Genomic DNA, 230686 nt, shown 5'->3' with positions numbered 1-230686 from the left:
GCTGATCACGCGCCGCCCTGCGGGGATATGCGCCGGATCGATCTTGAGCAGCGTCGTCGGCCGCCAGATCCCGCCATTGACGAGCGTCGCATAGGCATTGGCGAGGTGCAGCGGCGTCACCGCGATCCCGTGGCCATATGCAGACGTCATGACCGTGGTCCGCGCCCAGAAGGTCGGCCAGATCGGACGCCCCTTCTCGCGCAGCTCGATATCGGGCTTGGTGTCGAACCCGAGCTTGCGGAACATCGTCTGCATGCCCGTCGCGCCGATCTGGTCGGCGATCCGCGCCGTCGCGATATTCGACGAATAGATCAGCGTTTCCGGGATGTTGAGCCAGCGCTTTTCCTCGTCGCCCGGATCGTCGTGGATCGTGTAGCCGCCGACGCGCATCGGCGCCGTCGCGTCGAACCGGCGCGACATCGACGTGACGACGCCCGTGTCGATCGCCGCCGCCATCGCGATCGGCTTGAACACCGAACCGAGCTCGTACACGCTCTGCGTTCCCATGTTGCGCAGCTGTTCGGTGCCCGCCATGCCGACGCGGTTGGGATTGAAAACGGGCATCGAGGTCATCGCGATGACTTCGCCCGTATCGACGTCGAGGACGATGCCCGACGCCGCCTTGGCCTGGAACGACGCCACCGCGCGCGCGAGTTCGCTTTCCATCGCGGCCTGGACGCGCGTGTCGATCGACAGCGCGACGGGGGTGCCGTTGAGCGCCGGGTTGGTCAGCCGCTCGTCGAGCACGCGTTCCATGCCCGACATGCCGTGCCCGTCGGTCGACAGGAAGCCCAGCGCGTGTGCCGCCATCGTCGACTGCGGGTACAGCCGCTGCGTCTCGCGCGCGAACACGATTGCGGGTTCGCCGATCGCATTGACCTGCTCGACCAGCGCGGGCGACGCGCGCCGTTGGAGATAGCTGAAGCTGACATTCTTGGTCAGCAGCGCATAGAAGAACGCCTGGTCGCCACGGTCGGGCATCAGCGCCGCGAGCCGCGCCGCGATCTCGGTCGGGTCGCCGATCAGTTTCTTGGGATGGACCGCGATCGTCCAGGCATCGATCGTCCTCGCCAGCGGTGCGCCGTTGCGATCGACGATGTCGCCGCGGGCGGCGATCGCGGCAGCGCGTGCCGCCGGATCGCTCAGCGACCCCTGGATCGCCAGCATCCCCAGCCGACCGATGACCAGCAGCACGGCCGCGCCGAACAGGAACATCAGCATCATCAGGCGCATGTGCGCCGTCGCGACCAGCGCATGGCGCTGCGTCGCGGTACGCCGCTCGGAGACTGGCCGGGCGACGAGCGTGGTCAACGCAGGCGCCCGGCCTCGGCGCGGGCGCCGTTCAGGATCGAGCCGAGCGTGGTATCGGACAGCAGCTTGCGATCGAGCATCGCGACCGCCTGCGGACGAACCTTGGCCACCGCGGCGAGGCGCTCGGTCGAGGCGGCGCGGACGATCGCGGCCTCGGCGGACTTGGGCATCTGGAGCGACGCACGGATCACGACGGGTTTCAGCGCCGCTGCGACCGCGGCGGTCTGCACGCCGACGTTGGTCACGGCTGCGGGCACCGCTGCGGGCGCTGCAACGGGCGCGATCACGGGCATCGACGGCACCAGCAGCTGCGCAGTCTGGATCGTCCCGCGGTTGCCGATCTGGTTCACGTCGAGCGCGGCCAGCGCCGATTCGCTTGCGACGAACTGGCCGGCGGTCGGCGCGGACAACGCCAGCGTGTCGCCATTCCAGCGTTCGAGCTGCACCAGGTTGGCGCGCGTGTCGAACTCGGTCTCGAGCGCCCGGATGTCGCGCTCGGCGAACCGGATCTGACCATTGACGGCCTCCAGCTTCTTGCGCTCGGCGGCGACCTGCAGCGAAACGAGGTAGAAACCGAGCACGACGGCCACGCAGCCCCCGAACCAGCCCACACCCTTCAACCGATACGCCGCCGTCATGTCGTCACCTCTTCCGTCCAAGGTTGCGCGGAGGTCCGCCGCGCCGTTCGTAAAGTCGCAGAGCGTGCACGCGGGTTGCGTGCCAGCTCGTCCTCGCCGGCGCGCACGGGGCGTCCGACATCGGTAAAACTCGGTTCCGACACGCTTTTCGCCTGCGGAAGATGACGCGAACCTGAAGGCGCAGCACCGGACCGCGCGCGCAGGAACCGCTTCACCATCCGGTCCTCGAGGCTGTGAAACGTCACGATCGCGAGCCGCCCGCCGGGCTTGAGCGCGCGCTCCGCGGCAAGCAGGCCATCCGCCAGTTCGCCAAGCTCGCGATTGACGTGGATGCGGATCGCCTGGAACGCGCGCGTCGCCGGATCCTTCTTGTCGTGCGCCTTGTAGCCGAGCGCGCGACGGATGACGTGCGCCAGCTCGCCGGTACGCGTCAGCGGCCGCGCCGCGACGATCGCACGCGCAACCCGCCGCGACTTGGGCTCGTCGCCATATTGATACAGTACGTCGGCGATCTCGGCCTCGTCCGCCTCGTTGACGAAGTCCGCGGCCGACATCCCCGCCTGCGCCATCCGCATATCGAGCGGACCGTCCGACTGGAACGAAAAGCCGCGCTCGGCCTGATCGAGCTGCATCGACGACACGCCGATATCGAGCGTGATCCCGTCGACGGGCAACGCATCGCGTGCCTCGAGCTCGGCGACCATCGCGGAGAAGTCGGCGGCGACCAGCGTCAGGCCGTCATGCGCATCGGCAAGCGCGCGACCCGCCTCGATCGCATCGGGATCGCGATCGAACGCGATCACGCGCGCGCCGCGCGACAGCAGCGCCCGCGTATAGCCGCCGGCGCCGAACGTCCCGTCGACCATCGTCTCGCCGGGCGCGGGGGCCAGCGCGGCAAGCACCTCGTCCATCAGCACGGGAACGTGCGGCGCATCGTCCTGGGGCAGCAGATCGCTCACAGCGCGACCCCCTTCTCGGCCATGTAGAAGCGCGCCATCTCCTTGACGACGTCGGGCATGTCCGGCGTGGCGACGAGCGCCGCGGGGTCCCAGATCTCGATATAGTCGAGCACGCCGTAGAAGAACGCGTGCGTCTTGATCCCGGCATAGAAGCGCGGAAAGGCGGGCATGATGAAGCGGCCCGAGCCATCGAACGGCACCGCCTCGCCGGACGCCGCGCGACGCTTGATGTTGTAGTCGTATTCGCCGTCCTCGCGCGTGTTCTCGGCCTCGCGCCGGTCGAGCTTTTCAGCGAGCAGCGCGACATAGCCCGGGTCATACGCGACCAGGCACCGGTTCCTCTGATGCGCGCCGATGATGATGGTTCCGCCGTCCTTGCCGTTTGCCTTGGGGGCGTTTGCCGACAGGATCGTCCGAAGTGCGGAAGGGATGGCTACCCGGCCCTTGTCGTCGACAAGGCCGATGCCGTCTCCCTGATACCGCCCTCTGTCCGACACGCCAATATCCCGCGAATGGCGTGCACGACTTCCCGCTTCGAATCGCAGCTCGCGCTGCAATCCGACCGCGCAATCGCGCTCGGTGACCGTGCCCCTGTGTTAACCTCGGTCTATCACAGCGAAACGGGGACGCAACGGGATTTTTGGGGATTTCACGGAATCAGAAGGTTAATTCGTCCAATCGAGCACGCACGCGCGACCAACGGCGGGCCAAGCCACACGCCATGATATTGAGACTCAAGGGAAAGCCGGGCGCGGGACCAATCACGCGCAAACCACCAAAGGACGACGTGATCCGGCGGCATCCGGTGATTAAGGCTTGGCGGCAGGCGCCTGCGCGTTGACGCTCGGCGCGAGCCCCATTTCGGCGAGTGGCTCGTCGGTGCCGTCGGAGGCTGTGGTGTTCGAGACCGCCATGTTCGCGACGACGTCCGCCTGCGCCGAGCCCGCGGCAACGACGGGCCGTTCCCGCGTCGCCGATCCGATGATCGCGCTGGCGAGGCCGATGAACAGAACCACCGCGGCAAGGCCGATCATACCGACCTTGATCCGCTGCATGGTCTGCGAAGGTACGTGTCCGTTCTGCATCTTGGCGTGTTTAGCTACCCGATCACCGCGCATTTGTCGAACGGCCGCGTCCGGGGTGGCTTGCATGCTTCTCAAGCAAGCCCCTTCGACGCGCGCCATTCGGCATTATAGAGCGTCGACAGGTAGCGAAATCCGGTATCGCACAATATCGTCGCGATCCGCTTTCCCGGCCCCAGCTGCCGCGCGAGCGCAATCGCGCCGGCGACGTTGATCCCCGACGACAGGCCGAGGCACAGCCCCTCTTCGTCGAGCAGCCGCCGCGTCCATTCATAGCCTTCGGCATCCGAGATTCGGAACTGCGTGTCGATCGGTGCGCCTTCGAGATTGGCAGTGATCCGCCCCTGCCCGATCCCCTCGGCCACCGACGATCCCTCCGACTTCAGTTCGCCATGCGCATAATAATTATACAGCGCAGCGCCGTGCGGGTCGGTAAGCGCGATGCAGACCCCCTCGTCCTTGGCCTTGAGACCGAGACCGACACCCGCGATCGTGCCCCCAGTGCCCGCCGCACAGGTGAAGCCGTCGATCCGGCCGTCCATCTGCGCCCAGATCTCCTCTGCGGTGCCGACGATATGCGCGCGGCGGTTCGCGGTATTGTCGAACTGGTTCGCCCAGATCGCGCCCGGCGTCTCCTCCGCGATCCGCCGCGACGTGTGGACGAAGTGGCAGGGGCTCGAAAACGCCGCCGCGGGAACGAGGACGAGCTCCGCGCCAAGCGCGCGCAGCGTGTCCATCTTCTCCCGGCTCTGCGTCTCGGGCATGACGATGATCGTCTTATACCCCTTGGCATTGGCGACCAGCGCAAGACCGATCCCGGTATTGCCCGCCGTCCCCTCGACGATCGTTCCGCCGGGCGCCAGCATCCCGCGCGCCTCGGCGTCCTCGACGATCGACAGCGCCGCGCGATCCTTGATCGACGCGCCCGGGTTCACGAACTCGCATTTGCCGAAAATGTCACAGCCCGTCGCGTCGCTGGGCCCCTTGAGGCGTACCAGCGGCGTGTTGCCGATCAGGGCGAGCGTGTCGGGTAGCGTCTGCGTATCGGTTGTCATCTGCATCCGGGCTAGATGGCGCCGACCCCAGCCAAGGGCAAGCACGCGAATCTATACGCCACAGAAGCGATCTCCGCACGGCCGGGATAACGCGGATCGCACAGGCCAGCCCCGCGTGGAGCCGGGAGCATGAGGGCCGGCGGTCAGGAGGCCGGCAGGCTCAGGACCGCCCGCAGCCCAGCCGCCGGCCACCGGCCAGCATCTCGAGGCGTGAGTCCACGCAGGCCTGCGCATCGGACAGCTTGGCGCCGAGCAGCGATTCACTGCCTTCGTCCGCGAGCGCGAGTGCGTCCGCAATCAACTGTGCGATCGCGGTCAGGCGATCGAACGGGTCGTCATTTCGCGTCATGCGTCGTCCTTTCGACGGTGTTTCATACTATAGCGCAGCCGGTGATCGCACCGTTGCCGCCGCCATGTTTTTCGCCGGCGCCACCATCCCCGCGCCGTCGTCCCCGATTCGCCGGGGCGCTCTTTCGATCGTGCCCATGGGCCCGCCATGCCCTCGAGCGAAAGAGCAGAATCATGCGTCCCGGACGGCAGTGCACCAAAACGATCCAGCTCCGCCTCGCCAACGCCGTGCCCGGCACGCCTGTCCCGGCCGACGACAGCCTGCCCGATCGACCGTTCGCTGCCCGACCGCAATGCCCGACATATCCCCGCCAAAACAACGTTTCGCGCGTCGGCGTTGCATGGTCCAACATGCGGATTGCGGCGAGCCGACCTGCCGCAGGGATGGTCCGAACACGCGCGCCGGTAACGGTACCGCTACGGCTTGACGGCATTTGCTGCATGCGCGAAGTCGCTTCGCACCATGAAGACCCCCCTCCCCATCACCGCCGTCGCCGCGCTGCTCGCGCTGGCCGCCTGCAACTCCAAGCCCGCCGCGCCCGAGGTTGTCGACAGCAACCCGGATCCGATGGCCAACCAGCTCGCCAATGCCGGCCCGGTCGAACTGCCGCCATCGATCAAGTCCGAGCAGACGATGCGCTGCAAGGACAACAGCCTGGTCTATGTGACGTTCTTCCAGGGCGACAAGCAGGCCAATATCCGCCTCAAGGAAGGCGACACCGCCACCACGCTCAAGGCCCCCGCTGCCGGCGAGCCGCTGGTTGCAGAGGGTGGCTGGTCGATGACCGGCAACGAGAAGGCGATCGACCTGACGCGGCCCGGCAAGGGCAGCCAGACCTGCCACATCTGATCGCTGTTCGATCCTGATCGATGCCGTCGGGGAATGGTCGTGGTCTGTCCGCGACCGTTCCCCGCTTTCGGTTGGACGGACTGCCCGGCGCCACGCCCGGTCCCGTGGCCAAGCCCTGTGCTTGCCGCTCAGGGGGGCGTGCCTTGCCATTCGCTGCTCGCCGCGCCACGCTGACCGCCATGGCAACCATTGCGATCTACAGCCTGAAGGGCGGCGTCGGAAAGACGACGCTGGCGGTCAATCTGGCATGGTGCTCGGCGGCGCGGTCCGCGCGGCGCACGCTGCTCTGGGATCTCGATCCGCAGGCGGCCAGCACCTTCCTGATGCATGGCGGTGCCGGGCGCGATCAGGCGCAGGCGATGTTCTCGAAGGACATCGCGGTTCGCAAGCGCGCGCAGTCGACCGCGATCCCCCATCTCGACCTGATCGGCGCCGACGCATCGCTGCGCGGACTGGATCACCTCTTCCATGCGATCGACAAGAAGAAGCGGCTGGAAAAGCTGATTGCCGAACTGACGGATTACGACCGTGTCGTTCTCGACTGCCCGCCGGGACTGACCGAGACCGCGGATCAGGTCATGCGCGCCGCCGACCTGATCGTCGTGCCCGTCATCCCCTCGCCGCTGTCGCAGCGCGCCTATGAGGATGTCGTGCGGCATCTGGGCGGCCGGACCCCGATCCTTCCCGTGCATGTGATGGTCGATCGCCGCCGACGCCTGCATGCCGACGCGGTCGCCGCGCGACCCGAATGGCCGGTAATCCCGATGAGCAGCGTGATCGAATCGATGACCGCGCGGCGTGCCCCCGTCGGCGTCTTCGCGCCGCGATCGAGCGCCGCCGCTGCGTTCGACACGCTGTGGCGCACGATCGAACGGCGCCTGGCAGGCTGATCGTCCATAACCATGGAGCAACTCGATCCCAAAATCGTGCTCGGTGGCTATGCCGTCGGCGTCTTTCCCATGGCCGACAGCCGCGACGCGGACAGCGTCTACTGGGTCGAACCCCGGCGCCGTGCGATCCTGCCGCTCGACGGCTTTCACCTGGCGCGCTCGCTGCGCAAGACGATTGTAAGGGATCGCTTTCGCGTCACGGTCGACACTGCGTTCCCGGACATCCTCGCGTTGTGCGCCGAAAGCGTCGACAACCGACCCGAGACCTGGATCAACACCGGGATCGAGCGCGTCTTTCTCCAGCTCCACACGATGGGGTTCGCGCACTCGATCGAATGCTGGGACGGCGAAGCGCTGGTCGGCGGGTTATACGGGCTCGCGCTGGGCCGGGCATTCTTCGGGGAAAGCATGGTCAGCCGCGCGACCGACGCGTCGAAGGTCGCGCTCGCGCATCTCGTCGCACGCATGAAGGCGGGCGGGTTCGACCTGCTCGATTGTCAGTTCCAGACGGCACACCTCGCCTCGCTGGGCGCCGTCGAGATCGACCGCAACGCCTATGTCGCGTTGCTCAGGGGCGCGATCGAGGGCGTGGCTGGCGAGGATTCGGCCGGGACTGGCTCGGCGGCGGGCGATTTCTTCGCGCTGGACCGCTTCGCCGCGGCCTCCGCGACGGGTGCGGTATCAGGGCCGGTCGCCGGGAACGTCATCGCACAGCTCTTGGCCCAGACGTCGTAGATCGGGTGCTGGACCGCGTTCAGCGCGGGACGCTCCTTGTAGAGCCATCCCGAGAATGTCTGTCGCCAGCGCCTGTCGGTGCCACGCACCACGACCTGGACGAACGCACCGGTCAGCTGCTCCGGCTCCCACGGCGCGGTCTGTTCGCAGGCGCGCAGGCGCAACACGACATCGCCCATGCGCGTCGCCTGCCCCGGCTTGAGCGTGACCTCCCGGGTATCGCCGTTACGCTTGTTGAGCAGCCCGATCACCGCGACGCGCTGCGCCATCGGCGTGCCGCCATTGGCCAGCGATGCCGCGCCCGTGTCGATTGTCTCGATCGAATCGTCGCCGGGCTGGTCCGCGCCTGGCAGATCCTGCTGGACCGCAGCGACCGGCGCGGCGCCACGGTCGGACATGGCGCGGTATCCCAGCCAGCCCCCGATCACCACGACGACAATCAGGATCGCCGCAGCGATCCGCCGGGTCATCCTTCGGGCGTCCAGGCTTCATAATCGCCCGTCGCCGCCGCTCGGCGTCCACCCTTTTCGAGTGCCCCCGCGGGACGATAGGCCAGGGCGGTGCCCGTCAGATTCGCGACCGCCGGCTTCTGCCAGGCACGGACCGGCGGCAGCGCGCGGTCGGGGACATCGGCGACCTGGTGATGCAGCCAGCTGAACCACGCCGGGGGAACGCGGCTTGCGTCCGTCGCGCCCTGGTAGATCACCCAGCGGCGGGGGTTGCCAGCGGTGTCCTTGCCGCCCTCGTAATAAACGTTCCCGAGCGCGTCCTCGCCCATCCGCGTCTTGCCGCGAAGGCCGAATTTGGTGCCGAGGGTGGCGCCGTTCCACCACGTGAAGGTCGATGCGAGAAATCCCATAGCCGCCGCTTAGCGAGTGCGCGCGGCGCCAGCAACCTCGAACGCGATCACGCCGTCGAACCGCACCGCGCTCAGCCGGCCTTGTCCGTCCATTCGACGCGGTCGCCTTCCGCGATCCCGAGCTCGCCGGCGCGCCCGCCCATGATCTCGAGCACGGCGGCGACCGGCTCGCCGGACGGGATCGGCGCTTCGGAAAACGGCACGGTATTCTCCGCGATCCGCGCAATCGTCTTGTCCGCGCGGATATAGACGATGTCGAGCGGGCTCGGCGTGTTCTTCATCCAGAAGTTCGCCTCGCGCGGCCCGCCGCCACCGGCGGGATAGGGCGCGAACAGCATGCCGCGGTCGGGCTTGAGGTCGGTGCGGTACATCAGTCCCTGCGTCTGCTCGGCTTCGGTCCGCGCCGGCTCGACCGTGAAGACATGCGCACCGTTTGCACTGCGGATCGTCACCGTCAGCGTCTTTGCGGCGTCCGCGACTCCCCCGTTCGCCGCACCCCGATCCCCCCGCACATCCCCACCATTGGCATCCCCGCTCGAGCAGGCGCAAAGCCCCAGAGCGAGAACGGACGCGAGCAAGATCTTACGCATGACATTATCCCAAATTAGACCGGACGCGGCGGCGATCGGGCCGACCGGCACGCGCTGTATCAGGCCCCGGGCCCTTGCTCCACGGCAACCGCAAGCGGCCCCTTGCGACCCGTGACAATCCGCGCCTGCAGCGGCTGGTCGGGTTCGACCGCGTCGATCCCTGCGCGCCGCAGCGTCTCCATATGAACGAAGACGTCACGCCCATCGCTGTCGCGGACGAGAAAGCCATAGCCTTTCAGCCGATTGAACCACTTGACCAGCACGGGTTCGAAAGGCCCGGCCGCATCGATCAGCGTGACGGGATCGATCCGGTCGGGTGCCCCGGCAGCGCTCGCCGCGGCACGGATCGCGGTTTCATCGACCGCGTTGCTCAGATCGATCGAGAGGATCTCGCGCGCCTGAAAGCCACGCCCGCGTTGCACCGCCACCGCCTCGATCCGCGCACCTTCGGGCAGGCTGCGGCGGCCATGCGGCTGCAGGACGGAGAAATGGATGAGGATATCGCCGATCGCGGCATCGTCGGCGACCGCGAAGCCGAACCCGCGCGTGACGTCGAACCATTTGACGACGCCGCCATAGACCGCCGGCTCGGCCACGGGCGCCTGCTCTCCGGCTATCCCGATGTTCGGGACCGCGTTGATCGCCATCGCGACGGGCATGCCGATCACGGCGTCAGCAACCTGCTGCGCCGCCCTGTCCACGCCACCACCAACTTGCGTCTCACCACGCATCGTTACGCACCCCCACCCCTTGCTAGCACGCTTCCTCGCTGCCGCAACAACATGCGATATACTGTCACGCGAAATCCGCTGGATCGAAATCGTCCGCGGCCGGAGCCGCCAGGATTTTGCGCGCCAACTCAAAGCTATGACCCGCACGGATCATCGCCGCGAGTTGTTTCTGCCGAACCGCGCGATCGTCGCCCTGAACGCGACCGGGATCGCCGTACGGGCCAAGCCGCTTGCGACGGGCATAGGCCAGCGCGGCATCGACGCCGCGATCGGCAATCGCGGGCGCCACCGCATCCGCGTCGCTGTCCTCGATGCCGTCCGCGCGAAATGCGCCCGCCACCCGCCGGGCACCCAGCCCTCGGCGCTGCATCGACGCGGCTCGCGCCTCGGCAAAACCCCGATCGTCGATATAGCCAAGATCGGCGAGCCGCTGCGCCAGGGCGTCTGGATCCGGCGGCACACCCGCGCCGTCGGCCCAGCCGCGCTCGCGCAGCTTGCGACGGAGATACTCGCTCAGCCGTCCGCGGGTCGTCGCGAATCGCTCGACATAATGCAGCGCAAGACGCTCGAGCGACGCAGCATCGAGCGGCTTCGGCACGCGTTTTTCAGGCTTTTCTCGACGACGGTCTTTGGTCACGCCATCATTGTGCCACACTGGGATAGGATTTTGAATGCCACGGCCTGCGTGCGTGCTCCAAAACGGGGCGTGGCATGCGAGGTCACAGGAGTGGAATGTCCGAAGACAGGCCGCGACGGGACAGACAGGACGCAGATGACGATCGACACTTCTCGGGCGATGACGACCGACCCGCTGGCGAAGCCGGCGATCGACCGGGCTGCCCCGAACGTGACGGCGACCCCGACCGAGGATGCGCTGCCGCGTCGCTTCGCCGACTTCGCGACGCTCGGCGATGCGCTGGACTATGCCGCGAGCGGGACACGCGGGCTCAATTTCCACGACGCGCGCGGTACGCTGACGCAGCCCTATCCCTATGCGCAGCTTCAGCGCGATGCGCGCAAGATGGCGGATCGCCTGATCGCCGCGGGGGTTGCACCGAAGGACCGCATCGCGCTGGTCGCCGAAACCGGCGCCGAGTTCGCCGCGCTGTTCTTTGGCGTCGTCTATGCCGGCGCCTGGCCGGTGCCGCTGCCGCTGCCGACGTCGTTCGGGGGCCGCGTCTCCTATATCGAGCAACTCCGGGTCCAGCTGTCGAGCTGCGATCCCAAGATGCTGATCTATCCGCCCGAACTCGCGCAGATGGCAAGCGAGGCGGCCCGTCTGGCCGACACGATCGGCGTCGACTGGTCCGAATTCGCGACGCGCGATGCCCCCGAAGCGGCACTGCCCGAAGCCCGCTCCGACGATATCGCCTATCTGCAATATTCGAGCGGTTCGACCCGGTTCCCGCACGGCGTGGTCATCACGCACGAAGCGCTGTTGAACAACCTCGCCGCGCACAGCCACGGCATGGAGATCTGCGCGACCGATCGCTGCGTGTCGTGGCTGCCCTGGTATCACGACATGGGCCTGGTCGGCTGCTTCCTCTCGCCGATCGCCAACCAGGTTTCGACCGACTATCTGAAGACCGAGGATTTCGCGCGTCGTCCGCTCGCCTGGCTCGACCTCGTCAGCCGCAATACGGGGACCACGCTCAGCTATTCGCCGACGTTCGGCTACGATATCTGCGCACGCCGCATGTCGTCGCAGACCAAGGCGAGCGAGCGGTTTGACCTGTCGCGCTGGCGCGTCGCGGGTAACGGTGCCGACATGATCCGCCCCGACGTGATGCAGTCGTTCGTCGATGCCTTCGCCGATGCCGGTTTCAAGGCGTCGGCGTTCCTCCCGAGCTATGGCCTCGCCGAGGCGACGTTGGCCGTATCGCTGATGCCGCCAGGCGAAGGCATCCGCGTCGAACTGGTCGAGGAAACGCAGCTTTCGGGCGGCTCGCGCGGGGAAGACCGCCCGCAGCGGTACCGCGCGATCGTCAATTGCGGCAAACCCGTCCGCGACATGCGGATCGAGATCCGCGAAGAGGACGGCACGCCGCTGCCCGAGCGTGCGATCGGCAAGGTCTGGTGCAAGGGCAAGTCGGTCATGGTCGGCTATTTCCGCGACGACGCGGCGACCGACGCGTGCATGGCCGATGGCTGGCTCGACACCGGCGACATGGGCTACATGTCCGACGGCTATATCTACATCGTCGGCCGCGCCAAGGACATGATCATCGTCAACGGCAAGAACCACTGGCCGCAGGACATCGAATGGGCGGTGGAACAGCTGCCGGGCTTCAAGGCCGGCGACATCGCCGCGTTCGCGATCACCACGCCCGGCGGTGAGGAAACGCCCGCGGTCCTCGTGCAGTGCCGCAGCTCGGACGAGGGCGAGCGGCTGCGTCTTCGCGACGAGATCCGCGAGCGCGTCCGCTCGGTGACCGGGATGAACTGCGTGATCGAGCTGATACCGCCGCGCACGTTGCCGCGCACGTCGTCGGGCAAGCTGAGCCGCGCGAAGGCGCGCAACCTGTATCTGAGCGGTGACATCAAGCCTTACGATATCGCCGCTTGAGGGGCCGCTGACCGATAGCCCCAAAATGGACCAGTTATTTCTTACAAAATTGGCGTTCCTAGGGATGTGATAACTAACATTCGTTAAGTGCAGGGGGGTGAACAGATTGTCGCTTCTCCCCAACGAAACGTTAGCTTGCGTCCCGCAGGAGGCGGAACGCGTCACTTTGAAGGCGTTGCTGACGTTTTCGGCGACCGATTCTCACGAATGGGGCCTGATCCGTGCGCGCCAGTTGCTGGCGGGGCGACACCGTATCTGGTTGATGCTCGGCGCGGCGGTGCTCACCGTAACGCTCTGCGGCGCGCTGCTGTATCACAGCATGCCGTTGTGGGAGATCCTCCTCTGGATGGTCATGACCGTTGCGACCGCGGCAGCGGGCGCGGTCCGGATGGCATTGACCCCGCCCCGTGCGTTCAGTCACGCGAGCCGAACCGACATCCGTCAGACCGCGTGGAACGGACTTGCGCTTGGGCTGGTCCTGTCGGTTCTGCCGATACTCCTGTGTATGCAGGGAAAGCCGATCCGCGCCCTCGGGCCGGGCATCGCGCTCATGCTGTTCTCGACCGCCACCGCCTTCTTCATGGCACCGCTGGCGCTGGCGACCACTGCCTTCCTGCTTGCGTTCGGCCTGGTCACGGCTTCGTGCCTCGTGCTCACCGGAGCGCCCGTGGCGGGTGTTGCCACGCTGATCTTCACGATCCTGCTGCTGACGATCTGCATGAGCCGCGCCAAGGCGCTCGCCATCATCGAGACCGCCGGACTGGCGCTTGACGAGCGCGACGAGACCGTGAGCCTCCTGCTGCGCGAGTTCGAGGCGACGGGCGCGCACTGGCTGTGGGAGATCGACGGCGGACGTCGTATCGTACGTGCCAACAGGCAACTCGCGGTCGCATGCGAGCAGGACGCCGCGCTTCTCGAGGGCATGCCGTTTCTGCAGGTCCTTGCCGGCCCGACATGGGATACCGGTCACTTTGCCCCCGGACTGCGCACCCTCGCCAAGAAGTTGAAGGCGCGGGAAAGCTTCAGTGCCGTGCGCCTGCCCGTGTGGATCGCGGGGGAAGAGCGCTGGTGGGAGGTCTCGGCATCGCCGCGCTTCGACAATCGGGGGACGTTTTGCGGTTTCCGGGGGGTCGGGTCGGACGTCACCGACCAGCGCGCATCGGCCGACAAGATCAATCGCATGGCCCGGTACGATGCGCTGACGGGCCTGCCCAACCGGCTGATGATCAACGAAACGTTGTCGCTGGCGATCAGCGAAACCGATCCGGCAATCGGCCGGTACGCGTTCATGATGCTCGATCTCGACCGCTTCAAGGCGGTCAACGACACGCTCGGCCACCCGATCGGCGACCGGCTGCTGTGCGGCGTTGCCGCGCGCCTCGACGCGCTGATGGGGGCAAGCGGGACCTGTGGCCGGCTGGGCGGCGATGAATTCGCGGTGATCATTCCGGATGCGACCGATGTCGCCGGCGTCGAGACGCTCGCGCAACGGATCATCGACGCGCTGTCACGCCCTTACGAGATCGATCACCACACCTTGTACATCGGCGCGAGCGTCGGAATCGCCGTCGGCCCGCGCGACGGCCGTACTTCCGAGATGCTGGTCCGCTCCGCGGATCTGGCGCTCTACCGCGCCAAGGATGCCGGCCGCGGAGTCTACCGCACCTACGAACCCGAATTGCACGCACAGGCAGAAGAGCGTCGGATCCTCGAGATCGCGCTTCGCAGCGCGATCGAACGGGACGAGATGCATCTCGAATATCAGCCCATTGTCGATACCGACACGACGATGCTTCAGGGCTTCGAGGCGCTGCTGCGATGGCGGAGCGCCGATCTGGGCGACGTCTCCCCGGCCAAGTTCATTCCGATTGCGCAGGAAACGCGGCTGATCGCCCCGATCGGGGACTGGGTGCTGCGAACCGCGTGCCGCGAGGCGGCGCGCTGGCCGGCGAACGTGCGCGTTGCCGTCAACGTTTCGCCCGAGCAGCTCTACAACCCAGGGTTCGTATCGATGGTCACCGCTGCGCTCGCAAATGCGGACCTCGCGCCCGAGAGGCTCGAGTTGGAAGTGACCGAGGGCCTGTTCCTGCACAAGGGACACGGCGTCGGCATCGTTCTCGATCGGATCCTCAAGCTCGGCGTACGGCTCAGTCTCGACGATTTCGGAACCGGACAGTCATCGCTCGGCTATCTCAGCCGCACGCGCTTCTCGTCGATCAAGATCGACCGCAGCTTCGTCGAGGCGGCATCGCATGGCGGCCGCGAGGCGCTTGCGATCATCCGCGCGGTGGTCGCGCTCGCGCATAGCCTTGGCATCGCCACCACGGCCGAAGGCGTCGAGACCGAGGCCGAGCGCCGGATCGTCGAGGCACTCGGCTGCACGCGGGCGCAGGGCTATCTGTTTGGTCGCCCCCTGCCCGTCGAGGAAGCGCGAGCGCTCGCCAACGAACTGGTTACCACCATCATCGCGGCCTGAGCTCATCGCCCTCACAGAGCAGATCGGCGACATTCGTGCCGGTCGCTCCCGATCAATCCCAGAATCGCTTGCGATCGAGCAGCCTGCGGTGCGCTTTCCCCGCCCGGTGAACCAACGTGTCCACCCCGTGCCGATCGATCAGCGCCGCCGCGCCGTCCAGCTCGAGCAGGCCGTGGTCCCGCAGCAGCAACGGTGCTGTCGAACGATCGTTGAGTATTCCGAGCTGATCCTGGAGTTTTTCCAGTGTGCGGACGAACCCCGCGCGCCGCCGCTTCTGCCCCTCCTTCTCGAAGAGCCCGACAAAGAATTCGGCAGCGTAGCGCAAGGTCTTGGCCGATTTGCGAAGGCGATGCCGCGCGTTCGTGTCGAGCTCCTCGAGCGACGCGTGATTGATCTTCAATTGCTTGCGTCGTTTGCGTAGGCTCATCGCGGCAAATTCCGATACCGGCATCGCCCTAGCCGTCGCCGTCGCTGTCGCATTGAGCCAAGGACCGGTTGCCGACCAAGCGACGAGATCAAGCATCAGCTGCATCGTCCGTGGCGACCCAAGCGCGGCGTCGACCGCCTCATACGCCGTATCGCGGAGATGCTCGACCTGCGTATGGACCGGCCCCCGACCGATTTTGCTCGTCACCGCGTCGGACAGCACGTCGAGATCGCGTGCCGTACCGAGGATGCGCGCCAGTGGCCGCACCTCCGCCTGTAAGCGTGCCGCGTCTTCCTTTCCCACCACGGATTTGAAGATCTTGAGCGCGGAGCGGAGCCGTCTCAGTGCGACGCGTGCCTGATGCAGCGCCTCGGGCGCGCGCGTTTCGAGCAGGATCGTCTCGTTCAACCGATAGTGGCGCAGGCACCCGCCGATGATCGCCTGCAGCGCCGCCGCAGGCGTCATGGCCGCGTCGAGGTGCACCGGCTCTGCCTTGAACGCGCGCGCGCTGGCGTCGGAGAGCGCGTATCCCCGCTCGGACTTCGTCAGGACGCCGAGCCGGACCGGGATCAGCCCGCCGATCCGCCGCGCCAGCGCGAACAAGGCGGCGGGATCGCCCTGCTTGAGCTCGAGTTCGATCTCGCAGACGGGAGAGCTTCGATCCAGGGCGGTCACGCTACCCCGGTCGAGTACGATCTCGATATCCGCGACGTCATCCCGCACCCGCCAAGTCGTCCGCTCGACGGCGACGGTGAACACGGCGCCGACGCCCTCCAGTGGCGGACCCGGCAAAAGCGCCAGCGGCGTCGTATCGTCAAGGATCGGAGTATCGTCGTCGACCGCGCGCTCCCATTCGGGACGACTGAACAGCCCCGCCCCCTTGCCCGGATCGATCTTGATCGTCTGGATCCGCTCGTCCGCCTTGCGTCGAATGCGGAGCGAGGCGCCGTGTTTGCGCAACCGCTGATCGGGCGTATCGAAATAAGTCGCATGCAACGTCGCGGTACTGCCGGTCACATCGGGGAACAGCGTGCCCGCAACGAGGTCGGCGACCTTGTCGGCGGCGGCGTCCGTCACCACCAGCTTCAGCTCGATTTCCTGCGCCATGACGTTTCCCGATCGCGATTGTCTCACGGGACAACGTACGAGCGCGGCTGACAGCCTCAAGTCATGACGGGCATCAACCGACCAGTTCGCGCGCGGCTTTGGTCATGCGTGCTCAGGCATAGCAAAGAGCGGGGGCCACGGCCCCGCGCTTGTTCAACGTGGCGTGGTAGGACAGCAAGTCGTTGCCGTATGTCTTGTTCGGACCGAACGAGATTTCGATCCTGTCACCGGCCGCGACATTGACGGGAAGCGCCGTGATCATGATCTTGTCGATCAGCACGCCGGTGGCCAGTGCAACGCCATTGCGTTCGATGCGGTAGTCGACGCCATCGCCCGCGACCGCCTTCATGAAGCAGGCATTGAGATCGACCTGCATGGCCTTGGGCGCGGTATAGCGGATGACCGCGCGCATGGGCGCGGCACCATCGCCCGACGGCGCTGCCGACGTGGTGTTGATGCGAAGAGGCTGAGACCAGATGTCGCCGAAATAGCTCGTGAACTTGTTATCGAACAGGTCGAGCACGGTGTTCTTTCCCGCCCCATTGCGCCGCAGATACGTCCAGGGCGCGACGCCATATTGCAGCAGCGTGTCCGCGATCACGCTGTCCTCGCCGAGCGTATACCCCGTCGCACCACTGACGATGACCGGCTCGGGCCGGATCGTGATCGCCCCGCCGGCACCACCGGGGATGACCGCGCCGTACATGTCGCGGAGCGTCGTGGTCCCCGTGAAGGCAATCGTGCCGCCGCCGCCCCAGACGACGTAGCGATCGGCTCCGATCTTGTAGAGATAGATCGGGCGCGTGCCGAGATTGACACGTACCGGCGCACCGAATGGCAGGATATGATCGACCACGGCCCGATAGGCCACGCCGACCGGCTTGATCGTGTTCGAGGCGAACAGCCCCATGTACGGAAAGCCGCTCTGCTCGACCAGCGCGTACCAGTTCGCATGCGTCACGCCCGAAGCGTAGAGGAGCAGCACCGATTTGACGAGCGATGCAGACGCCAGCCGCGGATCGGGAACGCCGTAGCTATATTCCGTCGCCCAGACCGGCTTCGGCGTTCCGTACCGCCGCATCACGTCGTTCAGATGCGTTATCTCAAGGTCGATCCCCTCCGCCTCGGGACGATAGGGATGCACCGCGACGCCGTCGACGACGTCGAGCATTCCGGCAGCGAACATCTTGTCGAGGAACCCGGTGCCGATCGTATTGGTCGATCCGCCGAGGATCGAGACTTCGGGGTGCGCCGTCTTGAGCGGCTGATACATGGCGCGGAGCGTGGCGACATAGGTCTGCGACTGGTCATAGCCGGCCGGATAGTCGAGCGCGTTGGTGCCGTTGATCTCGTTGCCGATTTCGAGCGCGGTGACGCATCCGCCGAACCGGTCGAGCAACTTGCGAAGATAGGTCGCGAATGCCGCCTGTCCGGCAGTCGAATAGACCATCTTGCCATCGTCATACAGCGCGTTGCGCGGCACGATCGTCAGACTGAGCTTCCCGCCGGTCGCGCAGAAACCGGCAAGCGTGTCGATCGCGGTGCCCGTGAAGACATAGGTCCCGGGTGTCTTCTCGACGCTTGCCCAGTTCACCGTGTCGCGGATGACGCGCGTACCGATCTGCGACGTCAACGCCAGCCATGAAGGCTGCCAGCCTTGGCTGAAATGCGTCTGGACGCCGAATTGAAAGCCCGTCGCCGGGGCAGGAATGGTCGCCGCCTCTGCGGTCCGGCCGACCGATGTCGCTGGTGCGCCGTTGATAGCACCTGCGCCATTTGACGGCGCACCGGCTGCGACGACCGTCACCGCCGCTGCGGATGCCCCGCTCCCATTGGTCGTCTCGGCTGCCAATGCGGCCGCGACGATGATGGTCGCGACGCCGGCCAGTCTTATCGAGCGTTTTGCGGTCATAATCCACCCCCTCCGAGACCCAGCCCAATTCCTGCGAAGGCTTTCTCTTGATGCGTATATTATAGGGAATGGGGGAATCGTTAGTTACGATTTGTGCTTATATCGACCAAAATCAGAACGGGTCCAATATGCGATCATTTAAAGCGGATTCATAGCATGACTATATTATAACCCTTAATCAAAGACTTATTTTGATAGCAGGGACTAAAGCGGCTACCCGTCTGATATAGCCTCGATACCCGGAGCGTAACTTGTTTTACAGCAGTCGGTACAGCGTCAAGGCGACACCCCAAGCCGCGACGGCCGAGCCAATCAGCGTCACGAGACGCACCGGCGCTGGCCAGCGCTCCGGTGCCGGCTCCGCCAAGGCATCGCGACCAGCCGGAGGTGTCTGCAACGCGGTGACCGCTGGACGGGGATCGAACGATCTGGCGAAGTCTGCCTCGGACAGTTCGGGCGAGAAGGCACATCCATATCCCTCCTCCGCGGCGTGGACGACATGCCCTTGCGCGACGCCTCCCCCCGTCAGGCCAAGCCTGAAACTGGTGCCGACATCCATCGTGAGCCCCGTCAAACGGCATCCGGTCGTCGAGACGTCATGAACCATGACGTCTCGCACCAAGCCGTTCCCGCCCCCGGCCGAGCCGATCGCACGCGCGTCGTGTCGATTGCCATGCGCGACCCGCACGGCCGCGGGCTGGCCGATGAGTTCGATGGTAGCCAATATCGACATCAATCCTCCTGCCAGGACACGGCTAATGATCGCCCGTTAACAAGTCCTGTCGATTGACGAGTTCTTTACATTTTCCTCCGAATATTGGCAAGCATTGTAAGTATTGAATAGATCGGGCGGTTCGAGCCACGATGTATTGCCGACCGCCTATACCGGGACCAGCGGTCCGCTCGAGGGGCGGCACTTATCCCGACCACGGTCACGCACGCAGCGGCAGAGTGTGGCAGAATGAGCCATATCGCGCACCTCGCGTCCGGATCGCAGCCTTTGCGAGACCACGACGGGAAAGACCGCGACGCCGCGCGCTCTGGTCGACGCGCCGCGCCTGCGGGGCTCAGGCGACCGAGATTTCGGTGATCAATATGAGCCGCGTGCAAGCAGGACGCTGGGCACCGTCATCGCAATGATCCTGATGTCCAATATCATCGATCGCCGGCGCGAATACATGACATCGAACGCGACTCTCCGCCGATAGGACACGTCGTTGCGCCCACTGACCTGCCACAGACCCGTGATGCCAGGCCTGACGTGGCAATAATGGGCGAAGTATCGTCCGTACCGCGTAACTTCGGCATCGACGATCGGCCGCGGCCCGACGATGCTCATGTCGCCGCGCAGGACATTCAAAAGCTGGGGCAGCTCGTCGAGGCTGCTCTTGCGCAGCACGCTGCCAATCAACGTGATGCGCGGATCGTCGCGCAGCTTATGGTCGCGATTCCACTCCGCTTGCGCGGCCGGATCGGACGCCAGCAGCTCGGCAAGCCGCGCCTCTGCATCGACGACCATCGATCTGAATTTGAAGCATCCGAATTTGCGGCCACGATGGCCGATCCGGCGCTGCGCGAAGAGGATCGGGCCCGGATCGCGCACGTAGATCGTAATCGCGATCAATATCATCAATGGACTGAAGAATAGCAACGCCGTCAGCGCGACGGATATGTCAAACAGGCGAGCGACGCCATATCGCGATGTCATACCGAATATTTTCACCGGCGGCATCGCACTTGATGGCTTCAACGCTGCCGGATGATACATCGCGCTCTTCCCCCGACGACAATGCTTGTGCATCGCACAATAGTTCCATCGGTATTTTATTACTACGTCATTTTACTATATCGAGTCTAAATCTGCACCATGAATGATGTATTTTCCGGTTCTTTTAATACAAATATTATCGATGTATTTGAATTACCAAGACATCATTCAATGATGGCATCGACCAGTTTTTGCACTTGAGTCCGCCATGAATAGAGCCGGCAGCGTTCGTATCCGGCCTCGACCAGTTGTCTCGAATAGGCAGGATTATTCATCACCCGTCGGACGGAAGCGACGATGTCGTTGATATCAAAGGGATCGCAATAATCGGCCGCATCCGCACAGCGCTCCCGAATCGCGGGGATGCTGGACCCGATCACGGGGCAGCCAAAATGCATGGCTTCGAGTGGCGGCAGCGGCGACGCTTCGTAAAAGGACGGAAAGAGCAGGCAGGCTGCATTCGCGTAGAGACGGCCAAGCTCGGCAAGATCCTCGACCTGCCCCCTGAGATGGACGAGCCCGGATACGTCGCAGGGAATCTCGACGCCCCCCGGCGCAAGATACCCTCCGCGCGACCCAACCAGGATTGTCGCGACATTGTCTTCGCGCGCCAAACGGATCGCGGCCCGCAACACGCCATCCCAATTCTTGCGCTGCGAAAACGAGCCCACATAGAGGACATAGCCCGCCTGATCGCGCGAAACCTCGAAGCTGCCGATGGCGGGTGTAGCGACACCAGGCGCCCCATCCGGGGGCCGCGCGCCGGCCACGACGAGGTCGTCATCGTCGCGCCAGCCGCCATTCTGGGCAACCTTGATATTCTTTGCCGAGCTCGGCGCGATCGTCGCGAGCATAGCCTTTTCGGTTTCCGAAACGGTCATGATCGGCGCCGCCCGACGAAGCAGTATTGGCAGCATCAGGCCATGAACCAGCCGGTACCGCCACGTATAAGCCTCCGGGTACAGGCGATACGACAGGTCGTGCAGCATCAACACGACGCGCCGCCGGGTAAACAGCGTTACGACCGGGGCCGTGTTGCCGAGGCACAGCAGCCGCGCACCGCGCAGGCTCAACGGCAACAGCACCTGCTCCCAGACATGGCCCGTCGCACCACCGACACGCTCCACCTGCGTCACACGCAAGTCGAGATCCGACACATCGGCGCGCGGCTCGCACACCAGCCGCAGCCTCAGTGCAACTTTACCTTCCGAAACAAGATGATCGAGCTCCCGCGTCACTTCGCGGGCAACGCGCTGTACTCCGGTTGTCGGCTGGGTCAAAAACCTGCCATTAATTACAATTTGCGCGACTGAATTGTCCATGGGATTCAGCTATATTTCGGGATAGAACATAGTTTATACGTCATATTGTTCCAATATTTCTGCACTGCTCTGCAGCATAGCATTGCCATCTCTTGCATAGATACTCTAGATGATGATTGCCGATCTCGGGAGGTTTCAACGAATGCTCGCGATACATGTAGCGATCGCGACAGTCGGGCGACCGGCGCTCGTCGCATCGACGGTCGCGCGTCTCGCGCGTCAGACACGGCAGGCCGACGGCGTGCTCGTTGTTTCGGTGTCTCCGGCCGACGTCGACGGGGTCGATGCGATCCCCACCCCCCCGCGGATCGCATTTGCCGAACGCGGGCTATGTCGACAACGCAACCGCGCGCTCGACCTGCTCCGGCACGATGCCGATATCATCGTCTTCTTCGACGACGACTTCATCCCCGCGAATGATTATCTCGAATCCGTCGAACGGCTGTTCGTGGCGCATCCCGATGTCGTCGGCATCACGGGCGACCTCGTTGCGGACGGGATCGGCGGTTTAGGCTTCACCGTCGACGAGGCCGAGATGCTGATCGCGCGTGACGCCGCGTCGCTGCCCGCGCGGATCAAGACGCGGGAGGCGTTATACGGATGCAATATGGCGATCCGGATGAGCGCCGCGGTGGATCTGCGGTTCGACGAGGCGCTCCCGCTTTATGGGTGGCAGGAGGATATCGACTATACCTATCAACTCGGCCGCCGCGGTCGCCTGATCTCGACAGGGCAAGTCACGGGCGTACACATGGGGGCAAAGGGCGGGCGCACATCGGGGCGCAAGCTCGGCTACTCGCAGGTCGCGAATATCGTCTATCTTAGGCGAAAGGGCACGATGCAGCCGGGCCTGGGCGGCCTTTTGTTACGCAAGAACATCGCCGCCAACCTGATCCGCAGCTTTCGTCCGGAACCGCTGATCGATCGGCGCGGGCGGCTGATCGGCAATGCGCTGGCGTTGATCGACGTCATCCGTGGCCGCGTCGATCCACGCCGCATCGAGCAGATGTGACCGACTTGCGCGCAGTCTATTTCAACGGCAAGTTCTACGCCGGCGCTCTGAACGGCGTTCACCGCGTTGCCGACCGGCTGATCCGCGAAGTCGATACGCTGCTGTGGGAAATGCCGATCGAGTCGCGGCCTGAGGCGGTCCTGTTCATACCCGAGAAGCGGCGATGGCAGCCCACGCTCCGCGCGATCACGGTGGCGGAACAGCCAGGTGCGCTCGGCCAGCGCTGGGAGCAGCGCGGCCTGCCGCGTCTGGCCCGGGGCGGCGTGCTCGTGAACCTCGCCAATCTCGCCCCCCTGTCGCATCCCGACAAGATCCTGCTGCTGCACGATGCCCAATTCCTGTTTCCCGACAGCTCCTATCCATGGCGTCAGCGGATCGGCTATCGTCTTCTCGTGCCGCGGATGGCGCGGTCGAGTGCGATCGTCCTGACGGTGTCCGACTATTCGCGTCAGATGCTCGACCTGCTCGGCGTGTCGGCCCGGGCCCGCACGCGACGGATGCACAATGGCGGCGACCATATCCACGACGTCGCCGCATCGAGCGATGCGCTGTCGAAGCTCGGCGTCCAGCCCCTGCGCTACGTCCTGCTGTTCGGCAGCGTAAAGGCCTACAAGAACAACCGTGTCGTGTTCGACGCGCTGGCGACCGACTTCCGCGGCCTGCGCCTCGTAGTCATAGGCCCGGATCGGCAGGCGCTGCATGCCGCAGGCCTCACCCCGCCCCCCGGCACGGTGTTTGCCGGCGCGTGCGACGATGCGGCGCTGCGTGCACTGTATGAAGGGGCGTATGCGCTGCTGTTCCCGTCGCGGACCGAGGGGTTCGGCCTGCCCCCGGTCGAGGCGATGCTGTGCGGCTGTCCCGCGATCGTGACGCCCGCGGGCGCGCTTCCGGAGGTCTGTCGCGATGCGGTCCTCTATGCCGATGTCGACGATCCCGCGAGCTGGCGAGAGGCGCTCTCCCGTCTCGCCGATCCCGCGCTGCGCGCGGAAAAGATCGCTGCCGGCCGCGCGCTCGCGGCACGGTATCGTTGGCGGGCGGCGGGTGAGCAGTTGCTTGCAGCCATTTTCGAGCGGGCATCCGTGCACGCCGACGGAGCCGCCAACCCCGCCCCCGTGGAGGTCGAGACAATCGCATGAGCAAGGGCCGTCAAGGTGCCATCGCGACGCTGATCGCGATGACGTCGCGTGCCAGCAGCCAGGTCGTCCTGATCGGGGTGACGCTGGTCGCGACCCGCTACTTGAACCCCGCCGATTTCGGGGTCTTCGCGCTGGCCACCGCGTTCGTGACGCTGGCGCGAACGCTGCTGTATGCCGGGCCGTTCGAATACCTCATGAAGGCGCCCGATCTCGAAAAGTCTGCGCTCGAATGTCTCGTCGCCAATGCGCTACTCGCCGCCGTGTCGACGATCGTGCTGGCGTGCATCGCATTTCTGTCGCCGCTGATCTTCCGATCGCCCGCGGTGGAACCCGTGCTGCTGATGCTCGCGCCGTCCATCCTCATTGCAGCCGTCGCAAGCTGGGAAGAGTCACAGCTCCTGCGACAGGGGAACATCCGCACATATTATGCCATCACGACCGGCGTCGAACTGGTCAGTTCCGGGCTGGCGGTCGTCATGCTCGTCAGGGGATATGGCCTGATCGCGCTGATCGTGCAGAACTACGTCCGCGCCGTGCTGCTGACGATCGGTTACTGGCGCATGCTGACCCTACCAAGGCTCCGGCGTGTCGACCCGCATCATCTGGCGACGGTCGTACGGTGGTCGATCAGCCGCTATGGCTCGGTCATCCTGTCCTTCACCAACAACTACAGCGGCGACCTGATCCTCGGCGCCATTCTTTCGCCGGCCTCGACGGGCGTGTACCGGGCGGGCAGCCGGATCGTCGGGGCAGCGTCGGACATATTCGCGCAGCCGGCAGCGATCATGTCGATGGCCGGCCTCTCGCGCCGATATGCCGCGGGCAACCCCGCCGATGGCCAGTGGCTGACTATGCTGTCGGGCATCGCGCTGTTCGGTTGGCCCGCACTCGCCGGCATGGCGATCGTCGCGAACCGGCTCGCTCCCATCGCGCTTGGCGAACAATGGACCGCTGCGGGCCCGGTGATCTCGATCCTGTGCATGGCGCGAATGGGGGGATTCTTCACGATCTTCGCCGGCACCTCGCTGTTCGTCTATGATCGCCAACGTCTTGTGCTGATCATCCAGATCGTGACCGCGATCGCCAGTGCGGGCCTGACATTGCTGTTCGCTCCCCTCATGGGCGTTATCGGCGCCGCCACCGCCGCCGCCTGCTCGTCCGTCGTGTCGGGAGGGGGGCTGGTGTATTTCGCAGCGCGGCAGGGTGGTTTTGGATCGCGCCAGCTGCGGACCGCTGCGGCGGTCATGGTGATACCGCTGTGCGCGACGGTCGTCGCTGCGGTCACGGGTGACATGATCGCCGCACATGTCGCCAGCGACGCGATCGCGCAGCTCGTCATCGTCATCATCCTCGGCGCCGGAGGCTGGGCGATGAGCATCGCCCTGTTGCGCCGCCACGTCCTGAATGCGCTGCATTCGCTCAGCCATGCCCCGGCTGAAACCAATACCGCGACCAACACCGGATCCGGCGTCACGACCGGTGCACCCGCCATGATAGGCGAGCCCGCCATACGGTCGTCACCCGCGTAAGATGTCCGGCGTCACCGCCAGACGATCCGGATCCGCTGCCGCCCCCGCGGAATCTGGACGATATTGTAGAGCTGGTTTGCCAAGGCCTTGGCCCAGAGCAGTCGATGCTTCCGGCGGCGATGCGACGGCCGTTCACCGATCGAACTCCGCAGCGTCGTCACTCCATGCTTGAAATTGTCCTGGATAAATGGCGCGGGTTGCAGTTGCCCGATCTTCAGGCCGTTCGTCTCCGGCGAACATAGCGCATAGTCGCAGGGCATCATCGAGCTTTCGAGGCGCTCGATCAACTCGATCGCGGTCGATCGCTTCACCAGATACGCCGCCGTTCCGAGATTGAACGACAAGAGATCGTGTAACCGCCGCTCACCGGGAAGCCGACGATAGGCCCGCGAGACGAACGTCCGCATCGGCGTCGCCTCGAGCTTGATAAGATCGAACGCCGGCAAATGTTCTGCGGCAAGGTCGGCAAGCAGTTTACGGGCATCCAGCGCGATATGGACGTCGTCCTCGATGATGAGCGCATGTGGCTCATCACTCTCGACGAACAGCCGAAGCGCACGGACATGGCTGAGCAAGCAGCCGACTTCACCCGGGGACAGGTCATGCGGCGCGAGGTCGTTGGGCGACAAGTCCTTCAGCGCGACGGCCCCCGCGTGATCCGCCGCTGCGCGGTGGCGCGCGAGCTCTTCGGCGCCAAGCGCGCTGCCCAGTACCGCGGGCACGCGCGTCAGGACGAGCCCCGCCGCGCTCGCCTGCGCCTCGACCCAAGCACGCCGATCCACGTCACGGTCGAGGTTGATGCAATAGCATTTCATGACGACCTCATTCCAATCCGCAACCCGAATGGTCCGGGGCACCGCGGTTCCGCACGCGCACCGCTCTTGAGGATCCGCATGCGAAGCCTGGACGCGTGACACAATGCGACCATGGCGCGGCGCCGTGCGCGATCGTGTCGCCGCTTGCCCCTTCCATCGGACTGGGGTCCGCACCGATCTCGGACGGGCCATCGCCAGCCATGACGCCACCGCAGAAATCACGGATCGCCGCCCGGCCGCCAAACCGACTTTGGTCCGAGGCGTCCCAGACACCATAGCGGACCAGAGAAAACCGGAGGACGCGAGTGGCGGCATGCCTACCGAGACGAAGCGGACCAGCGCCCGCGGCAGCGGCTGGCGCGCTCGGATCCGTCGAAAGAGTGCCGGCACAGACCACGGGCGGCGATGACGGCGACGCCCCCGACGGCGGCGCGTGTAGCAGCCGCGACGACGACGGCCCGGCTGCACGCGCCCGCGCGAACGACGCGACGGTGTTCCGATGCTTGCTCAGCATGCGTGCGCTACCCGACGGACGGGCCGCATCACCAGCATGCCGCGATCGCATCGCGGATTCCGCGATCGAACCGCTCGGGCGCGAAACGCTCGGCATGCGCCATCGCCGCGTCGGGATCGAATTCGGGCAGAAACCGCTCCATCGCCTCGACCCCTTCGATCAGCGACTCGACGGTCTGCTCGGCGAAGAACAGCCCCGACACGCCAGTCCGCACCGTCGACAACGCGCCACCCCGCGCATAGGCGAGCACCGGCCGTCCCGACGCCATCACCTCGACGGGCACGATCCCGAAATCCTCCTCCGGCGTGAAAATCAACGCGCGCGACGTCGCATAGGCCTGTTTGAGGTCCGCAAAGCTCATCCGCGCCACGATCCGGATCGTCGGCCCTGCCCGCCTGCGCAGCGCGTCCGCCATTTCGCCCGTGCCCACCATCAGCAGCGGCAGGCCAAGCGCGTTGAACGCATCGACCGCGAGATCTGCCCGCTTGTACGGCGTCATCTGACCGACCCACAGATAATGCGGCTCGATCACGTCCGCCTTGCGGAACAGGCTGGTCGCGACGGGGGGATAGACGATGGTCGATGGCCGCCGCCACGCGCGCTCGATCCGCTTTGCAATGAATTCCGAATTCGCGACGAACGTGTCGACGCGCGCCGCCGATGCCGTGTCCCATGTCCGCAACCGGTGGAACACCCACGGCATCGCCAGCCGATTGACCAGTCCGGCGGCATCGCGATAGTCGTGATAATGGTCCCACAGGTACCGCATCGGCGAATGGACGTAGCAAAGGTGCAGCGCATCCGGCGCGGCGATCACGCCCTTTGCCGGCCCGGATTCGCTGCTGATGACAAGGTCGTACCCGCGCAGATCGAACTCCTCGAGCGCCATCGGCATCAACGGCAGATATTTCTGATAATGCCGCCGCGCGCCCGGCAGCTTCTGGATGAAGCTGGTCTTTACCGGACGGGCCCGGATGATGTCGGATACCGCCGAGGGATCGTAGACGTGCGTGAAGATATCCGCGTCGGGAAACAGATGCAGCAGGCGCTCGACCACCCGCTCGCCACCCCGCATCGTCACCAGCCAGTAATGGATGATCGCAACGCGTAGCGGACCGGCGCCGCGGCGCGCCGACGCGATCAGTGGCGGGATCATCGCATGTTCGATAACCCCGCCCCCCGTCCCGCCCCCCGTCCCGGGCACGCGCCACGCGTCATGCATAATAATTCTTGTACGCCGGGTAATAGAAGGTCTCGTCGCCATAGCCGAAGCGCGCCTGCTTGCGCATGTCGACACGCGTCAGCACGACGCCGGCAAGCGCGACGTGGCTGGCGGGCAGCATGCGGAATGCGGCACGGATCGCGTGATCCGGGGTCTTGCGCCAGCGGACCACGAACACCGTCGTGTCCGCCTTGCCGAGCACCAGACGCGCGTCGGCAATCGGCAACACCGGCGCGGTATCGATCACGATCACGTCGTACAGCGAACGCAGATCGTCGAGCAGCCGGTCCATCTGCTCGCCCGTCACCAGTTCAGCATCGAGATCGCCCCGCGTCGAGACCGGCAGGACGGCCATCGACGTCGATTCGTCGACGATGATCGCCTGTTCGAGCGTCGCCTCGCCGCGCAGCACCTCCGTCAGCCCGGGCGCATCGTGCTCCCGGCGCAGGAAACGGCTGACCCCGTGCTGCCGCAGATCGCAATCGACGAGCACGACGCGTTCCCCCGCCATCGCCATCGAACGGCCAAGGCAGATCGCCGTGGTCGTCTTGCCTTCCTGGGGCAGCGCAGAGGCGACCGCGATGACCCGCGCCGGCCCCGCCTGCGCGAACTGCAGCGACGCACGCAGCGACCGGAACGATTCGGCGAACGCGGACCGCGGGTCGTTCAGGATCGCCATCACCGGCGGCTGCTTGCCGCGGCGCATGACCGATCCGAGCAACGGGATCGAGCCGAGATAGCGGACGCCGAGACGCTGCTCGATGTCGTCACCCGTGGTGATCCCGGCGAACCCCATCTCGGTGACAAACGCGACCGCGATCCCGAGGCCGATCCCAAGCACAGTCCCGAGGATCAGGTTGAGAAGCACGTTCGGGCTGCTCGCCCGCGTCGGGGTAAGCGCCGGGGTAAGCACGCTCGCATCGGCTTGCTCGGTCCCCTCGCGTGCACTCAGCTCCTTGTACCGGTTGAGATAACTCTCGTAGAGCGCCTCCGATGTCGCCGCACGCTTCTCGAGGTCGTTCAGACCCGGAAGCGCCTCGTTGCGGACCGCAAGCCCGCCCTGCGCCGATCCGAGCGACGACCGAAGCGAGGACAGGCGCTGCGCGGATACCCGGCGCTTTGCATCGAGGTTTGAGATGATCCGCCCGATCTCGGCCTGGATCTGCCCGTTGACCTCGGCAAGCTGGCTGCGTGCCTGCCGGACCTCGGGGTGCGCCGATCCATATCGCGTCGTCAGTTCGGCGAGACGCGTCGCGGTGGCGCTCTGCGTGCCGCGCATGTTGCTGATGACGGGGGACCCCAAGGCTTCGCCGATATCCCCACCCGTCGAGCCGCCGCGAAGCTGCGTGCGTGCCGTCGCCAGCCGCGCCTCGTCCTCCGCGGACTGAGCCTGCGCCGACGCCACCGCCTGGTTGTAGCTCGAAATCTCCTGCTCGTTGAGCGACGCGGTGGTCGATGTCAGCAGGCCATTGCTATTGCGATAGCGCTGGACCGCATTCGTCGCGGCCTGCGCATCGGCCTGAACCTCGCGCAGGCGCCCCGAGAGGAACCTCAGATTGCGCTCGTTGGCGGCGCGGTGTTCGCGCAGCGCCCCCTGCGTATACTCGATCGCATAGGCGTTCGCGATGTCAGCGGCTTCGCGTGGATCCTCACTTTCGGCCACGATATCGAGCGCATAGGTCTCGCCGACGCGTCGGCCCGTCACGTTGCCGAGCAGGTACCGAAGCGCGGCTGCTCGCGCCACCGCCGGCTCGATCGGCCCGCCCGCATCGGGGCTCAACCAGCCGCGGAGGCCGGTGGCCAGTTCGCGGCGCGTGAACTGCCGCCGATGATCCAGGCCGAGGCGATCGACGACCTTCATCGCCATCGTCTGCGATCCGATCACCGAGATCTGCGTATCGACATACGCGTCGCTCGGCACGGTCGAGGGAAGCGATCGATCGGTCTGCCCCACCGGGGTGATCTGGTCCTGCTTGACGTCGAGCGCGATCGAGGCGGTCGCGGTATAGCGCGGCACCTGCAAGGTCGTCAGCACCAGCGCGGTGACGATCGCCGCGACCAGCACGGTCAGGAAGATCCCGACCCGACGACGAAAGATCGCCGCGAGCGCACGCAGATCGATCCGATCCGTCTGCGACCGCGGTGGGGTCGGTGCGACATAAGGCATGATCGCGCCTCCATTGTCGTCCCCCTGAAAGCTTTTGATCAGCGCAACCACGTGTCACCCCCTTCTTGATGTTCGGCATGCCTGCAGCCATCGCGGCGTTCGTCGTGCGTGCCGGGCGTCACAATTGGATCGCCACGCCGGCATTGAGCTGATGTCGATCATAGGATCGGCCCGTGATCGAAGCCCCTCCGGGACGTTGACGCGAATATGCCTCGGACAGCGTGATCGACAGATTGCGGTTCAGCGCGTAGCGGGCCGAGATCCCGCCATTGAGGCGGTTGTCGCTACGATCGATGCCGCGATAGTCGACGTCGAAATATCCGACATCGGCGTGCAGGATCAGATTGCGCAGCAGTTCATGATCGACGCCGACGCGCACCTCGCTCTGAATGACGCCGGCCACGCCGATCGTCGGCCCGCGTTGCAGCGAACGATTGGCCTGCAGCGTCACCGTCGAGAGCGTTGTCGGGGTCCAGACGAGCGAACCGCGATAATTGAACCCGCCGACATCGCTGAACACCGCGTTGCCGAACTTCTGCGAGATATACCCGATGCCGACCTGCCCGACGAGCAGCGAGGTCAGCTCGACCGCCACGCCGCCGAGAAGCTGGTAGCCGTGCGAGTCGCGATCGATCGTTCGCGACGATTCGGGGTAGCTGGCCTTGTTGTACGATATGCTCACATAGGGCGCGACGCTCGCCGAGACGTGGTAGCCGATCCGGCCGTCCAGACCGACGGACCGGAAGTCGCGAAACGACAGGTCTGCGACCTGGTTGGCCACGCGGGTCCTGCCGTACCGGAAGACGCTGTAATTGCCGCCGACCTGAAGTCCGACCGCGCCGAGCTGCTGCTGCACGCTCGCATACGACGTGATCACCCGATAGCCGATCGGCGCGCCACCGATAAAGGTGTCGCCCTCCGTCCCGCGCGGCTCGATCCGCTGCGCTATCGTCCCACGGAGCGTAACCTGCGTCTGGCTGCCGATGTCGAGCACTCCGTCGGCCTGTGCGCCATATTGCGTGCTGTTTGCGATCGTCCGCTCGGCATAACGCTGGATGTTGGCGTCGGCGACGATCGACAGGCGATGTCGTCCCCATTGCGATCGCGCGGTCATCCGCGGCGCCAGCGTTACGAACGCATCCGCCACCTCAATGCGCGAACTTGCATAGATATTGGTGTCATACCCCGTGTTGATCGTCGTCGTCGGGAATAGCGTGAAGCCGCCGACATCGATGCCGATCGCCTCGTATCCGGACGCGACGCGCGCGGTGACTGACGCCTGTCGCGATCCAAGCCCCGTCTGCGACGGCACAGCCTGCGCGAACGCGAGTGCTGGCAACCCTGCAAAGGCAACCGCACATGCCTTCAATATGACAGGGACAGTGATCGACCCGCCCCGTTGCGATACCAGCATCACATTCAAAGTCTAACCCCCGCACCCCTGCCTTTCGTGGCCTTAACCATCGGTCCGTGCAAGCAGTCATTTGCACCGGACCAAGACGACATGAGCGAAGCGACGCTATTGATTGGCATATTGTACGAAATATTAAATGCTATTCAAATCGGACACAACACTGTTATCTTGATTGCGAGGTTGTATCGTGGGGGCATTCGGCGATGGATAAATGGTCGGTTGATTTTTCATCCGCACTGTACAACCGAACGGGTAAGTTTTTCATCGGACGTGATATTATTTGCGATCAGGCACTCGCCATCGAGAAGGTATATTATTGGCGCCTGCCCCGGAGCCGCCATCCGACCGGCGTGATGGCCAGATGCCTTGGCCGCGCGATCACCGTCGACCAGGCCTTGCAGGCGTCGCCGCTATCCACACTCATCCCGGCGTTTCGCCCCAGCGAACGCATGCTGCACCTCGACCCGTTCACGGTCCTTCATGCCAGGCTGGAACGCCGCGACGCCGTGCTGTGTCATGATCTCGGCCCGATCACGCATCCCGACCTGTTCGGGGGCGAGGTCGCCGCGCTCTACGCGCACGCTTATGCCCGAATCGCCGCGCGGGGCTGCCGGATGGTGTTCGTCAGCAACGCATCCGCCGATGCGTTCGCGCGCCATTATGACGCGCCGGCCGATGGACGCGTCATCTACCCGCCGCTGCGGCGCGATCTCGATACGGTGCAGGGTTCGCCCGTCCGCGGGATCGATACGCCCTTCCTGCTCACCGTCGGCAGCATCGGGCGACGCAAGAATCAGGCATCGTCGATCGCCGCCTATGCGAAGTCCGGGCTCTGGGCGCAGGGCATGGGCTATGTCCTCTGCGGCGCCCGCGAACCCGGTAGCGACGCGGTCGACGACGCCGCCCGGGCGACACCGGGAGTCACGCTGCTGCCCTACGTGACCGATGCGCAGCTCGCCTGGCTGTACGATACCGCGTCGGGGTTCGTGCTTATGAGCCTGCTCGAAGGTTTTGGCGTTCCGGTCGCCGAGGCGATCGCACGGGGGCTCGTGCCACTCGTCACGGCTGGCGGTGTCCTGTGCGAAGTCGCCGGCGACGGCGCGCTCGTCGCGGACCCGCACGATATCGAACAGATCTCAGCCCAGATGATCGCGCTGGCATCGCTGACGCCCCCCGAACGCGAGGCCCGGCAAAACCGGCTGCGCGCCTCGCTGGACCGGTTCACCCCGGCAAGATTTCGCAACGACTGGCAAACCATGATGAGTGAAACCGCATGATCGATCGACAGAGATGGGTGGGCGATGGCTTCGCCGAGCTCGATGACCGCATCGACTATTTCATCAAGTTCGCGCCGACGCAGAATTTCGGCGACTATCTTCCCGAGTTGTTCTGCAAGGAATTGCTCGCCTACCCGCGGATCGACGCGGACATGTTCCGCCTCGTCGGCAGCGTCATCGACGAACGCTGGGTGCGGCGCGACCTGTCGCGCACCAACGGCCATGTCGCGGGGCTGATTGCCTATTGGTGCTGCGGCGCACGCAGTGCTGCCGGCCTGACGCAGCAGACACGCGCGCATTGTCGGTTCTTTGGCATTCGCGGCCCGCTGTCGCGCGATGCGCTCGACCTGCCCGCGGATACAGTCATGGGCGATCCGGGGCTGCTCGCGCCGCTCCTCCACCGCCCGACGCCGCATCCTCGGACATCGGGCAAGGGGATCTGCATTCCGCATATCCAGGACGGCCGGTCGCGCGACGCGTTGCTCGCTTTGTCAGGGGCAGATTGCCTCGTGCATCCGGAAATCGCGGCCTCGGAGGATGCGCTGCGCGATCTGCTCGATCAGATCGCCTCCGCCGATTTCGTCCTTAGCGCCTCGCTGCACGGCGCGATCGTGGCCGCCGCCTATGGCCGCCCCTTCTGCTTCTGGGACAATGGCCATCTCGATGTCCCGTTCAAATGGTCCGACTTCGCGCGCTCGATCGGCATCGATGCGGTCTTCGCCGCGAACATGACGGACGCACGATCGATCTGGGCGGCATTCGCGCCGCATATCGTGATTCCGCCACTCGCCCCCATCCTCGAGGTCGCACCCTTCACGCCGCAGCCGCACGCCCTGCTACGCGCGCTGGCGCATGACAGCCACGACGCCACGCTTGCCGCGGCCGCAGACACGGTTGCGATCGCCGCCGCCCGGCGCAGGTCCGAAACCTGCGCCGATCAACACGGATCGTCGGACCTGCGCCGTGCACGCAAGACATTGTCCTACGATCTGCAAAGACGCGTCGGTGTCGGACTGCGATCAGCCAAAAGACGAATCTTTCGATAATAACGAGTTAGCGATGCTACAGTATATATATCTCTTAGATCCGTACAAATGTTTGTCATATTGATCATCGTCGTCGATAGATACTGGAACGCCGCCAGCATCTTCAATAGATATCGCCATCAAGGGGATTTCATATGCGCACTACGATATCGGTTATGATGACGATTGCGATGGCGACAACAGCGATGACGGGATGCACAGTCAACCCGCCGCCGTTATCGCAGGCGCAGCTCGGGACGATCGACCAACCCTATGTGCTCGATGCAAACGACAAGCTCAGGATCACGGTCTACAACGAACCGAACCTCACGGGCGAATATACCGTGACCGGGTCCGGTGCGATCGCCTTCCCGCTCGTCGGGCTCGTTCCCGTCAGAAACCTGACGCTGGAAGCGGCGTCAGCGGCGCTTCAGGCACGACTCGGGCGGGATCTCGTCAATGATCCCAAGGTCAGTATCGAGGTCCTGAACTACCGGCCCTATTATATCCTCGGTGAGGTGGTACGACCCGGACAATATCCCTTCATGAACGGCATGACCGTACAACAGGCGGTCGCCACGGCCGGCGGTTTTACTACCCGCGCCAACACGACGACACTATTCATACGACGGTCCCGCGCTGCCGAGGAAGGTTCGGTCAATGGCCGTGGCAGCGCCGTCCCGGTTTTACCCGGCGATACGATTCGCGTTGGCGAGCGATATTTCTGATCCGGAAGTACGCGATGACCCATATGGTAGGGTTAATCGTTTTTTAGGGCGCGATGTCTATGCACTGCGCATATGTCTCGTCTCCACCCGCTGCGTTTCATTACGCCACGCCATGTCCAGCGTGCCGCCCAGCTCCTGATCGCGCCGATCATGATTGGGATCGCGCTGGTCTATGCGCAGGGTTTGGCCGACATGATCCGTGCGGCCGCGGGCAGTTACCTGTTGGCGATCACGCTGCTTCTGGCGTTTCCCAATATCCGAAGTGGCGATCTTGCGATGACCGCGGTGCTGTTGCTGACCGGCACGGAATTCGGGTCCGCACTCCAGGGAACGCCGGTCGACTTCGCACGGTGGCTGGTCACGATGGGTACGCTCGGGACGGTGGTCGTGCCGCTCAAGGCGCAGCGGTTCCGCGCTCTCGCGCTGCATGATGGCTGGAGCCCGATTGCAGGCGCGGGGCGCCGGCGTCCGCGCGCAACCGGCCCGATCATGACCGACCCTCGACCGTCACCGATGAGGGGCGAGAGGCTGTTGCTGCCGCATCGGACGGATGTTCCGCTGGGCGCCGCACTGCAGCCAATCGGTGGCCATAGATAAGCAGCAGGCGATCGATCCACGCATCGGTCGACAACGCAATCCGTCCGGCTAGTCCGACCGCCGCCTCGCTCATCCGCCGCGCGCGTCGATCATCCTCGGCGATCAGCCGGATCGCAGAGGCAAATGCGCAAGTGTCGCGCGGCTCCATCCCCAGCCCCGCTCCCGCCGCCTCGATATCGGCGGTCAGGAACGCCGTGTCCGCTGCGATCACGGGCAGTCCACTTCCGAGCGCTTCGGCCGCGACCAGGCCGTAGGGCTCCGGATAGCGGCTCGGCATGACCAGCAGGCGCGCCTGCCGCGCATGCTGCGCGATCGCGTCGGGCGGCTGGTGGCCCATGATCATGACCTCGGGATAGTCACGTTCGAGAGCGGCGCGAAGGACACCGTCGCCGATCAGCCGAAGCGGGACGCCCGCCGCCCTGCAGGCCGCCGCCGCGAGGTCCGGCCCCTTGGTTTCCTCGAGCCTCCCGACGAACAGCACTTCGCGGTTCCGCTCCACGGGACTACGCTCGCGCGTCCATGGCGCGGCCGGGTTGGGCAATGTCTCGATCGCGCTCCCGGGAATGCCGGCGCGCATCAGGAATGGCCGCATCGTCTCGTGGATCGCCAGGATCGGGGGCGAATGGTGCCGGTCATAGACCTGGTTGAGAATCGCCTGGCGACCGACGCGCCACAATTTCTGCGCATAGCTGCGCCGGTCGCATCGTGCGGTGATGCAACCGACCGACATCGGCACGTGCGGACAGACGCGCCCGGACCGCAGGAATGCAAAGCTCCCATTCGGGCAGGCGAGAAAGAAGTCGTGCGCCGACAGGACCACGCGGTCGATTACCGGGCGGAGCGCGGCGAAGAGCGCGGGCGACAGGATCTGCGACCAGCCATGAACATGATAGATCGTTCCGGGCGTGTCGTTCGCGGCGATCCACGCCGCGACATGATCGCTGGCGGCACGGTTATACAGCCCCGTCGACAGCGCGCCGAGCGTCGATCGGGAGAGCAGTCGTCCGTGCCCGAGCGCCGCGATCTCCACCCCTAGCGCGCGGAGCCCGGCATTGTCGCCCGCATCACCCGTCAGGTACGTGACCACATGCCCCCGTGCGCGAAACTGCCGCGCGGACAGCAGCGCGAGCGCAGTCGCACCGCCCTTCGGCGCGGAAATGTCGTTGATGACGACGATCCGGTCGATCGTCATCGTGCAGCATCGACGAGCAGCGCGGCCAGACGCTCGACGTCCGCGCGCCCCCGTGAGATGAGCGTGACCCGCATCACCGGATCGAGCGGTTCGTCTCTCGCATGATCCGCCAACGCGACGATGCGCGCCGCAGGGACGATCGCGGGGGTCACGATATAGTCGCCCCGCTCGGTGAGCGCGAAGAAGCTGTCGAGCTTGACGTCCCATGCCAGTCCGACCGGCGGGATGCCGAGCGCATAGGCGGCGATGCACGCGTGCATGCGGTGTGCGACGACCAGCGAGCACCCCCCGATGAAGCGCACCAGATCTCCCGGGGTGGTGAAATCCTCGGCCCGGCGCACGCGACCTTTGCCGCGATCGACGAGCGCGGGCGCGATCGTGTCGAGAAACGCACGATCCTCGGGGCTGCCGTTGGTGAACAGCACCACGTCGCGTCCGCTGTTCGCGAGCGCCGATATGGCGTCGGCGTACCAGCCGGCCAGATCGCTGCCGATCACCGAGGCTTCGCCGTGATAGCGCAGCAACAGCGGATCGGTGATGCAGAACCCGACGGGCTTCGTCCGATCGCTCGCCGCGCAGTCGCCATAGCGCGACGCTGCGAGCAGACCCGGATCGCAGGCCAGTCCCGCCGGCTGGATCGACCGGCCTGCGAGCAGGTCGTTCCACACGGCCTGCGACCGCGTATCGCGCACGGTCACGTCGATCAGTCTCGCCCGCGAGAACGCGCGCGCGAACAACCGCGTGCCGGTACGCGTCCAGTTTCGCGTGACGCCGACACCGAATACCGCCACCGGCAGCCCGCGCCGCGTCGCTTCGGCGAGCGCCGCCTCGATCTTGATCGGGAAATTGAGGTCCGAATCGGCGAGGAGATTGCCGCCGCCAAGCACGACCGCATCGACGCCCGCCAGGCTGTCCGCATAGAATTTGCGAAGCCGTGTCCGCACGAGCGTCTTCAGCACGACGTACATCATCGGCTGACGCACCCAGTCGGGCATCCCCTCGAGCGTCTTGAGCACCGTGCCGCGAAGCCCGCTTCCGCTGCTGAAGCCGGTTCGCCCGGCGAGATCGATCGACTCGACGACGATCGGCCCGCCCGCGCCGGCAACCCGGCCCAATGCCGACGCAAGCGCGCCTTCGAGGCATTCGGACAACAGGCCATCGCCCAGATTCGCGCTGTATTTCACGTTGAGCAACGCGACCTTCATCGCGCGGCTCCGACATATCGGCCCGAACCCATCCGCTGCATCCTCGATGGCGCGGACGATCCGCGATCGCTTGGGGCTGTCATGATCAGGGCTCCTTGCGCGCCAGACGGGCCAGGCGTCCGATGACGCGCGCCATGCGCGACGGTCCCGCGGTCTCATTGTCGCCGCGCCCCCGATCATGCAGATCGAAGACGAATTCGCGCCACCAGTGGCGGGGATCGTTCGAGATCAGATAATGCCCCAGATTCTTGCGCGTCGCGCCCAGCTTGGTCGCCTCGAGCTCGGTACCGCTTTCATCGCCGACAAGGCTTTGCCACGCGATGCTCGTGATCCAGCGCATCCTTCGATCGTGCGCGAAATCGCGTTCGAGCCGCTCGGGTACCGCTGTTCCGTAAAGCTTCGCGCACAGTATGATGCCCGGACCGACCAGACGTTTCAGGCGCGCGGCATGGGCATGTGCATACAGCCGGTGCGCCTCTCCACTCGACCGCGCCAGCAATGCCCCGAGATCGGCGAGCCACTTCATCCGCGCCCAGCCATGCTCGCCACCATGCGCACAGATATAGAGCCACGCCGTTTCCTCGGGGAGCGTCGGCACGTCCGCCCCGGGAAACAGGGCCAGCCTCGTCAGCGGCCCCTCCACCGTGTTTGGCATCAGATAGGAATTCTGGAAGAGCCGCCAGTGAAGTTCGACGACCGTCGCATCATCGGGGTGGACGAATACGACGTCCTTGTGATGCGCCATCCACGCCCGAACGTCTGCTGCGGTCGCCAGCTCGGGCGGATCGACCCGGACATAGCCCAGCGCGCGCATCGTTTCCGCGGCGGTGTCGATCGTGGTCCGATCGACGAGCAGATCGATATCCACGCTGTAGCGAACGCCGTAGCGGCCGAACGCCATCATCGCGCTCGTCACGCCCTTCAGCACGAAATGGCGAATTCCGGCGGCGTCGAGGGCGCGCGACAGGGCCAGCGTGCGATGAACCTGCTTTAGCTCATGAACGCCGTCTGCGGTCGCGCGCGCCTGCAGGATCGCACCAAACGGCGCCGGGATCGCGATATCGGCAACCGTCAGCGCATGATGGACCAGCCCTGCGATCCGGTGCCGCTCGATCAGCGCCAGCACCTGCTCCCAGTCGAGTGGTGAACCATCCGACTCGGCCGCCCGTATCGCCGCGAGTTGGGGCCCGTGCAGCGGCCAGGCACTGCAGGCGGCGACCAAGGCAAACGGCACGGTCGCGACGTCGGGCAGACTGGCGGCTGCGAGCGACTGCGATATACCGAGCGTCACGCGTCCCGCTCATGAATGGCCGGTAACGGCGGGCGGGGACGCAGCGGCCCGGTGTGCGTACGCCCCGAGGGAAAGCTCGCCAGCGGTGCATAACCCGTCAGGTCGTCGCCGCCCGTCAGGTCACCGCCGCCCGTCACCTCGACGGAGTCAACATGGACCCAGACGTGCGCGCGCAGGACACTGCCGTCGCTGGCCCCCGGCGCCACGCCGTAAACCAGCGTCGAATCGATCCCGCGACGGCGGAGCATCAGATGCGCCGCGAGCCCGCGTTCGAAGCACAGCGCGCGCGTCGGCACACGCTTGGCCGATCGGTCGACCGCCCATGCGACGCGTTCGACGGTCGCCGCGATCATGGCCGCGTCATGTCGCGCCGACCCTATCGGCGTGGACATAGCCGCGGCGATCGTCCGAAAAGGGACGAGGCGGATCAGCGGCGCGGCAAGACCGAGGAGCACGATCGCCTCTGCCAGCGCGACCGCGTCGGCCCCGGACAGCGCGTGAAGCTTCTCCGCCAGCGCGCGACCATGCCGGAGCTGGTTCGCCAGATACCGATCGTGTAGCGGCGACGCCGATGCGGCGGGGGGACCAGGGTCAGACATTGCTTCGCGACACGCGACGCATGTGGCTCGCGATCGACACCGTCCGCAGCAGCGTCAGGCGATAATCGACCTCGGTATCGCCCTCCTGCCAGCGCGGCGAATCGAGATCGGGCATATCCGCGACGAGCGCCTTCAGCCGGTCGATATCGATCAGCGAGGCAACCGGATCATACATCTCGATCCGTTCGATCTCGTCGATCAGCGCGCTGCGCGACTGGATCAGGCCTTCGTGCCAGTCGGCGCTTTGCAACCCGCGGCGACGGTTGTCGACGATCGACGCCGGCAACCGCCCCGCCATCGCCCGGCGCAGGATCGCGCGCGGCTCGCCGTCCCAGATGAGGCGTTCGACGGGCACGCGCAGCGCAAACTCCATCAGCCGCCGATCGCCGGTGGGGTCGCGCGTATCGATCCCCCACTCGCCGAGCTGCGCCTTGTGCAGACTGCCGATATCCGCCGAGGCGATCGCAAGCCGGTTCTGGACGCTCGTGGCGACCGGCTGCGCCGATTCGGCGACGTCGATGACGGTGTAGGGATCCGCGGTCGCGGTCTCGCGCGCGGTGCTCCCGGCATGGTCGTAGACGGCATCACGCAGCAGCGTGAAGCGGCGCGTGGCGATCGGCGCGCGGCCCGAGCGTGTCTCCATGAACCGCCAGACGCGTTCCGGAAGCTTGCCGGCAACGCTGTTCCACAAAACGCCGCGCCACTGCATCCACCCGTTGCGCACCAGCCCGCGCGCGATCCTAAACCAGGTCGGAAACCGTCCGGCGGCGATCAGCTCCTGCAGCGCGAGAACGCCCGGTTCGCTCAACGTCATGTTGCCCATCCCGCCCTGCAGCATGATGGTCAGTCCGCGCGCGCGTGCCGCGTCCGCAATCGCATCGACCCAGGTCAGGTTGCACAGGTTGCGGATCGGCAATGGATAGAGGCCGCTGGTCCGGCCAAGCGTATCGAGCGTACCGTGTTCGACGCTGACACGCACATGATCGACATTGGGCAGGCTTGCCGCGACCTCCGCTGCGAGATCGCCCTCGTCGGCGATGTGATGGGCCAGTACCTGCGTATGCCGGTCCGATCGCGGCACCGCAGTGAAGGCGGTTATCCGCACGGGGCCGGCCTCGCTTGTACGCCGCGCGAGCTGCGACGCCGCAACCGCGAGCACCGCGCTGCTGTCGAACCCCGAACTCAGCTGCGCGCCGACGCGGCCGGAAACGCCGCGCAGACAGGCCCTCACCGCCTCTTCGAGATGCCGGGTCAATGCAGCTGCATAATCGTCCTGATCGGCGAGGATCAGCGGCGTCAGGTCCGGTTTCCACCACCGGACGCGGTCGATCCCGTCCTTCCGCACGATCACATGATGTCCGGGCATGACCCGCGATATGCCGCGCAACGGCGTCCGATCCCGTTCGGGCGCCAGATCGCGCAGCAGCCGGACATATTGGTCCGTATCCATGCCCGCGTCGACCGCCGGCAGGACCGTCAGCCCTTCAGGCATCGACGCGAAGGCGAGCAGGTCGTCGGTCGCGTGATAGAATAAGGGACGCGCGCCGAGTGGATCCCGCGCGAGTATCAGCCGGCGCTCATGCGTGTCCCAGGCAGCTACGGCAAACGCCCCGTAGATCCGGTCGAACGCAGCCTCGTCCCAACGCTCGACCGCCGCCGCGACCAGCGCCGCATCGGACATGAGTGCGGCCGCCTCCGCGTCGAGATCGAGTTGTGCGACCAGCGACTCCCGCTCGCTCAGATGCACGTCGGCAACGACCGCATAGCGCCGTCCGCGCTGGTGGATTTCGGGCACATGCTCGTCTTCGGGAAGCAGCGCGTGACGCGCGATGCCGAGTGCGATCGAACCCGCCGTCCAGTGATCCGACCCGGATCGACCGAAGCGCCGCAGTGCGGCCGCCATTCGGGGCAGGTCCCGATCCGCAATCCCGCCGTCCCACCGACAAAGCCCGTACAGCGCGGTCACGGGCATCCTGCAACCGCGTGAGGGGTCGGCACGCCCGCCCCCTTCGACCACCTCCTTGGGATCGAAGACGCGCGGTGCGGGCCGGCGGAGTCGCATCGTCGGCGATCGGCCGGGCCCGTCGTACGTACGCGCCGCAATCCTGTCAGGCGCTCGCGGCGGCGCTGCCGATCACGTCCGGGAAGCGGGATGAGCCAAGCCCGCAGCCTGCAATTCCGCAAGAAGACCGGTCGTCTGCGCAAGGCACTCATCCCGATCAACGTCGTATACCTCGCAAAGTCTATCGCAAATATCCGCAGCTCGCATCGGCGCCTCGATCATGTTCCAGATTCGAGTAGCAACGCCGTTTAATCCGTAACACGTCCCCTTTTGAACATCCAGCGCCACTAGTTGTCCACCGATTTCCGCGGTAACTGCCGCTGCATTACGAATCACTGAAATATCTTCTTGATTCACCACGACATAACCCCATTATTACGAAGTGGAACCAGGCGCATATCCCCCGTGATGGCTCGAAGGCGCACAGGCCGGACGATAGCTCAAATCTCCGAAGGATCAGTTTTCGACGCACTTCGCGCCGGCGCTACTGCGGTGCGACCCGACGCGGGCGAGGTCGGGCCTTGCTCGTGATTGCGGAATAACGGGTACCACGTTGGAGCCAGCACGCCCCCGCTAGCACTACCCAGCGTACATTGCCGGCAGCCGAGATCTGTTGTCAGCAGCTATCCCGCACGCTGGGATGAAACGCGCCGATTGGACGCAGACAGGCGGGCCTTCACTCAGCGGCCGGTGCCCCACACGAATGCTGTTCGGACGGACTCGTTCATGCCGTCCACACGCCCCTGTCACCACGCCACTGTCACCACGCCACCGTCATCACGCCACCGTCACCGTCACCGTCACCGTCGCCGTCACCGTCGCCGTCACCGTCGCCGTCACCACGTCGAAAAAAGCGCGACCCGCAAGCCGCGCTTTTCGCCGTCAGTTCTGTCGGGCCGGCTTGTATCGACCCGACAATGATCAGGAACCAGTGTTGCGTCTGAAGTTGAACTGATCGGTGTGGTGCAAATTGCCGCTCTTCGCATCGGCCGCGTCCATGCGCGACAGCATCGGACGTTCCCAGACCAGGCGCTCGCTATTGGTGTTCATGACTGTCTCCCTGCCCCCGACCATCGGGTCGCTCACAAGGCAATGGCTAAGACAACGAAGTTATAAAGTCCACCAATGGTTAATATCTTGTAAACAAGTCTTGAGGACTGTGTTGCATCCTTACAGTCCATTGCGACGCGGCATTATTTGCTTGAGAACTTTTCTTCTATCATCCGTTAGTTATCCGGAAATCGCTTGAACGCGTGGATGAGGCTTGTCTCTAGCAACGCCGCCCCCCCCTCCCCTTACAGGAAGCTCGAAGACCCCATGTGCCGCTCCGCAGCGAGTGCTTCCGCCTCGAAGTGCGACAGCCCCCATTTGCGGTTCACCGAATAGATCGGGATGTCGCGGGCGATCCGGACAGCACCCGATAGATAGATCGCGCCCAGCCCCATCAGATCGCCGATACGCCGCCGGTAGATGTTCGCGGTGACGGCGTTGACCGCGTCGAGACCGGCGAGCCGGTGGATGCCGTGAACCCGCCCGTCGCTGTCGTCACGCAGGTGATACACCGCCCCGACCGGGAGATCGCCGGTCACGCGGTCGTCGGCCAGCGGCATTTCATATTTGTCGACCTGCCAGGGGAGTTGCCGCAGCCCCGCGCGCTCGCGCCCCAGCAGCTCGAGCGATTCGCCCCACAGTTTCAGCCGCGCCAGCCCCGGCGACGCGGTGATCGCCCCCGTCGGCCCCCGCAGCATCACCGGACACACGTCATCGGTCAGCAGCCGGTGGCCGCGCATTTCGAGAAACGCGGCGAGCGTCGATTTCCCCGCCCCCGAGTCGCCGCAGAACAGGATGGCGCGGCCGTTCATCTCGACGGCATTGCAATGAAACGGGATATAGCCACGCTGATACAGGATGATCCCGAAGACGCTGCCGAGCAGGAACAGCAGCAATTCGTCGTCGGCCACGCCGTGATCGCGGTCGACGACGATGCGTCGGCCGCCCACGACCGAAAACCGCCCGACCTCCTCGATCGCGACCAGCACCGCATCACCCGATACCGCGATCGTCAGATCGCCCATCGTCACGGCGCCATCGGGCAAGTGCACGCGCCCCAGATCCACCGTGACGTCGATGTGCTGGCCCGATACGCGCTGCGTCGGACCGATCGACGGCATCGGGATCGCGCTGGCGAACGACAGGCCGAAGCCGCGGTAGAAATAATGCTCGGTCATGCCGTGTCTGCACCGGCACGCAGGCGGGACGCTCGATCCGGCGTGAAGCCGTCGTCCCCGAGATACGGCGCGACGATCGCGTAACTCCCGCTTGCGATCACGCGCCCGTGCGACAGCACGTGGACATGGTCGCAGTGCGCGAGTGTCTCGGATCGATGCGCGATCGAGACGATCGTGAGGGCGGGACGTGCGCTGCGCAGCCTGGCGAGCAGCGCCGTCTCGGCTGCGACATCGATCGCGTTGGTCGCCTCGTCGAGGATCAGCAGCGCCGGATCCCGCAACACGGCACGCGCGATCGCCAGCCGCTGCCGCTCGCCGCCGGACAGCAATGCCCCGCGCTCTCCGACCAGCGTATCCAGCCCCTGCGCGAGCCGTGCGACGAGAGCGTCGGCGCCTGCGATAGCGAGCGCGGCGTGCATCGCCGCCGCATCCGCCCCCGTCCCCCAGGCGAGGTTCGCCCGGACGCTGTCGTGGAGCAGGAACGGATCCTGCGAGACATAGGCGAGCCGGTCGCGCCAGGCGGTCATCGCAACGAGATCGACGATCGTTCCGCCGACGGAGATGACGCCGCGCTCGGGCCGGTACAGACCGACCAGCAGATCGGCGAATGTCGTCTTGCCCGCGCCCGATGCACCCGCCACGCCCGTCATCGCGCCGCGTTTCAGCGTCAGCGAAAGCCCGTCGACGCCGCCAGACCAGCCCTGCGCCGATGCGCTGCCATGCCGATAGACCACGTCGTCGAACAGGATATCGCCATCGGGCACGTCGCCCCGCGCGACCACCGCCCGCGGCCTGCCGCCTTCCGGACGCATGCGACCACCCAGATCCTTTTCCAGCGCGCGAAGGTTGCGATACGCGGGCAGCGCGCGGACGAAGCTCACCGACTGCGATTGCAGCAGACCCAGCGGACCGCCCATCCTCGACAGGATCAGGAGCAGCACGACAACGCTCGTCGGCGCGACCGCGAGCCAGGCGAACCCGACATACGCCGTCACGCCGCCGACCAATGCCGCCAACACCGTCAGCCGCATGCGCATCGCGTTCTGGTCGTCGACGAATGCCAGCTCGCGCGCGTTCGACTGATCGAGCGCCCTGGTGAAGTCGGCGACGAACGCGTGCTGGAGATTCTGGCTGGCGGACAGCTTGAGCGATCCGAGGAACTGCCCGGTGTTGTCGAGCAGGCGAAGGTGCAGACCCGTCACCGCATCCCCCATCGCGCGTGCGGCATGAAGCAACTTGCGAGTCATCGCCCCCGCCAGCGTGAACAGCAGCAGCGCGACGATCGTCAATCCCGGGCTGAGCCACATCGCGAGCGCGACCTGCACGACGAGCATCGCGCATGCGACGAGCGACTGCAGCAATCCCAACGCGGCCTCCCCGACGCGCGCGACGTCGCTGCCAAGCGCCTGCACGACGCGCGCATGACGCAGCCGCGCGACGCGCTCCCACCGCGCCCCCGCCAGCCGCGTCACGAGCCGCTGCTGTATCCGGGCGAGGTAATCGAGCTCGAGCTGAGCAAGCAGGACCTGCCGCCGGGCGAGCAGTGCGGTCCGGATGATCATCAGCACGCCGAACAGCATCATGATGACGGCGAGCCGGTCGCTGCGCCCGGACAGTCCGACGCGGTCGAAAAGCCAGGTGGCAAGCTGCGCGATCCGGTCGCCATCGGGGCCGGTGACCGCCGCGAACAGCGGTACGAGCAGCATGATCCCCAGCCCTTCGACCAGCGCCCCCATGCCCACGATGATCGTGGCAAGCATCACGCGGCGAGGCGCGAACCCGAAAAAGTCCGCAGCAAAGGATCGCGCATCGCCCGCTCTCATCCGACGACGGGATCGTCAGGACGGGATGCGATGTCGGGATCGTACCGTCTTCGGAAAAGACACGGCTCGGTCGCCACGTGCCGGAGTCTGAGGCCCGAGCGATCGTAATGCGGGGTGATCGACTCGTCCCACATGATCGCGTCGAAGCCATCCGCGATCGCGGTGTCGGCGAAGCGGAAATTGGCGTGTCGGATCGCGAAATATCCCCCCGGCCTTACCCGCACGGCAAGCTGCGAGACGGCGGCTTCGAACCGATCGAACGACAGGCCGGCGCCTATTCGCGCGGGTCCATCGGCGAGGTCGCCGTGACGGAAAACCGCCATCGCGAGAACGGCATCATAGCTGTCCGGCAATTCGCCCGCGGCCGATGCTGCCACGACGAAGCGCGTCGTCTTTTGCTGGCGGGCCGGCACCTCGCGCCGCGCCACCGCGATACGCGGCGCGCTGATGTCGATTCCCGTGATCGTGGCGGTCGGAAAATACGTGCGCAGCGTGAACACCTCCTCGCCCGTCGAGCATCCGAACGACAACAGACGGAGCGGGACGTCGCCGTGGATGGCGGGGTGCGGCTGCAACGCCTCGCGCAGCCGGCCGAAGATCGCCGGATAGCGATCGACCCCGGTCGTGCCGAACGGCTGGAAGAGCCCGGCGGGTCGTCGCAGGCGCAACAGCGCAGCCGCGCGCCGGTCGCCCGGCCGCGTCAGATCACGCAGCGCGAGCGCCATCCGGTATCCTGGAACGCGTTCAGCGACGTTGCGCCATTGCCCCATGTTTTGCCTTCCCCTTCGCAGACCGTGCGCCGCCCCCGCCAGGGCTGCATCGATCGTTCCTGACGACGACGCGCGTTTCGCCCACCGCCTGTGCAAACGTCCGGCGGTCAGCCCGGCAATTCGTCCTGGAACCCCGGACTGCCGCGACCCGGCCGGATCACCATTGGCGACGGCGCCGTCGGCGCGACGTGCAGCGCCTGCGTCGGCGTCCCGATGACCGCGGCGCGCGCCCGCAGGCTCGCCTTGAGAAACACCGTTTCCGACGCGAGGAACCGCCGCGGCGTCGTTCCAAGGAAGGTCGAGGCGTCGCGAAGGAAATGCGAGGCGTCGAAGTAACTGCTGTCGATCGCCGAATAGTCGATCCGGCCATCGGGCTGGATCAGCTTGATGAACGATCGAAGAAACCGCGCCCGGCGGAGCAACATCTTTGGCAACATACCGAAATGCCGCGTCGCAAGCCGCCGCAACGCGTGCGTCTCGATCCCGAGCCGTTCGGCGACGTCGTGCATTTCGATGACGCCGTCGGTGACCGCCAATGTCGTGAACGCACGGATCAGGTCCTCGTGCGGATGGCGGCGCAGGAACAGCGGTTCGAAGATCGAATCGAGCAACGGCTTGATCATCGCGTCGTCGGACAAGGCGTCCAGCCCCTCGGTCAGCCGACGCGCGACGACGCCGCCGACCACGGTGTCTAGCGGCACGATCTTGTTGCGGAAATCCCCCGCGAGCCGCGACGTGAGCCGCGACCAGCCCAGCGCGCTGACGCCAATGCCGACCGCGATGCCGCCATGCGTCACCGTCTGGAACGCACGGCTCGTCGGGCCGTAGAGGCTGACGCGGTCCAGCGGGCCGAACCGGTGGTTGCCGATCGCGACCGAGACCGGCCCGGCATCCACAAGCACCGAAATCATCGCCGGCGCCGGCAGGTACCAGTTGACCATCGGCGCCCGGCTTTCGGCCGCGTAGATCGCATAGCCCGTCAGATAGTCGGACAGCGAGGCGTGCGGCGGATCGTACCGCATCCGCATGCCGGGCGGCATGGCGAAGGCGCTTGCCGGCACCCCAGCGACACATGTTCCGCCTACGACTTGATCAATGTTCATTTGCCACCCCTGCCCCGACGACCCCCGACGCTCGCATTTGCCCGAAACCCCCTCGGCAACGCGAACCACCACCCCGGACTTAGCGCCACCATGGTTTACACCAAATTATTTAACAAATACCTTGCGAATATTACAACATGAACAGACTATTCACTAAGATATTCTTACCAATACCAAGAATAGAGTTAATGTTAAAGATCATCCGTGAAATTCTTCAGCTATAGTGCCGCGTCGTGCTTCGTCCCTCGTAAACCTTGTATTATAAAGAGCTTGCCCCGAACAGCCGTCATCATCGGACGCCGGACACGAGGTGCGGGGCCGCCTTTCAAGCCGACCGGAACGCACTCATGGTGAACGCGGCGCTGGCGAGACGTAACGGGATATGCCGCGTCATCGGTACGCAGGCTGCCCGGAGGATTCCCACGCACGACGGACGCATCACGACAGCGCATGATGGTGAGCGGCCGCTGCGTCGCCTATTCCTGCCCCCCTGCCGCGGCCGTCCGCCACGCAACGCGGCGATCTTGGAGCTGGGGCGTTCAGCACCGACACGGACCTCTGCCGTTCCCTTTTCTTATTCAGCAACGGAGCATCGTCATGACCGACGCCTCATCCTACACCCCCCCGGCGATCTGGACGTGGAACCGCGAAAATGGCGGTCGGTTCGCCGCAATCAACCGTCCCATTGCGGGCGCGACGCATGACAGGGCGCTTCCCGTCGGACGCCACCCGCTCCAGCTCTATTCGCTCGGCACACCCAATGGCGTGAAGGTGACGATCATGCTCGAGGAGCTGCTCGCGCTCGGCCATGCCGGGGCAGAATATGATGCCTGGCTGATCCGGATCAACGAGGGCGACCAGTTCGGCAGCGACTTCGTCGACATCAATCCCAACTCGAAGATCCCTGCGCTGATGGATCGCAGCCATGCGACGCCGATCCCGATCTTCGAGTCCGGCGCGATCCTGATGCATCTTGCTGAAAAGTTCGGCGCGTTCCTGCCGACCGAGCCCGCAGCGCGCGCGACCTGTCTTTCGTGGCTGTTCTGGCAAGTGGGCAGCGGGCCGTTCATCGGCGGCGGCTTCGGGCATTTCTACGCCTATGCACCCGTCAAGATCGAATATGCGATCGACCGGTTCGCGATGGAGGCCAAGCGCCAGCTCGACGTCCTGAACCGCCGCCTCGCCGACAACGACTATCTCGCCGGCGATGCGTACACGATCGCCGACATGGCGGCCTGGCCGTGGTACGGTGTCCTCGCGCAGGGCGAACTCTACGACGCCGGCGAGTTCCTTCAGGTCCAGGACTATCCCAACGTTCAGCGCTGGGCGGCAGCGATCGCTGCACGACCGGCGGTACGCCGCGGGCGGATGGTCAACCGCGTCATGGGTGATCCAGCCAGCCAGTTGCATGAACGTCACGATGCCGCCGACTTCGACACCCGCACGATGGACAAGTCGTCCGACGCGTAAAACTAAGCGCACCGAAATACTGCTGGGGATTAGTATAATTCGATAATTTGCCCTGTCTTATCATTTAGTTGCAACTTTATCTCCCTGATCCCGTTTCTGGGTCGTCGAGCACGTGAGAGCGCCCAGCGAAGGCGACCCACGCGCTGGCCATGTGCCGACGTGCCTGGTTCAGGGAGATGAAGCCAATGACCGAATCAAACCATCTGATCGATGCCCTCGATGCCCGTGTCGAACGGCGCAACGATCGGCGGGAGTTCTTCAAGAGCGTCGTCGGTGCTGCTGCGATGACCGCCGCCGGTGCGACCGCGATGACGCTGTCGACCGCCGCCGCCGCCCAGTCGGTCACCGACGCCGATGTCCTGAACTTCGCGCTCAACCTCGAATATCTCGAGGCGCAGTTCTACTCCTACGCAGCCTATGGCACGGGACTCGACAATTCGCTGCTGACCGGCACCGGCACGCAGGGTGCGGTTCGCGGCGGCACGCAAGTCAATTTCAACTTCGATCCGCGCGTCGCTGAATATGCGCGCGAGATCGCGCAGGATGAGATCGCGCATGTCCGCTTCCTGCGCACTGCGCTCGGCAGCGCGGCCGTCGCCCAGCCGGCGATCGACGTCAGCGTTTCGCCGACCAGTGCCTTCTCGGTCGCCGCCCAGGCAGCCGGTCTCGTCCCTGCCGGTACGGCGTTTAACCCCTATTCTTCGCCTGAGAACTTCCTGCTCGGCGCCTTCATCTTCGAGGATGTCGGCGTTTCCGCGTACAAGGGCGCTGCACCGCTGCTGACCAGCAAGACCTATCTCGAGGCCGCAGCCGGTATCCTCGCGGTCGAGGCCTATCATTCGGCGATCGTCCGCACGACGCTGTACGCGAAGGGCATTGCTGTTCCCGCGTTGCGCACCTCGGCGGATGCCATTTCCAATGCCCGTGACCGGCTCGACGGCGCGACGCTCGATCTCGATCAGGGCATCTCGCCGCTGAGCCAGACGCCCACCAACCTGTCCACGACACAGGCTGCGGTGCAGGCGTCGAACATCGTGCCGCTCGACGCGAATGGCGTCGCCTATAGCCGGTCGACGAGCCAGGTGCTCAACATCGTCTATCTCAACGGCAGCGCGGCATCGGCCGGCGGCTTCTTCCCCGCGGGCCTTAACGGAACGATCCGGACCAGCACCACGTCGTCCTGATCCGACACGCATCCGCCAAAAGCCACGCTTACGACTTTCAAGGGGATAGACCCATGACCGACATCCAGACAAAGCTCGAAATCTTCGACAGGATCGCCACCCGCCGCAACGAACGCCGCGGCTTCCTGCGCTTCGCCGGCGGTGGCGCGCTTGCCGTTGGCGGCGCATCGCTGCTCGCCGCATGCGGCAATGACGACAGCGACCTCGCACCCGGACCCACGCCGACCCCGACTCCCGCGCCGGCCCTCAACGACGCCGACGTCCTCAACTTCGCACTCCAGCTCGAATATCTCGAAGCGCAATTCTATGCCTTTGCCGTGTTCGGTGTTGGTCTCAATGCAAGTTTGCTGACCGGTACCGGGACGCAGGGTGCAGTGACCGGTGGCCGCCAGGTTCCGGAGTTCGCCAACGGGACCGGGGATGCGGTCATTCGCGAATATGCGCGCGAGATCGCCCTCGACGAGATAGCGCATGTCGCCTTCCTCCGCAGCGCGCTGGGCACTGCAGCGGTCGCGCAGCCTGCGATCAACATTTCGGCCGGCACCGTCGCATCGCCGGGGTCGTTCACGGCAGCAGCGCGTGCGGCCGGTCTGGTGACCGCAAACCAGGTCTTCGATCCCTACGAAAACGAGAACAACTTCCTGTTGGGCGCTTTCATCTTCGAAGACGTCGGCGTTTCGGCATACAAGGGCGCATCGGTCCTGATCGCCAACAAGACCTATCTCGAGGCTGCTGCCGGCATCCTTGCCGCCGAGGCCTATCATGCCGGCCTGGTCCGGACAGTGCTCTATCGTCGCGGCCTGGGTACGCCGGCAACACCAACCACCGCCGCCGTTGCCGCGGTCCCTGCGCTCATCACTGGCGCGAATGCGATCAGCAACGCGCGCGACAGCCTCGACGGCACCGTCAACAACACGTCGACCGGCGTGATCGGGGACGACGATCAGGGTATCACCGGCATCGATGCCAACGTCTCGAACATCGTGCCGACCGACGCCAACGGGATCGTCTACAGCCGTTCCGCCGGGCAGGTCCTCAATATCGTGTACCTCAACAGCGCATCCGTCTCGTCCGGCGGGTTCTTCCCCGCAGGCCTCAACGGCAACATCAAGACGAGCGCGGCCAACGCGTAACCCCGTCCCGCGTCCCGTCGGGGCGCGGTCCACTCCTCGAGCCGCGCATGCCTGGTCGGCCTGTGCGGCTCCCGAATTCGGGATGATCACACCATGAAGACTTCGCACCTTCTTTCCTGCGCAGGCCTCGCTCTGTCCTGCGCCTTCGCCATGCCTGCCGCCGCGCAGGAAACGACCGAGGAGCGTCCGTTCTCGGGCATCTACATCGGCGCTGCGGGCGGGTATGACGTGCAGGGCAACGATGTCGGCTCGTCGATCCAGTTCGACCGCAATCTCGACGGGACGTTCGGCGACCAGGTCAGCACGATCGGCGGCGCCAACGCGTTCTCGCCGGGCTTCTGCAATGGCTCCGCACGTACGGCAGTGCCGACCTTTGGCTGCCGCAACGACGATGACGGCTGGGCCTATTATGGCCGGGTCGGCATGGATGCGCAGCGCGGCAACATCGTCGTCGGCGTCGTCGGCGAATTCGGCAAGTCCGAGATCACCGACAGCGTGGCTGCCTTCTCGAGCACGCCCGCCAGCTATACGATGGCGCGCAAGATCGATTGGGAAGCCTCGGTGCGCGGCCGCGCCGGCTACGCGGTCAACACCACGCTGTTCTACGGCACGTTCGGTGCGGGCTATGCCAAGATCGACCGCCTGTTCTTCACCACCAACACCGCCAATGCCTTTGCGGCGTCGGGCAAGCGCCAGCAATGGGGTTTCCTCGGCGGCGGCGGCATCGAGCAGAAGCTGACGAAGAACATCTCGATCGGGATGGAATATATGTTCCATCAGTACAAGGACGACGACTTCCGCGTCCGTACGACCGCAGGTCCCGCCATCTCGGGCAGCCCGATCCTGGTCGCGAACAACCCGTTCGTGCTGGCCCCCAACACCACCGGCACCGACTTCAAGCGCAGCGACGAGAAGTTCCGCTGGCACAGCCTGCGCGCGACGGCCGCGTTCAGGTTCTGATGCAAGACGGGCCTGCGTCACGTGCGCAGGCCCGGATGCGACCGGCTGGCGGCGGGCCCTGCTGGAGCCCCCGTTCCTACAGTCCCTCGCCGCCGACCCACTGCGCGTTCGACAACCGCCGCGCCAGGTCCCAGCTCTGCTGACGGATATCGGGCACCGCGACGACCTCCCACAGCCCTCCCCGCGTCATCGGGCCGATGCAGTGCAACCGCTGCTCGACGACCCCGTTGCGACCGATCGCCCGCGATTGTGCATCCACATCGACACCGAGCCGCAGCGGATCGGGACGGATCACGCCATCCGCGATCAGATGCCGGATCAACGGCTCGTCGGAGCGCAGCAGATCGCCCTGCGGCCCGGTACAATTGACGATCCGCGCCGCACGCGTGACGATGGGCGTATCCTCGCCGCGCGGCCGCCACGTCAGGTCGACGGCCTCCCCTGCCGTCGTCGCCGACACGATCTTGCCCGCGGCAAAGCGCAGCGTGCCGCTCGCGACCAGCGCGTCGACCCGGTCGGCGACGGTGGGAGCGAGACGGTGGCGGTGGACGTCCCAATAGGGCCGCGCATGCCGGAGGAACCGCGCGCGCTGCGGCGTCGGCGCAGCGGCCCACAGCATCTGCGTCACCGGTCGAAGCTCGTCGACCGCCGCGCGCCAGCCGTCCGCCCCTGCCCGCTCGCGGATATGGCGGACGATCGCCGACAGATCCCCCTGCGGTTTGTCAAGCACGCGTGCGGGTGGCGCGCCGTCGACATGCCGACGCGGCGACAGCCCCCGCCGCGACACGGCCAGAATCTGACCCGCAAAGCCCCGCGCATCGAGCAGCAACGCGGCATCGATCGCGGTCAGCCCGGTCCCGACCAGCACCACCGTGTCGTCAGGCCCGAGCCCCTCGCCGATATCGGAGGCCCAGGGATCCGCGCTGTAGCGGCCGGGCGTCAGGTCCTCGGGTATCAGTCCCGGCGGCGTATGCGGCGGCAGGTTACCCAGCGCGAGCACCGCGCTGTCGGCGGCGATCCGGCTTCCGTCCGCCATTCCGACCGAGACGCCGCCGCGCGCGACCAGATCGATCGAACAGACTTCGCCTTGGGCAAGCGACAACCGTCCCTCCGAGCGCGTGACCGCCGCGTCGAGCATCTCGCGGAGATACGCCCCGTAGGTGGTCCGCGGCACGAACGTCTTGCGGTCGCCCTCGCCGCGCGTCTCGAGCCAGCGCACGAAATGGTCGGGATCGTCGGGCAGCGCGCTCATGTTCCCCGCGCGCACGTTGAGCAGGTGGCTGGGATGCGCCGCACTATAGGCGACGCCGCGCGCGAGCTGGCGCGAGCGACGCTCGATCAGGGTTGCTCGCGGACCGCCATGGCGCATCAGGTTGATCGCCAGCAATGTCCCCGAAAACCCTCCGCCGACGATGACCACGTGATCCTCGGGCCCTGCGATAAATGTCATCTCGTCCCCATCTGCTTTCGATCGTCTCGCCGCGCTCGATAGGACAATCGGCCGCCGCGGGACACCCGATGCCGGCAAGTCCCTGTCAGGACTGACGTATTGCACAAACGACAGCGCTGTTGCACTTTCCCGTCAACGGCTCGCCCCGTCCGGTGCGCGCTGATCCATTGCGGAGACCATCCTTTGAAGACCAGGTTCGTCATATTTGCCTCTGTCGTCGCGATTGCCGCGTCGTCCGCCACCGCACAGGATCTGCACGCCTGCATCGACGATGCCTGCACGATTGAATCGATCATGCCGCAGGACGCCGCCTCTGCCCCCGCCGCCGCCGATTCCGCCGCCACCCGCTATGGCAGCTGGGGCTTCGACCTTGCCGGCATGGACAAGAGCGTGAAGCCCGGCAACGACTGGTTCGACTATGTGAACGGCAGCTGGGTCAAGAAGACGCAGATCCCGGCGGATCGCTCGTCCTATGGCGCCTTCGCGGTGCTGCGCGACCTGTCCGAGGCGCGGATGCGCACGCTGGTCGAGGGCTATCGTCCCGCCGATGCCGCGAACCCCGACCGCGCCAAGGTGGCGACGCTGTATCAGGGCTTCATGGACGAGGCGGCGATCGAGCGTGCCGATGCCGCGCCGCTCATCCAGCGGCTGGCGCCCGTGAAGGCGGCCGCGTCCAAGGATGACGTCGCCGTGCTGATGGGCCAGTCGATGGGCGGGTTCGGTGCGAGCTTCTTCGGTCCTGGCGTCAACGATGATGCGAAGCGCCCCGATGTCTACGCGCTCTACCTACGCCAGTCGGGGCTGGGTCTGGGCGACCGCGATCTGTATCTCGATGCGAAGTTCGCGTCCCAGGTCGCGCGCTACCGCCAGTATGTCGCACAGATGCTGACGATGGCCGGCTGGGCCAATCCCGACGACGCCGCCACCAAGATCGTCGCGATGGAAACGCGCATCGCGCAGGCGCACTGGACCCGCGCGGAAAGCCGCGACCGCGACAAGACCTATAATCCGATGACGCTGGCGCAGTTGCAGGCGCAGGCCCCCGGCTTCCCCTGGGCGAAGTTCTGGACGGCGGCGGGCGTCGCCAAGGCGGACCGCGCGATCGTCGCGCAGAACACCGCCTTCCCGAAGATCGCCGAGGTGTTTGCGAGCACCGACCTCGACACGCTCAAGGCCTGGCAGGCGTTCCGCATCACCGACGACATCGCGCCGATGCTGTCGAAGCGGTTCGTCGACGCCAATTTCGATTTCCGATCGAAATTCCTCAACGGCCAGCCGCAGCAGCGCGATCGCTGGAAGCGCGGGATCGGCGTCACCGAGCGCGCGCTGGGCGAGGCGATCGGCCGCGATTACGTGGCGCTCTATTTCCCGCCCTCGTCCAAGACGAAGATGGACGCCCTCGTCGCCAACCTGCGGATCGCGCTGCGCGGCCGGATCGACGGACTTCCCTGGATGGGCGCCGCGACCAAGCAGGAGGCGCAGGCCAAGCTCGCCAATTTCAGCGTCAAGGTCGGCTATCCCGACAAATGGCGCGACTATACCGCGCTGCGCATCGTCCCCGGCGACCTGATCGGCAATGTCGAACGCGCGAGCCGGTTCGAATGGGACTATCGCCGCAACCGCATGGGCGGTCCGGTCGACAAGGCCGAGTGGGGCATGACCCCGCAGACCGTGAACGCCTATTACAACTCGGTGAAGAACGAGATCGTCTTCCCCGCGGCGATCCTGCAGCCGCCCTTCTTCGATCCCGACGCCGATCCGGCGGTCAATTACGGCGGCATCGGCGGCGTGATCGGTCACGAGATCAGCCACGGCTTCGACGATCAGGGACGCAAGTCGGACGGCAAGGGCGTGCTGCGCGACTGGTGGACCGCACAGGATGCCGCCAAGTTCGAGGCACAGGCGGTCAAACTCGGCGCGCAGTATGAAGCCTATACGTTCGAGGGCTTGCCCGGCGTGAAGATCAACGGTCGCGCGTCGATGGGCGAGAATATCGGCGATCTGGGCGGCGTGCTGATCTCGCTCGACGCCTATCACACCTCGCTTGGTGGCAAGCCCGCGCCGGTGCTCGACGGCTATAGCGGCGACCAGCGCTTCTTCCTCGGCTGGGGTCAGGTCTGGCGCACGCTGTTCCGCACCGAGGCCTTGCGCCAGCAGCTCGTCAGCGACCCGCATTCGCCAGGGCAGATCCGCGCGATCAACCCGCTGCGCAACGTCGATGCCTGGTACAAGGCGTTCGACGTGAAGCCCGGCGATGCGCAGTATCTCGCGCCTGCGGACCGCGTCCGCATCTGGTAAGCCGCTAAGGCCGCCGCCGGACAAAAAAATCCGGCGGCGGGCCAAGGTCGGGGCGGCATGGCTCCGTCCTGTCAACGAGGGTGGCGGTGTTCCTGCTCGTCCGCCGTCATCCTCGCTGCTGCCGTCCCCGTCACGGCCGGCAGGGGCCCGTCTAGGGCATCGCCCGCTTCAGGAAGGCCACGCTGTCGGCCAGCACCGGCGCCTTGCCCCGGAACGGCTTCGAGAGTGCCATCGCGACGTTTTCATGGCTCAGGCCGGGATAATCGACATGCGTCACCGGTGCGCCGAGCGTCTTCAGCCGCGCGGCGAGGTTGATCGCGTTGTGCGGCTTCACCTGCGTGTCGTCGCCCGCGCTCACCAGCAGCATCGGCGGCGCATGCGCCCGCGCAAAGTGGATCGGCTGGGTCATCACCGGGTCCGCCGCGCCCTGCATCGCATCGATCGCGCGCTTGGCGGTGAAGGGGTAGAAATCATACGGCCCGCACAGCCCGACCGCGGCCTTGATGATGTGCGGGTCGACACCCTCCGCCCTCAGCCAGCGCTCGTCGAGCGTCAGCATCGCGACCGTGTACGCTCCCGCGGAATGGCCCGCGACCGCGATCCGGTTCGGGTCGCCGCCGGACTGCGCGATATGGTCGCGCGTCCACTTTATCGCCTCGGCACCGTCCTGGAGGAAGGCGGGGAAGCGCACGTCGGGGACCTTGCGGTAGTCGGGCATCACGACGACGTAGCCCGCCTTCGCATAGGCGCGCGCAGCAAAGGCATAGTCGCTGCGCGATCCGTGCACCCACCCGCCGCCATACCAGAAGACGAGCACCGGCAGCCCCGTCTTGACGCCCCCCGACGGCCGCCACACGTCGAGCTTCTGGCCGTGCGTGCCGAACGGCACCCCCTCGCGCACCCGCGCGGTCCCGCGCCCGCCGCCCATCACGCCGTCCAGCACGCTGAGCGTGCCGGGACCCGCGCTGAACGCCGCACCCGCGATCAGGATGACGATCAGCGCCAGGACGATGGCGGCGCGTTTCATCAGGCGGTGTAGCGCGCCGTCGTCTTCGCCGCGACCTCATCCGCAGTGACGCCCGGCGCGAGTTCCATCAGCTTGAACGGCGACCCATGGTCGGCGCGCTGGAACACCGCCAGATCGGTGACGATCATGTCGACGACGTTCTTGCCCGTCAGCGGCAGCGAACAGGTCGGGATGAACTTCGGCGTGCCATCCTTGGCGGTGTGATCCATCACGACGATGATCTGCTTGACGCCCGCGACGAGATCCATCGCGCCGCCCATGCCCTTGATCATCTTGCCCGGGATCATCCAGTTGGCGATGTCGCCGTCTTCGCTGACCTCCATCGCGCCGAGCACGGTCAGGTCGATATGCCCGCCGCGGATCATCGCGAAGCTGTCCGACGAGCTGAAATATACCGACGAGGGCAGTTCGCTGATCGTCTGCTTGCCCGCATTGATCAGGTCGGCATCCTCCTCACCCGCGAACGGGAACGGGCCGATCCCGAGCATCCCGTTTTCCGACTGGAGCGTGACGGTCATGCCGTCGGGGATGTTGTTCGCGACAAGCGTCGGGATGCCGATGCCGAGATTGACGTAATAGCCGTCCTTCAGTTCCTTGGCGGCACGCGCGGCCATCTGGTTGCGATCCCACGGCATCAGTTGAGCGTTCCTTCCTGGATGGTAGTAATGGTCGTGACCTGGTCGCGCAGCTCCGCGCTGACGCCGTCGACGATCGCCTGCAACGCGGCGTCCTCGGCGATGTCCCAGGTGGCCGCATAGGCGCGCGCGGCGTGGCGGATCGTGTCGGCGAGAAGATAGCCGAACACCGTCGGATTCTCGAGCACCCCCGCATCGATCAGCACGTTGCTGCCCGCATTGTTGGTGATCCAGATCCGCGCCACCTCGAGCGATTCGCCGGTCAGCGCGGCGCCTGCGTCGAGCTTGATCGCATTGGGATGGTCGGTCATCACTGGACTCCCTGTGTCGGCGCCCAGTGGATCGCGGGCGGAAAGACCTCGTCGCGCGTGCCTTTCAGCGCGGTGCCGTAGACGGGGTTGGGCAGCACGAACCACCCCGCCCCCCATTTCGCGGCGAGCGCGGGCGACTGGACGACGGCACGACGCGCCGCGGGAGTCTGCCCTACGTTGAACAGATCGCTGAAATCGCCGAGCTGATCGCCGCCCATCGCGACGACGCAGTATTTCGCGGCGATCGTCGCGCGGCGGCCATCCTTCTTCGACCCCATCGCGTCGTCGCCGGCGAGGAACAGCGTTTCGCCGTGGCGCGCGGGGCCAAGGCCGGCGGCGTCGATCGCCGCCTGCGTCTGCGCGGCGTTGGCGGCGGAACGGTTGGAGTTGAACACGACCGTGACGCCCATCGCGCGGAGCTGCGTCAGCGCCGCACGCGCGCCGGGGACGGGCGCGACCTGCTTGATACCGGTGCGCTCCCACGCCTGCCAGCGGCTATCGGACCAGGGCTGGCCGGATGCCGCGTCATATTCGAAGCCGAGGTTGAGCAGGACCGTTTCGTCGACGTCGAACACCGCGGCTTTCGGCTTGCCGCCGCACGCGGTCCAGCTCGGCGCGGCAAGCGTCGCGCTCGGCGCGAGCACGACCGACACCGGCGAGCGCTGCGCACGGACATAGCCGACGAGCGCGTTCCACGCCTGGATGCTGACCGCGGCAGCCTCGCCCGAGGCATAAAGATACTGCATCCCCGCGGGGACACCGTCGACGGTGACGGGCACGGCTGCGGTCGGTGCAGGCGCGATCGAGGTCGGCGCGGACACGCTGACGCACCCTTGCAGGGCGAGTGCCCCTGCGAACGCGGGGGCCCAAGCTATCCGCTGGAACGCCCGCGGCCCTGCGCTCCCGCGGGCGCGGGAGAACGGCGCCGATGTCACGCCGAGACCCGCTCGCGGACAGTGCGGAATTCGATCTTCTTGTCGTAGGGCGCACCGACGATCATCCGCTTCACGTAGATTCCCGGCAGATGGATCGTGTCGGGATCGAGGCTGCCGACAGGGACGATCTCTTCGACCTCGGCGACGCAGATCTTGCCCGCAGTCGCCATCGGCTGGTTGAAGTTGCGCGCAGTCTTGCGGAAGATCAGGTTACCGCTCTCGTCCGCCTTCCAGCCCTTGATGATGCTCAGGTCCGCGCGGATGCCGCGTTCGAGGATATAGTCCTGCCCGTCGAAATTCTTCACCTCCTTGCCCTCCGCCACCAACGTGCCGACGCCGGTCTTGGTATAAAAGCCGGGGATGCCCGCGCCGCCCGCGCGGCAGCGCTCGGCGAGCGTCCCCTGCGGACAGAACTCGACCTCGAGCTCGCCGCTCAGATATTGCCGCTCGAACTCCTTGTTCTCCCCGACATAGGACGAGATCATCTTCTTCACCTGGCGCGAGCGGAGCAGCTTGCCGAGCCCCTGCCCGTCGATCCCGGCATTGTTGCTGGCGATCGTCAGATCCTTGACCCCCGACGCCTCGATCGCGTCGATCAGCCGCTCGGGGATGCCGCACAACCCGAACCCGCCCGCACAGATCGTCATGCCGTCGAAGAGCACGCCTTCAAGTGCCGTTGCCGCATCGGTGTAGCGCTTGTTCGCCATGCATCCTCCTCTGGTCTTTGCCATCGCATAAAGCGCGAGGCGGGCGACGGCAACGCCTCGACTTCGCGCGGATCGCGCGGTTAGGGTGCGAGCAGGAGATTGTTATGACCAAGCGTACCGGCGGCCGCATCCTCGTTGATCAACTCGTCGCGCAAGGGTGCGACCGGATCTTCACCGTGCCGGGCGAGAGCTTTCTCGCGGTCCTCGATGCGCTCCACGATACGCCTGCGATCGAGACGGTGGTGTGCCGGCAGGAGGGCGGCGTCGCGTTCATGGCGTGCGCGGATGGCACGCTGACGCACCGGCCCGGCGTCGCGTTCGTGACGCGCGGGCCGGGTGCGACCAATGCGTCGATCGGCGTGCATGTCGCGATGCAGGATTCGCAGCCGATGATCCTGTTCGTCGGCGATATCGACCGCGGCACGCGCGACCGCGAGGCGTTCCAGGAGATCGATTTCCAGGCGATGTTCGGGGCCGTCGCGAAATGGTCAGCGCGGATCGACGATGCGCGCCGCATCCCCGAATATGTCGCGCGCGCCTATGCGACCGCGCTGTCGGGGCGGCCGGGGCCGGTGGTGCTCGCGCTCCCCGAGGACATGCTGCTCGACGTGGTGGACGCGGTGGATCGGCCGCGCGTCGAGCGCGTCGCGCAAGGCTGCGACACCGATACGATGGACCTGCTCGCCGACCTGATGACCACCGCCGAGCGGCCCGTCGCGATCGTCGGTGGTGCAGGCTGGGACGTCGCCGCGTCGGGCGCGTTTTCGACCTGGGCGGATCGCAACGGCATTCCGGTCGCCGCAGCGTTCCGGCGGCAGGATTCGATCCCGAACGATTGCCCCGTCTGGGCGGGCAATCTGGGCTATGGCCCCAATCCCAGGCTGGTCGATCGGGTGAAGGCGGCGGATCTGCTGCTCGTCGTCGGTCCGCGGCTGGGCGAGGCGACGACCGATGGCTATTCGCTGGTCACGCCCGATCACCCGGGGCAGCGGCTGATCCACGTCCATCCCGATCCGGACGAGCTGAACCGCGCCTACCGCGCAGACGTTGCCGTATGTGCAGGCATGGCGGAGTTCGCCGAGGCGTTGCTCGCGGTCGACCTGCCGCCGCGGACCGCCGGGCAGGAGGCGCATGCCGAGTGGCTCGACTGGTCGACGCCGCGCCCGCGCGATCTCGCGATGGACCTGGGGCCGTGCGTGACCGCGATGCGCGAGCGGCTGCCCGCCGATGCGATCATCTGCAACGGCGCGGGGAATTATTCGGGCTGGTGGCATCGCTACTGGGCCTATGCCGGACCGGGGACGCAGCTCGCGCCGACCGCCGGGGCGATGGGGTATGGCGTCCCGGCGGCGGTCGCCGCATCGCTGCGGCATCCCGAGCGGACGGTCGTCGCGCTGGCGGGTGATGGCTGTTTCCTAATGAACGGACAGGAGCTGGCGACCGCGGTTGCGCACGGCGCGGACATGCTGGTGCTGATCGTCGACAATGGTGGCTACGGCACGATCCGGATGCATCAGGAGCGGGAGTATCCGGGGCGGGTGTCAGGGACGGCGCTGCGCAATCCGGACTTCGCGGCGCTCGGGCGCGCTTATGGGTGCTGGGCGGAGACGGTGACGCAGACGGGCGATTTCGTCGCTGCGCTCGACCGCGCGATGGCGCGCGGCGGAGTGCGGTTGCTGCATCTGGTGACAGACATCGAAGCGATTACCGCGGGCACGACGCTGACGAAAGTGCGCGGGGCGGCGTGATGCTTGGTCGGTGATGACGCCACTACCGCACTGAAAGCCCCACCCCGGCGAAGGCCGGGGCCCAATTGGGGGACGGCAGTAACGACGCACGGCCCTCCGCTACGCTGGCCTTGCCAATTGGGCCCCGGCCTTCGCCGGGGTGGTGCTGATGATGGTGCCACCATTTACCCTCACCGTTCCCCCGCGAAGGCGGGGGCCCAGGGTACCGGGCGCTATCAGTACTTAGCTGGGCCCCCGCGTCCGCGGGGGAACAGCCAGTTGTTGCGAGCGATACTGGCGAAGGTGCGCGGGCAGCGTGAACCGCGTTCACTTACGACGCCTCCATCACCCAGGCCCCACCCCGGCGGAGGCCGGGGCCCAGTTGGGGGACAGCAGTAACGGCGGACGATCCTCCGTTACGTCGGCCTTCCCACCTGGGCCCCGGCCGTCGCCGGGGTGGTGGTGATGCTGGTGCCGGCATTCACCCTCACTGCTCCCCCGCGAAGGCGGGGGCCCAGGATAGCGGGGGCTATCGGTACTTAGCTGGGCCCCCGCGTCCGCGGGGGAACGGCACGGAGAAGGGAGCCGGTAAACCGGTAAGCCCCTCAGCCCCTCAGCCCCTCAGCCCGCCAGCGCGGCCCGCACCGCGGCCACCGCGTCCGCCGCCTTGGCGCCATCGGGACCGCCGCCCTGCGCCATGTCGGGACGGCCGCCACCGCCCTGCCCGCCGAGCGTCGCGACCGCGATCTTCAGCAGGTCGACCGCGTTGCGGGTGCCGACCAGATCCGCGGTCACGCCGACCGCGACCGAAGCGCGACCATCGTTGATGGCGACGAGCATCGCGATCCCCGACCCCAGCCGCTGCTTGGCCTCGTCGACCGCGCCGCGCAGGCCCTTCGGCTCGAAATCGTTCAGCACCTGGCCGATGAACGCCACGCCGCCGACCTCTTCGGGGCCCGCCGCCTCACCGCCGCCGCCGCCACCGAGCGCCAGTGCCTTCTTCGCATCGGCGAGCTCGCGCTCGAGACGCCGGCGATCCTCGATCAGCGCCGCGACGCGCGCGGGCACTTCGTCGGGGGTCGATTTCAACGCCGCCGCCGCCTCGCGCAGGCGATCGTCGCGCCCGGTCAGATAGGCGCGCGCAGCCTCGCCGGTCAGCGCCTCGACGCGACGCACGCCGCTAGACACCGCACCCTCGCCGACGACCTTGAACAGCCCGATATCGCCAAGCGCGGTGACGTGCGTGCCGCCGCACAGCTCGATCGAATAGGTGCCCTCGTCGGTCGATCCCATCGATACGACGCGGACCTCGTCACCATATTTCTCGCCGAACAGCGCCATCGCGCCCATCGCGATCGCGTCGTCGGGGGTCATCAGCAGCGTGGTGACCGCGCCGTTGCCGCGGACCTGCGCGTTCACGTCGGCCTCGACCTGCGCGATGTCGGCGGGCGTCATCGCGACCGGCTGCGAGAAGTCGAAGCGAAGGCGATCGGGCGCGACGAGGCTCCCCTTCTGCGCGACATGCTTGCCGAGGCGTTCACGCAAGGCCTCGTGCAGCAGATGCGTCGCGGAGTGGTTGGCGCGAATCTGCGCACGGCGCGCGACGTCGATCTGGAGCTTGACGGACTCGCCGACCTTGATGCCGCCCGCATCGACGATCGCGTGATGGACGAACACGCGGCCGAGCTGCTTCGACGTCTCGGTGACGGTCGCGCGCAGGCCGGTGTCGGTCGAGATGTGCCCGGCATCGCCGACCTGCCCGCCGCTCTCGCCGTAGAAGGGCGTCTGGTTGACGACGATCGACACCGTATCACCCGTCGTCGCATGGTCGACACGCGCGCCGTCCTTGACCAACGCGACCACCTCGCCCTCGCCGGTGTCCGAGGCATAGCCAAGGAATTCGGTGCCGCCGCTCTGCTCGACGATGTCGAACCAGATATCGTCCGAGGCCTTGGCGCCAGAACCCTTCCACGCGGCCCGCGCCGCGCGCTTCTGCTCGGCCATCGCGGTGTCGAAGCCCTCGCGGTCGACCGCCAGCCCGCGTTCGCGCAGCGCGTCCTCGGTCAGGTCGTAGGGGAAGCCATAGGTGTCGTAGAGCTTGAACGCGACGTCACCCGCCAGCGTCCCCTCGGTCATGTCCGCGGTCGCCTCGTCGAGCAGCTTCAGCCCCTTGTCGAGCGTCTGGCGGAACCGCGTCTCCTCCTGCTGCAGCGTCGCCTCGATCAGCGGCTGCGCCCGGAACAGCTCGGGATAGGCCGCGCCCATCTCGGTGACGAGCGACGGCACCAGCCGGTGCATCAGCGGCTCCTTCGCGCCGAGGATATGCGCGTGGCGCATCGCGCGACGCATGATCCGGCGCAGGACATAGCCGCGGCCTTCGTTCGCGGGCAGCACGCCGTCCGCCACCAGGAAGCCCGCGGTGCGCAGATGATCCGCGATCACGCGGTGGCTGGCGGTGTTCGCGCCGTCGGTCGCGGTATGCGTCAGCGCGCCGGAGGCTGCGATCAGCGCCTTGAACGTGTCGGTGTCGTAATTGTCGGTGACGCCCTGCATGACTGCGGCGATCCGCTCGAGCCCCATGCCGGTGTCGATCGAGGGCTTGGGCAAATTGCCGACGATCTCGGCGTTTTCCTGCTCATATTGCATGAACACGAGGTTCCATATCTCGACGAAGCGATCGCCGTCCTCGTCGGGGCTGCCGGGAGGGCCGCCGGGGATGTGATCGCCGTGGTCGTAGAAGATCTCCGAGCAAGGCCCGCACGGCCCGTTGTCGCCCATCGACCAGAAATTGTCCTTGGTCGGGATGCGGATGATGCGGTGCTCGGGGAGGCCCGCGATCTTCTTCCAGAGGTCGAACGCCTCGTCGTCGGTGTGATAGACGGTCGCGGTCAGTCTGTCCGGCGAGAGGCCCCATTCCTTGGTCAGCAGCGTCCAGGCGTGCGTGATCGCCTGTTCCTTGAAATACTGGCCGAACGAGAAATTGCCGAGCATTTCGAAGAAGGTGTGATGCCGCGCGGTATAGCCGACATTGTCGAGATCGTTATGCTTGCCGCCCGCGCGGACGCACTTCTGCGACGAGGTCGCGGTCGTGTAGGGGCGTGATTCGAGGCCCGTGAACACGTTTTTGAACGGCACCATCCCGGCATTGACGAACATCAGCGTCGGGTCGTTCTGCGGCACGAGCGGCGCAGAGGGCACGATCTGGTGCCCCTGCGAACCGAAATAGTCGAGGAAGCCGCGGCGGATGTCGTTCGTCGATGTCATGCCGCCGACTTAGGCGAGCAACGGGGTTCGCTCAAGTGACCGCGTTACGCGGATTGAGGCAGTGCCGCCGCGAGCCAGTCATCCGCGTGCAGCCCGTAGATCAGGCTGTCGCGCAGCCCCATATGCGTCTCCCATTCGCCGCGCAGCAGCCGTTCGCGCCGAAACCCCAGCCGTTCGAGCAGCAGGATCGACGCGCTGTTCTCGCTGTCGGCATCGGCGAACACGCGGTGCTGTCCCTCGGCGAACAGCTGGTCTAGCACCGAAGACACCGCTTCGCTGGCAAGGCCGCGACCCCAGTGCGCGCGCGCGAGGATGAAGCCGATCTCGGTCACCCCCTGCCCGCGCATCCGCCCGCCCGAGACCCAGCCGATCGCGCGGTCGTCGCCGTGCCGCGTGATCGCCCACGCGCGCCAGTTCACGTCGGCGGCATCCTCGAGCAGATAGGCGCGCGTCGCCTCGATCGACGTGAGCGGGCCATCCGCCGAATAGGTCATCAGCTCGGCATCGGCGAGCGTCGGATGCAGCGCGACCGCATCCGCCTGTACCAACGGCCGCAACCGCAGGCGCGGAGTCACCAGCACCGGATGGGGTAGTGCGCGACGCCTCAAGCGATCAGGGCGTCGACGAGCGCACGCACTTTCTTCTGACGCCACTGCGGCAGCGGCGCGACGAGCCAATAGCCCCCGCGCGACGGCTGCGCATCGCCGATCAACCGGACCGTGCCGGCGTCGAGCGCGCGGCGGGCGAGCAGTTCGGGCACGGTCGCTCGACCCAGTCCCGCCGCCGCCGCATCGATCGCGAGTCCCGCATCGCCGACGCGAACGAGCGCGGTGGCATCTCCCGCAGCTGGATCGATAACAGGCGCGCCGGGCCAGGCGATGATCGCCTCGGACACGCTGCCGGTCGCCGCAATCGTGACGAGCCCTTCCGATTCGAGCGCCTCGCCCTCATTCTCGCCCGGACCATCGCCCCAGCGGATCGCGAGGTCGAGATTGGCTTCGGTAAAATCGACCGTCTCGTCCGCGGTGATCAGCACGAAACGCAGGTCGGGGTCCCCGGCCGCGATCTCGGCGAGCCGCGGCATCAGCCATTTCTCGGTCAGGTCGCGCGGTGCGGCGATCGTCAGCGACTTGGACGTCTGCCCCGCCTGCATCGCGCGAACCGCCTCCTCGAACTGGAGAAAGCCGTTGCGCAACGGTCCGAGACCCGCCTCGGCCTCGGGGGTCAGTTCGAGCCCGCGCGTCGTCCGCCGGAACAGCACGACGCCGAGCGTATCCTCGAGCGCGCGGATCTGCTGCCCGACCGCGGCGGGGGTGACCGCCAGCTCGTCGGCGGCGCGCGTGAACGACAGATGTCGTGCCGCCGCATCGAGCACGCGCAGCCCGTTGAGCGGCAGATGCGTCCGCTTCACGACGTCACCGCAGGTGCGCTGAGCGAGAAGTTCGGGATCGCCACGTCGAATACCGCGCCCGTGTCGTCGACCATCCGGTACGAACCCTGCATCGCGCCGGTGGGCGTCGCGAGCGGGCAACCCGAGACATAATCGAAGCTCGCGCCCGGCTCGATCAGCGGCTGTTCGCCGACAACGCCCTCGCCCTCGACGCTGTGCCGCGCGCCACGTCCATCGGTGATGATCCAGTGCCGGGTGAGCAGCTGGACCGCCCCCGGGCCGTCATTCTCGAGCCGGATGTGATAGGCCCAGAACCAGCGGCCGCGCTGTGGCTCGGACTGTTCGGGCAGATAGCTGACCGAAACGCGCACCGTTACCCCGCGCGTGGTCGCCGCGTTGGGGAACAGCGCCTTCACAGTCCGACCCGGCCCAACGCGCGATCGAGGTCGTCGATCACGTCGCGGACGTCCTCGAGCCCGACGTTCAGCCTGAGCAGCCCCTCGGTCACGCCCATCTCGGCCTGCTTGTCGGGCGAGACGCTGGCATGCGTGGTCGAGGCGGGGTGAGTCATCAGCGACCGCGAATCACCGATATTGTTCGAGATATCGACCAGTTCCAGCGCATCGAGCAGCCCGTGCGCCTGTTCGCGTCCCTCGACCTCGAACGCGAAGATCGGGCCGCACGCGTCCATCTGGGTCATCGCGAGTTCGTGCTGCGGATGGCTGGCGAGGCCCGGGTGAAGGATACGCGGCACGCGCGCTTCGAGAAACGCCCCGACCTTTAGTGCATTCTCCGACTGGCGGCGGATACGCAGGTCGAGCGTCTCGAGCCCCTTGAGCACCACCCAGGCGTTGAACGGCGACAGCGTCGGCCCGGTGTTGCGCGTGAAGGGCAGCAAGGTGTTCGTGATAAAATCCTCGGTCCCGCACACCGCACCCGCAAGCACGCGCCCCTGCCCGTCCATCATCTTGGTCGCGCTATAGGCGATAACGTCCGCACCGAATTCCATCGGCCGCTGCAACGCCGGCGTCGCGAACGCATTGTCGACGACGGTCGTGATCCCGCGTTCGCGTGCGATCGCGCACACCGCCTTGAGGTCGACGATGTCCATCGTCGGGTTGGCGGGTGTCTCGAAGAAGAACACCTTGGTCTCGGGGCGCACCGCGTCGAGAAACGCCTGCGGATCGCGTGCGTCGACGATCGTCGTGGCGATCCCGAACTTGGGCAGCAGCGTGTCGGTCAGCCAGCGGCACGATCCGAACGCCGCGCGCCCACCGACGAGGTGATCGCCCGCCTGCAGCTGGCACAGCAACGCCGCGGTCATCGCCGCCATGCCCGTCGCCATCGACCGGCACGCCTCGGCCCCCTCGAGCAATGCGATCCGCTCCTCGAGCATCTGCACCGTCGGGTTCTGGAGCCGGGAATAGGTCATCCCGTCCTGCTCGCCGGCAAAACGCGCGGCGGCGTCGCCGGCCTTGTCGTAGCAATAGCCCGACGTCAGGAACAACGCCTCGGACGTTTCGCCATATTCGCTGCGGGCGGTGCCGCCGCGAATGGCCTGCGTCTGCGGACGCCAATTCTGGGTGATCGAACGATCCTGGCCGGTCTTGCGCTTCATGGCGACGCTTTGCCGGGGGCGGGCGGTGATGACAACCCCTGCGGAGGGTCGATCGCGCTAGTAACGCCCCCAGGTAAACTTGGATGACAAGGCGTAATTCCAGACGGCACCGACCAGCACGCCGACGAGCGCCGACGCGGCCCACGCATCGTTGCGCATGTCGTGCAGGAATGCCGCGATCCCGACATTGGCGACGGCGCCGACCGAACAGATCACCGCGAACGACACCCAGCCATCCGCGAGCTGCCGCCAGCCCTTCAGCCGCCGGTCGCGATAGGTCAGCGCGTTGTTGAGGAAGAAGTTCATCGTGAGCGCGGCGAGCGTCGCGATGATCTGCCCGACGAGAAACGACGTGCCGAGCCCGATGAACACCGCGGTCAGCACCGCCATGTGGATACCCACCCCGAACACCCCGATCGCGGAGAACATCGCGAACCGGACGGGGACGAACCGCCCGAACATCCGGTCGTAGAGCGCGATGAGATATTCCATCGCGACGACGTGATCGAGCTTGCTCTCGCCCTCTGTCCGGACACGGAACGTGTAGGGGAGCTCGGCGAAGCGCAGCGGGTGTGGGCTGGCGGTCAGCAGGTCGAGCAGGATCTTGAAGCCGATTGCCGACAGCGACGGCGCAAGCGAACGCACGACCTCGGTGCGGATCGCGAAGAAGCCGCTCATCGGATCGCTGAGATCGGCCTTCAGCACGCGGCGCGACAGGCGCGTCGCAAGCGCGGATTTCGCGACGCGGTCGCGGTCCCAGTCGCCCGTCCCGCCGCCACTGACAAAGCGCGAGCCGATCACGACGTCGTGCTCGCCCGCCTGCAGCAGGTCGAGCATCGCCGGCAGCAGCGTCTCGTCATGCTGGAGATCGCCGTCGATCACCGCGACGACCGGCGCCGCGGTCGCGCACATCCCCTCGATACATGCCGAGGACAGGCCGCGGCGACCGATCCGCTGGATCACGCGCACCCGCGTATCGATCCGCCCGAGCTCACGCGCGGCATCCGCGGTACCGTCGGGACTGTCGTCGTCGACGAAGATCGCCTCCCAGCGGCGCCCCGCCAGCGCCTGGTCGAGCTTGGCGATCAGCGTCGGGACGTTGGCCTTCTCGTTGAACGTGGGGATGACCACCGCCAGTTCGAGCAAGGCGGGGACGTCCGACACGTCGAGCAAAGCGGGAATCATCCGAGCGCTGCGATCACCGCATCGCCCATCGCGCGCGTCGTCATCGATCCGCCGAGATCGGGCGTCCGCGCGCCGCCGAGGATCGCCGCGGCGACCGCCGCCTCGATCCGGTCGGCAGGGTCTGGCAGATCGAGCGAATGGCGGAGCATCATTGCCGCGGAGAGGATCGCCGCACAGGGATTCGCCTTGCCCTGCCCCGCAATGTCCGGCGCGCTGCCGTGGATCGGCTCATAGAGCCCGCGGCCGGTACCATCGAGCGCGGCGGAGGGGAGCATGCCGATCGACCCCGCGCACATCGACGCCTGGTCGGACAGAATGTCGCCGAACAGATTGCCCGTGACGACGACGTCGAACTGGCCGGGATCGCGCACCAGCTGCATCGCCGCATTGTCGACATACATGTGGCTGAGCGCGACGTCGGGATAGTCCGCCGATACCTCGATCACGACGTCGCGCCACAGCTGCGAGGTTTCGAGGACGTTGGCCTTGTCGACCGACAGAAGCTTGCTCTTGCGGGTACGCGCAGTCTCGAACCCGACGCGCGCGATCCGGGCGATCTCCGCCTCGTCGTAACGCATCTCGTCATGGCCTTCACGCAGGCCCCCGTCGGTCGTCCGGATACCCTTGGCGCCGAAATACACGTCGCCGGTCAGCTCGCGGACGATCACCATGTCGATCGTGCGTGCGATCTCCGGGCGCAGCGACGACGCATCCTCGAGCCCCGCGAACAGCTTGGCCGGACGCAGGTTTGCGAACAGCCCCAGTTCCTTGCGCAACCCCAGGATCGCCTGTTCGGGGCGCAGGTGACGCTCGAGCCGATCGCAATCGGGGTCGCCGACCGCACCGAACAACACCGCATCCGCGCGGCGCGCGAGCGCCAGCGTCTCAGGGGGCAGCGGATGACCCGCGGCCTTGTACGCGGCACCCCCGACGAGCGCCTCTTCGAAGGTCAGATCGAGGCCGAGCCGGTCGAGCACGCGTCGCGCCTCCGCCGTCACTTCGGGTCCGATGCCGTCGCCGGCCAGTATCGCGATCAGGGGCATGTGCGTTCCTCCGCCGCCGCCCTTGCCGGGCAAGCCGCGCTCACGCAACCGCCCTTTTGAGCCGATCGACAAGGCGGCCGCGCGCCGCGAGCGGTTCGGCACGGCGCTCGACAAGGATATCGCGCGTCAGGAAATGCTCGGTCAGACGCAGCCCGTCGAAGATGTCGGGCCATCCCGCCTCGCCGCCGGTGACGAGAAACGCGGGCAGCGGGAGCAGCTTGGCCTCGTACCCGTGCGCCGCGCCGCGCGATACCGCCGCCCCGCTGCGGGGGCTGACGAACGCGAGATCCTCGACCGCGCCGCTCGCGACGCACCGGTCGAGATCGAGACCGAAGCCGAGCTCCGCCAGCACGAGCAATTCATACCGCACGAGCGCCGCTGCCCAGCCGCGCGCGGTCGGCGCCGCCTCGATGGCCCCGAGCACCCCGTCGAGCGCATCGTGGATATGCGGATAGGGCTGCGCCTCGGGGAGCGCGACCGCCGCGAGCGCCGTCGCCCATTCGAGCGCGCCCGCCGCGAGCGGTTCGCCGTGCAGCGTCGCGCGGCTGTGGATCAGTTCCGCGGTCAGCGCGGCAAGCTGCTCGCCGGTCCGCGCGCGCCATTCGCCCTGGATCACGTTGGCTGCCATGAACACCGGCCGCATCGCCCGCGACCGCCCGCCGCGGACATAGCCCGGCTGCACGCCGTCCTCGCGCGTCAACGCGCGCACGATCGCGCCATGCTCGCCGTGCTGGCGAACGGCGACGACGATGGCGGACGCACGAAGATGCATGCGCCATCCTTACGCGTCCCGCACAGCAAGGGGGAGTACGGAATAGGAGAACAGGCACAGCGGCCACATCTCCCGATCACGATCGGGAGGCACAGCCGATCATCACCGCCGTACCGCGCGCAGCGCCCGCGCCAGCCGCGGGTGGGATAACGTCCGCTTCGCCCAGCCGGCCGCCCCGTCGAACGCGCCCAGCGACGCGATGATCGTGCGGTTCGCCAGCGTCGGCCGCAACAACAACAGGTCGACGCACGCCGTTCCCCCGGTCGCGAACTGCCGTTTGTGCTGCCCTTCCCCCTCGGTGAAGTCGAACCGGGCGAAACGATCCGCAAACAGCGCGCGCATCGCCTCGACCTGCAGCACCGCACCCGGCGACAGCGCGTTACATGCCGGGTCGTGGCCGACATGATCGTAGCGCAGCGTGTCTCCATCCGCGCTGCAGCACAGATAGGCGACCGGCCTGTCCTCAACGAACAACAGCCAGGCGCGCAACCGGTCCTCCGCGGCGAGCGCCTGGAAACGGTCCATCGCCACGGTGCCGTCGGGCAGCCCCGACCCCAGCAGCGCCTCCTGATATGTCGTCGCCGACACGGCGCGTGCGAGCGGATGAAAAATCGCGAACTCGGCTGCGGTGCGATAGGCGCGAACGTCGAGCGTGCCGCCCGACAGCGCCGCCAGCTTCTTCGTCTTGCGCTTCAACCCCGACCGCGCACTGCCCGACAGCGTCGCGAGCCATGCCTCCGCGCCGATCGTCAGGTCGGTATGATAGCGCACATAACGCTGCCGCACGAAGGTGAGCAGCCCGCCCGCCCGGATCGCCCCGATCCGCGACACGGGCAGCGAGGTGATCGCATAGCCTTGCGCATCCGCGGGCAGCGGCGCGAGCGAGACCGGACAGTCCCTCAGGACGTCGTCGAGCGACAGCGCGACCCGGACGAGCCGCCTCGGGATCGCCGCCACCGTCCGCGCACCGATCTGGAATTTCAGCTGTATTGAAGCGGTCGAAGCCACCGCCGGGGCCGCAGCGGTCATCAGCCCGCGCGTTCTTCGACCCAGTTCGACCAGAGCTGCTCCGCCTGACGCAGCCCCCGGCGAATCGGATCGCGCGCGAGCGGCCGGTCGTCCTGTCCCAGCGCCAGCGGCGGTCGATCCCCGAAATGGCAGGTCGGCAGCGCGTCGCGCATCGCATCGAGCGTGGCGCAGAGCGCTTCGAACCGGCGGACATGCACGGCGTTCGCGCGGTTGCCCTGCCGATTCGCGAGCTCGAAACCATGGCTGACGATCGTCACCGCGACATGCCCCGCCGCGACCGCATGCTCGAGCGCGCGGCGACTTTCCCCCGACGACAGCGCGCAAAGCTGCAGCGTCCGCAACCGCCCCGGCGTATCCTCGACGACGGTCACGGGAATTTCCACCAGCCCCGTGCCCGCGAGGCGTAGCGGCACGATGGGGGCAATCTGGCGCTTGGGCAGCATGATGTGGCTCGATCCGAACACCGCGCCGTTATGGCTGCTGTCATAGGCGAAGCCGAGTTCGGCAAGCGCATCCAGCGTGAGATCATTCGCGGCATAGCTGCCCGCGCGAAACGCGATCGGGTGCGGTGCGCCGGCCGCGACCAGCAGCTCCGTGGCGCGGACGATCAGCGCGCGTTGCGTCGCGCGGTCATGGTCGGACAGATCGAAACGGCCATGCCCGCGACCGCCGTCGCCTGCGACCGCATCGGTCCATGCCGGATGGAGATGCAGCTGCACCTCCTGCCCCGCATCGCGGATCGTCGAGACCATCCGCCGGATCGGCTCGATCCCGTACAGGAGCGCAGGCATCGGATCGACGAAGAAGCACGCCTTCAGATCATGGCGCGCCAGCTCGGCCAGTTGATAGCCAAGCCCGACGCCGGCGGGTTCGAGCGACCGTGCATAAATCTCCTCGACGTCCAGCCCCGCGGCATGATGCCGCCAGGCGAACTCGGTATCGATCGTCAGGAACGCGGCCGTGGTCACTAATCACGTGTAGCAATATATGATGAAGATTAAGTTGCTAGTTTCGTCCAAACGCCGCGTTGCTGTCGCACTTGGGCGGATTGCCGTGGGGATGACAGCATCATTCACCGGGAATGATAGAAGTCGTACACCTGTTGCGCGACCCCCGCCGAGACGCCCGGCGCCTGTTGCAGATCCTGCAGGCTCGCATTGCGGACCGCGCGGCCGGTGCCGAAATGCATCAGCAGCGCCTTTTTCCGCGCGGGGCCGATGCCGGGGACCTCGTCGAGCGGGCTCGCGCCGATCGCCTTGCTGCGCTTGTCGCGGTGGACGCCGATCGCGAAGCGGTGGACCTCGTCGCGCAAGCGCTGGAGATAGAACAGCACCGGCGCGTTGACGGGGAGCTGGAACTCGCGGCCGTCGAGCATATGGAACACCTCGCGCCCGTCGCGGCCATGCTGCGGCCCCTTGGCGATCCCGACGAGGCATACGTCCTCGACGCCGATCTCCTCAAGCGCGGCCTTGACCGTGTTGAGCTGCCCCTTGCCGCCGTCGATCAGCACCAGGTCCGGCCATTCGCCCGAATCGCGATCGGGATCCTCGGCCTGCGCACGGGCGAAGCGCCGCGTGAAGACCTCGCGCATCATCCCGAAATCGTCGCCCGGGATGGTCTCCTTGTTCTTGATGTTGAACTTTCGATACTGGCCCTTGCGGAAGCCCTCGGGGCCAGCGACCACCATCGCGCCGGTCGCGGCGGTGCCCTGGATATGGCTGTTGTCGTAGATCTCGATCCGCTGCGGCGGCTCGGCGAGATCGAACAGGTCGGCGACCTCGCGCAGCAGCTTCGCCTGAGTCGTCGACTCCGCCTGGCGCCGCTCGATCGCCTCGATCGCGTTGCGCTTGGCCTGATCCATCAGCCGGCGGCGATCGCCGCGCTGCGGGACCTGAAGCGCGACCTTGTAGCCCGCGCGCTCGCCCAGCGCCTCGACTAGCAGCGCACCCTCGGGCAGCTCGCGGTCGAGCAGGATCTGGCGGGCGGGCGGCACGTCCTCGTAGAACTGGCCGAGAAAGCTGGTGAGCACCTCGTCCTCGGGCACGTCGTTGGTGTGCTGCGGGAAGAAGCTGCGATGCCCCCAATTCTGGCCGCCGCGGATGAAGAACGCCTGGATGCCGATCAGCCCGTCCTTGCACGCCATCGCGAAGATGTCCGCGTCGCCCACCCCTTCCGCGTTGATCGCCTGCGTACCCTGAATGAACGTCAGCGCCTTCAACCGGTCGCGCAGCAACGCGGCGAGTTCGAAGTCCATGTTTTCGGCCGCGGCCTGCATCTGCGCGCCGAGCTTGGCCTGCACGCCGGTCGACTTGCCCGCGAGGAAGCTCTTCGCGTCGTCGACCAGCTCCTTGTACGCGCCCTCGTCGATCCGGCCGACGCACGGCGCGGAGCAGCGCTTGATCTGGTAGAGCAGGCATGGCCGGTCGCGCGTCTTGAAGAAGCTGTCGGTGCACGATCGCAGCAGGAACAGCTTCTGGAGCGCGTTGAGCGTGTTGTTGACCGATCCTGCGCTGGCAAACGGGCCGTAGTAATTGCCCTTCGCGCGCCGGGCGCCGCGGTGCTTCTGGACGCGCGGAAAATCATGATCGTCGCGCAGCAGGATGAAGGGGAAGCTCTTATCGTCGCGCAGCAACACGTTGTACGCGGGGCGATAGCGCTTGATGAGCTGCGATTCGAGCAGCAGCGCCTCGGCCTCGTTGTTGGTCGTGACGATCGTCATCGACCGCGTCTGCGACACCATCCGCTGGAGGCGTTTGGTCAGCCGCTGGACCTGGACGTAGTTGGCGACGCGATTGCGAAGCGCGCGCGCCTTGCCGACATAGAGCACGTCGCCACGCGCATCCTGCATGCGGTAGACGCCGGGCCGGATCGGCAGCGTCTCGAGCACGTTGCGGATCGCCGCAACGCCTGCGGCAAGATCGGGCGCTTCACCGCCACCGCGCACGGCGAACGTGGATTTGTCTTCGTTGAACCGGTCGGGGGAATTGGGGGAGGACATCGCTGTGGAATCTAGGGAGTGCGAGGGGGTTATGCCAGCCGAAGCCAGTGATGGTCACGCGAAGGCGCGACGAGAAGGAGTTTGGTTCACGCGGAGACGCGGAGCCGCGGAGAGAAGATTAGGGTGGCGATGGTCGCCCAAAATCGCCGAAGGCTCGCATCAGCCCGCGACTGGGTGGTACGTCAGCCGAAAGCGCAACACCTCCGCGTCTCCGCGTCTCCGCGTGAACCATTCTTCTCTTCGCGCCTTCGCGCCTTCGCGTGAATCAGGCTTCTTCATGCCCTGCGGGCCGAGAGACCATCAGGCCTGCGCGAACACCTTGGTGCCGACGATGCCGACCACCGTCAGCGCCATGAAGCAGGCCTGGACGCCGCTGACCTTGTCGCCGAACAGGATGACGCCGCCGATGATCACGCCAATCGCGCCCGCGCCGGTCCAGATCGCGTACGCCGTGCCCGCGGGGAGACCGCGCATCGCGAGTGCGAGCAGACCCATGTTGACGAAGCTGAGGACGATCGGGACGCTCGACGCCTGCCACGTGGCGATCGTCGCCGCCCATTTCAGACTGAGCGCCCAGCAAATTTCGGTGATCACGGCGACGCCGAGGATAAGCCAGGACATGATTGTTCTCCAACGGGCTCAGATTGGAGACCCGGCCGCCGGAAACCCGGGAAGAGACGGCCGTCAAAAATGGTAGCGCGGGAGGGACGCGTGCCCTCACCCACTGCTTCGCAGCGGGCCCCTTCCTCTCCCCCGAGGGGAGAGGAGAAGCGTCAGTTCAGGCGGCTGAGTCCGGAGATCGAGCGATCGACCATCATGCGGTCGGCCGCGGCGTCGTGGTGCTCCGCGATCAGAATACCGGCAGCCTTCGCCGCAGCATCGGCGGCACGCGCGCGGACCTCGGCGACTGCTGCACGTTCGGCAGCGGCGATCTTGTCCTCGGCCATCTTAGCGCGACGGTTCATCAGGTCCTCGGCACCAGCCTTGGCCTTGGCGATGATCGCCGCAGCCTCGTGATGCGCGTGCGCCTTCATCGCCTCGGCCTCGACATGCGCCGTCTTTGCCTTGGCCTCATATTCGGCCCGGATCGCCTCGGCTTCGGCGCGCAACGCGGTCGCCTCGTCGAGCTGCGTGCGGATCCCGGCAATCCGGGCGTCGAGCATCCGCCCGATCATCCCCGGAACCTTCTTCCACACCATCAGCACGAGCACGACGATCATCGCGATCGCGACCCAGCCGGTCGAATTGATGCCGAGCGCGGTCGGGTCGACGACATGCTCGACACCGCCCGGGGCGGTCGTGTGACCCTGGATACCCTGCTGGTCGATCGCGCCTTCGGGCGCCATGCCCTCGGCGGATATCACTTCAGCCGGAGCGTCGGGATTCGCGGCCGAAGTGGCGGCGGGGGTATTAGCCATGAGCCATCGTCCTGCGTACCGCGTCGCTCGCCGAGTCCAGGCTTACCTGAAGTCCAGCGACCTTGGCGGCCAGTTGCTGTGCCGCTTCTGCCGCGACACCCTGAAGATTGGCGAGAGCCTCGGCCTTCGCGTTCGCCACGGCGAGATCGTGATGCCCGAGACGCTCGGCGATTTCGGCATCGGCCGCGTGGACCTGCTGCTCGAATGCGGTAGCCGCCCGTTTTGCAGCAGCCGCGGTTTCCGCCTGCGCCGCAACGCGGGCAGCGTCCATTTCAGCCTGCCAGTTCGCCTGGACCGTATCGGCCTGCGCACGGGCAGCGACCGCCGCCGCCAGATCGCCGGCGATCCGGCCTTCGCGCGCGTCCACGGTGGACACGATCTTAGGCACCATCCCCTTGCCGATCCCGAAATACAGGATTCCGAAGGTGAGGAGCAGCCAGAAGATCTGCGAGGCGTAGGTGGCGGCTATCTGGGCAATCTGGGGCATTGGTCTGTCCTTCGTGATACGGCCGGACGGGGTATCGCCCGGCCAGATCAGCGAGTGGTTAGGCGACGAACACCAGGATGATCATCGTCACGAACGCGAGCAGGCCGAGAAGCTCTGCTGCGGCGAAACCGATGAACAGACGGCCCTGCTGGCTGTCTGCAGCGCCCGGGTTGCGCAGCGCGCCGGCGAGGAACTGTGCGAAGACGTTACCCACGCCGAGTGCGGCGAGGCCCATGCCGATCGCTGCGAGGCCGGCACCGATCATCTTTGCTGCTTGTGCGTCCATGTCGAAAACTCCCTTGGAAAATCAGTAACGTTGAGAAGAAACTTAGTGAAGGTTCACGGCGTCGTTCAGATAGACCGACGTCAGCAGCGCGAACACATAGGCCTGGATCGCGGCGACCAGCAGCTCGAGCAGCGTGATGCCGATCATCAGCAGCATGCTCGGCGCGGTCACCAGACCGATATAGACGCCGCCCAGGTTGATGCCGTTGATCACGAACGCCGCGAGCACCTTGAGCAGAATATGCCCCGCGGTCATCGCCACGAACAGTCGCAGGCCGAGCGAGAACGGACGCACGAGGAACGACATCAGCTCGACCACGAAGATCAGCGGGATCATCAGCGCCGGCGTGCCGCTCGGCACGAACAGCGAGAAGAAGTGAAAGCCATGCTTGCCGAAGCCGACGAGCAGGACGATCCCGAAGCTGATCAGCGCCAGCACGCCGGTCACCGTCATGTGGCTCGTCACCGTGAACGGGTGGACGCCGGGGACGATACCGAACGGCAGCAGGCCGATGATGTTCGCGAACAGGATGAACATGAACAGCGAGAAGACATACGGCACGAAGCGCTTGCCGCCCGGGCCGACATTCTGCTCGAGCATGCCCGAGATGAAGCCCGTAAAGCCTTCGACCGCGGCCTGCCAGCGACCGGGGACGAGCTCGCGCTTCATCCCGCCGATCATGAAGGCCCAAAGTGCGACCAGCGTCACCACCATCCACATCGCGGAATTGGTGAAGGACAGGTCGTAACCACCTACGATCCAGTGCGAGCCGAACGCCGGCTCGATCAGGAACTGGTGCATCGGATCGATCTTGCCGCCCTGTTCTGCCGCCACGTGGAATCCCTGCCGTCTTGAAACGACAAACGCCCGGTTACTCCGGGCGTTCGCCTGAAATTCGAATGATCTGCCTGAACGCGACCGCTATCCCGAGGAACAGCAACACGATCAGCCCCCAGGGGTCAGTACCGAACCAGCGGTCAATCAACCAGCCGATCAGCGCACTGCCAACAAGACTCCCGATCAGCGCGGAGATGACGCGATTGCCCTGCGAGTAGCCCCGCTCGGCATCCGGTCCTCCCTGCCCCGTCTTAAGCGCCTCCCGAGCCTTGACCTCCCTCAATCGCTCATCGAGCGCGGAAAGTCGCGGATCTTCAACACCGTAGGGGTCCTGTCCGGGTTCGATCTCCGCCACGATATGCTCTCCACCTGATACGACACCGGGGAGATATACGCAGCGACGAGCGATCCCGCCAAGGCGCGGTCCGTTTAGAAAACAGGCTTGCTCAAGTCAACCGGTGTGACAGTATCGTCATCAATGTGGTCGCCGAGCGGCGCGTAACACCTTCTCGCATCCGTCATCCTGACGAAAGTCAGGATCCAGAGCCGCGGGCGGACCAGGCGTGGCTCTGGATCCTGGGTCGAGCCCAGGATGACCGATGGCCTCACGCCGGTGCCCTCAGACGCAGCGCGAATCACGCTCCGGCGCGGCGGCGGTGCGCGTCTTCCAGACACCACCCGGCGTCTTGTACTTCTCGCCCGGGTTGGTCCCCGCGATCAGGTTGCACCCGCTGGTGAACGCCAGCTGCTCGACCGTCGCGCCGCTCGCCTGCGCCTTGGCAGTATACGCCGACTTGCGCTGGATGTTGATGTTGTTGACCAGCGCGCGCAGATCGCCGCTCGCCGCGCCGACCAGCCCCAGATAGCCGTCGGGCTGCTCGCCGACCTCGCCGCCCGCGCGCGCCGCGGCATAGGCCGGATCGCGCTGCGCCGAGGCGGCCACCGAAAGGCCGCCGAGAGCCACCGCTGCGGCAACCATCATCATGACCTTGGTCTTCATCTTAGAATATCCCCGGGTTCTGCTGGATCAGCGACTTCGCCTCGCCATCGAGACGATAGACCACTTCCTGCGTCACGTTGATGTTGAGGTTGATCTCGATCGGCTTGTCGGGGGCCGACACGTTGATGCAGCCCGGCAGGGCGGCGGTCAGCCCGATAATCGCGATCGTCCTCGTCATCATCCGCAAGATCGGCCTTTGCATCCGCTTCTTCAATCCTGTTTCGGTCATGGCACGATCCTGCTTTCGGGCGGCTGAATGGTTGGCGGTATTGGAGCTTGGGTCGGGGGCGGCGGGGCGGCCTGCTGCTGCAACAATGCGGGCAGGTTGCGCTGGATCAGCCGTTTGGGATCATAGAAGCTCTGCGCCGAATCGAGCAGCCCGCGAAACGGCGCCTTGATCCGGATGTTGAAGACGAAGGGCAGCCGCTGCAGGCGGCGGACGATGAAGTTCGATTTCGCCCCCTCGCCCTGGCTGATCCCGGCAAAGCGCACGTCGGTGACCATCTCGCCCGCCAGCGGCCCGTTCATGCCGACCCGCAGCGACTGGTATCGCAGCGATTTCAGCGCCTGGAACGCGATGTTCGCCCAGATGCCGAGGTCCTTCTGGCTGAGATCGCCGACATAGGCGAGTGTCCCCCCGCCCGGCCGCACGCGCAGGTCACCACCCTCGATCCGCCCGCCGCTTTCGTCAAAGATCATCGGCAGCACACCGTCGAAGATCCCCGTCGCGTCAAGATTCTTGAAATCGAACTGCTGGAGGAACTGGTCCGCGGCCATGTTGGCGATATGGAACGTCATCCGTCGCTCGGATGCCGCGGAAAAATCGAGCAAGGTGGGATCGAGCGTCAGCGATCCGCCGGCGAACGGCCATGCCCCGCCTTCGACCCGTACGCGCGCACCGGGCAGCGTCTGGTAGCGGATCGTACCGTCGCTGACCGGGATGCCGGGGTTGAGCGTCGCGATCGTCGCCACCTGCCCCGGCGCGCTCTGGAGGTTGAGCAGGTCGGTGAAGCGGATCTCAGTCGCGATCCCGGTGACCGGACCGAACGCGGCGGCAAGGTCGGTGCCGGCGGTCCGGAAGATGCCCGTGCTGGTAACGCCGCCTGCATTCCACGCGATGTGCCCCTCGCCGCTGACCGATCCGTTGACGTCGGCAATCACGCCGAAGGTCAGCGGGGTGAGCGCGTCGGGTTGCAGCGTGTCCTTGGCGAAGGTGATGCCGGGCACCGACAGGTCGGCGCGCCCGGTGCCCGTGCCGAGCGCATGCACCAGCGTGACGTCGGCGACCTTGGTGCTGCTGACCGGTTCGAACAGCGTCCCCGCCGCGGTGATCGTCCCGCCGATCAGCGACAATGTCACGCCGCGCGCGGCGACCGGCTTGAACCGCGCGCTGCCTGCCGCATCGCTGACGCCCATCGTACCGTTCAGCCTCAACGCCCCGCCGACCAGCGTCCAGTCGCCCGCGGCTTCGCCGAGCAGCAACGGCACGTTCGCGATCTGCCCCGACCCGTCGGCGAACGCGCCTGCGATGCCCTGCGCCGTGGTCCGGCCCGTGACGGTCCCGAAGTCGAGCCGCGTGACACGCTCCGGCGTGCCGATGCGGGTCTGCACGCCGTCGATCGCAAAATCCCGATCCGCCAGCCTGATGGTCGCACCCGCCGCAGCCAGGGTCAGCGGCGTGCTGCCCAGCCGCCCCTTCAGCGACGCCGCCGCGATCCGCGCGCCACCGGACACGCGTCCGCCTTCGACGCGCAACAGCGCCGCATCGATCGGGCACAGCGACAATCGCGTGGGGTCGAGCACGAGCCCCGACACCGCGAGCCGCTGCACCGCGAGCGGCACGCAGCCGGTGTTGACGACGAGGCGCGCGCGACCGTCCCACCGCGCATCGATCGGTATCGACAGCCCCTCGACGCGGTCCCGCCCGGTGCCGATCGGCCCGTCGAGCGTCACCTGCGTCGTGATCGCGGTAGCCCCGCCGGGCGTGGCGCTGAACCGCACCGGCGTCAGCGCCAGCCGGGCGCCGTTCGCCGCATAGGGCGCCATCTGCGCGACCCCTCGGATCGGCGCGCCCGGCCGTGCCTGCGTGATCGACACGCGAGTCTCGGGCAGACCACCGCCCCGAGTCGTGAGCGTCGTGCCGAGCCGTACGCCTCCCGCGGGCACGCCAAGCGTGATCCCGTCTCCGCCACTAAGTGCGATCCGCGCGCCACTTGCCGACGCGAGCGCGAGTCGCGACAGCGTCGCTTCGCCGCGCCCACCGCGGATCTGCAGCGCGACCACCGCATCCGCGGCGAACCCCTTTGCGGCGCGGGTCACCGCGACAACCGCCGCATCGACGAGCGGAGCGACCGGCGTCCCCGCGGCCGACCCTGCCAGCGCGGCGATACCGGCCAGTCGACGATCGACGATCGCGGTGCCAGCCGAGCGGATGCGTCCGTCGAACGCGACAAGCTCGCCAATGCGGTAGGATCCCGCGGCTGAAACGCGTCGTGCACGGGCGTCACGCAGCCGTACCGTGTCGGCAGCAAGATCCACCTTGCCCGCCGTTGCCGCGGCATTCCCCGCGAACTCGACGACCCCGTGCGCTCCGCCGATCGTCGCGCCGGGCGTCTGTCCCGGCCCGGTCGCCAGCACGGCCCGCCCCTGCCACCGATCGAGCGCGGCACCGAGCGTCAGGTCGAGATTGGCGGCGACGGCCGCTGCCTGCGACGTGCCGCACGCCAGCCGCGCCAGCCGGACCGGCCCGCGCAGGATCGGCCTGGCCGCGTCGATCCGCACGCGCATCGTGGCGGCAAGCCGGTCGCCCGTACATCCCCTTACCGTCACACGCTCGCTCACCGCGGCGAGCGAGCCACGAAACCCGTCGTCCAGCCGCCCCGCGCCGGCAAGCTTCAGCCCAACCAGTCCGTACGGCGTCTCCAGCCGGATCCGCGCATCGTCGACGGTCGCGTCGAGCGCGGGCAAGGCAAACGGCTTGCCCGACGGCGCGGGCAGCAACCGGTCGATCGCGCCAAGCGACACCCGCCCGTCGACCAGCCGGCCGCGTAACCGCACATGCCCCGCGCGCACCGCATCGAGATACGGTCCCGACAATCCGATCCCCGTGCGCGTCTCGACCCAGTCCGCCACCAAGTCGGGGTTTGCCGGATCGCCGAGTACGACATTGGTCAGTCGCTGCCCGCCGAGCGCGAGATCGGCGATGTCGTATTGTGCTGGAACGCCCGCACGCGCGAGCTCGCGGTCGATGAACCCCTCGGCGATCGGCTTGCGCACCAGCCACAGCGCGACCAGGGCAAGAACTATCGCCAGCGCGATCAGCCGCGCGATCCGCCGACGGCGGCCATTGCGCCGGCCACCACGAGCGGACATCGACCGGGAAGGGTCGGCCCCTGTCTCGCTCGCTTCGCTCAACGCCTTACTCCGCAACGCTTCGTGGCGCATTGCATAGGCATGCCCGGCGACGTCATGCAATTGCGCACGATTGTGCTAGCATCGCGTCATGACCGATGCCGGTGATCCGATCGACGCGCGAAAGGGCCATCGCGCCCGGCTGCGCCAGCGCCTGTTCGACGGCGGCGGCGAAGCGCTGCTCGACCACGAACTCATCGAATATCTGCTGGCGGTCGCGATTCCGCGTGGCGATACGAAACTGCTCGCCAAGGCGCTGATGCGCGAGTTCGGCGGGATCGGCGGCGTGCTGACCGCCGATCCCGCGGCGCTCGCGCGCGTCGACGGGATGGGCGACATCGCGACCGCCGCGATCAAGATCGCGCACGCCGCCGCGATTCGCCTGCTCCAGTCGCACGTCGGCGATCGTCCCGTGCTCGCCAACTGGCAGGCATTGCTCGATTATCTGCGCGCGGACATGGCGCACCATACGATCGAACGGTTCCGCGTGCTCCACCTCAACACGCGCAACATGCTCATTCGCGACGAGGTGATGAGCAAGGGTTCGATCGACCAGGCGGCGGTCTATGTCCGCGAAGTGATTCGCCGCGCGATCGACTTCGGCTCGGCGTCGCTCATCCTCGTCCACAACCACCCGAGCGGCGATCCGACCCCCAGCCGCGCGGACATCGAGATCACCCGGACGATCGCCGAAGCGGGCAAGCGGCTCGGGATCACCGTCCATGATCATATCATCGTCGGCGCGACCGGGCATACCAGCCTGCGCGCGCAGGGCCTTGTCTGACGCGGCGTCCCCGTCCGCGACGAGATCCGGACGCGACCGCAGCGTGATTTGAACCCGGCGCCCCGGCCTGCTACCGGGCGCGCGATCGCTGGCGCTACTCCCGACCCGATGGGAGGCGCGTCGCCCATTGCCGAGCCCCCCCCCCGCAGACTCCCGAGGAAAACCCGATGGTCCCCCGCTATTCCCGCCCCGACATGGTCGCCATCTGGACGCCCGAAGCACGCTTTCAGATCTGGTTCGAGATCGAGGCGCACGCCACCGACGCACTCGCCGAGCTTGGCGTCGTACCGAAAGAGGCGGCAGCCGCAATCTGGGAAAAGGGCGCGTTCGAAGTCGACCGGATCGACGAGATCGAGCGCGAGACCAAGCACGACGTCATCGCCTTCCTGACCAACGTCGCCGAACATGTCGGTCCCGAGGCGCGCTTCATGCACCAGGGCATGACCTCGTCGGACGTGCTCGACACCTGTCTCGCGGTCCAGCTGGCCAAGGCGAGCGACATCCTGATCGCCGACCTCGACGCGCTGCTGGTCGTGCTCGAACGCCGCGCGCGCGAACACAAGATGACGCCGACGATCGGCCGCAGCCACGGCATTCATGCCGAACCGGTCACCTTCGGGCTCAAAATGGCGCAGGCGCACGCCGAGTTCGCGCGCAACCGCGCCCGGCTGGTGGCGGCGCGCGCCGACGTCGCGACCTGCGCGATCTCGGGCGCGGTGGGGACGTTCGCCAACATCGATCCGTTCGTCGAGGACTATGTCGCGGGCAAGCTCGGCCTCTCGGTCGAGCCGGTCTCGACGCAGGTGATCCCGCGCGACCGCCATGCGATGTTCTTCGCGACGCTTGGCGTGATCGCGAGCTCGATCGAGCGGCTCGCGACCGAGATCCGTCATCTCCAGCGCACCGAAGTGCTCGAGGCCGAGGAATATTTCTCGCCCGGCCAGAAGGGCTCGTCGGCGATGCCGCACAAGCGCAATCCGGTCCTGACCGAGAACCTCACCGGGCTCGCACGCATGGTGCGCGGCTATGTCACCCCCGCGCTCGAGAATGTCGCACTGTGGCATGAGCGCGACATCTCGCACTCGTCGGTCGAGCGCTATATCGGCCCCGACGCGACGATCACGCTCGACTTCGCGCTCGCCCGGCTGACCGGGGTGATGGACAAGCTGGTCGTGTACCCGGCGCGGATGGAGAAGAACCTCAACAAGATGGGCGGCCTCGTCCATTCGCAGCGCGTGCTGCTCGCGCTGACGCAGGCCGGCGTCAGCCGCGAGGACGCGTATCGCCTGGTTCAGCGCAATGCGATGAAGGTGTGGGATTCGGACGGCGCGCTGTCGCTGCTCGAATTGCTCAAGGCCGATCCCGAGGTGACGCTGAGCGATGCCGAGCTCGAGGACAAGTTCGACCTCGGCTATCACCTCAAGCACGTCGACACGATCTTCGCCCGGGTGTTCGGCGCGGCGTAAGGGCAACGTAATACCCCCCACCCGTCATCCTGACGAAAGTCAGGATCCAGAGCCAAGCAGGACAGCACTGCGTTACTCTGGATCCTGACTTTCGTCAGGATGACGGAGTGGGGGGACCAGCATACGCCGCCAAAGTGCACGCAACGCAATTACGATTTCAGGTTGCAAAATTGCGACAGCCCGCAACTATCGCCATATCACCGATGCCGGATATTACTCCGGCATCGGAGACCTACCCATGCGCATGTTCGAAACCGTGACCAGCTCGATGCTGGCGATCGCGGCTCAGGCGCTGGTGGTCGGGGTGGTCATTTCCACCCTCTGATCCATCGGCCCGCCCGCCCCTCCGAGGAGGGGCGTGGCTAGGCCGGAGGACCGCACGACTTCGTACCAGAAGTTGGTGCAATGTCCCCCGAAGTGGCGAAAGAATGGCCAAGTGTCAGCCCTCGTTGCCAGAGACCTGTGGAGGATCAAGCACTTAGGTGTTTGGCATCATTAATGCAGTGATACAGTTGGGCGCAGTTCGGCGCTCGATCGTGAAAGGCTTAAGATGCACATTCTCTCTTTGCGCCGCCCCGTTTCGGCTTTCCTCACCGCCGCCGTCGCGCTGACCGGCTTCGCGGTCCCCGCGCTTGCCGCAGGCGAAAAGCCGGTGACCATCACCATGCCCGCCAGCGCGTTCAAGGACGATACGAGCCGCGTCTGCATGCCGCGCACGATATTGGGGCGCAAGGTCGACAAGACGCTGCCCGTCACGATCTGCGAGACGAGGTCCGAGTGGGGCGCACGCGGCGTCGTCTTCGTCACGAAATGAGCTTGGAAGAGACGGTCCCGACGCGGCAAGCCCCGTCCGGACCGTCCTCTGCCGCCTAGCCGCGCGGATAGCGCGTCGCGAACTCCTCATCCGACATCATCAGATAGCGGATCATGTCGACAAACGCCCATGGGATCGTGATCGCCAGCCCGACCAGGGTGATGCTCAGCACCAGCATGACGATCCCCGATCCGATCCGCCCGAGATAAAAGCGGTGGATGCCGAGCGTCCCGATCAGGAAGGCGATCAGCGCGGCGACGTATTTGTTGCGGTCGCTGGCCCGCCCGGCTGCGGCCCCGCCCGCGGTCACCGCAGTTGGTACCGCGCGTCGCGGCCCCGGCGTCGCTGCGCTGGGTAGCGGGAACACGCTCAGCGCCCGGTCGTCGGCGCTTTCGAAATCGACCTCGGCGCCGATCACCGGCTCGCCGCGATGCGCCCAGTCTTCCGGCGCGAACCGATACCGCTGGCCGTCCTGCCCCGAAACGAGGCCCTCGCCCGTCCGCACGTCCACACCCAGTATCTGTCCGCGCATCGCAATCCCTCAACACCGCGCCCAATCGTGGCGGATCGAACTCAACAGGCAGGTCCGGCTTATTCCGCCGCGAACACGCCCTTCAGCTTTGCGAAAAAGCCCTGGCTGTCAGGGCATTCGTCGCCTGTCTCGGTTTCGCGGAACATCTCGAGCAGTTCCTTCTGCCGATTCGACAGTCGGGTCGGAGTCTCGACATCGATCTGCACGACCAGATCGCCATGCCCGCGCCCCTGCAGCACGGGCATGCCCGCGCCGCGCTGGCGGAGCTGCTTACCCGACTGGATGCCCGCGGGGATCTTGATCTCGTGCGTACGTCCGTCGAGTCCGGGAATCGACAAGGATCCCCCGAGCGCCGCGACCGTGAAGCTGATCGGTGCGCGCGCGAACAACGCCGTGCCCTCGCGCTCGAACAGATGATGCTTGGCGACATGGAGGAAAACGTAGAGATCCCCAGCTGGCGCCCCGCGCGCGCCAGCCTCGCCCTCGCCCGTCATCCTGATCCGCGTGCCCTCGTCGACACCGGGCGGGACGTTGATCGCGAGCGTCTTGGTCTTCTCGACCCGACCGTCGCCGCGACAGTCGGGGCATGGATCGGCGATGACCTCGCCCGCACCCTGGCAGACCGGGCATGCGCGCTCGACCACGAAGAAGCCCTGTTGCGCGCGAACCTTGCCGTGCCCGCCGCAATGCTGGCACGTCTTCGCCCGCGTTCCCGACCGCGCGCCGCTGCCGTCGCACGTGTCGCATGGCGCCGAGACGTCGATCGTGACTTCGGTGGCCTTGCCGTGGAATGCCTCCTCAAGGGTGACCTCCATGTCGTAGCGCAGATCGGCGCCACGCCGCGCGCCGCTGCGACCGCCGCTGCCGCGCTGCGCGCCGCCCATGAACTCGCCGAACACGCTTTCGAAGATGTCGGAGAAGCCCCCGAAATCCTGCGCGCCGCCGCCGCCGCCGGGTCCGCCGTTCTGGAAGGCGGCATGCCCGAACCGGTCATAGGCCGCACGCTTCTGCGGGTCCTTGAGGCAGTCATACGCCTCGCTGACCGCCTTGAACTGCGCCTCCGAATCCTTGCAACCCGCGTTCTTGTCCGGGTGATATTTCATCGCGAGCTTGCGATAGGACGACTTGATCGTCCCCGCATCCGCGGTCCGCTCGATTTCGAGCAGTTCGTAATAGTCCGTCTGGGTACTCATACTTCGCCCCCTGCGCCCGTCCCGTCATCCTGGCGAAGGCCAGGATCCAGAGCCGGATGGGCGGACGCCCGAGGCTCTGGATTCCAGCTTGCGCTGGAATGACGGGGGGTGTGCATATGCCTAAGCCTTACGCCTTCGGGTTTTCGTCGACTTCCGAGAACTCGGCGTCGACGACGTCGTCATCCTTCTTCGCCGCGTCACCCTCGGCCGAAGGCGATGCCTCGGACTGGGCCTGCTTCTCGTAGATGGCCTGGCCGAGCTTCATCGCGACCTGCGCGAGCGCAGTGCTCTTCTCGGTCATCGCGTCCGCGTCGCCGCTCTCGACCGCTGCCTTGGTCGCGTCGATCGCGGCCTGGATCTCGGTCTTCAGCGACTCGTCGACCTTGTCGCCGTTATCGGCAAGCTGACGCTCCGTGGTGTGCACCAGCGACTCGGCGTTGTTCTTCGCCTCGGCGCCCGCACGACGCTTCTTGTCCTCCTCGGCGAAGGTCTCGGCATCGCGGACCATCTGGTCGATGTCGCTGTCCGAAAGACCACCCGATGCCTGGATGCGGATCTGCTGCTCCTTGCCGGTGCCCTTGTCCTTGGCCGAAACGCTGACGAGGCCGTTGGCATCGATGTCGAACGTCACTTCGATCTGCGGCACGCCGCGCGGCGCCGGCGGGATGCCGACGAGATCGAAATTGCCCAGCATCTTGTTGTCGGCCGCCATCTCGCGCTCGCCCTGGAACACGCGGATCGTCACCGCGCCCTGGTTGTCGTCCGCGGTCGAATAGGTCTGCGACTTCTTGGTCGGGATCGTCGTGTTGCGATCGATCATCCGGGTGAACACGCCACCCAGAGTCTCGATGCCGAGCGACAACGGCGTCACGTCGAGCAACAGCACGTCCTTGACGTCGCCCTGCAGCACGCCGGCCTGGATCGCGGCGCCCATCGCGACGACCTCGTCCGGGTTGACGCCGGTGTGCGGCTCCTTGCCGAAGAACTGCTTCACGACTTCACGCACGCGCGGCATGCGCGTCATGCCGCCGACGAGCACGACTTCCGAGATGTCCTCGGGCTTCAGGCCGCCGTCTGCGAGTGCCTTGCGGCACGGCTCGAGCGTACGCTTGACGAGATCCTCGACCATCCGCTCCAGATCGGCGCGCGTGATCGACTTCACCAGATGCTTCGGGCCGTTCTGGTCCGCGGTGATGAAGGGCAGGTTGACCTCGGTCGACTGCGCCGAGCTGAGCTCGATCTTCGCCTTCTCGGCCGCTTCCTTCAAGCGCTGCAGTGCCAGCTTGTCCTTGGCGAGGTCGATGCCCTCGGCCTTCTTGAACTCGTCGGCGAGGAACTGGACGATCTTGTTGTCGAAATCCTCACCGCCGAGGAAGGTGTCGCCGTTGGTGGCCTTCACCTCGAACACGCCGTCGCCGATCTCGAGGACCGAGATGTCGAACGTGCCGCCGCCGAGATCGTAGACCGCGATCGTCTTGCCGTCCTGCTTGTCGAGGCCGTAGGCCAGCGCCGCCGCGGTCGGCTCATTGATGATGCGCAACACTTCGAGGCCGGCGATCTGGCCAGCGTCCTTGGTTGCCTGGCGCTGCGCGTCGTTGAAGTACGCGGGAACGGTGATGACCGCCTGCGTGACCGTCTCGCCGAGATACGACTCAGCGGTTTCCTTCATCTTCTGCAGCGTGAACGCCGAGATCTGCGACGGCGAGTAATCCTTGCCGCCCGCCGAGACCCATGCGTCGCCGTTCGGCCCGCGCGAGATCTTGTACGGGACCAACTCGGTGTCCTTCTTGGTGATCGGATCGTCGAAACGACGGCCGATCAGGCGCTTCACCGCGAAGATGGTGTTGTCGCCGTTCGTCACTGCCTGGCGCTTGGCCGGCTGGCCGACCAGTCGCTCGCCATCCTTGGCGAATGCGACGATCGACGGCGTGGTGCGCGCGCCTTCGGAATTCTCGATGACCTTTGGCTTGCCGCCTTCCATCACGGAAACGCAGCTGTTGGTCGTGCCGAGATCGATACCGATTACTTTAGCCATGAGTTTAAATAGCCCCTCACACATCGTAAAAAAGTCTCGGGCTCCACCCCGTTACGGCAGTGGAACCTTTCGATTGATGGGCGCGATATAGGTTGGCTCGCGCTTGCCGCAAGATTGTACGGCCCGTAGAGATAGCAAGAGGGGATAGCGGAAGTGGCAATCATGACGATGCGTGGTATTTTTGCAGGGATCGCCGTGGTGGCGACGGCCGGCTGCGCGCAACCGAAGCAGCTGTCCGTCGATGGCGCCTGGGTGCGGCTGGCTGCGGTGCAGGGGCGCCCGGCGGCGGCCTATTTGACGATCCATGGCGGACCGGCCGATGCGACGCTGATCAACGTCACCACCGATGTCGCGATCCGCGCAGAGATGCATGAGAGCATGGCGTCAGGCGGCGTCACGTCGATGAAACCGATCCCCCGCGTAGCAATCCCTGCCGACACCGACGTCGTGTTCGCACCCGGTGGCCGTCACGTCATGCTGTACAACATGAACCCGGGAATTACCCCCGGGGGGCGCCTTATCACGCTCACGCTCAGCTTCGCCGACGGTACGCGGATCCTGCAGAACGCGACGGTCGTCGGCGCCGGCGACACCGGAGCGAAGTGAGCGATCCCGATCGGTCGGCGCGGGCTCTCACCCCGGCCGAGACAGCGCTCGCCGCATCGGTCTTCGGCGATGCGATCGACTATGCGCCGGTACGGCTGGCGCGCCGCAAATGGGCGTTCTTCCAGCCGCGCGACACGGTGATGGCGCCGCGCGGGTGCATCCATTTCCACCCCAAGGGCGATCTGTGGTGCGACGATTTCGCGCACGCTCATCTGACGCTGCAAGGGCTGTTCATCCACGAGATGACGCACATCTGGCAGCATCAGCGCGGCGTCTTCCTCCCGCTCGCGCGACATCCATGGTGCCGCTACGACTATGCGTTCCGGCCCGGCGTCGCGCTGCACCGCTATGGCATCGAACAGCAGGGCGAGATCGTGCGTCACGCGTTCCTGCTGCGCGCCGGGGCCAAGGTCGCGGGCGCACCGCCGCTTGCGCAGTACGAGACGGTACTGCCCTTCACGCCACGGGCGACACCCCGTCATCCTGACGAAAGTCAGGATCCAGGATAATGGAGACCGGCGTACCTGGCTCTGGATCCTGACCTTCGTCAGGATGACGGAGCGTGGTTTATCGCGCCGCCCCCCCAAACCGTCATCCCAGCGAGCGCTGGGATCTCAAGCGGCTCTGTCACAGGGAGATCCCGGCTTTCGCTGGGATGACGGTGGATCGCTGGCCGCGGCAGCGGTCTCAGAGCCAGCTGCGCCCATCCGGCCCCGCACAGCCATAAGGCGGCAATTGCCCGAAAAACCGCGCCTGCATCTTGTGACAGCCCCAGCTACGCAACGGCGCAGGCGCATGGCTGTTCAGTGCGATGCCGACCTCGTCATACGGGCTCTCGCCGCGCGCGACATACATGTACCAGCGCCCGCCGAACATGACCGTGGCGGCGACGAGTACGACGCATATCACCTGGAAAATTTTCTGCATGTTCGCCCCTTTTCGTGATCGAGGGCGCCCCGTTGCAGACAAGATTGATCCCGATCAACCACCGGCAGGCAAGCTCCGCCGGCGGTGATCGGCACGCTAAAGCGCGTCGAAATCGATAGGTCGTGTCCGATCAAGCGCTTGCGGCGCTTCCGGCATCGGATATTTCAGTCCGGTCGCACAATTAAAAAGTACGACGCGGTCATCCTCGTCGACCAGTCCGGTGTTCAGCGCCTGATGATAGGCCGCGAGCGTCGCGCCGCCTTCAGGGCACAGCAGCAGGCCGTCCTGCTTCGCCGCCGCCTCGACTGCCTTGAGGATCGCGGGATCGCCGACCGCCATCGCCTGCCCGCCGCTCTCGCGGACCGCGCGCAGGATCAGGAAGTCGCCAACCGCCTTTGGCACGCGGATGCCCGCCGCGACGGTGCTCGCATCCTCCCAGCGCTCGGCATGCTCCTCGCCCGCCTCGAACGCGCGGACGATCGGCGCACAGCCGCTCGCCTGCACCGCGAACATCTTGGGTCGCTCCGATCCGATCCAGCCGAGCTGCTCGAGTTCGTCGAACGCCTTCCACATCCCGATCAGCCCGGTGCCGCCGCCGGTCGGGTAGAAGATCGCATCGGGCAGTTTCCAGCCGAACTGCGCGGCGAGTTCCAGCCCCATCGTCTTCTTGCCCTCGATCCTGTAGGGCTCCTTCAACGTCGAGAAGTCGAACCAGCGCCCCTCGGCGGCGCCCTTGCCGACGATCGCGCCGCAATCGTCGATCAGCCCGTTGACGCGCCAGACGCGCGCGCCCTGCATCGCGATCTCGCGGACGTTGATCTCGGGGGTGTCGTCGGGACACAGCACGATCGTCTCGATCCCGCAGCGCGTCGCATAGGCGGCCAGCGCCGCGCCGGCATTGCCGTTGGTCGGCATCGCGATTCTGGTGACTCCGAGCTCCTTCGCCATCGCCACCGCCATGACCAGCCCGCGCGCCTTGAAGCTGCCGGTCGGGAGGCGACCTTCGTCCTTCACGAGAAGGTTGGGGCCGCCGGACTTGGTCAGCGGCACCAGCGGCGTCTCGATCTCGCCGAGGCTGACGATGTTGGACGTCTGCCGCACGGGCAGAAGCTCGCGCCACCGCCACAGATCGGTCGGCCGCGCCGCAATCGTGTCGCGCGAAATCACCGAACGCACCGCGTCGAGGTCGTAGCGGACGAGCAGCGGCCTGCCCGCGCGCGAAAGGCCATGAAGCTGGTCCGCCTCGTAGCGTTCGCCGGTAATCGAGCATTCGAGATGCGTGACGAACGTCTCGCGATCGGTGGTGAGATTCTCGTTCATGGCGTCATCCCGGCGAGGCAGAAAATTGCGTGCCGTCGCCTGCCGTTCCCCCGCGAAGGCGGGGGCCCAGGGTCACAGGCGACAGCGTTTGGAACCCTGGGCCCCCGCCTTCGCGGGAGAACAGCAGCCCGGCAGGCTCAGCCCGCCTTGGCGACGCCCACCATCGCGGGACGCAGCAGGCGGTCCTTGATCATGTATCCCGCCTGCATTTCCTGGACGATCGTGCCGGCCGGCTGGTCGCTCGGGATCTCGAGCATCGCCTGGTGCTTGTTCGGGTCGAGCATCTGGCCCTCGGCAGCGATCTTGGTGATGCCGTGGCGCTGGAACACGCTCTCCAGCTCGCGACCCGTCGCCTCGAGCCCGGTCACGAGCCCCTTCATCTTGTCGTCCGCACGCAGGTCCGCCGGGATCGCTGACAGGCCGCGGGCGAGGTTGTCGGCAACCGACAGCACGTCGCGGGCAAACGCGGTGGCGGCATAGGCGCGTGCGTCCTGCGCTTCCTTCTCGGCGCGGCGGCGGACGTTCTGGATCTCGGCCTGCGCATACAGAACGTTCTGCTTGGCTTCGGCGAGCTGGTTCTCGAGCTCGGCGACGCGGTCGTTCGCGGCGACTTCGGGCGCGTCCTCGGCGGTCTCTTCGCGCAGGTCGGCAGGCGTGTTCTGGTCGATATCGGACATGGTTTTCCCTATAAGTTGGGCCCGCTCAACCCATCAACCGGGCGAGCGTTGCAGCCGTGAAATCCACCATGGGCACGACGCGCGCATAGTTCAACCGCGTGGGGCCGATCACGCCCACCACGCCGACCACCCGGCCGTCGAGACCACGAAACGGTCGCGCGATCACCGAAGACCCTGAAAGCGCGAACAATTTTGTCTCGGCGCCGATGAAAATCCGCGTCGAATCGCCCGCCCGCGCGCTGTCGAGAAGCGATGCGACTTCCTGTTTTCCCTCGAGGTCGTCGAGCAGGTCGCGGACCCGGTCGAGATCGGCGGCAGCGGCGGCGTCGATCAGCCGTCCCTGCCCGCGCACGATCAGTACGGGGCGGCGATCGGCATCCTCGCTCCACACCGCGATCCCGCGCTCGACCAGCGTCCGCGCCGCGCCGTCAAGCGCCGCCTGCCCGTCCGCCAGCTCGCGCTCGATCCGGCCCCGCGCCTCGGCCAGCGTCAGCCCGCCGAGCGTTGCCGACATGTAATTGCCCGCCTCGATCAGCGCGGACGTCGACATCCCCTTCGGCAGCGCGATCACGCGGTTCTCGACCGATCCATCCTCGCTGACGAGCACCGCCAGCGCCTGTTCGGGCGACAGCGCGACGAACGCGATCTGGCGCAGCTTCAGCTCGCGCTTGGGCACCATCACCAGCCCCGCGCACGCCGACAGGCCCGACAGCGCGAGCGTGGTGGCGGCGAGCGCCTCCTCGACCGGACCACCGACGCCGGCGCGCGCCTCGATCGTCTGGCGCTCCTCGAACGAGGGCTCCATCGCCTGCATCATCCCGTCGACGAACAGTCGCAGGCCGCGATCGGTCGGCATCCGCCCCGCGCTCGTATGCGGGCTGGCGAGCAGCCCGAGGCCTTCGAGCTCGCCCATCACGCCGCGAATCGACGCGGGCGACAGGCTGAGCCCCGCAAGTTGCGCGATCGTCTTCGACCCGACCGGCGTCCCGCTCGCGAGATAGCTGTCGACGACCGCACGAAAAATATCGCGCGCGCGGTCGGTCAGTTCGGTGACGGGGGGCGTGGCCATCTGGGTGATCTAGGGCGGATCGACTGGCGTAAAAAGGGATAATGCAAACCGCTCCCCGCCCTGCCCCTCACGCCGTCATCCTGACGAAAGTCAGGATCCAGAGCCAGGGACGACAGCATTCGGTTACTCTGGATCCTGACTTTCGTCAGGATGACGGGGGGCTGGATGACGGGGAGACTGGATGACGGGAAGGCTGGCGAGCGACCGGACGAAAGGCTAGGCAGCGCACAATCATTCAACCCTCGCTGTTAGGATATCGACCATGCGCCCATCCGGCCGCGCCCCAGACCAGATGCGTGAGATCACGATCGAACCCCGCTTCACCAAGCATGCCGAGGGCTCCGTCCTGATCGGCTTCGGCGACACCAAGGTGCTCGTCACCGCCAGCGTCGAGGAGAAGGTCCCGCCGTTCATGCGCGGCAAGGGCGAAGGTTGGGTGACCGCCGAATATGGCATGCTCCCGCGCTCGACCAACACGCGCAACAACCGCGAGGCGGCCAAGGGCAAGCAGTCGGGTCGCACGCAGGAGATCCAGCGTCTGATCGGGCGCTCCTTGCGCGCGGTCACCGATCTGAAACTGCTCGGCGAGCGCCAGATCGTGATCGACTGCGACGTGATCCAGGCCGATGGCGGCACGCGCACCGCGTCGATCTCGGGCGGCTGGGTCGCGCTCCGGCTCGCGATCGACGGGCTGCTCGCGAGCGGCAAGCTGACCGCGGACCCGCTGACGCAGAAGGTCGCCGCGATCAGCTGCGGCATCTACCAGGGCAATCCCGTGCTCGACCTCGACTATATCGAGGATTCGGGTGCGGATGCGGACGCGAACTTCGTCCTGCTCGAAAACGGCAACATCGCCGAGGCGCAGGCGACCGCCGAGGGCGCGACCTATGACGAGGAAGCGCTGCTCCGCCTGCTCCGCCTCGCGCGGATCGGCTGCACGGACATCTTCGCCGCGCAGGCAAAGGCCGTCGCCAAGTGAGCGGCGAAGGCAGCACCCCGCAGGCGATCCGCAAGCTCCAGCCCGGCAAGCTGGTCATCGCCAGCCACAACAAGGGCAAGGTCCGCGAGATCGCCGACCTGCTCGCAGGCCGCGGGTTCGAGGTGGTGTCCGCCGCCGAACTCGACCTGCCCGAGCCGGTCGAGACGGGGACGACGTTCTTCGCCAATGCCGAACTGAAGGCACGCTCTGCGGCCGACCTGTCGGGCTATCCGGCGCTCGCGGACGATAGCGGGCTGTGCGTCGATGCGCTGAACGGCGATCCCGGCGTGTACACCGCGGACTGGGCTGAGACGCCCGATGGGCGCGACTGGAACCTCGCGATGCGCAAGGTCGAGGACGCGCTCGCCGCCAAGGGTCCCGATGCAAGCCGCGGCGCGCATTTCGTCAGCGTGCTCGCGCTCGCCTGGCCCGACGGCCATGTCGAATGGTTCGAGGGCCGCGCCGAGGGCACGCTCGTCTGGCCGCCGCGTGGTCGGGTCGGCTTTGGCTATGATCCGATGTTCGTCCCGCACGGCTATGACGAGACCTATGCCGAACTCCCGCATGAGACGAAGAACGCGATCAGCCACCGCACCGAGGCGTTCGAACTGCTGAAAGCCGCGGTCTTCTGAAGCCCGGGGGAGGGATCGTCCCTCCCCTACCCTGTGCCCGTCACCCCAGCGAACGCTGGGGTCTCACCATTGGAAAGGGTGCGGCCCGAACCGGAAGACCCCAGCGTTCGCTGGGGTGACAGAGCACAGCGTTCGACCGGAGCGCAATCAGAACGTCCGCTCGCCGACCACGTTACCCGGCGGCGAATAGCGGCATACCAGGTAATCGTCGCGGTCGTTGCTGGCGGTCGCGCAGCCCACCGCGGTCGAGTTGCGCCACACGATCTGCGTATAGTGCGCGACGTCTTCCCATTTGCTCGTCCGGCTGAAGGCGGGCGTCACGCCGTTGACGAAATCGCGTTTCTCCGCGACCCAGTGGCCGATCATCTCCGGATAGGCATAGGCCGCGCGCGTCCCCGTCCACAGATTCTCGCCCTCGCGCCCCGGTCCCTGCGGTTGCGCCGCATGCTCGAACTTGCGGGTCCGCGCCATCTCCTCGGCATAGCTGCGCGCGGTCGTCGCCAGCGTATCGCTCCACACCAGCGGCGGTACGCCGACCGCGGCGCGCGCGGCATTGTGCCCCTCCATCATCACCGCCTTGAGCAGCGCCGCCCCGCGTGGCGCAGGCGCCTGCGTCTCACGCCGCTCGACCACGCGCTCGGGCCCCTGTGCGCAGCCCGCGATCATCAGTGCCGCCGCCACCGTCAAACCCGACCAAACCCGCATTGCGCTTCCTTCCGCCGCGCCATGCGACCATATGCGCCACATAATGTCCGTCGTCGAAACACCAAGCCCCGCCCGCGATCACGCCAGCGATCGACCGGGCGATCTCGCGCTCTACGTCCACTGGCCGTTCTGCGTGTCGAAATGCCCCTATTGCGACTTCAACAGCCATGTCCGCGAAGGCGTCGACCAGGCCGCCTGGCGCGCCGCATTGCTCACCGATCTGGCGCACGAGGCCAGCGTGCTGCCGGGGCGCAAGCTTCAGTCGATCTTCTTCGGCGGGGGCACGCCGTCGCTCATGCCCCCCGACACCGTCGCCGCGATCCTCGATGCCGCCGACCGGGCGTGGGGATTTGCCGACAAGATCGAGATCACGCTGGAGGCCAACCCCTCCTCGGTCGAGGCCGCGCGCTTTGCCGATCTCGCGCGCGCGGGCATCAACCGCGTGTCGCTGGGATTGCAGTCGCTCGACGATCAGGCGCTCAAATTCCTCGGTCGCGCGCATGACGTGAACGAAGGACAGGCGGCGCTCGGCATCGCGCAGAGCGTCTTTCCGCGTGTCAGCTTCGACCTGATCTATGCCCTGCCCGGGCAGCGCCTTGCCGACTGGCGCGCCGAACTCGCGCGCGCGCTGAGCTTCGGGACCGAACACCTGTCGCTCTACCAGCTGACGATCGAGCCCGGCACGCGCTTCGCGACGGATGCGCTCGCCGGCCGGATCGTCATTCCCGACGGCGATTCCGCCGCCGACCTGTTCGAGGCGACGCGCGCCGATACAGCCGCTGCCGGCCTGCCGGCCTACGAGACGTCGAACCACGCACGACCGGGATCGGAAAGCCGCCACAACCTCGCCTATTGGCGATATCAGGATTATGCCGGGATCGGCCCCGGCGCGCATGGTCGCCGTGGCGGGCTCGCAACGGTGCGCCGCAAGAAGCCCGAGAACTGGATGGCGGCGATCGAGCGCAACGGCCACGGCATGGAGGTCGAGGATCCGCTGACCCCGTCGACGCGCGCGACCGAGGCGCTGCTGATGGGGCTTCGGCTCGCGGAGGGCGTCGATCTCGACCGGATCACGCGGCTCAACGCCGGCGTCGTTCCCGTCGACCTCGCGGCGGTCGAACGGCTCGAGGCGCTTGGCCTGATCGCCAGGTCACCCGGCCGGTTGCGCGTCACCGAGGCGGGCGCGCTGCTCCTCGACGCGATCCTGCCCGAAATCGTGACGGCCTGACCTGCTCTCCCGCCACGCGCGGGAGAGCAGGAGGCGCCAAGCCTATTTCCCGAACCCGGTTGGCGCCGGCGAGACCACGCTCGTCGTCCCGCCGCGGATCTCCTTCACCTCCAGCGCGCGCTCGGCGACGTTGTCGCGGCCGAAGCGGAACGCACCGTCGATACCCGAAAAACCATCCCCGTCGCGCAGCTTGGAGACCGGGAACGCCGTCCCCGGCTTCCAGTCGCGCGCAATCCGCACCGTCAGCAGCACCGAATCATAGCCGAGGCTCGACAGACGGAACGGCCCGCTGCCGAACCGCGCCCGATATTTGGCGGCATATTGCCGGTACAGCGTATCCGAAACGCTCGCATACCATGCACCGCTGAGCGACGGCCTGCTGGCAATGCTCGATTCGGAATTCCACAATTCGGTCCCGAGGATCCGCGTCGAGGCACCTGCCCCGCGCTTCACCAGTGCGGCCGCGGACGCCGCCGTGTTGCCGCTGTCGGCGATCAGCACCGCATCATAGGGCGCCTTCGCCGCCAGTCGCGTAACCGCACCCGACACACCCCCCGCAGTCCGGCCATAGGTCTGGAGCGAGACGACCTGGCCGCCCGCGCCCTCGACCGCGCGCAGGAACGCGGTCGATGCCCGCTCGCCGTACAGCCCGTTGGGGATGAGCCCGGCGAAATTGCTGACACCGCGCTCCTTGGCGAAATCGACCACGCGCGTGATCGCCTGCGTCGGCACATAGCCCATCAGATACGCGCCATTGCCCGCGACCCCGAGGTCGTTCGAAAAGCTCAGCACCGGCACACCAGCCGCGCGCGCGATCGGCGCGACCGTCCGCACGTCGTCGGACAGCAGCGGCCCGAGGATCAGCTGCGCGCCCTCGGCGATCGCGCGCTGCGCAGCGGCGGCGGCACCCGTCGCGGTATCATAGTTGGTGATCCGGACGCGCTGGTTCTGCGTATCGAGCAGCGCCATCATCGTCGCGTTCGCGATCGACGTCCCGACGCCCGCATTGCTCCCCGACAGCGGCACCAGCAGCGCGACGCGGTTGCGCTCGGCATCACGCGGGATGCCGGCCTCGACGTCGAGCGTGGGACGCTCCGCCGGCCGCGTGGTCGGGCGCTGCTGCGACGGCTCGACCGGGCCGCGCGGGACGATCGTCTGGCACGCCCCCAGCAGGCACGCTGCCGTCAGCGCAACCCCGCGCACCGTCAGACGCCCAAACGCGTGCATCTGTCTGCGGCCCGATTGCCCAATCGTCGCTACGTCTGCCATGACAATCCCCATGAACCCTGAAACCCTATTGAACCCCGGCCTCTACATCGTCGCGACCCCGATCGGCAATCTTGGCGACCTGTCGCCGCGTGCCGCCGATATCCTCAGCCGCGCCGACGTGATCGCGGTCGAGGACAGCCGGGTGACCGCCGGGCTGCTTCGCCATGTCGGGACGAAGACGCCGATGGTCCCGTATCACGATCACAATGCCGAAGGGGTGCGCCCCGGCCTGATCGCCCGCATGGCAACGGAGGCGGTCGCGCTCGTGTCGGATGCGGGGACGCCGTTGATCTCCGATCCCGGTTTCAAGCTGGTCCGCGACGCGCGTGCGGCGGGGCATCTCGTCGTCACGATCCCGGGCCCGTGTGCGGCGGTCGCCGCGCTGACGCTCGCCGGGCTGCCGACCGACCGGTTCCTGTTCGTCGGGTTCCTCCCGTCCAAGGCGCACGCCCGCGCGGAGGCGATCGCCGAGATCGCGACGATCCGCGCAACGCTGGTCCTGTACGAATCGGGCCCGCGGCTCGGCGCCAGCCTCGCCGCGCTCGCCGAGGGACTTGGCGATCGCGAGGCGGCGGTCACGCGCGAGATCACCAAGAAATTCGAGGAGGCGGTGACCGGCACGCTGTCCACGCTCGCCGCGCGCTATGCCGACGCCCCGCCGCGCGGCGAGATCGTCATCGTCGTCGCCCCGCCGGGCGAGGCGCCGCCCGCGAGCGCGGAGGACGCCGACGTGGCGCTTGCCGAGGCGCTGACCCGCCTGTCGACCGGCCAGGCCGCGAGTGAGGTCGCAAAGGCGCTCGGGCTCGACCGCAAGACGCTCTACGCGCGGGCGCTCGTGCTGAAGCAGGATCGCTGAGGCCGGGCTTGCCGGCGGCGCGTAACACTATGGGAACGCTATGAACGACGATGCACAAGGCGTGGTGGTCGACCGGAGGATCGTGCCCTTCCCGACATCGATCAGCGCCCCCGCACGCGCCGCGCTGCAACGGCTGGTCGGCGACGACGGCACACCGGTCCACGCGCTGTACGCGATGCCCGACCCGACCGATCACGACGGCTGGATACGGATGAAGGCCGCGGTCGATGCGCAATATGCCGCCTCGGTCGAGGGGCTGGCAGGCGGGCTGCACGCGCGCGTCGAGACGATCCGCATGGGCAGCGCGATCGTCCACGTCGCGACGCCCGACACGATCGCGCGCGCGGACTGCGCCTATATCGACCTGCACGGCGGTGCGCTGGTATTCGGTGGCGGCCAGGCGTGTCGCGCCGGTGCGCAGATGCAGGCGGATGCGCATAGCGTCCGCTGCTACGCCGTCGATTATCGCACCCCGCCCGAACACCCCTATCCCGCCGCGCTGGACGACTGCATGGCAGCGTATCGCCATGTGCTCGAACGGCACGCGCCCGGAAACATCGTCGTCGGCGGAAGATCGGCGGGCGGCAACCTCGCCGCGGCAATGCTTCTGCGTGCGCGCGACGAAGGGCTGCCGCTCCCCGCGGGACTGGTATTGCTGTCGCCGCAGGTCGACCTGACCGAATCGGGCGACAGCTTCGCGACCAACCGCACGATCGACGTCGTGCTGCCCGGGTCGCTGATGGCGAGCAATCTGCTGTATGCGAACGGCGCGGACCTCGCCGCCCCCCTCGTCTCCCCGCTCTTCGGCGATCCCACCGGCTTCCCAGCGACCTTCCTGCAGACCGGCACGCGCGATCTGTTCCTGTCCAGCACCGTCCGCATGCACCGCGCGCTGCTGCGGGCCGGCGTCGCTGCCGAACTCCACGTCTTCGAGGCGATGCCGCATGGCGGGTTCATGGGAGGAACGCCCGAGGACCGCGAGCTCGCCGATGCGATTGCCCGATTCGTCGAGGCGCGCTGGCCGTAACGTTAGAACGCGGCATGCGGTCTTGCCCGCTCGCCCGCTGGCGGGCACCCTGCTCTCATGGCCGGACCCCGCCCCGTCAAACGACCCGCTCGAAGCGCGGCATCGCGCCGCCAGGCGGACGACGCGGGACGGCGCGGGGAGCGGCTCGCCGGCTGGTGGCTCCGCTTGAAGGGCTGGCAGATCCTCGACCGCCGGGTCCGCACCCCGGCCGGCGAAGTCGATCTCGTCGCGCGCAAGGGCAGTCTCGTCGCCTTCGTCGAGGTGAAGACGCGCGCGACCGTTGCCGACCTCGACTTCGCGATCGACGAACGCCGGCTTGCGCGCGTCGCGGCGGCGGCGGAATATCTGATGTCGCGCTATGCCGGGCCGACCGACGACATCCGCGTCGACGTGATCCTGCTCGCCCCCGGCACTCGGCCGCGGCACATCGAGAATGCATGGATCGGATAGAGGCCCGCCCCCGTCATCCTGACGAAAGTCAGGACCCAGGATTACTCTGGGCATCTCTGTTTGGCTCTGGGTCCTGACTTTCGTCAGGATGACGGCAGGGGGCGTGGGTGACCGGGTGACTTCGCCCCCGCGCGCACCTACATGCGCTCGACCGAACAGAAGGAAGACGCATGAGCCTCACCGTCGCCGTCCAGATGGACCCGCTCGACAGCATCAACATCGCCGGCGACTCGAGCTTCGCGCTGATGCTGACGGCGCAAGAGCGTGGCCATAGCCTCTTCCACTATGCCGCCGAGGATCTGAACTACCGCGACGGGCGGGTCTGGGCGAAGGCGTATCCCGTCACCGTGCAGCGCGTCGTCGGCGACCATTTCTCGGTCGGCGAGCCCGTGAACCTCGATCTCGGCGACGAGGCCGACGTGGTGCTCATGCGCCAGGACCCGCCGTTCGATCTCGGCTACATCACCGCCACGCACCTGCTCGAGCGGATCGCGGACACGACGCTGGTCGTCAACGACCCCGCGCAGGTCCGCAACGCACCCGAAAAGGTGTTCGTGCTCGATTATCCGCAGTTCATGCCGCCGACGCTCGTCACGCGCAGCCTCGACGAAGCGCGCAAGTTCCTTGCCGAGCACGGCGCGATCGTCATCAAGCCGCTGCACGGCAATGGCGGCAAGGCGATCTTTAAGGTCGAATCCGACGGCGCCAACCTGTCCGCGCTGATCGAGGTGTTCAACATGACGTGGCGCGAACCACACATGGTGCAGGCGTTCCTCCCCGACGTCGCGAAGGGCGACAAGCGGATCGTGCTGGTCGACGGCGAGATCGCGGGTGCGATCAACCGGCTGCCCGGCGAGGGCGAGATCCGTTCCAACCTCGCGGTTGGCGGGTCGGCGGAGAAGACCGAGTTGACCGACAAGGAGCGCGAGATCTGCGCGGTGCTCGGGCCCGAACTCAAGAAACGCGGGCTGCTGTTCGTCGGGATCGACGTGATCGGCGGCAAGTGGCTGACCGAGATCAACGTCACCTCGCCGACCGGGATCGTCGCAATCGACCGGTTCAATGGGACCGACATCGCCGGCATGATCTGGGACGCGATCGAGGCAAAGGTAAAGGCCGGCGTAAACCGCGGCGCCTGACCGCGCGACAATCACCACCGCGCAGCCCGTCAGGGCCTGATAGGAGGGATCGCGCCGCCCGCGCGGCTCCTCGGTATGCCCGTTGTTCGATCAGGCCCGGGTGCGTGTAACCACGGGCGCTCGGCGGAACACATCCGCGGTGCCGGAAGTATCTGATACCCATGACCGAATTCATCATCAACCTGATCGCCTGGGGCGGGTATTTCGGCATCTTCCTGCTGATGGCACTCGAGAACATCGTGCCTCCCGTTCCGTCCGAGGTCATCATGGGGCTGGGCGGGATCGCGGTCGCGCGCGGCCATATGACGGTCATCCCGTTGATCGCAGCGGGGACCGTCGGCTCGGTCGTCGGCAATTACTTCTGGTATTATATCGGCCGGAACATCGGCTACGAGCGGTTCCGCCCGTTCGTCGAACGCCATGGCCGCTGGCTCACGATCGAATGGTCCGACATCGAGAAGGTCCACCGGTTCTTTGTGAAGCGCGGCGGCTGGGTGATCTTCGTATTCCGCTTCATGCCGACATTCCGCACGGTGATTTCGCTGCCCGCGGGGATGACGTGCATGCCGATCTGGAAGTTCGTCGTCTGGACCGCGGCGGGCAGCGCGATCTGGAACACCGTGCTCGCCTATGCCGGGATCCTGCTCGGCTCGCGGTTCGAACAGCTCGATCGCTATGTCGGCCCCGTCTCGGTCGCGACGTTCGTCATCATCGCGCTGCTCTATGGCTGGCGCGTCCTGACCTGGAAGCCGAAGGGCTGATCACGCGCGTGGATGCGCGTTGCGATACACGTCCATCAGATGCGCGGCGTCGACCTGCGTGTAGATTTGCGTCGAACTCAGGCTCGCATGCCCGAGCAGTTCCTGCAGCGCGCGCAAATCCGCCCCCCGCCCCAGCAGGTGCGTCGCGAAGCTGTGGCGCAGCGCATGCGGCGTGGTCCGCTCGCTGAGGCCCAGTCGCGCACGCGCGGCGCGCACCGATTTCCTGACCACGGTCGGCGCCAGCGGCCCGCCCTTTGCCCCCCGGAATATCGGTTCGTCCCGGACGAGTGGCCACGGACACTGCGCGGCATAGGCTGCGATCGCGTCGCGCACCTGCGGCAGCAGCGGGACGATCCGCGTCTTCTCCCGCTTGCCCGTCACCCGAAGCGTTTCGCCGAGCGGCAGGATCGCACCGCGCAGCGCGACCGCCTCGCCGATCCGCAGTCCGCCACCATAGAGCAGCATGAGCACCGCCCAGTCGCGCGCGCCGATCCACGGCTCGGCGGCATCGTCGGCGACCTCCTCGGCGAGCGCCACGGCCTCGGCGGGCGAGATCGGACGCGGCACCCCCTTGTGGACGCGGGGTCCCTTCAGCCGGACGACGTCCGTTTCCGGGTTCGCCCAGGCGAGGAAGCCGCGCACCGCGGACAGCTCGCGCGCGGTCGAAGCATTGCCGAGTCCCTCGCCGCGCCGATGCGCGAGATACGCGCGAAGCTCGGCCGTACCGACGCGGGCGAGCGCCATCCGGTCGACCGGGCCACCCCAGTGACCGACGAGAAACGCCGTCAGCCGCTCCGCCGCCCCACGATAGGCGCGGACGGTATGCGCCGAGCGCAACCGGTCCCGGGCCAAATGATCCGCCCAGAGCATCGACGCGGGAAGGCTTGCGGTTTTCGTCATCGATCCATGCTAGGGCGTTTTAACGTCAAAGAAAATTAACGGTCTGGGGTTATCAGGACTCATGTCATCCACCGACCTGATCGCTGTCGATGCGCACGCTTCCGCACCTGCCAATACAGGAAGCGACGCCGCGTTCGAAGACCGTCGGGTCGCAATGTTGCATGCATTGGCGTTGCTCGACACCGACCCCGAACGCGAGTTCGACTCGCTGGTCGCGCTCGCCGCAGAGATGCTCGATTGCCCGACCGCGCTGATGACGCTGGTCGATCGCGACCGGTTGTGGATCAAGGCTGCGAACTCGGGCGAGCAGCAGGAATTTCGCCGCGAAGACGGATTCTGCAACTACACGATCCGCGGCACCGACCCGCTGGTCATCGGCGATCTGAGCCTCGACCCGCGCTTCGAGACGAACGCACTGGTCGCCGCGCCCGATGGTGCGCGCTTCTACGCGGGCGCGCCGATCCACGCGACCGACGACGGCGGCAATCGCTATGCGATCGGTGCGCTCTGCGTGCTCGATACCAATCCGCGGAGCCTCACCGACGCCGGCCGCCGCGCGCTGCAGCATCTCGCCGTCCTGGCCGAAACGACGATCGCCGCGCGGACCTCGGCGCAGAAGGCGCTGGCGATCGCGGTCACTGCCGAGCGGCAGTCGGCAACGCTGACGCGACAGGACCAGATCTTTCGCCAGGCCGAGCGCATGGCGGCGATCGGGTCGTGGCGCGCGGTCTGGCCCGACGGCCCCGTCGACTGGTCGGACGGCGTCTTCCGCATCCACGACCTGCCGATCGGGGCGACGCCGCGTCCCGAGGAAGCGCTCGCTTTCTATCCCCCGCATGCGCGCGGACAGGTCGCGGAGGCGATGACCTCGCTATTCGAAACCGGAAGCCCGTTCGATTTCGAAGTGGATTTCCTGACCGCTGCGGGCGAACCGCGCCGGGTGCGCATCCTCGGCGAGCGCGAGGCCAGTGGCGAGTCGGCCTATGACGATCAGGTCGCGCTCATCGGAATTTTCCAGGACGTCACCGACCGCCACGCGCTCGAGGTCTCGCTGCGACGCAGTGCGGATACCGACGCGCTGACCGGCATCGCCAATCGTGCCGCGTTCGACCGCGCGTTGCAGGCGGCGATGGCGCGCGCGCGGTGCGACCAGACGCCCCTCATGCTCGCGCTGGTCGATCTCGACGGGTTCAAGGCGATCAACGACACGCTGGGCCACAATGCCGGCGACGACGTCCTGCGCGAGGTGGGCGACGTGCTGCGCGCGCCATGGCTGTGCGGCAGCTTCGCCGCGCGGCTCGGCGGCGACGAATTCGCCGTCATCCTCGAGGATCCCGCGCTCGTCTCGGCGCCCGACGACGTCACGCTCCGCCTGCAGGATGCGCTCCGCTTTCCCGTCGTCCAGGACGGCCTCGCGATGGTCAGCGCAGGGACCGTCGGTCTCGCCGCGCTCCAGCCCGACACGCATTCGATCCGCGATTTCGTCCACCGGGCCGACACGCATCTGTACAAGGCCAAGCGCGAACGCATCGGCGAGCGGCGGCGGGGGAACCAGCAGCGCGCTGCCTGACCGACGCCGGCGATGATCCGCTATCGCTAAAATGGTTTCCGTCGAGTCGATCCGCCCCCATATGCAGGGACAATGTCGTCCCGTGCCCGTGTCCTGATCCTCAACGCCGCTCTCGGGCCGCTCGATTACCGCGTGCCCGCCGGCACGACGGTCGAGCCCGGGTCGATCGTCGTCGTCCCGCTCGGCCCGCGTCAGCTGCTCGGCGTCGTCTGGGAGGCGGAACGGATGCCGTCCGATGCGGAGGTCGGCGACAACCGGTTGCGCAACCTGCTCGCGGTTGCCGATGTCCCGCCGCTCGGTGCGCCGCTGCGCCGGCTGATCGAATGGACCGCGGACTATTATCTCGCCCCGCCCGCGTCGGTACTGCGGATGTCGCTCGCATCGACCTCCGCACTGGAGGGCGCGCGCACCGCGGTCGAGTACCGCGCGACGGGCACGATCCCGCCGAGGCTGACGCCGCAACGGGAGCAGGCGCTCGAGCGTATCGCCGACCGCCAGGGCCTGATCCGCGAGCTCGCGACCGCCGCCGACGTCAGCGACGCGGTGATCCGCGGGCTCGTCAAGGTCGGTGCGCTCGAAGCGGTCGAGGTCGCGATCGACAGCCCCTACCCCGTGCCCGATCCGTCGCATCATCAACCCGTGCTCTCGACCGACCAGCAGCGCGCGGCCGACGCGCTGACCGCCGGGGTCGCGGCGCATGCGTTCCAGCCGATCCTGCTCGACGGGGTCACCGGCTCGGGCAAGACCGAGGTCTATTTCGAGGCGGTCGCACAGGCGATCCGCGACGGCCGCCAGACGCTCGTCCTGCTCCCCGAGATCGCGCTGACCGAACCGTTCCTCAAGCGGTTCCACGACCGCTTCGGATGCGAACCGGTCGCGTGGCATTCGGGACTGCGCTCGAGCCAGCGCCGTCGGGCCTGGCGCGCGATCGCCAGCGGCGAGGCGCTGGTGACGGTCGGCGCGCGCTCCGCGCTGTTCCTCCCCTACCGCGACCTCGGGCTGATCGTCGTCGACGAAGCGCACGAGACGAGCTTCAAGCAGGAAGAGGGCGTGCATTATCACGCGCGCGACGTCGCGGTGATGCGCGGCAAGTTCGAATCCTGCCCGGTCATCCTGGCCTCCGCGACCCCCGCGATCGAGACGCGGCAACAAGTTGCAACTGGCCGCTATACCGAACTCAAACTGCCCGGCCGGTTCGGCGTCGCGGAAATGCCGACGATCGAACCGATCGACCTCATCAAGGAGCCACCGGAACGCGGCCGCTGGCTCGCGCCCCGCCTCGTCCAGGCGATCCAGGCGACGCTCGACAGGCGCGAACAGTCGCTGCTCTTCCTTAATCGCCGCGGCTATGCACCGCTGACATTGTGCCGGACGTGCGGGCACCGGTTCCAGTGCCCGAACTGCACCGCGTGGATGGTCGAGCACCGGCTGACGCGGCGCCTCGCCTGCCATCATTGCGGCCATATCGAACCGACGCCGCGAGTCTGCCCCGAATGCCAGGGCGAGGATACGCTGGTCGCCTGCGGTCCCGGCGTCGAGCGCATCGCGGACGAGGTCACCGCGCTGTTCCCCGAGGCGAAGACCGCGGTCGTGACCTCGGACACGATCTGGTCGCCTGCCAAGGCCGCCGAGTTCGTCGGGCGGATGGAGGCGGGCGACATCGACATCGTCGTCGGCACGCAGCTCGTCACCAAGGGGTATCATTTCCCCAATCTCACGCTGGTCGGCGTCGTCGATGCGGATCTCGGGCTCGACGGCGGCGATCTCCGCGCGGCGGAACGGACGTTCCAGCAGATCCGGCAGGTCTCGGGTCGCGCCGGACGCGGCGAGAAGCCCGGGCACGTCTTCATTCAGACGCACAGTCCCGCGGCGCAGGTGATGCAGGCGCTGATCACCGGCGACGCCGACGCGTTCTATGAGGCTGAGACCGACGCGCGCAAGGACGCGGGCGCCCCCCCCTTCGGCCGATACGCGGCGATCGTCGTATCGTCCGAGGACCAGGCATGCGCGCATGACACGGCAAGGCTCGTCGGAAGGTCGGCACCGCAGGTCGAGGGCATGCACGTCTATGGCCCCGCGCCCGCCCCGCTCGCGATGCTGCGCGGCCGGCACCGCTACCGCCTGCTCGTCCATGCCAAGCGCGCGCTGGACGTACAGGACGTCATCCGCGCCTGGCTCGGTACGCTGGAATGGCCGTCGAAGGTGCGCGTGACGGTCGACGTCGACCCGTATAATTTCCTCTGACGGCCTGACGAAACGTCGCCTTAACGGCTGGATGCTACCGTCCCCGGCATGTCGTCCAGCCGTATCGCACCGATCCAGTGGCTCCGCGCGCTTGCCGCGACGCTCGTCCTGCTGATGCACGCGTCGGACATGATCGAGGCCGGACCGGTGCCGATGACGGGCGCGTTCGTTCCCGCAGTCCCCAACCTTGCCGCGTTCGGCGCGAGCGGGGTCGACCTGTTCTTCGTCATCAGCGGTTTCGTCATGGCGCACTGGCTGGCGACCGCGGACCACGACCCGGTGCGGTTCCTGGCGAAGCGATGGCTGCGCATCGTCCCGTTGTTCGCCTGCGTCAGCGTGATCTACATGACGATCATGCACGACCCGCTGACGCTGCCGTCGGCGGTCATGTCCTTCACAGTGTTCCCCGTTCTCGACGGCGGCGGCTATCACCTGCCCGCGCTCTATCCCGGGTGGACGCTGGCATTCGAATTCGCCTTCTACGCGGTCGTCGCCGTCGCGATGCGCGTACGTCGGCGCCGCGTCGAACACCTGCTCGCATTGACCGTCGCCGTCGCGCTAGCGGGAAGCGTGATCCACCCCGGCTGGGCGCCGCTGCGCGTGTTGCTCAACCCGTTGCTGCTCGAATTCGCGCTGGGCGTGGCGGTCTGGATGGCGTGGCGCCGCGGGATCAGTGCGCGGATCGCCGCCCCCGCGCTGGTGACCGGCATCGCGTTGCTCGCGATCGGGATCGCGTTCGGACTGGGGGTCACGCTGCCGCTGCAGGTCAATCTCGCGGTGGCGGGGGAAACGGGGTTCGCGCGGACATGGACCTGGGGGGTGCCGTGGGCACTGGTGGTGGTGGGTGTGATCGACGCCACCGCGCGCGGGCCGTTCGAGCGGATGGTCGCGCGTATCGGCGACGCGTCCTATTCGACCTACCTCACGCACCCGTGCCTGATCGCGATTCTGTGGAAGCTCGGACAGGATGTTCCGCCCGTCTCACCCTATCCGTTTGCCGCGGCGTTCATCGCCGCGTCGACGATGCTGGGACTGATCGTCCATCGCTGGGTTGAGCGCCCGCTGCTGGCCCGGCTGACGCGCGGACGGCGAGTGCCGGCCAGCCAGGGCGCGGCATTCGCCTGATCGGCTTATTCGCTGGCGTGCTCGGCGAGTACGGTCAGGCCCTTGGCGTTGACCTCGGCGAACCCGCCCTGGATCGCGATCGTCTCGGGCGTGCCGTTTTCCGTGCGGTACACCTGAAGGCCACCGTCGCGGACCGTCGACATGAACGGCGCATGGCCTTCGAGAACACCGAAATCGCCTTCGGTGCCGGGAACGACGACCATGTAGACCTCTTCCGACCGGACGAGCTTTTCTGGCGTGACGAGTTCGAAATGCAGCATCTTGTTCGCCTTCTCCCTCTCCCCGTCGGGGAGTTTGGGGTCGGCCATGCCCCCAGCATGGCCTGAAAATTACGGGGTAATTTTCACCCCAAACTGGTCGGGGTGAGGGGCAGTACCGGGCGGGGGCGCTCGTGGCGGCCCCTCACCCCAACCCTCTCCCCAGAGGGGAGAGGGAGCAGAAGAAGCTTACGCTTCCGCGGCCATCTTCTCGGCCTTGGCAACGGCTTCGTCGATGCCGCCGACCATGTAGAACGCACTCTCGGGCAGGTGATCATATTCGCCCTCGACGACCGCCTTGAAAGAGCGGACGGTGTCCTCGAGCTGGACGAACTTGCCGCTGATGCCAGTGAAGACCTCGGCGACGTGGAACGGCTGGCTCAGGAACTTCTGGATCTTCCGCGCACGCTGGACGGTGAGCTTATCCTCTTCGGACAGTTCGTCCATGCCGAGAATCGCGATGATGTCCTGCAGCGACTTGTACTTCTGCAGCGTCGACTGGACCGCACGCGCGGTGTCGTAATGCTCCTGGCCGACGACGCGCGGCTCGAGCAGACGCGAGGTCGAATCGAGCGGATCGACCGCCGGGTAGATGCCCAGCTCGGAGATCGCACGGTTGAGGTTGGTCGTCGCATCGAGATGCGCGAACGACGTCGCAGGCGCCGGATCGGTAAGATCGTCCGCGGGAACGTACACGGCCTGCACCGAGGTGATCGACCCCTTGTTGGTCGACGTGATGCGCTCCTGCAGCGCGCCCATGTCGGTCGACAGCGTCGGCTGATAGCCCACCGCCGACGGAATACGGCCGAGCAGTGCCGACACCTCTGCGCCCGCCTGCGTGAAGCGGAAGATGTTGTCGACGAAGAACAGCACGTCCTGGCCTTCGACGTCGCGGAAATATTCGGCGATCGTCAGACCCGACAGCGCGACGCGAGCGCGTGCGCCTGGCGGCTCGTTCATCTGGCCGAATACGAGCGCGACCTTCGAGCCTTCCGACTGCGGATTGCCGTCGGCATCCTTGGCGATGACGCCCGCGTCGAGGAACTCGTGGTACAGATCGTTACCCTCGCGGGTACGCTCGCCGACGCCCGCGAACACCGAGGTGCCCCCGTGGCCCTTGGCGATGTTGTTGATCAGCTCCTGGATCAGCACGGTCTTGCCGACGCCGGCGCCGCCGAACAGGCCGATCTTGCCGCCCTTTGCGTACGGTGCGAGCAGATCGATGACCTTGATGCCCGTGACCAGGATCGCGCTCTCGGTCGACTGGTCGACGAACAGCGGGGCCGAGGCATGGATCGGTGCGGTCGTCTCTGCGCCGACGGGGCCACGTTCGTCGATCGGCTCGCCGATGACGTTGAGGATGCGGCCGAGCGTCTTCGGGCCGACGGGGACGCGGATCTGCGAACCAGTGTCGGTGACGGTCTGGCCGCGGGTCAGACCCTCGGTCGCGTCCATCGCGATCGTGCGAACGGTGTTCTCGCCGAGATGCTGCGCGACCTCGAGCACGAGCCGGTTGCCGTTATTGTCGGTTTCGAGCGCCGACAGAATGGCGGGCAAATTGTCGGGGAAATGCACGTCGACGACCGCGCCGATCACCTGCGAGATGCGACCCGTGTTGTTGGTTGCTGCCTTGGGGGCGGCGATGGTCTCTGGGGCGGTTGCCATTGTCTGCTTCCTTGGGCTTACTTGAGCGCTTCGGCGCCCGAGATGATTTCGACCAGCTCGGTCGTGATCGCGGCTTGGCGGGTACGGTTATACTGGATCGAGAGGCGCGTGATCATGTCGCCCGCGTTGCGCGTGGCGTTGTCCATCGCGTTCATGCGGCTGCCCTGCTCCGACGCTGCGTTTTCGAGCAGCGCGCGGAAGATCTGGATTGCGACGTTGCGCGGCAGCAGGTCGGCGAGGATCGCTTCCTCGTCGGGCTCGTATTCGACCACGGCTTCGGCGGGGGCGTTGGGCCCACCTGCTTTTGCACCCTCGGCGCCGGGGATCGTCGAAAGCGGGATCGGGATGATCTGGATCCCGGTCGGCAGCTGGACCAGCGCGGACACAAACTTCGCGTAGAACAGGTGCGCGACGTCGAATTGACCTTCGCCGAAGCGCTTGATTAGGTCTTCCGAGATCGCCTGTGCATCGCTGAACGCGAGCTTCTTGATCCCGCCCATCTCGTGATCGGCAAGGATGTCGTTCGGGAAGAAGCGCTTGATCACGCGCCCCTTCTTGCCGGCGACATAGAATTTCACGGTTTTGCCGGCCGCGATCAGCTCGTCGGCCTTGCGGCGTGCCGCACGGACGATGTTGGTGTTGAACGCACCCGCGAGGCCACGCTCCGACGTCGCGATGACGATCAGGTGGACCTGGTCCTTGCCGGTCCCGGCCAGCAGCGGCGATGCGCCCGGCGCGATGCCGACTCGCCCCGCAAGGCTCGCCATCACCGCTTCGAGCCGCTCGGCATAGGGCCGGCCAGCGACCGCCGCGTCCTGCGCCCGGCGCAGTTTCGCAGCGGCGACCATCTTCATCGCCTTGGTGATCTTCTGCGTCGACTTCACCGAGCCGATGCGGATCTTGAGGGCCTTAAGTGATGCCATCTTCTCTTCCTGCTCCCTCTCCCCTCCGGGGAGAGGGTTGGGGTGAGGGGCTGCCACGGGGGCGGCACCTCGCGGTACTGCCCCTCACCCCGACCCTCTCCCCGCAGGGGAGAGGGAGTTTACTTATGCAAACGTCTTGGCGAACGCCTCGAGCGCTGCCTTCAGCTTGTCCTTCGCCTCGTTACCCAGATCGCGGGTATCGCGGATCAGCTTCAGCACATCGGCGTGGTTCGCGCGCATGTCGGCCAGCAGCGCCTGCTCGTAACGGGTCACGTCGGCGACGGGCACCTTGTCGAGATAGCCGCTGGTGCCGGCGAAGATCGACACGGTCTGCTCTTCGAACGGCAGCGGCGAGAACTGGGCCTGCTTGAGCAGCTCGGTCAGGCGCGCACCGCGGTTGAGCAGCTTCTGCGTCGACGCATCGAGATCCGACCCGAACTGCGCGAACGCCGCCATCTCGCGATACTGCGCGAGCTCGAGCTTGATCGAGCCCGACACCTTCTTCATCGCCTTGGTTTGTGCGGCCGAGCCGACGCGGCTGACCGAGAGACCGACGTTGATCGCCGGGCGGACGCCCGAGAAGAACAGGTCGGTTTCGAGGAAGATCTGGCCGTCGGTGATCGAAATCACGTTGGTCGGGATGTACGCCGAAACGTCGCCCGCCTGAGTCTCGATGATCGGCAGCGCGGTCAGCGAGCCGCCGCCGTTCGCGTCCGACATCTTCGCCGCACGCTCGAGCAGACGGCTGTGGAGATAGAACACGTCGCCGGGATAGGCTTCACGGCCGGGAGGACGACGCAGCAGCAGCGACATCTGGCGGTAGGCGACGGCCTGCTTCGACAGATCGTCGTAGCAGATCAGCGCGTGCATGCCGCGATCGCGGAAATACTCGCCCATCGCGACGCCGGTGTAGGGCGCGAGATACTGGAGCGGTGCGGGATCCGACGCGGTGGCGGCGACGACGATGGAATATTCCATCGCGCCATTCTCTTCGAGCGTCTTGACGAGCTGCGCCACGGTCGAGCGCTTCTGGCCGATCGCGACATAGACGCAATACAGCTTCTTCGACTCGTCGTCGCCGGCATTCGCGGTCTTCTGGTTGATGAACGCGTCGATCGCGACGGCCGACTTGCCGGTCTGGCGATCGCCGATGATCAGCTCGCGCTGGCCACGGCCGACGGGGACGAGCGCGTCGATCGCCTTGAGACCGGTCTGGACCGGCTCGCTGACCGACTGGCGCGGGATGATGCCCGGTGCCTTGACCTCGACGCGGCTGCGCTCGGTCGTGTGGATCGGGCCCTTGCCGTCGATCGGGTTGCCGAGGCCATCGACCACGCGGCCGAGCAGCTCCTTGCCGATCGGCACATCGACGATCGTGCCGGTGCGCTTGACGATATCGCCTTCCTTGATCTCCGAGTCCGACCCGAAGATCACGACGCCGACATTATCGGCCTCGAGGTTGAGCGCCATGCCCTGCACGCCGTTCGAGAATTCGACCATCTCGCCGGCCTGGACGTTGTCGAGGCCGAAGATGCGCGCGATGCCGTCGCCGACGCTCAGCACCTGGCCGGTCTCGCTGACCTGGGCCTCGGTGCCGAAATTGGCGATCTGATCCTTGATGATCTTCGAGATTTCTGCGGCGCGGATATCCATTAGCTTAGCCCTTCATCGCGTGCGCGAGAGTGTTGAGACGCGTCTTGATCGACGAATCGATCATCTGGCTGCCGACGCGGACGACGAGTCCACCCAGCAACGATGGGTCGACGCTGAGGTCGACGGAAACTTCACGGCCGACGCGCTGGCGGAGCTGCTGCTTCAGCTCGATCACCTGTTCGTCGGTCAGCGGGTGCGCGGAGGTCACCTCGGCAGCGATCTCGCCGCGATGCTGCGCGGCAAGCGCGCGGAACGCCTTGATGATCTTGGGCAGCGCGCCCAGCCGGTGGTTCTCAGCGAGAACGCCGAGGAAGCTCTTGGTGGTCGCATCGACGCCGAGTTCGTCGGCGACCGCGGAGACCGCCTTCACCGCCGCGCCGCGCGACACCATCGGGCTGATCGTCAGAGTACGGAAGTCCTCCGACTGCGCCAGTGCGTCACGCACGCGCGACAGGCTCGACTCGACTGCGTCGATCGTCTTCGCGTCACGTGCGAGTTCGAACAGGGCCAGCGCATAACGCCCGCCTAAGCTCGCCTGAATACCGCCGGATGTCTCCACGGACCTGTCAATCCTCGCCTGAAACCGAAAATGTTGCTGTCCCATGGGGGAAGAGGGCGCGAAAGCACCTCTCATGGGACGCGGCGCGGGTAGCATCGGGTTCGCGGATTGGCAACCCGGCCGGAGGGTTGCCGCGGTCGGTTTGTGACTGTTTTGTCATTGATAGATGGCTGGACGGCCCCACCTCACCCTCCCCGTCATCCCCGCGCAGGCGGGGATCCATAGCCTTCGGACCCGGCGCTTTCATCGCACGGCCTGCCACTATGGGGTCCCGCCTCCGCGGGAATGACGGTATTGGGCGGGCGTTACGACCAACCGACGAGGACTCGAGAATGACCGGCACGATGGAAAGCATGACCATGTCCGACGGCGCGACCATCGCGGTCTATCACGCGCAGCCGGCAGGCGAACGACGCGGCGGGCTAGTCCTCGTGCAGGAGATCTTCGGCGTCACCGACCATATCCGCGACCTGTGCGACGAATACGCCGCCGACGGCTATGAGGTGCTCGCGCCCGCGCTGTTCGACCGCGAGCATCCGGGGTTCGAGGCGGACTATTCGGGTGACGGCCTTGCGCGCGGGATCGAGCTCGCGCGGCAGCTTCATCCCTTCGACCTGTCGCTGAAAGACGTCCAGACATGCATCGACTCGCTTGCCCCCGCCGGGCCGGTGTTCGTCGTCGGCTATTGCTATGGCGGGTCGGTCGCGTGGTTCGCCGCGACGCGGCTCACCGGCGTCGCCGCCGCGAGCGGCTATTATGGCAGCATGATCCCCGCCGCAGCCGATGAGGAACCCAAGGTGCCGGTGATCCTGCACTTCGGTCGCCACGACCACGGCATCCCGATGGAGGGCGTCGAGCAGGTCATCGCCAAGGACTGGCCGAACGCGACGGTCTACGTCTACGAGGCCGGCCATGGCTTCAACTCGGATCGGCGCAAGGATTATCACGAGCCGAGCGCGGATCTGGCCAGGCAGCGTACGCTCGACCTGTTCCGCGCGCATGGCGGCTGATCGGCGACTTTGACAGCAAGCAGTGGGATGGGGTGCGGCTCGGGATCGGCTATCATCCCGACATGACCCACCCCCCTGCCCCCGATCTCGCGGCCAGTACCGGCCCCGGCCCCGGTCCGATCGCCACCGGCATCGACGCGGACGCCGCCTGGGCCGCATTCGAGGCGCGCGATCGATCCGCCGATGGCCGCTTCGTCGTCGCAGTCGCCACGACGGGCATCTATTGCAAGCCGAGCTGCCCGGCGCGCCATCCCAACCGCATTAATGTCAGCTTCTACCCTGACGCGGAAACCGCGCGCGCCGCGGGGTTTCGCGCGTGCCTGCGTTGCACCCCCGATTCGCTTGGCCGGGACCGGATCGCGGTGGCGCAGGCGATTGCCGCGATCGAGGCGTGCGACGAGACGATCCCGCTCGATGCGCTTGCCCGGACGGTCGGCTATGCGCCGCATCATTTCCACCGGCTCTTCCGCCGCGCGACCGGCGTCACCCCGGCCGCCTATGCCCGCGGCCTGCGAAGCGCCCGCGCCGCCGACGCGCTGAGCCGCGAGACGCGTGTCACCGATGCGATCTACGACGCGGGCTATGCGGCCCCCAGCCGGTTCTACGCCGATGCGGGCGCGCGACTCGGCATGCCGCCCAGCGTCTGGAGCCGCGGCGGCCGCGGGGTGACGATCCGCTGGACGATCGCTCCGACCAGCCTCGGCCCGCTCCTGATCGCTGCGACCGAGACGGGGTTGTGCCGCGTCGCGTTCGACGAGGATGCGGGCGCGCTCGCGACGCGCTTCCCGAACGCGACGATCCTGCCCGGCGATACCGCGCTCACCGCGCTTGCCGCGCGCGTCGTCGCCAGCGTCGAATCACCCGATCGCCACCACGACCTTCCGCTCGACGTTCGCGGCACCGCGTTTCAGGAGGCGGTCTGGCAGGCGCTCGCGCGTATCCCCGCGGGCGAAACCCGCACCTACACGCAGCTTGCAGCGACCGCCGGCAACCCGGCCGCAGTCCGCGCGGCGGGCAGTGCATGCGGCGCCAACCCCGTCGCGATCCTCATCCCCTGCCACCGGGCGCAGCGTAGCGACGGCACGCTTGGCGGCTATGCCTATGGACTCGACCGCAAACGCGCGCTGCTGGCAAAGGAGATCGGCGCCGACGCTCGCTCCCCGACAGCGTCATCCTGACGTCGGTCGCGACCCCGCGCGTGTCGAACCGCCCCCGCCCGGTCTCCGGCTAATCGCCCGTCGGCGCTCCCGTCGCGGGTGGCGCCGCGGCGGCAGTCTCGCCCTGTGCCTTGGTCAGCGCGAGCATCGCCGCCGGCCCCGTGACGCCGCTGTCGAGGATTGCGATCAGCCGCGCGGCGGGATTGTCCGCAGACCGGTGCGGGTCGAACGCCAGCGGACGCAACGCGCGCTTCGCGACGTCGGCGCGCCCGTCGAGGATCGCCTGCGCCGCCACCGTGAACCGCAGCGAGGGATCCTGCGGTACGAGCTCGAGCGCACGGCCGATCCCCGCGATCGCGGCGTCGCTGGGCTTTTCCCCCGCCATGGCGAAGCTGTCGTAATAGAGCGATAGCGCCTCGGCATCGTCCGGCGACTGGCGGTTGGCCTTGACGATCCAGCGCCGTGCCACGCTCCAAATCTTGGCGTCGGTCGACTTCGCGATCGCGGCGCGGCGCAGCAACACCTGCGCCTTGTACAGCATCGCCTGGCGCGACGCCGGATTCGCGGCAAACGCGCGGTCCGCCGCAGCCTCCGCCGCATCGTCATACCCGGCATCATAGGCCATCTCCGCCAACCAGCCCTGCGCAAGCGCATCGTCGGGATAGGCGGCCGCGATCTTGGCGGCGCGCGCGAAGATCGGCGCTGCGGTGGCACGATCGACGCCACGCTCGGATCGCATCCGCAGCTCGACCATCGCCTCGGCACCCGGCGACAGCGTCGTCGCGACGACCCCCGCGACGGGCAGCTTGTCATAGGGGATGCGCAGGCCCGGGATCCGCGGCTGACGCAGATAGGTATCCAGCGCCTTGTCGAGCGCGCGGAGGTCGCCGAACGCCGCGGTTGCCGCGGCGATGCTCGGCGTTCCGGCGTTGAGCGCCACCAGGTACTGCGACAGCTGTTTTCCGCGGACCGGGTCGAACATCAGATAGTGCGTGAGCAGCCATCCCCGCGCGTACATCACGTCGCGCTGATCCACGGTCAGCTGCTGCCCGGTCGCGAACAACGTCGCCGCCGGAAGCGGCTTCGCGGACAGCAGGCCGTATGCGCGGTGCTGTGCGGCACCGCCGAGCTGGACAAACGCCCTTTCGAACGCGGTGGTCGAGACGAACTCGGCATAGCCTTCGGAGAACCACGCGGGATAGGCGGCGGCGTAATTGCCCAGCAGGAAATGATGCGCATATTCGTGGAACAGGACGATCTGCGGCATCCCGCCGACGTCGCCGATGCGCGGTGTGAAGGCGACCGATCCACTCGCGCGCGGCAGATAGAAGCCCGCGATATTGCGGTTGCCCGACAATTTGCGGACCGCGGCGATGTCGTTCGCGACATAGAGGGTGACGCGGTTCGCCCCCTTCGCGCCGGTCCCCGCATCGGTATGATGCAGAAAGCGCATCGCCCCGTCGAACTGCTCGAGCCGGGTCGCCATCTTCTCCAGCGCGGCGGGCGGCATCTCGGCATAGATCTCGAAATGGTCGGACGTTGCGCGCGCCCATTTCGCCGATGCCGGCGCGCCCAACCCCGCGACCAGCATGACGCCGAACGCCACGCCGTTCCGCATTCCGGCCCACGCTCCGCATGGCACCCCGTATCGCCGCATCATCATTCCCCCTCGAAGGGGCTATCCTGCCATGCGGGGCGACGCTTGCCGAGCCTCGAAACGCTGGTTCTGGATCAATCGGCGGGCGCGCAGCTGTAGACGAGCTTTTCGTTCGGCAAAGGCGGCAACGTTGCGCGGACCGCGGACTGCTGGCCGACCAGCCGCGTGATCGCCGCCGGATCGGTCGTGCACTGCCCCGGCGTCTCGCCCCGTGCCGCCCGCGCCGCCGCCATCCCCGATCCCGACATCAGATAGCGTGTGTTGGCATAGGTGCGCGTCAGCGGGTCGAACGACAGCAGCGACACCGTCTGCTCGGTCTCGGGCACCAGCACGCGCTCCCACCGGCCATTGCCCGCGACATATTGCGTCTTGCCGTTCACGCAGCCGCCCGCCCCCCAGAGGATCGGCACGTCGTCGCTCGACGAGATCGTGATCCGGCTCCGCTCGGGGATCAGCCTGCACATCAGCTTGCCGAGTGCCTTGTCCTCGACCACCGGGACGGACCGTCCAGCGGTCAAGGCCGCCCGTCCGGCCGGGGCTGCGGGCAGATCGACCGCCCCCGATGGCCTCAGCACGAACACGACGACCGCCGCGACCACCGCGACGCCGCCGCCCGCCACCGTCCAGATCGCCGCCTGCCGCCGGCCACGCGATTCGAGCAGTCCCGCAGTGCCGATCCCCAGCGCCCCCGCGACCAGCAGCAGGCCTGCGATCGCCATGACGTTCTCGCGCATGTGCTCGGCTTCGATCCGCGCCTGTTCAAGCGTCCGCTCGCGCGACAGCGCTGCCTGCGAAGCCGCATCGCGCCGCGCCGCCGCCGCATCGGTCGCCGCGCGGACCTCGGCATCGCTGTCCTGCCGCAAACGGTCCTCGATCGAGGTGCACGCAGTGCCGACCGCGGCATAGGGCTGCTTCGCCTCGCGCAGGAACGCGGCGAGCTCGGTATCCGCGATCGCGAACCCGAACGTCGAATCGCCCTCCTCGCCGCGCGTGATCGCCGAATTGACGCCGATCACGCGTCCGCACCGGTCGAGCAGCGGCCCGCCCGAATTGCCGCGCGCGATGCTCGCGGTATGCAACAGCACCTCGATGTCGCCGAGCGTGCGTCGCCCGGAGAACACGCCCTCCGACCGGACCGGGCTGGTCGGGCGAATATAGTCCGCGGCCGATCGCGCGGTCGCCAGGTCGACATTGCCGGGGAATCCCAGCGATACCACCGCCCCGCCCTCGTCGATCGGTCCGGTGTACAGCGCGCTCGGTGGCAGCCGGGCACCGGTGAACTCGATCAAGGCGAGGTCGCGCTGCGCGTCATAGGCAATGACCTTGCCCTGATAGGATTTGTCGCCCTCGGTCGGCACCACGCCGACGACGACGTTGTCGGGGTATCGCTCGGCAAGGTCGACGACATGCGCGTTGGTGACGATCCGGTTGGGTGCGACGGCAAAGCCGCTGCCATGTCCGAACCCCACCACCTGATCGTCGACGACGGCGATCGTCACGACGCGCACGACGCCGCGACCCGCCGCGGCGATATCGTCGGCTCTGGCGGGGGCGGCGGTCAGGCCGATGGCGGCCAGCGCCATCAGAGGGATGACGAGCAGGGTGAACAGGCGTCTCAGCATGCCCCCTCCTTATCCGTCCCGGCGCCGTCAAAGAACCCGTTTCGGGCCGAGCGGCGGCCGCCTTGGATTGGTTAGCTAAATCTCAAGGCTTCGACCCTAGTCCGGCGTTAACGATCAAGGATTTGTGCATGAGCGCGTTCGGGCGTCGCAGTGGAATAAGTGGTGGAACGGCGGTCCGGCCGGCCTTTGGCGTCGCGCGGCCGATGCAGGGCGGTGGCCCCGCCCCCCGCGTCGAATCGGATGCCGGCAGCCAGTTTCCGCCGCTCGAATCGCTGCCGATGCCCGGCGAGACCGAAGGCAGCGTCCCGCTTGCGCAGGTCGATGCAATGCAGCGACTTGCCGACCGCCAGGCGGCGTCGGGCGATGCCGGCGCGAGCAAGGTCGAGGGCTTCGAACAGTCGATCCACAAGATCAAGGAACAGGTGCTTCCCCGCCTGCTCGAACGCGTCGATCCCGAGGCCGCGGCGACGCTCGGCAAGGACGAGCTCGCCGAGGAATTCCGCCCGATCATCGGCGAAGTGCTCGCCGAGCTCAAGCTGACGCTCAACCGCCGCGAACAGTTCGCGCTCGAAAAGGTGCTCGTCGACGAGCTGCTCGGGCTCGGGCCGCTCGAGGAATTGCTGGCGGATCCGAACATCACCGACATCATGGTGAACGGCCCCGAACAGACCTATGTCGAGCGCAAGGGCAAGCTCGAGCTCGCCCCCATCCAGTTCCGCGACGAGGAGCATCTGTTCCAGATCGCGCAGCGGATCGTCAATTCGGTCGGCCGCCGCGTCGATCAGACCACGCCGCTCGCCGACGCCCGCTTGAAGGACGGCAGCCGCGTCAACGTGATCGTGCCGCCGCTCAGCTTGCGCGGCACCGCGATCTCGATCCGTAAGTTTTCCGCCAAACCCATCACACTCGACATGATGGCAGGGTTCGGCAGCATGAGCCCCAAGATGGCGACCGCGCTGAAGATCGCGGGCGCGTCGCGGTTTAACGTCGTGATCTCTGGCGGTACGGGTTCGGGCAAGACGACGATGCTCAACGCGCTGTCGAAGATGATCGACCCGGGCGAGCGCGTGCTGACGATCGAGGATGCCGCCGAGCTTCGCCTGCAACAGCCGCACTGGCTGCCGCTCGAGACGCGCCCCGCCAATCTCGAGGGTCAGGGCGAGATCAGCATCCGCGATCTCGTCAAGAACGCGCTGCGTATGCGCCCGGACCGGATCATCCTCGGCGAAATTCGTGGCTCCGAGTGTTTCGACATGCTCGCGGCCATGAACACGGGCCACGACGGATCGATGTGTACGCTCCACGCCAACTCCCCGCGCGAGGCGCTCGCGCGTATGGAGAACATGGTGATGATGTCGGACATCAAGGTGCCGAAGGAGGCGATTTCGCGCCAGATCGCCGATTCGGTCGAGCTGATCATCCAGGTGAAGCGCCTGCGCGACGGATCTCGTAGGGTCACCAACATCACCGAAGTGATCGGCATGGAGGGCCCGGTGATCGTCACGCAGGAGCTGTTCAAGTTCGAATATCTCGACGAGAGCGCCGACGGCAAGATCCTCGGCGAATACCGCTCGATGGGCCTGCGCCCCTACACGCTCGACAAGGCCAAGCAGTTCGGCTTCGACCAAGCGTATCTCGAGGCGTGCCTCTAGTCTCGCCTCCCCCGGTGTCGCACGGCGAGCCGGAGCGGGACCGCCGCGGGTTGTAAGGCGTGGCGGACCCGCTAGGGCCAATGCCACATGCGTCTCCGTTTCCTCGCCATCGTCCCGCTGCTCGCGGCCCCGACCCTATCGGTGCACGAGCCGGCCGCGAGCGCTGCGCCGGCTGCGGACACGTCGCCCGCGTCGCGCGATCAGGGTGTCGCGCGGCTGGCGCCCGACGCCGAGGCGCGCTGGGTGCCGTTCGACCTGACACCCGGCAACCAGATCCGCTTCACGATGCAGATCGACGGCCGGAGCGTCACCGCGATCCTCGATACAGGCGTGAGCTTTACCCTGCTGGCGAAGACCTCGCCCGCGGTCGTCCGCGCCAAGCTGAAGGCGGGCGGCCAGGCGACCGCGATCGGTGGTTCGGTCGCGCTGCAATGGATGCCCACCCGCACGATCACGCTCGGCGGACTGACACGGACCGGCGGCGGCGTCAGCGTCGCCGAATTGCCAGCTCTCGCGACCGGCAGCGCGAGCGCGGTCGACCTGCTCGTCGGGCGCGACCTGCTCGCGGCACACGCGCTCGACATCGATTATGCGACGCACCGCTTCCGCCTGATCCCGTCGGGCCGCCTGCCCTTTGCCGGCGAGACCGCGCCGCTCGGCGTGTCGACCGACCGCCGCGTCTATGAAAGCGCGATCCGGCTCGGCACGCGCACGCTCGCGCCGATGGTGGTCGATACCGGCGACGGATCCGCGATCACCGTCACCGCCGCAGGCTGGCGCCGCGCCGCGCCGCCCGGGCTGCGCACCACCACCGCGATCGCATTCGGCCTCGGCGGCGCGGTCGTCAGCGGGCTCGCCATCGCCCCCGAAATCCGCGTGGGTACGCTCGTCGCGCGCGAGACCGAGGTGCGGATCGAACCCGAAAACGGCTTTTCGCAATCGATCGGCACCGCCGGCCGCATCGGCTCGGGCTTTCTCCAGCATTACCGCGTGCTGCTCGACCCGCTTGCCGGACGGATGGTGTTCAAGCGCACCACCGTCGCCGACCCGCTACCGCTTCGCTCGACCAGCGGCCTGCTGATGGGCGTCGAGAGCGACCGATTGAAGGTCCTGCACGTGATGCGCGGCGGTCCGGCCGAGGCGGACGGGTGGAAGGTCGGCGACCAGATCTGCACGATCGACGGCGTGGCGATCCCGCGCGATTATCCCACCAGTCCGATCGCGACCTGGGCGGTACGCCCCGCGGGCAGCGCGGTCACGCTCGGCGGCTGTGACGGGACGTCGCGAATCCTGACGCTGCGGAATTTCTACTGATGACGACGCCGCGCAACCGCTGGGCGACCGCGCTCGTCCTGCTGCTCGTCGCGCTGGCGATCCGCAGCTGGGATTTCGGCAATCCCGTCATCGCGGTCGACGAGCAATATTATCTGCTCGTCGGCGACCGGATGCTTCACGGCGCGGTGCCGTTTATCGACATCTGGGACCGCAAGCCGATCGGGCTGTTCCTGCTGTTCGCCGGCATGCGCCTGCTGCCCGGCGACGGCGTCCTCGCCTATCAGCTGGTCGCGACCGTCTTTGCCTGGGCGACCGCGGTCATCGTCCACCGCGGCGCGCGGATCGTCGGCGCGGATCATCGCGGTGCGCTCGCCGCCGGCGCCGCCTATCTCGCCGGGCTGTCGCTGCTGAGCGGCGGTGGCGGCCAGTCGCCGGTCTTCTACAATCTGCCCATCGCGTTCGCGGCGCTGCTGACGCTGCAGCTGCCCGTGAAGGCGGCCGCCGGCGATCGGCGCGGCATCGTGCTGAGCAGCGTGGTCGCCTGCCTGCTCGCGGGAATCGCAATCCAGATGAAGTACACGCCGGCGTTCGAAGGCGCGTTCTTCGGGCTCGCGCATCTCTGGTACCTGCGCAAGGCGGGCGCCTCGCTGCCCGTGACCGGTGCCGCCGCGCTGGCCTTCGCCGCGACCGGCCTGGCGCCGACGCTCGCTGCGCTCGTCTGGTACGCCGCGCACGGCTGGCTGGACGCGTTCTGGTTTGCGAACTTCGCCTCGATCCTGTTGCGGCCGGGCTATCCGCTGGAGCAAGTCGTCATGCGGCTGCTCGGCATCACCGCACAGCTGCTGCCGCTGCTCGCGGCGGCGGTGCTCGCCTGGCGCGATCGCCCGCGCGCGGGCATCGACGGACAGACCCGGCTGATCGCTTTTGGCTGGCTGATCGCGGCGGCGCTGGGGTTCTTTGCGATCGGCACGTTCTTCGACCATTACAGCCTGCCGCTGGTCGCGCCGCTCGCGATCGCCGCCGCGCCGACCCTGTCGCGCTACGGCAGGATGCTGGCGCTCGCGCTGGTCGTGCCGTTCGGCATCCTCCTCGTCGAGCGAATTGTCCGCCATGACGACGCCCCCGGCGCGCGCGCGGTCGCCCGGCTCGTCGCGGCGAACAGCGGGGGAGAATGCCCCTATGTGTTCCGCGGCGACACCGTCACCTATGTGCTGGCCAAGGTTTGCGTCCCCACCGCCTACGCGTTCCCGAATTTGCTCAGTCTGACGACCGAACAGGGCGCGACGGGGGTCGACGAAGCCGGCGAAGTCCGCCGCATCCTCGCCACCCGGCCGCCGGTGATCGTGACCTCGAACCGCCGACTGTCGATCTGGAACGTCGGCAGCCTGCGCGCGGTCAAGGCGGCACTCGCGCGCGACTACCGGCTGGTCTTCACCACGCGCCGCCTGAAGGACCGCACCGCGGTCTATCTGCGCAACGACCGCCCGCTGCGCCAGCCGACGCGCTAGCCCCGGCTTAGCGCACTCCGTCCAGCCCCGGCCCTGCATCCGCCGTCGCGCGGTAGCGCGGCGCCACGCGCGCCTTTGCCCGCTGCTCATAGGCATAGCCCGCGCCCAGCACCGCCGCGTCGCCGTACTTCGTTGCGATGAACGACAGCCCGACCGGCAGGCCGCGCACCAGCCCCATCGGCACGGTCAGGTTCGGATAGCCCGCCACCGCCGGCAACTCGCTCGCACTCGGCCCACCATATTGGTCGCCATAGACCGGCTCGCTCAGCCAGGCAGGGCCATAGGTCGGCTCGACGAGCACCGTCGCGCCAGCGCTTTTGAGCATCGCGTCGATCCCCTCCACGCCTGCCAGCCGGAGCGACTTAGCACGCGCCGCCTTGTAGGCCGGATCGCCCAGCCCCCTGGTCTTCGCCGCCGCCTCGAACGTCTCCTGCGCAAAGAACGGCATCTCGGTCGCGGCATTGGCGGTGTTAAACGCGATCACCTGATCCAGCGTCCGCGTCCGCACCGCGGCGGGCGTGGTCGCAAGATAAGTATCGAGATCGGCCTTCAGCTCGGTCTGCAGCACCAGCAGTTCCGCTTCGCCGATCCCGTCGAGCTTGGGTTGCTTCACCTCGACCAGCACCGCCCCCGCCGCCTTCAGCACGTCGAGCGCCGCCTCGTATCTGGCAGCAACGTCCGCCGTCATCTCGGGCCGGATCACACCGATCCGCAGCCCCGACAGCGCACTCGTCGACAGCCCCGCCGCATAATCGCGCTTATAGGCCTCTGCCCCCGCGGTCGCGGCATCCGCCGGATCGGGCGCGATCATCGCCGAGAACATCGTCGCCACGTCGCGCACGCTGCGCGCCATCGGCCCCGGCGTGTCCTGGCTATGGCTGATCGGCACGACATGAGTCCGGCTGACGAGCCCCAGCGTCGGCTTCAGCCCGACCAGCCCGTTGATCGACGACGGGCAGACGACCGAGCCGTCGGTCTCCGTCCCGATCGCCGCCGCCGCGAAACTGGCGGCGATCGCCGCGCCCGAGCCGCTCGACGAGCCGCAGGCGGTGCGATCGAGCGCATAGGGGTTCTTCACGAGCCCGCCGACCGCGCTCCAGCCGCTCATCGATCGCGTCGAGCGGATGTTCGCCCACTCGCTCAGGTTGGTCTTGCCGAGGATCACCGCCCCCGCCGCGCGGAGCTGCGCGACGACGGGCGCGTCGCGGCGGGTCATGTTGTCCTTCAGTGCAAGGCTGCCCGCGGTGGTCGGCATCGCATCGACGGTCTCGACATTGTCCTTGATCAGCACGGGCACGCCGTGGAGCGGCCCGCGCACGCGCCCGGCCTTGCGTTCGGCGTCGAGCGCCTTCGCCTGCGCCTCGGCATCCGGGTTGAGCGCGATCACGCTGCGGAGCGCCGGGCCCTTGCGATCCATCGCCGCGATCCGCGTGCGATAGGCGCGGACGAGATCGACGCTGCTCGCCTTGCCCGCCCGCATCATCGCCTGAAGCTGATCGATCGACTGCTCCTCGACCGCGACCGTCCTTGCGTGCACGCCCGCCGGAATCGCGGTTGCGAGCAACAGCCCCATGATAATCCTGCGCATTTCCGAATCCCCTTTTGTCGAAGCTATCGGGGTTGAAGCGTCGCGCCAAGCGGTCTGAACGATGCGCCGCACGATGCGTTACGCGTCGACAACAATCTTGGGGAAACGGCGTGCGTCTGGTGTTGAGGATCGTCGGAAGCGTGCTGCTTCTGACGGTCGTGATCGTGGCGCTGGCCGTGACGATCGTCCCGCGCTTCCTCGACCGGATCTATTACCGGGGCCCCGCCACGGGTCATTTCGACGGCGCGCGCTTCGCCAATCCGGACAACGACGCCGATACGCAGCAGATCCAGCCTGCGGGGGGCGGCCGCGCGGGCTTCTTCTGGCGCTATTTCACGGGCAGCGACGGGCGGCCGGCCTGGCCCAGTTCGGTGGCGGTGCAGCGAATCGCGCCGCCCGCGCGCGTCGAGGGCGAGCGAATGGTCGTGACGTGGGTCGGCCATGCCAGCGTGTTGATCCAGACGCAGGGGCTCAACATCCTGACCGATCCGGTGTGGGCAGAAAAGGCGGGGCCGCTCGGCACGGGCCCGCGGCGTGTCGCCGCGCCGGGGATCGCATTCGATGCGCTGCCGAAAATCGATCTCGTATTGGTCAGCCACGATCATTACGACCATCTCGACAAGGCGACGCTCGACCGTCTGTGGCAGCGCGATCGGCCGCGGATCGTCACGAGCCTTGGGAACGACAGCGTGATCGGCCAGACCGGCGCGACGGCGACCGCGCTCGATTGGGGGCAGCGCGTGGCGATCAAGCCCGGTGTCTCGGTCAGCGTCACGCGCAACCATCACTGGGGCAGCCGCTGGTTCACCGATCGCAACCGCGCCTTGTGGTCGAGCTTCGTGGTAACGCTGCCGGGCGGGAACGTGTTCTTTGCGGGCGATACCGGGATGGGTGACGGGAGGTGGCCGGTCGAGGCTGCGGCACTGGGCCCGATCCGGCTGGCGCTGATCCCGATCGGCGCGTTCCGGTTCGTCGACGGGCAGATGGAGTCGGGCAGCCATATCGGGCCGGTCGATGCGGTCGAGGTCTATCGCCGGCTGGGTGCCGCGCGGGCGATCCCGATCCACTGGGGGACGTTCCGGCTGTCGTTCGAGGGGTATGACACACCGCCCAGGCTGCTTGCGGCGGCGATGCGGTGCACCGGGCAGACCGGGTTCGCGCCGGTGGCGATCGGGCGGCCGGTGGAAGTTGGGGGATATGTGAAGCCGGTGACGGGGACGCCGATGCCGCGGGCGGCTTTGCTGAAGTGCCTTGATACGCCGGCGGTTCGGGCGCTGCGGTAGGCCGATGTATTTAGCTCAGAGAGCTTGCCGCTCCGTAGGCCGATAGAGCCACCACCCCGGCGGAGGCCGGGGCCCAGTTGGGGGCGGCTGCTGGCAGCGGACAGCGCTTGATTATTGCCACCTTTCCAACTGGGCCCCGGCCTTCGCCGGGGTGGTATATTAGGCCGGGGTGGTGACTCAGTCGGGGTGGTATCCAGGCCGGGGTGGTAATCGCCCAATCGTGCAGGCCTCTCACCCCATCTTGAACACGCAGAGCTTGTTGCCGTCGAGATCGCGGAAATAGGCGCCGTAGAAGCCCATTTCTTCGGGGCCGCGCAGGCCGGGGGCGCCTTCGTCCGCGCCGCCGAGTTCGATCGCCTTGGCATGGACCTGATCGACCTGCGCGCGTGAATCCGCGGCCAGCGCGACCATCGTGCCGTTGCCGGCGGTCGCGGCCTGGCCGTCATAGGGCTTGCCGATCACCAGCATCGGCTTGTGCGCGCCGGCGCCGTAGAAGGTCAGCATGCGATCATCGGGCATCTGCATGAGCCGCTTGCCGCCCGCCGTCGCGAGCAGCGCGTCGTAGAAGGTAAGCGCGGCGTCGATGTCGTTGGTGCCGAGCGTTGCGTAGCCGATCATGATTCTCTCCCCTTCGTATTTGAGGAGGCATATCGACCCGTTCAGCGGCGGAGACAATGCGCTCTTCCCGCCACTAAATCCGTCATCCTGGGCTCGACCCAGGATCCAGAGCCACGATGCTCGCGCTATGTGGCTCTGGATCCTGACTTTCGTCAGGATGACGGGGGGGCGTCAGGATGACGGGGAGTCGTCAGGATGACGGAGGATCAGCCGACGAAGGCGCGCTCGATCACGAACGTGCCCGGCTTCGAATTCGCGCCCTCCTCGAAGCCGTTCGCTTCGAGCATCACCGCGAATTCCTTGATCATCTCGGTCGAGCCGCACAGCATCGCGCGGTCGGTCTCGGGGTTGAGCTTCTGCTCGCCGCGGACCGGGTGGCCGAACAGCGACGCATCCTCGATCAGCGCGCCGATCCGCCGCGTGGTGCGGAACGGCTCGCGCGTCACGGTCGGGATATAGTGGAACTGCGTGCTGGCCTCGTCGGCGATCAGCGGGTCCTCGGCGAGCAGCCCGACCATCTCGTCATGATAGGCGAGATCGCTCACGCGACGCACGCTGTGCACGACGATGACCTGCTCATAGGCCGCATAGACGTCGGGATCGCGCATCAGGCTGAGGAACGGCGCGAGGCCGGTGCCGGTCGAGAACATGAAGAGGCGCTTGCCCGGGAGCAGCGCGTCGAGCACGAGCGTGCCGGTCGGCTTCTTGCCGAGATACACTTCGTCGCCCGGCTGGATCAGCTGGAGCTTCGAGGTCAGCGGGCCATCCTCGACCTTGATCGACAGGAATTCGAGCTCTTCCGAATAATGCGGCGAGGCGATCGAATAGGCGCGCATGATCGGCTTGCCGCCCTCCTGGGGGAGGCCGATCATCACGAACTCGCCCGAGCGGAAGCGGAAGCTCGACGGGCGCTCGATCGCGAAGCTAAACAGATGTTCGTTCCAGTGGCGGACCCAGAGCACCTTGGCGTTGAGGAACGCGGGGGTTTCGGGGATCAGCGCGGGCGCGCGCGTTTCGGCGACGATAGGGGCGGTCATGCGTCTTTTCCTTGGCCTGCGCGCGGGGGGCGTCGGCGGATCGATGGCTTGCGAAACGGTCGCATTATTGGCGCGCGGGGTATGGGTCAACAACAGCAAAGCTTGGGGGGACACAAAGCGCCGCCGTCACCGCAGGTTACACGACCTGCTCTTGCCGACCCCACGCCCGTCATCCTGACGAAAGTCAGGATCCAGAGCCGCAAAGGGCTGCCCCCGGGACCCTGGGTCCTGACTTTCGTCAGGATGACGGATCATACCGGGGCGAAGGCCACCGCACACGTTGCCGTCGCTCCATCTGTTCCCCATATTCCCCCTCGATGGCCATTCAGATCCGCACCAGTCTCGCCGAGCCCGAAACCGGCGACACCTTCGTCCCGCACCGTCCGACCGCACGGCCTGCCAAGGTCGAGGGCGGCAAGGCGTTCAAGCTCGTCAGCGAATACGCCCCTGCGGGCGACCAGCCGACCGCGATCGCCGAGCTGGTCTCGGCGATCGGCGAGGGCGAGAAGGACCAGGTGCTGCTCGGCGTCACCGGGTCGGGCAAGACCTTCACGATGGCGAGTGTGATCGAACGCGTGCAACGCCCCGCGCTGATCCTCGCGCCGAACAAGATCCTCGCGGCACAGCTGTACGGCGAGATGAAGTCGTTCTTCCCCGACAACGCGGTCGAATATTTCGTCAGCTATTATGATTATTACCAGCCCGAGGCGTATGTCGCGCGGTCGGACACGTATATCGAGAAGGAATCCTCGACCAACGAGTCGATCGACCGGATGCGGCATTCGGCGACTCGCGCGCTGCTCGAACGCGACGACGTGATCATCGTCGCGTCGGTATCGTGCCTGTACGGCATCGGCTCGGTCGAGACCTATTCGGCGATGATCTTCGACCTGAAGAAGGGCACGACGGTCGACCAGCGGGAGATCGTGCGCAAGCTCGTCGCGCTGCAGTACAAGCGCAACGACGCGGCGTTCCAGCGCGGCAATTTCCGCGTGAAGGGCGACACGCTCGAAATCTTCCCGTCGCATTACGAGGACAGCGCGTGGCGCATCTCGTTCTTCGGCGACGATATCGAGGAGATCACCGAGTTCGACCCGCTGACCGGCAAGAAGGTCGCGTCGCTCAACTCGGTGCGCGTCTATGCGAACTCGCATTACGTGACGCCCGGCCCGACGCTGAAACAGGCGGGCGAGGCGATCAAGCACGAGCTGGCGGAGCGGCTGAAGGAGCTGGTGCTCGAGGGCAAATTGCTCGAGGCGCAGCGTCTGGAGCAGCGGACGAACTTCGATCTGGAGATGATCGCGGCGACCGGCAGCTGCGCGGGGATCGAGAATTACAGCCGCTTCCTCACCGGCCGCATGCCGGGCGAGCCGCCCCCCACGCTGTTCGAATATCTGCCCGACAACGCGCTGCTGTTCGTCGACGAGAGCCATGTCACGATCGGCCAGATCAACGGCATGTCGCGCGGCGATCACCGCCGCAAGCTGACGCTCGCCGAATATGGCTTCCGCCTGCCGAGCGCGATCGACAACCGGCCGCTGCGGTTCAACGAATGGGACGCGATGCGCCCGCCGACCACCTATGTCTCCGCGACGCCGGGCAGCTGGGAAATGGAGCAGACCGGCGGCGTGTTCGCCGAACAGGTCATCCGCCCGACCGGGCTGATCGATCCGCCCGTCGAGATCAAGCCGGTCGAGGAGCAGGTGCAGGACCTGATCGTCGAGGTCGGGAAGACCACCGCGCTCGGCTATCGCACGCTCGTCACGACGCTGACCAAGCGGATGGCGGAGGATCTGACCGAGTATATGCACGAGGCGGGGATCAAGGTCCGCTACATGCACAGCGACGTCGAGACGCTCGAGCGGATCGAGCTGATCCGCGACCTGCGGCTCGGCGTGTACGACGTGCTGATCGGCATCAACCTGTTGCGCGAGGGATTGGACATTCCCGAATGCGGGCTGGTCGCGATCCTCGATGCGGACAAGGAGGGATTCCTGCGCTCCGAGACCTCGCTGATCCAGACGATCGGTCGCGCGGCGCGTAACGTCGACGGCCGCGTGATCCTGTATGCCGACCGCGTCACGGGCTCTATGGAGCGCGCGATGAACGAGACCGCGCGGCGTCGCGAGAAGCAGGTCGCGTACAACACCGAACACGGCATCACGCCGACGACGATCCGCCGCAACATCGGTGACATCATCGCGCATGTCGCGAGCCAGGATCAGGTGACGATCCCGATCGACGAGGATCGCCCGCACATGGTCGGCCACAATCTGCGTGCGTATATCGAGGATCTGGAAAAGCAGATGCGCAAGGCTGCGTCCGATCTCGAATTCGAGACCGCGGGGCGGCTGCGCGACGAGATCCGGCAGCTGGAGAACGAGGAGCTGGGTCTGCCCGTCGACCAGCAAAAGGCGCCGGTCATGGGCCGCTCGAACGAGGGCAAGCCGGGCACGCGGAAGACGCGCTACGGGAAGAGCCAGAAGATGCGGATGGGCGGCTCGCGCTCGCGCTGAGGCGCCCATCCGCCGCTTTCGTCACCCTGACGGAAGTCAGGGCCGAGAGCCGCCGACGCTGCGGTCAGTTACTCTGGGTCCTGACTTTCGTCAGGATGACGAAGGGGTCAGGTTAGCCGACGACGAGGTCTTCGCTGCTCGACCCGTAATAGCTGGCCACCCGGTCGGCATAGGCCTGGTCGAACACGGGTGCGTTGTTTGCCCAGCTCGGGCCGCCTTCGAGGACGCGCTTGTCGATCGTCACGACGTACAGGTCGCGGACCGCGTCGAACTGGAGCAGCGCGAACGGCAGCGGATAGAAGCTCTTGCCCATGCCGAGGAAGCCGCCGAGGCTGAGCACCGCATGCGTCGCACGGCCCGTGCCCTTGTGGACCATGAACGCATAGACCGATCCGACCGCATCGCCATCGCGGCTCTCGACCTTCATCGTCCCTGAGATATTCGCCTGAACGAGCAATTGCGTCGGCGTCTGTGCAGCAGCGGTATCGGACATCATTCTTCTCCTGATTCAGAATCTTCCGTCGCTGAACCGGTATCAGCGTGCGCCGGTTCCCACACCCTGTCCACCGCCGCGACTTGAGCCCTGCCCATGCGTGCCGCATAGCGCTGCGATGCGCGTCTCCATCCTTTCCGCCGCCGGCTGGCGAACGCCCGCCAGCTTCTCCAGCCTCGCCACGCTCGCGCTGCTTTCCGGCTGCGTCGCGCCGCGCACGGTTGAGGCACCGCCCGCGCCTGCCCCGGTCGCGCGCCCCGCACCGGCGCCGCGCCCGATGCCGCTGACCGCGGACTGGCGTGACTGGCCCTATACACCCGGAACCTGGACGTATCGCCGCGAGCCCGGCGGCTCGCTCGCGTCGTTCGGGACGTCGCCGGGTGCACCCGTCCTCACGCTGCGCTGCGACACCGCCGCGCGCCAGGTCGTGCTCTCGCGCACTGCGAGCGCGGTCACCCCGCTGACGATCCGCACGTCGAGCGTCACGCGGGCGCTGCCCGTCCAGCCCATGACCGCGACCACCGTCGCCGCAACACTGACCGCGACCGATCCGCTGCTCGAGGCGATGGGGTTCAGCCGCGGCCGGTTCGTGATCGATCAGCCCGGCCAGCCGCCGCTCGTCGTCCCCGCCTGGGCCGAGATCGGGCGGGTCGCGGAGGACTGCCGCAGCTGATTTGCGGCCAAGCGACAGCCGCGAAGGATCGATCGAAATCTTATCCAAATCAAGGCTTGTATCGCGGCCATACTCGGCACACATTGCGGTCGCGGCCAAGCTTGGTCGTGTTTTTTCAACAAGCGAAAGGAGGTGATCCGATGTCTCATGGTTCAGCAGTGAGTTCGGTTCGGTTCGTTCGGGGGACGCACCGCTAATATCCGACGACATGCGTGGGGGGTATCCTCCCCCAGTCAACGCGTGTGTCACAGGATGAGGTGGTACGCATGGTCCTCCGGGCTGGAGCTCTCCGGCCGCTGACCATGTCTGGAGGTTGCCGGGTCGCAGGGATGCGCCTCGGCAACCTCTTTTCATTTGTGGTGAAGTATTTTCGCGGAGGTGTGAGTCGCGCCGGCCTTGCGACAGCGACCGATACCCGCGGTGTGACGTGGTACCGCTTCCTACCCAGACGCGCCGTCATCCTGACGAAAGTCAGGATCCAGAGCCATCAACAGCGCGCTTTATAACCCTGGATCCTGACTTTCGTCAGGATGACGGGAGGAGAGGATGACGGGGGGAGGAAAAGCGGGATCTTTCCGCCTCCCCTCCCGATCCGCCTTACAGAAACGCCTTCGCGCGCTTCAGCACGACGTTGCAAAGCTGCGTCTTCACCTGCCCGCCGAGATTCCCCAGCGCCAGCGTCTGGCCATTGCCGGCCTGGACCTGCCCCGCCTGCCCCGCGGCGAACCCGGGCGAGGTCTGCACGTCCTTGCGCCCGGTCAGGCGTTGCAGGATCGACTGCGCGCCGCTGGCCTGCGGTGCCGCGCGCGCGCCGGTCTGACCGCCGGTCAACCCGCCAAGCATCCCGCCCTGCCCAAGCAGGTTGTTCTTGAGACAATAGCCGAGCAGCCCTGCGGCATTGCCCGCGCCGATCGACCCGATGCTCGGCGCTGCGCCACCGAACAGTCCGCCCAGTCCGCCGCCAAGGCCACCGAGGCTGTCGCCAAGTCCTCCGAGACCCCCATTGGACTGGGTGGACGCGGGCGCCGGTGTGCTGGTCTGCGCGCTGGCGCCGGCCGTCATGAGAGCCGCGATTGCGATCGCGAGAACGGGGGTGGCGGGCTTGAACATACGAAACTCCTGTGGTTCGCACGGTCAACGGAGGGGCCACCCTCCCCGTTCCCATCTATCGGCCTCGGCGGGCCCCGGCATCACGCAGGGGTCAGCAAGCCCTCGCGCGCGATCTTCTCGCGCCAGACGAGCGGGGCGAGCTGGTGGACGTTCTCGCCCGCCGAATCGACCGCGACCGTCACCGGGAAATCGGCGACCTCGAATTCGTAGATCGCCTCCATGCCGAGATCCTCGAAGCCGACGACCTTCGATGCCTTGATCGCGCGCGCGACGAGATACGCCGCGCCGCCGACCGCCATGAGATAGGCGGACTTGCGCTCCGCGATCGCGTTGGTCGCATCCGCGCCGCGTTCGGCCTTGCCGACCATCGCGAGCAGGCCCTGGTCGAGCATCATGCGCGTGAACTTGTCCATGCGTGTCGCGGTGGTGGGGCCCGCGGGGCCGACCACCTCGGCGCCGACCGGATCGACGGGGCCGACATAATAGATCACGCGACCGCGGAAATCGACGGGGAGCTCCTCGCCCTTGGCCAGCATGTCGGCGATCCGCTTGTGCGCGGCGTCGCGGCCGGTCAGCATCTTGCCGTTCAGCAGCAGGCGATCGCCATGCTTCCAGGTCTGCACCACCTCGGGGGTCAGCGTGTCGAGATCGACGCGGATCGCCGCCTTGTCGGGCGTCCAGTTCACATCTGGCCATTCCTCGAGCTTGGGCGCTTCGAGATAGACCGGGCCCGAGCCGTCGAGCACGAAATGCGCGTGGCGCGTCGCGGCGCAGTTCGGGATCATCGCGACCGGCTTCGACGCGGCGTGCGTCGGCCAGTCGAAGATCTTGACGTCGAGGATCGTCGAGAGCCCGCCCAGCCCCTGCGCGCCGATGCCGAGTGCGTTGACCTTGTCGTAGATCTCGATCCGCAGCGCCTCGATGTCGTTCCTTGGGCCGCGCTCCTTCAGCTGCGCCATGTCGATCGCGCCCATCAGCGACTGCTTGGCGAGGATCATCGACTTTTCCGCGGTGCCGCCGATGCCGATGCCGAGCATGCCCGGCGGGCACCAGCCGGCACCCATCTGCGGGATCATCTCGAGCACCCAGTCGACGATCGAGTCGCTCGGGTTCATCATCTTGAACTTCGACTTGTTCTCGCTGCCGCCGCCCTTGGCCGCGACGTCGATCGAGACGGTGTTGCCCGGCACCATCTCGACATGCATCACGCTCGGCGTGTTGTCCTTGGTGTTGCGGCGCGTGAAGGCGGGATCGGCGAGGATCGAGGCGCGCAGCTTGTTCTCGGGGTTGAGATACGCCTTGCGCACGCCTTCATCGACGACCTCCTGCAAGGAGCGCGTCGAGTCGAGACGGCAGTCCTGGCCCCATTTGACGAAGATCGTGACGATGCCGGTATCCTGGCAGATCGGGCGGTGGCCCTCCGCGCACATCCGGCTGTTGGTGAGGATCTGCGCGATCGCATCCTTGGCGGCGGGCGATTTCTCGGCCTCGTACGCGACGCCGAGCGCGCGGATGTAATCCATCGGGTGGTAATAGCTGATGAACTGGAGCGCGTCGGCGACGCTTTCGATCAGGTCGGCTTCGGTGATGACGGTCATGCAGCGCCTTTATGGATACAGGGTTGCAGGCGTCTTAGCGTCGATCATGTGATTTATGAAGCCGGCGGGCGTCCCGGCAGCCGCATGGCAGGAGGAGCGGCCCTGCCCCTCCTGACACGCGTCGCGCGCGTCGCCGGCGTACCGGCGCGGCGGCCGAGCCGGATTACATCGGCGGGGTCAGGCCGTCCTTGCCGACGGCGACCGACTTGGCACCCGACGCGCCGGCCGGCGTGACCGCGAACAGCTTCTGCCCCTTCGCCAGGACCGAGCGCTCGGTCGGCTCGAACCGGACGATCGGGGTGCCGACGGGAACGACGACCTGCGCCTTGCCGCCCTTGTACGAGATGCTCAGCTTCGTCTCGCCGGGCTTGCCTGCACCACCAGTGACGGTGCCGTTGGTCATGCCGCTCTGCTGATCGACGGTACCGTTCGTCATCGCGCTCTGGCCATCGACTGTGCCATTGGTCATCGCGCTCTGCCCGTCGACGGTGCCGTTGGTCATCGCGCTCGACCCGTTCATGCCGCCGCCTGCGGCCGCGACCGCGCCGGGGACGTCCCAGGGATAATGCCCTTCGCCGGCCCCGCGCATCGCCTCGGGAAAGATGACAAGTTCGACCGCGCGCAGCGCGTCGTCGGGGCCGGTCGTCGCCGTACCGACGAAGTCGCCGTCCTTCAGCGTCGACAGGTCCGACTTCACCACCCAGGCGACCTTGGTCTGCGCGTCGAGCGGGACGCTGACCGACTTGCCGTCATAGGTCTGGACGGTCAGCGCGTCGGTGCCGACCGCGGTGATCACACCGCGGACGCGCGTGACGTCGGACGCCGGGCTTGCCGCCGCACTGGTGTTGGCGGTGGCGCTGTTGGCGCCGGTCGATGTCTGATCGCCACAGCCGCCAAGGACCGCGATCACGCCGCTAAGCAGCATCAGCTTTTTCGTCACCATCGCATTGGGTCCTTCGATTATCCTGCCGCACGGTACCATGGCGGCACCGGCGGGCAATTTGCGGGCGGCCATGAAGACATGGTCGGTTCGGTTCAACGCCGGAACCGAGCAACCGGACGCATCCCGTCGACGCGATGCGTGGTGGGGCGCGATATCGGCGCGGCTGCAGCTATCCTCGCGACAGCGCCATCCCTAGACTCCACCGATGCAGGATATACGGAACATCGTCGTTCTGACGGGCGCGGGCATCTCCGCGGAGAGCGGGATCGCGACGTTCCGCGGGCCGGGCGGCTTATGGGAAGGCCACCGAGTGGAGGACGTGTGCACGCCCGAGGCGCTCGCGGCGGATCCGGAACTGGTGCACCGCTTCTACGATCTGCGGCGCGCGGCGCTGGCGGCGGTCGAGCCGAACGCAGCGCATCACGCGCTCGCGCGGCTGGATGCAGCGTGGCCGGGCGAACTGCTGATCGTTACGCAGAATGTCGATGACCTGCATGAGCGCGCAGGGGCGACGCGGATGCTGCATATGCATGGCGAGTTACTGTCGGCGCTGTGTGCGGTGTGTGGCGCGCGGCAGGACTGGGCCGGGGCTTTGCCGAAAGGGTCGGTGTGCGGCGCGTGCGGGTCGGCGGCGTTGCGGCCGGACATCGTGTTCTTCGGCGAGATGCCGTACCAGATGGAGCGGATCGAGGCAGCGCTGGCGCGTTGCGATCTGTTCGTGTCGATCGGGACGTCGGGTGCGGTGTATCCGGCGGCGGGGTTCGTGCAGACCGCGGCGTATCACGGCGGCGCGACGCTCGAGCTCAACCTCGATCCGTCGATGGGGAGCGTGTTCTTCGAGGAGACGCGGATCGGGCCGGCGGGTGTGCTGGTGCCGGATTGGGTGGAGGAATTGCTGGCCTAGGACGTCCCGCGCGGAAAACGCCACCTCCCCGGCGAAGGCCGGGGTCCAAGTGGAGAGGTCGAGGTAACGACGCGCTGCCCCCCGTTATGAACGGCCCCCAATTGGGCCCCGGCCTTCGCCGGGGTGGTATTGCGGAACTCTACTCGACCCAGTCGAGGCCGATGTCGCGGTAGACTTCGCGGTCTTCGTCCCAGCCGGGTTTGACCTTCACGTGCAGGTAGAGGTGGACGGGCTTGCCGGTGATCGAGGCGAGTTCGATGCGCGAGCGTGCGCCGATTTCCTTGATCCGGACACCGCCCTTGCCGAGCACGATCGCGCGTTGCGTCGGGCGTTCGACGAGGATCTGCTGGTGGATCTCCAACGACCCGTCCTGGCGCTCGATATACTGCTCGGTCTCGATCGTGCTCGCATAGGGCAATTCGGCGTGGAGCTGGAGGTAGAGCTGCTCGCGCGTGACCTCGGACGCGAGCGCGCGCTCGGTCGAGTCGGACACCTGGTCTTCGGGATAATGCCACGGGCCTTCGGGCATCGCCTTGGCGAGCTCGGCCTTGAAGTGCGCGAGGCCGTCGCCGGTGCCGGCGCTGATGAAGAACGTCTCGGCGAAGGGGAGCAGCGCGTTGAGCTTTTCCGCGTGGATCAGCAGCTTGGTCTTGTCGGCGAGATCGACCTTGTTGAGGATCAGCCAGATCGGTTCGGTGCGGCCGACCAGCGACTCGACGATGGTCGTGACCTTGCCGCCGATCCCGCCCTTGGCGTCGACCACCAGCGCGATGATGTCCGAGCCTTCCGCGCCGCCCCAGGCGGCGGCGACCATCGCGCGGTCGAAGCGGCGCTTGGGCTCGAAGATGCCGGGGGTGTCGACGAGCAGGATCTGCGTGTCGCCTTCGATCGCGACGCCCATCAGTTTCGCGCGCGTGGTCTGCGCCTTGGGGCTGACGATCGCGACCTTCTGGCCGACGAGCGCGTTGACGAGCGTCGACTTGCCGGCGTTCGGCGCGCCGACGATGGCGACGAGGCCGCAATGCTTGGGGGTCGCCGATTGGGGGGCGGAAGTCTCAGGAATGGTAGGTTCGGTCACGCAGGTTCTTTTCGGCATCGGGATATTCGGCGCCGCTCATACAGATAAAACGCGCGGCCGTCATTCCCGCACCCGCCGCATCCGTCATCCTGACGAAAGTCAGGATCCAGGGTCACGCAGGCTGTCGCTCTTGGCTCTGGATCCTGACGTTCGTCAGGATGACGGAGAGGTGCGGGTCAGCCGAGCTTTTCCAACAGCGCCTTGGCGGCCGCGGTTTCGGCTTCCTGTTTGCTGGAGCCCATGGCGGTCGCCTCCGCGAGCTTGCCGATCGAGACGAGGATCGTGAATTTGGGGGCGTGGCCGGGGCCGGAGCGTTCGACGACGGTGTATTCGGGGGGCTTGCGGTTGTGCGCGGCGGCCCATTCCTGGAGCGCGGACTTGGGGTGCTGCGGGGCCTTGGCGCCTGCTTGCACCCTGTCCCCCCACGCGCCGCGGACGAAGGCGCGCGCGGCGTCGAGGCCGGCTTCCTGATACCAGGCGCCGATCAGCGCCTCCATGACATCGCCGAGCACATTGTCGCTGTCGCTCGCGCCGTCGTCGCGCGCCTGCTTGCCGAGTTTCAGATGCGCGCGGACGCCGAGGCTGCGCGCGACGTCGGCGCAGACGGGGCCGGTGACGAGCGCGTTGAGGCGCTTCGACAGCGAGCCCTCGGGATCGGTCGCGAACAGCTCGTACAGCCATTCGGCGATGATGAGGCCGAGCACGCGGTCGCCGAGGAACTCGAGCCGCTCATAGTTTGCCGCGGCCTGGCTGCCATGCGTCAGCGCGCGCTCATAGGGTGCGAGGTTGGTCGGAACGCGGCCGAACACGGTCTTCAGCCACTGCGCGAGGTCGCTCAAAAGCCTTCCCCGATCCGGCTCCAGCGCGCGGCGCTGACCCAGGTCCACGGCTTCAGCCATTCGGCGTTGCCGTCGGTCGAGAAGAAGCTGACGACCGCCTTCCCCTCGACATTCTCGAGCGGGACATAGCCCATGCCGCTCGGCGCGGGGAACCGGCTGTCGCCGCTGTCGTCGCGATTGTCGCCCATCACGAAGATATGACCCGCGGGGATCGTGTACAGCCCGGTATCGTCGCGGTCGGGGAGTTGCGCCTGATCGAGCACCTCGTAGCTGCGGCCACCCGGCAGCGTTTCGCGGAAGCGCGGGTAGCGGCAGATCTGGACGTTGGCGACGACGTCGACGAACGGCGCGCCGCATTTCTCGGCGTCAAAATTGGCGGTGAGCGGGATCGTGAAGTCGGCGATGCGGAGCTTCGGGATCGCCTTGCCGTTGAGATAGGCGACGCCTTGGCGCATCTGGACGGTCTCGCCGGGCAGGCCGATCACGCGCTTGATGACGTCGTGATCGAGCACTTCGGGCGCGCGGAAGACGACGACGTCGCCGCGCGTCGGCGTGCTGCCGAAGATACGGCCGGGGATCAGCGGCACGCCACCCGGCAGCGACCAGCGCGAATAGCCGTAATTCCACTTCGACACGAAGAGATAGTCGCCGATCAGCAGCCGCGGCAGCATCGATTCGGACGGGATGCTGAACGGCGCAAAGATGAAGCTCCGCAGGATCAGTACGACCACGGCCAGCTTCAAAAGGAAGCGGAACGTCTCTGCAGTTTCGGAGCGCACCGGTTTGGTCTTCGTGTCTTTTGCCATGCTCGCGGGTTTGCTCAACCGGCGCGTGTCGTCAAGCGCATGCAGGATACCGAACGCCGAAAGACCGTTGTCGCGGTCTCGCGCTTGCAGCATGACCGGCGCGCACGTCTATTCGGAGAAGTAGCATGACCGCCGACTGGTCCAAGATCGAAGCCCTGCCCGCCACCACGCTGACCGACCTGTTCGCGCAGGACTCGGAGCGCCTCTCGAAGCTGAGCCTCGACGTCGCGGGTATCCATTTCGACTGGTCGAAGACGCATCTGACCACGGACATGGTCGCCGCGTTCGAGCAGATGGCGAAGGCGCAGGATCTGGCGGGCAAGCGCCAGGCGCTGTTCTCGGGCGAGGTCGTCAACGTGACCGAGGGCCGTGCGGTCGAGCACACCGCCGAACGCGGCGAGGGCAAGCCCGAGAGCGTCGCGATTGCGCAGGCGAGCCACCAGCGGATGCGCACGCTGATCGACGCGATCGAGGCGGATGCGCTGGGTCCGGTGCGGCATATCCTGCATGTCGGGATCGGCGGGTCGGCGCTGGGGCCGCAGCTGCTGGTCGACTCGCTCGGGCGTGACGACAAGCGCTATGATGTCGGGATCGTCGCGAATGTCGACGGCGTCGCGCTGGAGGACGTGTTCGAGCGCTTTGATCCCGCCGCGACGTTGCTGGTGGTCGCGTCGAAGACCTTCACCACGACCGAAACGCTGATGAACGCCGAAGCCGCGCTGCAGTGGATGACCGAGCATAATGTCGAGGATCCGTACGGCCGCGTGATCGCGCTGACCGCGGCGCCCGAAAAGGCGATGGAATGGGGCGTCGACGAGACGCGCATCCTGCCGTTCGCTGAGAGTGTCGGCGGGCGTTACTCGTTGTGGTCGACGATCGGCTTCCCCGCCGCGATCGCGCTCGGCTGGGACCGGTTCGAGGAGCTGCTCGAGGGGGCGGCCGAGATGGATCGCCATTTCCGCCTCGCGGCGCTGCACGAGAATGCGCCCGCGCTCGCGGCGTTCGCCGACCTGTATTACACGCAGATCCGCCATGCCGAGACGCGCGCGACCTTTGCCTATGACGAGCGGCTGCGGTTGCTGCCGAGCTATCTTCAGCAGCTGGAGATGGAGTCGAACGGCAAGTCGGTGACCGCGGATGGCCAGCCGCTCGGGCGGCCTTCGGCGGCGATCACCTGGGGCGGGGTCGGCACCGAGGCGCAGCATGCGGTGTTCCAGCTGCTCCACCAGGGCACGCATCTGGTGCCCGTCGAGTTCGTCGCGTCGATCGAGGCCGGCGACACGCTGCCCGAGGAGCATCACAAGGCGCTGTTGCTCAACGCGTTTGCACAGGGTGCGGCGCTGATGGCGGGCAAGCAGGTCGAGGATCCGGCGCGCAGCTATTCGGGTGATCGGCCGTCGTCGACCTTGCTGCTCGACGATCTCGATGCGCGCACGCTGGGGGCGCTGATCGCGTTCTACGAGCACCGGGTGTTCGTGAACGGCGTGCTGCTGGGGATCAACTCGTTCGACCAGTTCGGGGTGGAGCTGGGCAAGGAAATGGCGAAGGCAGCGGAGAAGGGCGGGCAGACGTTCGATCCTTCGACCGATGACCTGATCAAGCGCGCGTTCGGGTAAGCTGGGCTTGGGGGAACGCGCTTCCCCCAACCTTCACTTCCCCGGCGCAGGCCGGGGCCCAATTGGGAAGGCGGTCGTTTAGGAAACTACGGTTCACCCGATTGGGCCCCGGCCTTCGCCGGGGTGGAAGGGTAGAAAAGGGAGCGCGAGCGTACCTCCCGCGTTACGCCTTGATGCCCATCCTCTTAGCTGCCGCGCTCGCCGCCTCTCCCACCCTCGCGCAGATGCAATGGGAGCGTCGCGTGCTGATCGTCGCGGCACCTTCCGCGCAGGACCCGACGCTTGCCGCGCAACGCCGCATCCTCGGCACCTGGACCGCGAAACGCGACGAGCGCGACCTTACCGTCGTCGAGATCGTCGGCGATCAGGTCCGCGGCGCCGGTGACACCGCGCGTACGCTGCGCCGCAAGTTCCGCCTCCCCACAGGCTTTACCGCGATCCTCATCGGCAAGGACGGCGGCGAGAAACTGCGTAGCGCGCACCCCTTCCCTACAGCCCTGCTCGAACAGACGATCGACGCGATGCCGATGCGGCGGGCGGGTCGGCGATAGAGCCGGCCGATCAGCCTGATCGCCGCGCCGGGCTTGTCCGCGCATCCCCCCTGCCCCAGATGGCACCCAAAGCCGCAGCGCGGCGGCGCGACGACAAGGATAGCCCGTGACCGATACCCAATTCGACTATGACCTCTTCGTCATCGGCGCCGGCTCGGGCGGTACGCGTGCATCGCGGGTCGCCGCTGCACACGGCGCACGCGTCGCGGTCGCCGAGGAATATCGCGTCGGCGGCACCTGCGTCATCCGCGGCTGCGTGCCCAAGAAGCTGCTGATCTACGGCGCGCATTTCGCCGAGGATCTGAAGGACGCCAAGCGCTTCGGCTGGCAGGTGCCCGACGATTGCGCGTTCAGCTGGCCGACGCTGCGCGACAACGTCATGGAAGAGGTCGACAGGATCAACGGCGCCTATACGCAGACGCTTGAGAACAACCATGTCGACATCATCCACCAGCGTGCGGTGGTCTCGGGCCCCAACGAAGTCACACTCGCCGACGGCAGCAAGAAGACCGCGGCGAAAATCCTGATCGCGGTCGGCGCGCATCCGCTGGTGCCGGACTGCCCCGGTGCCGAGCACGGCATCACCTCGAACGAGGTGTTCCATCTCGACGCCGTGCCGAAGCGCGTGCTGATCGCGGGCGCAGGCTATATCGCCAACGAGTTCGCAGGCATCTTCCACCAGTTTTCCGCACACGTCACGCTCATCAACCGGACCGACGTGATCCTGCGCGGCTATGACGAATCGATCCGCGACCGGCTGCTCCAGATCTCGATGAGCAAGGGCATCGACTTCCGCTTCAACGCGGCGTTCCAGGGAATCGACAAGGGCGAGGACGGCTGCCTGACCGTACACACGAGCGGGCACGAGCCGATCGTCGTCGATCTCGTGATGTTCGCGACCGGCCGCCTGCCCAACACCAAGGGGCTCGGGCTCGAGACCGCAGGCGTCGAACTCGACGCGGCGGGCGCGGTGGTGGTCGACGACGACAATAGGTCGAGCTGCGACAGCATCTTCGCGGTCGGTGACGTCACCAACCGCATCCAGCTGACCCCCGTCGCGATCCGCGAGGGGCAGGCGTTCGCCGACACGTTCTTCGGCAACAAGCCGACGCGCGTCGACTACGCGAACGTCCCCGCCGCGGTGTTCAGCCACCCGCCGATGGCCGGCGTCGGGATGACCGAATCGCAGGCGAAGCAGGCGCTCGGCTCGGTGAAGGTCTACACGTCGGACTTCCGGCCGATGAAGAACGTGCTGGCGGGGCGCAACGAGCGCTCGCTGTACAAGATGATCTGCGACGGCGAGACCGACCGCGTCGTCGGCATCCACATGATCGGCCCCGACTGCCCCGAGATCCTGCAATCCGCCGCGGTGGCGGTGAAGGCGGGGCTCACCAAGGCCGATTTCGATGCGACGGTCGCGCTGCATCCGACGATGGCGGAAGAGCTCGTCCTGATGAAATAGCCCTAGTCGACGAACACCGCGGCGCGTTTTTCGATGTTGGCGCGGACCTGTTCGACCTGGTTGGGCTTGCGCATGACCCGTCCCTGCGCGTCGCTTTCGGCGCGCAGGATCGCCGCCGAGTCCGCATCCGCGGCGAGCGTGTAGAGCGCCTTCGACCCCCGGATCGCCTGCGGGTTCTTCGCGGCGATCGCGCGGGCCATCGTCATCGCGGCGGCATGCGGATCCTCATCGAGCCGCGTAACGAAGCCGAGGTGCAGTGCCTCCGCTCCGTCGAATTCGCGCGCAGTATAGGTCAGTTCGCGCAACACGTCATCGCGCGCGAGCGTCCGCCACAAAGCGATCCCCGCCATGTCGGGCACCAGCCCCCAATACGTCTCGCGGATTGCGAACCGCGCCTGCGGGTGCGCGATGCGGATATCGGCGCCCGACATGATCTGGAACCCGCCGCCGAACGCGACGCCGTGGACCGCGGCGATCACCGGCATCGGCAGCATGCGCCAGCCCCAGGCGACCTGCTGCACCAGATTGGCGTCGCCATACGCCCGGTCGTCGAGCGACAGACCCGACCCGCCGCCCGCCATCGACGCCATGTCGAGCCCCGCGCAGAACGCCCGGCCCTCGCCCGACAGCACGACGACGCGCACCTCGGCCATCCCCGCCAGCCGGTCGATCGCGGCGGCGATCCCCTCGAACATCGCCGGGTCGATCGCATTCATCTTGTCCGCGCGGTTGAGGCGGACATCGGCGATCCCGTCGGCAACGGCGATGGTGACCCGGTCGTTCATGGCGATCCTCTCTCCTGATCTCGTTGCGGGCGACGCTAGCCCCGCCCCGCATTTGCGGCAATGTTGCGCAGCGGTCGGTGGCGTGTAGAGGTTGGGACATGGACGGGTTCGATGCACAGCGATTTTCGAAGCATGGGTTTGGCGGGCACGGCGCCGCGCTCGGCATGCGCTATCACGCGCACGGCGCGGACTGGGCAGAGCTCGCTTTGCCCTATGATCCAAAGCTTGTCGGCGATCCGTCGAGCGGCGTGATCGCGTCGGGGCCGATCATCACGATGATGGACATGGCGACGAGTCTCGCGATCTGGATCAAGCGCAACGCGTTCGTGCCGCATGCGACGCTCGATCTGCGCGTCGATTACCTGCGCCCGGCGACGCCCGGCAAGACGGTGATCGGCCGCGGCGAATGCTATCGCCTGACGCGGTCGATCGCGTTCGTGCGGGGCCAGGCGCATGACGGCGACCCCGACGATCCGCTCGCGCATGTCGCGGGGACGTTCATGGTGCTCGGAACATGGTGATCGGTCTTCCCCCCTATGCGGCGATCCTCGGCGTCTCGATCGAAGCCGAGGACGGCGCGCCGCCGATCCTGGTCATGCCGTTCGCCAACGACGTGGTCGGCCGCCCCGGCTTCCTCCATGGCGGCGCGATTTCCGGGTTGCTCGAAGTGGCGGCGATCGCCGCGCTGTACCATGCGCTCAATGCCGAGGGCGGCGATGGCGCCTCCGCACGCATCAAGCCGGTCAACGTCACGGTCGATTTCATGCGCGGCGGGCGTGACAAGCCGACTCGGGCCGCCGGCGTGGTGACGCGGCTTGGCACGCGCGTCGCCAATGTCGAGGCGACCGCGTGGCAGGACGAACGCGACAAGCCGATCGCCGCTGCACGAATGAACTACCTGATCGTACGAGATTGATCCCATCCCCCCGCGCGGCAGGGGGATGGGTCCAACACCTTATTTCGCAGTCAGCTTGATCAGCCGGCCCTGCGACTCACCGCCGTCTTCGAGGACCCAGAGCGCGCCGTCGGGGCCCTGTTCCACCTCGCGGATGCGCGCACCCATGTCCCACTGATCGCCCTTCGCCGCCGTCGTGCCGTTCAGGTCGACGCGGACCAGCGACTTCGACGACAGCCCGCCGATGAACGCATCGCCCTTCCATTGCGGGAACATCGCGCCCGAATAGATCATCAGCCCGCCCGGCGAGATCACCGGGTTCCACGACACCCTGGGCGCCTCGTAACCGTCGCCCGGCTTGTGATCGGGAATGTCGCGGCCATCATAATGGCTGCCGTTCGAGGCGTTGGGCCAGCCATAGTTCAGGCCGGGCCTGATCAGATTGACCTCGTCCCCGCCCTTCGGCCCCATCTCCTGCTCCCACAAATTGCCCTGCGCGTCGAACGCGATGCCGAGCAGGTTGCGGTGGCCATAGGTCCAGACCTCGGGCGCGAACCCCTTGGCGGCGAGCGGGTTGCCGGGCGCGGGCTTGCCGTCGAGCGTCAGGCGAAGGACCTTGCCCAGCGTCATCTTCGGATCCTGCGCCGGCGTGAACTTCTGTCGCTCGCCATTGGTGAAGAACAGATATTTGCCGTCGGGCGAAAACGCGATGCGACCCGAATAATGGCCATTGCCCTCGACGAACGGCCGCGCGCTGAAGATCACCTCGATCTCGCCAAGCCGCTCACCACCCCCGCCGTCGGGGCGCAGCCGCCCGCGCGCAAGGACGACGCCCTTGCCGCCCTCGCCCGCGCTCGAATAGCTGAAATACACGCGCTTGCTCGTCGCGAAATCGGGCGCGAGCACGACATCCATCAGGCCGCCCTGCCCCGCCGAGTCGACCGTGATCGTCGCAACCGTCTGCCGCGTCTTGCCGTCGGCGGACACGAGCAGCATCTGCCCCTTCTTCTCCGTCACCAGCATCCGCGCATCGGGCAGGACCGTCATCGCCCAGGGTGACTCGAAATCGGCGACCACCGTCTCGGTGAACGGCTTGCCGCCCGCGGTCTGCGCCGCAGAGACGGTCGCTCCGAGCAACGTGGCGGACAGGATGGTGGTGGCGAACAGCGTGCGACGAATCATGATCTTCTCCCGGAAATCTCAACGCAAACGCAGCGTGACGAACGAAGGTTGCTCCCGCTTGCGGAGCAACGCCAGCCGGCGTATAGAGACATCACTTCTCTACATCGCCAGGTGAAGAGGCTGCGGGGCTTGCTCCGCGGCGGAAACCCCCTGTGCTTTGGCCCTGTTTGGAATTTCGATGGCGAACATCGCCCTGCTGACCGACCTGATCGAACCCGAGGCGAAGGCGCTCGGCCTCAGCCTCGTGCGCGTGCGCATGCAGGGCGGCAAGTCCGACCCGACGCTGCAGATCATGGCCGAGCGCCCCGACACCCGCCAGCTCGTGATCGAGGATTGCGCCGAACTGTCGCGCCGCATCTCGGACAAGTTCGACGCGCTCGAAGCCGAGGGCAAGGACCCGGTCGGCGAGGACGCGTACCGTCTCGAAGTGTCGAGCCCCGGTATCGACCGCCCGCTGACCCGGCTCCAGGACTTTGCCGATTGGGAAGGCCAGGAAGCGCGTATCCGCCTCGTCGAGCCGTTCGAGGATCGCAAGCAGATCTCGGGCAATTTGATGGGCGTCGAGGGCACCAAGATCACCGTCGACGTGAACAAGCACAAGATCATGACGATCGACTTCAGCCAGGTCGCCGACGCCAAGCTCGTCATGACCGACCGACTCATCGCCGCGACCGCGCCGCTTTCAACCGAAGGCGCGGACGAAGTTTTCTATCAAGACACGCCCACCGATGAGCCCGACGCTCACGAGGCCGACACCGAAGAAGGACAGCATTGATGGCCACGGCAGTCACCGCAAACCGCGCGGAACTGATCGCGATCGCGAATTCGGTCGCGTCGGAGAAGATGATCGACAAGGCGATCGTGATCGAGGCGATGGAGGACGCGATCCAGCGCGCCGCCCGCTCGCGTTACGGCGCCGAGAACGACATCCGCGCCAAGCTCGATCCGAACACCGGCGATCTGCGCTTGTGGCGCGTCGTCGAAGTGGTCGAGGCGGTCGATGACTATTTCAAGCAGGTCGACGTCAAGGGCGCGCAGAAGCTCCAGAAGGACGCAGCGCTCGGCGACTTCATCGTCGATCCGCTGCCCCCGATCGAATTCGGCCGCATCGCCGCACAGGCTGCCAAGCAGGTCATCTTCCAGAAGGTCCGCGACGCCGAGCGCGAGCGCCAGTTCGAAGAGTATAAGGACCGCGCGGGCGAGATCATCACCGGCGTCGTCAAGCGCGTCGAGTTCGGCCACGTCGTCGTCGACCTGGGCCGTGCGGAAGGCGTCATCCGCCGCGACGCGCAGATCCCGCGCGAAGTGGTGCGCGTCAACGACCGCATCCGCTCGCTGATCCTCAACGTCCGCCGCGAGAACCGTGGGCCGCAGATCTTCCTGTCCCGCGCGCACCCCGACTTCATGAAGAAGCTGTTCGCGCAGGAAGTCCCCGAAATCTACGACGGCATCATCGAGATCAAGGCGGCCGCGCGCGATCCCGGTTCGCGCGCAAAGATCGGCGTCATCAGCCATGATTCGTCGATCGATCCGGTCGGTGCGTGCGTCGGCATGAAGGGCAGTCGCGTCCAGGCCGTCGTGCAGGAGATGCAGGGCGAGAAGATCGACATCATCCCCTGGTCGCCCGATATCGCGACCTTCGTCGTCAACGCACTGCAGCCGGCCTCGGTCAGCCGCGTCGTGATCGACGAGGAAGAAGAGCGCATCGAGGTCGTCGTTCCCGACGATCAGCTGAGCCTCGCGATCGGCCGTCGTGGCCAGAACGTGCGGCTCGCGTCGCAGCTCACCGGCAAGGCGATCGACATCCTCACCGAGGCCGATGCCTCGGAGAAGCGCCAGAAGGACTTTGTCGAGCGTTCGGCGATGTTCGAGAAGGAGCTCGACGTCGACGAGACGCTCGCGCAGCTGCTGGTGGCCGAAGGGTTCACGAACCTCGAAGAGGTCGCCTATGTCGAGGTCGAGGAAATCGCGGGCATCGAGGGCTTCGACGAAGACCTCGCGGGCGAGCTGCAGAACCGCGCGACCGAGGCGCTCGAGCGTCGCGACGCCGCCAGCCGCGAAGAGCGCACCGCGCTCGGCGTGGAGGACGCGCTGATCGACATGCCGTATCTGAACGAGGCGATGCTCGTCACGCTCGGCAAGGCGGGCATCAAGACGCTCGACGATCTCGCCGATCTGGCGACCGACGAACTGGTCGAGAAGAAGCGCGTCGAGCCACGCCGTCGCAACGACGACGCGCCCAAGCGTCCCGAGCCCAAGGGCGGCATTCTCGCCGAATACGGTCTCAGCGACGAGCAGGGCAACGAGATCATCATGGCCGCGCGTGCGCACTGGTTCGAGGACGAGGCCCCCGAGGCTGACGCTGACGAGGCGGACGAGGCTCCGGTGGAAGCGGCTTCGGCCGAGGACACTGCGGCTGACGACGTCGCGGCAGATGACGCTGCCGACTCGGCCGACGCGAAGAGCGAGGACGACAAGGCCTGATGCCGTTTGTCAGCATCCGCATTTCGGGGTCCGCCACCAAGGACCAGAAGGCCGGCATCGTCGCCGACGTCACCCAGTCGCTCGTCGAGCGGCTGGGAAAGAACCCGGCTGCGGTGCAGATCGTGATCGAAGAAGTCTCGACCGAGAATTACGGCGCGGGCGGCCAGTTGCTGGTCGACCGCGACGCCCTGAAGCCGCAATTGCAGGAGGACGCTCATGCGGAATCCTCGCAATGAGACGCTAGGCGCTACCGACACCCTGCCCTCCTCGTCCCCCGCAAGCGGGGCGGGACAGGGCGATCGCCCGGCTTCGACCAAGGGCAAGGGCGGCAAGCGCGAGCGCGCCCCCGGCCCGCCGCGCGTGCGCGAAGGCGCCGAGGCCGAACCCATCCGCCGGTGTATCCTTTCGGGTGAGCGCGACGTCCGGCCGCATCTCGTCCGCCTCGCGCTGGCGCCGGACGGACAGATCCATCCCGACGTGCGCGCCAAGGCGCCCGGCCGCGGTGCCTGGGTCGGCGTCACGCGCGTCGAGCTCGAGGCCGCGATCAAGAAGGGCAAGCTGAAAGGCGCGCTCGCACGGGCGTTCAAGACCGGCGAATTCACGATTCCCCCAGAGCTCCCCGCGCAGATCGAAGCCGCGCTTGAGCGTAACGCGCTCGACCGGCTCGGGCTCGAATCGCGTTCGGGCACCGTCCTGATCGGATCCGACCGGATCGAGCAGAACGCGCGCTCGGGCAAGCTGAAGGCGCTCTATCATGCGTCCGACGCTGCCGAGGATGGCAACCGCAAGCTCGACCAGGCGTGGCGCATCGGCAACGATGTCGAAGGGTCGGGTCTGCGGGGGTTGGCACTGCCTGCGTCACGCACCATATTGGCGTTGGCGCTGGGGCGGGAAAATGTGGTACACATTGGCCTGACCGACCGCGCTGCAGCAAAGCGGGTGAGCGAAGCGCTCGACCGTTGGCTGCATTTTATCGGCCCCGAACCTTCTCCCGTGTCTTGCGAAACGGCCTCGCAGGGCGCATCGGCGTCCCAACAAAACGGGACGTCACCCATAACAGGGGCGTCCGGATCGACCGGACACAGCCCGGCCGTGGACATGACTGAGGAATTTGAGTGAGCGACACGGACAACGAGAAGCCGAAACTTGGCATGCGCGCACCTTTGGGTGTGAAGCGCACGGTCGAGACCGGCCAGGTGAAGCAGAGCTTCAGCCACGGCCGATCGAATACGGTGATCGTGGAAACCAAGCGTGCGCGCGTGCTGCGCCGTCCGGGCGAGCCCGACGGTCCGGTCGCGGATGCACCGGTTGCGGCGCCCGCACCCGTTGCGGCGCCGGCACCGGCTCCACAGGCGCGTGCTCCACAGCCCGCCCCAGCCCCGGTGCGTCAGCCGGCGCAGAGCAACCTGTCGCCGCAGGAGCGTCAGGCAAAGCTGCTGCGCGAGGCGGAAGAGCAGCGCATGAACACGCTGGAAGAGGGGCGTCGTCGCCAGGAGGCCGAGCGTCTCAAGGCGGCCGAGGACGAGCGCAACCGCGCCGCCGACCGCGCCCGTGCCGAGGCGGAAGCCAAGGCCGCGCCGGCGCCGAAGCCGGTCGAGGCCCCTGCGCCCGCGCCTGCCCCCGCGGTCGAAGCAACGCTTGCGCCCGTCGCGGCGCCGACGCCTGCGCCCGTCGCTGCGCCAGCCCCGGCTCCGGCCGCGACACCTGCGCCCGCGCCTGTCGTCGCCGCACCGAAGCCCGCACTCGTCGTGGCGGCACCTGCGCCGGCTCCCAAGCCTGCGCCGGCCCCCGTTGCTCCGCCGGCACCGCCGCCGATTCTCGAACTGTCGCGCGATCCGTCGATGCCGGCACCACGCCGTTTCTCGCCGGTGGCGCGTCCCGAACGCCCTCCCCCGCCGCCAAAGCCCGTTGCAGCGCCTGCCGCAGCAGCAGCGCCGACCACGGCGGCCAATGCCGGTACGACCGCAGCGCGCCCTGGTGCGACCGGTGCAAACGCACCCGCGGGTGGCGTACGCCGCGATGCCGTCCCGGCACGGCCGCAGCAGCGTGACCGCAAGGGCGACGATCGTCGCACGTCGGGCAAGCTCACCGTCAACCGCGCGCTCGGCGATGGCGACGGCGCCCGCGCCCGCTCGCTCGCCGCGCTCAAGCGTGCACGTGAGAAGGAGCGTCGCGGCACCGGTGGTCCGCGCGAGCCGCAGGCCAAGCAGGTTCGCGACGTGGTCGTCCCCGAGGCGATCACGGTGCAGGAACTCGCCATCCGCATGGCCGAGAAGGGTGCCGACCTCGTCAAGGCGCTGTTCAAGATGGGCATGCCCGTCACGATGACGCAAACGATCGACCAGGATACGGCCGAACTGCTCGTCACCGAATTTGGTCACAACCTGACGCGCGTCAGCGACGTCGACCAGGATCTGGCGAACGACACGATCGACGATGCCGAGGAGACGCTGCGTCCGCGTGCCCCGGTCGTCACGATCATGGGTCATGTCGATCACGGCAAGACGTCGCTGCTCGACGCGCTGCGCGGCACCGACGTGGTGCGCGGCGAAGCGGGTGGCATCACCCAGCATATCGGCGCGTATCAGGTCACGCTGAAAGACAAGTCGAAGATCACCTTCCTCGACACGCCGGGCCATGAGGCGTTCACGCAGATGCGTGCGCGTGGCGCGGACGTCACCGACATCGTCATCCTCGTGGTGGCGGCGGACGACGGCCTGATGCCGCAGACGGTGGAGGCGATCGCCCACACCAAGGCGGCAGGCGTCCCGATGATCGTCGCGATCAACAAGATCGACAAGGAAGGCGCCAATGCGCAGAAGGTGCGCGAGCGCCTGCTGAGCGAGGAGATCGTGGTCGAGGACATGGGCGGCGACGTCCAGGACGTCGAAGTCTCGGCGCTGAAGAAGATCGGTCTGGATACGCTGATCGAGAAGATCCAGCTTCAGGCCGAACTGCTCGAACTGCGCGCCAATCCGGATCGCGCGGCCGAGGGTACAGTGATCGAGGCCAAGCTCGACAAGGGTCGTGGCCCGGTCGCGACGATCCTCGTCAACCGCGGCACGCTCAAGGTCGGCGACATCTTCGTGGTCGGCGGCGAGAGCGGCAAGGTCCGTGCGCTGGTCGACGACAAGGGCAAGCAGATCAAGGAAGCGGGTCCGGCGATGCCGGTCGAGGTCCTGGGGCTCTCGGGTGTCCCGTCGGCGGGCGATCCGTTCCAGGTCGTCGAGAACGAGGCGCGTGCCCGCGAAGTCGCGGAATATCGTCGCAGCGTGAAGACCGACAAGCGGACCGCATCGGTTCCTGCCAGCCTCGAGAGCATGTTCTCGGCGCTGAAGGAAAAGCAGGCGATCGAATATCCGCTGGTCGTGAAGGCGGATACGCAGGGTACCGTCGAGGCGATCGTCGGGGCGATCAACAAGATCTCCACCGACCTGATCAAGGCGCGCGTGCTGAGCTCGGGCGTCGGCGGCATCACCGAGTCGGACGTCACGTTGGCGGCGGCATCGGGTGCACCGATCATCGGCTTCAACGTTCGCCCGAACGCCAAGGCCCGCGAGATCGCCGAGCGCCAGAAGGTCGCGTTCAAATATTACGACGTGATCTACGACCTGATCGACGAGATCCGGGCGGGGATGGCAGGCGAGCTTGGACCGGAAGCGTTCGAGACGGTCGTCGGCCGTGCGGAAATCCGCGAGGTCTTCTCGGCGGGCAAGCATGGCAAGGCGGCGGGTCTGCTCGTCACCGAGGGCAATATCCGCAAGGCGCTCAAGGCCCGCATCACGCGCAACGACGTCATCATCTACCAGGGCGAAATCGCATCGCTGCGTCGCTTCAAGGATGATGTCGCCGAAGTCCGTGCCGGTCTCGAATGCGGCGTGACGTTCACGTCCAACTTCGTCGACATCAAGGCAGGCGACTATCTCGAGACGTTCGAAGTCGAGATGCGCGACCGCACACTGTAATGACGTAAAGCCCTCTCCCCGGGGCCCGTGAAACCGGTAGTTTCATGGGTCTCGTCGTGGGGAGAGGGCCGGGTCAGGGGCAATACCGAGCGCTCGCGGTCGGGATTGCCCCTCACCCCCACCCTCTCCCCGGAGGGGCGAGGGAGCTGGAAGAATGAAGACCGATACCCCCGAAACCAAGTCCGTCCGCACGTTGCGTGTTGGCGAGCAGGCGCGTCACGCGCTCAGCGACATTCTCGCGCGCGGCGACGTGCACGATGCGGTGCTCGAAAAGCATCTCGTCACGATTACCGAGGTCCGGATGTCCCCCGACCTTCGCCACGCGACCGTCTTTGTGAAGCCGTTGCTCGGCAAGGACGAGGAGAAGGTGCTCAAGGCACTGCGGACCAACACCGCCTATCTTCAGCGCGAGGTCGCGGCGCGCGTGCAGATGCGCTACGCCGCCAAGCTGAAGTTCCTCCCCGACGAGAGCTTCGACGAGGGCACGCATATCGACGCGCTGTTGCGCGCCCCGCATGTCGCGCGGGATTTGGGCGCCGACGAAGGCTAGACGAGAATTCCGCGCTGACTGCGCTGGCCGATTGCCACGCAACTTGCCCAGAGGATGATCGCGCAGGGAATGCCGGTTGCGGCATGCCGATCCGCCGCCGGCAGCAGCAGCGCGATCGTGCCTGTCGCGATCATCGCCGACCCGGTCGCATAATAGACGGGCGTCGGTATGCCGCGCGCGATCGGCAGGAAGTGCAATCCGACGACGATCGCAAGGATCGGCACCGCCGCATCGGGGATGCCGAGCACCGGGGCCAGCGCGAAGGTCGCGAATATCGCGATCCCCTCGACCATCGTCCAGATGCCGATCAGCCGTCCGATACGCTTGGCGTCCGCCGCTGCCCGTACCGGCGCGGCGATGCGACTTGCCCAGGTTATCAGCATCACCGAGATCACGATCGGGACAGCTATGCCTGGCCAGCCGAAGCCTGCAAGGCCGATAACGCCCCAGATCGCCCCGAAGATAGTAAGAACCCAGATAGCAGCGCGCATGACGATCCCCCGATATCATCGGCGATGGTATCCGCGCCGCGCGCAATGTCCACACACACACAGTGGACGCATCGCATGACGCACGCCTAAAGCCATGCAATGGCGAAACTCTATTTTTACTACGCGTCGATGAATGCGGGAAAGTCGACGAACCTGTTGCAGGCGGACTTCAACTATCGCGAACGCGGAATGCGGACGATGTTGTTCACCGCGGCGATCGACGACCGGTTCGCAGCGGGGACAATCACCTCGCGAATCGGGCTGGAGGCGCCGGCGATCGCGTTCGATGCGGAGACCGATATCGGGGCGTGCATCGCCCGGCAGCACGGCGAGGATGCGATATCCTGCGTGCTGGTGGACGAGGCGCAGTTCCTCACCCCCGCACAGGTCGACCAGCTCGCTCATGTCTGCGACGTCGTCGGCATCCCGGTGCTCGCCTACGGCTTGCGGACCGATTTCCAGGGGGCACTCTTCCCGGGGTCGGCGCGTCTGCTGGCGCTGGCGGACTCGCTGGTCGAGATCAAGTCGGTCTGCATGTGCGGGCGCAAGGCGACGATGAACCTGCGCGTCGACGCGAACGGCCGCGCGATCGCCGAGGGGCAGCAGACCGAGATCGGCGGCAACGACCGCTATGTCGCGTTGTGTCGACGTCATTTTACTGACGCGCTTAGGTAGCCCCCGCCCTTCCGCTTCCACTACCCCGTCATCCTGACGAAAGTCAGGATCCAGGGTACCAAACACGGTTGCACATGGCTCTGGATCCTGACTTTCGTCAGGATGACGGAGTGCGTGGGGCTCGCGATCTTGCCCCCCAGAATTCAAGGACCCCGAACATGCATGGCTGGATCATTCTCGACAAGCCGCTGGGGCTGGGCTCGACGCAGGGCGTGTCCGCGGTGAAGCGCGCCTTGCGCAACGGCGGCTATGGCAAGTTCAAGGTCGGGCACGGCGGTACGCTCGATCCACTCGCGACCGGCGTGCTGCCCATCGCGGTCGGCGAGGCGACCAAGCTGGCCGGGCGGATGCTCGACAGCGACAAGATCTATGATTTCACGGTGATGTTCGGGGTGCAGACCGACACGCTCGACGCCGAGGGGGTGAGCATCGCGACCTCCGACGTGCGACCGACGATGGCCGCGGTCGAGGCGGTGCTCGCGCAGTTCACCGGCCCGATCGCACAGGTGCCGCCCGCCTATTCAGCGCTGAAGGTCGACGGCGAGCGCGCCTACGACCTCGCTCGCGCCGGGCAGGACGTGGTGCTGGCGAGCAGGAGCGTGACGATCTACGCCCTCGCCGCCCACCCCATCCGTCATTCCAGCGAAAGCTGGAATCTCTCCGGGGAACAGGCGCCCGCACCACAGGAAGATCCCAGCTTTCGCTGGGATGACGGGGGTGAGGAGGGATCGACAACGCGGTCGGAGGCCCCGTTAGAGGAGGTCACGCTTACCGCGCACGTCTCCAAGGGCACCTATATCCGCAGCCTCGCGCGTGACATCGCGCTGGCGCTCGGCACAGTCGGCCACGTCACCATGCTGCGCCGCATCAAGGCGGGCCCGTTCGACCTCACCGCCGCGATATCGCTGGACAAACTGGACGAACTCGCTAAGGCCTCCGCGCTTGAAGATGTACTTCTGCCCTTGAGGGTGGCGCTGGACGACATCCCGGCTCTCTCCCTCACCCCCGACCAGGCAGGGGCGCTCCGACAGGGGCGTATCTTGGCCGGGATCGCCGCAGACGATGGCCAATACTTTGCCGAGCTGGACGCCGTCCCGGTCGCGCTGGTCGAGGTCGAGGACGGAGACGTCCGGGTCGTTCGCGGTTTCAATCTGTGATGTCGTAGGACGAATTCATGACGATTACCGCTGAACGCAAGACCGAGCTCGTCAAGGAGCATTCGCGCGCCGAGGGCGATACCGGTTCGCCGGAAGTCCAGGTCGCGATCCTGACCGAGCGCATCAAGAACCTGACCGAGCACTTCAAGGGCCACAAGAAGGACAACCACTCGCGTCGTGGTCTTCTCATGATGGTCAACAAGCGCCGGACGCTGCTGGATTATCTCCGTCACAAGGACGGCCAGCGCTACCTGGATCTGATCGCGAAGCTCGGCCTTCGCAAGTAACACGAACGGCTCCCTTCGGGGGGCCGTTTTCGTATATAGGGTTTTGATTCCGCGCATTTCGCGCGGAGGCAAACGCCAGGGCACAATTCGGTGAACTGGCAAGGAGCGACAACTCGCTCCACACCGCCGCGGGCCGGCTAAGCCCGCACATAGGCCCCAAACGCATCTGGCGTTTGGAGTGAAGGAAACGAAATGTTCGATACCAAGACCGTAAGCGCCCAGTGGGGCGGCAAGACGCTGACGCTCGAGACCGGCCGCGTGGCCCGTCAGGCAAATGGCGCCGTGCTCGCCACCCTCGGCGAGACCGTCGTTCTGTGCGCCGTCACGGCTGCACGGACCGTCAAGGAAGGGCAGGATTTCTTCCCGCTCACCGTCCATTACCAGGAAAAGTTCTCCGCAAGCGGCCGCATCCCCGGCGGCTTCTTCAAGCGTGAGCGCGGCGCGACCGAGAAGGAGACGCTGACCAGCCGTCTCATCGATCGCCCGATCCGTCCCCTCTTCCCAGAGGGTTTCTACAACGAGATCAACGTGATCTGCCAGGTTCTGTCGTATGACGGCGAGAACGAGCCCGACATCCTCGCGATGGTCGCGGCATCGGCAGCGCTGACGATCTCGGGCGTGCCGTTCATGGGCCCGATCGGCGCAGCACGCGTCGGCTATGTCGATGGCGCCTACATCCTCAACCCGACGCTCGACGAAGCCAAGGCTGGCGATCTCGACCTCGTCGTTGCCGCCACCGGCCAGGCCGTGATGATGGTCGAATCGGAAGCCAAGGAGCTTTCGGAAGAGATCATGCTCGGCGCGGTCCAGTTCGCGCACAAGGCGTGCCGCGAAGCCGCCAACCTGATCATCGATCTGGCCGAGCAGGCTGCCAAGGATCCGTGGGAAATGGCCGAGCAGGCCGACCTGTCGACCGCCAAGGACAAGCTGAAGAAGCTGATCGGCAAGGACATTGCGGCTGCCTACAAGGTGACCGACAAGTCCAAGCGTTCGGACCTGCTGAACGCCGCACGCGCCAAGGGCAAGACCGCCTTTGCCGATGCGACGCCGCAGGACCAGATGGCGGCCGGCAAGCTGATGAAGAAGCTGGAGGCGGAGATCGTCCGCGGCGCCATCCTCAAGGACGGCACCCGCATCGACGGCCGCACCACCACGCAGATCCGTCCGATCGAAGCGATGGTGCACTTCCTGCCCCGTACGCACGGCTCGGCCCTGTTCACGCGCGGCGAGACGCAGTCGATCTGCACCACCACGCTCGGCACGCGCGACGCAGAGCAGATGATCGACGGCCTCAACGGTCTGTCGTACGAAAACTTCATGCTGCATTACAACTTCCCGCCCTACTCGGTCGGTGAAGTCGGTCGCTTCGGTGCGCCGGGTCGTCGCGAAGTCGGCCACGGCAAGCTTGCCTGGCGCGCGCTGCACCCGGTGCTGCCGTCGAAGGAAGAGTTCCCGTACACGATCCGCGTCCTGTCGGACATCACGGAGAGCAACGGCTCGTCGTCGATGGCGACGGTCTGCGGCGGTTCGCTGTCGATGATGGATGCGGGCGTTCCGCTCAAGCGTCCCGTCTCGGGCATCGCGATGGGCCTGATCCTCGAGGGCAAGAACTTCGCGGTTCTGTCAGACATCCTGGGCGACGAGGATCACCTCGGCGACATGGACTTCAAGGTCGCTGGCACGTCCGAGGGCATCACCACGATGCAGATGGACATCAAGATCGCCGGCATCACCGAAGAGATCATGGGCAAGGCGCTGGCACAGGCCAAGGAAGGCCGCGCGCATATCCTGGGCGAAATGGCCAAGGCGCTCGACCACACGCGTGAGGAGCTGTCGGCACACGCACCGCGTATCGAGACCTTCACGATCGAGAAGTCGAAGATCCGTGAAGTCATCGGCACCGGCGGCAAGGTGATCCGCGAGATCGTCGCGCAGACCGGCGCCAAGGTCGACATCGACGACGAGGGCGTGATCAAGGTGTCGTCGTCCGATCCCGCGCAGATCGAAGCGGCGATCAAGTGGATCAAGGGCCTCGTCGAGGAAGCCGAAGTCGGCAAGGTCTATGACGGCAAGGTCGTCAACCTCGTGGACTTCGGTGCGTTCGTGAACTTCATGGGTGGCAAGGACGGTCTCGTCCACGTGTCCGAAATCAAGAACGAGCGCGTCGAGAAGGTCTCGGATGCGCTGAGCGAAGGCCAGGAAGTCAAGGTCAAGGTCCTCGAGATCGATCCGCGCGGCAAGGTTCGCCTGTCGATGCGCGTCGTCGACCAGACGACCGGCGAAGAGCTGGAGGACACGCGTCCTGCCCGTGAGCCCCGTGAGGGTGGCGATCGTGGTCCGCGCGGTCCGCGTCGCGATGGCGATGGTGGTCGTGATGCCGGTAACGGCGGCGGCGGTCGTGGCCCGCGCGGCGAAGGCGGCGGCGACCGTGGTCCCCGCGGCCCGCGTCGTGATGGCGATGGTGGTCGCGATGCCGGCGGCAACGGCGGTGGCCGTGGCCCGCGTCGTGACGGCGGTGGTCAGGGCGGCGCCCAGACTGAGGGCCGCGCTCCTCGCGCCGAGCGTTCGGATGGCGACAAGGCCCCCGAATTCGCTCCGGCGTTCCTGACGGGTGATCGCGACTAAGCCTTTCGCTTCGGCGAGACGAAGGGGGATCCGGGCAACCGGGTCCCCTTTTTCGTGGCCGATTGCGATCAACGAACAGCGGTCGACGGCTCCGCGCCGCTGCCGGTCGCGCAGTCTGTAGTCGTGAGAGTTGTCGGGGGAGTGGCTTTTGATCCGCCAACGTGCGGATTCGTAGCCCGCAACTGGGAATCCCGCAGGACGACGGACGAACGTAGCCCTGCCCTGCCCTGCCCGGCCTTGGCGCACGCAGGGCCAGCCTGCCGCGAACCCGGCGCCATGGCCGGTATCGTCATGAAAAGGGTAAGTGGGGAGCTTCTGTTGCTCGGTGCTCCCCGTACCGCCGGTTTCCGCTTCTGTTGCCCGGTGCGGCCCGAACCGCGCTTTCGTCCGTATAACCTAGGTCGTTAGACCGTCAGTTATGCGGCAATTGCGAGTGCTTCGTTATCGTTGGCACTTGTGTATGGGCCGTTGCGGTGGTCCCATTCCGAGCGAAACATAGCGTCGTTGAACACACGTCGATCCTAGTTCGACCCCGTCATCGTCCCCCTCTTGCGAAGAGGGCGGTGGTGGAGTCGCCGGGTACTGCCCCCGGGTCCGCTGTGTCTATGACACGCCACGGTTTATCGCCATAGTCGCCAAGGGAAGATTCCCCCGACGACAGTCCGGATATAGGCGGCAAGCCCGACGATTAAAAGCCTGCGAATTACGCTTCTATGGCCTTTCGCTCGCCACAAACCACGTGCATAGCAACATATATTATGTTGACGCAGCGCTCCCGCTACGCGCTTCGCGCGATGATCTTCCTTGGCGGTGCCCCCGCCGGCAGCCCTCCGATTCCGATGACCCGGATTGCTGCGGAAGCGAACGTGCCGCGCAAGTTTCTCGAACTCATCCTTGCCGACCTGCGCGAATCCGGGTTGCTCAACAGCCATCGCGGCAAGATGGGCGGCTATTGCCTGTCGCGGCCCGGTCACCTGATTTCGCTGGGTGAAATCATCCGGATCATCGAGGGACCGCTCGCGCTGGTGCCGTGCGTGAGCAGGACCGCGTACCGACCGTGTCTCGACTGCAAGAGCGAGGCGGATTGCGCGATCCGCTATGCGATGATGCGCGTCCGCGACGAGACGGCCCGCATTCTCGACGGCACGAGCCTTGCTGACGCCAACGCCGAAAGTCTTGCCGCCGCGTGATCCTGCCCTCCTCCCATGCGGAGGAGGACCACGATACCACTGGACCACGAGCGACGAGGACGCGTCGCGCCCGCGGCCTCTCCCATCCGACTTATCGACGCGTCTTCAGCTCGTCGCGGATCTCGCGAAGGAGCGCGATCTCGACGGGCTCGGGCGCAGGCGTGACGGGCGCCGCCTCTTCCTCGCGCTTCAGCCGCGCGGCTTCGCGTTCGATCAGCCCCGCCGCGCGGTTCACGACGCGCAGGATCATGAAGATGATGAACGCGACGATGACGAAATTGACCAGCTGAGTCGCGAACGCGCCATAGCCGAGCAGCGGGACCCCCGCCTTCTTGAGCGCCGCGTAATCGCTGAGCGAGCCGGCATAACTGGCCGGCACCGGGCCCATCCGCCAGAAATAGCTCGAGAAGTCGAGCCCGCCAAAGATCTTGCCGATCACCGGCATCAGCACGTCGTCGGTGAGCGACGTCACGATTTTGCTGAATGCCGCGCCGATGATCACCGCGATCGCCAGGTCGAGCACGTTGCCGCGCATGATGAACGCCTTGAATTCCTTGAGCATATGCGCCCCCTTTTGTGACACGCTTACGCTAATCCTCGATTTCGGTTTCGCCAAGCGGGTCGACTGTCCTATGGGGGTGACACAGACAAGCAGGAGAGCCCCGATGTCGTCCTATGCCCCGATCTTCCGCGGAACTGCCGCCATCGCGCTTGCCGCGACCGTCGCGGGCTGCGGGATCAACAGCATCCCGACCGCCGAGGAGAATGTGAAGGCGCGCTGGGCCGATGTGCAGAACGACTATCAGCGTCGTGCCGATCTGATCCCCAACCTCGTCGCGACGGTCAAGGCCGCGGGGGCGCAGGAGAAGAGCATTCTGGTCGAAGTCACGCAGGCTCGTGCCGCCGCGAGCACGGTCCAGGTGTCGGGCGACGACCTGACCGATCCCGCCAAGATCGCGCAATTCTCGCGCGTGCAGGGCGCCGTCGGCCTGTCGCTGCAACGGCTTCAGGAAGCGTATCCCGAGCTGAAGAGCCAGGGCAATTACACCACGCTGATGAGCCAGCTCGAAGGCACCGAGAACCGCATCACGATCGCGCGGCGCGATTATAACGGCGCGGTCCAGGCGTATAACACGAAGATCCGCACCTTCCCCGACGCCGTCGGCGCGAAGATCTTCTATGGTGCAAAGCCGATGGTCCCGTTTGCGGCGACCACGCCGGGAGCCGAGACGGCCCCGACGGTGAACTTCGGCAACGCGAGCTGATCGCGGGGCCGGCGGCATGATCCGCACGCTCGTGGCCGTCGTGCTTGCGGCGCTGCTCGGCAGTGGCACAGCAGGCGCGCAGACGTTCCCGAAATTCACCGGCTTCGTCGTCGACGCCGCAAACGTGATCCCGCCCGAGCAGGAGGCGGCGCTCACGAAGCGGCTAGACGATCTGCAAAAGACGACGGGCAACCAGTTGGTGGTCGCGACGGTGGCCGATCTCGAGGGCTATCCGATCGAGGACTACGGCTATCGCCTGCTCCGCAGCTGGGGTGTCGGCCTGAAGGACACCAATAACGGCGCCATCCTGCTCGTCGCGCCGAACGACCGCAAGGTCCGGATCGAGGTCGGCTACGGACTCGAGCCGGTGTTGACCGACGCGTTCTCGAGCGTCGTGATCAACCAGCAGATCCTGCCCCGGTTCAAGGCGGGCGACATGGCCGGCGGCATCGTCGCCGGTACGAATGCGGTCGCCGATCAGCTCGCGCTGCCCGATGCCAAGGCCCGGGCAAAGGTCGGCGCCGCGGCGGCCGAATATGACAAGACGCATCGCCGCCCGGCTGGCAACAGCGGCGGCGGCATCCCGATCGGGCTGATCGTCTTCGGTATCATCCTGGCCGCGATCGTCATCCCGATGCTGTCGCGTCGTGCGGGCGGCAAACGCTTTTCGGACGGCAGCCGGGGCAGCGGCGCGCTCCCGATCGTGCTGTGGAGTATCGCCAACGAGATGTCGCGCGGCGGCGGCGGCGGCGGCGGCTGGGGTGGCGGAGACAGCGGTGGCGGCGGCGGCTGGATGGGCGGCGGCTTTGGCGGCGGTGGCGGCGGGTCGGCCGGCGGCGGCGGCGCTTCGGGGAGTTGGTGACATGCGACTGAGCAAAGCCGACCATGACCGCGTGACCGCCGCGGTGACGCAGGCGGAGGCGGCCACGACGGGCGAGATCGTGACGATCGTCGCGCGTCAGTCCGACGCCTATCACGACGCGTCGCTGCAATGGGCGGTGCTCGGCATGGTCCTGACGCTCGCGGTCCTCGCATTCCATCCGGTGGCCGCGGACCAGATCTATGCGCGGCTGGTCGATCCCTGGGCGCAATCCGCGCCGCAGGGCGCGCTGTTCGCGATCGCGCTCGTGCTGATGACGCTGGTCTATCTCGGCGTGCGACTGGTGCTTGCCGTGCCCGCGCTGCGAATCGCGCTGACGCCGGGCGCGACCAAATCGCGGCGGGTGCGCAGGCGCGCGTTGATGCTGTTCCGGGCGGGCGCGGAGAAGCGCACGCGCGGGTCGACCGGCGTGCTGCTCTACCTGTCGCTTGCCGAGCATCGTGCGGAGATCGTCGCCGATGCGGCGATCCATTCGCGCGTCCCGAACGAGACGTGGGGTGCGGCAATGGCGGCGGTGCTCACCGCCGTACGCGACGACCGGCCGGCGGACGGCATGGCCGATGCCGTCGCGCAGATCGGCGTGGTCCTCGCCGAACATTTCCCGCGCACCGGCGCAGCGGTGAACGAGCTTCCTGACAGGCTGATCGAACTATGAGCAAGACCGTATGGGCGGGCAAGTTCCTGACCGTGCAGACCGAAGGCCGCTGGGAGTTCGCGGAGCGCAAGGGCCAGATCGCGGCCGCGGTGATCGTCGCGATCGACGCGGGCAACGTGATCCTCGTCGAGCAGTTCCGCGTCCCGCTGGGGCGGGCGTGTCTCGAGCTGCCCGCAGGGCTCGTCGGTGACGAGACCGCGGGTGAAAGCGTCGCGGTTGCGGCGGGCCGGGAGCTGGAGGAGGAGACCGGCTACCGGGCGTCCGCGATCGAGGATCTCGGCCTGTTCTATTCGTCGCCCGGGATGACGTCCGAATGCTTCACGCTGGTGCGCGCCACCGGGCTGACCCGCGTCGGCGAGGGCGGTGGCGATAGCGACGAGAACATCACCGTGCACCGCGTCGCGCTTGCCGAGGTCCCGGCCTTCGTCGCGGCCAGACGCGCCGCGGGCGTGGCGATCGACACCAAGATGCTGCTCATCCTGGCAGGATCGATCCTCTAACCCGCCCGGCGGCGTGGCTTATTTAAAGTTGTCGGCGTAGCTCTGCAGCTTCAGCGTCTTCTGCGGCGCCGGAACGACGGTGTAGCCGAACCCCTCGCGCTCGCAATGTGCGATCGCCGCTTCGGCGGTGGGGAAGAACAGGCGGAGCTGGTCGCGCGTGTCGCCGCTGCCGGCCCAGCCGGTCAGCGGATCGGGGCGCTTGGGCTCCGACGGTTCGAATTCGAGCTGCCAGCTGTCGGTCCGGTGCTTGCCGGACTGCATGGCGTTCTTGGGGCGCTGAAAGATACGGGCGGTAGGCATAGCGTTCCCCTTATCGCGAACTGGCCGACCTTGCATCCGCCTTTTTCGTGCGCAGTGTCGCCGACGCCGCGGCGGGATCGTCGGGCCAGGGATGCTTGGGATAACGACCGCGCATCTCCTTGGCGACCGCGCTCCAGCTGCCCGCCCAGAAACCGGGCAGATCGCGGGTCGTCTGGATCGGCCGTCCGGCGGGCGATGTGAGGCTGAGGACAAGCGGCACGCGCTGCTCGCCGATCACCGGATGGACCGCGAGACCGAACAGCGCCTGCACGCGGAACTCGACTCGCGGACCGCCTTCCGCGGCATAGTCGATTGCGTGGGTGCTCCCCGCGGGGCTGGTGAAATCGGCCGGGGCAAGCCGGTTGATGGCCTGCAGCGCGTCCCAGCCGAGCAGGTTGCGCAGCGCGTCGGCGAGCGCGCCCGGGGCAATCGCGTCCAGCCGACGCTTGCCGGTCAGCAAGGGGGCAAGCCATTCGTCGATACGGTCGAGCAGCGTCGCATCGTCGAGCGGCACGCCGGCATAGGCGGCGCGATCGCGCAGCGCCTGGGCGCCGTCGCTCCACGATAGCAGAGCAAGGCCATGCTCGCGGACGCCGTCGAGCAACGCGGCGAGAATCGACTCGGGATCGGCGCCGCTGTCGGGGCCACTCGACAGGCGGATCGCGCCGAGCCTGCGTTCGCGGAGCGCCTGGATTCCGCCGGTCGTGGAGTCGAACTGCACGCTACGACGCGATTCGATCCGGTCGGCGAACAGCGTCTCGACGGTGGACTGGTCGATCGCCACCGCCGACAGGATCCGCGCGCCGGCCGCCGAGCCCTGCGTATCGGCGACCGCGAGCCATTCCGACCGTGCGAGCGGCGCGGTGGGATCGAGCCGGAATCCCCGGCCTCCGACCGATGCCCATGTCTCGCCGGACGCATCGCGCCGACGCGCGACCCGATCGGGGAAGCCGAGAGCAACGCACACCTCTGCTCCCCCGCCCGCTTGCGGGAGGGGATTGGGGGGTGGGCGCCCGGTTTCGACGTCGCGCCCCGCGGACGGCGCGCGCCCACCCCCCAGCCCACTCCCGCTCGCGGGAGGGGGGGCAAGTTTCGCCCATCGCTCGGCCATCCCGCGCGCCGCCTGCGCCTTGGGCCCGCGCTCGGTTTTCCATCGGCGCAGGCGGGTTTCGAGGTCGACATCCTGTCCGCCGATGCCGCGCTCGCCGAGCAGGACCGCAACCTGCGCCGCGACGGGTGCAAGGCCGCGGTCGGCGGCGCGCAGGAGCATGTGCGCCAGCCGCGGCGGCATCGGCAGTTTGGCGATCGCGCGGCCATGCGCGGTCGGCCGCCCGTCTTCGATCGCCTCGAGCGTCGTCAGGCGCGCCATCGCCTCGTCGATCGCCGCGGCAGGGGGCGGATCGATCCAGCGCAGGTCGCGCGGATCGCCGACGCCCCATAGCGCGCAGGCGAGGACCAGTGCCGAGAGGTCCGCCTCCAGGATCTCGGGAGGATCGTAGCGGGGCAGCCCCGCGGTGGCTGCCTCTTCCCACAAGCGATAGGCCGTTCCCGGCCCGAGCCGCGCCGCGCGGCCGGCACGCTGCGTGACCGCGGCCTGGCTCGCGCGTTCGGTCACCAGCCGCGTCATGCCCGCGGCGCGGTCATAGCGCGGGCGTCGCGCCAGTCCCGAATCGACGACGATACGGATACCGTCGAGCGTCAGGCTGGTCTCGGCGATGCTGGTGGCAAGCACGACCTTGCGGCGGCCATCGGGTTCGGGAAGGATCGCGGCACGCTGGGCTGCGGGGTCGAGGCTGCCGTGAAGCTCGTGCAGGACGATGTCGTCGGGAAGATTGGCGAGGCGGTCGGCGGTGCGTTCGATCTCCGCGACGCCGGGAAGGAAAGCGAGGACGCCGCCCTCCGCCTCACCGAGCGCGCGCCGGATCGCGGAGGCGACCGAATCCTCGATCCGCAACTCCGCCTGGCGGCCGATGTGGCGCAGCGTCAGCGGATAGCTCCGGCCTTCGCTTTCGATCACCGGCGCGCCCGGTGCGTCCGGGTCCATCAGCGCCGCGAATCGTGCACCGTCGAGCGTCGCCGACATCGCGACGATACGCAGATCAGGGCGGAAGCCGGCCTGCACGTCGAGGGCGAGCGCCAGCCCGAAATCGCCATCGAGGCTCCGCTCATGGACCTCGTCGAACAGCACGGCGGACACGCCCGCGAGTTCTGGGTCCGCCTGGATCCGCGCGACGAAGATGCCCTCCGTGATCACGGTCACGCGCGTCGCCGCCGAGCGCTTGCTGTCCATGCGCGTCGCATAGCCGAAGGTCTGGCCGACGGGTTCGCCCGCGGTCGCCGCCATCCGCTCGGCCGCCGCCCGTGCGGCGAGGCGCCGCGGCGACAGCAGCAGGATCTCGCCGGTGCACCACGGCTCGGCGAGGAGCGCGGGGGCAACCGCGGTGGTCTTGCCCGCACCCGGCGGCGCGACGAGCACCGCCGAAGCGCGTTCACGTAGCGCAGCGACGAGATCCGGTAATACGGCAAGGATGGGAAGTGGCGGCGGCGTCATCCGCGCCTGCTGCCACAGGCAAGCCCGCGGCGACAGCGTTCGTGACGTCAAACGCTGCATGCCGCGTTCCAATCCGCCCCGCCTGGGGAAGATCGTCTGGCTGCGACCGGCTCGGTGGCGACCGGCTGGGTGGCGGCCCGTTCGATGCCGGCTGGCACGCCGCGCGGCACCGAAGGCTGGCAAGCGCTCGCGAACCTGCTAGATGCGGCGCCAGTATTTATGGCGTCCAATCCTTCCCCCACTCCGACGACGGCGATCCGCCGTACCACCGACAGGTTGCGGGGCGGGTTCGCACGCGCCTGGGCCAGCCGTTGGACCAAGGCGGCGCTTGCGCTGGTCGGGGCCGGGCTGATCGCGATCTTCGCCTTCTGGCTGATCGTGGTGCGCGATCTTCCCTCGGTCGATACGCTGCGCACCTATGAGCCGCCGCTGCCGACCAACGTGCGCGGCATCGATGGCGCACCGATCCACAGCTATGCGCGCGAACGCCGCGTTGAACTGAGCTTCGCCGAATATCCGCCGATGCTCGTCAACGCGTTCCTCGCGGCCGAGGACAAGTCTTTCTTCGAGCATCACGGCGTCGATTATCCCGGGCTCGCCGGCGCGGTGTATGACTATGTGTCCAAGATCGGCAGCGGTCGCCGCGCGCGGGGTGGATCGACGATCACCCAGCAGGTTGCCAAGAACCTGTTGATCGGCAACGCCTATTCGCCATCGCGCAAGCTGCGCGAGGCGGTGCTGGCCTACAAGATTGAGGATACGCTGACCAAGCAGCAGATCCTCGAACTCTATCTCAACCAGATCGCGCTGGGGCGAAACGCATTCGGGGTCGAGGCGGCGAGCCACGCCTATTTCGACAAGGATCTGGGCCAGCTCGACCTCGCGCAGATGGCGTATCTGGCGATCCTGCCGAAGGGGCCGTCGAACTACGATCCGGCACGCTATTCCGAACGCGCGATGATCCGGCGCAACTACGTGCTCGACCGGATGCTGCAGAACGGCTTCATCACGCGCGCGCAGTTCAGCGAAGCCAATGCCCAGCCGCTTGGCACGGTGATGCGCCGCACGCCCAAGTTCGAAAGCGTCGGCGGCTATTTCGTCGAGGAAGTCCGCCGCCAGCTGATGGCCAAGTTCGGCGAGAGCGCGAAGGACGGCCCGTACAGCGTCTATTCGGGCGGCCTGTGGGTGCGGACCTCGTTCGACACGCGGTTGCAGGATCTGGCGCAGCAGGCCCTGCGCGACGGACTGGTGCGGTTCGACAGCGGGCGTGGCTGGAACGGGCCGATCCGCCATGTCGAGATCGAGGACGACAACTGGCTCCAGCCGTTGCTCAACAGCAATATCGCGCTCGACTATCGCGACTGGGTGGCGGCGATCGTGACGGGCAAGGACGGCAACGCCTGGAACCTCGGCTTCCGCACCGGCAAGACCGGCACGCTGCCGCGCTATGCCGCGCAGATGGCGGTGCGCGGCAAGGGCGGCAACGCGTTCGGCGCGATCAAGACGGGTGACATCATCGCGGTGGCGCCCGACGGCGGCGACTTCGCGTTGCGCGCGATCCCCAAGGTGTCGGGCGCGTTCGTCGTCGAGGAGCCCGCGAGCGGCCGCGTGCTGGCGATGCAGGGCGGCTTCGACGACCGGTTGCAGGCGTTCAACCGCGCGACTCAGGCGATGCGGCAGCCGGGCTCGACGATCAAGCCGATCGTCTATTCCGCCGCGCTCGACAACGGGATGACGCCCGCGTCGATCATCGTCGACGGGCCCTTCTGCGTCTATCAGGGCGCACGGCTCGGGCAGAAATGCTTCCGCAACTTCGGCAATTCGCGCGGCGCCGGGCCGCACACGATGCGCTGGGGCATCGAACAGTCGCGCAACCTGATGACCGTGCGGACCGCCGCGCAGACCGGGATGCCGAAGGTCGTCGCCACCATCAAGAAGATGGGCGTCGGCGACTATGCGCCCTATCTCTCGTTCGCGCTGGGCGCGGGCGAGACGACGGTGGGGCGGATGGTCAACGCCTATTCGATCCTCGCGAACAACGGCAAGGGCGGGCCGCCGTCGCTCATCGATTTCGTCCAGGATCGTCATGGCAAGGTGATCTGGCCTGAGAACTGGCGCGCCTGCGACCGCTGCAACGCGCCCGACTGGGACGGCAAGCCGATGCCGCGCCCGGTCACGCGCCAGCGCCAGGTGCTCGATGCGATGACCGCGTATCAGATGGTCCACATCACCGAAGGCGTCGTCCAGCGCGGCACCGCGGTGACGCTGCGCGATCTCGACCGGCCGATGTTCGGCAAGACCGGGACCAACAATGGCCCGACCGACGTGTGGTTCATCGGCGGCACGCCGCAGTTTGTCGGCGGGCTGTATATCGGCTTCGACACGCCGCGGAACCTGGGTGGCGCCGCGCAGGGCGGCACGCTCGCCGCGCCGATCTTCAAGCAGTTCGCGGTCAAGGCCTATGAGGATCTGCCCAAGCTGCCGTTCCGTGCGCCTGCGGGGATCCGCATGGTCCGGATCGATCGCGGTAGCGGGCGGCCGGTCTATGGGACTTGGCCCAACACCGACGATCCGAAGCCCGCGGTGATCTGGGAGGCGTTCAAGCCCGAGAGCGAGCCGCGGCGTGCCGCCCGCCGTGCGGGCCCCGCCCCGGCCGCTGCCGCGACGGTTGCGGTGAAAAAGGCCGAAGCCCCGCGCGACAGCGATTTCTTGCAAAGAGAAGGCGGAATCTACTAGCGCAGTTCCTACATCGTCATCCCAGCGCACGCTGGGATCTCCGTCCGCACCCGCGCGCTCGCGGACGGAGATCCCGGCGTCCGCCGGGATGACGGACATTTTGGAGAATACCCATGCGCGCCGAAGCGCAGGCTCACGTAGACACCATCAAAGACGCGCTGGCCTTGCTGCGCCGCTTCCTCGACTGGGACCGCGCGTTGCGTCGTCTCGACGAGCTGAACGCGCGCGTCGAGGACCAGGCGCTCTGGTCCGATCCCAAGGCCGCGCAGGAGGTGATGCGCGAGCGTCGCCGTCTCGACGAGGCGATCGGCGCGACTCGCGCGATCGAGAGCGAGCTGGCGGACACGTCCGAGCTGATCGAGATGGCCGAGGCCGAGGGCGACACCGCGATGGAGGCCGACGGCGTCGCCGCGCTCGCCGAACTCGCGGCGCGTGCGGACAAGGACAAGATCAAGGCGCTGCTCGCGGGCGAGGCCGATGGCAACGACACCTATATCGAGGTGAACGCCGGCGCCGGCGGCACCGAGAGCCAGGACTGGGCGGGGATGCTCAGCCGGATGTATTCGCGCTGGGGCGAACGCCACGGGCTGAAGGTCGAACTGATCGACCAGCATTCGGGCGAGCAGGCGGGGATCAAGTCCGCCACGCTGCTGCTGAAAGGCGAGAATGCGTACGGCTATGCCAAGACCGAGAGCGGCGTCCACCGCCTCGTCCGGATCAGCCCCTACGACTCGGCCGCGCGTCGCCACACCTCGTTTGCCAGCGTCTGGGTCTATCCGGTCGTCGACGACAATATCGAGGTCGAGTACAACGAAAGCGACCTGCGCATCGACACGTACCGCGCGAGCGGAGCGGGTGGGCAGCACATCAACACGACCGATTCGGCGGTGCGCATCACGCACATCCCGACCGGCATCGTCGTGCAGTGCCAGAACCAGCGGTCGCAGCACAAGAACAAGGCCGAGGCGTACAACCAGCTGCGCGCGCGTCTGTACGAGCGCGAACTGGCGATCCGCGAAGCCGCGGCGAATGCCGAGAATGCCGGCAAGACCGATATCGGCTGGGGTCACCAGATCCGCTCCTACGTGCTGCAGCCGTACCAGATGGTGAAGGACCTGCGCACGGGCGTCGTCTCGACCAGCCCGTCGGACGTGCTCGACGGCGATCTCGAGCTGTTCATGGCGGCGGCGCTGTCGCAGCGCGTGACCGGCGAGGCTGTCGAGGTGGAGGACGTCGATTGACGCTGAGGGATGCCCTCGTCCTGATGCTGTCGCCGGTGTTCCTGCTCGCGGCCTGCGACGGTAGCAAGCCGCTGATCAAGCGCGAGCCGAAGGAACCGGTGTTCCCCGCCGCCGACCGTCCGGTCGCGTCGATCGTGTCGTCGCGCTGGTCCAACGAAGAGGCACGCGATCGGCTGAACGAGGCCGGCGAGGTCATGAACAAGGCGGATATCCGCAAGGGCATGACCGTCGCGGACATCGGCGCCGGCGAGGGCTATTACACGATCCGCATGGCCGCGCGCGTCGGCAAGGAAGGCCGTGTGCTGGCGGAGGACATCGTCGCCAACGTCCGCGACCAGCTGGCGGAACGCGTCGCGCGCGAGGATCTGGCCAATGTCAGCGTGAAGCTCGGCGAGCCGAACGACGCGAAGCTGCCCGAAGCGAGTTTCGACCGCGTGCTGATGGTGCACATGTACCACGAGATCGAGCAGCCCTATGAATTCCTCTGGCGGCTCCGGCCATCGCTGAAGCCGGACGGGCTGGTCGTCGTCGTCGATGCCGACCGCCAGACGCAGAACCACGGCACCCCCCCTGCGCTGTTGAAGTGCGAATTCGCCGCGGTCGGCTATACCGAGGTCGATACCGACGCCATGCCCTCGGCGGGCGGCTACATCGCCACCTTCCGCGCGACGGGCCCGCGCCCTGCCCCGGACGCGATCCGCGCCTGTCGGCTGCGCTGACGCCCTGCCCGTCGTTGTGACGGCGCGGCTCCCCCCCCCTTCCGTCATCCTGACGAAGGTCAGGATCCAGAGCCACAGGCGGCACGGTCCTAACCCTGGATCCTGACTTTCGTCAGGATGACGGCGACCTCAGCCTGTCCCGACCGTCACGCAACGCCTCGTCACTCGACAAACGCACGCCGACGACATTCCCTTGAGCCAGGGCGCGCACCCGACTACGCCCGCCGCCATGCGCCAGTATCTCGACCTCATGGACCGCGTGCTCTCGACCGGAGTCGAGACGATGGACCGCACCGGCACCGGCACGCTGAGTGTGTTCGGCGCGCAGATGCGCTTCGATCTCGCCGCGGGCTTTCCCGTGCTCACTACCAAGAAGCTCCACCTCCGCTCGATCATCGTCGAGCTTTTGTGGTTCCTGCGCGGCGACACCAACGTCCGCTGGCTGCAGGAGCGGAAAGTCGCGATCTGGGACGAATGGGCGAACGAGAACGGCGATCTGGGCCCGGTCTATGGCAAGCAGTGGCGTGACTGGGCGACTGCCGACGGCCGCCACATCGACCAGATCGCCGAGCTGATCGAGCAGATCAAGACCAACCCCGCCTCGCGCCGCCAGATCGTCAGCGCGTGGAACCCGGGCGACCTGCACGCGATGGCGCTCGCGCCGTGCCACTGCCTGTTCCAGACGCATGTCGCCAACGGCAAGCTCTCGCTCCAACTCTATCAGCGCTCGGGCGACATTTTCCTCGGCGTACCGTTCAACATCGCCAGCTACGCGCTGCTCACGCACATCCTTGCGCAGCAATGCGGGCTCGAGGTCGGCGAGTTCATCTGGACCGGCGGCGACTGCCATCTCTATTCGAATCATCTCGAACAGGCGCGGCTGCAACTGAGCCGCGACCCCGGCCCGCTCCCGCAACTCGAGATCGTGCGCAAGCCGGACTCGATCGACGCGTACGAGTATGAGGATTTCGTGCTCCACAATTACGTGGCGCAGCCGCATATCAAGGCGCCCGTCGCCGTCTGAACAGAGAGCGAATCGCAATAGGAACCGGGCGCGGCGCCCGCGGTTGACCGTCCGAACCTATTCGGAAGGCCCATCATGGACATCACCCAGCTCATCCTCGACGAACACGCACAGCAGCGGGCGTTGTTCGCGCAGATCGACAGCATCGACGCCAAGGACACCGAGGCGTTGTCGGCACTCTGGACGCGCCTCAAGAACCTGCTCGACGCGCATGCCGAGGCGGAGGAGCGCTTTTTCTACCCGCGCCTCATGAAGATCGGCACCGGCGGCAACGACGCCGACTCGGCCGCCGAGGAGACCGAGGATGCGATCGAGGATCACAACGACATCCGCGAGACCGGCGAAGCGGTCGACAAGCACCCGGTCGGCTCTGACGCGTGGTTCGAGGCGGTCGGCGAGTGCAACAAGGCGAACAGCGATCACCTCGCCGAGGAAGAGCGCCAGGGCCTGACCGACTTCCGCAAGCATGCGACGCTCGAAGAGCGGCATGAGCTGGGCGTCCGGTTCGCGGCGTTCGAGGCGAACCACCTGAACGGCGTGAAGGTCGTCGAGAAGGATCCCGAGGCGTACGTCAAGGAACACGCCCCGAACTGATCCCTGATTCACCACCCCGGCGAAGGCCGGGGCCCAATTGGGAGACGTTGCTGATGCGCGCTGCGCTCCGTCACCCCAACCTTCCCAATTGGGCCCCGGCCTTCGCCGGGGGGAGTTGGGGGCGGGGCTGCCTCCCATCATGGAGGTATAGCCCCCCGCCCCCCGATCCGGCATGATGCGCCGCATGATCACCTTCTACCTCGCCCGTGCCACCAACGGCGTCATCGGCCGCGACGGCCAGCTCCCCTGGCGGCTCCCTGCCGATCTCAAGCGCTTCAAGGCGCTGACGATGGGCAAGCCGATGGTGATGGGGCGCAAGACGTTCGAGAGCTTCCCGAGCCCCCTCCCCGGCCGCCGCCACATCGTCCTCACGCGCGGCCACTGGCACGCCGACGGCGCGGAAGTGGCGCACTCGATCGACGAGGCGCTCGCGATGGCGGGCGACGAGGTCGCCGTGATCGGCGGCGCGCAGATCTATGCGCAGTTAATCCCCCATGCGGACCGGATCGAACTCACCGAAGTCCATGACGAGCCCGAAGGCGACGCCATCGTCCCCGCGTTCGACGGCTGGCGAGAGATCGCGCGCGAAGACCACCCCGGCGAAAAGCAGCGCCCACCCTTTAGCTTCGTCACGCTCACCCGCCGCTGAAGACTGTTCCCCCGCGAAGCCGGCGCGGGCGGGCAAGCGTAAGGAGGGACTATCGTCATCCGCGGCGTCTGGGTACTGACCCGTACATGCAAAGGCTCGACGGTGGCGCATCCATCCCTTCGTATCTGGCGGACGGGATCGTGGCGCTGGGTAATTTCGACGGATTCCATCTCGGTCACCAGGCGGTGGTCGCGCGCGCGATCGCGTGGGCGAAGGCCGAGGGTCGCCCCGCGCTGGTGGCGACGTTCGACCCGCATCCGGTCCGCCATTTCCGCCCTGCTACGCCCCCCTTCCGCCTGACCACGCTCGACCAGCGCGAGCGGCTGTTCGCAGACGCCGGCGCCGATGCGATGGTGGTGTTCCATTTCGACGGCGATCTCGCCGCGCTGACCGCCGAGCAGTTCGTCGCTGACCGGCTCGAACGCAATCTGCGGATCGGCGGCGTGGTGACGGGCGAGGACTTTACCTTCGGCCATGCCAAGAGCGGCACCGTCCACACGCTCGCCGCGCGCGGCCCGGTCCACGGCTTCCGCGCGGAAACGGTCGGCGCGGTCGCGCTGGATGGCGAGACGGTGTCCTCGACCCGGATCCGCGAGGCGCTGCGCGCCGGCGACATGGCGACCGCGACGCGGCTGCTCACCCGCCCGTTCGCGATCGAGGGCGTGGTGCAGCATGGCGACAAGCTCGGCCGCACGATCGGCTATCCGACCGCGAACATCGACATGGGCAAGTATCTGCGTCCCGCCTACGGGATCTATGCGGTGACCGGGCAGCTGGAGGACGGTCGCATCCTGAAGGGCGCCGCCAATCTCGGCATACGCCCGAGCTTCGATCCGCCCAAGGAATTGCTCGAGCCGCATTTCTTCGATTTCGCCGAGGACCTGTACGGCCGCCGCATCGAGGTCTCGCTGATCGAATATCTCCGTCCCGAAGCGAAGTTCGACGGCCTCGACCCACTGATCGCGCAGATGGATGCCGACTGCGCGCGGGCACGCGCGGTTCTGGCACGATAGACCCGCCTTAATCCATCACCCCAGCGCAAGCTGGGGTATCCCGGTAATGGAACGTCCCCCTGCGGCACGAGACCCCAGCGTTCGTTGGGGTGACGGAAGTAAAAGGGGAGCAAACGGCCGGGGTGACGTGCCACACCGGACGCGCTACAGCCCGGCCCACTTATGACCGATACTCCTGCGCCCGCCCGCGATTACCGCGACACCGTCTTCCTGCCGAAGACCGACTTCCCGATGAAGGCGGGCCTCGCCGCGAAGGAGCCGGCGATCCTCGAGCGTTGGGCGAAACTCGGCATCTACGACCGGCTGCGCGAACAGCGGCTCGGGCGCGAGCGGTTCATCCTGCACGACGGCCCGCCCTATGCGAACGGCGACATCCACATGGGTCACGCCATGAACAAGGTGCTGAAGGACATCATCGTCCGCTCGCAATCCCTGATGGGCAAGGACGCGCCGTACGTCCCCGGCTGGGACTGCCACGGCCTTCCGATCGAGTGGAAGGTCGAGGAAGCGTATCGCGCGAAGAAGCTCAACAAGGACGACGTCCCCGTCGACCAGTTCCGCGCCGAATGCCGCGCCTATGCCGAGAAATGGGTCGCCGTGCAGAAGGCCGAGTTCGAGCGGCTCGGCGTGATGGGCGACTGGGCCGATCCGTACCTCACGATGAAGTACGAGGCGGAAGCGACGATCGTCGGCGAGCTGCTCAAGTTCGCCGAGAGCGGCCAGCTGTACCGCGGTGCGAAGCCCGTGATGTGGTCCCCGGTCGAGAAGACCGCGCTCGCCGAGGCCGAGGTCGAGTATGAGGACATCGTCTCGACTCAGATCGACGTCGCGTTCGAGATCGTCGACGCGCCGAACGCACCCGAACTGGTCGGCGCGCATGCGGTGATCTGGACGACGACGCCGTGGACGATCCCGGTGAACCAGGCGCTGAGCTATGGGCCTGAGATCGAGTATGTGCTGCTGGCGGACGGCGATCGCCGGTTCCTGATCGCAGACGCGCTCGTCGGTAGTTTCAATGCCCGTACCCTCTCCTCCCGTCATCCCGGCGAAAGCCGGGACCCACTTACCCAAGTGGGAGACGGCGGTGAGGTGGGTCCCGGCGTGCGCCGGGATGACGGAGAAGAGGTTGGTGCAATCGTGTGGCGCGGCAAGGGCTCCGACCTCGCCGACGCCACAGCACGCCACCCAATGCATGCGCTGGGCGGCTTCTTCGCAAAGCCGCGCCCGTTCCTCCCCGGCGAGTTCGTCACGACCGACGCGGGCACCGGGCTCGTCCACATGGCGCCGGACCACGGCGAGGACGATTTCGAGCTCTGCAAGCAATACGGCATCGACCCCGTCTTCGCGATCGACGGCGCAGGCATGTACCGCGCCGACTGGGCCTGGCTCGGCGGGCAAGGATCGGTCATCAACAAGAAGTTCGTGGCTGCTGACGGCCCGATCTGCACCGACCTGCGCGCGAGCGGCGCGCTCCTCGCGGCGAGCGACGACTTCAAGCACAGCTACCCGCATTCGTGGCGCTCGAAGGCCAAGGTGATCTTCCGTGCGACGCCGCAATGGTTCATCCCGATGGATGCGGCCACGCCTCCCTCTCCCCTGCGGGGAGAGGGAGCCGGACGGCAACGGCGCCACGCTGCGCGAAATCGCGCTCGACGCGATCGCCGCCACCACCTGGATCCCCGCGCGCGCCGAAAACCGGATCACGTCGATGGTGCAGGGTCGCCCCGACTGGGTCATCTCGCGCCAGCGTGCCTGGGGCGTCCCGATCGCGTTGTTCGTCAACCGCGCCACCGGCCAGTACCTCAATGACCCCGCGGTCAACGCGCGCATTGTCGAGGCCTTCCGCGCAAACGGTGCGGACGCGTGGTATGCCGACGCCCATCAGGCGCTGCTCGGCCCCGACTATGCCCTCGCCGACTATGAGGTCGTGAAGGACATCCTCGACGTCTGGTTCGATTCGGGCTGCACGCACGCCTTCACCGTCGAGGCGCGCTATGGAGAAGGCACCCGCGCGAACCTGTATCTCGAAGGGTCGGACCAGCATCGCGGCTGGTTCCAGTCGAGCTTGCTCGAAAGCTGCGGCACGCGCGGTCGTGCACCTTACGATGCGGTCCTCACGCACGGCTTCGCGCTCGACGGCCAGGGGCGGAAGATGTCGAAGAGCCTCGGCAACGTCGTCGATCCGCTCAAGATCATCGGCGAAAGCGGCGCGGACATCCTGCGCATGTGGGTCGCCTCCACCGACTATTTCGACGACGTGAAGATTGGCAAGGAAGTCCTCGCCACCGCCTCCGACGCGTACCGGAAACTGCGCAACACGTTCCGCTACATGCTCGGCGCGCTCGAAGATTTCGACGAGTCGGAGCGCGTCGCGGTCTCCGACATGCCCGAGCTCGAGCGCTACGTGCTTCACCGGCTCGGCATGATCGACACCGAACTGCGCCAGGCCGCGGAGGCGTATGAGTTCAACCGCTACACGCGCCTGCTGACCGACTTCGCGAACGAGGATCTGTCCGCGTTCTTCTTCGATATCCGCAAGGATTCGCTCTATTGCGACGCGCCGAGCGACATCAAGCGCCGGTCATACCGCACGGTGCTGGACGTGCTGTTCCACGCGCTCGTCCGCTACGCAGCACCGGTGCTGTGCTTCACCACCGAGGAAGTCTGGCAGGCGCGTTTCCCGAGCGATGACAGCTCGGTGCATTACCTCGAATGGCCGTCGCTCCCGTCGCTCGACGCGGACGACGTGATCGGCAGCAAATGGCGCAAGATCCGCGACCTCCGCGTCGCCGTCACCGAGGCGATCGAGCCGCTGCGCCGCGAGAAGACGGTCCGCTCCAGCCTCGAGGCCGAAGTCACCGTCCCCGCAATGCTGCTCGACGCCGACGCGCTGGCCGAGGCGTTCATCGTCGCCAAGGTCACGCCGGGCGCCGCGGTCACCGTGACGCGCACCGACTTCCACAAGTGCGGCCGCTGCTGGCGCCACCTCCCCGAGGTGACGGTCGATGGCGAGTTGTGCGATCGTTGCGAAGAGGTCGTGGATCATGCGTAACCTGCCCAAGGCCGGCTTTGCAGCCGCGATCGTCCTCTTCCTCGCCGACCAGCTCAGCAAATGGGCGGTAACGAAGCCGCTCGGGATCGATTCGCTCGGCGATGCGCGGACGATCACGTCGTTCTTCGACCTGCGCTTCGTGCCCAATATCGGCATCTCGCTCGGGCTGCTGCCCGCCGACGGCCACCTGACGCGCTGGGCGCTGGTGCTGCTGACGGGTGCGATTTCGGTCGGCGTCGCGGTGTGGATGACGCGCGAGAAGAACCCCGCCGATCAGATCGCGCTCGGCTTCGTGCTCGGCGGCGCGGTCGGCAATATCCTCGACCGGATCCGGCTCGGTTATGTCGTCGATTTCGCCGATCTGCATATCGGCGAATGGCGTCCGTTTTTGGTCTTCAATGTCGCCGATGCAGCGATTACTGTCGGCGTGCTCGTCCTGCTTGTCCGGGCGCTGCTCGTGCGCGAGAAGCCCCCTGTGGAGAATTCCCATGCGTAAGTTTGTGCCCCTGGCTGCCGGTCTGGCGAGCGTTGCGTTGCTGTCCGGTTGCGGCGCCGGCAAGAGCCTCGACCGCGCGCGCCCGGACGAGTTCGCCGTCGCGCGTCAGGCGCCTCTCGTGATCCCGCCCGACTTCGCGCTGGTCCCGCCGCAGCCGGGCGCCGCGCGCCCGCAGGACACCGCCGCCAACGCACAGACGCTCGACGCGCTGTTCGGCGGCACGGCAGCGCGCAGTGCGGCCGAAGCCGGCGTCATTGGCGAGGCGGGGCAGAACAATGCCGACCCCGGCATCCGTTCGACCGCAGGCGATCCGGGCACGACGGTGGTCGACAAGGGCTCGACGACCCGCGACATCGTCGCGGCGCCCGAGGGTGACGGTCAGGACGCACGCGCTTCGGCAAACTGATCGGGACATACCGGCACACGTGACAAAGGGCGGCCCCGCGAGGAGCCGCCCTTTTTCGTAAGTCCGGTGCGTTGGCGGCGGCGCGGCATGCGGTGCAATCGCAGTGGTCGGTCACCCCGCAAGACGAGGGTTGCTTGCCAAAGCGACCGCCCCCGCCCCCGCGGGACACCCCATCCGACGATGGGGTGCCGCTATGAGGGGGGCGACGTATGCTGTGCGCGGGCGTCTATTCAGAACGCCGCGGTGAGCGATACGACGACCTTGCCCCCGGCGATCGAGCCGACACCGTCCTGGCCGCGACTGAAGCTCGGCTGAAGATAGGCGGATTCGCCCTTGCCGATGTCGGTATCGACATAGGCCACGCCGAGCGTCAGCGGGGTCGTCGGGATCACATAGTCGGCGCCGAACAGCCAGTCGAAATACTCGCCGGTCGGCGACACGCTGGTCGCGAACGGGCCAAGGCCCTTGTTGCCGTTCGAATAGCCGACATGCGCCTTCACGGTCAGGCCGGTGTCCGGAATACCGCTGCTGACATCGCCCCAGAGATAGAGGTTGTCATCCTTGGCATTGACCCGGTCGTAGACGCCGTTCGCCGCCGAGGTGCCGTTCGTGTACCAGGGACCAAGCGCCTGCTGCTTGGGCGCGTAAGCGACGCCGGCGAGCAGTGCGACGGGGCCGACGGTGCCCGACAGCTTGGCATAAGGCTCGATGAAGTCGGTATTGTCGAACCCGGCGGGATACATGTACCAGGTCGCACCGACGTCGAGCGCGCCGCCGCCGACGGGAACCTTGTACCCCGCGATCAGGTCGAGCTCCATGTTGGCACCGCCGAACGTACCCCAGCCCGAGAGGTTGGACCCCCAAGTGCCGATGTAGATCCCGCTTTCATGCGCGATCGTGATGCCGCCCTGTACGGCCAGATTTTCGTCCGACTGCGATACGCCGCGAAAGCGGTAATCGCTGACGAGACCGACGGAGCCAGACACGGTCACCGGCTTTGGCGGCGCGGTGTCCTGGGCAAAGACGGGCGTGGCGGCGGCCAGCGCAACGCCGCCGAGGAGAAGAGTGGAGAAGCGCATCGTTTCCCTTTCGAAACCGGAAGTCGATGTCCCCGCCTGCAACCGCGGACGCCATGTCTATCGAGGCGAAGCCTCCGAGCCTGGTCTTTCCTGCGGTGATTAATCTGTGACAGCGCATGGTGCGGCGCACAAGGTATATTGCGTACGGCCCAGCATTGACGCGCATATGATGCGCAATCACCACACTCTACCTTAGTTTATCATATTATATCGCGTCCCCGTCCCTGATGGGCGCACCCCGCTCGCACGAGGCTCCGATCTCCTAGGCCAGCGCCTGACGGTACGCAGCGAGACCGGCGTCGAGGTCGGCGATCAGGTCGTCGGGGTCTTCGAGGCCGATCTGCAGACGAACCATCGGGCCTGCCGCCTCGCGCCGCGTGACGCTGCGATAGCGGTGCGGATCGACGGGGATGGCGAGGCTTTCGAACCCGCCCCAGCTGTAGCCGATCCCGAACAATTGCAGCGTGTCGATCAACGCGGCGCGGGCAGCGTCGCTGCCGCCGTTCAACGCGAACGAGAATAGTCCGCTCGATCCCTTGAAGTCGCGCGCGAAGATCGCGTGCCCGGGACAGTCGGGAAGCGCGGGGTGCAGGACCTGTGCAACCTCGGGCCGCGACCGCAGCCACTCCGCGATCCGGAGCGCACTCGACTGATGCTGCGCGAGACGGACCGCCATCGTTCGCAGCCCCCGACTGCCGAGCCAGCAGTCGTCGGGGCTCGCGACCTGCCCGAGCTGGAAGCTCGTCTCGCGAAGCCGTGCGAAATGACCGGCGCCCGCGGTTACCGACCCGAGCATGACGTCCGAATGACCGACGACATATTTGGTCCCCGCAAGGATCGTCAGGTCGACGCCGTGCTGGATCGCCGGGAAAAACAGCGGTGTCGCCCATGTGTTGTCGAGCAATGTCGTGACGCCGCGCGCGCGCGCCGCGGCGACGATCGCGGGGACGTCCTGCACCTCGAACGTCAGCGAGCCGGGGCTTTCCATGAAGATCGCCCGGGTCCTGTCGCCAATGAGGTCGGCGATACCCGCGCCGATCAGCGGGTCGTAAAAGCGCGTGGTGATGCCGAACCGCTTGAGCAGCCCGTTCGCCATCCCGCGCGTCGGATCATAGGCGCTGTCCACCAGCAGGAGTTCGTCGCCCGGAGACAGCACGGACAGCAACGCCGCGGCAATCGCGGCGACACCCGAGCAATAGAGAAAGGTCCCCTCCGCACCCGGCTCGAGCGAGGTGAGCGCGTCGGCAAGGCTCCATTGCGTCGGCGTGCCCTTGCGCCCGTAAAAGAGCCTGTGGTGCGTGTCGCGCGTCGCGCTGTCGCGCAGGTGCGCGACCGAGTCGTACAGAATCGTCGACGCGCGCCACACGGGCGGGCTGACGATCGCCCCCTCGCCGACGCCGCGCGTCCATTCGGCGCGGCGCCCCGCCAGCACGACCTTCGTGGCATCGCCGACGCGCTTGTCCGTGTCGCTCACTGGTCGCTCCCGTCGCGGCGCACCGCCTTGGGCGTGTCAGGGTCGCCGCCCCATTCCGACCAGCTGCCATCATATAACGCAGCATCGTGGCCGAGCAGGTGTGCGCCAAAGATGAGCACGGCGGCGGTGATCCCCGACCCGCATGTCGTGACGATCGGTTTGCCAAGGTCCACCCCCGCGCTGTCGAAGGCCGCGCGCAACGCGTCACCCGTCTTCCAGCTTCCGTCGGCGTTGAACAGCGCGGTTTGCGGCAGGTTGGCCGATCCGGGAATATGGCCGGCCGCCGTGCCCGGTCGCGGATCGCCCTCGGCGCCGGTGAACCGTGCCGCGGACCGGGCGTCGAGTATCTGCTCCCCGCCACCGTCGAGATTTGCCCTGATCTGGCCGAGGTTGCGTACCCCGCTTCGGTCTTCGGTGACCGTAAAGCGAGCCGCTCGCGGCGCCGCGATGCCCGCCTCGACATCGCGCGACTCCGCGCGCCACTTGGCGAGCCCGCCGTCGAGAATCGCGACGTCGCGCGCACCGAACAGCCGCAGCATGAACCAGGCACGCGCTGACGTATGCCAGGGCGACGTATCGTAAATGACGATGCGATCCCCGTCGCCGATCCCGAGCGCCTGCATATGGGCGCCGAATTTCTCGGCCGAGGGCAGCATGTTCGGCAGGTCGCTCGCGGTATCGCGCAACGCGGCAAGGTTCAGGAACACCGCGCCGGGAATATGCGCTGCGGAATACTCCGCGGCAGCATCGCGTCCCTCGGCATAGGTCGCGTCGACGATCCGGAGATCGGGCGCGCCCAGTTCGTTCGCCAACCACTCGGTGCTCACCAACGCGTCCATGCTGAATCCCCTGTCGTTGCCCCATCGTCTAGACAGCGATGACGCGCGCGTCGAGCGAGCGCTGGCGTCGGGCGCGGCATCTGGCCCGACCGCGCGCCAGCCGTCGCGCTATCGTTTGAAGATCAGCCCCACCGTGACGGCCAGGCCGATGAGCGCAACCATCTGAACGGTCGGCCAGTCGATCCAGCCAACCGCATCGGGATCGCGCCGCAAGCGGCGGCGGCGCGCGCCCAGCCCGGCCGCCACGGCGAGCGCGGCACACCCGCCGCTCGCTGCCCACAGACCCATCGCCATGTCAGGATCCGAGCTTCTCGACCTTGTCCTGGAGATTGGCGAGTTCCGACCGCAGCGCAGCGATCTCGTCGTCCTTGCTCGCTGCGGGCTTGGCCCCTGGCGCAGCACCCGGCGCGGCAGCGCCGTTTGCGGGTGCGAACGCCTGAGCGGCAACGTCGAACATCGCGATGTTGCGCTTGGCGATGTCGGCAAACGGCGAATGTGCAAACGCACCCTCGACCGCCGACTTGAACTGTTCCTGATTACGACGGAAACTGTCCATCGAAGCCTCGAGATACCCCGGCACCATCTTCTGCATGGAGTCGCCGTACATCGAGATAAGCTGACGGAGGAAATTCACGGGCAACATCGTCTCGCCGCGGCTTTCCTCCTCCATGATGATCTGCGTGAGGACGTTGTGCGTGATATCCTCATCGGTTTTGGCATCGACGACCTTGAAGTCGCGCCCTTCGCGCGTCATCGTCGCGAGATGCTCCAGCGTGATGTACGATGACGTCTCGGTATTATACAGTCGCCTGTTGGCGTACTTCTTGATGACGACAAGCCCGTCTACCGTGCCTTGCTTCTTCATATGCAGCCCCTCCACGTGACTAGACCGAACGCTACGCGCTTTGACATTGCGCCGCAACATGGTCCACGCCCGCTGCCCCTGTTCCTCAAAATGCTGCGCAGCGAAACCGCAGCATCGGCGGCGACACGGGCTGCCGCGCTCGCCGGCCTTAGGGCATTCCAGTCGGCACCCCGCGCCGCGCCGATGCCCGCCCGCCCGGTGCTCGACGCGGTGGGGCGGGTGACGCTGCGGAGCTATGGCGACCCGTCGGCGGGGAAACCGGCGATCGTCGTCGTCCCGTCGCTCATCAACCCCGCGGCGATCCTCGACCTGTCCGAACGGACGTCGCTCATGCGCTGGCTGGCAGACCGAGGGTGGCAGGCTTGCCTCGTCGATTGGGGGAATCCGGGCGATGCAGATAGTCATCTCGACCTGACCGCGCATGTCGAGCAGCTGCTCGTGCCGCTGCTGCGGCGTTTCGCGACGCCGCCGGTCGTGGTGGGCTATTGTCTGGGCGGGACGCTCGCGATGGCCGCCGCCGCGGCGATGCCCCTGGCCGGGCTCGCCACGATCGCCGCACCATGGCATTTTGCAGGATATGGCGACCCGGCCCGCGCCGACATGGCGAGGCTATGGCGCGCGGCCAAACCCTTCGCAAAGGCGCTCGACATCCTGCCGATGGAGGTGCTGCAAAGCGGGTTCTGGCGGCTCGCGCCGGCGCAGACGATTGCCAAATATGCGGCCTTTGCCGATCTCGTCCCCGACAGCGACGCGGCGCGTGCGTTCGTGCGGCTCGAGGACTGGGCCAATGGCGGTGCACCGCTGCCGCGCGCCGCCGCCGCAGCGTTGTTCGAGGACATGATCGCCGCCGATCTCCCGGGACGCGGCCTGTGGCGCATCGGCAATCGGCGTATCGATCCTGCCGCGCTGTCCTGCCCAGCCGTCGAGTTCGTCTCGCGGAACGATGCGATCGTGCCTGCCGCTACCGCAGCGGGGCTACAAGACCGCCGCGACGTTGCTGCGGGGCATGTCGGGATGATCGTGGGGAGCAAGGCGCGCGATCAGCTGTGGGAACCATTGGCGAACTGGATTGGCGCGCTCGAGACGCCTACATAAAACAAAACGAAAGGACCCGTCATGACCAGCAGCCCGAACGACATCGTCATCACCGCGGCCAAGCGGACCCCCGTTGGCAGTTTCCTTGGCGCGTTCGCGGCGGTGCCGGCGCACGAGCTCGGCCGGATCGCGATCGAGGCCGCGCTCGAACAGGCAGGCGTCGCAGGCGCCGACGTGTCCGAAGTGATCCTGGGCCAGGTGCTGACCGCCGCGCAGGGGCAGAACCCGGCGCGCCAGGCATCGATGGCGGCGGGGGTTCCGAAAGAGGTCCCGGCATGGGGCGTCAATCAGGTCTGCGGTTCGGGTCTGCGCGCGGTGGCGCTGGCGTGCCAGGCGATCCAGACCGGCGATGCGACGATCGTCGTCGCCGGCGGACAGGAGTCGATGTCGCTTTCCGCGCATGCGCAGTCGATCCGCGGCGGACAGAAGATGGGCAATCTCAGCCTCGTCGACACGATGGTGAGCGACGGGCTGACCGACGTCTTCAACGGCTATCACATGGGCATCACGGCAGAAAATCTTGCCGAGCAATATCAGGTCACACGCGGTGACCAGGACGCCTTTTCGGTCGGCTCACAGAACAAGGCGGAGGCCGCGCGCAGCTCCGGTCGCTTCGCCGACGAGATCGCGCCGGTGACGATCAAGGGCCGCAAGGGCGACGTGGTGGTGTCCGACGACGAATATATCCGCGCAGGCGCGACGATCGAAAGCGTTTCGGCGGTGCGGCCCGCGTTCAAGAAGGACGGCACCGTGACCGCGGCGAATGCGAGCGGCCTGAACGACGGTGCGGCCGCGCTGGTGATGATGCGCCGCGACGAGGCCGAACGCCGCGGCACGCCCGTTCTGGCGACGATCCGCAGCTGGGCGTCGGCGGGGGTCGACCCATCGGTCATGGGGATCGGTCCGGTCCCTGCGACCCGGCGTGCGCTCGAGAAGGCCGGTTGGCAGATCGGCGACCTCGACCTGATCGAGGCGAATGAGGCGTTCGCCGCGCAGGCGCTCTCGGTCGGCAAGGAACTTGGCTGGGACGCGGACAAGGTCAACGTCAACGGTGGCGCGATCGCGATCGGTCATCCGATCGGCGCAAGCGGCGCACGCGTGCTGACCACGCTGATCTACGAAATGCTCAAGCGCGATTCGAAGAAGGGTCTCGCGACCCTGTGCATCGGCGGCGGCATGGGCATCGCCATGTGTCTCGAGCGTTGAACCAGTGTGTCAAAAAGACAACGAAGCCTAACATTATGACAATTTGTTCATGATCGTGTCATAAAGCGGTTGCGTTGCACCCCGTCCGTTTGGCAGCTTCGGTCTAGTTGATCGAAGTATCAAAGTCAGGGGTTTACATGAGTTTGTGTCGTTTTTTGAGCGCTACGGCGCTGATGGGGTCGTTTGCCTTGGCTACGCCGGCATTGGCGCAGGCGTCACCCTCCGATACGGCGGCGCAAACGCCGGTCGCGCCCACGGGCTCACTGACGTCGCCTGCCGCAGCCGTCGAGCAGGATGTAAACGCTCAAGATCAGGCAGCGGATTCTGAAATTCTCGTGACTGGGTCGCGCATCCGTTCGACCAGGGCCGATGCTGCTGTTCCCGTGACGTCCATCACGGCCACCGAACTGCTCGGCGCGCGCGGCGACGTGTCGGTCGGCGACGCGCTGAACCAGCTTCCGCAGTTCCGTGCCACGTTCAGCCAGGCAAACTCGACCGCCAGCATCGGCACTGCCGGGCTCAGCCTGCTCGATTTGCGCGGTCTTGGCGCCGCCCGTACGCTCACGCTGGTCAACGGTCGCCGCGTCGTCACGGCCGTACCGGGGTCCTATACCCCCGACGTCAGCACGATCCCGTTCGATCTGATCGAGCGCGTCGATGTCGTCACCGGCGGCAACTCCGCACTCTATGGTTCGGACGCGATCGCGGGTGTCGCGAATTTCATCCTGCGTCGTGATTTTGAAGGTTTTCGCATTCGGGGCCAGGGCGGCGTAACCAGCTATGGTGACCGCGGCACGTATCTCGTCAGCGGTATCGCCGGCCACAATTACCTCGACGGCAAGGTGAACGTCACCGTGTCGGGCGAATATAGCCGCGCAAATTCGCTGTTTTATGCTGATCGCGACTATCTGGGGGCATATACGGGTACGCCCGCGTTCATTAACTCGCAGATCACGACCGCGCCCAACCGCAATTTCGATGGCGTACCCAATACGAGCTTCGTGTCGCGTGGTTCCGTGTTCGGCAACCGATCCACCGGCGGAACGATCGTCCCGACCTGCCCAACCGCAATCGCCGGAAACGCCGCCAACGCGGCACAACGCGCGGCGATCTGCACCGGAACGACAAGCCCGACCGGGACCGCGCTCGCGAACAATTTCGTGTTCAACCCCGATGGCTCGATCTTGAAGGATTCGCCGGCAACCACGGGTCTCGTCGACAATCGTCAGATCGGCGGCGGCTTTCTGTTCGGCAGGACTGCAACAGGCGTAGAAGACGCGATGCTGCTGCCCTCACAGGATCGCTTCATTGCGAACCTGATGATCCGCACTGATTTCTCGCGTGCCTTCAAGCCGTTCCTCGAAGCGACCGTGGTACAGGTCAAGGTTGAGCAGCAGTCGACGCAGCCAACCTTCAATGGCGGCACTTTGACCGCCAACTACAGCTATAACAATCCATTCCTCACGCCTGCCTCGCGTGACACGCTTATCACTATCCTCAATCCAACGGCCGCACAGATTGCGACCGGAACCTTCCAGCTCAACCGCTTCAACAATGATTTCGGTACCCGCGCGGAGTTCCACACGCGCAAGACCTATCGCGGGGTGATCGGCGTCGAGGGCGATATCAGCGACACCGGCAATCTCCACTACGAGGTGGTCGGCAATTACGGCCGTACCGAAAACCTGTACCGCACCGGCGGCAACGTCCTGATCGCAAACTATAATCGCGCCGCCGCTGCGGTGGTCGCCCCGACGGCATTCGCGGGGCAGAACTTCGTCCTGAACTCCGCCGGTCAGCGCGTGATCTGTTCGGTCAACGCAGTGACGAACGTGGATCCGGGTTGCTTCCCGCTTAACCCCTTTGGGCGTGGTGCATTCGACTCGCGCGCGCTTGATTACGTCCTGTATACCTCGACCCGCAATCAATGGGCAGAACAGATCAACGCGACAGCGTTCCTGTCCGGTGACTCCAGTGGCGTATTCACGCTTCCAGGGGGGCCGGTCGGTTTTGCCGGCGGTCTCGAATATCGCCGCGAAGACGCATTCTCGGGTCTTGATCCGATCACCGCATCGAACCAGACCTTTCTCAATCCCGCGGCAGCGTTCAACCCGCCAGCCGTCGAGATCAAGGAGGCCTATGGCGAGCTGAGAGTGCCGCTGCTGGCGAACCTGCCGCTGATCCAGGAACTTACCGGTGAGGGCGCGGTTCGCGTATCTGACTATGGCGGGACCACGGGCAGCGTCACGGCCTGGAACGCCGGCCTGAACTGGTCGCCCGTCCGGTCGCTTCGTTTCCGCGCGACCTATGCTCGCTCGGTACGTGCGCCAAACCTCTCGAACCTTTACGCCACGGCGGCAACGACCTTCCTCAACGGTCTTGCCGATCCCTGCAATCAGGCGGCCGGTGTCGGCGTCAGCCAAACGAGCAACATTTCGACAAATCCAAACCGCGCTCGCAACTGCGCCGCAGCAGGCGTTCCGACTACGATTCTGAACCCAACGACCGGCCTCAGCACGCCGTGGACGAACATCTCCACCGGCGGCATCCCCGGCATCAACCAAGGCAATCTCGCGCTGACGCCTGAAGTCGGCAACAGCTTTACCGCCGGTTTCGTCTTCACGCCCGAGTTCGTGCCCGGATTGGTTATCAAGGCCGACTACTATAACATCCGGGTCAACAATGTGATTTCCGGTCTCTCCGGCCAGGCAATCATCGACCGCTGCTATGACGACCCTACCGGCCTCGACAATATCTTCTGCGCCGCGGTCTTCCGTCGTAGCACGAATGATCCGATCACCAATCTGACGTTCAACGGACAGACGGGCCGCACGATCGATGGCGTACAGGTGCCTGCCTTCCCGGTCGCCGGTAACGGTGTCTCGTTCCTCAACCAGCCATACAACTTCGCGCAGCTGAGGACCCGAGGTATTGATCTCGACACGGCCTATACAAAGAAGTTCAGCGAGGATATCGGGATCAACCTGCGCGTCGTCGTCAGCTATCTGATGGATCGTCAGCAGTTTAATTACATTGCGGAGCCCGGCCGCTTCGACCGTATCGATGGCACGCTGGGCGATCCCAAGTGGCAGGGGCAATTCACTGCCGGCGGAACCTTCGGCATTCTCGACGTCAACTACAATGCGCGATACGTCGGGAAGCAGATCGTATCGGGCCTCAATTACGAAACCTTCTTTCCAAACCAAGGCCGTCCGGCAACAAATCCCGACGCGCGGCCGTTCGTGTTTTACGACCCCGTCGTCTATCACAACGTTCGCGTTGGTTTGAACGCAACCGACAAATATCGTTTCTACTTCGGCGTCGACAATCTTTCAAACGAGCTGCCGCCGTTCGAACTTGCAGGTAACGAGAATTTCACCAGCGGGTCGACCGCATCCATCTATCCGAATACTGGCCGTTTCTTCTATGCCGGTGTCGAAGCCAAGTTCTAACGTCCTTAAAACTCAGAAACTTAAAGGCAGCCCCCAAGGCTGCCTTTTTTTTTCGTCTGTGTTCGATCGCCATCGCGAGCGCTGTATGCCGCCGAATGACGCCACCCTCAGTCCCATGCGCGTGAATAACGTGATCCCAGGCTCGTCAGCAGCTCATACTGCGACATATCCGAACATTGGGCCGCGGCGGGGAGCGTGAAATCCAAAGATACCCAGTCCCCTTCCTCAGAATTGGCCGCCTTGGTAACGTCGATGGCGAGCAAATCCATCGACACACGGCCGATGACCGGCGCCGCCACGCCTTGGACGGACGCCATGCCCCTGTCGGAAAACCCGCGGAAATAGCCGTCTGCATAGCCAAGGTTGATGATTGCGATCTCGGTATCGGCCGCCGCCGCCCAGGTCGCGTTATAGCCGACCGTCTGTCCCGCACCCACACGCCGACGTTGCAGGATCTGAGCCTGGGGAAGAACCACCTGCCGGATGAGTGGGCCATATTCCGCCCGCGGCACGCCGCCATAGAGTGCAAGTCCGGGACGCGTGAGATCAAACGCATAGCCCTCCCCCAGCGCGATCCCTGCGGAGTTCGCCAGGCTCATCCGCCGCGCGCCTGTCGCCCCGCTCAACGCAGCGAAGCGATCGCGCTGGACGGCGTTCATCGGCGAGCGCTCGTCGGCGCACGCGAGGTGGCTCATCACCGTTTCGATCGCGAGTCCGTCGAGCAATCCGCCCGCGATGTCGTCGGCCGAAACGCCGAGCCGGTTCATGCCCGTGTCGACCATCACGTCGCATGCCCCGCCACCGGCGGCTTTCCACCGGGCGACCTGCGCGGGTGTGTTCAGGACGGGGCGGGCAAAGCCTGCGAGCGCGGCGGGCATGTCCTCGGCGCGGAGGCCGTGCAGCACCGAGACGGTCAGGCCGAGTGGTGCCAGTTCGGCGGCTTCCTGCCAGTTCGAGACGAAAAAGTCGCGACAGCCTGCTTTTGCGAGACGGGCGGCGACCTGCGTCGCGCCCAGCCCGTAACCATTCGCCTTGACCGCCGCACCGCAGGCGGCGGTCCCGCTCATGCGGTCGAGCGTCTGCCAGTTGCGGACGAGAGCGTCGCCGTCGAGGCGCAGGCGGAGCGGGGCAGGAATGTCGATCACCCGCGCGGGATAGTGCGGTCGCGCGGCATCGTCGATGACCTTCGGACCCGGCGGTGCGGGTTCACGCCCATCCGACCGGTGGCTTTGCCCCCCGGCCACGCGGGCACCGCCCCCTCAAGCGCGCGCCGCATGCGTGCTATCGAAGCGCGTAGCGCAACCCGAGCCATACAGTGCGGGGCGTCGCGCGCTCGACCACCGTACCGCTGCTGATCCCCGCCTCGACGATCTTGTCGAGGAGGTTCTCCGCGCGGGCTTCGACCGTGAGCGCGCGGGTCAGCGGCATTGCAGCAAAGGCATCGATCGTCGTCGCGGGATCGAGACTGCGGCTGTTCTGGTCGTCATCGAACTGGCGTGCGACATGGCGCAGCGTCAGCGACAGCGCGGCGGCGTCGCGGTGCCAGTCGACCGTGCCCGACAGCTGATCGCGCGGTGTCTGCGCGGGGCGAAGGCCGTCCAGGGGCAGTGCAGCCCCCGACGCGTCGACGCGCGATACGACATGCGACCATGACGCCCGCAGCCCGAACGGTCCCGGGCGATACGCGGCATCGAGCTCGAAGCCATGCGCACGGATGGCCTCGAGGTTGCGCCGGACGCGCGACGCGCTGGTCGCGGTCGTCGACAAGGTCACGTTGGCGATCGCGTCGTCGAGCTGGTTGTAGAAATAGGTCGCCGACAGCGTTCCACCGCGTACGGGCGCGAGCGTCACGCCCCCCTCGACGCCCGTCAGACGCTCGGGCGCGAGCATCGGATTCGCCGCGGTCGTATCGTTGCCGACGCGGAATGGTCGGTACAGCTCGTTGAGCGTCGGCAGCCGCCAGCCGCGATAGCCTGCGACGCGCAGCGTGACCGCGTCCGTCGGCGTGTAGGCGATACCCGCCCGCCCCGTCAGCTCGCTGCCATCGCGATTCGCATAGCGGAGGTTGGCAAGCGGCAGACCGCCGGCGACGGGGCGCTCGGAAAGATAGCCGTCCTCGATCTGCCACCAGTCGATTCGCCCGCCCGCGCTGAAGGTCAGGTCGCCGGCAACGACGCTGCCGTCGGCAAATATGCCGGAGGTCACCGAATGGCCTCCCGCCTCGCGACGCCGAGTGGGATTGCCCCCTGAAAAGAAGAACAGCTCCTGCGTCTTGCCCCGCACGTCGCGCACATCGGCACCGATCCGCACCGTGACCGCTTCACCGAGCGGTGGCGCGATCTCGATGCGTGCGCCAAGCCCGGTTGCCGGGGTGTTGTACTGGTCGAGAGACTGGGCCGTCGTCGTGCGTGTCGCGTTGATGCTGCCAAAGTTCGACGCGAACGATCGGGTCTGAAGATAGCCGAGCAGCGAATAGCCCCAGCGGCCACGTCCCACCAGCCGCACACTGGCGTCTGCGCCCTCGCTGCGGTTCGCGGTGAAATCACTCCCGCGGTCGCGCGTGTCGCTGAACGCGCTGGCGTTCACCTGAATCTCGGTGGTCGAATCCAGCCCGACCACCGTGCGGATCGCGCCCGATGCCTGTTCGTACGGCGCAGGTCGGTCGACGGGCCCCCGCGATGACGCAATAGTCGGGATGAAGCCGTCGCCACGCGCATACGCACCGGACACGACCGCGAACCCGGCCCCGCGGACCAGCGATGCGGAACCTTGCGCGTCGACCGCGTCGCGGCTTCCATAGGCGATCCGCGCCTCGAGCGGCGCGAGCTGGTCGGGTGTCGCGCTTTCGAGCTCGACCGTGCCCGCCAGTGCGCCCGGCCCCTGATATCCGCTGCCGCCACCACGCGTGACGCGGATCTGTCCCAGCCGTCCGGTCGCATAAGCGGGAAATGCCACCCAGCCGCCAAAGGGATCGGCCTGGGGAACGCCGTCGAAGACGAGCAGCGCGCGGCTCGACGCGTTGCCACCGATCCCACGCAGCGAGATCCCCTGACTCGTCGGGTTCGCGCTGCGCGAATCGGAGCGTCGGAATTGCTGAAGGCCTGCGACATCGGCCAGCACGCTCTCGAGACGATTGCTCGCATTGGCCGCGATCCGGTCGCGGTCGATCGTGACGATGTCGAATGCGCGGTCCCCGGGCGCCGTACCGAGGCCCCGTCCCGTGACCAGGATAACCGGCGGCTCGTCGGCACGCGTCGCGATCGGCAACGGTTCACCGCCCTGATCGGTCTGCGCGGCACCCTCTGCGGGTATAAGCGCAGGAGACAAAAGGAGGGCGGCGGCGGCACGCAACGCGGGTCTGATCATGCCCGGGCGCATGCCGGTTCGCACCGCACCGCGAAACCCCCTTTGCGCAATTAAAGGTCGCTCGTCCTCGCGTCTGAGGGAACGCCGCCATGCAGCGGCGCCCCCTGCCCCATCAGACCAGTTCGACGGCGATCGCGGTCGCCTCGCCGCCGCCAATGCAAAGCGCGGCAACGCCGGTCTTCAGCCCGCGCGCCTTCAGCGCGGCGACCAGCGTGGCGATGATCCGCGCACCGCTCGCACCGATCGGATGACCGAGCGCGGTGGCACCACCATTGACGTTCAGCTTGTCGCGCGGGATGCCGAGTTCACGCATCGCGATCATCGCGACCGTGGCGAACGCCTCGTTCACCTCGAACAGATCGACATCTTCGACGCGCCATCCGGCCCGATCGAGCACCTTCCGGATGGCCGATACGGGCGCGGTGGTGAACTGGGCCGGCGCATGCGCATGCGCCGCGGTCGCAACGATGCGCGCCTCCTGCGAAAGACCAAGCTTCGCGGCGACGCTCGAACGGGTCAGCACGAGCGCAGCCGCACCATCGGAGATCGACGCCGACGTCGCCGCGGTGATCGTGCCGCCTTTCGCAAAAGCAGGCTTCAGCCCCGGAATCTTGTCCGGCTTGGCCTTGCCCGGCTGTTCGTCCTCGACCACCTCGACATCACCGCCGCGCGTCTTGACCGTAACCGGCACGACCTCTGCGCGAAAATGCCCGTCGGTGACCGCCGCGGTCGCCCGCGCCAGGCTTTCCAGCGCGAACGCGTCCTGTTCGAGCCGCGTGAACTGATAGATCGCGGCGGTGTCCTCGGCGAACGCGCCCATCGGCTTGCCCTTTTCATAGGCGTCCTCGAGGCCGTCCATCATCATCGAATCGGACACGACGTCATGGCCGATCCGCGCGCCGGACCGATGTTTGGCGAGCAGGAACGGCGCGTTGGTCATGCTTTCCATGCCGCCCGCGACGACGACGTCGACGGTACCCGCCTTGAGCGCCTCGAACCCCATGATCGCGGCCTGCATCCCCGACCCGCACATCTTGTTGACGGTGGTCGCCTCGACGGAGTCGGGCAGGCCCGCGCCGAGCGCCGCCTGACGCGCGGGCGCCTGGCCAAGCCCGGCCGGCAGGACGCACCCCATGTAGATCCGGTCGATCAGCGCGGGGTCGACGCCCGAGCGCTCGACCGCGGCCCTGACCGCGGTGGCTCCCAGTTCGGTCGCGGACACGTTCGCGAGCGCGCCCTGAAACCCGCCCATCGGCGTACGAGCAAAGCTGGCAATGATGATCGGATCGTCGGTCATGCTGAATACCCTGCAGAAGCCCGCGCAGCGACGATCGCGGCGCGCCGCCTGGCCCCATGGCCCGGGCACCACCGTCATCCACGCCGCACGAGCGTTTGTGATGGCTCCAAGCCCTACGCGCGGGCCATGGCCTGTCAAGATACCCGGCGACCTGACCGGCGCTCGTGCGCGACATGCTGTAAAACGAAAAAACCCCGGAGGTCCGAAGACCCCCGGGGCTTTCAATGGTGGGCGTGGCAAGGATTGAACTTGCGACCCCTGCGATGTCAACACAGTGCTCTACCACTGAGCTACACGCCCGCCGGAGGGCTCCACTAGGCGAGGATTCCGCGGGGTGCAAGCGCTCAATTCAACCCGGTGACATTATCCATTTCAAAAAGCCGATCGACCTCCGCCACCAGGTCGCGAAGGTGGAACGGCTTCGACAACACGCGCGCCTGCGGCATCGTCTTTCCGGCCTTCAGCGTGACGGCGGCAAAGCCGGTGATGAACATCACCCGGAGATCCTTGCACATCTCGCCAGCGCGCTGCGCGAGTTCGATGCCGTCCATCTCGGGCATGACGATATCGGTCAGCAGCAGGTCGAAGCGTTCCGTCTCGAGCAGCGGAATCGCCGCGGTCCCGCGATCGACCGCGGTCACGGCATAGCCCGAGCGTTGCAACGCCCGCGTCAGATATTCGCGCATGACCTGATCGTCCTCGGCCAGCAGGATTCGCAACATCGATATATTCCCGTGATGAGGCGCCGCGTTACCCCAGAATCGGTTAAGATTTCCAGATCGTTTGCCCGCGATCACGATGCCCCCTACCCTGTATGCGATGCCAGACTCCTCGTTCGACCGCTTCGGCCAGACGCCGCCGACCAGCCCCGTGGTGATTTCGGTCCCGCACGCGGGACGCGAGTATCCGCCCGAGCTGGTGACGGCGCTGCGCGTCCCGCTCTCGGCGGTCATGACGCTGGAGGATCGACGCATCGACGCCGTCGCGATCGCCGCACGACACGATGAGACGATGATCGTCCAGACGCGTGCACGCGCTTGGATCGACCTGAACCGAAGCGAGATGGAACGCGACCCGCGCGTCGACGAAGGCGCCGACCCGACCGCCCAGCCAAAGCCCTCCGCCAAGCTGCGCAGCGGTTTGGGGCTCGTGCCGCGTCGCGCGAGTGCTGCCAGCGACCTGTGGCGGCGACGGTTCACCGACGCCGATATCGTTCGCCGGATCGAACAGGATTACCGCCCCTACCATGCCGCGGTCGGTGACGCGCTCGCCGCCGCGCACGCCAGGTTCGGGATCGCGGTGCTGCTCGACGTGCACTCCATGCCGCCGCTGTCGGCAAACGGCAACGGCGGCAATCCACCGCCCAGGGTGGTCATCGGCGACCGGTTCGGCCGAAGCACCGCGCCGCGGTTCGTAGCCCGGCTGCAGGCAGAAGCAGACGATGCGCGCCTGCCGGTCGCGATCAACGCGCCCTATGCGGGCGGGCACATTCTCGAACGCCACGGACGGCCGTCGACCGGGATCCATGCCCTGCAGCTCGAGTTCGATCGATCGCTCTATCTCGATCGGCAGTTCGATGGGCTTGGTACGGGTTTCGACCGGGTCGTGCACCTGCTGAAGGCGATGCTCGCGGCACTGGGCGACGAGGCTCACGCGACACCCAGACTGGCGGCGGCAGAATAGGCCGGGGACCGCCGACCAAAAAAAACCACCTCGCACATGGTAGCGCGAGGTGGCCTAGGTTCAGGGAGGAGGTACGCTAGAAGCGTACCGTACGGCGCCGCGAAAGGGGGGGACACGATGCCGTACAGGGATAAAATGGGTGAGCCTCGTTTTGGTTCAACCCTCCGCCCAAAAAAATCGATCGCAGCGGCAACCCCCGCCCCGCTGCGATCAATTCGTCAGCCGTTAAGCTGTGGCTGGGGCGTCTTGCCGAGCTGCACCTGACGCGCGAAGATGTCGCGCATCAGCGACAGCGAGAACAGGTGTGCGTAGAGCAGCGGCAACATGCCGGACTTGCTGATCTTGCGCAGCGTGTCGCCGCGCAGGTCGATCAGCTTCTCTTCATTGACCATCTGGAAGCCGCGATAGACGAAAGGCTGGTCGGCGCCGTCGGGCTGGATCGAGACCTCGCCGTCCATCAGCAGATCCATTTCGCGCAGTTCCTTCATGAAGTTCTGCGTGCGGGCACCAGCCTGTTCGAACGATTCGTTGAATGCGAGGATCGCCTTGGTGACTTCGGTCGGCTGGCCGTTCTCGAACAGCGCATCGCCCTCGTCGGATTCGCCCAGCGCGTCCGAGGTCGGATCGAAGCACAGCGAGAGCTCCTGCGCGTCAGGGTGAAGGCGGGCGAGCATGTAGGGGTAGCGGCGCACATAAGCGGGCACGTAGAAGGTGTTCTCGGTCAGCTTGCCGTCATCGCCCATGAAGACGTTGACGCCCTCGTTCAGGCCCATCAGCGCGAGCGGGATGGCGTCGTCGCCGACCGAGAAGACGATCGGCATGTGACGCTGGACCAGCGGGAATTCGTCGACGGTGATCGGCACCGCATGCTGGCCGACGAGGAACGGTGCGCTGTCCTGCGGACGAACCTTGTACTTGGCATGCGTGTCGCTCGAAAGCGGCTCGAGGCCGTTGTAGAAAAGCGGAAGCTGGGCTGCGCTGGCCATCATGGGTCTCCAGTAAGTCGTGAGAGGATCTTGCCGCCAGGACGCCGGCGATTGGCGCGAGGCTCTATGGTGTGACGCGGGCGGGTGCAAGCGTGACAAGCTTGCCAGGGTTGAGCAACCCGTGCGGGTCGAACGCCGCCTTGACCGAGCGGAGGATCGACATCCGGGCCGGCGACGAGAGACGTTCCAGCTCGCCCGTCTTCATCTGGCCGATGCCGTGCTCGGCCGAGATCGATCCGCCGACCGCAACGACGAGGTCGTCGACGAAACACGTCACGACCGCCGCATCCTCGCCGTACCATCGTGCGGGATCGGTGCCCTTTGGCGCGCGGACGTGGAAATGCACGTTGCCGTCGCCGAGATGCCCGAAGCCGCTGGCGCGTGCCCCGGGGAACCGCGCCTCGCATGCGGCGGAGGCGTCGAGCATGAACCGCGGCATCGCATCGACCGGGATCGAGATGTCGTGCTGCGTCGCCGGCCCCAGCGCACGCTCGGCGGCCGACAGCGAATCGCGAATACGCCAGAACGCTGCTGCCTGCGCCTCACTGGCGGCGATCACGGCGTCCTGGGCGAGGCCAGCCTCGAGCGCGGAACCCAGAAGCCGCTCGAGAAGCGCGGCTGGCGACTCACCCTCCGTCGACGGCGCGGTTGCCTCCACCAGCACGTGCCACGCGTGATCGCCGTCGAGCGGCGCGCGGGCCGCAGGATCATGCGCGATCGCGGCGGCAAGCGTCTCTGCCGGCAGGATTTCAAAGCTCTCGATCCGGTCGGTCGCCGCCTGCAGCCGGCGAAGCAGCCGCAACGCGACATCGGGCCCGCTGAGACCGATCCACGCGACGGCGCGGGCTGCGACTGCGGGCACCAGTCGCAGCGTGGCCGCGGTAATGATCGCGAGCGTGCCCTCGGATCCGATCAGCAGCTGATCGATGTCATAGCCGCGATTGTCCTTCTTGAGGGCGGACAGGCCGTCATGCACCGTGCCGTCGAGCAGCACGGCTTCGACACCGGCGACGAGCCCGCGCATCGTGCCGAACCGCAGGACCTGCGTCCCGCCCGCGTTGGTCGAGACGAGCCCGCCGATCGTCGCGCTGCCGCGTGCGCCCAGCGTCAGCGGGAAGCGCAGACCGTGATCGCGCGCCGTCATGTCGAGCGTATCGAGGATCACGCCGGCCTCCGCGATGGCGAGTCCGGCATCCGCATCGACCGCACGGATCCGCGCCATGCGTCGCATCGAAAGCAGGAACGCTCCGCCATCGGCAGGCGGCGTGGCGCCGCCGACCATCGACGTGTTGCCCCCCTGCGGCACGAGTGGCACCCGGTGGTCGCGTGCGGCGACGGCGATCGCGGCGACCTCCTCGGTCGAGCGCGGCGCCAGGATCGCAGGCGCCGCGCCATGAAAACGCCCACGCCAGTCGACGAGCCAGGGCGCGATATCCGACGGATCGATTATGATCGACTTGTGGTCCAGCTGCCGTGACAGCGCTTCGAGCATGTGGGACTGTGCGGGTGTCATCGACGCGCGGCTAAACCCAATTCACCTCTCGTTCAACGCTACACCCTAACGCTTGCAAACGACTCATGGCCCACCCTCGATTTCACACCGCGGCATTGCTCCGCACCGCGCTGCTCGCCGTCGCCGCTCCGGCGAGCGTCGCGGCGTCTTCCGAACCCCGCGCCGGCGTCCTGCCGGTTGCCATGCAGACGTCGATCCATGAACGGATCATCATCCGCGTGCCGCGCATGCTCCGCCGCTCCCAGCCGCAACCCGGCCGCGTGCCGATGTCGGTGCCGCGGCGGTGGAAGGAGCATAAGGGGCCGAAATGCATCGTGGTCGGCGATGTTGCGGGCGCCGTGCTCCGCGACGAACAGGCCGTCGACCTGCTGATGAACGACGGCCGCCGGTTGCGCGCGAAGCTCGATGGGGACTGCAGACCGCTCGATTACTATTCGGGCTTCTATCTGCGACCGGGCGAGGATGGGCTGATCTGCCGTGATCGGGATGCCATCCGGATGCGGTCGGGCGGCAGTTGCGAGATCGACGATTTCAAGACGTTGACCCCCAAACGCTAGCTCACACGCGAAAAATGCGCGTTTTCAGAAGTACACCAGCCGCTTTCCTTGACATTTTGCCGTAAATCCGCGAGCGGCGAAGCGCCTGAGGGAATATGCGCGCCCTCGCTTTCCCGGACATATAAATGAGCTTTGCCGATCTCGGCCTTTCCGAAGAACTCCTGAAGGCGGTTACCGACGCCGGCTATACGGAGCCGACGCCGATCCAGGCCGGGGCGATCCCGTCGGTCCTGATGATGCGCGACATCATCGGCATCGCGCAGACGGGCACCGGCAAGACCGCGTCGTTCGTGCTGCCGATGATCGACATTCTCGCGCATGGCCGCAGCCGCGCGCGGATGCCGCGATCGTTGATCCTCGAGCCCACGCGCGAGCTGGCGGCGCAGGTCGCGGAGAATTTCGAGAAATACGGCGTGAATTCGCATCTCTCGATGGCGCTGCTGATCGGCGGCGTGTCGATGGGCGACCAGCTTGCCGCTCTCGAAAAGGGCGTCGACGTGCTGATCGCGACCCCCGGACGGTTGATGGACCTGTTCGGCCGCGGCAAGATCATGCTCAACGGCTGCTCGTTGCTGGTGATCGACGAAGCCGACCGGATGCTCGACATGGGGTTCATCCCCGACATCGAAGAAATCTGCACCAAGCTGCCCAAGTCGCGACAGACTTTGCTGTTCTCGGCAACGATGCCGCCCCCGATCAAGAAGCTCGCCGACAAGTTCCTGTCGAACCCGAAGACGATTGAGGTATCGCGTCCGGCCTCGACCAACCTCAACATCAAGCAGTATCTCGTCCCCGTCGCGAGCCAGGCGGCAAAGCGCGAGACGTTGCGCCGCATCCTCGCGCAGGACGAGGTCACCAACGCCATCATCTTCTGCAATCGCAAGACGACGGTCCGCGATCTGAACAAGGTGCTGAAACAGGCCGGCTACAAGTCCGGTGAAATCCATGGCGACATGGAACAGCCGCAGCGACTCGCCGAGCTGGAATTGTTCAAGACGGGGGCGGTGACCGTGCTGGTCGCCTCCGATGTTGCGGCGCGTGGCCTCGACATCAAGGGCGTGTCGACGGTGTTCAACTATGACGCACCGTGGCACCCCGATGACTATGTCCACCGGATCGGTCGCACGGGTCGCGCGGGTGCGACGGGCACCGCCTACACGTTCGTGGCACCCGATGATTCGGAGAACATCCAGAACATCGAGAAGCTGACCGGGCAGACCATCGAGCGGCTGAAGGTTACAGAAGCCCGGACCGTGGTCGCCGATCCAGTCGCCAACACCGCCGATGAGAACGATCGGGCACCACGCCGCGAGCGGTCACGCTCGCGCCGCGTGCCACGCGCCGACACGGTCGCGCATGCGGTCGAGGCCGAGGTCATCGCTGCAGCCGAAGCGGTCGTACCCGAGCCGGTCGCCGCGCCGGCCAAGCGCTCACGCTGGCAGCGGACGCCGATCGACGAACCGGTTCCCGCCGCACAGCCCGTCGTCTCGCGCGAGCCCGCACCGACGCGGTCAGAGCCGGTCGCGGCGGTCGCGGCGGTCGTCCCCGATCGCGCCGACGACGTCCGCGAGGCGGTGCGCGCAGACGCCACGCCGGTCGAACGCGATCCGGCCGTGACGCGTGATAGCCGGCGCGATCGCCCCGATCGCAAGCGCGGCGAACGCGCCCGCCCGGAGGCGGCCGCTTCGCCTGCCCGTCCCGCATCCCCTGCGTATCAGAGCGAGCCTGCGCCGGACGCAACCAACAGCGCGTGGAACGGTCCTTTCCCGGACTTCCTCAATGCCGTGATCGGAGGACAGTCCTGATGCGTCTTCGCCGCAGCTTCATTCTGGCGCTGCTGGCGACCGCCGCTGCCGCGCCCGCCGCACCGCGTGCGAAGATCGTCGCACCCCATGTCGCGACGACGAGCTTCGAAAGGCTGCCGACCCCGCTCCCCTTGCCGTATGACGAGAAGGCGGACGCGAACGCGCAGATCGCGGCTGCACGCATGCGCGCCGCCAAGGCAGGCAAGCGTCTGCTGATCGATCTCGGCGGCAACTGGTGCCTGGATTGCCGGCTGCTCGCAGGGACCATCGAGCTTCCCGAGATGAAGCGGTTCGTCGCGCGACATTTCGTCGTCGTCACGGTCGACATCGGTCGCTTCGACAAGAATGGGCAGGTCGCGTCCGGCTATGGGATTCAGGGACGTCTCAAAGGCGTACCCGCCGTCCTGATCGTCGATCCGCGTACCAACCGTCTGCTGAACGCCGGCCACGAGACCGAACTCGCCGATGCGCGTTCGATGGGACCGCAAGCGCTCGCCGACTGGCTTGCGAAATGGGCAGCCTGATCCGCCTGCGCCGCGCCTGACAAGGCCGGCGGACGGATCAACCCTGCCGTCGTTCGATGCTACGATGCTGCGGGGGTCATCAGCGCATCGTCGAGCGCGGCGGCGCGGAGATAGGCTGCGCGTCCGGTCAGCTTCGCCGCGTAACGGACGAAGCCGTCGGTTTTCGGCAGCGACCCGAATTGCAGGCCCCAGATCACTTGTGATCCGACATAGACATCCGCTGCCGTAAACCGATCGCCAGCGACATAGTCATGGGCCGAGACCCCGCCTTCGAGCGTCGTTATGGCGGCGTCGAAACTGCCATAGCCGACCATCCGCTGCTGATCGTCGGTCGGGACGACCCCGAGCGAGCGGTTGGTGATCGCGGACTCGACCGGACCGGCAGCGAAGAAAAGCCATCGGTAGTAATCGGCGCGCTCGTCATCGCGCGGGGCCAGATCCGCCCCCGGAAACGCGTCGGCGAGATACGCACAGATCGCCGCGCATTCGGTGACGACCTTGCCGTCATGCACGATCGCGGGCACCTTCCCCATCGGGTTGACCGACCGATAGGCCTCTGCCTTCATCGTCGACGCATAGTCGAGCACCACCGCCTCATAGTCGGCGCCGACCTCCTCCAGCATCCAGCGGGCGATCCGGCCGCGCGACATCGGGTTGGTATACAAGATCAGCGTCATGATCGGCTCCCCTGGAACGTAAGGCGAACATCACATGCGAAACACGAGGCGTCAAGCGTGACGCCCCGCGCGCATGATGGAAACCACTCCGGGGCCGGACGCCCGCCCCTGTACTCTCAGTCGATCAGACCAGCGCCCGGCCGAACAGCGCGAGCATGCGTCCCCACGCCTTGTCCGCCTGGACCGGATCATAGACCTTGCTGTCCGGGGGGCACCAGCCATGCATCGTCCCGGCATAGACCTCGATCTCCGCAGGACGCTTGGCGGACGCGAAGGCGGTGCGCAGCGTGTCCTTTTCGGTCGGCACGCGGGCATCGTCGTTCGCGGCGATCGCGATCAGATACCGTGCCTGCGTTTTCGGGATCAGCAGATGCGGGCTGTCGGGCGTATCGGTGACAAAGCCGCCGCCGTGGAAGGTTGCCCCGGCGCGGATGCGGTTCGATACCGCCGCAGCGGTGCGCAAGACCATCGGCCCGCCCATGCAATAGCCCGTCGTCGCCATTCCCCGCTTGCGATCGACCTGGGGCTGCGCATCGATGAACGCGGCAAAGGCCTTGGCGTCGCGGACGGTTGCATCGGGCGTGAGCGCCTCGCGGAACGGCGCGATGCGCGCGCGAACGGCCGGCTGGTCATACGACTCACCGGGGGCGAGGAACGGCGATTTGGTCGAGCGGTAGAACTGGTTGACGACGAGGACCGCGTAGCCCGACTGCGCGAGCCGGTCGGCCATCTGCCTGAAGGCAGGGCGCAGTCCCATCACGTCGGGCCAGACGAGGACGCCCGGATGCCGGCCGGTCGCGGGTGCGACGAAATAGGCGTCGGCCTTTCCGTCCGCCGTCGTGATGGTGACATCGCGCCCCGCGATTGCCGCGGCATTGGCAGGCGCGGGAAGCAGCATCGCCAGCCCTGCCGCACCGGTCATCGCGCCGAATTGCCTGCGCGAAACGCCGGCGAGGAATATCGCGTTGTCGTCAGCGGTATGCTCGTCGCACATGGGCCTCTCCTGCCGATTTTGCAGCACGCTAGACTAGTCGGTGCGCCACCACCACACACCATCGACGATTTCGCGGACCGCACGCCGCTCCACCTCGAGGCGGCGCAGATGCGCCAACGCCTCGCCCGTCGCCATACCGAGCATGTCGGGGCCGATCGCGCGGCGGAACAGGCGCGAGAAGCAATCCGTCGCGCGCCGCGGCTCGGCCAAGAAGATGGCCAACTCGTCTAGGCGTTCGCGGTGTTCGCGGTCAATCGCATCGAGCCTGGTGTGAAGCCCGGTAAAGGGATCGCCGTGCCCCGGCAGGACGAGCAGGTCGTGCGGCAGCGTCTTCAGCTTGGCGATCGAGGCAAACCATTCGCCGAGCGGATCGGCCCCGGGTTCCGTCACGCCAAGCGATACGTTGGGGCTGATCCGCGGAAGGACCTGGTCGCCGGCGATCATTATGCCGCCCGTCTCGTCGACAAGACAGGCATGCTCGACGCTGTGCCCAGAGCCGGTGACGATCTGCCACTGGCGATCACCGATCTCGAGGCGATCGCCGTCCTGAAGCCGGTCGTAACTCAGCGGCAATTGCGTGATGATCCTACGGAAGCCCGCCCAACCCTTGGCCGCGGCATGCGCGATCTGCGCATCGTCCCACCCCGCGCCGCGCCAGAATGCCAGCATCTCGTCCGGCACCGCATCGCGCGCATCCGCCGCCAGCATGCGCGCCGTAAGCCACTCGCCCCGCGTCATGACGAGCGGTGCCGCATGACGATCGCATATCCAGCCGGCGAGGCCGACATGGTCGGGATGGAAGTGCGTTCCGATCAGGCGGGTAACGCGTACCCCGGACTTCGGACCCGCGAACACGGCGGTCCAGGCATCGCGCGCTTCGGGCGTGTTCATCCCGGTATCGACCATCGCGTCGCCCTCGCCATCCGCAAGCAGCCAGCAATTGACGTGGCGGAGCGGACCGGGGATCGTGAGGCGCACCCAGTCGATGCCGGGTGCGATCTGAAACACGTCGCCATATCCAGGCTCGACGCCGCCCAAAGGATAGGTCAGCCCCTTGTGGCAGATCGGTGCGGGCATCGTGTCCGGAAGCGTTGCCATGCGTTGCGGATAGCAACGGATCGCGGGCGGAGATAGTCCCCCACCAGCTTAACGCGACGCGCGCATGCCGCCCCGCGTCACCCGCTCATCAACGGCGCCTCGCGCCTGCCGCATTGGGATGACGCGGGCATGCGCGTCTATCAATTCAGCGCTTGAACGGATCGTCGAACAGCGGCTTGACCGGGAGTACGCCGCCTTCGGCAACGAACTGCGCGTCGGCCGCAGCCTGGGTACGCTCGTTGCGGAGCTGCTCGAGCAGCGCCTCGCGGTCGCCTTCGAGACGCGTGTCGGTCGGCGCTTCCATCCCGGCCGCCTTGGCAGCCTTGGCGACTGCGGCATCGAGCTCACGCTGCGACGTCAGCCCGAGCGTGACCGGATCCTTTGGCGTGATGTTCGCGATGTTCCAGTGGCTACGATCCCGGATCGCCGCGATCGTCGTCCGCGTGGTCCCGATCAGCAGCGAGATCGCGCCATCGGTGATCTCCGGGTGATTGCGGATGATCCAGGCGATGCCATCGGGCTTGTCCTGCCGCTTCGACACCGGGGTGTAGCGCGGGCCCTTGGTACGACGGACCTGATCGGGGCCCTTGATCATCTTGAGCTGATAGTCGGGATCGGCCGCGCCCTTGTCGATCTCCTCCTGCGTCACCTCATGCGCACGCACGGGATCGCGACCGGTCAGCTTGGTCGAGGTCGTGTCATCGGCGATCGCCTGGATCTCAAGGATGTGCAGACCGCAAAAATCCGCGATCTGCTCGAAGCTGAGCGCGGTATTATCGACCATCCAGGCGGCGGTCGCATGAGGCATGAGCGGCTGGGCCACGGCGAGAACTCCGTAAAAATACAAAGGGCCGCCCCTTTCGGAGCGGCCTGACATGAGACACGACTTAGTGCGCACGCGGCTAACAGGCAAGCGCGCAAGCGAAACACCTGCCATCTCGCTACCTGCAAATCGTTACAAAGAGGTTCGCCGGTCCCGCGCCACCGACGCCGGCCTGTCCCGCCCCGTCATGAGCCGTTTTCAGGCGTATCTGCACGTTGCGAGGCCTTCGCTATTTCCCTACGTATGAGGGGCTTAGCGAAACGAACGAGAAAGCGGCCGTTGAACGATACGCGCGTGCCACCTGCGGAAACTTTGCCGGGCAGTCCGAGCCATGCCGACGAAGCGTTGGCGGGAACGGATGCCGCTGCCGTTCGCCCGGACATAATAGCCGCGCCGGACGCGATCCCGCATACCGCCGACGCCGAGCGCATCGCAGCGCAGCTGGTCGGGCAGGACACGGGTACCGACCCGTTCGTGGCCGCGGTCCGCGCCACGCGAATGCCGATGATCATCACGAACCCACGGCTGCCCGACAACCCGGTCGTCTTCGCCAACGGCGCGTTTTGTCGCTTGAGCGGCTATACGCGCGAGGAGATCCTCGGACGGAACTGCCGGTTTCTGCAGGGGCCCGAAACCGACCCTGCTACCGTCCGTCGCATTCGCGATGCGGTTGAGTCTGTGCAACCGATCGAGATCGACATCCGCAACCATCGCAAGAATGGCGATCCGTTCTGGAACCGGCTGCTGCTAGCGCCGGTCTATGACACCGAGGGAATCCTCGCCTATTTCTTCGCGAGCCAGGTCGATGTCACGCTGGAACGCGAGCGGCTGCACGGTCTGGAGGCGAGCAACGCATCGCTGATGGCCGAGCTGACCGACCGTCTGCGAACGCAGGAGGAGCATGAGCGCGAGCTTTCGTTCACGCTCAAGGCGGCGCGGTTCGGCACGTGGAGCCTCGAAATCGCCAGCAGGCAGCTGACCCCGTCGGAAACGTGCAAGGAGCTGTTCGGGCGCCCCGTCGACGAACCCTTCACCTATGACGATCGGCTGGAGGCCATTCATCCCGACGACCGGGCCAACAGCATCGCCGAGCTGGACCGCTGCGTCGCGGAGGGAACCGATTATGACGTCGTCTACCGCGTCTTTCGTCCGGATGGCGAGATGCGGTGGATCGCTTCGCGCGGGCAGCCCTTCTTCAATGCCCAGGGGATCGCGATGCGGATTGCCGGGGTGTCGATGGACATCACCGACCAGCGCATGAGCGACATCCGCCGCGACGCCCTCACCGAGCTTGCGGATGTCTTTCGCGACGTCGAGCAGCCCGACGACATATCGTTCGCTGCGGCCCAGATCATCGGCCGTACGCTGGGGGCGAGCCATGCCGGCTATGGCAGTATCGATCCGCAGACAGAAACGATCGCCATCGAGCATGACTGGCACATGCCCGGTATCGACGCGCTGTCCGGTGAGTTCCAGTTCCGCGATTTCGGATGGTATATCGACGACCTGAAACGCGGTCAGGAAGTCCATATCAACGACGTGCGCGTCGATCCCCGCAGCCAGGCGACGGCGCCTGCGCTTGAGGCGATCAGCGCCCGATCGCTGATCAACATACCGTTGACCGAATCCGGCGAGCTCGTCGCAATCTTCTACCTAGCCGGCGCGACGGAACGACGCTGGCACGCCAATGAGGTCGCATTCGTCCGTGAAGCGGCCGAGCGGACCCGGATCGCGGTCGAGCGGCGCCGCGCCGAGCAGCGGTTGGCCGCACTGGCGGCATCGCTCGAGCAGCAAGTCGCCGCGCGTACCGGCGAGTTGCAGCAAGCTGAGGACGCGCTTCGCCAGTCGCAGAAGATGGAGGCAGTTGGCCAGCTGACCGGCGGGGTCGCGCACGACTTCAACAACCTGCTGACGGTGATCCGGTCCGCAACCGACCTGCTCAAGCGCCCCGAACTGAGCGCCGAGCGTCGTGTGCGGTATATCGATGCGATATCCGACACCGCCGATCGTGCCGCGAAGCTGACGGGGCAATTGCTGGCGTTCGCTCGGCGACAGGCGCTTCAGCCGGAGGTCATCGACGTCGGGCAGAGCCTGACCGTCATTTCCGACATGCTCGGAACGCTCACCGGATCGCGCATCGTCATCAGCGTGGACGTTCCTGATGTCCCGTGCCTGACCAATGTCGACCCCAGCCAGCTCGATACCGCGTTGATCAACATGGCGGTCAACGCGCGCGACGCGATGAACGGTGCCGGGCGCATCGACATCGCCGTCAGAACGGCGGCGTGTATTCCCGCAGTCCGGGCGCATCCCGCGGTGCAGGGTCGTTTCGTCGCGATCTCGATCACCGATAGCGGAAGCGGGATCCAGCCCGACCAGCTCGACCGGATCTTCGAGCCGTTCTTCACGACCAAGGGCGTCGGCGAGGGCACGGGGCTGGGGCTCAGCCAGGTCTTCGGTTTTGCCAAGCAATCGGGGGGAGACATCACCGTCGAAAGCGATGTCGGCCACGGCGCGTGTTTCACGCTCTATCTGCCGCAGGCCGATGAGCAACGCATCCCCGATGCCGACGATTCCACCGAGGCGCTCGCGGACGGCCACGGCACGTGCGTCCTCGTCGTCGAGGACAATCGCGAGGTCGGCACGTTCACGACCCAGTCCCTGTCCGAGCTGGGCTATGTCACGGTGTGGGCGGCGGACGCGCAGGAGGCGCTTGCCGAACTTGGCAAGGATGCGAAGCGGTTCGACATCGTGTTCTCCGATGTCGTGATGCCTGGCATGAACGGCATCGACCTCGCCAAGGCGATCCGCGCGGCGCATCCCGAATTGCCGGTCGTGCTGACGTCGGGATACAGCAATGTCCTCGCGCAGAACGGGACCCACGGCTTCGAGCTGCTGCACAAGCCCTATTCCGTCGAACAGCTTTCGCGGCTGTTGCGCAAGGCGATGGGCTGAACGCTACGCGGCGATCTGGCCGATATGCGACGCGAGATAGACGTCGTGATCGACCTCCGCCCCGTGCCGGGCGAAGGGTACCAGCGCGTGCACGAACTGCCGCGCGCTTGTTGGCCAGTTGAACCGCGCCGCATACGCCGCACACGCCCGTGGATCACAGGTCAGCGCCCGCGCGATGGCGAGCTCGAGCGTGTCGTCCATCGCGCCGACGCGGGGATCGAGCACGTCGATCGGCCCGGTCACGGGATAGGCCGCGACGGGGGTTCCGCATGCAAGCGCCTCGATCATCACCAGGCCGAACGTATCCGTGCGACTGGGGAAGACGAGGACGTCGGCGCTGCGATATGCCGCCGCGAGCTCATGTCCCGACCGCGGCCCCAGAAAGACCGCGTCCGGAAAACGGCGGGCCAGTGCCGCGCGCGCGGGGCCCGCACCGACGACGACCTTCGTTCCGGGATGCGGCGATGCCAGGAACGCCTCGATGTTCTTCTCCACCGCGATGCGCCCGACATACAGGAGGATCGGCCCCGCTAACGCCGTGATCGACGGATCGCGCGCGCCGTCCAGCCCGAACTGCGCGAAGTCCACCCCCCTGCCCCATTGCCGTACCCGGTCGAGCCCGCGCGCGCGCAGGATGTTTGCGACGGAGGGCGTCGAGACGAGGATCGACTGCGCAGGACGATGGAACCAGCAGATATACCGCCAGATCCAGTCGGGATTCGCGCCGGTCCGTGCAGCGACATAATCCGGAAATTGCGTGTGATAGGCGCTGGTGAACGGCAGGGCGTTCGCCATACACCAGCTGCGTGCGGCAAGGCATACGGGCCCCTCGGTCGCTAGGTGGATCGCCTCGGTGCCGAACGCCTCGATCATGCGTCCGACGACCTCCGACCGTGCCAGGGCGAGCCTGATCTCGGGATAGGTCGGGCACGGCATCGAGACGAACGCTTCGGGGGAAATGATCAGGACATCGTGCCCGATCGATTCGAGTTCACGCTTTACCGCGTGCAGCGTGCGGACCACACCGTTGACCTGCGGGCTCCACGCGTCCGTGACGATTGCGATGCGCATCGATATTCTCCGTGACGATCCCCGAAGGGAAGCATGTGAGGTCAGGCGGCAATCGCGAGCGACGACGCGTTCGCGGTATCGCGGTGGCGGGCGGCGATCTCGTCCGCCCAGTGGAGCAGTTCCATCCGGCCGTCGAAATGCTCGACCAGCGCGGTGCATCCTTCGACCCAATCACCGTCATTGTAATACGCGATGCCGGCTATCTCGCGCATCTCGGCGGTGTGGATATGGCCGCAGACGACGCCTTCCACCCCGCGAACGCCCGCCGCGTGCGCGACGACCTCCTCGAAGTGCGAGATGAACGCGACCGCGTTCTTGACCTTGGCCTTGGCATGCTTCGACAAGGACCAATAGGGCATGCCCAGCCGCCGGCGCGCGGCGTTGACCCAGCGGTTCAGCCCCATCAGCATCGTGTAGGCGGCGTCGCCGATATGCGCGACCCAGCGGTGCGCGAGCGTGATCGCATCGAACTCGTCGCCGTGCAGCACGAGCAGGCGGCGGCCGTCGGCGGTCTCGTGGATCGCCTTGCGGCGGATCGCGATGCCGCCGAAGTCGAGCCCGGAATATTGGCGGAACACCTCGTCGTGATTGCCTGGAATGTAGATGACGCGCGTCCCGCGCTTGGCGCGCTTGAGCAGACGCCAGAGCACGTCGTTGTGCGCGTCCGGCCAGTAGAATTTCTTTTTCAGACGCCAGCCGTCGATCATGTCGCCGACGAGATACAGCATCTCGCTGTCGACATGATCGAGGAAGTCGTTGAGCATCGCCGCATTGCAGCCACGCGTGCCGAGATGGACGTCGGAGATCCAGATCGTCCTGTATTGCCGCCGTTCGACCACCGGCTCGGGTTGCGCGGGGCGCGAATGGATGAAGTCTGCGATGTCGGTGATCTCGGCGATCGGAAACGTGACGGCGTCCATGGGCATGCCCCGCTAAACTGTTCCTTATCCGCTGGATTAGCCGGCTATTGTGACACCATCGCCGCAGTCCGGTGACCGTTCGATGTCAGTCGGCCGGGTTCTGCGGGCCGGCCGGCAAACGCATTGACGAATCCCTGCCAAGCTGAACTATGGCCGCTTCCAAAGGGAGAAACACCGTGACGTTCCGCTTCAAGACCATCGCCGCCACAGCCGCCGCCGTCACCTTGATGGCAGCACCCGCGACCGCATCGGCCGCCAATCGCGCCGCATCGCTGTCCGTCACCAAATCCGCACCCGCGCGATCCGCACCCGCGCGCGCCGGCACGGTCACGACCGGAAAGAACAGCCTCGCCGAGGGCCCGACCGCGACTTATGTGAGCATCGGGATCCTTGCCGCGCTCGTGGTCGGCGTGCTGCTCGCGACGGGCGGCAGCGACGATTCCGACAGCAACTAATCTTATGGTGCGGGGGCCGGCGGCGTCGGGGGCCGGGCGATAACCGCACCGACGCGCCGCGCTCGAACAGCAGGCGCGAGGTTTGCCTCACCGTCACCCTGACCTCTTCAGGGCGACGGTGAGCTATGCCCCCGCCGTGGCACGATCATTCCATCGTCAAAACGATCTTGCCGACATGGTCGCCCGCTTCCATCCGGGCATGCGCGGCGGGCGCCTCCGCAAAGGGAAAGACGCGGTCGATCACAGGCTTTACCTGACCCGCCTCGACATGGGGCCAAACGGTGCGCGCCAGTTCGTCCGCGACCAGGCATTTGAAGGCGGTGTCGCGTGGGCGCAGCGTCGATCCCGTCAGCGTCAGGCGGCGGCGCATGATCTCGAACAGCGGTACCGTCGCGGTCGCCCCCGCCTGAACCGCGATCGACACGTGACGGCCGTCGTCGGCCAGACATTTGAGGTTGCGCGGGACATACTCGCCGCCAACCATGTCGAGCACGACCGCGACGCCTTTGCCGTTCGTGATCTCAGCGACGCGCTCGACGAAATCCTCGGACTTGTAGTCGATCGCGTGCGTCGCGCCGACGCTCAGCGCCGCTTCGCATTTTGCCTTGGATCCCGCGGTCACGATGATGTCGATGCCGAACACGTTGCACAGCGCGATCGCCATCGTGCCGATTCCGCTCGTGCCGCCATGGACGAGGACGGTGTCGCCTTCGGTTGCATAGCCGCGCTCGAACAGGTTGGTCCAGACCGTGAAGAGCGTCTCGGGGATCGCCGCCGCTTCGACCATAGACAGCGCGACCGGAACCGGAAGGCACTGCCCGAATGGCGCAACTGCGTATTCGGCATAGGCCCCGCCGCTGATCAGCGCGCAGACGGGCTGGCCGATCTGCTCCTGCCCCACGCCCTCGCCGACCGCGACGATCGTCCCGGCAATCTCCATGCCGAGGATCGAAGGGGCTCCGGGCGGCGGCGGATACTTGCCCTGCCGCTGCATGACCTCGGGGCGGTTGACGCCTGCGGCAGACACCTTGATCAGCACCTCGTCCCGGCCCGGACGCGGGACGGGACGATCGCACAGGATCAGCACGTCGGGGCCGCCGGGCTCCTTCGGGTCGATCGCCTTCATGACGTCAGGCACGGTGTTGGCTAGTGATGGCATCAGATCGACACGCCCCTTTAGATTCCCGTGCCTTATTGACATCACACCGGTGCGGGTCAACGTTGTACGCACGATGGATCCGGATGACGCCCCTTCCCGTCCCGACGACTTTCTCGACGCTCTGGTACGTCAGGATATCGATTCGCTGTCGGTCGCCGAACTCGATGCCCGTATCACGGTGCTGCAGGGCGAGATCGCGCGCTGTCAGCTGAAAAAAGATCGGGCGATCAGCCATCGCGCCAGCGCCGACGACCTATTTAGACGGTGAACCCCGCGGCCACGTCTCGGCGGTCCGCTTTCGGGCGGCAAAGGAACGCAGGGCGGCTGGGTCAAGTGCTTGATGCGATCGATTACAGTTCCGACATAGTGGCAAAGGGCCTGCGGTTTCGCGGCCCGACAGGAGTAATGTAAATGCCATCATTTGCACCCGCCCTCGAGACCACGCTGCACAAGGCGCTCGAGGCCGCGTCGTCCCGGCGCCACGAATATGCGACGCTCGAGCATCTGCTGCTCGCGCTGATCGACGACGAGCATGCGTCGAAGGTCATGGGCGCCTGCAATGTCGACCTTGGCGAGCTGAAGACCACGGTCGCGCATTATCTCGATACCGAGCTCGATGCGCTGAAGGTCGATGCCGCGACCGATCCCTCGCCGACCAGCGGGTTCCAGCGCGTCGTCCAGCGCGCGATCCTCCACGTCCAGTCCTCGGGCCGCGACGAAGTGACGGGTGCCAACGTGCTCGTCGCCTTGTTCAGCGAGCGCGAGAGCTATGCGGTGTATTTCCTGCAGCAGCAGGACATGAGCCGGCTCGACGCGGTCAGCTTCATCAGCCACGGCGTCGGCAAGGGCGGCCAGCAGCCGACCGAAGCCTCGACGCCAAAGGGTGCCGACGACGAGAAGCCGGCCAAGGGACAGGAGAAGGGCAAGACGGAAAGCGCGCTCAAGCAATTCACGGTCGACCTCAACGAGAAGGCCAAGGCGGGCAAGGTCGATCCCCTGATCGGGCGCGGACCGGAGGTGGATCGCACGATCCAGATCCTGTGCCGCCGGTCGAAGAACAATCCGCTCTATGTCGGCGATCCCGGCGTCGGCAAGACCGCGATCGCGGAAGGCCTGGCGCGCAAGATCGTCGAGGGCGACGTCCCCGACGTGCTGCTGCCCGCGATCATCTACTCGCTCGACATGGGCGCGTTGCTCGCCGGCACGCGGTATCGCGGCGACTTCGAGGAGCGGCTGAAGGCGGTCGTCAACGAGCTCGAGAAGCTGCCCGACGCAGTGCTGTTCATCGACGAGATCCACACAGTGATCGGTGCCGGCGCGACGAGCGGCGGCGCGATGGATGCGTCGAACCTGCTCAAGCCCGCGCTCAGCGGCGGCACGATCCGGTGCATTGGCTCGACCACGTACAAGGAGTTCCGCAACCACTTCGAGAAGGACCGCGCGTTGCTGCGGCGCTTCCAGAAGATCGACGTGAACGAGCCGACGATCGAGGACACGATCAAGATCCTGGCGGGTCTGCGCTCGGCGTTCGAAGACCACCACAACGTCAAATACACCCCCGACGCGATCAAGTCGGCGGTGGAGCTCAGCGCGCGCTACATCAACGACCGCAAGCTGCCCGACAAGGCGATCGACGTGATCGACGAGGTCGGCGCGATGCAGATGCTGGTGGCCCCGAACAAGCGCAAGAAGACGATCACCCCCAAGGAGATCGAGATGGTCATCGCGACCATGGCGCGGATCCCGCCAAAGTCGGTGTCGACCGACGACAAGCTGGCGCTCGCCACGCTCGAGACGGATCTGAAGCGCGTGGTGTTCGGGCAGAATGCGGCGATCGAGAAGCTGAGCTCGGCGATCAAGCTGGCGCGGGCAGGCCTGCGCGAGCCCGAGAAGCCGATCGGCAACTATCTGTTCACCGGCCCGACGGGTGTTGGCAAGACCGAAGTCGCCAAGCAGCTCTCGACGATCCTGGGCATTCCGCTCCAGCGGTTCGACATGTCCGAATATATGGAGCGGCATTCGGTCAGCCGTCTGATCGGTGCGCCCCCGGGCTATGTCGGGTTCGACCAGGGCGGTCTGCTGACCGATGCGGTCGACCAGAACCCGCATTGCGTGCTGCTGCTCGACGAGATCGAGAAGGCGCATCCCGACCTGTTCAACATCCTGTTGCAGGTCATGGATAACGGGCGTCTGACCGACCAGCACGGCAAGTCGGTCGATTTCCGCAACGTCATCCTGATCATGACGACCAATGCGGGCGCAAGCGACATGGCGCGCGAGACGGTCGGCTTCGGCAACCTCACGCGTGAGGGCGAGGACGAGCAGGCGGTGCAGAAGATGTTCACGCCCGAGTTCCGCAACCGTCTCGATGCGGTGGTGCCGTTCGGCTACCTGCCGACGACCGTGGTTGCGCGCGTCGTCGACAAGTTCATCCTGCAGCTCGAACTGCAGCTGGCGGACCGCGGCGTCCATATCCAGCTGGACGACGAGTCGAAGGCATGGCTGACCGAGAAGGGCTATGACAAGCTGTATGGCGCGCGTCCGATGGGCCGCCTCATCCAGGAGAAGATCAAGCAGCCGCTCGCCGAAGAGCTGCTGTTCGGCAAGCTCGTCCATGGCGGCGAGGTCACGGTCAAGATGAAGGACGGCGCACTGTCGTTCGCCATCGAGAGCGCGGCCCCCAAGAAGCCCAAGAAGAAGGGCAAGCCCGAGGCCGTCGCGGTCAAGGAAGACTGACGAAGGTGCAGAAGCCGGCGGCGCGATAGCGTCGCCGGTTTTTCTGTTCCGACGCCCCGGCGTTTACGGTTAATTGGCTAACGCGGCCTATAGCCGCCGCATGCAAACCCGGGCTTCCCTGCGAGCGGTCATCGCCGCGCTGATCGTGATGATCGGCCTGTGCGTGTCGCGGCCCGCGGCGGCGCTGCCGGGGACGCCACTCGCGACGTGCATATTGCCTGCCAAAGCCGGCATGACTGCGGCCAGGCTTTTTGAGAATACCGGGCAATTCGATTGCCGCACGTCACAAGCCCGGTTTGGCTCGGGGGATTTCTGGGTTCTGGCGCAACGCCTCCCCGACCTCGGTTCGCGCGGGACGAATATACGCTACGGCAGCGTCTGGATGTCGCGCATCACGCTGTACGTCCGCTATGCCGATGGCGTCGTCCGGCAGAGCAGCTTCTCCTCTCGTACGGCCTCACAGGTGCTCAAGCTCGGTGCGGTGTTCAGCCAGCGCCTGCCGCCGCGTCGATCGCCACCGATCCAGTTGCTGTGGCATGTCGAAGGCTCGGCCAATTTCCGTGGCGTGATATTGGGCCCGTCGATCGTCGACGATTCTGAAGGCGCGAGAACGCAGACCCTTCGTGCCGCGTTGTACGGGGCATTCGCCGGGATGGCGATCGCGTTGATCGTCTACAATCTCGCGCTCTGGGGCGCGTTACGCCAGGCGTATCAGCCGGCCTATTGTCTTCTCGTGCTCTGTCTCCTGGCCTACGCCGCCACCTCCTCGGGCGCCATTGCGCACGTCTTCCCTGGCCTCGACAACAACGATCGTCAGAAATTCAGCGTCCTGTTGCTAGCATCCTCGGCGACCGCGGCGCTCATGTTCGCGCGGACGTTCTTCGAACGGGCTGTCTTTGCCGGCTGGCCGCGGAAAGTCAGCAATGCCGTCATGGTCGCGCTGATGAGCCTGGCGGTGGTGTGGGGGCTTGCCGCGCCGGTGGCTTTGCGGACTGCCGATACGGCCATGTCGCTTGGCTACCTCGCCTTGATGCTCCTCATCCCCGTCATTCTGTGGCGCGCGTGGCGGGTGCGCAGCAACTATCTGTGGCTGTTCGCCTTGGCGTGGGGGGCACCGATCGTCATGGCGGGGCTGCGCGTCGCCAACAGTTTCGGGCTAATCGGCTGGCGGCTGTGGCTCGACAATTCCACGATCCTTGCGATGGCGGTTGAAGCGCTGCTCTCGAGCATCGCAATCGCCTACCGTATCCTGCTGCTGAGCCGCGAACGCGATGCCGCCCGAGAGAAGGAAATCGAGGCCCGGCTGCTCGCCGACACCGATCCGCTGACCGGGCTGCTCAACCGGCGTGCATTCCTGTCGCGCGCGATCGGCCGGACGGGGGAGCAGGTCCTGCTCATCGTGGACATCGACCATTTCAAGCGTGTCAACGAAACCATCGGCCATGACGGCGGCGACGAAGTGCTTCGGGTGTTTGCCCGCGCGCTGCGGTCCGCGCTTCCCCCGGAAACGCTGGTCGCGCGGGTCGGCGGCGAGGAATTCGCCATCGTGGGGGACGCGGCGACGTCGGTGCCGCCCAACGCGATCCTCGAGCGGATTCGCCGCGAACCGATGCCGTACGACGTGCAGGTCACCGCAAGCATAGGATGCTGTACCGGCCCGTTGCTGCGCGAGACGGACTGGAAACTGCTGTACCGTGAGGCGGATCGCGCGCTTTTTGCCGCAAAGGCGGCAGGACGGGACCGTGCGCGCCACGCGATCGACCATGGACCCATGCCGGACCGGCAATCCTGGAATGAAGTCTTGTCAAGATCGGCACCATAGGTCACGGTCCTGCCGGGGGAAGATCATGCGAAATCGAAAGCTCGCGCTTACAGTCATCGGAGTGAGCCTCGCGGTGGTGGCACTACGCCATCCGACCGCAGACTTCCGGCTGATCACGCATGATCGGTCCGATCCTGCGCCACGGCGCATGCAGGCCGCGGTCGATCTTGGCCTGGTCGGCGTCTCGATACTCTACACCTGGACCGTCGACCGACTGCATTGAGCGGTGCGCGGATTGGCAGGCGCCGCGGTTTCGCCGGGGAACGGCTTCTTGCATCACGCATCCTTGACCCCCGTCGCGCCCCTGCCCCATAGCGACGCCATGGACACGCCGACCGAAGACCTCTCGTTCGAAGAGGCACTGAAAGAGCTCGAGAAGATCGTCGCGCAGCTCGAGAGCGGCGACACGCCGCTCCAGCACGCGATCGAACTTTACGAGCGTGGCAACAAGCTGCGCCAGCGGTGCGCGGATCGCCTCGACGCAGCGCAGGCGCGGATCGAGGCGATCCGGCTCGACGGCGAAGGCAATCCGGCAGGGGTGCGCCCCTTTGTCGCTGGTTGAGGCGACCATGAGCGCCATGCCATCGTCGCTCGCCGATGCCCTTGCCGACGTTTCGGCAGAGATCGACGCGCGATTCGATACGCTGCTTGCGGTGCCCGGCGATCCGCGTGCCGACCTGTACCGCGCGATGCGTCATGCCGCGATCGGTGGCGGAAAGCGCCTCCGTCCGTTGCTGGTCTTTGCCACCGCCAACCTGTTCGGGGTCGACAAGGATAGTGCCGCGCGCGTCGCGACCGCGCTTGAGGCGATCCACGTCTATTCGCTGATCCACGACGACCTGCCGGCGATGGACAATGACGACATGCGCCGCGGCAAGCCGACGGTGCACAAGGCGTTCAGCGAGGCCTGCGCGATCCTCGCCGGCGATTGCCTCCATGCGCTCGCATTCGAGATACTCGCGGACCCCGCGACGCATCCCGATCCGTTCGTCCGTGCCGATCTCGTCCTCGACCTCGCCAAGGCGGCGGGCCCCGCCGGAATGGCGGGCGGGCAGATGATGGACCTCGAGGCGGACAGCAACCGGTTCGACCTGAACACGGTCACCAGGCTTCAGCAGATGAAGACCGGCGCACTGATTTCCGCATCCGTCGAGGCAGGCGCGATCCTTGGCAAGCTCCCGCCCGAGGGGCGTGTCGGGCTGCGGGGCTATGCGCATGATCTGGGTCTTGCGTTCCAGATTGCCGACGACCTGCTCGACGCCGAGGGCGACGAGGCGGTAGCAGGCAAGAAGCTGCGCAAGGACGAAGGCGCGGGCAAGGAAACCTTCTTGTCGCTGCTCGGTGCAGACCGTGCGCGCGAACAGGCGCACATGCTCGTCGACCAGGCGATTGCGCATCTTCATGCCTATGGGCAGGAAGCCGACCTGTTGCGCGATATCGCGCGCTTCGTCCTCGAACGCGACCGCTGACCATTTCCGGGGATCCGATCATGACCGCAAGTCCAGAACCGCAGCGGGTCAAAGGCGCGCGGATCGGTGTGTATCCCGGCACGTTCGACCCGATCACGCTCGGCCATATGGATATCATCCGGCGCGGCGCGAAGCTCGTTGACCGGCTGGTCGTGGGCGTGACCACGAACGCGTCGAAATCGCCGATGTTCACGATCGACGAGCGGCTGGCGATGGTCCGGCGCGAGGTCGCGGGTGTGGACGGCGACGTCGAGGTGGTCGCGTTCGATTCGCTGCTGATGGACTTCGCCGAGCGTGAGGGTGCGCGCGTGATCGTGCGGGGGCTGCGCGCGGTCGCGGACTTCGAATATGAATATCAGATGGCGGGCATGAACCAGCAGATCAATCCGCGCGTCGAGACGGTGTTCCTGATGGCCGACGTCGCGCTTCAGCCGATCGCGAGCAAGCTGGTCAAGGAAATCGCGCTGTTCGGCGGGGATATCGGCAAGTTCGTCCCCGCCACGGTCAGCCACGAGGTCGTCGACCGCGTGACGCTGATCGGTCGCAAGGGAAGTTGAACCGATCGCCTGCGTTCGGCGTGATGTTCAGTTTGGCGCAAGCGAGGATTTGCTCTAAGCGGCCGCTTGAGAGTTCGGGGCTGCTTCGACGTCGTTCGTCCAGCCAATGCGAGTAGGGATTTGATGCGCTTTTTCGCCGGTATGCTTGCGGTTCTCGGGTCCCTGTTGACGGTTCCTGCGACAGCCCAGATCATCGATCCCAATGTTGCCGGTCGCGCCACGCCACCGCTGACGACGGACACGCAGAACCTGTTGCTGCTCGACCTGTCGACCGGCGGACGTGTGACGATCTGGCTCCGTCCTGACGTCGCGCCGTTGATGGTCGAGCGGGTCAAGACGCTGACCCGCCAGCATTTCTATGACGGATTACCGTTCCACCGCGTGATCGACGGGTTCATGGCGCAGGGCGGCGATCCCAAGGGCGACGGCACCGGGGGCTCGCCGCTGCCCGACGTGAAGGCCGAATTCAACTATCTCCCGCATGTTCGCGGTGCCGTGTCCGCGGCCCGCTCGGAGAAGGAAGACAGTGCGAACAGCCAGTTCTTCATCGTTTTCCAGCCGCGACTGAGCCTCGACAAGAAATACACCGTCTTCGGTCGGGTGATTGACGGCATGCAATATGTCGACGCGATCGAGCGCGGCGAGCCGCCCGCGAACCCGTCGCGGATCACGCATGCCTATATCGCCGCTGACAACCCGCCGGCCTATGTCGCCGGGCCAGTCGTCGCGCCGCCGGCGCTGGGCGCCCCCGTGACGCTGCCGGGCACCGCCACCGGACCTGGCGTGGCCAAGCCCAAGCTCGCGCCGGTGCGCAAGCCGCCCGTCGCCAAGAAGGCGGCTTCAAAGAAGTGAGATTGCGTTGAACGTCGACCTTTTCGACTTCGACCTGCCGCCCGAAAACATCGCGCTACGCCCCGCGGCGCCGCGCGATGCGGCGCGTATGCTGGTTCTGGATGGCGCCACGACGCGTGACGCGGGCGTCGCCGATCTCCCGCAGATGCTGCGGCGCGGTGATCTGCTCGTGTTCAACGACACCCGCGTGATCCCCGCACAGCTCGAGGGCCGGCGGGGGGACGCGAAGATCGGCGCGACGTTGCACAAGCGCGAAGGACCCCGGCGATGGCGCGCATTCATTCGCAATGCGCGGCGATTGCGCGATGGCGACGTGATCGACTTCGGTGCCTACGTCAGCGCCACGGCCGTCGACCGCGAGAGCGATGGCAGCTATGCGCTCGAATTCGCCGGTGACGAGCCGCTCGAACTGCTGCTCGATCGCGTCGGGCACATGCCCCTGCCCCCGTATATCGCCGGCAAGCGGGCGACCGACGCGCGCGATGCCGACGACTATCAGACGATGTTTGCCGCCGAGCCGGGCGCAGTCGCAGCGCCCACCGCCGCCCTCCACTTCACGCCCGCGCTGATTCAGGCACTCGCCGATGCGGGTGTCGAGCATGCGACGCTGACGCTTCACGTCGGTGCCGGCACGTTCCTGCCGATGAAGGCGAACGATACCGACGATCATCGGATGCACGCCGAATGGGGCCGGATCGATCCGCAGACGGCGGACCGACTGAACGCCGTTCGCGCTTCTGGCGGGCGCGTCATCGCGGTCGGCACGACCTCGTTGCGGCTGATCGAGAGCGCGACGGGGGATGATGGCGTGATCAGACCGTTCGAGGGCGACACCGCGATCTTCATCACGCCGGGCTACCGCTTTCGCGGGATCGATGGGCTGGTCACCAATTTTCATCTGCCCCGCTCGACCCTGTTCATGCTGGTCTCGGCGCTGATGGGTCGCGAGCGGATGCAGGCGGCGTATGCGCATGCGATCAGCGCGCATTATCGGTTCTACAGCTATGGCGACGCCAGCTTGCTGCTGCCATGACATGCTCATGCTGATACCCCTGATCCTGGCGCTGCAGGCGGTGCCCGCGGCACCGGCTGCCGGCGGCGCACAGCCGCCATCGACCATCTTCGCCGAACCAGCCGCGCTGTTCATCGCGGCATGCGATGGCGAAAACGACGCGCGGGTGACGCAACCGGAGCTCAACGCCTGCCTCGCCCGCAGCTTTGCCACCGCCGAAGGCGCGAGCACCGGCAAGATCGGGTATATTTCCTATGCCGACTGGTCGTTGAAATGGCTGGGTGATCGCAATGCGCTCCCCAGCCCGTTCGAGGTCGACCGCGACGGCGACAATGCGATCACGCTTGTCGAACTGCAGGCGCGGTTCGCGCAATTCTTCAGCCGGTTCGACCGAAATCGCGACGGCGTTCTCGTCCGCGAGGAATTGCTGACGATCCGCAGTTTCGCGCCCAACGCCCCCCCGCGCAGCAAGCGCCGCTAATGGACAATCCCGTGCCCCCCCGCTTCACGTTCACCATTGCCGCGACCGACGGCGCCGCCCGGACCGGCCAGATTGCGATGCAGCGCGGTATCATCCGCACACCCGCCTTCATGCCGGTCGGGACCGCGGCGACGGTGAAGGCGATGAAGCCCGACGACGTCGCTGCAGCGGGCGCCGACATCATCCTCGGCAACACCTATCACCTGATGCTGCGCCCCGGGGCGGAACGCGTCGCGCGCCTCGGCGGGCTGCACGATTTCATGGGCTGGTCGAAGCCGATCCTCACCGACTCGGGTGGCTATCAGGTGATGAGCCTGGCGGATCTGACGAAGCGGTCCGAGGAGGGCGTCTCGTTCAAGTCCCACCTCGACGGTACGCGCCACCTGCTCAGCCCCGAACGGTCGATCGAGATCCAGCGGCTGCTCGGTTCGAACATCGTCATGGCGTTCGACGAACTCGTTCCGACGACCTCGACACGCGAGGTACAGGCGGCGGCGATGGAGCGCTCGATGCGCTGGGCCAGACGATCCCGCGATGCGTTCGACGCCGGTGGCGCACACGCCGAAAACAACGCGATCTTCGGAATCCAGCAGGGCGCGCTGAACGAGTCCTTCCGCAAGTCTTCGGCCGACGCGCTGATCGAGATCGGCTTTGACGGCTACGCCGTCGGCGGTCTCGCGGTCGGCGAAGGCCAGGAGGCGATGTTCGGTTGCCTCGACTTTGCGCCGGGACAATTGCCCGTCGACAAGCCGCGCTATCTGATGGGAGTCGGCAAGCCCGACGATATCGTGGGTGCGGTCGAGCGCGGGATCGACATGTTCGACTGCGTCATGCCGACCCGCTCGGGGCGCACCGGACAGGCATTCACGCGCACCGGGCCAATCAACATCCGCAATGCCAAGTTTGCGGAGGACCAGACTCCGCTTGAAGCGGGCTGCGGCTGTCCGGTGTGCGCGACCTGGAGTCGTGCCTATCTCCATCATCTCGTCCGCGCAGGCGAGATGCTTGGCGCTATGTTGATGACCGAGCACAACATCTGGTTCTACGAGACATTGATGGCCGACCTGCGTGCAGCGATCGCAACCGGCACGCTGACGCAGTTCGCAAATGGTTTTCGAGCGGAGTATGCTCGCAAATCGAGTTAGGAGAGTGACGTGACCGATCCCATCACCACGAATACCGACAACGATACCCCCAACGAGATCCTGGCCGCCGCGAAGGAAGCCAAGCTCCATGCGGAAGCGGCCGCGAAGGCCACCGTGGAAAAGGCCAAGACCTGGCCGCTCGGCAAGATCGGGCTCGGCGTCGGAATCGGCTCTGCCGCGATCGCCGGGGCGGTGCTGTTCAACCGTTCGCGCAACCCCAAGTAAGGATACCGATGCGCCTCCTCCGCTCCGCCCTGCTGCTCACTGCAGCCTGCTGGCCCCTGGCGGCGGTGGCGCAGACCGCTCCGACCGCGCAAGTCGCGGTCAAGCCGATTGCCTTCACGCAGCGCGTGTTGCCCAACGGGCTGCGTGTCTATGCGATCCGCGACACCGGCACGCCCAATGTCTCGGTGCAGGTGTGGTACGATGTCGGCTCGAAGGACGACCCCAAGGGCAAGTCCGGCTTCGCGCACATGTTTGAACATCTGATGTTCAAGTCGACGCGCAACCTCGTCTCCGAGCAGATGGACCGGCTTACCGAGGACGTCGGCGGCTATAACAACGCATCGACGAACGACGATTACACGAACTATTACGAGGTCGTGCCAGCGAACCATTTGCAACGGCTGCTCTTTGCCGAAGCGGACCGGATGGCGAGCCTGGTCGTCGAACCCAAGAGCTTCGCCTCCGAGCGCGACGTCGTGAAGGAGGAATTGCGTCAGAGCACGCTCGCCCGTCCCTATGGGAAGCTGTTCTCGCTCTATTACCCGGCACTGGCCTATCAGGCGCATCCCTATGCGCGCGGCACGATCGGCAGCCTTGAAAATCTCGAGGCGGCGGGGATCGACGATGTCCGCGCATTCCACGCAACCTATTATCGGCCGGACAACGCGGTCCTCGTCGTCTCCGGCAACTTCGATCAGCAACAACTGGACGGCTGGATCGATAGCTATTTCGCGAAGATCAAGAAGCCGGTCGGGGCGATCCCGCGCGTGACCGTCGCCGAGCCGGCACGTGCCAAGGCGATATCGCGGACGGTTTATGAGCCGAACACACCGCTTCCCGCCGTGCTGATCAGCTATCATATTCCTGCAGACCGCGATGCGGACATCCCCGCGCTCAGCGTCCTGAAGGCGGTGCTTGCGACCGGGGAGAGTTCGCGACTCTACGAATCCGTCGTCTATCGCCAGCAACTGGCGCAGTCCGCGGACGCGATGCTCGACAGCAAGCAGTCGACCGGCAATCTCGCGGTGTACGCCATCATGGCGGGCGGCAAGAGCGCGGCCGACGGCGAGGCTGCGTTGAAGCGCGAAGTCGGGCGACTGCGGGATGCTCCCGTCACCGCTGCCGAACTCACCGAGGCGAAGAACGAGATCCTGACCCAGTCGATCCAGTCACGCGAGACGGCGGAGGGCAAGGCGAGCACGCTGGCCGCCTCGGTGATCATCGACGGCGACCCGCATGCCGCCGACCGGCAGCTTGCCGAGATCGCGCGCGTGACCGCAGCAGACGTCCAGCGCGTCGCGCGCAAATATCTTGCCGACGCCCAGTCCGCGACGATCCGCTACCTGCCGCTCGCATCGAAGCCGAATGGTACGGCCGCAACACCGATCGAAATCGCCCAGACGGTTCGCGTTGCCGACCTGACCGCCCCGGCGAACATCACGGTGGTCACGCCCGCGTCGGAGGCGGAGCGGATCCAGCCCCCAGCTCCCGGCACACAGGTCGCAGCGACGATCCCGCAACCGACCGAGACGCGGCTGGCGAACGGGATGCGGCTCATCACGGTCGAACGCCACGACCTTCCGATCGTCACCGCCTATCTCGTGACGTCGGGGGGCGCAGCGACCGACCCGGCCGACCGCGCGGGTGCCAGTGCGATGGCTGCCGGGTTGCTGACCAAGGGGACCAGGACCCGATCGGCGACGCAGATCGCCCGGCAGGTGGAGGGCCTCGGCGGCGCGATCAGCAGCGATGCGGCGAGTGACGGCGCGTCGGTCGACGTAACGGTCAAGGCCGACCAACTGGCGCCGGCGCTCGCGATCCTCGCCGATGTCGCGATCAACCCGGCCTTCGACCCGGCCGAGATCGAGCGCGCGCGGACGCAGCAGATCGATGCCGTCGCGCTCGCGCTGAAGAACCCGGCACAACTCGCCGCGCTGGTCGCCGATCGCGCAGTCCTCGGCACGTCGCCCTACGGGGCACCGATCGACGGTACACCGGCCTCGCTCAAGGCGCTGACGCGCGCCGACATCACCAGGGCCTATGCGACCAGCTTCCGGCCCGACCAGGCGACTTTGATCATGGTCGGTGATGTCACCACGGCCCGCGCGAAGGCGTTGGCAGAAGCGCAGTTTGCCGGCTGGAAGGCTGCCGCTGCCGCCACCCGGCCCATCCCGCCGATCGCCTATCCGTCACCGCGCGTGATCGTCGTCGACATGCCCGAGGCCGGTCAGGCCGGCGTGGTTGTGGCACGCCCGACCATCGCACGGTCGGACAGCCGCTATTACCCGCTCGCGGTTGCCAACACGGTGCTGGGCGGCGGCTTCTCGTCCCGCCTCAACCAGGAAATCCGCATCAAGCGGGGACTCGCCTATGGCGCGAGCAGCGGGCTCGATGCCGGGAAGACGCAGGGCACCGTCGCAGCGCGGACGCAGACCAAGAACCCGACCGCGGCGGAGGTCGTGACGCTGATCTCGGCCGAAATGGCGCGCATGGGTTCCGCCCCGGTACCGCCAGGCGAACTCGACACGCGCAAGGCCGTGCTGATCGGCGGTTTCGGTCGCACGATCGAGACGACATCGGGCGTCGCGGCCATCTTGGGCGCCTATGTCCAGAACGGTGTCCCGCTCGGCGAGTTGCAGCGTTTCACCGGTGCGGTCGGGTCCGTCGATCCGGCAGCGGCACAAGCGGCCGCGGCGGCGTTGCTCGATCCAAAGGCTGCAAGCATCGTCGTCGTCGGCGATGCCAAGCAGTTTATCGAGCCGCTGCGGAAGGCCTATCCAAAGGTCGAAGTCATCCCCGAAGCCGCATTGAATCTCGACACCGCAGCGTTGAAATGATCGGCAGCACGACGCGTCTCCGATCGGGACGCGTCTCGCGATCGGTAGCGGATCGGTAGGACATGATCTGCTATGGCAGCCGCGGTTCGGGTGCGGAAGAAGGATGACGCTGCGGTGCGCGGTTTGGCGTGGAGAGGATCGATGCATGCCCGTGCGTGGCTGGTTGCAGTAGCAGCCGGCGGCACGATCGGTGTCGGGCTGTCGGCACACGCTGCCTATCGTGCGATCAGCGAGCATCCGGTCGGCTCTACCGTCACCAGCATCGCGGCGGCTGGATATGAACGGCAGGATCATTTTCCGGGCGCCGCGCTATTCTATGCTGCACAGGACGCCACGACGCCCGCAACGGGGGCCACGGGGACGACCAACCTACCCGCGCTGCCCATCAGTGCAGCGCTCATCGCGGGCGATGACGGCGTGGTCGCGGCGCGTCCCTTTTCGATGGCGGGGACGAGCACGACCGATCGCAACCGCGCGCTGCTGTGTCTGACGACAGCGCTGTACTACGAGGCGGCATCCGAGCCCGATGCGGGCCAGCGTGCGGTCGCGCAGGTCATTCTCAACCGGGCACGCCATCCGGCTTTCCCGGCGACGGTGTGCGGCGTCGTGTATCAGGGCGTCCACACGGACTCCGCATCGACAGGGTGCCAGTTCAGTTTCGCATGCGACGGGGCGACGATGCGGATACCGGCGCGCGCTGCCTGGGCACGCGCGGCGCGTAACGCCGGGATGGCGCTTGCCGGTCATGTCTACGCCCCGGTCGGACTGGCGACGCATTATCACACCTATGCGGTCACGCCCGCCTGGAACCGCACCTTGGTCATGACGGACGTCGTCGGCGCGCATTTCTTCCATCGCTGGAAGGGATATTGGGGAACGGCGACGGCATTCAGCCAGCGTTATCATGGGGGAGAACCCGTGCCCGGCGGGACTGCCGGCGGGGTTCTGGAGGCACCGACCGCGTTACCGGTGTCGGTGGCCCAAAGCGCCCGGACGGATGCGTCGCCGTCGCTGGTCGCGCCAGTGGTCCTGAGCGATGCGCAGCCGGCCTATCAGCAGAGCGGTGAAGTGCGAGCAGAAAAGAATGCTGCTGACAGATTGCCGCCGCGTTCCGAGATACTTGATCGCTGGAAGGATTCGGGCAAGCCGTTGTGACCGCCCGGTCCTGAGCAGCGAATTACTCGGCGGGCGCCATCGTTACCATCGACATGCGCTCTCCACCCGGGGGAGCGGCTTCACGCGCGGCGCGCAGGATCTGCGTACGCTCGGCGCGGTTGGCCATGTCGTCCCATGCCTTTTCGGCACGGCGGCAGCGGTCGCGGACATTGTCGAGCTGCGCGGCATCGCCATTGCGACGCTCTTCTTCGGCACGGGCACGGTAAAATTCGGGATTGTCGGCCATCGTGCGTGCTCCTGAGGAGATCGGAGCGCACCATCGGGTGACGGCGGCATCCGCAATAGAGTGGCGCGACGACCCGTATGATCGTCGCGCCGTGGCCGAATCAATCGGCCGGCTGGAGGTTCACGGCCGACTGCTTGCCGCGCTTGTCGGGCTCGAGCTCGTAGGTGACGCGCTGGTTCTGGTTCAGCGTCGGCATGCCGGCGCGCTCGACCGCGGTGATGTGCACGAAGGCATCATTGCCGCCGCCATCCGGCGCGATAAAGCCATAGCCCTTGTCGGCGTTGAAAAACTTGACGGTTCCGGTGATAGCCATGCGTTGGCTCCTTCTAATTAAGGGCATCCGAGGTTCGGACAACCCATGCCGCGGAGCAGGGAAAGAAGGAGAAAGGTGCCGCAAAGCGCCAAGAACCGTCGATATGCGACTGTAGCAAACTGCAATATGGTCTACATGCCCCGGAATTGCAAATCGCCGGGCCATTTTATCGGCGCAAAAACCTGTCCGTCGGGCAGGCGCGACGGCGACCACCGGCCGCCGCCCCCGCCCGCCGGACTGCGGTCAGCGGCAGCGCGCCGGGCTGTTGCCGCGATCGACCGCGCGACCCGCGAGCGCACCGCCAGCGGCACCGAGCACGGTCCCGAGCAGACCCGACCCGCCCGGCGCAATGACGTTGCCGAGCACGCCGCCGGCGACGCCGCCGACGATCAGCCCCGTCGTGCCGTCGTTGCGGCGGCAATAATAGCGGCCGTCATTGCCGCGATAGACGCGATCGTTGTTCGACAGGCGGCGCTCGCGATAGCGACGGTCGTCGCGGTAGTAGCGGCCGGCGTCATAGCCGCCATAGGCCGGATCGGGCGCGTTATAGTCATAGCTGCGATAGCGCGGATCGACGCCGTAGCGGCTGCCCCCGTCACCGACGCAGCCGGCAACCAAGGTGGAGGCGGCCAGGAGGCCAAGCGTCATAGCACGCATCTATCGTTTCCTATCAGGGGGTTGGTGATATCACCCTAATGATCGGCGCCGCGCTTTTGTTGCGCGGCGCCGTCAGCTTGTACGGTTCGCCGGTACGGCTCAGTCCTGGAGCGACGCGGGCATGGTGCCGCCATTCTTGGCGAGCTCGCGCATCACCGCCTTGTGCAGCCAGATGTTCATCTCCGCGCTGCCGTCCTTGGCACCCGAATAGCCGAGCTCGGTCGCGAGCTCCTTGCGGTTGTCGAGGCTCGAGTCGAGATCGAGCAGCTTCATCAGGTCGACGATCGAGCTGCGCCAGTTGAGATCCGACCCCTTGCGCGATGCGATCCCCGAGAGCACGGCCTCGACATCGACTGGCTGCGCCGCGGCGGGCGCGGACTGCGGGATCGCCTGGGGCTGCGCGGCCTGTCCCTGCGGTGCAGCGGGTGCCGCCGGCGCGGCAGGCTTGGGGGCGGCGGGCGTGGGTGCGGCGGACGTCGGCGCGGCAGGCTTGGGCGTGCCGAAATGGCCGCTGCCGAGCGGGCCCTTTTCGCCGAAGATGGCCGACTTGATCTTGCTGAAGATGCTCATGGAGTATTCCGATTCCTCGTGGATGGCACAGCCCGAACGTTCGGAACTGGCTTTGGGTGCGTCGCCGACGCGCAGGCTAGGTGCGGCTCAGCTGTTGAGCGTCCCCCGGTCGGCGACCAGCGACGGCGCCGGCCCGGTCGCCGGGCGCAGCGACTCGCGCTCGGCCTTGGTCGGCACCGCGGTCGGATCGGGCTGGAACGCCTCGGGTGCACGATCGTCCGCGCCGGGACGCGGCTTGTCGAGCGCGAGGTCAGGCGCAGCATGCTCCGCCGGATTGCCCTTCGACCGCAGGAACACCGCAAGCAGCGCCCCTCCGAGCCCGATCGCCGCCGCCCCGAACGCGAGCGCGTTGCGACCGAACGTCTTGGGCTTGGGCGGCGTATGGGGGTGGCGAGGCTTGGTCATGCGCGTGTCCTTGTGATGAGGCCGGGAAACGGGCGGCCGTGCGGCACGGTTCCGCAGCGGGAGGTTCGCGCGGCGGCGGGGCGTCAGGGGTAACGCTGGCGGGCGTGGAGGATGGTGAGGATCTCGACCGTCTCGGTGACGCGGTAAACGAGGATGTAATTGGGATGGACCACCGCCTCGCGGGTCCCGGCGATGCGGCCGGGGCGGTAGAGATAGGGGTGATCAGGTAGCGTCTCCGCCGCGTGCCGGATCGCGGCGATCAGCCGTTGCGCGGCGGCGAAATTGCGCGGGGCGATATAGTCAGCGATCGCCAGCAGGTCGCGGGTGGCATCGTCCGTCCAGACGAGCGGCAGCGTCACCGCGGCCGGTGCTGCTCGATGATCTCTTGCACCATCGCCATGACCTGATCATGCGGGATGCCGGGCTCGGTGGACGTCATCGCCTTTTCGACCTTCGCGCGGAACCACGCGTCATAGGCTTCCGCCTCTTCGGTGGTCGCGAACTCGGGCTCGATGGGGGTTAGATCTGACATAATCCTCACTACAGCCTTTTCATTAAGCCACGACAATCCAAGCCCCTCGTGAAATTAATATAGTCAAGCTAGCTGCGTCTCAATCCTTCCATGATTCCAGTATCCCTACCAAATTGGTCAACTGAACGACATCAGCCGTTGACCAAGCCCCGCTCCATTCTGGGTTTTTAATTTCTCGCGATTTAAATCTCTCAATCAAATAACTAAGTTCCTCTTTCGTAGATATTCCCAATAGCTGTAAAATTGCAAGTCTGTTTTTTGGAGCCGTAGCTCGAATATACCATGGTAAAGCCCCATGCTCGTCAGCCACGTATATCGCAGAATTAGGCCACCAACGATCACCAATGTTTGCCGATCTAATAAACAAGGCTAAATCTGCTTGAACGAAGTTCCGAAAATCAACACCGGCGGCTTCACAAACCTGCTTAATAAGGTCGCCGTGGAGGGACAGCCTTCGGAGGCCAAGTCTATCATTCCGAGCATCAAGCGACCGCAAATAAGATCCCATACGTCCAAATGAAACACTTTTAGCAGTCATTCCGCCGTGATCATCTAAAACAAATGGCTCATTTAATATGTCGTCAGCTACTTGCGCTTGTGCATTATCGACAAGAATGGCAGTCGAAGCAACCAGCATGAACTGCCCGTAAAACTTGATCAGGTCACCACTCCAAGTGGTAGAGCCCTTTTCGTAACTCGAAAGAAGCGTTTCAAGATATCGATGCATCTCCTCGCCCGCGACTTGAGCGGTTCTTTGATCCCTGACAGATAGCTCAAAAACGTGTAAAACTCGAGAAATGAGAGGGGGTAGACCTAGTATTCCGTTATATATTTGCTCATCTTTTGGCGTATCGCTAGCCGTCTCAACGATAGGCAGCGCGTCTTCGGTTGAAATATTTCGGAAGAATTCAATTACCGCACTGGGGTTGCTCGTCCCGTCGGACTGGCCACGTCTCGTTCGACTGAACTCGGCCTGCCGTCGAATAACCGGAGAAATCTTATTGTCATTGAATTCCGGCGGCAAACCAATTTCGGGCTCGATATAAAGTGGCTTATCATAGCACCACCGCAAAAGTTGCTCTAGACGATCACTGTATAAACTATCATCCACGAAATCGATATAAATACGCGACCTCAAGAACGCCGGCAATAAAGCTCGACCGTTATCGTCATTTTCACGGCAAACGGCTACAATCTTAGTTTGATCAATCTTACCGTACAATTCTCCCGACATAATCTGTGACTCGGCTCCAACCCCACCAACCCGCTGATTAGCTCGATCAGCGTACTTCCCGTCACAAACGATAATAACCTTATTGACGTCAGCTTTAGTAACCATCTGCTCCATAAAGGCATGGGCATCTTGCCCTTCGCGCAAATGCCACTTGTCAAGAATTGTATCAACGCCGTTCGTTCGAAGATCGGTAGCGAGCTGAACCACCCAGTCCATATGCTGCTGGTTACTCCAGCTATAGGACACGAATAGCCGAGGCTTAACATTATCAGCTGTCATTAATTAGCCACCTCTGAAACGCGATTCTCAAGCAACGGCGCCAGATACTTCCCCGTGAAGCTCCCCTTGGCCTTGGCGACCTTCTCCGGGGTGCCCTCGGCGACGATCTCGCCGCCCTTGACGCCGCCTTCGGGGCCGAGGTCGAGCACCCAGTCGGCGGTCTTGATGACGTCGAGATTGTGTTCGATCACGACGACGGTGTTGCCCTGCTCGACCAGCGCGTGGAGGACTTCGAGGAGTTTGCGGACGTCCTCGAAATGCAGACCCGTCGTGGGTTCGTCGAGGATGTAGAGCGTGTTGCCGGTGGCGCGGCGCGAGAGTTCCTTGGCGAGCTTGACGCGTTGCGCCTCGCCGCCCGAGAGCGTCGTCGCCTGCTGGCCGACCTTGACGTAGCCGAGGCCCACCTCGACCAGCATCGCCATCTTGTCGCGGATCGGGGGGACCGCCTTGAAGAACTCGGCGGCGTCCTCGACGGTCATGTCGAGCACGTCGGCGATGCTGTGGCCCTTGAACTTCACCTCGAGCGTCTCGCGATTGTAGCGCGCGCCGTGGCAGACGTCGCACTGCACATAGACGTCGGGGAGGAAGTGCATCTCGATCTTGAGCACGCCATCGCCCTGGCACGCCTCGCAGCGGCCGCCCTTGACGTTGAAGCTGAACCGGCCGGGCTTGTAGCCGCGCGCCTGGCTCTCGGGGAGCCCGGCGAACCAGTCGCGGATCTGCGTGAAGCTGCCGGTGTAGGTGGCGGGGTTGCTGCGCGGGGTGCGGCCGATCGGCGACTGGTCGATGTCGATGACCTTGTCGAGATATTGCAGGCCGGTGATCTTGTCGTGCTTGCCCTGGACGATGCGCGCGCCGTTCAGCTCGCGCGCGGCGGCGGCGTAGAGCGTGTCGATCGTGAAGCTCGACTTGCCCGACCCCGAGACGCCGGTGACGCAGGTGAAGGTGCCGAGCGGGATGCTCGCGGTGACGCCCGTCAGGTTGTTCGCGGTGGCGTTGTGGACGGTGAGCTTCTTGCCGTTGCCTTTCCGTCGCGTGGCCGGGACCGGGACTTCGCGCGTGCCGTTGAGATAGTCCGCGGTGATGCTGCCCTTCGACTTCAGGATCTGCTTGAGCGTGCCTTGGGCCACGACCTGGCCGCCGCGGACGCCTGCGCCCGGGCCCATGTCGATGATGTAATCGGCGGTGCGGATCGCGTCCTCGTCATGCTCGACGACGAGCACGGTGTTGCCGAGATCGCGCAGCCGCCGCAGCGTCTTGAGGAGCATGTCGTTGTCGCGCTGGTGCAGGCCGATGCTGGGCTCGTCGAGGACGTAGAGCACGCCCGACAGGCCGCTGCCGATCTGCGACGCGAGGCGGATGCGCTGGCTCTCGCCGCCGCTGAGCGTTCCGCTCGTGCGGTCGAGGTTGAGATAGTCGAGCCCGACATTGTTGAGGAAGCCGAGGCGCTCGACGATTTCCTTCAGGATGCGTTCGGCGATCGCGTTCTGCTGGTCGCCGAGATGCTGCGGCATGTCAGTGAAGAACTGGAGCGCGTCGACGACCGAGAGGTGCGTGGCGTAGCTGATGTCCTTCATCGCGATCTTGACCGCGAGCGCCTCGGGCTTCAGGCGCGCACCGGCGCAGACCTCGCACGGGGCGGCGGACTGGTATTTGTTCAGCTCCTCGCGCATCCACGCGCTCTCGGTCTGGAGCAGGCGGCGGTTGAGGTTGCCGATGACGCCCTCGAACGGCTTGGAGACGTCGTATTTCTTCTTGCCGTCGATGAAGGTGAGCGTGACGGGCTTGCCCTTCGAGCCGTGCAGGATGACGCGCTGGACCTCTTCGGGGAGGTCGGACCAGGGGGTCTCGATGTCGAACTTGTATTCGCGCGCGAGGCTGCCGAGGACCTGCATGTAATAGGGCGAGGGCGGGTTGGATTTCGCCCAGGGGACGACCGCGCCCTTCTTGATGCTGAGCATGTGGTTAGGGACGACGAGGTCTTCGTCGAACAGCAGTTTCTCGCCGAGGCCGTCGCAGGCCGGGCATGCGCCCTGGGGGGCGTTAAACGAGAAGAGGCGCGGCTCGATCTCGGAGATGGTGAAGCCGCTGACCGGGCAGGCGAACTTCTCGCTGAACACGATGCGGCCGTCGGGGGCGTTGCTGCCGAGGATTTCGGACTTTGGCGTGTGCGGCTCGACCGGGTCGGCGGGGTCGACATAGGCGAGCCCTTCGGCGAGCTTCAGCGCGGTTTCGAACGATTCCGCGAGACGCGTGGCGATCTCGCCGCCGACAACGAGGCGGTCGACGACGACCTCGATGTCGTGCTTGTACTTCTTGTCGAGCGCGGGGGCCTCGTCGATGTCGTGGATCGTGCCGTCGATGCGGACGCGCGTGAAGCCCGCCTTCTGCCACTCGGCGAGTTCCTTGCGATACTCGCCCTTGCGGCCGCGGACGACGGGGGCGAGCAGGTACAGCCGCGTGCCCTCGGGGAGCGCCATGACGCGGTCGACCATCTGGCTGACGGTCTGCGCGGCGATCGGCTCGCCGGTCGCGGGCGAGTACGGAATGCCGACGCGCGCCCAGAGCAGGCGCATGTAATCGTAGATCTCGGTGACGGTCGCGACGGTCGAGCGCGGGTTGCGCGAGGTCGTCTTCTGCTCGATCGAGATGGCGGGCGAGAGGCCTTCGATGTGGTCGACATCGGGCTTCTGCATCAATTCGAGGAACTGGCGGGCATAGGCGCTGAGCGATTCAACGTAGCGGCGCTGACCCTCGGCGTAGATGGTGTCGAAGGCGAGGCTCGACTTGCCCGAGCCGGACAGCCCGGTGATCACCGTCAGCGTGTCGCGGGGGATGTCGATATCGACGTCCTTGAGGTTGTGTTCACGCGCGCCGCGTACGGAAATCTTGGTCAGCATAGGAAAGTCTGTTCCACATTTGTTCGGACGCGACAAGCCCGGGAGGGTGCCGGGCGGGTGCTCGCAAAGATGGGTAACGCCGAACCATTGTCCAAGGTGCCGACGATAGTTACATAGTGTATTGTTAGTACAATACAGTGCTGGAGACCGAGATGGGCAAGAAGAAGGAGCGTCGCGAACGCGAGGCGCGCGAGCGCGAGGCGATGCAGGGCGGGACGAAACGCGAGGGTTTCGAGGCACGCTGGTCCGCCAAGGCGGGCAAGCATGGCGGCGCGGCGCCGTTCGCCGGGATCGCTGCGGCGCTGACGCGGCAGATGGGCACGCCCGCGGGACGCCAGGTGATCGCCGCCGGGCTGATGATGACCGCGAACGCGATCACGGCCAAGGATGCGCGCGGCTCCGCACCGCGGCCGCCAGAGCCGCCTCAGCCGCCGACGCCGCCCACCCCGCCGACTCCGCCCGTCCCGGACGATGCGGCGACGGGCACGGGGCCGTTCGCAGGGGAAACGCCCGAGCCGCCCAAGAGCGACGCGGCTGCGCTGCCGCCCGAATTCGCCAAGGTGATCGACTCCTTCGCATCGGGGCTCGAGCGCTTCGCCGCGAACTTCGCCAAGCCGCCCAAGGCCTGACTTGGGTGATCCTCCCCCGCAAGGGGGAGGTGGCAGGCGCAGCCTGACGGAGGGGGAGGAACGGGTAACCGCGGCTGCGTGTCCTCCCCCTCCGACTG

The 230686-nt window shown here is 66.5% G+C and carries 215 protein-coding genes, 1 tRNA gene, 1 other RNA gene and 2 pseudogenes (1 of these 219 cut by a window edge); 99 read left to right on the top strand and 120 right to left on the bottom strand.

All coding sequences use genetic code 11. From position 1 onward, the window contains the following. The 7 genes from AC0CH3_RS01095 to AC0CH3_RS01065 all read right to left on the bottom strand — a co-directional run. On the bottom strand, positions 1-1311 hold the 5' portion of the coding sequence (locus AC0CH3_RS01095; RefSeq protein WP_354301453.1) for a peptidoglycan D,D-transpeptidase FtsI family protein. It extends 429 nt beyond the left edge of the window; 1311 of the gene's 1740 nt are visible here — the first part of the coding sequence; the start codon lies at positions 1309-1311; the stop codon falls past the left edge of the window. Next, positions 1308-1949 (bottom strand): hypothetical protein, encoded by a 642-nt coding sequence (locus AC0CH3_RS01090; protein WP_354301451.1) that lies wholly within the window; start codon positions 1947-1949, stop codon positions 1308-1310. The genes AC0CH3_RS01095 and AC0CH3_RS01090 overlap by 4 nt, the downstream gene beginning before the upstream one ends. Further along, a complete protein-coding gene (rsmH, locus tag AC0CH3_RS01085) occupies positions 1946-2908 on the bottom strand; it encodes a 16S rRNA (cytosine(1402)-N(4))-methyltransferase RsmH (RefSeq protein WP_354301449.1) in 963 nt (320 codons plus the stop codon). The genes AC0CH3_RS01090 and rsmH overlap by 4 nt, the downstream gene beginning before the upstream one ends. Next, entirely contained in the window at positions 2905-3405 is a 501-nt protein-coding gene (locus AC0CH3_RS01080; protein ID WP_465237469.1) for a division/cell wall cluster transcriptional repressor MraZ, read from the bottom strand. The genes rsmH and AC0CH3_RS01080 overlap by 4 nt, the downstream gene beginning before the upstream one ends. Positions 3406-3717: 312 nt before the next feature. Continuing rightward, the gene (locus AC0CH3_RS01075) at positions 3718-3993 is read right to left on the bottom strand and encodes a hypothetical protein (protein ID WP_235532194.1); all 276 of its coding nucleotides are present in this window, start codon (positions 3991-3993) and stop codon (positions 3718-3720) included. A 71-nt stretch (positions 3994-4064) separates the two neighbouring features. Then, entirely contained in the window at positions 4065-5045 is a 981-nt protein-coding gene (locus AC0CH3_RS01070) for a cysteine synthase A (RefSeq protein ID WP_354301446.1), read from the bottom strand. A 160-nt stretch (positions 5046-5205) separates the two neighbouring features. Further along, positions 5206-5394, bottom strand: coding sequence for a hypothetical protein (locus AC0CH3_RS01065; protein WP_056016148.1), 189 nt, complete (start codon positions 5392-5394; stop codon positions 5206-5208). A gap of 462 nt (positions 5395-5856) precedes the next feature. Between AC0CH3_RS01065 and AC0CH3_RS01060 the strand changes: the two genes are divergently transcribed. The 3 genes from AC0CH3_RS01060 to aat all read left to right on the top strand — a co-directional run bounded on the left by AC0CH3_RS01060 (position 5857) and on the right by aat (position 7868). Beyond that, positions 5857-6243, top strand: coding sequence for a hypothetical protein (locus tag AC0CH3_RS01060; protein WP_056016150.1), 387 nt, complete (start codon positions 5857-5859; stop codon positions 6241-6243). A 179-nt stretch (positions 6244-6422) separates the two neighbouring features. After that, a complete protein-coding gene (locus tag AC0CH3_RS01055; protein WP_354301443.1) occupies positions 6423-7133 on the top strand; it encodes a ParA family protein in 711 nt (236 codons plus the stop codon). Between the two features lie 12 nt (positions 7134-7145). Then, positions 7146-7868: a leucyl/phenylalanyl-tRNA--protein transferase gene (gene aat / locus AC0CH3_RS01050; RefSeq protein ID WP_056016155.1), complete on the top strand. Its 723-nt coding sequence runs from the start codon at positions 7146-7148 to the stop codon at positions 7866-7868. 35 nt (positions 7869-7903) lie between these two features. On the opposite strand, the pseudogene AC0CH3_RS01045 reads toward aat, so the two are convergent. The 5 genes and pseudogenes from AC0CH3_RS01045 to AC0CH3_RS01025 form a co-directional block, all read right to left on the bottom strand. Beyond that, positions 7904-8137, bottom strand: a pseudogene (locus tag AC0CH3_RS01045) (DUF2155 domain-containing protein); the annotation flags it as partial. 197 nt (positions 8138-8334) lie between these two features. Next, positions 8335-8727: an NADH:ubiquinone oxidoreductase subunit NDUFA12 gene (locus AC0CH3_RS01040; RefSeq protein ID WP_056016158.1), complete on the bottom strand. Its 393-nt coding sequence runs from the start codon at positions 8725-8727 to the stop codon at positions 8335-8337. 71 nt (positions 8728-8798) lie between these two features. Then, entirely contained in the window at positions 8799-9317 is a 519-nt protein-coding gene (locus AC0CH3_RS01035) for a DUF192 domain-containing protein (RefSeq protein ID WP_354301441.1), read from the bottom strand. Positions 9318-9376: 59 nt separating this feature from the next. Then, on the bottom strand, positions 9377-9976 hold the full coding sequence (locus AC0CH3_RS01030) for a cold-shock protein (RefSeq protein WP_354302073.1): 600 nt from the start codon (positions 9974-9976) through the stop codon (positions 9377-9379). A 136-nt stretch (positions 9977-10112) separates the two neighbouring features. Further along, on the bottom strand, positions 10113-10646 hold the full coding sequence (locus tag AC0CH3_RS01025) for a regulatory protein RecX (protein WP_354301439.1): 534 nt from the start codon (positions 10644-10646) through the stop codon (positions 10113-10115). Between the two features lie 198 nt (positions 10647-10844). Between AC0CH3_RS01025 and AC0CH3_RS01020 the strand changes: the two genes are divergently transcribed. Then, complete coding sequence (locus AC0CH3_RS01020; protein ID WP_354302071.1) at positions 10845-12614, top strand: fatty acyl-AMP ligase; 1770 nt, start codon at positions 10845-10847, stop codon at positions 12612-12614. A 166-nt stretch (positions 12615-12780) separates the two neighbouring features. Next, a complete protein-coding gene (locus AC0CH3_RS01015; protein ID WP_465237468.1) occupies positions 12781-15090 on the top strand; it encodes a putative bifunctional diguanylate cyclase/phosphodiesterase in 2310 nt (769 codons plus the stop codon). Positions 15091-15142: 52 nt separating this feature from the next. Here AC0CH3_RS01015 and AC0CH3_RS01010 read toward each other — a convergent pair whose 3' ends face one another. The 5 genes from AC0CH3_RS01010 to AC0CH3_RS00990 all read right to left on the bottom strand — a co-directional run bounded on the left by AC0CH3_RS01010 (position 15143) and on the right by AC0CH3_RS00990 (position 21626). Continuing rightward, positions 15143-16624: a CYTH and CHAD domain-containing protein gene (locus AC0CH3_RS01010; RefSeq protein ID WP_354301435.1), complete on the bottom strand. Its 1482-nt coding sequence runs from the start codon at positions 16622-16624 to the stop codon at positions 15143-15145. Positions 16625-16736: 112 nt separating this feature from the next. Further along, positions 16737-18536: a glycoside hydrolase family protein gene (locus AC0CH3_RS01005; RefSeq protein WP_465237467.1), complete on the bottom strand. Its 1800-nt coding sequence runs from the start codon at positions 18534-18536 to the stop codon at positions 16737-16739. Between the two features lie 256 nt (positions 18537-18792). Continuing rightward, the gene (locus AC0CH3_RS01000) at positions 18793-19269 is read right to left on the bottom strand and encodes a hypothetical protein (protein ID WP_465237466.1); all 477 of its coding nucleotides are present in this window, start codon (positions 19267-19269) and stop codon (positions 18793-18795) included. Positions 19270-19626: 357 nt separating this feature from the next. Continuing rightward, entirely contained in the window at positions 19627-20304 is a 678-nt protein-coding gene (locus AC0CH3_RS00995) for a sugar transferase (protein WP_327196452.1), read from the bottom strand. Positions 20305-20468: 164 nt separating this feature from the next. Next, complete coding sequence (locus AC0CH3_RS00990; RefSeq protein ID WP_465237465.1) at positions 20469-21626, bottom strand: glycosyltransferase family 4 protein; 1158 nt, start codon at positions 21624-21626, stop codon at positions 20469-20471. Between the two features lie 142 nt (positions 21627-21768). On the opposite strand from AC0CH3_RS00990, the gene AC0CH3_RS00985 reads away from it, so the two are divergent. Genes AC0CH3_RS00985 through AC0CH3_RS00975 form a run of 3 tightly spaced genes read left to right on the top strand, consistent with a single transcriptional unit; the run spans position 21769 to position 25303 of the window. Continuing rightward, the gene (locus AC0CH3_RS00985; RefSeq protein WP_354301425.1) at positions 21769-22638 is read left to right on the top strand and encodes a glycosyltransferase family 2 protein; all 870 of its coding nucleotides are present in this window, start codon (positions 21769-21771) and stop codon (positions 22636-22638) included. Further along, positions 22635-23774, top strand: coding sequence for a glycosyltransferase family 4 protein (locus AC0CH3_RS00980; protein WP_354301423.1), 1140 nt, complete (start codon positions 22635-22637; stop codon positions 23772-23774). The genes AC0CH3_RS00985 and AC0CH3_RS00980 overlap by 4 nt, the downstream gene beginning before the upstream one ends. After that, a complete protein-coding gene (locus AC0CH3_RS00975; protein WP_354301421.1) occupies positions 23771-25303 on the top strand; it encodes an oligosaccharide flippase family protein in 1533 nt (510 codons plus the stop codon). Before AC0CH3_RS00980 ends, AC0CH3_RS00975 begins: the two co-directional genes overlap by 4 nt. Before the next feature lie 11 nt (positions 25304-25314). Here the strand turns inward: AC0CH3_RS00975 and AC0CH3_RS00970 are convergent, their stop codons facing one another. The 4 genes from AC0CH3_RS00970 to AC0CH3_RS00955 form a co-directional block, all read right to left on the bottom strand. Continuing rightward, complete coding sequence (locus AC0CH3_RS00970; protein WP_354301419.1) at positions 25315-26118, bottom strand: glycosyltransferase family 25 protein; 804 nt, start codon at positions 26116-26118, stop codon at positions 25315-25317. A 542-nt stretch (positions 26119-26660) separates the two neighbouring features. Then, on the bottom strand, positions 26661-27788 hold the full coding sequence (locus tag AC0CH3_RS00965) for a glycosyltransferase (protein WP_354302069.1): 1128 nt from the start codon (positions 27786-27788) through the stop codon (positions 26661-26663). Positions 27789-27846: 58 nt separating this feature from the next. Further along, the gene (locus tag AC0CH3_RS00960; RefSeq protein WP_465237464.1) at positions 27847-30021 is read right to left on the bottom strand and encodes a GumC family protein; all 2175 of its coding nucleotides are present in this window, start codon (positions 30019-30021) and stop codon (positions 27847-27849) included. A 118-nt stretch (positions 30022-30139) separates the two neighbouring features. Next, the gene (locus AC0CH3_RS00955) at positions 30140-31435 is read right to left on the bottom strand and encodes an outer membrane beta-barrel protein (protein ID WP_457326288.1); all 1296 of its coding nucleotides are present in this window, start codon (positions 31433-31435) and stop codon (positions 30140-30142) included. Between the two features lie 56 nt (positions 31436-31491). On the opposite strand from AC0CH3_RS00955, the gene AC0CH3_RS00950 reads away from it, so the two are divergent. The 4 genes from AC0CH3_RS00950 to AC0CH3_RS00935 all read left to right on the top strand — a co-directional run bounded on the left by AC0CH3_RS00950 (position 31492) and on the right by AC0CH3_RS00935 (position 35062). Beyond that, positions 31492-32712, top strand: a complete 1221-nt coding sequence (locus AC0CH3_RS00950) for a glycosyltransferase (RefSeq protein WP_465237463.1) — start codon at positions 31492-31494, stop codon at positions 32710-32712. Continuing rightward, positions 32709-33758 carry a polysaccharide pyruvyl transferase family protein gene (locus AC0CH3_RS00945; protein ID WP_354301414.1) on the top strand — a complete coding sequence of 350 codons (1050 nt, stop codon included), beginning with the start codon at positions 32709-32711 and terminating at the stop codon, positions 33756-33758. The genes AC0CH3_RS00950 and AC0CH3_RS00945 overlap by 4 nt, the downstream gene beginning before the upstream one ends. Before the next feature lie 155 nt (positions 33759-33913). Beyond that, complete coding sequence (locus AC0CH3_RS00940) at positions 33914-34465, top strand: polysaccharide biosynthesis/export family protein (RefSeq protein WP_354301413.1); 552 nt, start codon at positions 33914-33916, stop codon at positions 34463-34465. Positions 34466-34537: 72 nt separating this feature from the next. Then, the gene (locus AC0CH3_RS00935) at positions 34538-35062 is read left to right on the top strand and encodes a hypothetical protein (RefSeq protein WP_354301410.1); all 525 of its coding nucleotides are present in this window, start codon (positions 34538-34540) and stop codon (positions 35060-35062) included. Here AC0CH3_RS00935 and AC0CH3_RS00930 read toward each other — a convergent pair. The 11 genes from AC0CH3_RS00930 to AC0CH3_RS00880 form a co-directional block, all read right to left on the bottom strand. After that, a complete protein-coding gene (locus AC0CH3_RS00930) occupies positions 34953-36254 on the bottom strand; it encodes a glycosyltransferase family 4 protein (protein WP_354301409.1) in 1302 nt (433 codons plus the stop codon). The genes AC0CH3_RS00935 and AC0CH3_RS00930 overlap by 110 nt on opposite strands. Beyond that, positions 36251-37459: a polysaccharide pyruvyl transferase family protein gene (locus tag AC0CH3_RS00925; protein ID WP_354301407.1), complete on the bottom strand. Its 1209-nt coding sequence runs from the start codon at positions 37457-37459 to the stop codon at positions 36251-36253. The genes AC0CH3_RS00930 and AC0CH3_RS00925 overlap by 4 nt, the downstream gene beginning before the upstream one ends. Positions 37460-37544: 85 nt before the next feature. Further along, positions 37545-38750 (bottom strand): nucleotidyltransferase domain-containing protein, encoded by a 1206-nt coding sequence (locus tag AC0CH3_RS00920; protein WP_354301405.1) that lies wholly within the window; start codon positions 38748-38750, stop codon positions 37545-37547. After that, positions 38747-39349, bottom strand: coding sequence for a lasso peptide biosynthesis B2 protein (locus AC0CH3_RS00915; protein ID WP_465237462.1), 603 nt, complete (start codon positions 39347-39349; stop codon positions 38747-38749). The genes AC0CH3_RS00920 and AC0CH3_RS00915 overlap by 4 nt, the downstream gene beginning before the upstream one ends. Continuing rightward, complete coding sequence (locus tag AC0CH3_RS00910) at positions 39342-41252, bottom strand: asparagine synthetase B family protein (RefSeq protein WP_465237461.1); 1911 nt, start codon at positions 41250-41252, stop codon at positions 39342-39344. Before AC0CH3_RS00910 ends, AC0CH3_RS00915 begins: the two co-directional genes overlap by 8 nt. Positions 41253-41483: 231 nt before the next feature. Next, positions 41484-41771, bottom strand: a complete 288-nt coding sequence (locus tag AC0CH3_RS00905; protein WP_082445743.1) for a PqqD family protein — start codon at positions 41769-41771, stop codon at positions 41484-41486. 561 nt (positions 41772-42332) lie between these two features. Next, positions 42333-42461, bottom strand: a complete 129-nt coding sequence (locus AC0CH3_RS00900; RefSeq protein WP_268795873.1) for a hypothetical protein — start codon at positions 42459-42461, stop codon at positions 42333-42335. A 245-nt stretch (positions 42462-42706) separates the two neighbouring features. Continuing rightward, complete coding sequence (locus AC0CH3_RS00895; RefSeq protein WP_354301399.1) at positions 42707-43639, bottom strand: hypothetical protein; 933 nt, start codon at positions 43637-43639, stop codon at positions 42707-42709. Further along, positions 43636-45399: an ABC transporter ATP-binding protein gene (locus tag AC0CH3_RS00890; RefSeq protein ID WP_354302065.1), complete on the bottom strand. Its 1764-nt coding sequence runs from the start codon at positions 45397-45399 to the stop codon at positions 43636-43638. Before AC0CH3_RS00890 ends, AC0CH3_RS00895 begins: the two co-directional genes overlap by 4 nt. A gap of 59 nt (positions 45400-45458) precedes the next feature. Beyond that, a complete protein-coding gene (locus AC0CH3_RS00885; RefSeq protein ID WP_354301397.1) occupies positions 45459-46187 on the bottom strand; it encodes a class I SAM-dependent methyltransferase in 729 nt (242 codons plus the stop codon). 152 nt (positions 46188-46339) lie between these two features. Then, entirely contained in the window at positions 46340-47272 is a 933-nt protein-coding gene (locus AC0CH3_RS00880) for a helix-turn-helix domain-containing protein (protein WP_354301396.1), read from the bottom strand. A gap of 660 nt (positions 47273-47932) precedes the next feature. Here AC0CH3_RS00880 and yghU point away from each other — a divergent pair. From yghU to AC0CH3_RS00860, 4 genes are all read left to right on the top strand, one after another. Next, a complete protein-coding gene (gene yghU, locus AC0CH3_RS00875) occupies positions 47933-48805 on the top strand; it encodes a glutathione-dependent disulfide-bond oxidoreductase (RefSeq protein ID WP_354301394.1) in 873 nt (290 codons plus the stop codon). 185 nt (positions 48806-48990) lie between these two features. Then, positions 48991-49989, top strand: coding sequence for a ferritin-like domain-containing protein (locus tag AC0CH3_RS00870; protein WP_465237460.1), 999 nt, complete (start codon positions 48991-48993; stop codon positions 49987-49989). A 53-nt stretch (positions 49990-50042) separates the two neighbouring features. Next, on the top strand, positions 50043-51122 hold the full coding sequence (locus AC0CH3_RS00865; protein WP_354301390.1) for a ferritin-like domain-containing protein: 1080 nt from the start codon (positions 50043-50045) through the stop codon (positions 51120-51122). Positions 51123-51215: 93 nt separating this feature from the next. After that, complete coding sequence (locus AC0CH3_RS00860; protein ID WP_056016252.1) at positions 51216-52082, top strand: outer membrane protein; 867 nt, start codon at positions 51216-51218, stop codon at positions 52080-52082. 76 nt (positions 52083-52158) lie between these two features. On the opposite strand, the gene AC0CH3_RS00855 is transcribed toward AC0CH3_RS00860, so the two are convergent. Beyond that, on the bottom strand, positions 52159-53532 hold the full coding sequence (locus AC0CH3_RS00855; RefSeq protein WP_354301388.1) for an FAD/NAD(P)-binding protein: 1374 nt from the start codon (positions 53530-53532) through the stop codon (positions 52159-52161). A gap of 294 nt (positions 53533-53826) precedes the next feature. On the opposite strand from AC0CH3_RS00855, the gene AC0CH3_RS00850 reads away from it, so the two are divergent. Further along, entirely contained in the window at positions 53827-55830 is a 2004-nt protein-coding gene (locus tag AC0CH3_RS00850) for a M13 family metallopeptidase (protein WP_457326286.1), read from the top strand. Positions 55831-55981: 151 nt separating this feature from the next. Here AC0CH3_RS00850 and AC0CH3_RS00845 read toward each other — a convergent pair whose 3' ends face one another. The 5 genes from AC0CH3_RS00845 to AC0CH3_RS00825 all read right to left on the bottom strand — a co-directional run bounded on the left by AC0CH3_RS00845 (position 55982) and on the right by AC0CH3_RS00825 (position 59445). Continuing rightward, positions 55982-56857 carry an alpha/beta hydrolase gene (locus AC0CH3_RS00845; RefSeq protein ID WP_354301384.1) on the bottom strand — a complete coding sequence of 292 codons (876 nt, stop codon included), beginning with the start codon at positions 56855-56857 and terminating at the stop codon, positions 55982-55984. Then, positions 56857-57492: a 3-oxoacid CoA-transferase subunit B gene (locus AC0CH3_RS00840; protein ID WP_354301382.1), complete on the bottom strand. Its 636-nt coding sequence runs from the start codon at positions 57490-57492 to the stop codon at positions 56857-56859. Before AC0CH3_RS00840 ends, AC0CH3_RS00845 begins: the two co-directional genes overlap by 1 nt. Next, positions 57492-57803, bottom strand: a complete 312-nt coding sequence (locus AC0CH3_RS00835; protein WP_354301380.1) for a DUF5076 domain-containing protein — start codon at positions 57801-57803, stop codon at positions 57492-57494. The genes AC0CH3_RS00840 and AC0CH3_RS00835 overlap by 1 nt, the downstream gene beginning before the upstream one ends. Then, a complete protein-coding gene (locus AC0CH3_RS00830; RefSeq protein WP_457326161.1) occupies positions 57803-58624 on the bottom strand; it encodes an HAD family acid phosphatase in 822 nt (273 codons plus the stop codon). The genes AC0CH3_RS00835 and AC0CH3_RS00830 overlap by 1 nt, the downstream gene beginning before the upstream one ends. 110 nt (positions 58625-58734) lie before the next feature. Next, positions 58735-59445, bottom strand: a complete 711-nt coding sequence (locus AC0CH3_RS00825) for a CoA transferase subunit A (RefSeq protein WP_333994449.1) — start codon at positions 59443-59445, stop codon at positions 58735-58737. A gap of 104 nt (positions 59446-59549) precedes the next feature. Between AC0CH3_RS00825 and AC0CH3_RS00820 the strand changes: the two genes are divergently transcribed. After that, positions 59550-61193 carry a thiamine pyrophosphate-binding protein gene (locus tag AC0CH3_RS00820; RefSeq protein ID WP_354301378.1) on the top strand — a complete coding sequence of 548 codons (1644 nt, stop codon included), beginning with the start codon at positions 59550-59552 and terminating at the stop codon, positions 61191-61193. Between the two features lie 600 nt (positions 61194-61793). Here the strand turns inward: AC0CH3_RS00820 and alaS are convergent. The 20 genes from alaS to AC0CH3_RS00720 form a co-directional block, all read right to left on the bottom strand. Beyond that, the gene (alaS, locus tag AC0CH3_RS00815) at positions 61794-64436 is read right to left on the bottom strand and encodes an alanine--tRNA ligase (protein WP_354301376.1); all 2643 of its coding nucleotides are present in this window, start codon (positions 64434-64436) and stop codon (positions 61794-61796) included. 44 nt (positions 64437-64480) lie between these two features. Further along, a complete protein-coding gene (locus AC0CH3_RS00810; RefSeq protein ID WP_354301375.1) occupies positions 64481-65011 on the bottom strand; it encodes a GNAT family N-acetyltransferase in 531 nt (176 codons plus the stop codon). A gap of 29 nt (positions 65012-65040) precedes the next feature. Further along, on the bottom strand, positions 65041-65847 hold the full coding sequence (locus tag AC0CH3_RS00805) for a LysR family transcriptional regulator (protein WP_354301373.1): 807 nt from the start codon (positions 65845-65847) through the stop codon (positions 65041-65043). Then, positions 65844-66242, bottom strand: coding sequence for a Co2+/Mg2+ efflux protein ApaG (apaG, locus tag AC0CH3_RS00800; protein WP_056016288.1), 399 nt, complete (start codon positions 66240-66242; stop codon positions 65844-65846). The genes AC0CH3_RS00805 and apaG overlap by 4 nt, the downstream gene beginning before the upstream one ends. After that, entirely contained in the window at positions 66239-67444 is a 1206-nt protein-coding gene (locus tag AC0CH3_RS00795; RefSeq protein WP_354301371.1) for a trans-sulfuration enzyme family protein, read from the bottom strand. The genes apaG and AC0CH3_RS00795 overlap by 4 nt, the downstream gene beginning before the upstream one ends. Before the next feature lie 57 nt (positions 67445-67501). Then, a complete protein-coding gene (locus tag AC0CH3_RS00790) occupies positions 67502-68629 on the bottom strand; it encodes a glycosyltransferase family 2 protein (protein WP_354301369.1) in 1128 nt (375 codons plus the stop codon). Further along, on the bottom strand, positions 68626-69672 hold the full coding sequence (gene leuB / locus AC0CH3_RS00785; protein ID WP_354301367.1) for a 3-isopropylmalate dehydrogenase: 1047 nt from the start codon (positions 69670-69672) through the stop codon (positions 68626-68628). The genes AC0CH3_RS00790 and leuB overlap by 4 nt, the downstream gene beginning before the upstream one ends. 40 nt (positions 69673-69712) lie before the next feature. After that, a complete protein-coding gene (recO, locus tag AC0CH3_RS00780; protein WP_354301365.1) occupies positions 69713-70444 on the bottom strand; it encodes a DNA repair protein RecO in 732 nt (243 codons plus the stop codon). A 102-nt stretch (positions 70445-70546) separates the two neighbouring features. Next, complete coding sequence (locus tag AC0CH3_RS00775) at positions 70547-71473, bottom strand: GNAT family N-acetyltransferase (protein ID WP_354301363.1); 927 nt, start codon at positions 71471-71473, stop codon at positions 70547-70549. Continuing rightward, the gene (locus AC0CH3_RS00770; protein WP_354301361.1) at positions 71473-72441 is read right to left on the bottom strand and encodes a polysaccharide deacetylase family protein; all 969 of its coding nucleotides are present in this window, start codon (positions 72439-72441) and stop codon (positions 71473-71475) included. Before AC0CH3_RS00770 ends, AC0CH3_RS00775 begins: the two co-directional genes overlap by 1 nt. 104 nt (positions 72442-72545) lie before the next feature. Continuing rightward, entirely contained in the window at positions 72546-74471 is a 1926-nt protein-coding gene (gene uvrC / locus AC0CH3_RS00765; RefSeq protein WP_465237459.1) for an excinuclease ABC subunit UvrC, read from the bottom strand. Positions 74472-74771: 300 nt separating this feature from the next. Next, a complete protein-coding gene (locus AC0CH3_RS00760; RefSeq protein ID WP_056016307.1) occupies positions 74772-75092 on the bottom strand; it encodes a DMT family transporter in 321 nt (106 codons plus the stop codon). 152 nt (positions 75093-75244) lie between these two features. After that, positions 75245-75889, bottom strand: a complete 645-nt coding sequence (locus AC0CH3_RS00755) for a F0F1 ATP synthase subunit B family protein (protein WP_465237458.1) — start codon at positions 75887-75889, stop codon at positions 75245-75247. Next, on the bottom strand, positions 75882-76376 hold the full coding sequence (locus tag AC0CH3_RS00750; RefSeq protein WP_056016314.1) for a F0F1 ATP synthase subunit B family protein: 495 nt from the start codon (positions 76374-76376) through the stop codon (positions 75882-75884). Before AC0CH3_RS00750 ends, AC0CH3_RS00755 begins: the two co-directional genes overlap by 8 nt. A 58-nt stretch (positions 76377-76434) precedes the next feature. Continuing rightward, the gene (locus tag AC0CH3_RS00745; RefSeq protein WP_055873230.1) at positions 76435-76662 is read right to left on the bottom strand and encodes a F0F1 ATP synthase subunit C; all 228 of its coding nucleotides are present in this window, start codon (positions 76660-76662) and stop codon (positions 76435-76437) included. 42 nt (positions 76663-76704) lie between these two features. Then, positions 76705-77463, bottom strand: coding sequence for a F0F1 ATP synthase subunit A (locus tag AC0CH3_RS00740; protein ID WP_056018773.1), 759 nt, complete (start codon positions 77461-77463; stop codon positions 76705-76707). Between the two features lie 70 nt (positions 77464-77533). Beyond that, positions 77534-77854 (bottom strand): AtpZ/AtpI family protein, encoded by a 321-nt coding sequence (locus tag AC0CH3_RS00735; RefSeq protein WP_354301353.1) that lies wholly within the window; start codon positions 77852-77854, stop codon positions 77534-77536. Positions 77855-78118: 264 nt separating this feature from the next. Beyond that, entirely contained in the window at positions 78119-78499 is a 381-nt protein-coding gene (locus AC0CH3_RS00730; RefSeq protein WP_056016319.1) for a YdbL family probable chaperone protein, read from the bottom strand. Position 78500: 1 nt separating this feature from the next. Further along, the gene (locus tag AC0CH3_RS00725) at positions 78501-78680 is read right to left on the bottom strand and encodes a YnbE family lipoprotein (RefSeq protein ID WP_082445295.1); all 180 of its coding nucleotides are present in this window, start codon (positions 78678-78680) and stop codon (positions 78501-78503) included. Positions 78681-78724: 44 nt separating this feature from the next. Then, a complete protein-coding gene (locus AC0CH3_RS00720; RefSeq protein ID WP_354301351.1) occupies positions 78725-81913 on the bottom strand; it encodes a YdbH domain-containing protein in 3189 nt (1062 codons plus the stop codon). Between the two features lie 88 nt (positions 81914-82001). Here AC0CH3_RS00720 and radC point away from each other — a divergent pair, with 88 nt between their 5' ends. The 3 genes from radC (at position 82002) to AC0CH3_RS00705 (ending at position 84974) form a co-directional block, all read left to right on the top strand. Beyond that, a complete protein-coding gene (gene radC, locus AC0CH3_RS00715) occupies positions 82002-82694 on the top strand; it encodes a RadC family protein (RefSeq protein WP_354301349.1) in 693 nt (230 codons plus the stop codon). A 167-nt stretch (positions 82695-82861) separates the two neighbouring features. Beyond that, positions 82862-84160, top strand: a complete 1299-nt coding sequence (gene purB, locus AC0CH3_RS00710; protein WP_056016325.1) for an adenylosuccinate lyase — start codon at positions 82862-82864, stop codon at positions 84158-84160. Positions 84161-84710: 550 nt separating this feature from the next. Then, on the top strand, positions 84711-84974 hold the full coding sequence (locus tag AC0CH3_RS00705; RefSeq protein WP_056016328.1) for a hypothetical protein: 264 nt from the start codon (positions 84711-84713) through the stop codon (positions 84972-84974). Positions 84975-85029: 55 nt separating this feature from the next. Here AC0CH3_RS00705 and AC0CH3_RS00700 read toward each other — a convergent pair whose 3' ends face one another. From AC0CH3_RS00700 to dnaK, 3 genes are all read right to left on the bottom strand, one after another. After that, positions 85030-85506 (bottom strand): TM2 domain-containing protein, encoded by a 477-nt coding sequence (locus tag AC0CH3_RS00700; RefSeq protein ID WP_354301347.1) that lies wholly within the window; start codon positions 85504-85506, stop codon positions 85030-85032. Between the two features lie 59 nt (positions 85507-85565). Then, entirely contained in the window at positions 85566-86699 is a 1134-nt protein-coding gene (dnaJ, locus tag AC0CH3_RS00695) for a molecular chaperone DnaJ (RefSeq protein WP_056016334.1), read from the bottom strand. 127 nt (positions 86700-86826) lie between these two features. Further along, positions 86827-88734 carry a molecular chaperone DnaK gene (gene dnaK / locus AC0CH3_RS00690; RefSeq protein ID WP_056016338.1) on the bottom strand — a complete coding sequence of 636 codons (1908 nt, stop codon included), beginning with the start codon at positions 88732-88734 and terminating at the stop codon, positions 86827-86829. A gap of 162 nt (positions 88735-88896) precedes the next feature. Here dnaK and AC0CH3_RS00685 point away from each other — a divergent pair, with 162 nt between their 5' ends. Together AC0CH3_RS00685 and AC0CH3_RS00680 are read left to right on the top strand one after the other, a co-directional pair. Further along, a complete protein-coding gene (locus AC0CH3_RS00685; RefSeq protein ID WP_465237457.1) occupies positions 88897-89340 on the top strand; it encodes a copper chaperone PCu(A)C in 444 nt (147 codons plus the stop codon). Further along, a complete protein-coding gene (locus AC0CH3_RS00680; protein WP_354301344.1) occupies positions 89337-89849 on the top strand; it encodes a vgr related protein in 513 nt (170 codons plus the stop codon). Before AC0CH3_RS00685 ends, AC0CH3_RS00680 begins: the two co-directional genes overlap by 4 nt. A gap of 178 nt (positions 89850-90027) precedes the next feature. Here the strand turns inward: AC0CH3_RS00680 and AC0CH3_RS00675 are convergent, their stop codons facing one another. The 4 genes from AC0CH3_RS00675 to hrcA all read right to left on the bottom strand — a co-directional run bounded on the left by AC0CH3_RS00675 (position 90028) and on the right by hrcA (position 93333). After that, positions 90028-90267 carry a hypothetical protein gene (locus AC0CH3_RS00675; RefSeq protein WP_354301342.1) on the bottom strand — a complete coding sequence of 80 codons (240 nt, stop codon included), beginning with the start codon at positions 90265-90267 and terminating at the stop codon, positions 90028-90030. A gap of 96 nt (positions 90268-90363) precedes the next feature. Next, positions 90364-91587, bottom strand: coding sequence for a threonine synthase (locus tag AC0CH3_RS00670; RefSeq protein ID WP_354301340.1), 1224 nt, complete (start codon positions 91585-91587; stop codon positions 90364-90366). A 137-nt stretch (positions 91588-91724) separates the two neighbouring features. Continuing rightward, entirely contained in the window at positions 91725-92264 is a 540-nt protein-coding gene (gene grpE, locus AC0CH3_RS00665; protein WP_056016349.1) for a nucleotide exchange factor GrpE, read from the bottom strand. Between the two features lie 25 nt (positions 92265-92289). After that, positions 92290-93333, bottom strand: a complete 1044-nt coding sequence (gene hrcA / locus AC0CH3_RS00660; protein WP_056016352.1) for a heat-inducible transcriptional repressor HrcA — start codon at positions 93331-93333, stop codon at positions 92290-92292. A gap of 262 nt (positions 93334-93595) precedes the next feature. Here hrcA and rph point away from each other — a divergent pair, with 262 nt between their 5' ends. Both rph and rdgB read left to right on the top strand, forming a co-directional pair. Further along, a complete protein-coding gene (rph, locus tag AC0CH3_RS00655; protein WP_333994616.1) occupies positions 93596-94312 on the top strand; it encodes a ribonuclease PH in 717 nt (238 codons plus the stop codon). Further along, positions 94309-94944, top strand: a complete 636-nt coding sequence (gene rdgB / locus AC0CH3_RS00650) for an RdgB/HAM1 family non-canonical purine NTP pyrophosphatase (RefSeq protein ID WP_056016358.1) — start codon at positions 94309-94311, stop codon at positions 94942-94944. The genes rph and rdgB overlap by 4 nt, the downstream gene beginning before the upstream one ends. Before the next feature lie 147 nt (positions 94945-95091). Here rdgB and AC0CH3_RS00645 read toward each other — a convergent pair whose 3' ends face one another. Beyond that, complete coding sequence (locus AC0CH3_RS00645; RefSeq protein WP_354301337.1) at positions 95092-95649, bottom strand: CAP domain-containing protein; 558 nt, start codon at positions 95647-95649, stop codon at positions 95092-95094. 43 nt (positions 95650-95692) lie between these two features. Here AC0CH3_RS00645 and hemW point away from each other — a divergent pair, with 43 nt between their 5' ends. Then, on the top strand, positions 95693-96877 hold the full coding sequence (gene hemW, locus AC0CH3_RS00640) for a radical SAM family heme chaperone HemW (protein WP_354301335.1): 1185 nt from the start codon (positions 95693-95695) through the stop codon (positions 96875-96877). A gap of 42 nt (positions 96878-96919) precedes the next feature. Here hemW and AC0CH3_RS00635 read toward each other — a convergent pair whose 3' ends face one another. After that, a complete protein-coding gene (locus AC0CH3_RS00635) occupies positions 96920-98104 on the bottom strand; it encodes a penicillin-binding protein activator (protein WP_354302059.1) in 1185 nt (394 codons plus the stop codon). Between the two features lie 52 nt (positions 98105-98156). On the opposite strand from AC0CH3_RS00635, the gene rsmI reads away from it, so the two are divergent. The 5 genes from rsmI to AC0CH3_RS00610 all read left to right on the top strand — a co-directional run bounded on the left by rsmI (position 98157) and on the right by AC0CH3_RS00610 (position 102379). Next, positions 98157-99002, top strand: a complete 846-nt coding sequence (gene rsmI / locus AC0CH3_RS00630) for a 16S rRNA (cytidine(1402)-2'-O)-methyltransferase (protein WP_354301333.1) — start codon at positions 98157-98159, stop codon at positions 99000-99002. 40 nt (positions 99003-99042) lie between these two features. Next, positions 99043-100029, top strand: coding sequence for an alpha/beta hydrolase (locus AC0CH3_RS00625; protein WP_354301331.1), 987 nt, complete (start codon positions 99043-99045; stop codon positions 100027-100029). A gap of 57 nt (positions 100030-100086) precedes the next feature. Continuing rightward, positions 100087-100479 carry a YraN family protein gene (locus tag AC0CH3_RS00620; RefSeq protein WP_354301329.1) on the top strand — a complete coding sequence of 131 codons (393 nt, stop codon included), beginning with the start codon at positions 100087-100089 and terminating at the stop codon, positions 100477-100479. A gap of 170 nt (positions 100480-100649) precedes the next feature. Further along, positions 100650-101618 (top strand): glutathione synthase, encoded by a 969-nt coding sequence (gene gshB / locus AC0CH3_RS00615; RefSeq protein ID WP_354301327.1) that lies wholly within the window; start codon positions 100650-100652, stop codon positions 101616-101618. A gap of 161 nt (positions 101619-101779) precedes the next feature. Continuing rightward, complete coding sequence (locus AC0CH3_RS00610; RefSeq protein ID WP_333994628.1) at positions 101780-102379, top strand: DedA family protein; 600 nt, start codon at positions 101780-101782, stop codon at positions 102377-102379. Here AC0CH3_RS00610 and AC0CH3_RS00605 read toward each other — a convergent pair whose 3' ends face one another. Then, complete coding sequence (locus AC0CH3_RS00605) at positions 102380-103279, bottom strand: tyrosine recombinase XerC (RefSeq protein ID WP_354301325.1); 900 nt, start codon at positions 103277-103279, stop codon at positions 102380-102382. Between the two features lie 154 nt (positions 103280-103433). Between AC0CH3_RS00605 and AC0CH3_RS00600 the strand changes: the two genes are divergently transcribed. From AC0CH3_RS00600 to AC0CH3_RS00590, 3 genes are all read left to right on the top strand, one after another. After that, on the top strand, positions 103434-104849 hold the full coding sequence (locus tag AC0CH3_RS00600; protein WP_354301323.1) for a sensor domain-containing diguanylate cyclase: 1416 nt from the start codon (positions 103434-103436) through the stop codon (positions 104847-104849). A gap of 72 nt (positions 104850-104921) precedes the next feature. Then, positions 104922-107093, top strand: a complete 2172-nt coding sequence (locus AC0CH3_RS00595; RefSeq protein WP_354301321.1) for a primosomal protein N' — start codon at positions 104922-104924, stop codon at positions 107091-107093. A gap of 48 nt (positions 107094-107141) precedes the next feature. Continuing rightward, on the top strand, positions 107142-108218 hold the full coding sequence (locus AC0CH3_RS00590; protein ID WP_354301319.1) for an acyltransferase family protein: 1077 nt from the start codon (positions 107142-107144) through the stop codon (positions 108216-108218). Positions 108219-108223: 5 nt separating this feature from the next. Here the strand turns inward: AC0CH3_RS00590 and AC0CH3_RS00585 are convergent, their stop codons facing one another. From AC0CH3_RS00585 to AC0CH3_RS00565, 5 genes are all read right to left on the bottom strand, one after another. Next, on the bottom strand, positions 108224-108478 hold the full coding sequence (locus AC0CH3_RS00585; protein WP_056018797.1) for an ATP synthase F1 subunit epsilon: 255 nt from the start codon (positions 108476-108478) through the stop codon (positions 108224-108226). A gap of 186 nt (positions 108479-108664) precedes the next feature. Beyond that, entirely contained in the window at positions 108665-110140 is a 1476-nt protein-coding gene (atpD, locus tag AC0CH3_RS00580; RefSeq protein ID WP_056016388.1) for a F0F1 ATP synthase subunit beta, read from the bottom strand. Between the two features lie 17 nt (positions 110141-110157). Beyond that, positions 110158-111063: a F0F1 ATP synthase subunit gamma gene (locus AC0CH3_RS00575; protein ID WP_333994636.1), complete on the bottom strand. Its 906-nt coding sequence runs from the start codon at positions 111061-111063 to the stop codon at positions 110158-110160. Positions 111064-111186: 123 nt separating this feature from the next. Beyond that, positions 111187-112716 (bottom strand): F0F1 ATP synthase subunit alpha, encoded by a 1530-nt coding sequence (atpA, locus tag AC0CH3_RS00570; protein WP_031441855.1) that lies wholly within the window; start codon positions 112714-112716, stop codon positions 111187-111189. Between the two features lie 4 nt (positions 112717-112720). Continuing rightward, a complete protein-coding gene (locus AC0CH3_RS00565) occupies positions 112721-113275 on the bottom strand; it encodes a F0F1 ATP synthase subunit delta (protein WP_354304469.1) in 555 nt (184 codons plus the stop codon). 332 nt (positions 113276-113607) lie between these two features. On the opposite strand from AC0CH3_RS00565, the gene AC0CH3_RS00560 reads away from it, so the two are divergent. Beyond that, entirely contained in the window at positions 113608-114285 is a 678-nt protein-coding gene (locus AC0CH3_RS00560) for a dienelactone hydrolase family protein (RefSeq protein ID WP_354304467.1), read from the top strand. A gap of 62 nt (positions 114286-114347) precedes the next feature. Further along, the gene (gene ada, locus AC0CH3_RS00555; RefSeq protein WP_354304465.1) at positions 114348-115463 is read left to right on the top strand and encodes a bifunctional DNA-binding transcriptional regulator/O6-methylguanine-DNA methyltransferase Ada; all 1116 of its coding nucleotides are present in this window, start codon (positions 114348-114350) and stop codon (positions 115461-115463) included. A gap of 49 nt (positions 115464-115512) precedes the next feature. Here ada and AC0CH3_RS00550 read toward each other — a convergent pair whose 3' ends face one another. After that, positions 115513-117060: a tetratricopeptide repeat protein gene (locus AC0CH3_RS00550; RefSeq protein ID WP_354304463.1), complete on the bottom strand. Its 1548-nt coding sequence runs from the start codon at positions 117058-117060 to the stop codon at positions 115513-115515. A gap of 113 nt (positions 117061-117173) precedes the next feature. Further along, a complete protein-coding gene (locus tag AC0CH3_RS00545) occupies positions 117174-118721 on the bottom strand; it encodes a S1C family serine protease (protein ID WP_354304461.1) in 1548 nt (515 codons plus the stop codon). Between the two features lie 128 nt (positions 118722-118849). Between AC0CH3_RS00545 and AC0CH3_RS00540 the strand changes: the two genes are divergently transcribed. The 3 genes from AC0CH3_RS00540 to AC0CH3_RS00530 all read left to right on the top strand — a co-directional run bounded on the left by AC0CH3_RS00540 (position 118850) and on the right by AC0CH3_RS00530 (position 123156). Then, positions 118850-120373, top strand: coding sequence for a CpaF family protein (locus AC0CH3_RS00540; protein WP_056016405.1), 1524 nt, complete (start codon positions 118850-118852; stop codon positions 120371-120373). An 87-nt stretch (positions 120374-120460) separates the two neighbouring features. Further along, positions 120461-121687 (top strand): hypothetical protein, encoded by a 1227-nt coding sequence (locus tag AC0CH3_RS00535; RefSeq protein ID WP_354304459.1) that lies wholly within the window; start codon positions 120461-120463, stop codon positions 121685-121687. Then, positions 121687-123156, top strand: coding sequence for a hypothetical protein (locus tag AC0CH3_RS00530; RefSeq protein ID WP_465237456.1), 1470 nt, complete (start codon positions 121687-121689; stop codon positions 123154-123156). The genes AC0CH3_RS00535 and AC0CH3_RS00530 overlap by 1 nt, the downstream gene beginning before the upstream one ends. A 7-nt stretch (positions 123157-123163) precedes the next feature. On the opposite strand, the gene AC0CH3_RS00525 is transcribed toward AC0CH3_RS00530, so the two are convergent. Further along, positions 123164-124744 (bottom strand): amidase, encoded by a 1581-nt coding sequence (locus tag AC0CH3_RS00525; RefSeq protein WP_457326118.1) that lies wholly within the window; start codon positions 124742-124744, stop codon positions 123164-123166. Between the two features lie 119 nt (positions 124745-124863). On the opposite strand from AC0CH3_RS00525, the gene AC0CH3_RS00520 reads away from it, so the two are divergent. Further along, positions 124864-126027 carry an MBL fold metallo-hydrolase gene (locus AC0CH3_RS00520; RefSeq protein ID WP_465237617.1) on the top strand — a complete coding sequence of 388 codons (1164 nt, stop codon included), beginning with the start codon at positions 124864-124866 and terminating at the stop codon, positions 126025-126027. A 231-nt stretch (positions 126028-126258) separates the two neighbouring features. Here AC0CH3_RS00520 and AC0CH3_RS00515 read toward each other — a convergent pair whose 3' ends face one another. Then, positions 126259-126645, bottom strand: a complete 387-nt coding sequence (locus AC0CH3_RS00515; protein ID WP_354304455.1) for a VOC family protein — start codon at positions 126643-126645, stop codon at positions 126259-126261. A 206-nt stretch (positions 126646-126851) separates the two neighbouring features. After that, positions 126852-127682 carry a ferredoxin--NADP reductase gene (locus tag AC0CH3_RS00510; RefSeq protein WP_354304453.1) on the bottom strand — a complete coding sequence of 277 codons (831 nt, stop codon included), beginning with the start codon at positions 127680-127682 and terminating at the stop codon, positions 126852-126854. A 317-nt stretch (positions 127683-127999) separates the two neighbouring features. Here AC0CH3_RS00510 and uvrB point away from each other — a divergent pair, with 317 nt between their 5' ends. Next, positions 128000-130198 (top strand): excinuclease ABC subunit UvrB, encoded by a 2199-nt coding sequence (gene uvrB, locus AC0CH3_RS00505; protein WP_333994651.1) that lies wholly within the window; start codon positions 128000-128002, stop codon positions 130196-130198. A 112-nt stretch (positions 130199-130310) separates the two neighbouring features. Here uvrB and AC0CH3_RS00500 read toward each other — a convergent pair whose 3' ends face one another. Continuing rightward, entirely contained in the window at positions 130311-130691 is a 381-nt protein-coding gene (locus AC0CH3_RS00500) for a PRC-barrel domain-containing protein (protein WP_354304451.1), read from the bottom strand. A gap of 118 nt (positions 130692-130809) precedes the next feature. On the opposite strand from AC0CH3_RS00500, the gene AC0CH3_RS00495 reads away from it, so the two are divergent. Then, positions 130810-131364, top strand: coding sequence for a hypothetical protein (locus AC0CH3_RS00495; RefSeq protein WP_354304449.1), 555 nt, complete (start codon positions 130810-130812; stop codon positions 131362-131364). A gap of 597 nt (positions 131365-131961) precedes the next feature. Here the strand turns inward: AC0CH3_RS00495 and AC0CH3_RS00490 are convergent. From AC0CH3_RS00490 to AC0CH3_RS00480, 3 genes are all read right to left on the bottom strand, one after another. Then, on the bottom strand, positions 131962-132474 hold the full coding sequence (locus tag AC0CH3_RS00490) for a DUF2501 domain-containing protein (protein WP_354304447.1): 513 nt from the start codon (positions 132472-132474) through the stop codon (positions 131962-131964). Between the two features lie 80 nt (positions 132475-132554). Next, positions 132555-134072, bottom strand: a complete 1518-nt coding sequence (locus AC0CH3_RS00485; protein WP_354304446.1) for a fumarate hydratase — start codon at positions 134070-134072, stop codon at positions 132555-132557. 163 nt (positions 134073-134235) lie between these two features. Then, entirely contained in the window at positions 134236-135015 is a 780-nt protein-coding gene (locus AC0CH3_RS00480) for a hypothetical protein (protein ID WP_354304444.1), read from the bottom strand. Positions 135016-135220: 205 nt separating this feature from the next. Here AC0CH3_RS00480 and AC0CH3_RS00475 point away from each other — a divergent pair, with 205 nt between their 5' ends. Beyond that, a complete protein-coding gene (locus AC0CH3_RS00475; protein WP_354304443.1) occupies positions 135221-135919 on the top strand; it encodes an NAD-dependent deacylase in 699 nt (232 codons plus the stop codon). Positions 135920-136058: 139 nt separating this feature from the next. On the opposite strand, the gene era is transcribed toward AC0CH3_RS00475, so the two are convergent. The 3 genes from era to lepB all read right to left on the bottom strand — a co-directional run bounded on the left by era (position 136059) and on the right by lepB (position 138642). After that, the gene (era, locus tag AC0CH3_RS00470) at positions 136059-136997 is read right to left on the bottom strand and encodes a GTPase Era (protein WP_354304442.1); all 939 of its coding nucleotides are present in this window, start codon (positions 136995-136997) and stop codon (positions 136059-136061) included. A gap of 176 nt (positions 136998-137173) precedes the next feature. After that, positions 137174-137878 carry a ribonuclease III gene (gene rnc / locus AC0CH3_RS00465; protein ID WP_354304478.1) on the bottom strand — a complete coding sequence of 235 codons (705 nt, stop codon included), beginning with the start codon at positions 137876-137878 and terminating at the stop codon, positions 137174-137176. Beyond that, positions 137833-138642 (bottom strand): signal peptidase I, encoded by an 810-nt coding sequence (gene lepB, locus AC0CH3_RS00460; protein ID WP_354304476.1) that lies wholly within the window; start codon positions 138640-138642, stop codon positions 137833-137835. The genes rnc and lepB overlap by 46 nt, the downstream gene beginning before the upstream one ends. A gap of 125 nt (positions 138643-138767) precedes the next feature. Between lepB and pgi the strand changes: the two genes are divergently transcribed. The 3 genes from pgi (at position 138768) to gorA (ending at position 142271) form a co-directional block, all read left to right on the top strand. Beyond that, on the top strand, positions 138768-140258 hold the full coding sequence (gene pgi / locus AC0CH3_RS00455; protein ID WP_465237455.1) for a glucose-6-phosphate isomerase: 1491 nt from the start codon (positions 138768-138770) through the stop codon (positions 140256-140258). Positions 140259-140431: 173 nt separating this feature from the next. Continuing rightward, a complete protein-coding gene (locus AC0CH3_RS00450) occupies positions 140432-140809 on the top strand; it encodes a DUF4174 domain-containing protein (RefSeq protein ID WP_354304438.1) in 378 nt (125 codons plus the stop codon). A gap of 106 nt (positions 140810-140915) precedes the next feature. Continuing rightward, positions 140916-142271, top strand: coding sequence for a glutathione-disulfide reductase (gene gorA / locus AC0CH3_RS00445; RefSeq protein WP_354304436.1), 1356 nt, complete (start codon positions 140916-140918; stop codon positions 142269-142271). Between the two features lie 2 nt (positions 142272-142273). On the opposite strand, the gene AC0CH3_RS00440 is transcribed toward gorA, so the two are convergent. Then, a complete protein-coding gene (locus AC0CH3_RS00440; RefSeq protein WP_354304434.1) occupies positions 142274-143056 on the bottom strand; it encodes a crotonase/enoyl-CoA hydratase family protein in 783 nt (260 codons plus the stop codon). Between the two features lie 98 nt (positions 143057-143154). Between AC0CH3_RS00440 and AC0CH3_RS00435 the strand changes: the two genes are divergently transcribed. Together AC0CH3_RS00435 and AC0CH3_RS00430 are read left to right on the top strand one after the other, a co-directional pair. Next, a complete protein-coding gene (locus tag AC0CH3_RS00435; protein WP_354304432.1) occupies positions 143155-143577 on the top strand; it encodes a PaaI family thioesterase in 423 nt (140 codons plus the stop codon). Continuing rightward, complete coding sequence (locus AC0CH3_RS00430) at positions 143571-143972, top strand: PaaI family thioesterase (RefSeq protein ID WP_354304430.1); 402 nt, start codon at positions 143571-143573, stop codon at positions 143970-143972. Before AC0CH3_RS00435 ends, AC0CH3_RS00430 begins: the two co-directional genes overlap by 7 nt. A gap of 39 nt (positions 143973-144011) precedes the next feature. Here the strand turns inward: AC0CH3_RS00430 and AC0CH3_RS00425 are convergent, their stop codons facing one another. After that, positions 144012-145133, bottom strand: coding sequence for a PQQ-dependent sugar dehydrogenase (locus AC0CH3_RS00425; RefSeq protein ID WP_465237454.1), 1122 nt, complete (start codon positions 145131-145133; stop codon positions 144012-144014). A 178-nt stretch (positions 145134-145311) separates the two neighbouring features. Here AC0CH3_RS00425 and rimP point away from each other — a divergent pair, with 178 nt between their 5' ends. The 6 genes from rimP (at position 145312) to rbfA (ending at position 152132) form a co-directional block, all read left to right on the top strand. Then, positions 145312-145908, top strand: coding sequence for a ribosome maturation protein RimP (gene rimP, locus AC0CH3_RS00420; RefSeq protein ID WP_354304428.1), 597 nt, complete (start codon positions 145312-145314; stop codon positions 145906-145908). After that, positions 145908-147617 carry a transcription termination factor NusA gene (gene nusA / locus AC0CH3_RS00415; RefSeq protein WP_354304426.1) on the top strand — a complete coding sequence of 570 codons (1710 nt, stop codon included), beginning with the start codon at positions 145908-145910 and terminating at the stop codon, positions 147615-147617. The genes rimP and nusA overlap by 1 nt, the downstream gene beginning before the upstream one ends. Further along, positions 147617-147853 carry a tautomerase family protein gene (locus AC0CH3_RS00410; protein WP_354304424.1) on the top strand — a complete coding sequence of 79 codons (237 nt, stop codon included), beginning with the start codon at positions 147617-147619 and terminating at the stop codon, positions 147851-147853. The genes nusA and AC0CH3_RS00410 overlap by 1 nt, the downstream gene beginning before the upstream one ends. Beyond that, positions 147834-148736 (top strand): DUF448 domain-containing protein, encoded by a 903-nt coding sequence (locus AC0CH3_RS00405; RefSeq protein ID WP_354304422.1) that lies wholly within the window; start codon positions 147834-147836, stop codon positions 148734-148736. The genes AC0CH3_RS00410 and AC0CH3_RS00405 overlap by 20 nt, the downstream gene beginning before the upstream one ends. Beyond that, complete coding sequence (infB, locus tag AC0CH3_RS00400) at positions 148733-151582, top strand: translation initiation factor IF-2 (protein WP_354304420.1); 2850 nt, start codon at positions 148733-148735, stop codon at positions 151580-151582. Before AC0CH3_RS00405 ends, infB begins: the two co-directional genes overlap by 4 nt. Positions 151583-151736: 154 nt before the next feature. Beyond that, positions 151737-152132, top strand: a complete 396-nt coding sequence (rbfA, locus tag AC0CH3_RS00395; RefSeq protein ID WP_056016473.1) for a 30S ribosome-binding factor RbfA — start codon at positions 151737-151739, stop codon at positions 152130-152132. Here the strand turns inward: rbfA and AC0CH3_RS00390 are convergent. Next, a complete protein-coding gene (locus AC0CH3_RS00390; RefSeq protein ID WP_354304418.1) occupies positions 152129-152623 on the bottom strand; it encodes a hypothetical protein in 495 nt (164 codons plus the stop codon). The genes rbfA and AC0CH3_RS00390 overlap by 4 nt on opposite strands. 99 nt (positions 152624-152722) lie before the next feature. On the opposite strand from AC0CH3_RS00390, the gene AC0CH3_RS00385 reads away from it, so the two are divergent. The 4 genes from AC0CH3_RS00385 (at position 152723) to pnp (ending at position 157367) form a co-directional block, all read left to right on the top strand. Further along, positions 152723-153298 carry a thymidine kinase gene (locus tag AC0CH3_RS00385; protein WP_354304416.1) on the top strand — a complete coding sequence of 192 codons (576 nt, stop codon included), beginning with the start codon at positions 152723-152725 and terminating at the stop codon, positions 153296-153298. Positions 153299-153456: 158 nt separating this feature from the next. Continuing rightward, positions 153457-154455, top strand: a complete 999-nt coding sequence (gene truB / locus AC0CH3_RS00380) for a tRNA pseudouridine(55) synthase TruB (RefSeq protein ID WP_354304414.1) — start codon at positions 153457-153459, stop codon at positions 154453-154455. A 17-nt stretch (positions 154456-154472) separates the two neighbouring features. Continuing rightward, positions 154473-154742, top strand: coding sequence for a 30S ribosomal protein S15 (rpsO, locus tag AC0CH3_RS00375; RefSeq protein ID WP_055881152.1), 270 nt, complete (start codon positions 154473-154475; stop codon positions 154740-154742). A gap of 192 nt (positions 154743-154934) precedes the next feature. Further along, positions 154935-157367 (top strand): polyribonucleotide nucleotidyltransferase, encoded by a 2433-nt coding sequence (gene pnp / locus AC0CH3_RS00370; protein ID WP_354304411.1) that lies wholly within the window; start codon positions 154935-154937, stop codon positions 157365-157367. 342 nt (positions 157368-157709) lie between these two features. Here the strand turns inward: pnp and ssrA are convergent. Continuing rightward, positions 157710-158065: a transfer-messenger RNA gene (ssrA, locus tag AC0CH3_RS00365) on the bottom strand. Between the two features lie 60 nt (positions 158066-158125). On the opposite strand from ssrA, the gene AC0CH3_RS00360 reads away from it, so the two are divergent. Continuing rightward, positions 158126-158557 (top strand): RrF2 family transcriptional regulator, encoded by a 432-nt coding sequence (locus AC0CH3_RS00360; protein WP_354304409.1) that lies wholly within the window; start codon positions 158126-158128, stop codon positions 158555-158557. 91 nt (positions 158558-158648) lie between these two features. On the opposite strand, the gene mscL is transcribed toward AC0CH3_RS00360, so the two are convergent. Next, positions 158649-159119 carry a large conductance mechanosensitive channel protein MscL gene (gene mscL / locus AC0CH3_RS00355; RefSeq protein ID WP_354304407.1) on the bottom strand — a complete coding sequence of 157 codons (471 nt, stop codon included), beginning with the start codon at positions 159117-159119 and terminating at the stop codon, positions 158649-158651. A 103-nt stretch (positions 159120-159222) separates the two neighbouring features. Here mscL and AC0CH3_RS00350 point away from each other — a divergent pair, with 103 nt between their 5' ends. From AC0CH3_RS00350 to AC0CH3_RS00335, 4 genes are read left to right on the top strand one after another with little or no spacing between them, the layout of a single operon-like run. Beyond that, positions 159223-159822 (top strand): LemA family protein, encoded by a 600-nt coding sequence (locus AC0CH3_RS00350; protein ID WP_333994690.1) that lies wholly within the window; start codon positions 159223-159225, stop codon positions 159820-159822. Between the two features lie 16 nt (positions 159823-159838). Continuing rightward, positions 159839-160684 carry a TPM domain-containing protein gene (locus AC0CH3_RS00345; protein WP_354304405.1) on the top strand — a complete coding sequence of 282 codons (846 nt, stop codon included), beginning with the start codon at positions 159839-159841 and terminating at the stop codon, positions 160682-160684. Position 160685: 1 nt separating this feature from the next. Next, positions 160686-161357, top strand: a complete 672-nt coding sequence (locus tag AC0CH3_RS00340; protein WP_354304403.1) for a TPM domain-containing protein — start codon at positions 160686-160688, stop codon at positions 161355-161357. After that, the gene (locus AC0CH3_RS00335; protein WP_465237453.1) at positions 161354-161857 is read left to right on the top strand and encodes an NUDIX hydrolase; all 504 of its coding nucleotides are present in this window, start codon (positions 161354-161356) and stop codon (positions 161855-161857) included. The genes AC0CH3_RS00340 and AC0CH3_RS00335 overlap by 4 nt, the downstream gene beginning before the upstream one ends. 18 nt (positions 161858-161875) lie before the next feature. Here the strand turns inward: AC0CH3_RS00335 and AC0CH3_RS00330 are convergent, their stop codons facing one another. Together AC0CH3_RS00330 and hrpB are read right to left on the bottom strand one after the other, a co-directional pair. Next, the gene (locus AC0CH3_RS00330) at positions 161876-162157 is read right to left on the bottom strand and encodes an ETC complex I subunit (protein WP_031440756.1); all 282 of its coding nucleotides are present in this window, start codon (positions 162155-162157) and stop codon (positions 161876-161878) included. Between the two features lie 10 nt (positions 162158-162167). Beyond that, entirely contained in the window at positions 162168-164708 is a 2541-nt protein-coding gene (hrpB, locus tag AC0CH3_RS00325; protein ID WP_354304474.1) for an ATP-dependent helicase HrpB, read from the bottom strand. Between the two features lie 219 nt (positions 164709-164927). On the opposite strand from hrpB, the gene AC0CH3_RS00320 reads away from it, so the two are divergent. The 12 genes and pseudogenes from AC0CH3_RS00320 to AC0CH3_RS00265 all read left to right on the top strand — a co-directional run bounded on the left by AC0CH3_RS00320 (position 164928) and on the right by AC0CH3_RS00265 (position 176638). Further along, positions 164928-167444 carry a penicillin-binding protein 1A gene (locus tag AC0CH3_RS00320; RefSeq protein WP_457326134.1) on the top strand — a complete coding sequence of 839 codons (2517 nt, stop codon included), beginning with the start codon at positions 164928-164930 and terminating at the stop codon, positions 167442-167444. Between the two features lie 113 nt (positions 167445-167557). Next, positions 167558-168685, top strand: a complete 1128-nt coding sequence (gene prfB, locus AC0CH3_RS00315; RefSeq protein ID WP_056016510.1) for a peptide chain release factor 2 — start codon at positions 167558-167560, stop codon at positions 168683-168685. Positions 168686-168708: 23 nt separating this feature from the next. Next, a complete protein-coding gene (locus AC0CH3_RS00310) occupies positions 168709-169404 on the top strand; it encodes a class I SAM-dependent methyltransferase (RefSeq protein ID WP_056016513.1) in 696 nt (231 codons plus the stop codon). A gap of 229 nt (positions 169405-169633) precedes the next feature. Next, positions 169634-170428, top strand: coding sequence for a thymidylate synthase (locus AC0CH3_RS00305; protein WP_354304472.1), 795 nt, complete (start codon positions 169634-169636; stop codon positions 170426-170428). A gap of 75 nt (positions 170429-170503) precedes the next feature. Further along, positions 170504-171022 (top strand): hemerythrin domain-containing protein, encoded by a 519-nt coding sequence (locus tag AC0CH3_RS00300; protein ID WP_031395906.1) that lies wholly within the window; start codon positions 170504-170506, stop codon positions 171020-171022. Between the two features lie 184 nt (positions 171023-171206). Further along, on the top strand, positions 171207-171671 hold the full coding sequence (locus AC0CH3_RS00295; protein ID WP_354304398.1) for a dihydrofolate reductase: 465 nt from the start codon (positions 171207-171209) through the stop codon (positions 171669-171671). 86 nt (positions 171672-171757) lie between these two features. Further along, positions 171758-172684 (top strand): bifunctional riboflavin kinase/FAD synthetase, encoded by a 927-nt coding sequence (locus tag AC0CH3_RS00290; protein ID WP_354304396.1) that lies wholly within the window; start codon positions 171758-171760, stop codon positions 172682-172684. Between the two features lie 162 nt (positions 172685-172846). Further along, positions 172847-174493 carry a class I tRNA ligase family protein gene (locus tag AC0CH3_RS00285; protein WP_457326098.1) on the top strand — a complete coding sequence of 549 codons (1647 nt, stop codon included), beginning with the start codon at positions 172847-172849 and terminating at the stop codon, positions 174491-174493. Next, positions 174378-174890: pseudogene (locus AC0CH3_RS00280) on the top strand (class I tRNA ligase family protein); the annotation flags it as partial. The gene AC0CH3_RS00285 and the pseudogene AC0CH3_RS00280, both read left to right, overlap by 116 nt. Positions 174891-174908: 18 nt before the next feature. Then, the gene (locus tag AC0CH3_RS00275) at positions 174909-175736 is read left to right on the top strand and encodes a class I tRNA ligase family protein (protein ID WP_457326132.1); all 828 of its coding nucleotides are present in this window, start codon (positions 174909-174911) and stop codon (positions 175734-175736) included. Continuing rightward, a complete protein-coding gene (lspA, locus tag AC0CH3_RS00270) occupies positions 175729-176232 on the top strand; it encodes a signal peptidase II (RefSeq protein ID WP_056016526.1) in 504 nt (167 codons plus the stop codon). Before AC0CH3_RS00275 ends, lspA begins: the two co-directional genes overlap by 8 nt. Further along, positions 176225-176638, top strand: coding sequence for a DUF3035 domain-containing protein (locus AC0CH3_RS00265; protein WP_354304089.1), 414 nt, complete (start codon positions 176225-176227; stop codon positions 176636-176638). The genes lspA and AC0CH3_RS00265 overlap by 8 nt, the downstream gene beginning before the upstream one ends. A gap of 230 nt (positions 176639-176868) precedes the next feature. Here the strand turns inward: AC0CH3_RS00265 and AC0CH3_RS00260 are convergent, their stop codons facing one another. From AC0CH3_RS00260 to phaR, 5 genes are all read right to left on the bottom strand, one after another. Beyond that, positions 176869-177717 (bottom strand): TorF family putative porin, encoded by an 849-nt coding sequence (locus tag AC0CH3_RS00260; protein ID WP_056016532.1) that lies wholly within the window; start codon positions 177715-177717, stop codon positions 176869-176871. Positions 177718-177979: 262 nt separating this feature from the next. After that, positions 177980-179191: a cystathionine beta-lyase gene (metC, locus tag AC0CH3_RS00255; RefSeq protein WP_354304087.1), complete on the bottom strand. Its 1212-nt coding sequence runs from the start codon at positions 179189-179191 to the stop codon at positions 177980-177982. After that, positions 179188-180030, bottom strand: coding sequence for a 3-mercaptopyruvate sulfurtransferase (gene sseA, locus AC0CH3_RS00250; protein ID WP_354304086.1), 843 nt, complete (start codon positions 180028-180030; stop codon positions 179188-179190). Before sseA ends, metC begins: the two co-directional genes overlap by 4 nt. Positions 180031-180138: 108 nt before the next feature. Beyond that, positions 180139-180324 (bottom strand): hypothetical protein, encoded by a 186-nt coding sequence (locus tag AC0CH3_RS00245; RefSeq protein ID WP_056016541.1) that lies wholly within the window; start codon positions 180322-180324, stop codon positions 180139-180141. Position 180325: 1 nt separating this feature from the next. Continuing rightward, positions 180326-180895, bottom strand: a complete 570-nt coding sequence (gene phaR, locus AC0CH3_RS00240; protein WP_354304083.1) for a polyhydroxyalkanoate synthesis repressor PhaR — start codon at positions 180893-180895, stop codon at positions 180326-180328. A gap of 90 nt (positions 180896-180985) precedes the next feature. Between phaR and AC0CH3_RS00235 the strand changes: the two genes are divergently transcribed. The 3 genes from AC0CH3_RS00235 (at position 180986) to AC0CH3_RS00225 (ending at position 186648) form a co-directional block, all read left to right on the top strand. After that, positions 180986-181990: an alpha/beta fold hydrolase gene (locus AC0CH3_RS00235; protein ID WP_354304082.1), complete on the top strand. Its 1005-nt coding sequence runs from the start codon at positions 180986-180988 to the stop codon at positions 181988-181990. Positions 181991-182011: 21 nt separating this feature from the next. Continuing rightward, entirely contained in the window at positions 182012-183196 is a 1185-nt protein-coding gene (locus AC0CH3_RS00230) for an acetyl-CoA C-acetyltransferase (protein WP_354304081.1), read from the top strand. Positions 183197-183333: 137 nt separating this feature from the next. Further along, on the top strand, positions 183334-186648 hold the full coding sequence (locus tag AC0CH3_RS00225; protein ID WP_354304080.1) for a TonB-dependent receptor domain-containing protein: 3315 nt from the start codon (positions 183334-183336) through the stop codon (positions 186646-186648). A gap of 107 nt (positions 186649-186755) precedes the next feature. Here the strand turns inward: AC0CH3_RS00225 and alr are convergent, their stop codons facing one another. The 5 genes from alr to cpdR all read right to left on the bottom strand — a co-directional run bounded on the left by alr (position 186756) and on the right by cpdR (position 192033). Beyond that, positions 186756-187784, bottom strand: a complete 1029-nt coding sequence (alr, locus tag AC0CH3_RS00220) for an alanine racemase (RefSeq protein WP_354304114.1) — start codon at positions 187782-187784, stop codon at positions 186756-186758. Positions 187785-187929: 145 nt separating this feature from the next. Further along, entirely contained in the window at positions 187930-190014 is a 2085-nt protein-coding gene (locus AC0CH3_RS00215; protein ID WP_354304078.1) for a TonB-dependent receptor, read from the bottom strand. A 112-nt stretch (positions 190015-190126) separates the two neighbouring features. Beyond that, positions 190127-191311 (bottom strand): acetyl-CoA C-acyltransferase, encoded by a 1185-nt coding sequence (locus tag AC0CH3_RS00210; RefSeq protein WP_354304076.1) that lies wholly within the window; start codon positions 191309-191311, stop codon positions 190127-190129. Positions 191312-191536: 225 nt separating this feature from the next. After that, positions 191537-191611, bottom strand: a tRNA-Val gene (locus AC0CH3_RS00205). Positions 191612-191655: 44 nt separating this feature from the next. Beyond that, positions 191656-192033, bottom strand: a complete 378-nt coding sequence (gene cpdR / locus AC0CH3_RS00200; RefSeq protein ID WP_354304074.1) for a cell cycle two-component system response regulator CpdR — start codon at positions 192031-192033, stop codon at positions 191656-191658. 97 nt (positions 192034-192130) lie between these two features. On the opposite strand from cpdR, the gene AC0CH3_RS00195 reads away from it, so the two are divergent. Further along, on the top strand, positions 192131-192994 hold the full coding sequence (locus tag AC0CH3_RS00195) for an N-formylglutamate amidohydrolase (protein WP_465237452.1): 864 nt from the start codon (positions 192131-192133) through the stop codon (positions 192992-192994). A gap of 218 nt (positions 192995-193212) precedes the next feature. Here AC0CH3_RS00195 and AC0CH3_RS00190 read toward each other — a convergent pair whose 3' ends face one another. Together AC0CH3_RS00190 and AC0CH3_RS00185 are read right to left on the bottom strand one after the other, a co-directional pair. Further along, complete coding sequence (locus AC0CH3_RS00190) at positions 193213-193980, bottom strand: SapC family protein (protein ID WP_056018828.1); 768 nt, start codon at positions 193978-193980, stop codon at positions 193213-193215. A 64-nt stretch (positions 193981-194044) separates the two neighbouring features. Further along, positions 194045-195493: an FAD-binding oxidoreductase gene (locus AC0CH3_RS00185; RefSeq protein ID WP_354304070.1), complete on the bottom strand. Its 1449-nt coding sequence runs from the start codon at positions 195491-195493 to the stop codon at positions 194045-194047. 65 nt (positions 195494-195558) lie between these two features. Here AC0CH3_RS00185 and AC0CH3_RS00180 point away from each other — a divergent pair, with 65 nt between their 5' ends. The 3 genes from AC0CH3_RS00180 to AC0CH3_RS00170 all read left to right on the top strand — a co-directional run bounded on the left by AC0CH3_RS00180 (position 195559) and on the right by AC0CH3_RS00170 (position 198379). Further along, the gene (locus tag AC0CH3_RS00180; RefSeq protein ID WP_056016568.1) at positions 195559-196050 is read left to right on the top strand and encodes a hypothetical protein; all 492 of its coding nucleotides are present in this window, start codon (positions 195559-195561) and stop codon (positions 196048-196050) included. Positions 196051-196175: 125 nt separating this feature from the next. After that, entirely contained in the window at positions 196176-197855 is a 1680-nt protein-coding gene (locus AC0CH3_RS00175) for a DEAD/DEAH box helicase (protein ID WP_354304067.1), read from the top strand. Continuing rightward, positions 197855-198379, top strand: coding sequence for a thioredoxin family protein (locus AC0CH3_RS00170; protein ID WP_354304065.1), 525 nt, complete (start codon positions 197855-197857; stop codon positions 198377-198379). Before AC0CH3_RS00175 ends, AC0CH3_RS00170 begins: the two co-directional genes overlap by 1 nt. Positions 198380-198438: 59 nt before the next feature. Here AC0CH3_RS00170 and AC0CH3_RS00165 read toward each other — a convergent pair whose 3' ends face one another. The 4 genes from AC0CH3_RS00165 to AC0CH3_RS00150 form a co-directional block, all read right to left on the bottom strand. Continuing rightward, positions 198439-199056 (bottom strand): glutathione S-transferase family protein, encoded by a 618-nt coding sequence (locus AC0CH3_RS00165; RefSeq protein WP_354304063.1) that lies wholly within the window; start codon positions 199054-199056, stop codon positions 198439-198441. A gap of 124 nt (positions 199057-199180) precedes the next feature. Then, a complete protein-coding gene (locus AC0CH3_RS00160) occupies positions 199181-200050 on the bottom strand; it encodes a dienelactone hydrolase family protein (protein WP_465237451.1) in 870 nt (289 codons plus the stop codon). Between the two features lie 33 nt (positions 200051-200083). Continuing rightward, complete coding sequence (locus AC0CH3_RS00155; protein WP_354304059.1) at positions 200084-201148, bottom strand: MBL fold metallo-hydrolase; 1065 nt, start codon at positions 201146-201148, stop codon at positions 200084-200086. 145 nt (positions 201149-201293) lie between these two features. Then, the gene (locus AC0CH3_RS00150; protein ID WP_056016582.1) at positions 201294-201971 is read right to left on the bottom strand and encodes a DUF1013 domain-containing protein; all 678 of its coding nucleotides are present in this window, start codon (positions 201969-201971) and stop codon (positions 201294-201296) included. Positions 201972-202250: 279 nt separating this feature from the next. Between AC0CH3_RS00150 and AC0CH3_RS00145 the strand changes: the two genes are divergently transcribed. After that, positions 202251-204926 (top strand): PAS domain-containing protein, encoded by a 2676-nt coding sequence (locus tag AC0CH3_RS00145; RefSeq protein ID WP_354304057.1) that lies wholly within the window; start codon positions 202251-202253, stop codon positions 204924-204926. A gap of 3 nt (positions 204927-204929) precedes the next feature. Here AC0CH3_RS00145 and AC0CH3_RS00140 read toward each other — a convergent pair whose 3' ends face one another. After that, positions 204930-205997, bottom strand: coding sequence for a glycosyltransferase family 4 protein (locus AC0CH3_RS00140; protein ID WP_354304055.1), 1068 nt, complete (start codon positions 205995-205997; stop codon positions 204930-204932). A gap of 41 nt (positions 205998-206038) precedes the next feature. Continuing rightward, on the bottom strand, positions 206039-206917 hold the full coding sequence (locus AC0CH3_RS00135) for a UDP-2,3-diacylglucosamine diphosphatase (protein WP_354304053.1): 879 nt from the start codon (positions 206915-206917) through the stop codon (positions 206039-206041). Between the two features lie 176 nt (positions 206918-207093). On the opposite strand from AC0CH3_RS00135, the gene AC0CH3_RS00130 reads away from it, so the two are divergent. After that, the gene (locus AC0CH3_RS00130; protein WP_354304051.1) at positions 207094-207372 is read left to right on the top strand and encodes a hypothetical protein; all 279 of its coding nucleotides are present in this window, start codon (positions 207094-207096) and stop codon (positions 207370-207372) included. A 145-nt stretch (positions 207373-207517) separates the two neighbouring features. Here the strand turns inward: AC0CH3_RS00130 and AC0CH3_RS00125 are convergent, their stop codons facing one another. After that, entirely contained in the window at positions 207518-208531 is a 1014-nt protein-coding gene (locus tag AC0CH3_RS00125; RefSeq protein ID WP_354304049.1) for an NAD(P)H-quinone oxidoreductase, read from the bottom strand. Between the two features lie 73 nt (positions 208532-208604). On the opposite strand from AC0CH3_RS00125, the gene AC0CH3_RS00120 reads away from it, so the two are divergent. The 14 genes from AC0CH3_RS00120 (at position 208605) to AC0CH3_RS00055 (ending at position 222822) form a co-directional block, all read left to right on the top strand. Further along, entirely contained in the window at positions 208605-208799 is a 195-nt protein-coding gene (locus AC0CH3_RS00120; protein WP_031394982.1) for a DUF1192 domain-containing protein, read from the top strand. Between the two features lie 143 nt (positions 208800-208942). Further along, a complete protein-coding gene (gene clpA, locus AC0CH3_RS00115; protein ID WP_333994745.1) occupies positions 208943-211267 on the top strand; it encodes an ATP-dependent Clp protease ATP-binding subunit ClpA in 2325 nt (774 codons plus the stop codon). Positions 211268-211340: 73 nt separating this feature from the next. Beyond that, entirely contained in the window at positions 211341-213089 is a 1749-nt protein-coding gene (locus AC0CH3_RS00110) for a sensor domain-containing diguanylate cyclase (RefSeq protein WP_354304046.1), read from the top strand. 25 nt (positions 213090-213114) lie between these two features. Beyond that, the gene (locus AC0CH3_RS00105) at positions 213115-213312 is read left to right on the top strand and encodes a hypothetical protein (protein ID WP_056016601.1); all 198 of its coding nucleotides are present in this window, start codon (positions 213115-213117) and stop codon (positions 213310-213312) included. Positions 213313-213411: 99 nt separating this feature from the next. Beyond that, positions 213412-213651: an exodeoxyribonuclease VII small subunit gene (locus tag AC0CH3_RS00100; protein WP_056016604.1), complete on the top strand. Its 240-nt coding sequence runs from the start codon at positions 213412-213414 to the stop codon at positions 213649-213651. Positions 213652-213658: 7 nt separating this feature from the next. Continuing rightward, positions 213659-214558: a polyprenyl synthetase family protein gene (locus AC0CH3_RS00095; protein ID WP_333994749.1), complete on the top strand. Its 900-nt coding sequence runs from the start codon at positions 213659-213661 to the stop codon at positions 214556-214558. 20 nt (positions 214559-214578) lie between these two features. After that, the gene (gene coaD, locus AC0CH3_RS00090) at positions 214579-215115 is read left to right on the top strand and encodes a pantetheine-phosphate adenylyltransferase (protein WP_056016610.1); all 537 of its coding nucleotides are present in this window, start codon (positions 214579-214581) and stop codon (positions 215113-215115) included. A 123-nt stretch (positions 215116-215238) separates the two neighbouring features. Further along, entirely contained in the window at positions 215239-215967 is a 729-nt protein-coding gene (locus AC0CH3_RS00085) for a peptidylprolyl isomerase (RefSeq protein WP_333994750.1), read from the top strand. 7 nt (positions 215968-215974) lie between these two features. Continuing rightward, positions 215975-217000: a tRNA preQ1(34) S-adenosylmethionine ribosyltransferase-isomerase QueA gene (gene queA, locus AC0CH3_RS00080; protein WP_465237450.1), complete on the top strand. Its 1026-nt coding sequence runs from the start codon at positions 215975-215977 to the stop codon at positions 216998-217000. A 7-nt stretch (positions 217001-217007) separates the two neighbouring features. Continuing rightward, positions 217008-217460, top strand: a complete 453-nt coding sequence (locus tag AC0CH3_RS00075) for an EF-hand domain-containing protein (protein ID WP_156350083.1) — start codon at positions 217008-217010, stop codon at positions 217458-217460. 11 nt (positions 217461-217471) lie between these two features. After that, positions 217472-218605 carry a tRNA guanosine(34) transglycosylase Tgt gene (gene tgt, locus AC0CH3_RS00070; protein WP_354304040.1) on the top strand — a complete coding sequence of 378 codons (1134 nt, stop codon included), beginning with the start codon at positions 217472-217474 and terminating at the stop codon, positions 218603-218605. Between the two features lie 9 nt (positions 218606-218614). Beyond that, complete coding sequence (locus AC0CH3_RS00065) at positions 218615-218830, top strand: hypothetical protein (protein WP_235532204.1); 216 nt, start codon at positions 218615-218617, stop codon at positions 218828-218830. A gap of 8 nt (positions 218831-218838) precedes the next feature. Beyond that, the gene (locus AC0CH3_RS00060; protein ID WP_465237449.1) at positions 218839-221667 is read left to right on the top strand and encodes a M16 family metallopeptidase; all 2829 of its coding nucleotides are present in this window, start codon (positions 218839-218841) and stop codon (positions 221665-221667) included. Positions 221668-221808: 141 nt separating this feature from the next. Then, entirely contained in the window at positions 221809-222822 is a 1014-nt protein-coding gene (locus AC0CH3_RS00055) for a cell wall hydrolase (RefSeq protein WP_465237448.1), read from the top strand. Positions 222823-222844: 22 nt separating this feature from the next. On the opposite strand, the gene AC0CH3_RS00050 is transcribed toward AC0CH3_RS00055, so the two are convergent. From AC0CH3_RS00050 to uvrA, 9 genes are all read right to left on the bottom strand, one after another. Next, complete coding sequence (locus tag AC0CH3_RS00050) at positions 222845-223069, bottom strand: hypothetical protein (protein ID WP_056016632.1); 225 nt, start codon at positions 223067-223069, stop codon at positions 222845-222847. Between the two features lie 100 nt (positions 223070-223169). Beyond that, entirely contained in the window at positions 223170-223382 is a 213-nt protein-coding gene (locus AC0CH3_RS00045; RefSeq protein ID WP_031394996.1) for a cold-shock protein, read from the bottom strand. A 243-nt stretch (positions 223383-223625) separates the two neighbouring features. Next, the gene (locus tag AC0CH3_RS00040; RefSeq protein ID WP_156350085.1) at positions 223626-224039 is read right to left on the bottom strand and encodes a glycine zipper 2TM domain-containing protein; all 414 of its coding nucleotides are present in this window, start codon (positions 224037-224039) and stop codon (positions 223626-223628) included. Between the two features lie 99 nt (positions 224040-224138). Continuing rightward, positions 224139-224609 (bottom strand): DUF3597 domain-containing protein, encoded by a 471-nt coding sequence (locus tag AC0CH3_RS00035; protein WP_465237447.1) that lies wholly within the window; start codon positions 224607-224609, stop codon positions 224139-224141. An 87-nt stretch (positions 224610-224696) separates the two neighbouring features. Beyond that, a complete protein-coding gene (locus AC0CH3_RS00030) occupies positions 224697-225014 on the bottom strand; it encodes a hypothetical protein (RefSeq protein ID WP_354304033.1) in 318 nt (105 codons plus the stop codon). An 83-nt stretch (positions 225015-225097) separates the two neighbouring features. Next, entirely contained in the window at positions 225098-225373 is a 276-nt protein-coding gene (locus AC0CH3_RS00025; RefSeq protein ID WP_354304031.1) for a type II toxin-antitoxin system RelE/ParE family toxin, read from the bottom strand. Continuing rightward, positions 225370-225546, bottom strand: a complete 177-nt coding sequence (gene relB, locus AC0CH3_RS00020; protein WP_354304029.1) for a type II toxin-antitoxin system RelB family antitoxin — start codon at positions 225544-225546, stop codon at positions 225370-225372. The genes AC0CH3_RS00025 and relB overlap by 4 nt, the downstream gene beginning before the upstream one ends. A gap of 79 nt (positions 225547-225625) precedes the next feature. After that, complete coding sequence (locus AC0CH3_RS00015; RefSeq protein WP_465237446.1) at positions 225626-227059, bottom strand: toll/interleukin-1 receptor domain-containing protein; 1434 nt, start codon at positions 227057-227059, stop codon at positions 225626-225628. After that, the gene (gene uvrA, locus AC0CH3_RS00010; protein ID WP_354304025.1) at positions 227059-229959 is read right to left on the bottom strand and encodes an excinuclease ABC subunit UvrA; all 2901 of its coding nucleotides are present in this window, start codon (positions 229957-229959) and stop codon (positions 227059-227061) included. Before uvrA ends, AC0CH3_RS00015 begins: the two co-directional genes overlap by 1 nt. 137 nt (positions 229960-230096) lie before the next feature. On the opposite strand from uvrA, the gene AC0CH3_RS00005 reads away from it, so the two are divergent. After that, a complete protein-coding gene (locus AC0CH3_RS00005; protein ID WP_354304023.1) occupies positions 230097-230588 on the top strand; it encodes a hypothetical protein in 492 nt (163 codons plus the stop codon). Positions 230589-230686: the final 98 nt, after the last annotated feature.

The organism is Sphingomonas sp. AC449 (assembly GCF_979253475.1).
This window is presented reverse-complemented; position numbering and strand designations above follow the sequence as displayed.

Coding starts and splice junctions, on each gene's coding strand:
- AC0CH3_RS01090 (WP_354301451.1), bottom strand. CDS start 1,949: ATGACGGCGGCGTATCGGTTGAAGGGTGTGGGCTGGTTCGGGGGCTGC.
- AC0CH3_RS01075 (WP_235532194.1), bottom strand. CDS start 3,993: ATGCAGAACGGACACGTACCTTCGCAGACCATGCAGCGGATCAAGGTC.
- AC0CH3_RS01070 (WP_354301446.1), bottom strand. CDS start 5,045: ATGACAACCGATACGCAGACGCTACCCGACACGCTCGCCCTGATCGGC.
- AC0CH3_RS01065 (WP_056016148.1), bottom strand. CDS start 5,394: ATGACGCGAAATGACGACCCGTTCGATCGCCTGACCGCGATCGCACAG.
- AC0CH3_RS01060 (WP_056016150.1), top strand. CDS start 5,857: ATGAAGACCCCCCTCCCCATCACCGCCGTCGCCGCGCTGCTCGCGCTG.
- AC0CH3_RS01055 (WP_354301443.1), top strand. CDS start 6,423: ATGGCAACCATTGCGATCTACAGCCTGAAGGGCGGCGTCGGAAAGACG.
- aat (WP_056016155.1), top strand. CDS start 7,146: ATGGAGCAACTCGATCCCAAAATCGTGCTCGGTGGCTATGCCGTCGGC.
- AC0CH3_RS01040 (WP_056016158.1), bottom strand. CDS start 8,727: ATGGGATTTCTCGCATCGACCTTCACGTGGTGGAACGGCGCCACCCTC.
- AC0CH3_RS01035 (WP_354301441.1), bottom strand. CDS start 9,317: ATGCGTAAGATCTTGCTCGCGTCCGTTCTCGCTCTGGGGCTTTGCGCC.
- AC0CH3_RS01030 (WP_354302073.1), bottom strand. CDS start 9,976: ATGCCCGTCGCGATGGCGATCAACGCGGTCCCGAACATCGGGATAGCC.
- AC0CH3_RS01020 (WP_354302071.1), top strand. CDS start 10,845: ATGACGACCGACCCGCTGGCGAAGCCGGCGATCGACCGGGCTGCCCCG.
- AC0CH3_RS01010 (WP_354301435.1), bottom strand. CDS start 16,624: ATGGCGCAGGAAATCGAGCTGAAGCTGGTGGTGACGGACGCCGCCGCC.
- AC0CH3_RS01005 (WP_465237467.1), bottom strand. CDS start 18,536: ATGACCGCAAAACGCTCGATAAGACTGGCCGGCGTCGCGACCATCATC.
- AC0CH3_RS01000 (WP_465237466.1), bottom strand. CDS start 19,269: ATGTCGATATTGGCTACCATCGAACTCATCGGCCAGCCCGCGGCCGTG.
- AC0CH3_RS00995 (WP_327196452.1), bottom strand. CDS start 20,304: ATGTATCATCCGGCAGCGTTGAAGCCATCAAGTGCGATGCCGCCGGTG.
- AC0CH3_RS00990 (WP_465237465.1), bottom strand. CDS start 21,626: ATGGACAATTCAGTCGCGCAAATTGTAATTAATGGCAGGTTTTTGACC.
- AC0CH3_RS00985 (WP_354301425.1), top strand. CDS start 21,769: ATGCTCGCGATACATGTAGCGATCGCGACAGTCGGGCGACCGGCGCTC.
- AC0CH3_RS00975 (WP_354301421.1), top strand. CDS start 23,771: ATGAGCAAGGGCCGTCAAGGTGCCATCGCGACGCTGATCGCGATGACG.
- AC0CH3_RS00970 (WP_354301419.1), bottom strand. CDS start 26,118: ATGAAATGCTATTGCATCAACCTCGACCGTGACGTGGATCGGCGTGCT.
- AC0CH3_RS00965 (WP_354302069.1), bottom strand. CDS start 27,788: ATGATCCCGCCACTGATCGCGTCGGCGCGCCGCGGCGCCGGTCCGCTA.
- AC0CH3_RS00960 (WP_465237464.1), bottom strand. CDS start 30,021: ATGCCTTATGTCGCACCGACCCCACCGCGGTCGCAGACGGATCGGATC.
- AC0CH3_RS00955 (WP_457326288.1), bottom strand. CDS start 31,435: ATGCTGGTATCGCAACGGGGCGGGTCGATCACTGTCCCTGTCATATTG.
- AC0CH3_RS00945 (WP_354301414.1), top strand. CDS start 32,709: ATGATCGATCGACAGAGATGGGTGGGCGATGGCTTCGCCGAGCTCGAT.
- AC0CH3_RS00940 (WP_354301413.1), top strand. CDS start 33,914: ATGATGACGATTGCGATGGCGACAACAGCGATGACGGGATGCACAGTC.
- AC0CH3_RS00935 (WP_354301410.1), top strand. CDS start 34,538: ATGTCTCGTCTCCACCCGCTGCGTTTCATTACGCCACGCCATGTCCAG.
- AC0CH3_RS00930 (WP_354301409.1), bottom strand. CDS start 36,254: ATGACGATCGACCGGATCGTCGTCATCAACGACATTTCCGCGCCGAAG.
- AC0CH3_RS00925 (WP_354301407.1), bottom strand. CDS start 37,459: ATGAAGGTCGCGTTGCTCAACGTGAAATACAGCGCGAATCTGGGCGAT.
- AC0CH3_RS00915 (WP_465237462.1), bottom strand. CDS start 39,349: ATGTCTGACCCTGGTCCCCCCGCCGCATCGGCGTCGCCGCTACACGAT.
- AC0CH3_RS00910 (WP_465237461.1), bottom strand. CDS start 41,252: ATGGCGGCCGCACTGCGGCGCTTCGGTCGATCCGGGTCGGATCACTGG.
- AC0CH3_RS00900 (WP_268795873.1), bottom strand. CDS start 42,461: ATGAACACCAATAGCGAGCGCCTGGTCTGGGAACGTCCGATGCTGTCG.
- AC0CH3_RS00895 (WP_354301399.1), bottom strand. CDS start 43,639: ATGACCGAGCATTATTTCTACCGCGGCTTCGGCCTGTCGTTCGCCAGC.
- AC0CH3_RS00890 (WP_354302065.1), bottom strand. CDS start 45,399: ATGCTTGCCACGATCATCGTGGGCATGGGGGCGCTGGTCGAAGGGCTG.
- AC0CH3_RS00885 (WP_354301397.1), bottom strand. CDS start 46,187: ATGGCGCTCGCGCTGCGTGATCTGACGCGGCCGGGCGACCGGCGCGCG.
- AC0CH3_RS00880 (WP_354301396.1), bottom strand. CDS start 47,272: ATGCCGCCCGGCATGCGGATGCGGTACGATCCGCCGCACGCCTCGCTG.
- yghU (WP_354301394.1), top strand. CDS start 47,933: ATGACCGACGCCTCATCCTACACCCCCCCGGCGATCTGGACGTGGAAC.
- AC0CH3_RS00870 (WP_465237460.1), top strand. CDS start 48,991: ATGACCGAATCAAACCATCTGATCGATGCCCTCGATGCCCGTGTCGAA.
- AC0CH3_RS00865 (WP_354301390.1), top strand. CDS start 50,043: ATGACCGACATCCAGACAAAGCTCGAAATCTTCGACAGGATCGCCACC.
- AC0CH3_RS00860 (WP_056016252.1), top strand. CDS start 51,216: ATGAAGACTTCGCACCTTCTTTCCTGCGCAGGCCTCGCTCTGTCCTGC.
- AC0CH3_RS00855 (WP_354301388.1), bottom strand. CDS start 53,532: ATGACATTTATCGCAGGGCCCGAGGATCACGTGGTCATCGTCGGCGGA.
- AC0CH3_RS00850 (WP_457326286.1), top strand. CDS start 53,827: ATGCCGCAGGACGCCGCCTCTGCCCCCGCCGCCGCCGATTCCGCCGCC.
- AC0CH3_RS00845 (WP_354301384.1), bottom strand. CDS start 56,857: ATGAAACGCGCCGCCATCGTCCTGGCGCTGATCGTCATCCTGATCGCG.
- AC0CH3_RS00840 (WP_354301382.1), bottom strand. CDS start 57,492: ATGCCGTGGGATCGCAACCAGATGGCCGCGCGTGCCGCCAAGGAACTG.
- AC0CH3_RS00835 (WP_354301380.1), bottom strand. CDS start 57,803: ATGACCGACCATCCCAATGCGATCAAGCTCGACGCAGGCGCCGCGCTG.
- AC0CH3_RS00825 (WP_333994449.1), bottom strand. CDS start 59,445: ATGGCGAACAAGCGCTACACCGATGCGGCAACGGCACTTGAAGGCGTG.
- AC0CH3_RS00820 (WP_354301378.1), top strand. CDS start 59,550: ATGACCAAGCGTACCGGCGGCCGCATCCTCGTTGATCAACTCGTCGCG.
- alaS (WP_354301376.1), bottom strand. CDS start 64,436: ATGACATCGACGAACGACATCCGCCGCGGCTTCCTCGACTATTTCGGT.
- AC0CH3_RS00795 (WP_354301371.1), bottom strand. CDS start 67,444: ATGAAGCGCAAGACCGGCCAGGATCGTTCGATCACCCAGAATTGGCGT.
- AC0CH3_RS00790 (WP_354301369.1), bottom strand. CDS start 68,629: ATGATTCCCGCTTTGCTCGACGTGTCGGACGTCCCCGCCTTGCTCGAA.
- leuB (WP_354301367.1), bottom strand. CDS start 69,672: ATGCCCCTGATCGCGATACTGGCCGGCGACGGCATCGGACCCGAAGTG.
- recO (WP_354301365.1), bottom strand. CDS start 70,444: ATGCATCTTCGTGCGTCCGCCATCGTCGTCGCCGTTCGCCAGCACGGC.
- AC0CH3_RS00775 (WP_354301363.1), bottom strand. CDS start 71,473: ATGACCGCTGCGGCCCCGGCGGTGGCTTCGACCGCTTCAATACAGCTG.
- uvrC (WP_465237459.1), bottom strand. CDS start 74,471: ATGTCCTCCCCCAATTCCCCCGACCGGTTCAACGAAGACAAATCCACG.
- AC0CH3_RS00760 (WP_056016307.1), bottom strand. CDS start 75,092: ATGTCCTGGCTTATCCTCGGCGTCGCCGTGATCACCGAAATTTGCTGG.
- AC0CH3_RS00755 (WP_465237458.1), bottom strand. CDS start 75,889: ATGGCTAATACCCCCGCCGCCACTTCGGCCGCGAATCCCGACGCTCCG.
- AC0CH3_RS00750 (WP_056016314.1), bottom strand. CDS start 76,376: ATGCCCCAGATTGCCCAGATAGCCGCCACCTACGCCTCGCAGATCTTC.
- AC0CH3_RS00745 (WP_055873230.1), bottom strand. CDS start 76,662: ATGGACGCACAAGCAGCAAAGATGATCGGTGCCGGCCTCGCAGCGATC.
- AC0CH3_RS00740 (WP_056018773.1), bottom strand. CDS start 77,463: ATGCACCAGTTCCTGATCGAGCCGGCGTTCGGCTCGCACTGGATCGTA.
- AC0CH3_RS00730 (WP_056016319.1), bottom strand. CDS start 78,499: ATGAAGACCAAGGTCATGATGATGGTTGCCGCAGCGGTGGCTCTCGGC.
- AC0CH3_RS00725 (WP_082445295.1), bottom strand. CDS start 78,680: ATGATGACGAGGACGATCGCGATTATCGGGCTGACCGCCGCCCTGCCG.
- radC (WP_354301349.1), top strand. CDS start 82,002: ATGACCGATGCCGGTGATCCGATCGACGCGCGAAAGGGCCATCGCGCC.
- purB (WP_056016325.1), top strand. CDS start 82,862: ATGGTCCCCCGCTATTCCCGCCCCGACATGGTCGCCATCTGGACGCCC.
- AC0CH3_RS00705 (WP_056016328.1), top strand. CDS start 84,711: ATGCACATTCTCTCTTTGCGCCGCCCCGTTTCGGCTTTCCTCACCGCC.
- AC0CH3_RS00700 (WP_354301347.1), bottom strand. CDS start 85,506: ATGCGCGGACAGATACTGGGTGTGGACGTGCGGACGGGCGAGGGCCTC.
- dnaJ (WP_056016334.1), bottom strand. CDS start 86,699: ATGAGTACCCAGACGGACTATTACGAACTGCTCGAAATCGAGCGGACC.
- dnaK (WP_056016338.1), bottom strand. CDS start 88,734: ATGGCTAAAGTAATCGGTATCGATCTCGGCACGACCAACAGCTGCGTT.
- AC0CH3_RS00685 (WP_465237457.1), top strand. CDS start 88,897: ATGACGATGCGTGGTATTTTTGCAGGGATCGCCGTGGTGGCGACGGCC.
- AC0CH3_RS00675 (WP_354301342.1), bottom strand. CDS start 90,267: ATGCAGAAAATTTTCCAGGTGATATGCGTCGTACTCGTCGCCGCCACG.
- AC0CH3_RS00670 (WP_354301340.1), bottom strand. CDS start 91,587: ATGAACGAGAATCTCACCACCGATCGCGAGACGTTCGTCACGCATCTC.
- grpE (WP_056016349.1), bottom strand. CDS start 92,264: ATGTCCGATATCGACCAGAACACGCCTGCCGACCTGCGCGAAGAGACC.
- hrcA (WP_056016352.1), bottom strand. CDS start 93,333: ATGGCCACGCCCCCCGTCACCGAACTGACCGACCGCGCGCGCGATATT.
- rph (WP_333994616.1), top strand. CDS start 93,596: ATGCGCCCATCCGGCCGCGCCCCAGACCAGATGCGTGAGATCACGATC.
- AC0CH3_RS00645 (WP_354301337.1), bottom strand. CDS start 95,649: ATGCGGGTTTGGTCGGGTTTGACGGTGGCGGCGGCACTGATGATCGCG.
- hemW (WP_354301335.1), top strand. CDS start 95,693: ATGTCCGTCGTCGAAACACCAAGCCCCGCCCGCGATCACGCCAGCGAT.
- AC0CH3_RS00635 (WP_354302059.1), bottom strand. CDS start 98,104: ATGCACGCGTTTGGGCGTCTGACGGTGCGCGGGGTTGCGCTGACGGCA.
- rsmI (WP_354301333.1), top strand. CDS start 98,157: ATGAACCCTGAAACCCTATTGAACCCCGGCCTCTACATCGTCGCGACC.
- AC0CH3_RS00625 (WP_354301331.1), top strand. CDS start 99,043: ATGAACGACGATGCACAAGGCGTGGTGGTCGACCGGAGGATCGTGCCC.
- AC0CH3_RS00620 (WP_354301329.1), top strand. CDS start 100,087: ATGGCCGGACCCCGCCCCGTCAAACGACCCGCTCGAAGCGCGGCATCG.
- gshB (WP_354301327.1), top strand. CDS start 100,650: ATGAGCCTCACCGTCGCCGTCCAGATGGACCCGCTCGACAGCATCAAC.
- AC0CH3_RS00610 (WP_333994628.1), top strand. CDS start 101,780: ATGACCGAATTCATCATCAACCTGATCGCCTGGGGCGGGTATTTCGGC.
- AC0CH3_RS00605 (WP_354301325.1), bottom strand. CDS start 103,279: ATGACGAAAACCGCAAGCCTTCCCGCGTCGATGCTCTGGGCGGATCAT.
- AC0CH3_RS00600 (WP_354301323.1), top strand. CDS start 103,434: ATGTTGCATGCATTGGCGTTGCTCGACACCGACCCCGAACGCGAGTTC.
- AC0CH3_RS00595 (WP_354301321.1), top strand. CDS start 104,922: ATGTCGTCCCGTGCCCGTGTCCTGATCCTCAACGCCGCTCTCGGGCCG.
- AC0CH3_RS00590 (WP_354301319.1), top strand. CDS start 107,142: ATGTCGTCCAGCCGTATCGCACCGATCCAGTGGCTCCGCGCGCTTGCC.
- AC0CH3_RS00585 (WP_056018797.1), bottom strand. CDS start 108,478: ATGCTGCATTTCGAACTCGTCACGCCAGAAAAGCTCGTCCGGTCGGAA.
- atpD (WP_056016388.1), bottom strand. CDS start 110,140: ATGGCAACCGCCCCAGAGACCATCGCCGCCCCCAAGGCAGCAACCAAC.
- AC0CH3_RS00575 (WP_333994636.1), bottom strand. CDS start 111,063: ATGGCATCACTTAAGGCCCTCAAGATCCGCATCGGCTCGGTGAAGTCG.
- atpA (WP_031441855.1), bottom strand. CDS start 112,716: ATGGATATCCGCGCCGCAGAAATCTCGAAGATCATCAAGGATCAGATC.
- AC0CH3_RS00560 (WP_354304467.1), top strand. CDS start 113,608: ATGACCGGCACGATGGAAAGCATGACCATGTCCGACGGCGCGACCATC.
- ada (WP_354304465.1), top strand. CDS start 114,348: ATGACCCACCCCCCTGCCCCCGATCTCGCGGCCAGTACCGGCCCCGGC.
- AC0CH3_RS00550 (WP_354304463.1), bottom strand. CDS start 117,060: ATGCGGAACGGCGTGGCGTTCGGCGTCATGCTGGTCGCGGGGTTGGGC.
- AC0CH3_RS00545 (WP_354304461.1), bottom strand. CDS start 118,721: ATGCTGAGACGCCTGTTCACCCTGCTCGTCATCCCTCTGATGGCGCTG.
- AC0CH3_RS00540 (WP_056016405.1), top strand. CDS start 118,850: ATGAGCGCGTTCGGGCGTCGCAGTGGAATAAGTGGTGGAACGGCGGTC.
- AC0CH3_RS00535 (WP_354304459.1), top strand. CDS start 120,461: ATGCGTCTCCGTTTCCTCGCCATCGTCCCGCTGCTCGCGGCCCCGACC.
- AC0CH3_RS00530 (WP_465237456.1), top strand. CDS start 121,687: ATGACGACGCCGCGCAACCGCTGGGCGACCGCGCTCGTCCTGCTGCTC.
- AC0CH3_RS00525 (WP_457326118.1), bottom strand. CDS start 124,744: ATGCGCAGGATTATCATGGGGCTGTTGCTCGCAACCGCGATTCCGGCG.
- AC0CH3_RS00515 (WP_354304455.1), bottom strand. CDS start 126,645: ATGATCGGCTACGCAACGCTCGGCACCAACGACATCGACGCCGCGCTT.
- AC0CH3_RS00510 (WP_354304453.1), bottom strand. CDS start 127,682: ATGACCGCCCCTATCGTCGCCGAAACGCGCGCGCCCGCGCTGATCCCC.
- uvrB (WP_333994651.1), top strand. CDS start 128,000: ATGGCCATTCAGATCCGCACCAGTCTCGCCGAGCCCGAAACCGGCGAC.
- AC0CH3_RS00500 (WP_354304451.1), bottom strand. CDS start 130,691: ATGTCCGATACCGCTGCTGCACAGACGCCGACGCAATTGCTCGTTCAG.
- AC0CH3_RS00495 (WP_354304449.1), top strand. CDS start 130,810: ATGCGCGTCTCCATCCTTTCCGCCGCCGGCTGGCGAACGCCCGCCAGC.
- AC0CH3_RS00490 (WP_354304447.1), bottom strand. CDS start 132,474: ATGTTCAAGCCCGCCACCCCCGTTCTCGCGATCGCAATCGCGGCTCTC.
- AC0CH3_RS00485 (WP_354304446.1), bottom strand. CDS start 134,072: ATGACCGTCATCACCGAAGCCGACCTGATCGAAAGCGTCGCCGACGCG.
- AC0CH3_RS00480 (WP_354304444.1), bottom strand. CDS start 135,015: ATGGTGACGAAAAAGCTGATGCTGCTTAGCGGCGTGATCGCGGTCCTT.
- AC0CH3_RS00475 (WP_354304443.1), top strand. CDS start 135,221: ATGCAGGATATACGGAACATCGTCGTTCTGACGGGCGCGGGCATCTCC.
- lepB (WP_354304476.1), bottom strand. CDS start 138,642: ATGGCAAAAGACACGAAGACCAAACCGGTGCGCTCCGAAACTGCAGAG.
- pgi (WP_465237455.1), top strand. CDS start 138,768: ATGACCGCCGACTGGTCCAAGATCGAAGCCCTGCCCGCCACCACGCTG.
- AC0CH3_RS00450 (WP_354304438.1), top strand. CDS start 140,432: ATGCCCATCCTCTTAGCTGCCGCGCTCGCCGCCTCTCCCACCCTCGCG.
- AC0CH3_RS00440 (WP_354304434.1), bottom strand. CDS start 143,056: ATGAACGACCGGGTCACCATCGCCGTTGCCGACGGGATCGCCGATGTC.
- AC0CH3_RS00435 (WP_354304432.1), top strand. CDS start 143,155: ATGGACGGGTTCGATGCACAGCGATTTTCGAAGCATGGGTTTGGCGGG.
- AC0CH3_RS00430 (WP_354304430.1), top strand. CDS start 143,571: ATGGTGATCGGTCTTCCCCCCTATGCGGCGATCCTCGGCGTCTCGATC.
- AC0CH3_RS00425 (WP_465237454.1), bottom strand. CDS start 145,133: ATGATTCGTCGCACGCTGTTCGCCACCACCATCCTGTCCGCCACGTTG.
- rimP (WP_354304428.1), top strand. CDS start 145,312: ATGGCGAACATCGCCCTGCTGACCGACCTGATCGAACCCGAGGCGAAG.
- nusA (WP_354304426.1), top strand. CDS start 145,908: ATGGCCACGGCAGTCACCGCAAACCGCGCGGAACTGATCGCGATCGCG.
- AC0CH3_RS00410 (WP_354304424.1), top strand. CDS start 147,617: ATGCCGTTTGTCAGCATCCGCATTTCGGGGTCCGCCACCAAGGACCAG.
- AC0CH3_RS00405 (WP_354304422.1), top strand. CDS start 147,834: ATGCGGAATCCTCGCAATGAGACGCTAGGCGCTACCGACACCCTGCCC.
- rbfA (WP_056016473.1), top strand. CDS start 151,737: ATGAAGACCGATACCCCCGAAACCAAGTCCGTCCGCACGTTGCGTGTT.
- AC0CH3_RS00390 (WP_354304418.1), bottom strand. CDS start 152,623: ATGCGCGCTGCTATCTGGGTTCTTACTATCTTCGGGGCGATCTGGGGC.
- AC0CH3_RS00385 (WP_354304416.1), top strand. CDS start 152,723: ATGGCGAAACTCTATTTTTACTACGCGTCGATGAATGCGGGAAAGTCG.
- truB (WP_354304414.1), top strand. CDS start 153,457: ATGCATGGCTGGATCATTCTCGACAAGCCGCTGGGGCTGGGCTCGACG.
- rpsO (WP_055881152.1), top strand. CDS start 154,473: ATGACGATTACCGCTGAACGCAAGACCGAGCTCGTCAAGGAGCATTCG.
- pnp (WP_354304411.1), top strand. CDS start 154,935: ATGTTCGATACCAAGACCGTAAGCGCCCAGTGGGGCGGCAAGACGCTG.
- AC0CH3_RS00360 (WP_354304409.1), top strand. CDS start 158,126: ATGTTGACGCAGCGCTCCCGCTACGCGCTTCGCGCGATGATCTTCCTT.
- mscL (WP_354304407.1), bottom strand. CDS start 159,119: ATGCTCAAGGAATTCAAGGCGTTCATCATGCGCGGCAACGTGCTCGAC.
- AC0CH3_RS00350 (WP_333994690.1), top strand. CDS start 159,223: ATGTCGTCCTATGCCCCGATCTTCCGCGGAACTGCCGCCATCGCGCTT.
- AC0CH3_RS00345 (WP_354304405.1), top strand. CDS start 159,839: ATGATCCGCACGCTCGTGGCCGTCGTGCTTGCGGCGCTGCTCGGCAGT.
- AC0CH3_RS00340 (WP_354304403.1), top strand. CDS start 160,686: ATGCGACTGAGCAAAGCCGACCATGACCGCGTGACCGCCGCGGTGACG.
- AC0CH3_RS00335 (WP_465237453.1), top strand. CDS start 161,354: ATGAGCAAGACCGTATGGGCGGGCAAGTTCCTGACCGTGCAGACCGAA.
- AC0CH3_RS00330 (WP_031440756.1), bottom strand. CDS start 162,157: ATGCCTACCGCCCGTATCTTTCAGCGCCCCAAGAACGCCATGCAGTCC.
- hrpB (WP_354304474.1), bottom strand. CDS start 164,708: ATGACGCCGCCGCCACTTCCCATCCTTGCCGTATTACCGGATCTCGTC.
- AC0CH3_RS00320 (WP_457326134.1), top strand. CDS start 164,928: ATGGCGTCCAATCCTTCCCCCACTCCGACGACGGCGATCCGCCGTACC.
- prfB (WP_056016510.1), top strand. CDS start 167,558: ATGCGCGCCGAAGCGCAGGCTCACGTAGACACCATCAAAGACGCGCTG.
- AC0CH3_RS00310 (WP_056016513.1), top strand. CDS start 168,709: ATGCTGTCGCCGGTGTTCCTGCTCGCGGCCTGCGACGGTAGCAAGCCG.
- AC0CH3_RS00305 (WP_354304472.1), top strand. CDS start 169,634: ATGCGCCAGTATCTCGACCTCATGGACCGCGTGCTCTCGACCGGAGTC.
- AC0CH3_RS00300 (WP_031395906.1), top strand. CDS start 170,504: ATGGACATCACCCAGCTCATCCTCGACGAACACGCACAGCAGCGGGCG.
- AC0CH3_RS00295 (WP_354304398.1), top strand. CDS start 171,207: ATGATCACCTTCTACCTCGCCCGTGCCACCAACGGCGTCATCGGCCGC.
- AC0CH3_RS00290 (WP_354304396.1), top strand. CDS start 171,758: ATGCAAAGGCTCGACGGTGGCGCATCCATCCCTTCGTATCTGGCGGAC.
- AC0CH3_RS00285 (WP_457326098.1), top strand. CDS start 172,847: ATGACCGATACTCCTGCGCCCGCCCGCGATTACCGCGACACCGTCTTC.
- AC0CH3_RS00275 (WP_457326132.1), top strand. CDS start 174,909: ATGTGGGTCGCCTCCACCGACTATTTCGACGACGTGAAGATTGGCAAG.
- lspA (WP_056016526.1), top strand. CDS start 175,729: ATGCGTAACCTGCCCAAGGCCGGCTTTGCAGCCGCGATCGTCCTCTTC.
- AC0CH3_RS00265 (WP_354304089.1), top strand. CDS start 176,225: ATGCGTAAGTTTGTGCCCCTGGCTGCCGGTCTGGCGAGCGTTGCGTTG.
- AC0CH3_RS00260 (WP_056016532.1), bottom strand. CDS start 177,717: ATGCGCTTCTCCACTCTTCTCCTCGGCGGCGTTGCGCTGGCCGCCGCC.
- sseA (WP_354304086.1), bottom strand. CDS start 180,030: ATGGACGCGTTGGTGAGCACCGAGTGGTTGGCGAACGAACTGGGCGCG.
- AC0CH3_RS00245 (WP_056016541.1), bottom strand. CDS start 180,324: ATGGCGATGGGTCTGTGGGCAGCGAGCGGCGGGTGTGCCGCGCTCGCC.
- phaR (WP_354304083.1), bottom strand. CDS start 180,895: ATGAAGAAGCAAGGCACGGTAGACGGGCTTGTCGTCATCAAGAAGTAC.
- AC0CH3_RS00235 (WP_354304082.1), top strand. CDS start 180,986: ATGCTGCGCAGCGAAACCGCAGCATCGGCGGCGACACGGGCTGCCGCG.
- AC0CH3_RS00230 (WP_354304081.1), top strand. CDS start 182,012: ATGACCAGCAGCCCGAACGACATCGTCATCACCGCGGCCAAGCGGACC.
- AC0CH3_RS00225 (WP_354304080.1), top strand. CDS start 183,334: ATGAGTTTGTGTCGTTTTTTGAGCGCTACGGCGCTGATGGGGTCGTTT.
- AC0CH3_RS00215 (WP_354304078.1), bottom strand. CDS start 190,014: ATGATCAGACCCGCGTTGCGTGCCGCCGCCGCCCTCCTTTTGTCTCCT.
- AC0CH3_RS00210 (WP_354304076.1), bottom strand. CDS start 191,311: ATGACCGACGATCCGATCATCATTGCCAGCTTTGCTCGTACGCCGATG.
- cpdR (WP_354304074.1), bottom strand. CDS start 192,033: ATGTTGCGAATCCTGCTGGCCGAGGACGATCAGGTCATGCGCGAATAT.
- AC0CH3_RS00195 (WP_465237452.1), top strand. CDS start 192,131: ATGCCAGACTCCTCGTTCGACCGCTTCGGCCAGACGCCGCCGACCAGC.
- AC0CH3_RS00190 (WP_056018828.1), bottom strand. CDS start 193,980: ATGGCCAGCGCAGCCCAGCTTCCGCTTTTCTACAACGGCCTCGAGCCG.
- AC0CH3_RS00185 (WP_354304070.1), bottom strand. CDS start 195,493: ATGACACCCGCACAGTCCCACATGCTCGAAGCGCTGTCACGGCAGCTG.
- AC0CH3_RS00180 (WP_056016568.1), top strand. CDS start 195,559: ATGGCCCACCCTCGATTTCACACCGCGGCATTGCTCCGCACCGCGCTG.
- AC0CH3_RS00175 (WP_354304067.1), top strand. CDS start 196,176: ATGAGCTTTGCCGATCTCGGCCTTTCCGAAGAACTCCTGAAGGCGGTT.
- AC0CH3_RS00170 (WP_354304065.1), top strand. CDS start 197,855: ATGCGTCTTCGCCGCAGCTTCATTCTGGCGCTGCTGGCGACCGCCGCT.
- AC0CH3_RS00165 (WP_354304063.1), bottom strand. CDS start 199,056: ATGACGCTGATCTTGTATACCAACCCGATGTCGCGCGGCCGGATCGCC.
- AC0CH3_RS00160 (WP_465237451.1), bottom strand. CDS start 200,050: ATGTGCGACGAGCATACCGCTGACGACAACGCGATATTCCTCGCCGGC.
- AC0CH3_RS00155 (WP_354304059.1), bottom strand. CDS start 201,148: ATGGCAACGCTTCCGGACACGATGCCCGCACCGATCTGCCACAAGGGG.
- AC0CH3_RS00140 (WP_354304055.1), bottom strand. CDS start 205,997: ATGCGCATCGCAATCGTCACGGACGCGTGGAGCCCGCAGGTCAACGGT.
- AC0CH3_RS00135 (WP_354304053.1), bottom strand. CDS start 206,917: ATGGACGCCGTCACGTTTCCGATCGCCGAGATCACCGACATCGCAGAC.
- AC0CH3_RS00125 (WP_354304049.1), bottom strand. CDS start 208,531: ATGCCATCACTAGCCAACACCGTGCCTGACGTCATGAAGGCGATCGAC.
- AC0CH3_RS00120 (WP_031394982.1), top strand. CDS start 208,605: ATGGATCCGGATGACGCCCCTTCCCGTCCCGACGACTTTCTCGACGCT.
- clpA (WP_333994745.1), top strand. CDS start 208,943: ATGCCATCATTTGCACCCGCCCTCGAGACCACGCTGCACAAGGCGCTC.
- AC0CH3_RS00105 (WP_056016601.1), top strand. CDS start 213,115: ATGCGAAATCGAAAGCTCGCGCTTACAGTCATCGGAGTGAGCCTCGCG.
- AC0CH3_RS00100 (WP_056016604.1), top strand. CDS start 213,412: ATGGACACGCCGACCGAAGACCTCTCGTTCGAAGAGGCACTGAAAGAG.
- AC0CH3_RS00095 (WP_333994749.1), top strand. CDS start 213,659: ATGAGCGCCATGCCATCGTCGCTCGCCGATGCCCTTGCCGACGTTTCG.
- coaD (WP_056016610.1), top strand. CDS start 214,579: ATGACCGCAAGTCCAGAACCGCAGCGGGTCAAAGGCGCGCGGATCGGT.
- AC0CH3_RS00085 (WP_333994750.1), top strand. CDS start 215,239: ATGCGCTTTTTCGCCGGTATGCTTGCGGTTCTCGGGTCCCTGTTGACG.
- AC0CH3_RS00075 (WP_156350083.1), top strand. CDS start 217,008: ATGCTGATACCCCTGATCCTGGCGCTGCAGGCGGTGCCCGCGGCACCG.
- AC0CH3_RS00060 (WP_465237449.1), top strand. CDS start 218,839: ATGCGCCTCCTCCGCTCCGCCCTGCTGCTCACTGCAGCCTGCTGGCCC.
- AC0CH3_RS00055 (WP_465237448.1), top strand. CDS start 221,809: ATGCATGCCCGTGCGTGGCTGGTTGCAGTAGCAGCCGGCGGCACGATC.
- AC0CH3_RS00050 (WP_056016632.1), bottom strand. CDS start 223,069: ATGGCCGACAATCCCGAATTTTACCGTGCCCGTGCCGAAGAAGAGCGT.
- AC0CH3_RS00045 (WP_031394996.1), bottom strand. CDS start 223,382: ATGGCTATCACCGGAACCGTCAAGTTTTTCAACGCCGACAAGGGCTAT.
- AC0CH3_RS00040 (WP_156350085.1), bottom strand. CDS start 224,039: ATGCGTGCTATGACGCTTGGCCTCCTGGCCGCCTCCACCTTGGTTGCC.
- AC0CH3_RS00035 (WP_465237447.1), bottom strand. CDS start 224,609: ATGAGCATCTTCAGCAAGATCAAGTCGGCCATCTTCGGCGAAAAGGGC.
- AC0CH3_RS00030 (WP_354304033.1), bottom strand. CDS start 225,014: ATGACCAAGCCTCGCCACCCCCATACGCCGCCCAAGCCCAAGACGTTC.
- relB (WP_354304029.1), bottom strand. CDS start 225,546: ATGTCAGATCTAACCCCCATCGAGCCCGAGTTCGCGACCACCGAAGAG.
- AC0CH3_RS00015 (WP_465237446.1), bottom strand. CDS start 227,059: ATGACAGCTGATAATGTTAAGCCTCGGCTATTCGTGTCCTATAGCTGG.
- uvrA (WP_354304025.1), bottom strand. CDS start 229,959: ATGCTGACCAAGATTTCCGTACGCGGCGCGCGTGAACACAACCTCAAG.